A 230,686-nucleotide genomic window follows, 5' to 3' on the forward strand; every position below is an offset into this window, starting at 1 on the left:
TGACCCTCGGGATCCGGCCATGTCGCGATGAACGCCTTCAAGCGATGCGGGCCAGGCATTCCGTTGGCGATGTCGGTGATGTCCTCCTCGAGGCGCATGGGCCCGCCAAACGGCGTGATCGCGCGGATCAACTCGATGCCGGGGGCGTCTCCGTCGGCGCGCGGGTCGTCGAGCGAGATCTCGAAGTTGCGGTCGTACGCATCGCAGTCGGCTGGCCAGCGGTGCCCTTCGGGTGGAGGGTTCGACGACCAGGTCTCGAAGGGAGTGCAGGTACTTTTCAACTCCACCACCAGCTTGACGGAGGCGAACGGCGCGCCGCTGAGATCGATGTCGGCGAAGGCTTGCTGGAAATGCTCGTCGTTCGCATCGCTGCTGATCCGGACGTCGTTCAGCGCTTGCAGCGTGTAGGGCGCAGCGGGCGCCCCGCCAGCTCCTCCAGTCCCTGGTCCTGGATCAGGAGCCGTCTCGGTGCTGCATGCGGTGAGGGTGGTCAGGAGCGTCGCCGCGCCGAGCACCAGGGCACGCGCAGACGCACGCGCAGCAGAGGAGGGGTGCATCCTTCGAGGGTAGGCGCGGCGTGGGCGCGTGTCCCACGTCGTCGTGCCGTGGGCTGCACGTGGCGCAAACTGCCGCGATCGCTCGGGTTCCCATGTGGGTCGAGCTGCCCCTCCTTGCCCGTGCGCACCGTGCCGGAGACTTGCTTTGTCCGCTATGGGGGATTAGCGTCCGCTTTGATAGCGGTAGCGCTGCGCTTCATAGGCGTGGACGCTGCAGCTGGTTGGCTCACGAAAGGTCAGAAAATGAACACTGCTTACCGTTTCAGCAAGATGGGTGCGCTTCTGGTTGCCACGCTGGCGTTCGGTGCCGTTGCTTGCGGCGGCGACGACGACGGCGGCACGGACACGACGACCACGACGACCACGACGACCACGACGACCACGACGACCACCACCGGCAATGAGGGTGGCGGCGGCGCTGGCGAAGGCGGCGCAGGTGAAGGTGGCGCTGGTGAAGGTGGCGCTGGCGAAGGCGGCGCTGGTGGCGAGGGCGGCGGCAACTGATGAAGTTGCCAGGATCTGAGGACGCCGACAGGCGGTCGCAGATCTGACGCTCCGGGCAGCTGAGACCCAGTCTGCTCGACCGAAGCTGGAAGCCAGGCGCCTCTCCCTGAGGCGCACCTCGCGGCTCCCAGCAAGTAGCGACGACACCCGTCAGGTTCATCCGGTTCAGACCTTTCCGGCCCGCCGGCGCGGTTCAGGTGACTGCGCCTCGCGTCGCCGGCCGTGGTGATCCAGGTGTCGGCGTTTTTTGCGGAGGTCGGTCACGCATGGGACCAGGGCCGCGCCTCGCGCGACGGGTCGAGGTTTGCCTCCGACCCTGCCCGCGTCGGCGGCTCACGACATCAGGTCCCGCTCACCAACCCCCCGCGGTCCCTGGAAGAGACCTGCATGGCAACGAACATGGAGCGCGTCGCCGGCCGACGGGACCAGGGCACGCGCTCTCCTCGCCGTCGTCGTGCGTGTCCGGGGAGGATGTCCGAAAACAAGGTGTCGTCGTCCGTTGATGCGACCTGTTCACGGGCGAGACCTGGTCGCGTCGTCCACTCACGGGACCTGTGCACGGGCGAGACCTGGTCGCGTCGTCCACTCACGGGACCTGTGCACGGGCCGAACCTGGTCGCGTCGTCCACTCACGGGGCCTGTGCAACCGGGGAGCTCGCGGTTTTGCCGAGATGGCCACTGTTGCTCGCGTCTCTTTGGTCGGCTCGGTTCGGTGTTGTTCGGTGTTCTTGGCTGGTGGTGCAGATCACCTCGTGGGTCGCTGCTCACCTGTACGTACGGAGCGGATTAGAACTTCGTGTCCCCGCGTCAGGTTCTGCGCTGCCCTCGAGCGTCAGGAGAAGCGCCGCTCGTGATCCAGGCTCTCGAGGGAGATTCCGTCGATTGCCGAGGAGCGCACCCGCCACAGCGTCGCTGTCCGGTCCGTGCCCACGCCGTAGTGGATGCGGACGTCACGGAAGTGCAGGAATGGCGCCGTGCCGTCCACCTCCTCGGGAAGCGCCATGACCTGCGCACGCAGCCCCTCCAGGCCTTCGGCCACGGCCTTGCTCTGCTCGCCTTCGGCAGCGCGGGTCCCGGCGATGACCTGCTCCAGGAGTCGCTTCAGATACTCGCCTTCCGAGATGAGGACGCCGCTCATCAGCAGGCCTTGCGTGTGGAACGTCAGCCGGATCGTCACCCCCACGGCCACGAGGGGCCGCAAGAGCAGCGGGAGGATCTCTTCCTGATCGGTTCGCTCGGACATGGTCGCCTCGTTCGGGGGCTGCGCCCCCTGCTCAGGGGCTGGACCTGCGTACCCTAAACCAGGAGCCTGTCAGCCCCCTACGCTGCCCTTGGTGGTTCCCGGTTTTGTTCGGTGCTCTACGAGCGCTTCGGCGCGATCGGGAGCTGCCGGATCCGGTTGCCGGTGAGCGCGAACAGGGCGTTCGCGATCGCGGGCGCGACGGGCGGCACGCCGGGTTCTCCGACGCCACCAGGGACCTCTTCGTTCTCCACGATGTGCACGTGGATGCGGCGCGGGGCCTCGCCGATGCGGACCACGGGGTAGTCGCGGAAGTTGGTCTGCTCGACGGCGCCCTTCTTCATCGTGATCGCCCCGTGGAAGGCCACGCTCATGCCGAAGATGACGGCGCCTTCCATCTGCGCGCGCACGCGCTCGGCGTTCACGATGGTCCCGGCGTCGGCGACCAGCCACACCTCGTCGATGTGGGGTTGCCCATCCTTGCCGCGCACCGCCGAGGCGACCACGGCGACGGCCGTCAGGAAGCTGCGGTGAGCGGCGAGACCGAGGACGCGGCCTGCCTTCTTCCTGCCGTCCCAGCCCGACATCTCGGTCACGCGCTCGATGACCTTGCGGAAGCGTCCGACGTCGACCGGGTGCTGCTCGATGGGGGTGCCGTAGTTGGGGATCTTCTTCACCCCGGCTTCCTGAGGCGTGAGGATGCGTGGCGGGCCCAGCACGTCCAGCCAGGTGTCGCGCGGGTCCTGGCCGCGCGCGTGCGCAATCTCGTCGACGAAGCTGCCGATCGCGAACGAGTGGAAGATGTTGCAGACCGACCGCATCCAGCCGATGCGCACGTGTGCCTTCGCCTCGCAGGCCTCGACCTGCACGTTGGGGATGGCGAGCGGGAGGTCGAGCAGGCCCTGGCCCATCTCCCCTTCGGACGGGCGCTTCTGGCTGACGTCGAACGTCGACGGGATCGGCGGGAACGCCGAGCGGTGGCGCCAGGCGACGAGCTTGCCGTCGGCGGCGAGGCCGGCCTTCAGCGTCTGGGCGCTCACCGTGTGGTAGTAGGCGTGCTGGAGGTCGTCCTCGCGCGTCCACTGCACGCGCACCGGCACGCCCATGGCTTTCGACAGGAGCGCGGCCTCCGACACGAAGTCCGGCTTGGACTTCCGGCCGAAGCCGCCGCCGAGCAGCGTGACGTGAACGGTCACCTTGCTCTCGTCGACACCCAGCGCGCGGGCCACCTCGGTGATCGCCGCCTGAGGGTTCTGCGTCGCGGCCCAGGCCTCGCACGCGCCGTCCTTGAAGTGGGCCACCGCGGCGGGCGGCTCCATCGCGGCGTGGGCGAGGTGGGGCAGGTAGTACTCCGCCTCGATCGTGCGGGCGGCGCTGGCGAGCGCGCCATCCACGTCGCCCACCTTGCGCATCACCTCGCCGGGGACGCGCACGGCGGCGAGCAACCCCTCGCGGTAGGTCCCCGAGTCGTAGCTCGCGTTCTCGCCGTCATCCCAGGTCACCGACAGCGCCGCGCGCCCCTGGATGGCCGCCCACGTATGATCGGCGATCACGGCGACGCCGCCGAGCGGCTGGAACACCGGGGCGCCCGTGAAGGCCGGGATCTCCAGCACCTTGCGCACGCCTGGCACGGCGAGCGCCCTGGTCGCGTCGAACTTTGCCACCTTGCCACCCACCACGGGGGGACGCAGCACCACGGCCGTCAGCATCCCAGGCAGCCGGACGTCGGCGCCGAACTTGCCGCGTCCGGTCACGATGTCCGGCCCGTCGCGCAGCGGCAGCGCCGTGCCCACGTGCTTCAGCTCGTTCCTGGGGCGCAGCTTCACCTTCTTCGCGTCGGGGACGGGCAGCTTCCCGGCGTCGCCTGCCAGCTCACCGAAGCCGAGGGAGCGCTTCGTCCTGCTGTGCCACACGGCGTGCTCCCGCGCCTCGCACTCGCCTGCCGGGACCCGCCACCGTTTCGCCGCAACCGCGACGAGCTGCACCCGAGCGACGGCGCCCATCTGCCGCAGCTTCGTCCAGTCGTTGCGGATGCTGCGTGAGCCGTCGGTGTTCTGGTCGCCGTACTTCTTGTCGCCGTCGGCTTGCACCACCTTCACCCGGCCGAGATCCGCGCCCAGCTCGTCGGCGATGACCACGTGGAGCGAGCTGCGCACGCCCTGGCCCATCTCCGAGCGGTGACAGACCACGACCACCGCGCCGTCCGTCGCGACGTGGACGAAGGGGTTGGGCGTCAGCCCGTCGGCTGCCGGCGGCGTTGCGACAGGCGCAGCCTCCGCGATGCCTTCGTCGAGGAGTCCCAGCGTCAAGCCCGTGGCGACGAAGCCCAGCCCTTGCAAGAAGGAGCGCCGTCGCATCGAGACGTCAGCCACTCGCGCGCCCATCACTCCTCCTTCGGCAGCCCGGCGGCGACCCGGACCGCGGCGCGGATGCGGGTGTACGTGCCGCACCGGCAGATGTTGCCCGCGAGCGAAGTGTCGATCTCCTCGTTCGTGGGCCGTGGCTTCTTCGAGAGCAGCGCGGCGGCGCTCATGATCTGGCCGGACTGGCAGTAGCCGCACTGCGGGACTCCCAGCTCGACCCACGCCTTTTGCAGCGGGTGGCTGCCATCAGCGGAGAGCCCCTCGATCGTGGTCACGCTCTTGCCGGCTGCGCGCCGCACGGGCGTCACGCACGCCCGCACCGCCTCGCCGTCCAGGTGCACCACGCAGGCACCGCACAGGGCTTCGCCGCACCCGTATTTGGTCCCCGTCAGGCCGAGCAGATCGCGCACCACCCAGAGCAGCGGCATCTCCGGATCGGCGTCGATCTTGTACCCCGTTCCGTTCACGCTGAGGGTGATCATCGTCGCGCTTCCTCCTCGGGGCAGATGGCCCCCGTGTCGATCCACGCGGCCACGAGGGCGCCGAACACCGCCTGCGAGCCAGGGGCGGGCTCCCGATCCGCACCAGGGTTCCATCCCCAGGCCACGAGCGGATCGTGCGCCGTGTGCTTTGCGATCTCGGCGAGCGTCTTGCCGCCGTTGCGCTTCGGGTCCTTGATCTGCGCGCAGATGGCCGCCGGCGTTCGCCCGAGCCACGCCATCTCGATTGGCGCCAGGTGCCAGTCCGGTGCGCCAGGGACCCTGGAGTGCGCGAGGTTCTTGTCCTGATGGCAGGAGCCGCACTGCAGCGCCGGTACGCCGTGGTTGTCTGGCCCTCGCACGACCGGAGGCGAGTGCAGCTCGGCGCGCTCGCGCTGGCGCGGCTGATCGTCGTGAGGGTGGCAGTTCACGCAGCGCGGGTGCGTCAGCACCTTGGCCGCTTCCAGAAAGAGCGCTTTCGAGCGCGCCTCCTCGCTGGGCATCCGGGCGAAGGCCTCAGGGCCGAGCAACTCACCAGGCGGCGCCTGAGGTGGGCTCTCCGTCGGAGGCGGCGTGTTGGTGTTCGCGCCGGAGCATCCGGCGATGAAAAGGAACGAGTAAATGAGTCGTCGGTCCATCACCTGGTCGCCGTTCAGGCTTAGAGCCAGAGCATGGACCTGTCGAGCCGAAAGGCGGGTCTCTTCGCCGACCTCCGGACTCACGTCGACTTACATTTCAGGGGCGAAGCGCATGCCTTCCTGACCTGCCAGGGCGCGACACCTGCCAAGGCGCGGCTGGATGCCGCGTCGGTGGGCCCCTGTGCAGGCGTGCGTGGTCAGCGACCCACCAGGGCGTCGCTGGCGAGCAGCGGGTTCTTCCGGATGATCTCTGCGTTGATCGCGCCAGCGAGGCCGAGCCACCCCAGGTAGGGCGCCATGAGGAGCGGGGCTTTGGCGTCGACCCGCTGTGCAACCGCGGTGTAAGCGGAGACCGTCCCGATCAGCGCGGTCATGTCCGCGAGCGCGAGCTGCGGTCGGTGCTTGCCGAAGAAGAGCGGGGTCCACGCCGCGTTCAGACCGAGCTGCGCCGCCCAGAGCGCGAGCGCGGCGCTTCGATCGGCGCTCTTCGGTGCCCAGGCGACGCGGTTCGCGGAGATGGCCATCAATGCGTACAGGCCGGTCCACACGATCGGGAACACCACGGGGGGTGGCTGAAACACGGGTTTGCGCAGCGCTCGGTACCAGACGTCGCGTTTCGGTCGGGTGACGCGGCTCCCCACCACGGCAGCTGCCGCCGTGAGGCCGCCGAACACGGCGAGGCTGAGCAGAGAGCGCACCTGTCGGTTGAGCATGACGTTCCCTCCCAAGGCACCTCTGGCCCTGTGGTCCCGGATCATGGCAAAGCCCGTACCGCTGCTCGGTGTGACCCCGGCCGAGCTGCGGCCTGCTCCAGGCCGAGCGCTGTCCACCTCGACCTCGAGCGTCCGGCCACTCGGCACCGACGACGTCACTCCTCGGGTTCTTTTTTCACCGCGTATTCCTGACGAGAGAGGCGCGCTTCACCGGTCTTCGTTCCTGTCCCCTCCCGGCCGCGTCGTCCTCTGTCTGCCTGTGGGTCCACGTGCTGCCTGCTGGTGTCCGACGCAGGCGGCGATGCCTTGCCGGAGGTTGCGCAGAATCTGGACTCCCTCCAGCGAAGCCTCCGACGCGATCAGCTCGTGGGCGAGGGAGGGCAGCACGCCCGTGATGATGGGCCTCGCGTCCAGCAGCGACAGGGCGCGCACGAGGGAGAGCAGGTCGCTCGCGCTGACGGTGCTGGCGCCGGTCAGATCCAGGATCACCGACCCGGCCTGCTGCTCGACGACGCGCGTCAGCAAGGTCTCCGTGAGCTGAGCCCCGCGGGCCCGATCGAGCTGGCCGATGATGGGCACGGCGAGGGTCTGCGGAGCCACCTCGAGGATGGGCGCCGAGAGAGCCAGGATCTCCTGCCGCTGTTGCTCGATCAGCGCGTCGCGCTCGCGCCGCTGCGTCAGGTCGTACTGCTGCAAGAGCACCGCGGGCGCGCCGGTGGCCGGATCCACGTTCGAGCGCGCCTCGAGCCCGTGCCACCGGGGACCGCACCTGGTCTCCACCTGGAACTCGCCTGCGAACACCTGTCCTGCCGCGACCTCTGCCAGCAAGGCCTCGGGGACCGCGGGTTCGGTGAACCAGGGGTAGATGGACGTCTGCTCGCCGAAGGCCTGCTGGGTCGCGTAGTTCTGGAGGAGCGTCTCGCCGGTGGGGGAGACGACCGCGACCATGACCGTGGTGTGTTGCAAGGCCTCCACACCGCGGAGCTGGAGCGGATCGATGTCGGTCCGCTCATGGCCCTCGCAGAGCCAGTGGAGGCTTCCGTTCTCCCCCTTCAGCCCGGATACCGTGCAGAGGATCCGCGCCGGCTGGCCGCGCGGGTAGAGCGTCATCTCGTCGCGCCAGATCCGACCCTGAAGCAAGGCCTCACGGATCATGCGGTTCCGTGTCTTCGCCGAGGCCGACAGGTTCGACAGGTCGCGCTGAAACAGCTCTTCCTCGCTGTCGGCTCGCCAGAGATCGAGCGCCGCTCGGTTCGCCCACACGACACGGTAGCGTTCGGTATCGAAGACCCACACCGGGGTAGTCAGCAGTTTCGCTCCCGCCAGGCGTTCGTCCAGCAGCATGGATCTGGCCTTAGCATACGAGGAGCCGACAGTTTCGCAGTTGCGCACGGATCGAGGACTCGCGCGGGGCACGCACCCTCGGTCGCCAGGGATGCGAACCTTCGCTGCCCCCCTTGGCGTGAATTGCCACCCTTGCTGCGCTCACGAGCGACCGAGGGGGGCTCAGGGAGGGGGGCGGGGCTCGGTCGCGTGGGTTGGGCTCGTCTGCAAGGTGGCTCGACCCAGCGGGTCCTGGTCGGGCCTGCGCCGTCTGGTCTCGTGCGAGGTCGCGTCGAGATCTGTGGCGCGACGTCCTCGACGTGGAAGGGGGGCAACGGCGCGCATGGAGCACACGCTCTCCTTGCTCCTGGAGGCGCCGTGCGGCATGGCCCAGGGATGCATGATCGCGACCCGTCTGCCCGCTCTGGCGCCTCCAGCGTCGCCTTGCTCGACGATCTCTCGGTCGGCTTTCGCGGTCGCTACGTCGCCTACGACGCCCTGACGCGTCAGGTGCAAGCCTGGGCGAAGGCGTTCCCCGGCCTCGTGCGCCTGACCAGCCTGGTGACCACGCCCGAGGGGCGGGAGCTGTGGCTGCTCACGATCGGTCCGGAGCCGGACCGGATCCGCCCGGCGGCGTGGGTCGATGGCAACATGCACGCCTCGGAGTACTCGGGGACGAGCGTCGCGCTGGCGATCGCCGAGGATGTCCTCCGGGCGCACCTCGACCCGACGAGGATGCTGCACGATCTGCCGCAGCACCTGGTCGACATCGTGCGACAGGATGTCCTGCTCTACGTGCTGCCCCGCCTCTCGCCGGACGGCGCAGAGCGTGTGATCGGGACCGACGCTTACGTGCGTTCGGTCCCGCGAGACGGCCGACTCGGGCGCGCCGCGCCGTACTGGCGGCATGCCGACGTCGACGGCGATGGCAAGGCGAGGCTGATGCGGAAGGAAGATCCGGCGGGGGATTTCGTGGCCTCGCAGGACGTCGCGGGTCTGATGCTGCCGAGGCGGATCGAGGATCCCGGCCCTTTTTATGCGCTGTACCCGGAGGGATTCATCGAGGGCTGGGACGGCTTCACGGTTCCGATGCCCAGCTACCTCTCGGACAACGAGACCGATCTGAACCGCAACTTTCCCTACGGGTGGGCGCCAGAGCCCAGGCAGTGGGGGGCCGGTCCTTATGCGGCGAGCGAGCCCGAGGCGCGTGCGGTGACCGAGTTCGCGGTGAAGCACCCGAACATCTTCGCCTGGCTCAACCTGCACACGTTCGGCGGCGTCTTCATCCGCCCCTCGGGGGATCGGTCGGACAAGAAGATGGATCAAGCGGATCTGGAGCTGTACCTCCAGCTCGGCGAGTGGGCAGAGCAGGTCGTCGGCTATCCGATGGTGAGCATGTTCGAGGAGTTCACCTACGAGCCGGACACGCCGCTCTCCGGGGATCTCTGCACGTTCGCGTATGCACAGCGTGGCGCGGTCTCCATGGTCTGCGAGCTCTGGGACTTCTGGAAGCAGTCGGGGGTGGAGGTGCTCCGGCCCTTCGTCTGGAACTACCAGCGGCGGACGCGCGCGGACCTGATCCAGATCGGGCGCTGGGATCGTGAGCACAACCAAGGGAGGCTCCTCGGGCGGTGGCGTTCGTTCGACCACCCGCAGCTCGGTCCGGTGGAGATCGGGGGCTACGATCCCTTCGAGAGCATCGTCAACCCGCCGCCCGAGCGGCTCTCGGAGCTGTGCGAGCAGCAGGCGCGGTTCTTCCTGCGGCTTGCCGCGCTGGCGCCTCGGCTCCGGCTTGCTCGTGTCGAGACGACGGTGATCGGCGAGGGGCTCACGCGGCTCGAGGCGACCGTGGAGAACGTGGGGTTCTTGCCGACGTACGTGCTGTCGTCTTCCCGGGGGCTGCCCTGGAACGAGCCCGTGCAGGCAGAGATCGCGCTGGAGCCAGGCGTCGAGCTGGTGTCGGGTGAGGTGACGCAGCAGGTCGGGCACCTCGGGGGCTGGGGGGGCTATCAGAAGTCGTCCGTGCCCTACATGGCCCGGACCTCGGGGACCACGCCGCGGCACAAGGTGAGCTGGGTGGTGCGCGGGCGCGGTGGGGTCGTGCTCCGGGCGCGCTCGGTGCGCGTGGGGCAAGTCGAGGCCCGCGTCGCGCTGACGTGACCGCGTTCGGCGCTCAGCTCGGTGGCGTGGCGCGGAAGCCCTTCACCTTGGGCTTGGCGCCGAGGAGAACCAGCTGTCCGCAAGCGGCCGAGACGTCGTCGCCCCGCTGACGGCGGATGAAACAGGAGTAGCCGGCGTCGAGGAGGATCCGCTGGAACGCCTCGACACGCGTCCAGTCGGGCGGGCCGAGCGCGGAGGCCTCGATGGGGTTCATGGGGATGAGGTTCACCTTCACCGGCAGGCTGCGGAGCAGCTTCACGAGCTTGCGGGCCTCGGCCGGGTCGTCGTTCTTGCCGGAGACGAGCGTGTACTCGACGGTGATGCGCCGGCGACGCGGCAGCGGGTACGCGTGGAGCGCCTCCATGAGGCGAGGGAGGGGATACTTGCGGTTGATGGGCATCAGCGCGCCGCGGGACGCGTCGTCGGCGGCGTGGAGCGAGATGGCGAGGCCGATCTGGCCGCTGAAGTCGGCGCCGAGGCGGGCGATCTCCGGGACGAGGCCCGAGGTGGAGACGGTGACTCGGCGGTTGGAGAGGGCGATGCCCTCACGGTGCGTGAGCAGCTTCAGCGAGCGCGCGGTGGCGTCGTAGTTGTGGAGCGGCTCGCCCATGCCCATGTAGACGACATTGCGGAGCGCCTCGCCTTCGTCGAGGAGAGTGCGCCCGAGAAGCACCTGAGCGACGATCTCGTCCGGACCGAGGTGCCGCTTCAGGCCGGCGATGCCGCTGGCGCAGAAGACGCAGCCCATGGCGCAGCCGACCTGGGTGGAGATGCACTGGGTGACCCGCACGGTCCCCGCGGGCTCCGCCGCAGCGTCTGCCTCGTCGTCCTCGTCGTCCTCGTCCGGGTCGGCCTGCACGTTGCCGAGCGGTCCGCGCGCCCCAGGGCCCGTGATGGCGGGGAGGAGGACGGTCTCGATCGTGGCGCCGTCTCGCAGGCGGACGAGCAGCTTGCGGGTCCCGTCGGCCGCGCGGTGGACGCGCTCCACGGTGGCCACGGTGCCCAGCCCCTCGCTGGCCAGGGCCTCGCGGAGGCGCGCCGAGAGGTTCGTCATCGAGGCGGGCTCGACCACGCCGCGCCGGTGGATCCAGTGGAAAATCTGCTTGGCGGTGAAGGCGCGCTCGCCGCGGGCGCGGAGCGAGGCCTCCCACTCTTCGGGGAGGCGAGCGACGGGCGAGACGGCAGAGTTCACGATCGAGGAGCTAATCCGGGACGGGGGGAGCGGCAAGGGTCGGGACGAAGGTGGGCTGTGCGGTGCGCTGGTCGCGCGCTCGAGGCTGGGCTAGGGCGATCGCATGCGCCTCTACACCTTCATCCACTCGCCGAGCCCGCTCAAGGTGCGCCTCGCCCTGGCGGAGATGGGTCTGGACTACGAGGCGGTCGAGGTGAACCTGTTCCGCGGAGAGCACCAGACGGAGGCCTTCGCGAAGGTGAACCCGCACCGCAAGGTCCCGGTGCTGGAGGACGGAGCGCTGCTCCTTCGAGAGTCGAACGCGATCCTGAGCTACCTGGGCCGCACGCGGGACACGCCACGCTGGCCGAACGTGCCGACCTCGGAGGCGCTCGCGATGCAGTGGCTGTTCTTCGAGAGCGCGAACCTCGCCTCGCCATGCTCCACGCTCTGGTGGAACGACATGGTGGCCCCGGTGCTGGGTCAGCGCGGCATCGACGAGACCTTGGTGAGACAGGCGGCGATCGATCTGGAGCGACCGCTCGACCTGCTGGACGCGCACCTGGAAGACCGCCGCTTCCTGATGGGCCACTCGCTGTCGCTGGCCGACTGCTCGGTGGGGGTGTCGCTGATGATGCTGATCGGAACGCGGCTCGGCGATCTCCAGCGCTGGCCGCGCGTGGCGGCTTACCGAGACGCGATCCGGCGACGGGCGAGCTGGGGGGAAGCGCACGGCGAGGGGATCCTCGATCTCAGGCTGAGCTGAGGGGAGCGCTTTCAGGTCGCGGCTGCTCGGGACTATGCTGCGTCCGAGCGCCGGTCCTGGCGCTGGTCTCGATGCGTCGATCCACGCGGTTTCTCTGGTCTCTGCCGTTGCTCCTCCTCGGGTGCGGTCCAGCCGACGTGGCGGAGCCGGAGGCGCTGGGCGTGTCACTCCGCCTCCTCGCGAAATCCATCGCCACGCTCGATGACGGCCGGCCGGAGCCTCCAGCGCGCCAGCGAGAGCGAGGGGCCAAGGGGGGTGGCGCCGAGGCCGCGGGAGTCGAGGATCGCGCGCTCTCGAAGGCCGTCGCCGAGCTGCGTCTGGTGGTGCATCAGGCCGAGTTCACCGTGGCCCGCCTCGCCAGACGGGTTCCGGCGACGGCGCCCGGTCAGCTCGATGCGCTGCGCCAGAGCACGGAGCGACTCCACGAAGCGGTGACCGTGGGGCGTGCAGCGGAGGTGCAGCGGGCCGCCGAGGAGGTGGAGGTCCACGCGCAGCACGTGTCTGCGCTGCTGCGGTCGGTGGTGGACGGGGTGAGGCCGCAGCTGCACAGGACCTCGGCCGACACGGGGACGCTCTCGGGACGTGTGCCGACCACGGTGGGGACCACGATGGTGCGCGTGATCTCGGCGCTCTACACCGCGGCCACGATCGCGGGTGTGTGGGGGGCGCTCGCGGCACGCGACAAGCTCGATCGGCGCAGGCGGGGGCTGAACGTGCTGGTGTTCCTCGGGCTCGGGACGTTCGGTGCAGGGGCGGCCACGGTCTGGGCGCCTTCCATTGCTGCGCTGATGGCGCCGGAGCTGTCGATCCCGGATGGCGAGCAGGGGTGCGCGCTGGCACTGTCCAGGGGAGGAGAGCTGGAGAGGGCGCTGCGGATCGCCGTGGAGCGCGCCGAGCGACGCGCCGGGGGGCCGCGGGGGAGGGACGGGATGGTGGTGATCGGCGATGCCGTCCAGGGGCTGAGCCGCAGTGAGCTCCTCGTGCGGGTGCGCGGAGGCAACGAGCAAGGCCTGCTGGCGTCGACCGGGAACACGGCGCGATCGGAGCAGGGGAGCGGCCAGGCTCCGGGGGCCGCCTCTTCGGTGCCGCCTGCACAGGTGTCGGCGCACGACGGGGCGGAGCGGCTCGCTCAGGAAGTGCGGGAGCTGTCGGCCGAGTGCGTCGCGTTCGCCCTGGCTGGCGAGGTGGCAGAGGAGGCGCGGTACTTCCACACACTGGCCGCCGAGTTTCTGGGCCAGTCGGTGGGGTCTGCGGCGAGCGAGGCGCGGAGAAAGGCGCCCGATGGCTGAGAGCACGTCGGCTCAGCGCACCGCGTGGGCGATGCCTGCCTGGAGGGTGCCGAAGGTGGGCACGCCAGACAGCTCGGCGCCCAGCTCGACCAGGGAGCGCGCGACCTCCGGACGGATGCCGGTGAGCACGGCGCGAGCCCCGAGGAGGCGCACCGCCTGCACGGCGCGGAGCAATCCGGCGATGGTCTCGGAGGCGATCTCGCGGACACCCGTCAGATCCACGATGGCGACGCGGATGTGCTGGGTGGTCACGCCCTGGAGCAGCGCCTCGGTCAGGCGTGCCGCTCGCTGACCATCGACAGGGCCGACGAGCGGCGCAACCAGCACACCGTCGGCGATGGGGAGGAGCGGCGTGGAGAGTTCTTCGAGCAAGATCTCCTGGCGCTGCACGGCCTCGTAGAGTTGCTGACGCTCTTCCTCGATGCGCTTGCTGGCGCTGAGATCGCGCGCGACGCAGAGCAACGCCTCGGGCCGTCCAGCTTCATCGCGCACCACGGAGGCCGAGAGGGAGGCAGGCAGCACCTCTCCGGATCGGGTGACGCACAGTCGCTCCTCGTCATGCACACCGTCGCGCTGGAGGATGTCGCCGAAGTCAGGAGGCGAGAGGTCGGGGAAGATGAGGGCGAGCTGCTCGCCAATCAGCTCGTCGGCCGTGCGTCCCGTGAGATGCTTCGAGGCAGGGTTGGCGATACGGATGACCCCGTCCAGCCCGGCGAGGATGAGCAGGTCACTCATCGAAGAGAGGATGCTCTCGAGGTAGCCAGCCTTGGAGACGACAGGGCGGATGCGTCCTACCTCGGTCTCCAGCGCCGAGAGCGCATCGAGCGCGCTGCTCACGTCACGTCCCTCAGCGTCTCCTGCCTCGCTCGCAGTCGCGAGGCGCTGGAGGCTTTCCCGGAGGCGGGCCAGGGGCGCGTCAAGGAGGGGGTGAGGTTCCATCGCGGCAGGGCCTCGGAGAGGTCACCGTACCCGCCGCTGCGTGGGCAGCGCAAGCCCGCTCTCGGGGCTGCATGGTCAGGGGAGGGGAGAAGAGCGCGTTCGGTGACGTGACGTCGAACGAGGGGGCGGGCGCCCCCTCGGAGGAGGCGTGCTCAGTTGCCGAGGTCGACGACTTCGAGGCCGTACGTGCCGAGCGAGCAGAGCGCCTTGTGGTTGGAGATCGTCACGTGGTCGGGTGAGGAGCGCATCTCGGCTGCTTGCTCGAACGAGAGCGCGTCGAAGTCGGTCGAGTCGAGCGTCCACAACCCGGCCGGCGACCAGCTCGAAGCGACGAGCTTCTTCCCGTCGACGGCGATGGGCATCATGTACCCGGCTTCCTCGGTGGCGAGCTCGGCGACCTGGAGCGCGCCAGCGCGGATGCCACCCACGGCGAAGATCTTCGAATCCGAGCCGTAGTAACCCGAGTCGTTATACCAGCTGTAGTTGTTGGCCATGCTGAAGACCCGGTCATCGCCGACCACCACGCCGGTGAGCTGGGTACCATCGGGGATGGGGTGCGAGTCCAGCAGGGTCGCCAGGTTGTTCTCGATCTCGGTCACCTTGAAGGCGCGGCGGATCGCGATGCAGGTCCCCTTCCCGGTCCACTGATCCCGGTTCTCGGGCTCGAAGAGAGAGTCCCAGCCGTGGTTCCGGTAGCAGGTCTCGTAGTCGATGTTGGTGTACGTGAGGCGCTGGTAGTCCACGGTGAGCAGCCTGTTGGTCGTGGCGTCGAACGACATCAGCGAGCCGGGCACGTTCACGGGCGGCAGCGAGATGGGGATCGACGGGACCCCGACGTTGACGCGGTCGAGGTAGAAGCGCGCCTTCGTGTCGTCATCGGGCAGCGGCACCCAGTGCGAGAGCATCACCGTCGTCCCCTCCGCGCGCAGCGCAGAGTGTCCGCTGGCTTCGGGCAGCGCCACGGTCGCGACGTGCGTCGGCTGGCCAGGGTTGCTCAGATCGACGACTTCGAGCCAGCCGGGGCTGAGCTGGGGCGCATTGAAGCCACCCAGATCGTAGTCATCGTAGTAGTCGTACGGGTAGTTGTTCCTGGACTGCGCGTTGGAGCGGCGGAAGACGAGCGCGTTCCCGGCCTGCACCACCATGTCACCCGACTGCACGATGGGCTCGTAGTAGCTCCACAGATCGGTCTGCGACAGCGGGACCTGCGTCTCCCCCCCGATGACGGGGTTCGCGGGATCGGTCACGTCCACGGAGAGGATCCGCGCCGACGTGCCCATGTCGGAGGGCCACACCAGGTACAGGTGTTGCCCGTGTCCGAAGAGCCGCGCGTTGTACAGGCCGTAGCCGTAGCACCCGCCTTGGGTCACGCTCGACAGCTCGACGCGTCCGATCGGGTCGGCCCGATCGGGCGTCGCTGCAGGGACCAGATCGATGCGCGCCTCGCTCGTCCACCAGTCGGCGCTGAGGCGGGCCACCAGGTTGCCCACCTGCACGGACTGGTTGGAGATGGTCGCCAGCGCCTTCGAGACGACCGGCTGGGGCGTGTCACGGTTCGCGATGTTGAAGGTGCGCACCTCGGCGTCGGAGACGGCGAAGAGGCGCCCGTCGCTGACGAAGGCGCGGCGCGCCTGGCCGTGTGACGAGGCCACACCACGCTTGGTCAGCGAGTTCTGCGTGAAGTCGACGAGCTGGATGCCGCTCTCGTACGAGCCGCAGCCGTACTCGTTGTCTCCGTAGCTCCAGCCCGAGTAAGGCACGAGGATGAGGCCGAGCTGATCGATGATGGTGAACGCCTTGTGGATCCGGTCCTGATCCTCGGCGAAGTTCGACCAGTCACCGCCGAACGCGACGCGGTTGATCATCGTGGGGTTGCTGAGATCGGAGACGTCGAACAGCGAGACGTGGAGCGAGCCTCCCGACTGCGCCTGATCGAAGCCGAGCGCCAGGATCCGGTCGCCACGAGGCTCCATGTGGTGAACCCAGCCCGGCATCTCCAGCTCGCCCATCTGGACGGGGTTCGTGGGATCGCTCAGATCGATGGTGAACAGCGGGTCCGTCTGCTCCGCGGTGATGGCGTAGCCGCGCTCGCCGTCGAAGCGCACGGAGCGCAGCGTCTCCGGCCTGGGGAGCACGAGATCCTTGTAGCCGAGCGGCTGCAGGTTCTGCGACGAGATGATGTTGAAGGTCTGCACCGCGGGCACGTCGCCCGACCACCACATGCCGGGCTGGCTGATCACGCGGAGCACGCCGTCATGCTCGTCCATCTGCCAGCGGTTCTCGATCTGGCCCTTGGCCTGGACGGTCGTCCCGAGGACGAGATCGCCTTGCGGATCGGAGATGTCGACCACCTGGATGGTCGAGTGGCCTTCGCCGCTTCCGTTCCACTCGATGCCGGCCACGTACATCCTCTCGGAGGTCGCCGACACGCTGCGGTGCCAGCCGTAGCCCCACTCGTCGTTGTCCGAGAAGCTCAGCTCGTCGACCTTGGCGATCGCGGTGGGGTTGCCGACGCGGATCGAGGTGATGGTGGTGTTGCGCTGGTTGTTCTCGCAGCCCCAGCAGTAGCCATTCTGGTACGACACCGCGTAGAGCACGTCGCCGACGATGCGCGAGTCGGAGACCGCGCCCGCCAGATCGAAGCTGCCGAGCTGCATGATGTTGCTCGGATCCTCGACGTCGAGCGCCTCGATGTGGCTCGAGGTCTCCCAGCTGTACGACCCGTCGGCCGCGTTCCAGATGTACTGGCCCCACTCGTTGAACATCGCGTAGACGACGCCGTCGCGCAGGTACATCTCGAAGGGGGTGCCCTGGTTGGCGGAGTATCGTCCCAGCAGCGTGAGCTGGTCGGGGACCGAGATGTCGATGATGCTCAGGCCTGCGTACTGCGAGAGCGCGTAGAGCTTGCCCTCGTGGATCTGGATGATGTCGGCTTCCGCGATCGCACGATCGGCGCCGTTGCCCGCACCATCGTCTGCCGAAGGCGCGCCGAACCCGCCAGCGCCCGTGTTGCCTTCGGAGTCTTCATTGTTCGAGTCGCTGGAGGCCTTGGGGTTGTCGGAGATGAAGTCGTGCGGATCCGTGGCGCCGCCCTGGCAGCCGACGAGGCCAGCACCTGCGGCGGCGATCAGCACCGCTGCACATTCAAGAAAAGCTCGGTTGCGAAGTTTCATGTCTCGCTCCGGAGAGAGGTTGCGTGACGGACTGCGACGAAGTGGGCCGATGCACCCGGACGCGGACAGCGCCATCGTGCTCGGGTCACGGTGTGCCTCTATGCATGAGGCAGGCCACAGGCCGATACGCGGGAAAAGCGCTGGCTTCAGCACCTTGTGCCATGAGCCATGTGCCATGTTGTGCAAGTCACTGGGCGACCCGGTCAGGCGGTCGGCGCTGAGAGGCCGAGACGTCGGGGAGTTCGGCTCGGAGAAGCCCGTGGAGATGGGACGGATGGGTCGATGGGGGATGATGGGGGATGATGGGATGATGGAAGGTCGACCCGTGAGGCGCGCTGGTTCACCCGTCGCTCGACGGTTCTCCGGGGCTCCGTGGACGTCGGGGCGTGGCTGATCTACGACGGGCGGAGCAAGGAGGGGCCGCTGTCGCATGGATATCGGGGCGGGCGGGATCATCGGCAGCAAATACCGGCTGGAGCGCCCGCTCTCGCGCGGTGGGATGGGCGCTGTGTGGGCCGCGCGCCACATCGCCCTGGAGCAGGCCGTCGCGATCAAGCTCATGGAGCCCGAGCTGGCTCAGCGCGCCGAGTTTCGTGAGCGCTTCAACCGGGAGGCCCGGGTCGTCGCCCGTCTGGAGTCGCCGCACGTCGTCCAGGTGAAGGATTTCGGGGTAGAAGACGAGATCCCCTACCTCGTGATGGAGCTGCTCCGCGGCGAGGACGTGGGCCGAAGGTTGCGGCGCGTGCAGCGGTTAGGTTTAGCCGAGACGGTGCGGATCGCTGGCCAGGCCGCGAAGGCCCTGCGCTGCGCGCACGACGGGGGGCTCGTTCACCGTGACCTCAAGCCCAGCAACCTGTTCATCGCCCACGTCGGGGGCGAGGAGTGCCTCAAGATCCTCGATTTCGGCATCGTCAAGGTGACCAGCGGGACGCTCTCGGGGGGCGTCACGAGGACGGGGGAGCTGCTCGGGACGCCGTTCTACATGAGCCCGGAGCAGGTGCGCGGCGACAAGGGCCTCGATCTCCGGAGTGATCTCTGGTCGCTGGCCGTGATCCTGTTCGAGCTGGTGACGGGCAGGCGCCCCTTCGACGGCGACAACTTCGGCGCCGTGCTGGCGCGGATCCTGGTCGACCCACCACCGCTGGCGACGGCCTGGGCGCCTGATTTGCCAGCGACCCTCGATGGCTTCTTCGCCAGAGCGCTGTTGCGGGACCCAGGTGAGCGGTTCCAGTCGGCCATGGAGCTGGCGATGGCATTCCGAGCTGCGGTGGAGGTGAACCCTCGTGATGCCGCGTTCTCGGTGAGCCAGCTCCCGATGTCGTGGCCCAGCCTGCCGCCTGGACCGGCGACGCCGAGCAGCATTCAGGCTGGTGCGGCCTCGATCCTCCCGGGGCCGGGGCGTGAGGGCACGCCGAGTGCCGTGGCGATGCCGGTGGATCAGAGGTCGACCGTTCAGCGCTGGGCACTCGTGCTGGGGGCTCTGGCGGTCGGGAGCGGATTGACGGCGGGGCTCCTGTTCTCGCTGCGCGCGATCGAGCAAGAGGAAGAGGGCATGGCGGCTCGTGAGGGGCGTCAGAAGGCCAGCGCGACGGTGAATGCTGCGGTTCTCGGAGCGTCTTCGGGGGCGGTGGCTCCAGGTGATGCGCCGGCAGGTGAGGGCGAGAACGATAGTTTGCCAGCGGTCCATGGATCGCCAGAGGAGGCCCCCGCCGAGGCGATGGTGCTCGGATCGCCCACGGCGAGCGCAGCATCCCCGCGCACCACGCCCAGGTCGACGGCATCGGTGCCGATCAAGGCTCCTGGTCGCGTGCATCCTCCGACATCGCTCCCGGGAGCCGAGCGGAAGCCGGCTGGGGGACCTTCGTTGGGACCCTCCGTCGCGCCGTCGCCATCGGCGGGAGTGGGGAGCGGCGAAATTCGCGATCCCTGGGAGAACCGCCGCTGATGCAAGGAACGTTGGTGGCTCGCGAGGGCCACCTGCGCAGGGCATCCCGTGGGTGAAGCTCGACAAAAGCAAGCGCGCCGGCCCCCGCGTCTCTTCGACGGGCCGGCGCGTCGTCAGTGCGGTTCAGCTCTGTCTCAGGGGACGATGAACAGCGCGCCCGTCATGCCAGTCAGCGCGTGCGGAACGCAGTAGTAGGGATAGGTTCCGGTGAAGTTCAGCGTGATGATGCGCGACGTGCCCGAGTCCGTCACCGTCGAGAAGGGGCCGGTGGCTGCCGGCACGCGGGTGCCGTTCTCGACGACACCACCCTGTAGCGGATGCGCAGAGAAGCTGCCGCTGATGGTGAGCTCCGTGCCCTGCGAGACCTTGACGCACCTCGGGACGTAGACGGCCCCATTCGCGCCACCAAACTCGATGGTGGCCGTCGACATGAGCGTCCAGTCCAGGGCGTCGTCGGGATTGCAGCCGTTCACATCGGCCACGCACACGCTGCCGTAGCACATGCCGCTCGAGCACTCGGCGTCGGCCGCGCAAGGATCGCCGAGCCCGCCGCTGGAGCCACCGCCCGAGCCGCCGTCGCCCCCAGCACCACCGGAGCCACCCGAGCCACCCGTGCCCCCAGCACCGCCGGAGCCACCCGAGCCACCCGTGCCCCCAGCACCGCCGGAGCCACCCGAGCCACCCGTGCCCCCAGCACCGCCGGAGCCACCCCCGCCGCCAGCAGCGCCCGCGCCACCGTCGCCGCCCGAGCCGCCCATGCCGCCGTGGCCGCCATGGCCGCCATGGCCGCCGGAGCCACCCCCGCCGCCAGCAGCGCCCGCGCCACCGTCGCCGCCCGAGCCGCCGACGCCTCCACCAGCACCACCGTCGCCGCCTCCGGACGTCACGCCATCACCGCCGGTGCCCCCAGCACCACCGGTGCCAGTGCCTGTGTCGACGATGAGCGAGCGATCCGGGGACACGAGGATCTCGCAGCCCGATGCGAGGAACACGAGCGAAGTCGTGCCCGCGGCCAGACCAGCGAGGAGCCAGGGGCTTTTCAGGTTCATGTGTAAGCGTCTCCCAAAATCAGTTCGATGGTGAGTCGGGGCGCCTCCGGCGTCCCGGGGTGCCCAGAACGTCAGACTGACGCGCGTGTGTCAAGTGTCGGGCGGTCTCGAAGGGGCCACGAAGGATGCTCGAGCCCGCTCTGTGTACAGCCATCGTGGTAGGGACCCGCGAGGCTGTTCTCGGTGAGACTTCGGTCGCGGGGCGTGTCGGGTCGAGTGAGGCGTCCGGGGAGCCGAGGCGCGCTACATGCGCTCGGGAGCTTCGATGCCCAGCAGGCCGAGGCCTCGGGCGAGGACGCGCGCGGTGAGATCACAGAGGGCGAGGCGCGAGCGGCGCGCGTCGGCGTCCGGGGCCCGCAGCACGGGACACTGCTCGTAGAAGCTGGTGAAGGCGCCGGCCAGCTCGAAGAGGTAGCCGCAGAGGCGGTGTGGCTCCAGCGTGTCGGCGACCTCCCCGACCACCGCGCCGAACCGAAGCAGCTCCAGGGCGAGGGCGCGCTCGGCGCGCTCCTTCACGACGATCGCGCCGAGCGCTTCGCCCTCGCTCCCCGTCTCGGCCGCGGCCTTGCGGAAGATCGAGCGGATGCGCGCGTGAGCGTACATCAGGTAAGGCGCCGTGTTGCCCTGCAGGGCCAGCATCCTCCCCCAGTCGAACACGTAGTCCTTGATCCGATCGCTGGCGAGATCGGCGTACTTGACCGCTCCGATCCCCACGGCGTGCGCAACCTTGGCGCTGGTCTCGGGGTCGAGTTCGGCGTTCTTCTCGCGCACCACTGCGGAGGCACGGCTCTCCGCCTCTTCGATGAGGGAGAGCAGCTTCACCGTCTCTCCACTGCGGGTCTTGAACATCTTCTTGTCGGGGCCGAGCACCGAGCCGAACGCCACGTGGGTGGTGCGTGCGGGGGTCTTCAGCCACCCGGCCTCCTGCGCAGCCTTGAAGATCATCGAGAGGTGCTGGCTCTGTGGCGAGCCGACCACGTAGAGCACGCGCGTCGCGTGCAGATCGAGGAGCCGGTGGCGGATGGCCGCGAGGTCGGTGGTGGCATAGCCGTAACCGCCGTCCTGCTTGCGCACGATGAGAGGCAAGGGCTGGTCTTCCTTGCCGGTGAAGCCTTCAGGGAAGACGCACAGCGCACCTTCGCTCTCGCGGGTGAGACCGAGACCGGTGAGTTCGGTGAGCACGCCGGGCAGCACGGCGTTGTAGCCGCTCTCCCCCGCCAGGGCGCCATCTCCGAGGGTGATCCCGAGCCGCTCATAGACGGAGTTGAAGTAACGGGTCGAGGCCGCGACCAGGCGTCGCCAGAGCGAGAGCGTCGCCTCGTCGCCGCTCTGGAGCAGCACGACCCGGTGCCGGGCCCGATCGGCAAAGCTGGGGTCCGCATCGAACTTGGCGCGCGCTGCGCGGTAGAACCCGTCCAGATCACGGATCTCGACCGCCTGCGTGTCGCTCTCCGCGGTGGCGGCACCCAGATCCAGCAGATGCTCGATGAGCATGCCGAAGGGGGTGCCCCAGTCGCCGATGTGGTTCTGTCGGATCACCCGGTGCCCGAGGGCCTCGAGGGTGCGGGCGAGGGCATCGCCGATGACGGTGCTGCGCAGGTGGCCGACGTGCATCTCCTTGGCGACGTTCGGGGACGAATAGTCGATGACCACCGTCTCCGGCGCGGGGGAGGGCAGGCCGAGCCGGTCGCTCCCTGCGGTGTCGGCGAGCTCGCGCGCCAGCGCCTCGTCGCGCAGGTGCAGGTTGATGAAACCAGGGCCTGCCAGCTCGACGCGTGTGCAGAGATCGTGGACGTCCAGGTGATCGACGATGGCCTGGGCGACATCACGCGGCGGACGACCGAGACGCTTCCCCAGGGCCATGGCGACGTTCGCCTGGTAGTCCGAGTGCGCGGAGCGGCGGAGGGCGGGGTCGGTTCGGGCGTGCTCTGCACCGAGCGCCGAGGCCAGGGCGGCCTCGAAGCGCTGGGTGAGGGCGATGATGGGGTCGGCCATGCCGCTGTTCTCTACGGCGGCGGCGGCCGGCGTCAACGCAGGAAAGTGGGCGAGGGCGCGGCGGCCAGGCGCCGATCGGCGCTGGCCGCGCGGCGAGGGGTCACTGCGGCGGCGGGATGACGGCCTTCTTGGGCGGGATCAGGAAGTAGACGTCGCGGAAATCGAGCGGCGAGCCGTCGCCCGACACGGTGAGCTTCGCCTTGTAGATCTGCGGCTCGTCCGTCGGCTGGACCGTCGTGTTCTGGAGCACCGGGTGGAGATCCCAGCAGACCGGGATCCCGGGCAGGAGGGTCGGGAAGGCGTCGTTGTACGTATCGCCGTTCGTGTCGATGACCTGGGACACGTCGCTGCAGCCGTTCATGCCCGACACGTTCACCTCGAGGTAGTCGATGAACTGGAGCGCGTTGACCGCGTCGCTGAGCTCGTCCTCGGCCTGGATGGTGACGTTGAGCGGCGAGCCCCGCGCGATGCTGCGGAGCGCGGTCACCGCGTTCGTCACCACCGCGGCGTCGACCGCGAGGTACACGAAGGGGTTCCCGTTCTGGTCCACCGTGCCCGACGCGATGCCGATGTCGCGCGCCACGGTGAACGGCGTTCCGGCGTTGCCGGAGTCGTCGTCCGTACCGTACAGCGAGACGAACTTGATCCCCGCGTTCTGCAGCGCCTGACCCGCGCTGGCCGCCGTGAAGCTGCCGCACTGGCTGCCAGAGCACTGGTTGTCGGCGTCGGTGACCTGCACGTAGATGCGCACCGCGTCCTGGCGGAACCCGGGGCAGCCCACGCCCTGGCCTGCGCAGTTCATGGTGGCGGCGCTGATGTTCGGGCAGAGCGCCGGGTTGGCGATGCAGTGCGGGGGCTGGAACGGTGCCTCGTCCGCGCCGCTCCCGGTGGTGGGGATGGCGTTGGCCGTCGTCACCGGGTTGGACTGCAAGGAGAGGAGGTTCCGGTAGGTGTTCAGATCGCTCCAGCGTCCGACACCCGTCCAGAGATCAGGGATGCAGCCATCGCCGAGCAGCGGGTCGGTGATGCAGGCGTTGTTGAAGCACACTTCACCCGTGCCGCAGTCGCTGTCCACCCCGCAGGAGGTGCTGCTCGACGCGCAGCGGAGCTGGTTGACGATGGCGGGGACGCCCGTGTTGGCGTTCCGCATCGCGGTCAGCTCCTGGGACATCGAGCCCGTGATGTCGAACGCGAAGTACACGTCGGCGTACTGGATGCTCGTCCGGAACTTGAGCGTGTCTTCGGGAGGATCCGTGGGCGCCTGGTACGGCACCACGAAGACGAAGTCTCCGCGTGAGCGGGGGTTGTCGGTCGCGTCGAGCGGGTTCGTCCCCGCGGCGACCTCCACCAGATCGCTCACCCCGTCGCCATCGCTGTCGGAGCTGTAGGGATCGGTCCCGAGCTCGGCCTCGCGCCAGTCGGGGATGCCATCGTCGTCCGAGTCGGGATCGCGGAAGTTCGGGATCCCATCGCCATCGGCGTCGCCATCGCCTTCCACGGAGTCGGGGATGGTGTCGTTGTCGCTGTCGAGATCGTAGCGATCGAGGAAGCCGTCGTAGTCGGTGTCGACGGTCCCCTCGACCACGTCCGAGATGCCGTCGCCGTCGGTGTCGGTCGACATGTAGTCGGGCGTGCCATCGGCGTTGCAGTCCTTCGGAGAACTGGCCGAGTGCGGCGGGTCCTCGAGGCCATTGCCGTCGCAATCCGCCTCTGCGCCGACGATCTCGACGACGTCACCGATGCCGTCGCCGTCGTTGTCGATATCGGCGTAATCACCCGTGCCATTGCCGTCCGTATCGACGGGGGTCTCGGGGTTCGGGCCGGCCTCGATCGCGTCGTCGATGCCGTTGTTGTCCGAGTCGAGGTCCTGGAAGTCGGGCGCGCCGTCGCTGTCCGAGTCCGCAGGCCGTTTGGGGTTCGGGCCGGCCTCGACCGCGTCCGGGATCCCGTCGTCGTCCGAGTCGAGGTCCAGGTAGTCGGGCGTGCCGTCTCCATCCGTGTCGAGGTTGGGTGCACCTTCGACGACGTCGGGAATGCCGTCCCCGTCGGTGTCCGTGTCATCGACGGGCGAGGATCCTCCCTCGCCGCTGGTCGTGCTGGAGCCGTCTTCGTCGCCGCCGCCGCCGCATGCGGAGGCCGTGAAGACGAGAACTGAGAGGGGCAAGACTAGACCGAGCCACGGTCTACGCAGTCGCATGGGAAGGCCTCCGGAGCGCTTGGTGGATCCCGGGTGAGAAGGGAACCCCGATTGATCCACGATCATACGGTAGGCGTGCCCCCGAATGCGCAACCTTCTGAAGCTCGAAATCACTTCTTCAGGCGAGCGGAGGCCATGGGGTGCGGCAATGGCTTCGCACCCCCATGCCGTCGGATCCGGGGTGAGCTCAGGGGGGATGTGTGATGGCCGCGCGCAAGCATCCGGGCCTGTCCGTAATCAGGCCATCGACACCCAAGGAGGCGAGGTCGCGCGCTTCGTCCACATGGTTCACCGTCCAGATGTTCACCAGAAAGCCGCGCCTCTGGAGAGCGCGCAGCCGGTCGGGCGTGGACAGGGTGCGCTCCAGATGCACCGCCATCACCCCGAGCACGGGGGCAACCCGCAGAACGCCCTCGTGGTGATGGTCGCGCGCCACCAGCAAGGCCCGAGGGATGTATGGAAGAAGCAAGCCGAGGGCCGCGAGCATCGGCGGATCGAACGACGAAAGAAGGAGCGCGTGACGTGGATCCCAGGACCGGAGCAGGCGAGCGGTGGCTCGGACCAGGGCCATGCGGTCGGGGACGTCGCGCTTCACCTCCACATTGACCGGGAGGCTGCGGCTCCTGGCGAAGGAGAGGACCTCCGAGAGGAGAGGGACCCGCGCTCCCCCACCCAGATCCACCTGGCGCAGCTCCGCCCACGGCAGGTCGGAGGCGTGCCGAGGATCCTCTCCACGGGTCGAGCGGCCGAGATCTGGGTCGTGCAGCACGACGATCTCGCCCGAGCGGCAGAGGCGCACATCCAGCTCGATCCCGTCGGCCCCCTGCCTCGCCGCCTCCTCGAAGGCGGGAAGGGTGTTCTCCGGAGGTGCCTCGCTCCCGTCCACCGAGCGCACACCACGGTGACCGAGGAGGCGCGGCGGCCCCCCTGCTGGTCGGCGGAGCCGGATCTCCGCAGGGGTCACGGCTCGGGCCCTGGCTGGTTGAGCTCCGCGACCGCCTCCTCGGCGGCTTTCCGAGCCTGCGGCAGCGCCGAGAGCGGGAACGAAGCAGCGCCGACCACGGGATGCCCGCCGCCGCCGTAGCGCTGACAGATGGGCGCGATTTCCCGGTCACGCGGCACGCCGCACCATGGGTTGTAACCGATGCTCAGCTTGTAGTGAGCCTTCTGCCGCGACAGCGTCACCGAGTACACGGCGTCGGGGAACATCGCGTAGGTCATGAACTTCCCCACCGCCACCAGCGGAGCGTCGCTGAGATCGACCATCACCACCCGCCCGATGCGTTTCGCACCGCGCTCGATGCGGGTTGCGAACGTCGCCTGCGCCCGAGCGAGCGGCTGCCACCGCTCCTGCACGTCGGCGTCGCGCGCGACTTCACCCACCGGCCGCTCGATCAGCCGGGGGATGATGGAGGTGAGGAACGGCGCATCCCCGCTGTGCTCCACGACGGACGCGAGCTGCATGATCGGCTCCTCGCGGCTCACCGCCGCCTCGGCCGTGGGGAAGCTGGCCGTGTCGATGACCTCGGCCCAGCTCACGAGGTCGTTCTGGCGCGTCGTGTCGATCCCGTAGCGCTCGCGGCACACATCGGCGATGAGGCGCGTACACGACCCATACGTGGCGTCGTAAAAGACACGCGGCGCCACGTCCGGATCGCGCTCGACCGGACTGGTCAGCGTCTCGGCTGCGCCGGCCAGGGCACCCTCGCGCTCGGCATCCGAACCGAAGCCGGTGACGTGGTGGTCGAAATACCACGTGAGCTTCTTCGTGGGCGTGTAGCGGAAATCGAGGATGGCGTTGTCGTCGCCATCGAGCCAGGCGGGAGGGATCATGCTCATCCCGGGCCCGTAGCCGCACGATCGGTAGCGAAACGAGAGCGCTTGGCCGGCCCGCAGCTCCTGGAGGAGGCGAGTGAACAGCGTCGCGCTCGCCATCCCGTCGAAGCAGTGGCCGTGCGTCGCGACGACAATGTTCCTGGGAGTCATGAGGCTGCTGGTAGCACGGTCGTCGAGCCGTGGCTCGGGGCGGCGACGTGGCCGCCGCGCGACCTCGCGTCTCCGACCGCTGCTCACCCAGCGTGGCGCTGCGCCGGACGCCTGCGCATTCCGGGGCGTCTGGTACCATGAGGCGCATGCCGCGATCGACGCTCCCCCGATGTCCACCTCGCTGGTGGGGCACGCACCCGGGCCCTCTGGCCCTGGTCCTGCTCGCCACGATGGCGCCCGCCTGCGGCGGCGAGGCGCCCAGCAGCGCTCCCCCATACCTGCCTGCCGCCGCCCTCGCCTCGCGCGGCCGTGACACCGGCCGAGATCCAGCGGCGCGGCTGCCTCCCTGGGCGAAAGAGACACCCAGACCCGACCCGGAGGCGCGCGAGATGTTTCTGCGCAACGCCTCCCGGCCGGCGGCATCGCTCGAACCGGCCACCACCCCTCCCAAGGTGACCGCCATCGCCCTGGAGAACACTGCGCGCGGTGAAGCCGCCAGCATGCGAGAAGACGGCGCGCTCCTGGGCGCCACCTTGGCCGAGGGCGAGCGTGCGACGGTCCCGGTGACGCTCGCAGCGGGCGAATGCGCCACGTTCATCGCGCAGGGAGGAATCGGCCTGGTCGAGGTCGATCTCTTCCTGACCGCCGAGGGACGGAGCGAGGACATCTTCGCCCAGGATCTCGAGACGGGTCACATCGCCGTGATCGGCGGGCGCGACGCGTGCTTTTCTCCGCGCGGTGCCGGCGCACTCTCGGCCACGCTCCACGTGCAGGTTCGCCGCGGTGCTGGCGTCGTCCTGGCACGTGGCTACCGCCGGGCGCGGGCCGAGACCCCCGCCACGTCCGCCGCCTCGGCCAGGCCAACCTCGTCCTCCCGAGCGGCGCCTCGGCCTGCAGCGACCGCACCTGCAGCGACCGCGCCTGCAGCGACCTCCCCGGGAAGCACCCCCTCCGCCACGGCCCCGCCCCCTGTGGCCCCGAAGGCGGCTTCGGCGCCATGAGCTGACGTCCCCCTCGTCACGATCAATTCACGCAACTGCGCCCGTGCAGGCCCCGATGGACCAGCACCATGGAGTCGATCTGCCTACCGCCAGGCGCGCCCTCCTATCCTGCCGTCCTCCACGAGCTGATCACGGCGAAGGCGCCCGAGCCGCCCACCCTCTACCTTCGCGGCGCCCTGCCGGCGGCGACCGGGATCGCCATCGTCGGCACCCGCGCTGCGAGCACCGAGGCGCTCGCCTTCACGCGCGCGCTCGCGACGGCCCTCGCGCAGGAGGGGTTCTCGATCTGGTCCGGGGGCGCACGCGGCGTGGACGCTGCCGCGCACGAGGGGGCACTGGACGCGGGCGCTCCGACCGTGCTCGTCGCTGGAGGTGGTCTCTCCCGCCCCTATCCACCCGAACATGCGGCCCTGTTCGAGCGCGTCCTGGCGACGGGTGGGGCTCTCCTCGCGCGCGTCCCTGACGACGCGAGACCCCTCCCGCACCGCTTCCTCCAGCGCAACGCCCTGCTCGCCGCGATGACCGTGGCCACCGTGGTCGTCGAGGCCGCCATCGAGAGCGGTGCGCGATCGACGGCAGCCATCGCCCGACGCCTCGGCCGCCTCGTCCTCGCCGTTCCCCACGCGCCCTGGTATCCGAGGGGGACGGGCTGCCTCGCGGAACTCGACCTCGGCGCCTCCCCCGTGACCAGCGCGCGGGACGTGCTCTCGGCGCTCGGCCGCACGAGCGGAGCGCACTTCGGCGCGGAGGCTCGCCCTCTCTCGCGCGTGCGCACGCGCTCTATACCTCGGGTGCGTCGTTCGTCTACCGGGATTCCGACCTCGGCCTCCCTTGCTGGGACGACGCCCTCGCTCCCGGGTTTCGAGGGGTCCGGCCGATCCGAGCGAGGACTCGAAGCGCGGCCGTCTGCCCCGGAAATGCTCCCCCTCGACGCGGAGGAACAGGCGGTTTTCGACGCGCTGGACGCCCGACCGACCCATCTCGACGAGGTATGCGAGCGGACGGGCCTTGCTCCGCCGAGGGTCGCCGCCGCGCTCTTGACGTTGACTCTCCACGCCGTAGTAGTAGAGGGGCCCGCCGGGTCCTACTGGCGGACTGGTCGTTGAAGAGCCCCTGGGCGAATGGTTTCTCCCAGGGTCCCTCCTCTCCGGCAGCCTGCCCTCGGTGTCGTGCGGCCTGCTTCCTTTCCTGGAACATGAGTCGGATGGACCGCGCTCATGGCTCCGCGTTCTGTTGATGTTCAGTAGGTGGTGATGACCAAGACGCTTGTGATCGTGGAGTCGCCGGCCAAGGCGAAGACCATCAAGAAGTACCTGGGCACCGGGTACGAGGTCTACGCGTCGAAGGGCCACGTGAAGGACCTGCCAAAGAAGCAGGACGCCGTCGATGTCTCCAACGACTTCACGGAGCGATACGAGGTCATCGAGGGGAAAGAGAAGGTCCTGGAAGAGCTGAAGTCCGCCGCCAAGAAGGCGGACGAGGTGCTGCTCGCCACCGACCCTGATCGCGAAGGGGAGGCGATCGCCTTCCACATCCAGGAAGAGATCAAGAGCCCGCGCCTCAAGGTGCAGCGGGTCGAGTTCCACGAGATCACCAAGAAGGGCATCGAGCAGGGCGTCCAGCACCCGCGAGCCCTCGACGTGAACCTCTACGACGCCCAGCGCGCACGGCGCGTGCTCGACCGGATCGTCGGCTACGACGTCTCCGCCCTGGTGTGGTCGAAGCTCGCGTTCGGCCTCTCGGCGGGCCGGGTCCAGTCCGTGGCACTCCGCCTCATCGTCGACCGCGAGCGCGAGATCGGCATCTTCGTCCCCGAGGAGTACTGGAACATCGGCGTCGGCCTCTCTCCCAACCGCCCGGCGGGCGAGAAGAGCGAGCGTCTCGTCGCGAAGGTGGTCTCCGCGGACGGCCGCAAGCTCGAGGTGACGAACGGCGAGACCGCGGCGAAGGTCCGCACCGACCTCGAGAGTGCGAGCTACAAGGTCGCCCGCATCACCCGCCGCGAGCAGCGACGCAACCCGCCTGCCCCGTACACCACCTCCAAGCTCCAGCAGGACGCCACCAGCTACCTGCACTTCGGCACCAAGCGCACGATGCAGATCGCTCAGGCTCTCTACGAGGGCATCGATCTCAAGCGCGACGGCGGTCCGGTCGGTCTGATCACCTACATGCGTACCGACTCGACGCGCGTCAGCGACGACGCCATCGCCGAGGTGCGCCAGTACGTCGGCACCCAGTACGGCAAGGATTTCGTCCCCGAGCGCCCGAACGTCTACAAGTCCAAGAAGAACGCGCAGGACGCCCACGAGGCGATCCGCCCGACCAGCGTCGAGCTGCACCCCGACGCGATCCGGAAGCACCTCAAGGACGAGCAGTACAAGCTCTACAAGCTGATCTGGAACCGCTTCGTCGCGTCCCAGATGATGCCCGCCGTCTACGACCGCACCACGGCCGAGATCGAGGTCACCCCGGCCGCGCCTCCGGCCGCGTTCCGCACCTACCTCGCCCGCGCGAGCGGCCGGATCCTCAAGTTCCCTGGCTGGCTCCAGGTGACCGAGGGACAGCAAGAGTTCGCTGGTGAAGACGAGGCCAACGCCGCCGCCGCAGGCGGAGACGGCGCGGCTGCTGCTCCCGCTGCCGGTGCGCCTGCCGCGGAAGAGAAGAGCACCGAGGCGAGTGCCGCGGCCGAGGAAGACACCGAGGCGCTCCTGCCCGACATGACCGAGGGGGAGCTGCTCCGCATCTTCGCCCCGCCGGGCGTCCTCACCGAGCAGAAGTTCACCCAGCCTCCGCCCCGCTACAACGAAGGCTCGCTCGTCCGTGAGCTGGAGAAGCGCGGCATCGGCCGCCCCTCCACCTACGCCGAGATCATCAGCAAGGTGCAGCAGCGCGCCTACGTCGAGAAGCTCCCGGGCGGCGCCTTCCAGCCCACCGAACTCGGACGCTTCGTGGTCGACGGCTTGGTCCGCTCGAACCTCGACTTCATGGACCCGAACTTCACCGCCCAGATGGAGGAAGAACTCGACGAGGTCGGGGCGGGGAAGGTGATGCGGGTGCAGCTCCTCAAGCGCTTCTACAAGCGCTTCCGCGAGCAACTCGACAGCTCGAAGAAGCTCGCGCCCTGGAAGCCCGAGTCCGAGCGGACGGACATCGTCTGCGAGGAGTGCGGCGCCACCATGCTCAAGAAGTGGGGCAAGAACGGCTGGTTCTTGAGCTGCGAGCGCTACCCCAAGTGCAAGTCGACGCGGAACCTCGACGAGAAGGGCGCCGCCGCCGCCACCACCAAGCCGACCGACATCATCTGCGACAAGTGCAGCAAGCCGATGGTGATCCGGACTGGCCGCTTCGGCGAGTTCCTCTCCTGCACCGGCTACCCCGCGTGCAAGAACGCGCGGCCCATCCCGCTCGGCGTCTCGTGCCCCAAGTGCGGTGGCGAGATCATCGAGATCCGGCCCCGCAAGAAGGGCGGGCGCACCTTCTACGGCTGCTCCAACTGGAACGCCGAGCAGAAGTGCGACTTCAAGCTCTGGCAGAAGCCCGTGCCCGTCCCGTGCCCCAACTGCGACGCCAAGTTCCTCACCCGCTCCGTGGGCAAGCAGCCCATGCTGATCTGCGCCGACAAGGAGTGCGGCTACAAGCGCGAGACCAACGAGGAAGAGCTGGAAGAGCTCTCCGCGTACAAGCCCGGCATGGGCGGTCCCCGCGTCGTCGCCGGTGGCGATCTGGGTGAAGAGGCGGAGGCCGAAGCGTTCGGCAGCCTGCCCGACGACGAAGAGAACGGCGGCGGGAGCGCGGGCGCCCGAGGGGCCAAGAAGAGCGCGGCGGGGGCCAAGAAGGCCCCGGCCACCAAGGTGGCCACCAAGGCCACCAAGGCCACCAAGGCGAGCGCGCGCGCCGGGCGCACCTCGACGAGCTGACGAGACGATCCGAGCGAATGCAGTCCAGCCCTGATCCGAACCCGACCGAGATCCTGATCGTCGGAGGAGGCCTCGCCGGGAGCGAGGCCGCCTTCCAGCTCGCCGAGCGAGGCCACGCCGTTCGCCTCGTCGAGATGAAGCCGCACAAGCGCACGCCCGCGCAGACCGGCGACGGTCTGGCCGAGCTGGTGTGCTCGAACTCCCTGCGCGGCGCCGCCCTCGGCAACGCCGTCGGCCTGCTCAAGGAAGAGCTGCGCCGCGCCGGCTCACTCATCCTGCGCTGCGCCGATCTCACCGCCGTCCCCGCGGGCGGCGCGCTCGCCGTCGATCGCGAGCGCTTCTCCGCCGAGGTCACCCGCGCCCTCTCCGCGCACCCGCGCATCACCATCGAGTCACGCGAGGTCACCGCCATCCCGGCGGAGCGCCCCGTCATCCTCGCCACCGGTCCCCTCACCACTGACGCCCTCGCTGCCGATCTCGAGCGCGCCGTGGGCGCCGAACACCTCGCCTACTACGACGCCATCGCCCCCATCCTCAGCGCCGACTCGCTCGACTGGGACAAGGTCTGGAAGCAGTCTCGTTACGGCAAGGGTGGCGAGGCCGAGTCCGAAGGCGGCGACGACGCCTACGTCAACTGCCCCTTCGACGAAGCGCAGTACCGTGCCTTCGTCCGCGCCCTCGTCGAGTCCGAGAAGGTCCCCGCGCGCGACTTCGAGGAGCCGCGCTACTTCGAAGGCTGCCTCCCCTGCGAGGTCATGGCCGAGCGCGGCGAGATGACGCTCGCCTTCGGGCCCATGAAGCCCGTCGGGCTCGTCGACCCGCGCACCGACAAGCGCCCGTACGCCGTCGTGCAGCTCCGCCAGGAAGACGAGGCGGGCACCGCGTACAACCTCGTCGGCTTCCAGACGCGCATGAAGTACGGCGAGCAGCTTCGCGTGTTCCGGATGATCCCCGGCCTGGAGGAGGCCGAGTTCCTCCGCATGGGCTCCGTGCATCGCAACACCTTCGTCAACGCCCCCGAGCAGCTCGGCCCCGGCATGGAGCTCCTCGCGCGCCCCGGCGTGTTCCTCGCCGGTCAGATCAGCGGCGTGGAGGGCTACGTCGAGAGCGCCGCCGGCGGCCTCCTCTGCGGCCTCCTCCTCGCCCAGCGACAGCGCGGCGAGACCCTCAGGCCGCCGCCGCCCACCACCGCTCTCGGCGGCCTCCTCACCCACCTCACGCGCAAGCAGCCGCGCTACCAGCCGTCCAACATCACCTGGGCGCACGTCGCGCCGCTCCCGCTCGAAGACGGCCAGCGCAAGCTCCGCAAGCGCGCCCGCTACGACGCCATGGCCGAACGCGCGCTTCGCGACATCGACGCCTGGCTCGCTACGCATCCCTGAGCCCTTCTTCCCCGCCATTGCGCGGGCCAGGCCCTGCCTTGCGCGGATCTGGGCGTCCCATCGTGTCCACAGCGCACCCCGCCGGGACGGCATGCACCCCCAGGACGGCGCGTGCCCCTCGGGACTGCGCTCACCCCGCAGAACGGCGCGTGCCCTCGCACGTCCACACGCCGCACGTCCACGATCGCTGGACGTGGCCTTTCACCACAACCGCCTGCGCACCCGCGCCCCTCGCCGCTCTCTCCGACCGCTGATAGAAACCGAGCATGACGATCACCACGCCCGAGTACGAGCTCCTCTACTTCCCCCTCCGCGGCCGCGGCGAGCAGATCCGCCTCCTCTTCGCGTGTGCTCAGATTCCCTTCAAGAACACCCCCATCGCCGACTGGCCCAGCGTCAAGGCGAGCATGCCCCTCGGCCAGCTCCCCGTCCTCCGTGAGCGCGTCGGCGAACGCGAGACCCTCATCCCCCAGACGGGTGCCATCCTCCGCCACCTCGCCCGCGCCTTCGACCTCTACGGCAGCGACGAACAGCAGCGGACGCAGTGTGACATCCTGATCGAGACCTTCGTCGACTGGCGCGCTGCCTTCGCTCCCGTCGACCTCGCCGCCATGTTCGGCACGGCCCCCGAAGCGATCGCCAGGTACTGGAGCAACCTCCCCTCCACCCTCGCCCTCGTCGAGCGCTTCCTCACCCAGAGCGCGGCCCCCGAGGCCGGCTGGTTCGTCGGCCCGCAGCCCACGGTCGTCGACGTGATCGCCTTCGACTTCCTCGAGCGCCACGTCCAGCTCCGCGACGACGCGCTCGCCGGCTCTCCCTCCTTGAAGGCGTTCGTCGAGCGCTTCCGCGCGCTCCCGGGCGTTGCCGCCTACCTCAAGCAGAACCGCTGATCCTGCCGAGCCGAGCCAAGGCGCTGACGCCGACGATGCCGACGACGCCGACCGCGGCGTCGCGCGGCATGCGGTACACTCCGCGGCCTGGAGCCGCGGATGCTGGAGCGTTTCCGGAGCCCTCACCTCGTCGTCGCCGTGGATGAAGCCCACGCGCACGTTCGCGTGACCCGTACCGCCGAGCCCTTCCGCACCCTCGAAGAGCTCCAGGCCGCCTACGCCACGCTGATCCCGGCGCTCGACGCGATCGGCCGCGCGGGCCGCACCTTGCTCGTCGACCTGCGCAGCTCTCCAGGCCGCAACGACGCTGCCTTCGAGCAGGCCATGCGCGCCCTTCGACCCAGCTACCTCGGTGGCTACACCCGGGTGGGCGTGCTCGTCCAGTCGGTGATCGGCGCCATGCAGGTCCAGCGTTACGCGCGCGAGGACGGCATCGAGCGCCTCATCACCGCCGACGGCGACGCCCTCGCCGCCCACCTCGGCATCCACCGCGCGCTGATCCCTCCCTGACGTGACCGCTCGCTCTCCGGAGACCTGCGCCTCTCTCCCCCTCCCGCGCCCCTTGCGACGGTCGTCGACGACCGTCGGCGACGCTACCATGGCCCTCGTGGCCGCCCCTCGACCCTCCCCCGCGCGCCTCCTCGTCGGGCTCACCGCCTCCTTGCTCGTCGCAGCGTGCAGCGGCGCCGATGGCCCCCCTGGCGTGTGGGAGTCCTGCGGTGGCGGCTTCGAGTGCCTCACCCTCGACGTCCCCCTCGACCACGACGCCCCTGGCGGCCCCACCGTCGCCCTCCCGCTCGTACGCCGGCGCGCCGACCGCTACGACGCCCGCCTCGGCTCCCTCATCATCAACCCGGGCGGCCCCTGGAGCTCTGGCGTCTCCTGGGTCAAGGCCCGCGCCGAGCGCCTCCCGGCGGCCCTCCGCGCGCACTTCGACATCGTGGGCTTCGACCCACGCGGCTCGAACGACAGCGCGCCAGGCGTCGACTGCACCGACGACCTCGGCGCCTACGCCGCCCTCGACCTCACCCCGAACGACGACGCCGCCCGGAAAGCCCTCGCCGACGCCACCGACGCCCTCGTCGACGGATGCAGCGCCCGCAGCGGCGACCTCCTCCCGCACATGGGCACCGACAGCGTCGCCCGCGACCTCGACCTCGTCCGGCAGACCCTCGGCGACGACCGCCTCACCTTCCTCGGCTTCTCGTACGGCACCCTTCTCGGCGCCGTCTATGCCGACCGCTTCCCACAGAACGTCCGCGCCCTCGTGCTCGACGCCGCCATCGACCCCACCCTCACCGGTGAGGCCTGGATCACCGCGCAAGGCCGCGCCTTCGAGCAGCAGCTCGACGACTTCCTCGCCGACTGCGCCGCCGACACCGAGTGCGCCTTCCACGCGGACGGCGATCCCGAGGCGGCCTACGACGCCATCCAGGCCTCCCTGGAGAGCGAGCGCATGCCTGCCTCCCGCGACGGCACCCGCACGCTCGGTCCTGGCGAGTTCGCCTACGGCGTCTCTGCTGCGCTCTACGGCCCCAACGGCTGGCGCCAGCTCGCGCGCGCCCTGGCCCTCGCCGCCGACGGCGACGGTGCTGGCCTGCTCGCCCTCGCCGACGGCTACCTGGAGCGCGAATCCGAGGGCACCTACGGCAACGGCCTCGAGGTCTACTACGCCGTCACCTCCCTCGACACCCCGTTCGCCCGAGAGCAGGCGACCTACGACGCCCTCGTCGATGAGCTCTCCGTCTCCGCCCCTCGTCTCGGCGTCTACTTCCCCTACACCGCGTTCCCCTCCGCCCGCTGGCCGGTCCAGCCCTGGCGCCCTGCTGCACCCATCCACGCCGACGGCGCTCCCCCGATCCTCGTCGTCGGCACCACCCGTGACCCTGCCACCCCGCATGCCTGGGCCGAGTCCCTCGCCGCGCAGCTCAGCTCCGGCGTCCTCCTCTCGCGCGACGGCCAGGGCCACGCAGCCTTCCTCAAGGGCAACACCTGCATCGACGACGCCGTGACCCGCTACCTCATCGAGGGCGTCCCCCCCGCCGACGGCACCGTCTGCCGCTGAAGCCTCCCGCAGATCAGACCTCGCGTGGAACCTCGACCTGCACGAGATCGCGCGTCCCCGGCTGCCGGGCCGGAACGAGCCGATCGACGACGGCGCCACTCGGAGTCCGGAACGTCGTGGAAGGGCGCACCGTGACCTGCGCTCCCGCCATCGCGCCGGGGAACTCCACCTCGTGGTCGAAAACGATGGCCTGGCCTGGAGGCACCGTCCCGAGGACGTCGGCGGGGATGCTGACCGACTGCCCTCCCGCGCTGCTCGGCTCGACCACCAGCCGCAGCGCGAGCCCATGCGCGCTGGCCTCTCCCGAGTTCACCACCACCATCTCGGCCTTGAAGCGCCTCGAACTCGCGGGCTGGACGGGGCTCACCGTGAGGCCCTGAGCGAGCTCGAAGTCGAGATAACCCGGCGTCACGGCCGCGTAGTGCTCCACGAAGAACACCACCCAGGGCTCTGCCGCACGACCTGGTACCTCCAGCGAGCAGCTCGCCGCGCCTGGCGTGACGACGAGGATCGCCTCTCGGCCTGGATACCGGTTGTCATAGACGAAGATGTTCGTGGTCGTCGCTGAGACGTCGTCGAAGCCCGTGGCCACGACCTGGTGACACTGCGTCGCGCTGGCGAGACCACCAGCAGCCACCAACCCCAGCGGGACGGGCTGACCGGCGCGCACCGAAGCGATCACGTACGCCACCTCGGCGGCGAGCCTGGCGCCGAACGTCACCGGACGCAGCACCTCGGGGGTGAGCAACAGCTCTGCGTACGTCGTCAGGTTGTACGGATCGCCGCCGAGGACCTGCTGGAGCGAAGGACCCAGGTTCAACGAGTCGAGATGCCGCTGGTAGATGAGCGTGTGCAGCCGCGAGCCCTGGGCCGGAACCCCCGGTGGCGTGACGTAGTCGCTCGCCTCGTGAGAGGGCACCGGGATGCCCGAGAAGTAGTAGTCGAGGGCTGCGAACGACATCCCACCACAAAGCCCGTGCAGCATCAGCGGCGGTGTCGTGACGCCGAGGCCCGGGACCCCTGGGACCTGAACCCCCTGGGGTTGCACCAGCGTCGTGGTGAACGCATTGGCGAACCGAAAACCGTTCGCGGCGGTCGTGAAACCCGTCCGTTCCATGGGCATGGCAGTCCCCCCTCCCCGCAGGGTGCAGCTACCGACCCGCGCGCGCCGCCGCGATCTCGCCCCGTAGCGCCACCATCCGTCTTTGCACCTCCTCGACCGATGCCTCGGACAGCGCTGGCGTCGCGCTCTCCACCATCCGCCTCGCCTCGTCCTCGACCAGGTCGAGCCGTGCCGGGTCGTCGCATTGCTTCACCACTTCCCCGAGAGCGCTCAGGAAGTGGAGCACCACGAGCGTGTCCTTGCACCCGTAGAGCCGCATCCGCCCGAACGAGCGCGAAAGGCAGGACGCGAAGCTCACCGGGCGGGCCACGAGCCGCGCGGCGCCGTGTCGATCCACGCGCACCGGATCGGGCATCGCCCGCCCAGCGAGCTTCGACATCGCCGCGCCGAGCCAGTCGAGACAGCTCATGGCGGTGAACGGATCGTTCACCCCGGGCGACAGCGCGCGGGCGGCGATCTCGACCAGCTCGTCGACGAGGAACCCGAGATCATGGACCGCGATCCGCCGCCCCCCGAGCACGAAGCACCGCCGCAGCGCGCGTCGCAGCCCCTCATCGACACGCTCCGGCGGCCACACCTCGACGAGCCCGCGCCCTGCCTGCACGTAGTCCCCCGGCTGGTGCAGAAGCCGCAGCACCACATCGCGCTCGGTGGCGACCTTCACGAGCGAACCCGTCTCGATCACCTGGAGGTAGCCCGTCTCCGCGACCGAGATGGCCGTCGCCTCTCCCGCCATCGCTTCGCCTTCCTGACGGAAGACGGGCGGCAAGCGCGCGTCGACGTCCTCGGTCGCAGCCGTCACGCCTTCCCCTCCGCGGACGCGACCCGGAAAGACCTCGTCGAGATGACCGACCAGACGTCGACCGATCTGCGCGATGACGTGGTTGATCTGGATGTGGCTCGGCACGTGGTGAATGAAGAAGATCAAGACCCCGATGGAGCAGATGGCGAGCACGACGCCGACCAGGAGGGCCAGGTTGGGTACGAACCCGCTCGTCGCGCGCATCCTCATGTCGGCGGTGGACTCGGCTGCGCCGTGAATCGTGCGCAGCACCATCAGGCTGTAGAGATAGGTCGCGAGGAACGTTCCGAGCGTCACCTGATTGCCGCGATCGCTCATGAAATTGTTGATCAAGCGCGGACCGTATTGCCCTGACGCCGTGACCACCGTCGCAATGGTCACCGAGAAGACCGTGCCCGCGACGGTGAGCATCGAACCACCCAGTGCCGAGAGCACGTGCCGCGCTCCATCCGGGCGGGCTGCATAGAGCCACCCGAAATCGTCCATCCAGTCCGACCCGAAATGGCTGTCGAGTTCGAGCATCGTCCCGGCCAGGACGATGGCCATCACCGACATCACCGAAGGGATGAACCAGTAGCTCACGCGCAGCCGCTCGGTGAGTCCGATGTATTGCGCCCGCATCGTCCCTGCCCCCTCGGTTTCAGCCAGTCCCGCTCCGATGCCGGAGGTCACCTCCCCGAGTTGAAGGGCGCTCCCGGAGTGGTCGAGATGTCGTGCCCCAGGGGGCAGGAGGGTCGTGGCCCAGGGGGGCAGGGGTCTCGTGCGCTACGCCAGCTCACGCAGGAACGACGCGACCACCTCCCCGAGGCGCTCGGGTTGTTCAAACGGAAGGCCGTGACCGGCGTTTTGGATCTGCTCGACCTGCAAGCGCGGGTTGAGGGCGCGCAGCTCCGTCGCCATCTCGAGCGTGACGACGGGGCTGTCGCCGATGACGAGCAAGCTCGGGACGTCGATCGCGCTCACCACGTCACGGTACGCGGGGTTGGGTGGCGTGAGCACGTCGAAGGCGGCCATGCAGGTCTTCAGCCTGGCCTCGGCCTGGAGCTCGACGAGCTCGGGCGAGCGGTGCGGGTGCCGGGCTCGGGCCGCCGCGACGAGGTCAACCTTCTGGAGACCGAGAACCTGACGGTGCTGCTCGGCGACGTCGCTCTCGTGAACCTCGCACTGGCGCTCGGGGCTCAAGAACGTCGGGTCGACCAGGACGAGGCCCCGGAGGAGTCCCCCTCCTCGACTTGCCACCACCGCGGCGGTCATGCCGCCCATCGAGTGGCCGAGCAGAATCGGACGCGAGAGCCCCAGGGCACCAAGGAGGCCCACGACATCGCTCGCGAGATCGTCGTATCGGTAGCCGTCGTGCGGAGCGCTCGAGCCGCCATGCCCTCTCGCGTCGGGCATGACGACGTCGAACTCCCCTTCGAGCGCGCGGGCCAGGGGGGTCCAGCAGGCGCCGCTCCCCATCAAGCCATGGAGCAGAACGACAGGAGGCTTGGCGCCTCCGGTTCGGAGGTAGTGGATGTCGATGCCGTTCGCTTCGCAGACTTGACGGATCCAGGTCGTCATCGGCTGTCGACGGAACCTACTCGTCGCCCCCCTCCTCGTCGCCCCCTCCTCGCGAGATGCCATCCCCGCGCTTCCGGGAGCGCTGTGGAGGGCGTGACCGCGCGAAGTTCCGTCCAGTCCTCAACTTTGACCACCCAAAGTCACCGTTGACCAGCTCTTGAGGCCATTGGGGCCGAGGGGCCAGGGTGTCGTGCCCGATGGCCAGAGGGGTCGTGGCCGAGGGGTCAGGGTATCGCGCGCGATGGCCAGAGGGGTCGTGGCTGAGGGGTCAGGGGGTCGCGCGCGATGGCCGGAGGGGTCGTGGCCAGGGGGTCGGGAGGGGGGGGTCGATGGCCAGAAGGGTCGCAGCCGAGGGGTCAGGGGGTCGCGTGCGATGGCCAGAGGGGTCGCGGCCAGGGGGTCGGGAGGGGGGGGGTCGATGGCCAGAGGGGTCGTGGCTGAGGGGTCAGGGTGTCGTGCGCGATGGCCAGAGGGGTCGCGGCCGAGGGGTCAGGGTGTCGCGCTCGATGGCCAGAGGGGTCGTGGCGAGGGGGTCGGGAGGGGGGGTCGATGGCCAGAGGGGTCGTGGCCGAGGGGTCAGGGTGTCGTGCGCGATGGACGAAGGGGTCGTGGCCAAGGCGTCGTGATGTCGTGGACGATGGCCAGGGGGGACGCGGCCGATGAGGTTGGGGGTCGTGCCCTCCGGTGTCAAATGTGATTCGTCACACTGTTATTGTGAGGGCCGTATGCCGGCTCGACGTCGGCGACAGACCTCCATCGACGACGAGCGCATCTCACGCCCTGCCCTCGTCCGTCACCTCAACACGGATTTCGGCTGCTCGGACGTCTCAGTCGTTCATCCGGCCGCATGAACTGGGCTCGATACGGCTCCTTGCGTTGTGACTGGGATGCACGAGCTGGTGCGTCTGCGAGCTGCGCCGCAGGTCACTGCCGCGCGACCGAAATCCAAGCTCGATCGATCCAAACCCTCGATGCGTTGCCGTCATCGAACGGAGCCCTCGATGCGTTGCCGTCATTGATTTTCGACGAGGTGTTTCTCGTCCGGCCTCGATTCGGCGCAATGAATTCATCGGCTCGGCGCGGGCCGCCTCGCAGCTGAGTTCCCGAGGACGCGGACTCCTGGCAGCGTCTCCGAAGAAAGCGTCTCCGAAGAAGACGATCTCAGGAGACGACGTCACCAGAGTTCGGGCGTGACCAGGCGCAGCCCGATCGTTCCCCACTGCTCGGACTGAGCATGACCACCGGCTCCGCGCACCGCCGTCAGCGTGCTTCCCACCGTGCCATCGACCTGCACCTGGTCGCTGAAGATGTAGCGGAAGCCTGCCTGCATGGCCGGGAAGTCCGTGCGCGGGTCGTAGGGATCGCCGCGGTAGATCTCCGCGACGCCATGAAGGCCGAAGGCGATACGGGCCTGGAGGCCGAAGCCCGCGGTGACGAGGGTGCGCAGGCGGCCGTCGGCGCCTTCGACGCCGTGGCTCGACGTGCTGGCGCCATCGTCTCCGATGGAGATGCCGACGTTGGCGTGAAGGAGAAGCCCCTCTTCGAAGAGCGACTCGGTGACCGCGGCATACGCGAACCCGCTCCAGCCCGGAGGGGTGAAGGCGCCATGCCCGAGCGGGGGCAGCCCCCCGATGGAGATGGCGAGGCCGGGCCAGCCATTGTCGCGTGCCGGGAGGACGAGCGCTTTGCCCTGCAGGATCGGGCCGGTGATGGAGTACCCGCGCTCGGGTCCCGTGTGGACTCCGCCGTGCGTGAACCCAGCGGTCAGCTCCAGCCAGTCGGTGGGGCCGATGGCAACGAGCACGTTGTGTTCGAGCACGCGCCGATCGAGCAGCATCCACATCTCGAGCTGAGCGAGCTTGTCGCCGACCACCCGCGCGTCGTCGGTGATGAAAGGGCGGATCGCGTGGGCCGGAGAGGCGACGAAGAGGGCTGCCACCACGCACGCTGCCGCGCTGGGCCTCCGCAGCTTCACAGCGCCTCCGTGACGACGGGCGCGATCGCCGCACCAGCTTTCGTGTCGGGCGCCGACACGAAAGCTCTCTTCGTCCCCTCCGCGAGCAGTCTCTCGGAGCGTGGATTCTCGAACCTGTTCATGGCTACTCCTCGGCGTTCCGAGGCGCAGCGCGCGACCCGGACGCCTACGGCTGGTGAGCTGGGGTGCTACTGGGGCCGTCGTTCACGAGTGATCCTCTCGCCCGACCCATCCGGGCAGCGTTCCCCGTACCACGAGGAGCAGGGCAGGCGACGAGAAAGCTGGGCAGGCAACGAGAAGATGCCAGGCGTGTCGCGAGCCACGCTGAAGCAGGGCAGGCAGCTAGAAAGCAGGGCACGTCGTGAGCCAGCGTGAGGCGGGTCGGGCAACGAGGAGCAGGGCCGACAACGAGGAGCACGGGCGAGGCGTGAGACCCCGTGCAGCACGGGGAGCGCGTGAGACACCGTGAAGCGATGAAGGTTCCGAGAAGATCCGTTTCTCGCGCGCCATGGCATTCGCCGTCGAATCGTGGGGGGCGCGGCGCTCGACCCAAGCTTCGGGCGGGCGCGCTGTCCATCGTCTGGAATCTTCACGCGCGCCCGTCAGGGCGAGGATGCGGTCGATCGGTTCAGGTAGGATCCAGCCATGCGCATGCCTTCGATGTTGCTCGCGATGCCCCTCTTCCTGGCCTCCTGTGCGAGCCCACCTCCGGCGGCCAGTGGCGCGTCTGTGCCGATGGCGGCCGCGTCTCCGGCGGTCACCTCGTCGGACGGTGCCTCCGCAGCGCAGGCACCGGTCGCGGCCTCGTCGACACCTGCCGCGCCGCCCGCGCCGCCTGGCCCTGTCGGGTGTGGTGCGCTGGGGTGCCTCCTGTTCGACTCTCCGGAGCAGGCCTTCGCCCACGTGCTCGCGACCTCGCCCAAGGTGCTCGCCATCGGCGAGTCGCACGCTCAGCAGGGCAGCGAGGGCATCCCCTCGGCGACGAAGCGCTTCACGGAGACCTTCCTGCCCATGCTCGCAGGGAAGGCTTCGGATCTGATCGTCGAGCTGTGGACGGCGGACCCTCGCTGCAACCAGAAGAAGGTGGCAAAGGTGCAGGAGGAGCAGAAGGCGGTCACCCAGAGTCAAGCCCAGGAGAACCAGAACGAGTTCGTCACCCTCGGTCACGAAGCGAAGCGCCTCGGCATCTCCCCTGACGTCCTCCGCCCCTCCTGCGCCGAGTACGACACGATCCTGCGCGCCGGGCCGAATGGCATCGCGCAGATGCTGGAAATGATCGCGCGCCTGACCGCGGAGAAGGTCAAGGAGCTGCTCGGGCTGAAGTCCTACGTCGGCAAGCTGGTGGTCGCGTATGGCGGGGCGATGCACAACGATCTCGCGCCAGCGCCCGGCCGCGAGAGCTGGAGCTTCGGGCCTGATCTCCAGGCCCATACCGGCGGGAAGTACGTCGAACTCGACATCATCGTTCGCGAGTTCATCCGGGACACCGACTCCTGGAAGGCGTTGCCCTGGCATGCTCACTTCAACCGTGACGCGCATCCCGACAAGACGGTGCTCTTCAACCCGGCACCTGGATCCTTCGTGCTGATCTTCCCGCGCTCGACCTGACGTCGAGGGCCGAGACGCATCCGTCGTCTAGGCGTCCATCCGTCGTCGTCTAGGCGTCCATCCGTCGTGGTTCGGCGCCCGTTCGTCGTGGAAGGCGGAGCGCCGCGCTGGCCATCGCCGCTGGACAGCGCCGTCAATTTTCTTGCGGTGATGGTGGTCTCTTGCCGTCGTGGAACGCACGCGTTTCCTCGAAGCACCGCGATTCGACCCGTCGCCGCGGTGGCATGCTGATTGCCGGATGAGAACGCGGCTACTCGAGAAGAGCGGGTGCCCGAAATATGCGCTGCACGCGGTCGTTGCATGCGGTCGACGTCGCAAGGCGGGAGGTGAGGGGATGGTCAGGACCGGGGCGAGACACTGGCTGGGCGTGATGGTCTCGATGGCGTGCGTCGCCATGGGGACGGGATGTGCAGAGGACAAGGAGGAAGCCGAGCCACGGCCGACACCGCCGCTCGCGAACGAGCCGGAGACCATCGCCTGGGGTGCCTGTCCCGCGTTCTTCCAGACGGAGTGCGCGACGGTGGAACTGCCGCTCCACCACGATCGACCCGATGGGGAGAAGCTGCCAGTCTTCGTGGCGCGTCGTGCCTCGGGGCGTCCGGATGCGACGCAGCTCTGGTTGCTGAACGGCGGGCCGGGGGGCTCGGGGGCGGATTTCTACGAGATCATCGACGTCATGGCGGAGTACCTGCCCGACTTCGACATCTACACCCTCGACCACCGGGGGGTCGGACAGTCGGCGCGCCTCACGTGCCCGGCCGAGTCTGCGGGATCTCCGGGGGGCGCGGGGATCCTGGCGACGGAATGGGAGGGGTGCTTCCAGCACCTCGACGAGACGTGGGGGGACGGCCTGTCGGCGTTCACGACGAGCGAGGCCGCGCGGGATCTCGGGGCGCTGATCGCGCGTACGCGAGCACCCGAGCAGCGCGCGATGGTGTGGGGGGTGTCCTACGGGACGTACTGGGCACTCCGCTACCTGCAGCTCTTCCCCGAGCAGCCGACGGCGGTGGTGCTCGACTCGGTGGTGTCGCCCGGGGTGCAGCATCTGTCGCGCTTCGACGAGCAGTACGATCCCGTGGGCCGCGAGGTCGCGGCGGCGTGTGCTGCGGATCCCGCCTGCGCGGCGCGGCTGGGGGATGACCCGTGGGCGCGCATCGAGACGCTGTACGAGCAGCTCGACGCGGGGCATTGCGGGCTGCTGGGGCTGGACCGGCCGCTGGTGCGCAGCACCCTCGCGTTCCTGGTCCGGGGGATCGTGAGTCGACGGGCGATCATGCCGACCATCCACCGGATGCTGCGTTGCAATGCGGCGGACCAGGCTGCGCTCGGGCACCTGTACTCCTACCTGTTCGGGGAACCTGCCGAGGGTCGTGGCTTCTCTCAGATCTTGCAGAACCATGTCTCCCTCTCGGAGCTGTGGGAGGTTCCGACGCCGAGCAACGAGACGCTCCAGGCGCGTGCGGACGCGGCGCTCTTCAGTCCTGATCTCGGTCCGTGGTTCGCCGACGTGAACGAGGTGTGGCCGCGCTACGCGCGCGATGAGTTCGTGGACCGCTGGCCGGAGACCGACGTGCCCATCCTGATGCTGAACGGGACGATGGATCCGCAGACGCCCATCGAAACGGCGCGCGTGGCCGGAGAGCGGCTGCGGGGGCCAGGGCAGACGTTCGTGGCCATCCCGCGGATGGTGCACGGGGTGTTGCTCATGCCGTCCCCTGCGTCCGCCACGCTCTCGTGTGGTGCAGCGCTCACCTTCGACTTCCTGAAGGATCCTGGCGCTGCACCCGATACGTCGTGCGTCGACGAGCTGCCGCCGATCGATTTCGAGCTGTCCGAAGAGCTATCCATGATCCTGTTCGGGACCGAGGATGCCTGGGGGGATGGGCCTCCGCAGAGGAACGATGCGGCGTCGCGCGCGGTGGGCGTCGGGGCGGCTCGGCTCGATCGAGAGGCGATCTCGCGGAGGCTGCGCGAGGTGCGACCGCTGGGGGAGGACCTCGTGAGGCGACGCTCGCTGCGCTGAGAGGGACGACGAGGTCTCGTGGCGGGCTGCCGCAGCGATGCAGCGAGGCCTCGTGGGGGGATTGCCGACTGGGCTCAGGGCTTCGGTGAACCGGCGCGTCGACCGGGGGCGCTGGCCCTCGGGCATCCACGGCACGAGGGCTCTGTCCGAGGTCAGTTGCGCTTGGGGGTGGGGCGCTGCTTGGCGCCGGCGTTCTTCTCGGCTTCGGCGAGGCGGCGCTTGGCGTCGGCGAGCGCTTCGTCGCGCCGCAGGGCAGGGGCCAGCGCTTCGTGGGCGGCCACTTCTTCCCGCAAGGTCGCGGTCTCGCCCCTGGTGTCGCCGAGCTTGCCCTGGATCTGGGCCTTGAGCTTCAGGTAGCCGGTGCGGCGTGGACCGTAGGAGCGGGACAGGGCCCGGTCCACGGCGGCGAGGGCCTCGTCGTTGCGGCCGAGCTTGGAGAGCGCCTGCGCGAGGCGCGCCGGGGGTTCGTAGAGTGTGGGGAGCTGGCGCTCACGCTCGGTCAGCATGGCGATGGCCTCGTCGCCGCGGCCGAGTTCCAGGTAGGTGAGCGCCCGCGCGTAGTCGTGGGTGGCAGCCATCTCGGGCGACTTCGCCTCGCGCGCGGCCTGCTCCAGGATGGCGAGCCGCGCCTCCTGCGCTTGCCGCGCCCCGGCGGTGTCGCCGGTGTCCTGGAGGGCACCGGCGAGGATGCCCAGCGCGTCGGCGCGGTCGTCGGGGGTCGAGCCCTGGGGCGGCTCGCGGGTGAGGGCGCGGAGGCGAGCGATGGCGGCCTCGCGCGCGAGGCGCTGCTCGGCGGCCGCGTCGGCGGGCAAGGCACCAGCGCAGCTCAAGAGGAAGCCGGTGAAGTCGGCGGGCTGCGCAGCGCCCTTGATTTCGGCGAGGTGCTCGCGGCCGAAGCGGGCGCAGGTCGCGTGGTCCTTGCTGCGGTAGAGCGACTGGAGGCGGCCGTAGATGGCTTCGCTCCGCCGCGAGAAGCTCGGCCCGCCTCGGTCGAGGGCGCGTGCGTACGCTGCGGCGGCGGCCGCGTAGTCTCCGGCGGCCTGCGCGCGGCGGGCTTCGACCAGGAGCCGATCGGGGTGATCGGCGGGCAGGGAGGCGGCCGTGCGATCGGCGACCGCGCGAGACCCCTCTTCCAGGAACGTGCGCAGCTCGCTGACCGAGGCGGCGCCGGACCAGAGGGCCGTGACCTGTCCGTCGGCGGGGTCGAGCACGAAGAAAGTGGGCCATACGGTCATCTTGTACCGCTCGACGAAGGCTTCGTTTTCGGGGCGATCGGTGTCGAGTTCGGTGAACACGAGCCGTTCGGCGAGGGGGCGCAGCGAAGGATCGCCGAGCACGTAGTGCCGCATGCTCAGGCAGGTGTGGCACCAGGGGGCCCAGGCATCGACGAAGAGCGCCTTGCCTTGCTCGCGAGCGCGGGCGAGCGCGAGGGGGAGATCGTCCTGGATGGGCTCGATGGGCGGAGGCCGGTCGGGGGACGTGACGGGGACCGGCTCGGAGACGGCCACCGCCGCCACCGCCGTGGGCGTCACGGCGGACGAGGGCGGATCGGGTGGCACTGCGGCGCAAGCGGCGAGGAGCGCTGCGGGGAGCAGGGCGAGGGCGCGCGAGAGCATGGGGGATGCTACCGCTTCTCCCGCGGAGGGACCACGCCGGGGCGACCGGTCGCGGCCGCCCCTGGATCTTGCAAGATCGAGGAGCGCGGAGAGCCCGCTTCCTGCGGTGTCGCTGCGCGCGTGCCGGGGTTTCGCCTTGCTGCTAGAGCCCACGGCTTGGCGCTCTTTCTTTCTCGTCGGCGACGCGCACCGACGTCGCTGCAGTGTGCCGTCGGTGCGGGGGCTGTCCTCGCGTCGCTGCTGGTCGCGCTCGGCTGCGGCGGTGACGGTGCTCGGACGTCGCCACCAGCCGCCGACGCCTTCCGGGCATCCTTCCCGGCGCCACCGCGAGCGGACGCACGTGCGGAGTCTCCGTTGCCAGAGGCCGCTGCACCGGCGCCTGCGCGCGCACCTGGTCCGCTCCGTGCGGGGACGTTCAACGCGGGCCTCGCGGTCGGCGTCCTCTCCCACGCCGAGGCGCGGGCCGAGCCCGTGGCGCACGCGCTGGCGACCGAGCCGCTCGATCTCCTGTGCGTGCAGGAGTTCTGGCTGGAGGAGCACTGGCAGCGGCTCGTCGAGAGCACCGCGGCGCGCTTGCCGAACACCTACCGTCTCCCGCCTGATCCAGGCGGTCCCATGACCTGTGCCCCCGAGGACCTCGGGCGCCTCGCGGCCTGCGCCGCGCCCTGTGGAGGTGCCCGCGACGCTGCGCGCTGCGCGCTGGCTCGGTGTCAGCGCGTGCTGCCGACCGTCTCCAGTGGTTGCCTGAGCTGCCTTGGCCGTGATCCCCGCCTGTCCTTCGCGGAGCTTTCCCTGGGCTGCGTGGGCGACGCGACGTCTGGCCAGCGCGGGATGCAGGGGGGCTTCTTTGCTTATGGCGGTTCCTTCGGCACCGGGCTGCTGACCCGCGCCAGGATCCTGGAGCGCGACGCGCTCGTCTTCCCCTCGGCGCTGGCGCGGCGGGGCGTGCTCTATGCGCGGCTCGATGCTTCCATCGGGGAGGTCCACGCTTTCTGCACGCACCTCACGGCCGACGTGGGCGTCGTCCCGCACCCGGGTGGGGGGAGCTGGTCGGAGGATCATCGGCGTGAGATCGACGCGCTGCTCGCGTTCGTCGAGCGCAAGGCGGGGCGTGGGCCGGTCATCCTCCTCGGCGACCTCAACACGGGGCCAGCGGTCGCGCCCCGCATCTCTCCGCGCTTGCCAGGGCACTTTCAGCGGCTGCTCGCATGGGGCTTCCAGGACCCGAGCGCCGTGTCCGGAGCGCCGGGCTGCACGTACTGCTTCGACGACCCGCTCTCGGGTGGCCAGGGGCAGCGCGGTACGCTCATCGATCACGTGCTGCTGCGCGGTCTCGTCGGCGTGACGCACCAGGATCTGTTGCGCCGTCCGCTCGAGCTTCGGGTCGGAGAGCACGTCACGACGACGGGCTTCTCCGATCACGTCGGGGTCGTCGTCGAGATCGCGCCGCCCGGGGGCTGAGCGGAGTCATCCGCGCCGGCTGATGGCCCTCATGGCCGAGGCCGTCGCCCATGGCCGAGGCCGTCGTCGCGCTAGCACCGTCCACCTCGTGCCGTTCACGAGGAGACGCATGGGAGGAGGCGCCTTCTCCGCGCTCACTTTCCAGGCTGGCACTGGGGTTGCTGACCCCGAGCACATGCCTCGAACGGAGCAATCCAGGGTGGTCAGGGCTGTGACAGCCCCCTGACGAGACGAGCCGGCCGGGAGCCTGGCCCCCCCACACCTACCCAAGGAGAAGAGCGCCATGGATCAGCAGGTTCAGCGAGACGTTCGCAGCGCCATCAGCACGGCGTACGGCCTGATGCAGCACACGCGCACCCAGCACGCTGGCGGGATGGCTCGCGCGCTGGGTGGGCTGGAGGATCGGTTGCGTTACATCGAGGGGCGGCTGGGAGGTCCGGACAGCGAGCTGCTGGGGCCGATCGACCTGTCCGAAGAGATCGCGGAGATCAAGGCGCACATGAGCGAGCCCGTCGCGCCGCTCGTGGACCAGCTGAACGCGCTGATCCGGGACGTCCACCGCCTGGAGCGCCGCATCTCCAGGCTGGCGTCGCGCGAGATCGCCTCCCGGTCGCTGCTCGGGGTGCTGCCGCTCGCGCGGGTCATCCCGCAGGACGTCCACTCGGTGGTGGACTACGCCTCCGGCCTCACGGCGGCCGCCGGGATCTTCGCCAGGACGCCCGAGGCCCGGGTGTGCTCGGCGCTGCTCGGAGCGTCGGCCATCGGGGTCGCGGCGACGACCGACTACCGGCTGAGCGTGGAGAAGGTGATCCCCATCGAGGCCCACGAGGTCATCGACTACGCCTGGGGGGCCTCGGCGATCGCCGCGCCCTTCGTCCTCGGCTACCACCGCAAGGATCCGATCGCCGCTGCGCTCCACGTGTTCACGGGCGCGCTGAGCATCGTCACGGCGCTGTTCACGGATTACCGCGCTGCCGCGGGGGTCGGTCGTCCAGGCTGGCGCTGACCGACCGGCTGGCGCTGACCGACGAAAGGCCTTCAGGATGGCGCTGACCGGCGAAGGTCCTCTACTCGGCGTCGCGCGCTCTGGTGAGGGAACCGTCGGGGGGAACGACGCTCGACCGGCCTTTCTCGTGGGTCGTGCCCTCCTCGGTCGACGGGTCGGCGACCCGCTCGTCAGGCACCGGCAGGGTCACGGACACGGTGCCGATGGCGCCTGGAGAGAGCATGGTCGTGCCGGTGATCTCCACGGGGTTGCCGCGGATCATCGCTCGGATCATCACCACGTGCTGGCCCGCCAGGACGCCGGTGAGCTGGGTGCGGGTGCCGTGGAAATGGTTGCGCAGAGAGCCGTCGAGGTAGAGCGCGAGCCCGTCGTCGGCGAGGGCGCCGTTGGGCACGACGACGTCGAGGATGCCGGGTTCGAGGGTGTGCGCGCGCATCTTCGCGACCCGGTAGAGCTCGTCGAGGCTGCTCTGAAACTCGGCCATCCAGCTCTGGGTTTCCTGTTCGACCACCAGGAGGACGGCGCTGTGCAGCTCCTTGAGGCGGAGGAGCATCTGCTCGGCCTGCGCCAGGGTGGGCGGCTGGCCGCCGAGCTTCATGTGCATCATCGCCCAGTCGAGCTGGAACTCGGCGAGCGCGCGCTGGAGCGCGAAGGCGCTGCCCATGAAGCGCATCCACGCGGTGGAGAGGCCGAAGACCCGATCGATGACGATGCAGCCGGCGGCGAGGGCGAAGGCGACGTAGCCGAGCTGACCGACCTCGACGGGCAGGTGCTCGATCTCCTTTCTCCCGGGGGCGAGCACGGTGGCGCTCAGGAGCGGGACGAGGCCGCCGATGGCGGCGAAGGTGATCGCGCCAAGGCGCATCGCCTGGGACAGCACCGCGCGCATCTGCTTGCGGCGCATGTACCAGTCGATGGTCTCCAGGGTCTTCGCCTGCACGTGGCGGGAGATCGCGCCCAGCGACGTGGCGATGTCTTCGTCGCCCCAGCGGAGATCGTCGAACTGGGTTCGGGTCAGGTAAGGGGGGCTTCCCGGTGCCGGCATGGAGGTGGGGATCATGATACCTCGCCCCGGCTCGACCCGTGAGGGACGGGCAAGGCCACGGAGACGGTGCCGATGGCGCCTGGGGAGAGCTGGGTCGTGGCGGTGCTCTCCACGGGGATGCCGCGGATCGTCGCGAGGACCATCACCACGTGATGGCCTGCGCGCACGCCGGAGAGCTGCGTGCGGGTGCCGTGGAAGTAGCTGTAAAGGATTCCGTCGAGGTAGAGGGCGAGCCCGTCGTCGGCGAGGGCGCCGCTGGACACGATGACGTCGAGGGGACCGGCTTCGAGGGCGTGCGCGCGCATCTTCGCGAACTGGTGGATCGCGGTGAGGCTGCTCTGAAGGTCGGCCATCCAGATCTGGGTCTCCAGCTCGACCACCAGGAAAGTGGCGCTGTGCAGCTCCTCGAGGCGAAGGAGCATCTGCTCGGCCTGCGCCTGGGTAGGCGGCTGGCCACCGAGCTCCCTGTGCATCCTGGCCCAGTCGAGCTGGAACTCGGCGAGAGCGCGCTGGAGCGCCAAGGCGCTGCCCATGAGGCGCGTCCATCCGGTGGAGAGGCAGAAAACGCGGTCGATGACGATGCAGCCGGCGGCGAGGGCGAAGGCGACGTAGCCGAGCTGACCGACCTCGACGGGCAGGTGCTGGATTTCGGGTCTGCCAGGGGTGAGTGCGAGGACGCAGAGCAGCGCGACGACACCACCGAGGGCGGCGAAGGTGATCGCCCCCAGGCGCATTGCCTTTGACAGCACAGTGCGCCTCTGGTTGCGGCGCATGTACCAGCCGGCGATTGCCAGGATCTTCTCCTGCAGGTAGCGGGAGGTCATGCCGAGCGATGTGACGATGTCTTCGTCGTCCGAGTGAAGATCAGCGAGCTGGGTTCGGGCCCGGTGAGGGAGGATTCCCGGTGCCGGCATGGAGGTGTGGATCATTATACTCCTGCACTGGCTCGACCCTCGGCAGGGGTGAGGGTACAGTCCGACGGAGTGAGCGATCTCGCCGGACGTTGCGGCACCTGCGGGGCCTTCACCCGTGTCCACGACCACCCCACCCTGGGGAAGGTCGGCGAGTGCGCGCTCGAGGTGTTTCCACCGCCGCTCAAGGCGACGGCGACCTGTGCGCGGTACCGCCCGAGAGGCGCTCCGCCTCCTCCCCCACGTCCGCGCGCTGCGGGGGAGCCGCGGGGGAGGGGCGCAGCCCCGCCGGTGGCGGTCGTGCGCAGGCAGTCGACCACTTCTGCCGCACAGCTGCCTCTGCCGCGCCCATCGCTACCAACGGAGATCGACATCGACATGGACATCGAGGAGTTCCGCAGGGTGTTGCGGGAGGTGCTCTCGGAGGAGTTCGGGCACGGCACCGCCGAGATGGGGAAGCGCTGGGAAGGTGGCGAGGTGGTGCTCCGTCCCGGCAAGGAAGGCACGGCCGAGAAGAAGATCGCCCTCGACGCCTTCTTCCACAAGATCGTGATGATCCGCGACAAGCTGCGGGTTCTCGAGCAGCGCCTGAACGCGCACGACAAACTCACGGACGCGGAGAAGGTGCAGCTCCAAGCGTACATCACCGCCTGCTACGGAACGCTCACCACGTTCAACATTCTCTTCGCGCGCCGCGAAGACGGGTTTGCCGGAAGTTCGGGCAAGGACGACGAGTGACCCGCGGGCCGAAGGGCCCACTTGATTTGGGCCCGAACGAGGCCGTCGCGATGGTACAAGCCACGCTGGAGGACGCGCGTGGCCCTGAAGCAGCTCACCCCCGAGCAAGTCCAGTCCATGTCCCTCGAAGAGAAGGACAGGTGGTGGCTGGAGAACGTCTACCGCGGGGACATGCCCCAGCTCACCTGGCGGTCGGCGATCACGGGCATGCTGCTCGGCGGGTTCCTCTCGCTGACGAACCTCTACATCGGCATGCGGACCGGGTGGTCCCTGGGCGTCGGGATCACCAGCGTGATCCTCGCCTTCGCCGTGTTCCGGGTGCTGTCGCGTCTCGGAATCGGTCGCGAGATGACCATCCTGGAGAACAACGCGATGCAGTCCATCGCGACCTCCGCCGGGTACGTGAACTCGCCGCTGTTCAGCAGTTTCGCCGCGTACTCGATGGTCACGATGGCCATCATCCCCATGTACCAGGCGGTGGTGTGGCTCCTGTGCCTGGCGCTGCTCGGGGTTCTGTTCGCGTTCCCGCTGAAGAAGCGGTTCATCAACGACGAGCAGCTCCCATTCCCCGAGGGCATGGCCGCGGGCGTGGTGATGGACGCGCTCCACGAGAGCGACGAGAAAGAGGGCCTCTTCAAGGCCAAGCTCCTCGCGGCCGGGGGTGCACTCAGCGCCTTCATCGAGCTTCTGCGCGACGGCAAGGTGATGCGGTTCCTCTTCGGGGCGAACAGCATCCCCGGCAGCTATGACGAGGTGCTCTACGCGGGCGGGTTTGCCGAGCTGCTGAAGAAGTGGGGCATCACCCCGACCCTGCGCGGCGTGCCGCTGAGCGAGCTGACCATCCGCTGGGACACGAGCATCATCTTCATCGCCACCGGCGGGCTGATGGGCATCCGGGTCGGCGTGTCGCTGCTGATCGGCGGCATCCTGAACTACGTCGTGCTCGCGCCGCTCCTGATCCAGCAGGGCATCATCGTGCCCAGCCCGGGGGGGAGCTACGGGCTGCGGCAGATCTCGCTCTGGGCGCTCTGGGGCGGCGTGGCTTGCATGACCACGTCGTCGCTCTACTCGTTCTTCTCCAAGCCCAAGATCATCCTCGATGCGTTCCGCAATCTCTGGCGGAAGGGGGACGAGAAGCGGGACGTGCTGGAGCACATCGAGCTGCCGATCAAGGTCTCGGTGATCGGCGTGCCGATCGTGTCCATGGTCCTGATCTTCCTGGGGCACGCCTGGTTCGGGATGTCGTACTGGCTCGGCGCCGTCGCGGTGCCGCTGGTGTTCGTCTTCGCGCTCATCGCGGTGAACTCGACGGGGCTCACCGCCATCACCCCCACGGGCGCGCTGGGAAAGCTGACGCAGCTCACCTACGGGCTGCTCGCGCCGGGCAACATCACCACCAACGTGATGAGCGCGGCGATCACCGCCGAGGTGGCGAGCAATGCGTCGAACCTGCTGATGGACATCAAGCCGGGCTACATGCTCGGCGGCAAGCCGCGCCACCAGGCCATCGGCCACGTGCTCGGCGGGCTCGCGGGCCTCGCGCTGTCGCTGCCGGTCTGGTACTTCGTGCTCATCCGTGGCGACATCGGCCTCTATGGCACCGAGGCGATGCCGGTGCCCGCCGCGGTGACCTGGCGCGCGGTCGCCGAGATCCTGATGAAGGGGCTGTCGTTCCTGCACCCGACGGCGAAGATCGCGGTGGTGGTCGGCGCGCTTCTCGGCATCCTGATCGAGGCGACGAAGCACCTGTCGAGGGGTCGGTTCTCGCTGTCGGCGGTGGCGCTGGGGCTCGCGTTCCTGCTGAACTTCTCCGACATCTGGGCGATGTTCCTGGGGTCGTTCGGGTTCTGGCTGTTGCAGCAGCGGGCTGCCAAGTGGATGGCGGCCGCAGCGGAGAAGCCGAAGCCTGCCGTCCCCGGGGAGGCCGCGCTGCCGCTCGTGCCGGGTCCGAGGCCCTGGTACGTACTCGGCGCCGAGAACACGGAGACCATCTGCGCCGGCGTGATTGCTGGCGGCGCCTTGATGGGCATCGGGCTCGCGGTGCTCGGGGTGCTGGTGCTGCCCGATGTGAGTGAGGTGCAGCGGATCGGTGAGTGGGTGGGGAAGGTGCTCGGCAATCGGTGAGTGGCGCCTTGGCGCACTGCGAAGCGACTCCAGTTGCGCCTCGGGGCCCTGCCGTCGCTCTAGTGCAGCCGGGATGCGTCCGCGAGGGTGGTGGCCGTGAGCGAGCGTTGCGTATCGATGTAATCGAGTTGCCGTCTCAGCGAGTCGAGCGAGGGGTGCCCGTTCTTTTGCACAGCCTGCTTCAGCGCTCGGACCACCTCCATCCCTGTGCTCCGGATCGAGTGGAGCCCGAGCGCGTTCCTGCCAACGTAGTCCAGCAGCGCTGCTTCCCAGGCCGGGTCGAGATGCTCTCGCTGGGCAGCGGTGGCCAGCGTGTCGAGGATCTCTGCAATGCCTCCTTGCGCCTCCCAGAGGCGGAACGCGGCGCTGCGGTAGGCGCGGTAAGCCCGCTGGAAATCGGTGCCCGTCTCGGCAGCGTCCGAGCTGGCAGCGCCCGAGCCGGCCGTGTTCGTCGTTCGCTGCGTCTCCAGCGCCGTGCTGGCGAGAGCCACGTTGGAGGCCCAGGGGCGGAGGTGGTCGTGGGCGTGGAAGAGTTCGTGCATCACGTCGATCTGGGCGCGCGGGGGGAGGCGCTCGGCCCGGGTGAGGCCTTCGGTGCGCGTGGGAGGCCACAGGATCAAGGCAGCCAGGGCGCTCACCATGCCCCAGTCGTCGGGGTGACCGCGGTCCACGAGATCGAGAACGACGCGCGCGCCGCCGTCGAGGAACAAGAGCAGCCAGGTGCGGCCGCCGTACTCGCTGGAGAGCCGTTGCTGGAGCTGCGCGCCTTCGACGCTGTCCCAGCGCACGGCGGCGAGCGCTTCGCGGCCGGCGTCGCGAGCGCGCTGGGTGCGCTCCAGGGCCGTGGTGGAGAGGCGGCGCTCCCCGGCGAGCGCGAGGTCCACCGCCGTGGAGGGGCCGAGGGCAGCGAGGCAGGCCCAGGCCATGAGGCGATCGGCGAGGTCGTTCTGGCGGCTCAAGGCTTCGGCGTCGGAAAGGAGGCTCGCCTGGCGTTCGAGCTGTCGAGGGCTGGGCTGTCGGCGCGGCTCGGCGGCGAGGAGGCCGTGGCTGGTGGCGACGTCGATGACGGGAGGGGCGAGGGCGGCCATGCGGACGGCGTAGGCGCACGAGCGGGCCTGCTCGCCGAGCAAGGGGATGCCCTCCACGCTGTCGTCGGGTGGAGCGATGGCCCGTGAGGCGTAGAGGGGCAGGGCGCCCGGGTAGCGGTCCTGGTTGGGTGGCATGCCGGCGAAGAGCGTTGGGCGGGGGGTCTGCGTCGGGGGGAGGCTGGTTGCGCTGGCGGCGTTCGCGTCGCCAGCTCCCGGAGCGGCGATGCCGGGAGATGCGGCGAGCTTCGGGGCGAGGTCATGGGCCCGCGCGTAGGCTTCGACGAGGTCCTCGGGGGCGAGGCGTGTTCCTCCGGGAGCCGAGGGCTTGCCGCTCATGAGATCGTGCTCGGTGACGTCTTCGAGAGAGACGGGGGTGATGTGCGCGGCGCCGTCGGCCATGATGCCGCCATAGAACCGGAGGGCGATGGTGCGGCGCGCGCCAGCGTCGTAGGCAGAGGCGGCGACGAGCTGGGCGAGCTGTTCGCAGGAGCCGCCGCCGTCGAGCAGCGCGTCGGCCATCCAGCCGCCCGGCTGGCCGTGGTAGCGGAGGTCGGCGAACACGTCGGTGACCGCGTCACGCAGCGTGCCATGGCGCAGGGCTTCGCGCAGGGCGCCCACGCGGTCGTCGTAGCGCTGTTCGGCCTCGGCGAGGTCGAGGGGCTGGCCGAGGGCGTCGGCGTCGATGGCGCTGGCGCGGAGCAGGAACGCGCCGAGGGCCAGGCGTCCCGCGGTCAGCTCGGAGCGCGCCCGGGCCACGAGGTCGGTGCGTGCGCGTCGGGCGCGCTCGAGCCGCGCGAGTCGGGTGGCGTGGGCGCGGGCGAGGGGGGCGATGCCGGCACGGGCGGCGGGGGCGGGAGGTGTGGTCGTCTGCGCTTCGTGGGAGGGGTCCGGGGGCGTGGCGCTGCCCGTGTGGGCCCTGCTGCGCGGCCGCACGCCAGCCAGGCCCAGAGCATGGATCGCGAGCGAGGCGAGGGCGGCGAGGGCCAGAGGGCGGCGCACGGGGTGAGAGTAACGCTGGCGCGGCGAAGGTTCCCGTGAGGCGTGGAAGAAGGGACGAAAGCCTGGATGGGTGCGAGCACCCGGGGTAGGGGGGAGGGCAGGTCATCGCCATGTTCACCAAGCTCGGCCTCCGGAATTTCAAGGCCTGGAGAGGGACCCATGAGGCGCGGCTGCGGCCGATCACGCTCGTGCTGGGGGTGAACTCGGCCGGGAAGACGAGCTTGCTCCAGCCGCTGCTGCTGCTCCAGCAGACGGCGGCTTCGCCGGATCGGCGCTCGGCGCTGGATCTGGGGGGGCAGCCAGGTGCCCGGCTGCACTTCGGGACGATGATCGATGTGCTGTCGGGTCATGACCCGAGCCAGACGCTCGCGTTCGAGCTGGGGTTCGTTCCCACCGTGCAGGCGGGGCGAGGGGTCGATGCCGGAGCAGGCGTTGGCGTCGAAGCAGGGAACGGTGCTGGAGGGGGGGCTGCGGGGGAGGTCGAGCGGGCGGGTCAGGACGAGAGCCTGTTTCGCGCGGCGTACGGTGCGACGGAGGACGGGGGAGCCGTGGTGCTGTGCGCAGGCTTCACGACCAAGGGGAAGACGTACGAGGTGGAGCGCGTCACGGATGAGGCGTACGCGCTGACAGCACCCCCGCTCTCTGGAGGTGCGCCCGCCGTGGTGAGCCCCGACTTCGCGCCGGAGCGGTCGATCGCGTTCTCTCCGGAGGCGCTGGCAGCGCTCGGTGCCGAGGGGGCCGTGGTTCGAGATGCGGCGCTCGCGTTGCGCAACGAGCTTTCGGCGGTCGCCTACCTGGGGCCACTGCGGGAGTTTCCGGCGCGGAGCCATGCGTGGCAGGGGCACGCGCCGGAGCGGCTGGGGAGCAAGGGGGAGTTCGCCGTCCAGGCGCTGCTCGCGGAGGCGCTGCTGATGGGGGCCGAAGGGGGAGCGAGCGCCGAGCAAGCCGTGCGGGGTGAGGGGGAGGTGCTGAGGAGCGCCCTGCTCGAGCAGGTGTCGCGGTGGCTCGTCGTCATGGGAGTAGCCGATGGGCTGGAGCTGGTCCCGCAGGGGGCGTCGGGCTCGTACGCGGTGGTGGTGGTCCGAGGGAAGGAGCGGGCGAACCTCGCGGATGTGGGCTTCGGGGTGTCGCAGGTGCTCCCCATCCTGGTGCTGGCCCACGTGGTGCCGCGCGGGGCGACGATCCTCCTGGAGCAGCCGGAGATTCACCTGCATCCGCTGGCGCAGAGCGCACTCGCGAACCTGCTGGTGGAGGTGTCGCTGTCCCGGGGTGTGCAGTTCCTGGTGGAGACGCACTCGGAGCACCTGTTCCGGAGGCTCCAGTCGTTGCTGGCGGAGGCTGCCATCCAGCCCGACCAGTGCGCGCTGCACGTGGTGACGCATGATGGCGAGGGCGCAGCGCTGCACCCGCTGGAGGTGGACGCTTACGGGCGGGTCACGCGCTGGCCGGCGCGGCTCTTCGGCGACGCGGTGGGAGAGGCGGAGCGGCAGCTCCGGTGGATGGTGCGGCGGAAGCAAGAGGAGCGCGGGCGTGGCTGATCACGTGGTCGACACGAACGTGCTGCTCTGCGCGAGCATGGCCGACGGGGCGTCGCCGTTCGATGGGGCCGATCATGTGGCCGTGGAGGAGCAGCTCGAGGTCCTCGCGTGGCTCACGGCCTTTCACGCCGATCCGGAGAAGCGGCTGGTGATCGACGAGGCGTTCCGGATCTACGACGAGTACCTGCACAAGCTCACGGTGCAGGACTACGGACTCCTGGTGATCCACGAGAAGCTCCAGACCGCCGAGCTGGTGCCGGTCGCGTACGATGGGGATGGGCACGGGATCGTGCCGGAGGCGCTCGGCTCGCTGGATCCCTCGGATCGCAAGCTGGCAGCGGCTGCGATCGCGTCGACGCGAATGCAAGGGGCACCTTGCACGCTGGTGAACGCGACGGATACGGACTGGTACGACGTGGAGGAGCCGCTCGAGGAGACGGGCGTGGTGCTGGAGCAGCTGCTGGACGCCTGGTGCAGGGCGAAGCGCGAAGAGAAGCTGAGGAGGTCGTCGCCATGACGGCGCATGACGAGTTCTTCAAGTTTCCATCCACTCCCCACATTGCGTGGCTCGCTGCTGGGTCGCCGCGTGCGGACAAGGTGCTCGACCTCGATGACGCGAAGGCCATGCTGGATGGCGGAGTGATCGTCGAGGAGAAGGTGGATGGCGCGAACCTCGGGATCTCGGTCGACGGGTCGGGAGGCTTCTGCGTGCAGAACCGGGGGACGATCCTCGGGCCCGGGGCACACCCGCAGTTCCAGCCGCTGTGGGGCTGGCTGGCAGCGCGGGAGGAGCGGCTCCGGGCCGCGCTGGGGACAGGGCTCATCCTGTTCGGGGAGTGGTGCTTCGCGGTGCACTCGATCCGCTACACGAGGCTTCCGGACTGGTTCCTGGGGTTCGATGTGTACGATCGGACGGCGGGGCGGTTCTGGTCGACGCGCCGTCGGGACGCGCTGCTGGAAGCGCTGGGGATCGAGGGCGTGCCCCGGGTGGGAGCTGGGCGGTTCACGATGGAAGGCCTCGTGGCGCTGCTCGGGTCATCCGGGCTGACGGAAGGGCCTCTGGAGGGGGTCTACGTGCGGCAGGAGGACGAGGACTGGCTCCTGGATCGCGCGAAGCTGGTGCGAGGGGAGTTCGTGCAGAGCATCGAGGAGCACTGGCGGACGCGGAAGCTGGAGAAGAACGCGCTGGCGCGGTGAGGGGACACGGCTCCGTTGCTCGTCGCTCGTCGCGTGGCGCCCCGGTCGCAGCTGGGGGGCGACGCGGTGGTCGCAGGCGGGTGAAGGGGCGTCGTGGTGGTGGGCGCGTGTCCCGGTCGGGGCGAGGTGGCGCCGCGGTCAGCGGGGCAGTTCCGCGGTGGTGCGGAAGCCGAAGCCGGAGATCAGGTTCACCAGGCGGTCGGCGAACCCCATCCCTTTCTGCTGGAGCTGGGCGCGGTCGCGGGCGGAGACGCCCACCCGGCGGATCCAGGCGAGTTCCTCTTCGGTCATGGGCCCTCGATCCAGGGCGCGCAGGGCCTCGTCGAGCTGCTCGGCGTTCTTCGCGCCGGCATAGCAGGCGTCGATGTTCGGGTTCGAGAGCACGAAGCGGTAGCAGTCGGAGCCCGTGGGCGGCGGCTCTCCCGCCGGCACGATGGCGCGGTCGAGGAGCTGTCCCCAGGACGTGGCGGTGTAGGCAATGACGCCAGGCCGCGAGGTGGGCAAGTGAGGGAAGACGTCCTGATCGGCACCGGGGTGGGCCGCGTTGTAGCGGATCATGAGGTGATCGACGCGCGCATCACGAGCGAGGATCGGGAACGTGGGCCGGTGGTGGCACGAGACCATGACGCTGCGGGCGCGGCCGAGGCGCACCTGCTCGGCCGCGGCGTCGAGCAGGGCCTCGCCAGGAGGAAGGTTCCACCAGCCGAGGAGCAGGATGTCGGTGTGGTCGAGCGCGAGGGTGCGGAGGGCCTTCTCCAGAGAGCGGCCGATCTTCGAAGGACGCCGTTCGTAGGTCTGGATGACCAGCGCGAGGCGTTCGCGATCGCGTGCGGCGATGCGCTTGATGGCCTCGCCGAAGTCGCTCGTGCGCGTCGAGCCCCAGTACATGAGGTTGACGCCGCGCTCGAACGCGCGCTCGACGTCACGCCCCGAGATCCCGTACCCCGCTGCGAGCCCGAGGGGGCATGCTTGAATGTCGGAGCGGCCCAGGCGAACCGGCGACCAGGAACAAGCCATCGTCTCTCACCTCCCGAAAGCGGGCGTGCCATGGCGGCGGAGCAGGGTCCAGAGGGAGGGCGGACGGCACACCGGGTCTGCCCACGAGCGCGTCTGGTTGCGCGGCGGGATGTAGCGGTTACAGGTGGAGAGACCCATGCGTGGATCCGCTGTCGCTCTCGCTGCCGCGCTTGCCCTGGTGCTACCGGGGTCGTGCTCTTTGCACGGGGTCACGGCCGACGACTCCGCGCCGGCTGGAGCCCTCGCTTCCGGGGCTGGTAAGGAAGCGACGAGCCTGGAAGTCTCGACCTCTCCGTCGAGCGAGGCGGTGGGCGCAGAGGTGCCGAACGTGCGGGAGGGCGTGGCGGCAGGGGGGCCGAACGTGCTCCAGGACGCGCGCCGCATGCTCCACAGCGGGTTCGACCGCGAGACGCGGCCGGCGCGACAGTGGGAGTACATCTCGACCGCCGCCGACGCGACCTGCCGCGCGGAACTCGAGCAGATGGGGGCGAAGTTCAAGTCGCTTCCCGATGTCGCCAAACCCAACCGCAACGGCTGCGGTGTGCCGCATGGCGTGCTCCTCAGCCGGGGACCGACCGGCATCGTCTACAGCCCACCGATCCAGGTGGATTGCTCGCTGGCGCTCCGTCTGCAGAAGGTGGAGCAGATCCTCCAGGAAGAGGCCGCGCAGCACCTCGGCGGTGAACTCGCGCGGGTGATCACGCTCGGCAGCTATGCTTGCCGTCCGGTGGTGGGGCGGCTGGCGGGCAAGAGCGGGGGGATCAGTGAGCACTCCTTCGGAAATGCGGTGGACATTGCGCGCTTCGAGCCCAAGCGGGGGCGTGCCGCGAGCGTGCTGCGCGACTACAAGCCGGGGGAGGCGGCGGAATCGGGGCCGACCCGGTTCCTCCGGGCCGTGACGAAGCGGCTCCGGAGCGAGGGGGCGATCCGGCGTGTGCTCGGACCTGACTTCGATGCGAGCCATCGCGACCACCTCCACCTGGATCAAGGGACGCCGTGGTGGCATTGAGGCGCGCTCCAAAAGGTCGCTTGGCCTTTGCGCTGGTGGTCGGGAGCGCGCTCTCGGGATGCGGGGGAGGGACCTCGCACGAGGGGGCGGCGGGAGGTGACGGGGGCGCATCCGCTCGTGATGTGCGGGTGTTGCTCGATGAGAGCGCCCTCCCTGGCCACGCCGTCGACCTGGCGGTGGATGGCGAGCGGATCCTGGTCGCTGTGGGGCGCGCGGTCGTGTCCCTGGTCGAGGGGCAACCGCCCGAGGTGCTCTGTACGCTGGAGGAGCCCATCCTGCAGCTCGCCGTGGGGAGCACACGCGTCTTTGCGATCACGGGGCGTGGACCCTGGCCCGCGGTGTGTTCGCTCGGTGGTGGGGTGGCGGCTCCGTTGCTGTCCACCGCATCGGCCGATCCCGTGGAGGTGGCGCGCGGGCTGCTCGCCGAAGGCGACACGGTCTACTGGATCACGGTGGGGAGCTTCGGGACCCGTCGCCTCTACCGGTCGGCGGGGGAGGTCCCGGAGGAGATCAGCTCCTTCCATGGTGAGGGGGACCCTGGCGTCATGCACCTCGCGATGGACGCCGCGCGCGTGTACTGGAGCGATGCGGCGACCGGGACCCTGCACCGTGCGTCTCGCGATGGTGGCGACTCGGGCTGGTCACTCGCGCCCGGGATCAACACCACACAGATCGCACTCCAGGGAGCGTCGGTGCTGTGGGCTGCGGGAGGATCGCTGCATCGCACGCCGAAGGAAGGGGGGACGCCCGAGGTGGTGGTGGGACCGCAGATCGATACGGACCGGATCTGGGCGCTCGCTTCCGATGAGGAGTCGCTGTTCTGGGGAGGGATCCATCTCGAAGAGAGCTTCATTCGTCTGTCATCAGGCGGAGCTGGTGCACCTCACGAGGACATCTGGCGTGAGGGAGACTGCTGGGACGGCGCGCTGGAGGTGAGCCAGGGGGTCGTCCACTGGGTCTGCACGCTGGGCAAGGGCGCGGTGTACCGTGCGCGTTGAGCAGGGGTGGTGTGCCAGGAGGCCTTCATGATCGAACGCTCGGAAGCCGCTTTGTTCGAACGGATCGAGGCCTTCTACGACGCGGTGCCCAGAGACAGGGCCCAGGTCGAGTCGTTCGGTCCTCTGACGCTGTTCGTAGCGGACCCGGAAGGGTTGCCCCTTTACGCTCGTCCTGCGCTCCACGCCTTCGGAGCGCCCACGGTGGACGACATCCGCACTGTGAGAGAACGGCAACGCGAACTCGACGTGCCCGAGGCCTTCGAGTGGGTCCAGGAGTCGACGCCTTCACTCGGAGCGATGATCGAAGCGGAGGGGCTCACGATCCTGCACGCTCCGCTGATGGTCCTCGAGCCGGCGCGGCTTCGGGCGTTCGCGCCTTCGGTGAGCACGCCAGTGCGGCTCCTCGATCCCGATCGAGAGACCTTTGCCGAGGATCTGTCCTCGTTCCGCGCGATCGCGCAGGTAAGCTTCGCCGCGTCAGGGATGGCGGTGGGGCTTTCCGGGCCTGCGGAACGTGACGAAGTGCGCGCTCCCGCGCTGGACGTCGAGGTGACGGGCGAGCGAGTCCGCGCGAAGCAGGCCGCCTATGCGCTGGCGGGCGAGGGGCCGGACGGCGCGCTCGCCGGAGGTGCGTTCCAGCGCGCAGGCGATGTCGTGGAGATTGTCGGTGTCGCGACGCTGCCCTCGGCGCGACGCGGAGGGCTCGGGGCTGCGGTGACGGCTGCGCTCGCGCGAGAGGCGCTGGTCAGCGGGGCGGCGCTGGTGATCCTGTCTGCTGGCAGCGATGACGTCGCCCGCGTGTACGCGCGGCTCGGCTTCCGGCGGGTTGGCACGGCGTGCATCGCTGCGCCGGTGGACGCGGACGTCCCCGGATGACTGCGTCGCCGAGCGGGTGGGGTGCTTGACGGTCGCGTGGGTTGCCTCACGCATTGGGGGCGCGCGTTGGTCGCAGCGCACTCAAACGTCAGGAACATCATGCGAAGCACGACATCGGCTGGATTGGCGCTCACCCTGTCGCTCGGCATCTGGAGCTGTGTGATCGACACGGAGGATCCACAGGGACGTTCGACGGAGGTTCCCTCGGCAGGCGCTGGCGCTGCACGGGCGAGTGAGCCACCCGCGAGTGAGCCCAGAGAGTCCTCGTTCACGCTGGAGCACGCGAACCAGCCGCTCGTCGTGGATCGTGAGGGCCGCCCGCTCGAGGCGGAGGAAGCGAGCGTGACGAATCCAGCGCCATCCCCCGACGCCCTGGTCGGTCCTGGTATCCCGATCAAGAGCTGTCCGGCAAAGACGGGGAAGTTCGCCGTGCTCACGTTCGACGATGGTCCGAGTCCCTTCACAGACGAGCTGCTCGGTCATCTCCACGCCAAGGGGGCGCCGGCTGCGTTCTTCCTCAAGGGAAAGAAGCTGGCCGACGACTTCACCGGCCACGCCGAGCACCGCGCCCGGGTGCAGCGGATCGCCGCGGCCGGCCACGAGATCTGCAACCACACTTTCACGCACGACGGGCTGGTGTATCCGGGGAAGGGGGAGGCGGCGATCCGGGCGGACATGCTCGATGCCGAGGATCTCATCGCCGACGTCACGGGTCGTCGTACGCGGTGCATGCGCCCTCCCTACGGTGACCACAACCCGCAGGTGCTCGGGATTCTCGCCTCCCTGGACTACCGCGTGATCATGTGGAGCCTGAACACCGACGACTGGCGGTACGGGAGCATCGAGTATCCCGCGGACATCAGTCCTACCAAGATCCTGGAGCTGGTGGACAAGACGCTGCGTCAGAGCACGGAGCCGCTGATCCACATCCAGCATGACGCCGAGGACTCGGAGCCGTCGGTCGCCACCGTGCCTCAGGTGATCGACGCCATCCGCGCCCAGGGCTGGACCCTCATCTCGCTCTCGGAGTGCCTGGGCGAGCCCATCGACGTCCCGGCGCAATAGATCCGCGCTCGCTCGGAACACGGGGAGCGTTGCCCGCCGTCGAAGCCTGAACGGTTGCGAAAGCGTGCTCCTCCCCGTGCTCCTCGACGGGTCTGGCGACGTGACGGCCCGCCACATGGGCGCGTAGGCACGTCATCGCACTCTTGTGTTATTTGCAATTGTGATGCATTTGAATTTCTCATGCATCCGCCGACGAAGCTTCCTGTGACCGTCCTTTCTGGCTTTCTGGGGGCCGGCAAGACGACCCTTCTCAACCACGTTCTGGAAAACCGTGATGGCCTGCGGGTCGCGGTGATCGTCAACGACATGAGCGAGGTGAACGTCGACGCCCGCCTCGTGGAAGGCGGGGGCGCGGCGCTGCGTCGTGTCGACGAGAAGCTAGTGGAGATGCAGAACGGTTGCATATGCTGCACCCTCCGGGAGGATCTGCTCGTCGAGGTGGGGAGGCTCGCGAAGGAGGGTCGTTTCGACTACCTCCTCATCGAGTCGACGGGTGTTTCCGAGCCTCTCCCCGTGGCCGAGACGTTCACCTTCGAAGACGAAAGTGGGATGCGGCTGTCGGACGTGGCGCGCCTCGACACGATGGTGACGGTGGTCGACGCGAAGGCCTTTCTCGCCGACTGGCAGAGCGCAGATGACCTGCGCGCGCGCAAGATCGCGCTTGGAGAGGGAGATGAGCGGACGGTGGCCGATCTCCTCGTGGAGCAGGTGGAGTTCGCCGACGTGCTGGTGCTCTCCAAGCTGGATCTGGTGACCGAGGAGGAGGGGGCGCTGCTGGAAGACCTGTTGCGGCACCTGAATCCAGGGGCGCGCGTCGTCCGCGCCGATCGGGGACGTGTGCCGCTACCGAGCGTGCTCGGGACGGGGCTTTTCGATTTCGAGAGGGCATCGCGCGCGCCCGGCTGGCTCAGGGAGCTGCGCGGTGAGCACATGCCGGAGACGGAGGCGCTCGGGATCTCGAGCGTCGTCTACCGGGCGCGTCGACCGTTTCATCCGCTGCGCCTCTGGCAGGTGCTGCAAGACGACGCGGGCTGGGATGGCGTGCTGCGCTCCAAGGGCTTTCTCTGGCTGGCGTCACGGATGGACGTGATGGGTCTGTGGTCTCAGGCCGGGAGCTCGGCGAGCTGCCAGCCGGCGGGGCTGTGGTACGCGGGGTTGCCCGAGAAGGAGCGTCCGTCGGACCCGGAGACGAGGGCGATGATCGCGCAGGCCTGGCAGGAGCCCTGGGGGGATCGTCGGCAGGAGCTGGTCTTCATCGGGGTGGGGATCGATGAGCGCACCCTGAGGGAGAGGCTGGATGGGGCGCTGCTCACGGACGCCGAGAGCGTTCTGGGGCCAGCCGTCTGGGCGACCTACGAAGACCCGTTCTTCGGTGAGGCGAGCCAGGACGAGGTGACGGCGTGAGCCCTGCGCTCGAGTGGCTCGTCATCGGTGGAGGCGTCCACGGGACCCACCTGTCACGGGTCCTCTCCAGCGTCACGGGGATGGGGACCGTGCGCGTTCGTGTCCTGGATCCGCAGGAGCATGCGCTCGCGACGTTCTGGCGGGTGGTGCGGACCGGATCGGGGTGAGGCTCGATCGCGTCACGACCGCGATGTGCCCTCGTCTGCACGTCGACCGGGTGACGGCGCGCATCGTGGTGACGTACGTCGGAGCAGGGACCGAGTACGTGCCCAGCGAGCATGTGGATCGGCGGTGGCTGGGACATGCCGCCTGCGGCGCCCCAGACGCCGAGTCAGGGCTCCTCTTGCCTGGAGCGAGCGTGCGGTGCTGCGCTGCGGGCGACGTGATCCTCCTCAAAGGCGAGGCGTGGCCCGGTCACGAGGGGCGCGGCGCCGTGCATCGGTCCCCGGACTGTTCCGCCCGAAGTCCGCGGCTCGTGATGACGCTGGACCCGTTGTTCGGTGGAGCGCTGGTGGGCCATGGCGGTCGGTGATGCGCAGTCGGATTGTAGAGATGCAGGTAGGGGCGCGGCGAAGACGAGTCGGAGCAGTGAATCTCGCTCACGAAAAGCTGCCGGTGCCGGTGGTGGGGACTTCGATGGTGACAATGTCGACACAATCGACAGCGTGAATCGTCACATTCGGACACATGGGACAACACGTCTGAATCGAATCCGTCACATGGCCGCCATACAGGCCGCCTAGGTTCGAGCGTGTCGGAAGGCGGATCAACGCCTCGGCCACCTCGATGCCCAATTTTCCTCGGTCCTGGCGAGCGTCGCTCGTGGGCGCGCTGTCCTGCGTCCTCTGGTGCTGCATCGCTTCTGCTCAGCAAGCACCTGTGACCCGCGCAGGAGCCCGTGAAGGGACCACTGTCGCTGCCGTGGGGCCTCGACCGCTGCCCTCCGCGCCATCCCGCGCGACGGATGTGACTCCCCCATCACCCCCTGCGCCGGCCCCGGACTCTCCTGGCGCGCTGTCGGCCGTGGGCAGGTCGGTGAAGCAGTGGTTCGAGAAGATCCAGCTCCGTGGCTATACCCAGCTCCGTTACAACCAGCTGGGCGCGACGAACGGGGATCTCAAGAACATCCAGGGAGATCGGTCCATCGGGAGCGATGGTGGGTTCTTCATCCGCCGTGCGCGCCTCATCCTTCAGGGGGACGTCCACGAGCGTGTCTTCATCTATCTCCAGCCCGATTTCGCGTCGACGGTTTCCGACCAGCTCCACGCGCCGACCCTGAGGGACTGGTATGCGGACATCGCGCTCGACGAAGAGAAGGCATTCCGCTTTCGCGTCGGGCAATCCAAGGTGCCCTACGGCTTCGAGAACATGCAGTCGAGCTCCAACCGGGCGCCATTCGACCGCGCGGACGCGACGAACAGCACTTTCAAGGATGAGCGCGAGCTGGGCGTGTTCTTTTACTATGCGCCTCCGACGATCCGGAAGCTCTACAGCGAGCTGGCGAATGCGGAGATGAAGGGATCTGGCGACTACGGGGTGGTGGCGCTCGGCGTTTTCAATGGACAGGGCGCGAACAAGCTCGAGAAGAATGCGACTCCCCACGTGATTGCTCGGGCGACCTATCCCTTCACGCTCGGCAGTCAGCTCCTCGAGATCGGTGCCGCGGGCTATTACGGTAAGTATGAGGTGGGCACCAGCGACGGCGTGGTCGTCGACGATGGCATCCGCGACGTCCGAGCCATCGGCTCTTTCGTGCTGTATCCACGGCCCATCGGCTTGCAGCTCGAATACAACATCGGCCGGGGCCCTGAACTTTCGGAGGGCCGGATCAGGGAGAGGCCACTCCACGGCGGCTATGCATTGCTCTCGGCGCGTCTCGGTGACTTCACACCCTATGCGAGGCTCTCCCTTTACCGCGGCGCTCGCAAGTTCGAGACCGATGCGCCTCGCTACAAGGTGAACGAGGCCGAGCTGGGGCTCGAGTGGCGTGCCCTCAAGGCGCTCGAGCTGACGGCTGCGTACACCTTCGCGGAGCGGACGTTCCCGTCTCCACCCTACCAGCAAGAGAGTGGGCGCCTGGTGCGCCTGCAGCTCCAGTTCAACTACTGAAGACCGACCGAGCCCGTAAGGATTCTCCGGGGGGTCGAAACACCCTCCGTCGCCTGAGGACACACAAACGGGGCCCGGATCCGGATGCCCATCGAGCCGTCGCCGGACACACCTGCGGTGAGCGCCTGATGGACGGGCCGCACCCGCAAGATAGGCACCTTCCGTGTGCTTGACGGCGCTGCGCTCGGCTTCACGTAACGCCTACTGTGAAAGCCACGTCCTACGATCCGAACCGCCGTGTCCCGTCCCATGCCCTCGGGTGGCGTGGGGCGACCCTGCTGGTCACAACGCTCTTCGCCGGCGCGGTGAGTGGCTGTTCCCTGGACCAGGCGAACGCCGAGGGGCAGATCCCTGCGGCGCATCAAGAGTCCGGTGCCGCTGGGCCGTCGCCGTTCGTTCCTGTCAGCGCAGCGCCCGAGAAGAACAAGGCCCCGGAGACGGCGGATGCGCTCCCCTCAGGGACAGGGGTGCGCATCAAGACGTGCCCCGCGCGAGGCGGCAAGGTCGTGGTCTTGTCATTCGATGACGGTCCGAGCCCCTACACGGACAGCCTCCTTGCCATCCTCAAAGAGAAGAAGGCTCCGGCTGCGTTCTTCCTCAAGGCGAAGAAGCTCGCCAAGGATTTCCCCAAATACGATGAATATCGGGCCCGCGTGAAGCGTATCGCCGAGGCCGGTCACGCGGTCTGCAGCCATACGTTCTCGCACAGTGGGCTGGTCGGCCCTCATGTGACCGAAGCATCGGTGCGCGAAGACATCACCAAAGCCGAGGACCTCATCGCCGACATCACCGGTCGTCGACCCAAGTGCCTGCGTCCACCCTTCGGGGACACCGACGAGCGTTCGCTCAAGATCCTGAAGGAGCTCGATTACCAGGTGATCTTGTGGAACCTGAACACGGACGACTGGAGGTATGGGAGCAGCGATCGGGAGAAGGACTTCGACCCGCCGAAGATCCTGGACATGGTTCGAAAGACCCTCGACAAGAGTGAAGGGCCCTTCATCCACATCCAGCATGACTCGGAGGAGTCAGAGGCGTCGGTGAAGATGGTGCCGCAGGTGATCGACCTTCTGCGATCGCGGGGCTACACGACGATCACCCTTCAGGAATGTCTGGGCAGACCCATCGACATCCCGAAGCTGTGAAGGTGAGGCGCTCGGTGGCCATGGCGGTGGCCGCAGCGAACATGGGTCTCGGCGTCGACGAGGCGCGGGGCAACGATGGCCAGGGCAAACCCGGCGCTTCCGATGGAGGGCGCCGTCCGGGCAGGGACAGCCATGCTGGGTGGGGTACGAGGAGAGAGCGCATTGCCTCCCGCTCGTTGCCGCTCATCCGGCTGAGGACCACGCGCAGATCTCTTCGTCCGCGATTCAGCCGATCTTGCGCGGTGCTCTCCTTGAGCCCCAACCGACGTGCAGCCGCAGCCACAGGAATCTCGAAGGCGTCGCACAGGATCAGCAGTACACGCCGTTCTCGTCGCACGGATCGCAGGGCACGCACCACCAGGGCGCGCCGCTGGACCTGTTCCAGGTGGAGATCAGGCGGTGGGCTCCACTCGGCGATGGGTTCTCGCTCCGCCTGCAGGAGTCCACTGGGGACTTCCAGCCGCACGTGAGCGCGGTGGCGATGATGACTCACCTGTCGCCATGCGATGCCGTGGAGCCATCGCTTCATGCATGTTTCCAAGCTGGGCCCGGCGAAGCGCCGACGGTTCCTCGTTTTCTTCGGCGCACTGGCATCCGCCTCCTGAGACATCGTAGTGGGGCCCGGGTCGAATCCATCGAGCGCATCGTAGGCCGCGAGCAAGATGTTTTGCTGAACGTCCTCCAGGTCACTGGTAGCGACCCTCAATGCTCGGATCAGTGAAGGCAGGATCTGATTCCCTGTCTGGACCACGAGGTGGAATCGGCCATGACGCCTGACGGACGTGGCGTCGAGAGATCGAGGAGGCACACCTCATATTGCGAGCGGCGTCCGGGATCCCTAGTGGGATCGGAATCTCGTGAACGTGCTTCGCGAATCACGGGTAGACGTAATGCGACTCGCGGGGGCACCGTGCAGTGAAATTGCGCGGTGCTTCGCCCGAGGGGCGCTACGCCGATTACGTTCAGCAACCAGAAACCACGGGATGATCGAGTGCGAGACCCATGGGCGGTGCCGATGTGATCCCGGGCTGCGAGGAGCTCTTCATCCTGGCTCCCGTGCGGAACACGGGCCGAAGCGGTCTCTGTATCGGGTCAGTTCCAGCAATGAGCGATGGCGTGCATGCCATTGGCCACGCAATACCAGTTGCCGATGGTGGTGCATGCCCCGATCGGGGTCGTCGGATGCGTGCCGACGGCGTACCAGACATCATCGCTGCATTGCGTGTGACACATGCTACCCGGGCCTGAAAAGCCGGAGCAATACAGTACCGAGTCCGTGCTTCCACCGCCCCTTTCCGTCGCGGGATCGCTCTCGTCTTCGTCCGACATGGCAGCCTGCTCGTGGGAGCTCGATGCATCCATGACGCCGGATGGCTCGAGTTCGTAGGTCTCCTGGGGCCCTGTGCCGATGCAGGCCGTGAGACCGCAGAAAAGTGCGCCGAGCCGGTGAGTGAAGGCCTTGTGCTTCGTCATGTGTCGCTCGCCTTTGAATGTCGCTGACCGGGCGGGCCAGCGTGGTTCCCCGTCGCTTCGCCTGTCGCGGTGACAGCGGTCGAGCCGTGTCCACGCGCACGGTAAGAGATGACTGGTCGAAGCGATTCGGCAAGCGAGCGCGCGGTAATCGCACTCGAACGGCCGATACGGAGGCGGCGTGTACGGAACGACCTGTCCCAGAAGAAGCGCGTCTGGCCGGTGCACATCGCTACGCCGCGCGCCTTCAGGGGCACCTCCATCAGAGGCATGCGCTGGGCGCACCGTGGCTCAGTTCCAGCAGTGTCCGATGGCCGTCAGCTCGCGAGCGGCGCAGTATTGCTCGCCTTCCGGGATGCAGTCGCCGTGAGAGATCTCCGGGTTCACTCCGACGTCGTACCAGACCCCATTGGCGCACCTGACGTGGCAGACGCTCCCTGCTCCTGCGAAGCCATGGCAATGCAGTCCTGGCGCGGGCTCTTCGCCTTTGCGCTCGGCTGGAGAGGCCACGCGGTTCATGCCCATCGTGTGGGTGTCGCCGAATGGGCCATTCTCGACTTCCGCGGGAGCTTCAGGCGCGGCAACGATGCAGCCGGCACAGCAGAGCAGACTTCCGAGGAACTTCGCGGAGGGGATGCGTCTCGCCATCGTTCGATTGCCTTTCAGCGTCGCCACGTCGTGGTGGTGGACCCGTGCACGTGCTGCCGAAGGTTCGGCTGCAAGCGGTTCGGCGCCACGCCGAGATAGATAATGGTGAATGCTCAGAGAGCAAGCAGAAGGATTGCGATGACGTAAGGTGGGGTGACGCCACGTCGCTGCGTACGGAATGACATGTCCCGCATCCGATTCATTCATCCACGATGCAATGGTGATGGCACCGGCGTTCGTGGAAGACGCAACGAGGCCGGCTCGTAACGAGCCCGGCACCTCTCCATCGGTCACGACGTCGAGGTGGGCGCACGGTGAACGTCGACGACACGATGAACGGCGTCATCTCACGGTGCCGGCCGTCGTTTCGCGGCGAACGTCAACGGCAAGGCGGGGCGTGTCGGGGTTGGCCGGCGCTTCCTGGTGGGCAGGAGCTCGCCTCCAACGACAGCTTCGCAGGAGGCGCACGTGAGGACAAAAAACCGAAAGGCCTCGCGAGTTTCCTCGCGAGGCCAGTCGGGGCGAGTGGATTCGAACCACCGACCCCTTGACCCCCAGTCAAGTGCGCTAACCAGGCTGCGCTACGCCCCGGCCGCTCCGCGCTGCGAACAGCGTCGAGCGGGGGGGAACCTAGCCGAAGCAGGGGGAATTGCAAGAGGCGTGTCGTGGTCGATCGGCAAGTTGTGTGTCAGGGGGTAAGCTGGCGGCCTGTGCACGTGGACACGGCTCGAAGGGTCGTGCCATCGTCTGCCCCTCCAAGGGCGTTGCTCCTTCGGGGCGCGCTCGGCAAGCGTTCACGAACAACGTCGAGGGGTGTCATGGGAGACGTGAAGACCGCGCAGGGGCTGAGCGGCGTCCAGGAGATGCTGGAGCGGATGCAGGCTTACCAGGCATCGCTCGCCAACGAACAAGAAGCCCGGGCACACCAGGAGGCCGAACAAGCGAGGGCGGCAGCCGCCGTGAACACCTCGTTCGGCGCCCTGGTGGAGGCTGCCGTGCTCGTGGCGATGGCGGATGGGCAGTTCTCGGCTGCGGAATCGAAGCGGCTGGTCGAGCATGTGCTCCCTCTCACGGGGGGGAAGCTCGACGCTGCGCAGGTGGAGGCTTTGGTGCAAGAAGCGTCGGCTCGTGTCCAGGGTGAGGGGGCTGCTGCCCGCACGGGGGCCGTGGCATCGGTGCTGTCGGATGTCGAGCTTCGCCGGGCCGCGCTGCTCGTGGCGGGGGCGGTCGGCTGGGCCGAGGGCGGGATCAACCAGAAGGAGGGGCTGGCGCTGCAGGCGCTGGCGCGTGCGTTCGGTATCCCGATCGAGGAGTTGCACAAACTCCTCGCCCAAGCCCATCAGCGTTGAGAGCGTCGTTCACTCGGGGAAGGCTCGTCGGGCGATCGTCGCGAGGACCCGAGCGATGGCTCGGTGGTCGGGCGCGGTGATGTGGATGCCTGGGTCGTGGGCGGCCCAGGCTGCAACATCGCCGGCAGCACACGCGACGACGGGGACCCCGAGCGCGCGAGCCTCCCGGATGACGGTGGGGGCCGCTTCGACGGTGGACGGGTGGAGCAGGACGTCTGCTGCTGCGATCCAGGAGAGCGCTTCGGTGCGGGGAAGCGCTCCCAGAAAGCGGATGGATGGACTGGACGTGCGGGTGAGCGCGCCCTGCTCCGGTCCGTCGCCCACGATGCAGTATCGCAAGGAGGGAGGCGACACGCGCGCCGCTTCGACGACGAGATCGACCCGCTTGGAAGGGATCAGTCGGCTCACAGTCACCGCGAGTCGCTGGTGAGGGTCGAGCTGGAGGGAGTCTCGGAGAGCTTTCGCGCGCACGGCGACGTCCGGAATTTCGATGCTCGGAGGCTCGACGCTCGCCGCGCGCATCAAGGCGCTCGCGAGCGGTGAGGGGAGCGCGTCGACGAGGCTGTCGCGCAACGCTCGGGCCGCGAAGACGAAGTGGGCGCCACGCTCGAGCAGGAGATGGAGGATGAACTCGCGGAGCTGGCGAGGCGCCTGGCGGAGGAGGCGAACATCGGCGCCATGGGCGTGCACACAGAGTGGAACCCTGGGGATGGCATGGAGGAGAGGGAATGCCGATGGGATGATCCAGTGTGCGACCGCCAGATCCACCGGGTGGATGGTGCGCAACCGGTGAAGAACGCCTGCTGTGAAAGGAATGCCGTCGAGGAGGCGCCAGGGAGCCTGTCGCGTCCGGGCCAGCGCTCCTGGCCAGGTGAACAGAGCGCCACCTCCGGCGCGGTGGATCTGAAGTGGGCCGTCCCGCTCGGGCGGCGTCCACGCCGACCCACCGGGAGCGATGACGTGCACGTCATCGCCTGCGATGGCGTGCGCTCTCGCCGACGAGCGGACGAAGTGACCAGAGGGATCGTCCGCGTTCCTCGGATAGGATGTCGTCACGACGACGATGCGTCGCCGTCCTCCGATTGAATCCGGCGGACAGAGCAACGTTTCGATCCAGGAACGGGGAGAGTGGACTTGCGCAGGGTCGCTGCGAGGGGACGTCTGCGCGTCGGTGCGCCGCAGAGCACGAGGCCAGCGGTACTGAAGAGGAGGGATGGCCTATGCCATCAGGTCCATCTTGGAGCGCTTCCGACGACGACGAGCCGCTTCGGAAGCCTTCTTGCGACGCTTGACCGACGGCTTCATGTAGTGCCGGCGCCGCTTCAGCTCACGCAGGATCCCCTCGGCGGCCATCTTGCGCTTGAGATGCTTGATGGCGCGCTCGATGCCTTTGTCGCCCACTGCGACTTCGAGCGGTTTGCACTGAATAGCGTCGGTCGGCATGTCTGAAAGCGTCCTCTTTCTCTACTTTGAAAACGGTCCGCGTGCGCTCGCCTCTTCATCGTGGCCCAGATATTGGCCCGGGTGGGTCAGCGCGGGGCGCGGACTATGGCAGACTGCTCCCGGCCTCGCAAGAGTCATGCGAGGCTTGCCGTCCAGCATCCGTGCGAGGCAGGTTTCCCTTCTGATCTTCGAGGTTTGCCTCGATCCGCCGGCTCGCGGACGCCGTGGTAGGGTGGAGAACTCGGACGGTGCGTGGCTCGCACGGCACCAGCCAACGAGGGGCAGAAGGCTCGTGGTGACGCCTCGATGAAGGCCGATTGCGGAGGGTTTGTGGCGCAGCTCGCTGAGGCGTCGACATGACGGTGTTCACGCTGGAGCGTCCGGTTCGGTTCGAAGAGGTGGACGCGGCAGGGCTCGTGTTCTTCCCCAGGTTCCTGGGCTATGCGCACGAAGCGATGGAGCAGCTCTTCGCGTCGCTGGAGGGCGGGTACGCAAGGCTGATCCTCGAGCGTCGCGTCGGCTTGCCGGCCGTGAGGCTGGAGACCGAGTTCGCCGCGCCGGTCCGGTACGGAGAGACGCTGAGGATCGAGACGACCGTGGCGCGGCTGGGCAACAGGAGCGCCGTCCTGCGCTACCGGATGATCCGCCAGCACGACAGCGTGCTCGCCGCGGAGATCCGGCACACCGTGGTCTCGACGGATCTTGCGGGCCTCGTGTCGTGCGACATGCCTCCCGACGTGAGAGCGGTCTTCGTGGCTCACCTCGAAAAGAGCGTCGCGCCGGCTTCTGCACCAGGGACGCACGACGCGCTGCCGGCCGCATCCTCCGCCCTCAGGGCGTCTGACTCTGGTTCATGAGTGGTCAGGGGGCTGGTCTGAAGCGGCAGATCGAGGTCACGCTGCTGCGCGACCAGGCGCACTACGAGACGCTGGTGGCCCGCGCGATCGCGACGGCGAAGGTGTCGCTGTGGATCGCGACGGCCAATGTGAAAGAGCTGCGTGTGGAGTCCCCGATCGGATCGAGAGCGAGGGCGCAGGGGCGGTACCGATCGATTCTCGAAGTCTTCGACGAACTCGCAGCCCGTGGCGTCGAGATCCGCATGCTCCACGCTGGTGTTCCTTCGCGGGCGTTTCGAGCCGAGCTCGGGAGGCGGCGTGATGCCCCGCTGCAGATGCGCCAGTGCCCGCGCGTCCATCTCAAGATGATCGCTGTGGATGGCAGGCTCTTGTACCTCGGGTCTGCCAACTTCACTGGCGCTGGGCTCGGGGCGAAGGGAGAGGGCCGGAGGAATTTCGAGGCTGGGATCGTCACCGACGACGATGTGTTGCTCGACGAGATGCAAGGAACGTTCGACCGGATCTGGTCGGGTCGTGAGTGCGGATCGTGCCGCCTCCGCGCCGAGTGTCCCGCTCCACTCGACGGGAAAACCTCGGGACGGCCAACCCATCCTACCGTCCCGCGCGGGCGCAAGGCCGTGATCGGAGGTGAGACGCAGCGGGGTGGTACCGAGGGAAAACCGAAAGAAGCGACGCAGAGCGGCGGGAGTGTACGAAGGAGGTTGCGTCGAGGCCCATGATTGCTGATGAAGGACAGGTATGAGCGCCCCGCAACCCAACCCTGCCGATCTGGATCGTGTCGCTGTCGCAGCGCTCACACGCGTTGCCGATGGCATGACGCTCGGACTCGGGACAGGCCGTGCGGCAGAAGCGTTCATCCGCAAGCTCGGTGAGCGCGTCCGACGCGGGATGCGCATTCACGCTGTCGCCACGTCCGAGCGCTCCGCGGCGCTCGCCCACAAGGAGAGCATCGAGCTGCTCCAGCTCGACGAGGTGCAGCGCGTGGATGTCGCCTTCGATGGGGCCGACGAAGTGGCTCCGGATCTGTCATTGACGAAGGGTCTCGGCGGGGCACTGCTCAGAGAGCGCGTCGTTGCGTTCGATGCGGAGCGGTTCGTGGTGCTGGTGACACCAGAGAAGCTGGTCGAGCGCCTCGGCACCCGAGTGCCCATCCCCATCGAGGTCGTCCCTTTCGCGTCTCCTTCGGCGTCACGACACCTGCAGAAGCTGGGTGGCAAGCCCGTCGTACGCAAGGACGTGGCAGGGCTACCCTACAGGACCGATAACCACAACTGGATCCTGGATACCGACTTCGGGCCGATCGACGACCCCCAGGGTCTCGACGTGCGTCTCCGTCGTATCCCGGGCGTGGTCGACAACGGCCTGTTCCTCGGGATGGCGTCTGTGGTCCTCGTGGGAGAAGAGGGCTCCGTGCGGGAAATCAGGCGCACGTAACACGACCGCTGAACTCATCGTCGGCGCTGATGCCATCGATGTGCTGTGAGTCGATGTGCTGTCGAGGAGAGGGGGCGACCAGTTCGAGCGCTTGGTCGAACTCGATCCGCCTGCGGCTCAGGCGTCGAGGCTCTCGTCGACGAGGGCGCGCAGCTCCGCGAGCTTTGCCTGGCGAGCAGGATCCGGAGGCTGCCCCGCTCCGTTGCGTTTCGCTTCGGGGAGGGCTCGCTCCAGCATGGCCAGGTCATCATCGAGGGTGCGTGAGCGTCGCGTCCCGATCCGCAGGGTGCGCGCCAGCCAGCTCCTCGATTCGGAGAGCGTGTATGCGTCTGCCGTGATGGCGGAGGGATTCTCCCGCAAGAGCTTGACCAGCGCCGAGTTCGACGCTGCCCACACGGCAGCCTCCTCGAAGTGCGCACGCGGGGTGAGTTCGAGATGGCGCTCGACTGCACGATCGGAGACCTGATGCAACCGGCAGAACACCGCGAGTGCGAGGGTGATCTCATCGACGGCCATCTTGGTCGCCGAGTGGACCTGCACGCCGCCGCACCCCTTTGCATAGATGTACGACCCGTTGGCGACGAGGACGCCGAAGCCGAGCAGGACGGCCGCCATGTCCACGGCAGGCTCACGGTCGCGTGGCTGAAGTACGTCCCACGCGCCGACCTCGTTGAGGAAGATGAAGGACACGGCCCGGACCAGTGAGGTGGTGAGGACCACGGAGTGCCGCAGCTCGCCGGCCGCGAGCGCCACGCGGTAGCCGCCATCGGGCAGGACCGCGATGCGATCGAACTTTTGACCCTTCCCGACGGGGGCCGCGCACGCTCCGCTGGAGCACCCGCCTCCCGATTTCGTCTCCCCCTCGGGGGTCACGACCGAGAGTTCCACCGCGATGTCTTCGAGGCCTGCATGCTCCAGGACCCGCGTGAGCACGGCGGCGGCTGATTTGGGAGAGGCGTCGAAGTGATCGGGGAAGAAGTCGGCGGTGGGTTGCACGAGGCCGCGAACTGGCTCGGCGCCGAGATCGAGCAGGGTTGCGGTGGTGCGCAGTATCCAGCGGATCTGAGGTTCTGCCGGCAGGTCCATGCACGCATGGTAGCGCAGCCAGCGGGGGGCGCGTAGAGTTGGCCGCGATGACGGATGATGGAAAGTACATTTCCGGACGAAAGGCCGACCATATCGAGCTATGCGCGACTGGAGACGTCGGTTTCCGGTCCAAGACCACGCTGCTCGAGGAGGTTGGCCTCGTTCACGACGCTCTGCCGGAGATGTCGCTCGACGCCGTGGACACCTCGACGCTGATCCTGGGCAAGCGTCTTCGAGCCCCCATCCTCATCGCCGCCATGACGGGCGGAACCGAACGGGCTCAGGCCATCAACCGAGAGCTGGCCCAGATCGCCGAGGAGCGCGGCTATGGGTTCGGCCTGGGGAGCCAGCGGGCCATGCTGAACGGCGCCACGGTGGCGACCTATGAGGTGCGAGACGTCGCGCCCAGCACGCTCGTGCTGGGGAACATCGGTGTCGTCCAGGCGAAAACGCTGTCCACGGAAGCAGTCGCCGAGCTGGTGGCTCAGGTTGGCGCGGACGCCCTCTGTGTTCACCTGAACCCGGCGATGGAACTCGTGCAGCCTGGCGGGGATCGCGACTTTTCGGGCGCTCTGGAGACCCTCGAACGGCTCGCGGCCGAGCTGAGCGTGCCGGTCGTCGCGAAGGAGACGGGATGCGGCATCGGCCCCCGCACGGCTGCTCGGCTCGTGAAAGCGGGCGTGCGTCATGTGGATGTTTCGGGTGCAGGTGGGACATCCTGGGTCGCCGTGGAGACGGCGCGTGCTGCGGGCAGTGGTCGTGCGCTCGGGGAAGCGCTTCGGGATTGGGGCGTTCCGACGGCTGCCTCGGTCGCCATCGTCCGCGCGGCCCGCCCGAGGTTCCGTACGATCATCGCGACCGGAGGCCTCTCGACGGGTCTCGACGTCGCGCGCGCGCTGGCGCTCGGCGCAGACGCAGGTGGGATCGCCAGGGCCGCGCTGCAAGAGCTCGTCGCCGGGGGACGGGAAGCGGTGATCCGCTTGCTGGAGCAAGTGGAGAACGAGCTTCGGGCCGTGATGCTCCTGGTGGGGGCCCGTGATCTCGGGATGCTGCGCAAGACGAAGATCGTGTGCGGTCCGGAGCTACGGCGCTGGCTGAAGTTGGCCAGACGTCGCAGCAAGAAGGGATGACCGTGGGCCCAGGCGGGACTGGGACTCCCGCATCCCTTGGTGGCGCAGGCCCCCTCCCATCGAGAATTTCGGGGGCGAGGTGGACTCCCTCAGAGCCTGGGAAGCTGAAGGAGTTCCGGGAACAGCCATTCGCGCTCTCCGGGGAGCTTCCTTCCAGCAAGGCCAGCGTGGTACGGTCCCGATCTCTGGAGATTCCCTGCTAAAATGACCGATAGGAAAGGGCGTGCGAGCGACCGTCCCCCGGACGACCTGAAGAAGGAGCGTGATGCCTTCATCCAGCAGTTCTTCCGAAAGGGTGCCCAGCTGACCGAGGAGCTCCTGCGCGAAAACGAGCGGCTGCGCGACAAGATTGCCGAACTCGAAGCAGAGAACAGCAAGCTCCGCGCACACCTGGCGAGCGACTCGGCGATCCGCGACCTGCTCCGGAAGATCGAGGAGCTGGAGCAGGAGAAGCGCGACCTGGTCACGCAGTCGGTGCGTATGGTCGCGGCGTCGGACAGGTTCAATACCCGCTATGCCGATGCAGAGGGGGAGCTCGCCAATCTAGCGAATCTCTACGTCGCGCTCTCTCAGCTTCACTCGGCGAGGAGCGTTCGACATGTTCTTCGCAGCCTGAAGGAGCTGCTGGCGCAATTCGTAGGTGCCGGCGCCTTTGCCGTGTACTTCGTATCGGACGAGGGCAACGATCTGGTCGCCATCGCCAGCGAAGGAGCGCCGGTGGTGGAGATCGAGCGAATCCCGGTGACGGGTGGCGTCATTGGTGAGTCGTTCTCCAAAGGAGAGATTTATTTGAAGGAGGGGGGGACGTGTCGAAGGGGAGCGTCACCGATCCTGCCGCCGTCATCCCGCTCGGCTTCGATGGGCGTACCATCGGAGCGATTGCCATCTTTGGGACGCTCCCGCAAAAGACGGAGTTTGTGAACGTGGACACCGAGCTGTTCAAGCTCCTCGGGGAGCAAGCAGCCCCCGCTCTCATCAACGCGCGGCTCTTCGCGGATGCTGGTCGGAACGTGCCCGGCGTCCAGGCGTTCTTGAACCTGGAGGAGTGAGCATGGCCGAGTACTCCTGCCTGATCGTCGAAGACTCGCCCATGATGCGGCAGTTGCTCGTCTTCGCGCTCGCCCGGGTGAAGAACCTTCGGGTCACCGAAGCGGACGATGGGGTCGATGGACTCCGCAAGCTGGCGCAGTCGAAGTACGACGTCATCATCACCGACATCAACATGCCCATCATGGACGGGCTGAAGCTCGTCAAGCGTGTGCGCACGGATCCCGTGCACAAGGACACGCCGATCATCATCATCACCACCGAAGGCTCGCAGGAAGATCGGCAGCGCGCCTTGCAGCTCGGAGCCAACGCCTACATCACGAAGCCCATCCAGGCTCCGCAGGTGATCGCGAAGGTGAAAGAGCTGCTCCGGATCGAGTGAGCGCAGCGAAGCGCGCTCCTGGTGCAACGCCTGGAGCGCGACGCCGGACGCAACCCGGCATCCGCGTGTCGACGGACGGTGCGAGCGGAGCTCAGAATCTCTCTGGATCGATGCCTTGCTTCAGCAGCACACGGTTCCGACCAGTGCGCTTGGCCTCATAGAGCGCTTCATCCGCAGCAGCAATGAGCTGAAGCCCTGTCTCCGCATCCGTGGACGGTAGAGCGGCCACGCCGACGCTGATCGTCACCGGGACCCTGACACCTTCGTGTTCGAATGTCGCCGCCTCGACGAGCGTGCGGATGCGATCTGCCAGAATGCCAGCGTTGTCGAGGGGTACACCGCGACAGAGAACGACGAATTCCTCCCCGCCATACCGAGCAAACACGTCCTCGGTGCGCAGCGTCCCTCCCGCCATCTTGGAGACGCGCGCAAGCACGACGTCTCCCGCAGGGTGACCGTACGTGTCGTTGATCCGCTTGAAGTGATCGATGTCGAACAGAAGGATCGCGAGGGGCGTGTTGTGCCGGCGCGCGTATGCGATCTCCGACTCGAGACGCTCTAGGAAGAACCGACGGTTGAACGCCTTCGTCAGCTCGTCCCGGATGGAGCGATCGTACATCGACTCCTGGAACAGCTCCTCCACCTGGTCGTGGTAGGTGAACATCAAGACGGTCGTCGACCCGATGCGGATCTTGTCTCCATCACGAAGGAGCACCGTGCCGCTGATCGCCTGGTTGTTGACCAGGGTGCCGTTCGAGCTCTGGAGATCCTCAATGGCGACCTCGTTGTTCGCCATGCAGAACAGACGAGCGTGGCGACGCGAGACGCCGTCGTCGCTCAATCGGATGGTCACACCGGAGGTGCGGCCAATGACGATTTCGGGACCGTCAATGCGATAGCGCTCACCTACATTGGATCCAGCCAGGATCATCAAACACGGGCGATCGCGGCGGGAGCGCGTCGTGAGCTGCTCCTGCATCTCGCCGAGATTTGCCACCCGGGTGGCCTCGGAGTCGTCTTCGAACATCCGGCGGCTCATTTGCCCGATCCCGATAATCGTTCATCCTGGTGAGCCATTCAAGCCGCAGTCACGAGGTGTGCTCATGCCACTGGAAGTGCTCGCTCGAATCGGCCGAAGGCGCCCGCGTCGTGCACGGGCTGCTGGGGAATTCGCTGGTTAATCCGCCGGCATCATCGCTTTGGGAGCAGCTGCGACGGGTGACGCCTTGCCGAGGGGAACGGTGAAGGGCTCCACGATGAGCTGCCCCTCGCGCAGCTCGATGAAGGCCGCATCAGCATGGCGCACTCCGGGGGAAGGATCCTCGACTTGTTCTGGCGCGCTCGTCCATCCGGAAGGCGCTTCCCCCACCGAGCCCACGTTGATGATTCGCACGTCGGCGACCGTGCGATCGAAGGGAACGTGAGAACCGCCACAAACAATGATGTCCGCGGGATCATCACCGATGAGCGCGAGCATCTCCTGGTCGCTCATGTCGTGCGTGAACGGCTCCAGTGGATCCGAGGGGGAGCCGTGGACCAGGATCATCTCCTGGCCGTTGGGGAGCGGCATCCGGTGAATGGTCGGCAGTCGTGCGATCCGGAGCACGATGAGCTCGCCGAGTTCTGCACGGATCTGACGGACACGTTCGAGGCGCTCGCGCTCATGCTCACTGCGAGCGCGTACATGCTCGAGATCCAGCGCAGCCAGCGCCCGATCCGATGCGCCCTGCGTGCAGATCGCCTTCACCTGCTGAAGACGCTGCCAGGTCTCGAGCGGCTTGGGGCCCGGGAAACAGATGTCCCCTGCGACCAGGAGATGGTTGTAGCCGCGTCGCTCGGCCGTGGCGAGCACCGCCGCCAGCGCGTCGGCGTGTCCTTGGATGTCTGAGACGCAGAGCAACCGCACCGGTGGAGCATAGAATCCTGGGCGCCACGCGCCAAGCTGCTTTGGCGAGGGTCGCGTGCCAGGCTAGCCTGAGCGGAATGCGGCAGGTCTCACAGCTGCTGGCGGTCGCACAGAGCATTGACGAGAGCCGCGCTCGGGAAATGGAAGGGCGGCTGGAAGGACGCCTACGGCCTCGCTCGGCGCCCATGGCGATAGCGATGCTCCTGGCCGCAGCCTACCCGGCACTCGGCGCGATCGTGGAAGCTCATCCTGACATCGCCGAGCGCCTCGCCGCGGAGGGGTTCCAGGCTGCCCGGGACCGCGCGACTTACCTTGCGCGGCTGCGTCGACGGATCGACGTGCACGCAGGAGACGTCACACTCGTGCGGAGCGAGCTGCGTCGCTTCGCGCGTGATGAGCGGATCCGGATCGCGCTCCGTGAAGCGCTCCCCGCCTCGGTGGGAGGCGCAGATCTGGACGTCACGAGCGGCGAGCTCAGCGCGCTCGCGGACGCCACCATCGAGGTCGCGCTCTCCGAGGCGCAGCAGGCCGTGAGCGCACGCTTCGGGACCCCGCTGATCGGAGGCTCCGTCAGCAGCCGGTTCGTCGTGCTCGGCATGGGGAAGCTCGGAGGAGAAGAGCTGAATTCCGGCTCCGACGTGGATCTCATCTACTTCTACGACACGGACGAGGGAGAGGTCGTGCCTCCCGGACCCCTGTCGGGTCAGCGCGCCAGTGAACCGTGGGGAGAGGCGATGCAACGCAGCTCGATCCCACCGGCTGGTGATGGCGGCATCACCATCCACGACTACTGGTCCCGCGTCGCGCGCCGGGTCACCACGACGCTCGAGGCCATCACCGAAGATGGCTTCGTGTGGCGCGTCGATCTGCGACTGCGGCCCGAAGGCAAGAACGGCCCCCTGGTGAACTCCCTGGCCGCGGCGGAGCGGTACTACGAGTCCTTCGGTCGCCTCTGGGAACGCGCCGCGCTGCTCCGGGCGCGGCCCGTCGCGGGCAACCTGGAGCTGGGATACGAGTTCCTGAGCATCGTGGCCCCCTTCGTGTGGCGCCGTCGCGTGAGCCCGCAGATCGCGACGGACATGATCTCCCTCGTCCAGCGCGCCCGTGCCGAGCTCCCCCACGACGCCTCCCGCGACCTCAAGCTCGGCCCAGGGGGCATCCGCGAAGCCGAGTTCTTCGTGCAGAGCCTGCAGCTCATCTGGGGAGGCGTCGAGGTGCGCGCGCGCGCTCAAGGGACGCTGGACGGACTCCGACGCCTGCGGGCGCTGGGCTATGTGACGGATCGCGAAGGCAGAGAGATCGCCGAGGGCTACCTGGCCCTGCGTCGCGCCGAGCACGCCATTCAGTCGGCCACGGGCGTGCAGACACACACCCTGCCGACGGACGGAGAGGCACTGGGCCGCCTGGCCAGGCTGCTCCGGTTCAAGGATCAGCGGGCCTTCCTCGCTGACATCGCCCAGCACCGCGCCCGCATCGCGGCGAGGCTGCTCTCCCTGCTGCCTCAAGGAAGCCAGCCCTCGTCGCGCTGGCTGGAGGCGATGGCCGCGCTCGATCAGGGTGATCGGGAAGACTTCATCGCAGCGCTCGCGCGCGACGCGGAGCACATCCTCCAGGGATCCATGTCGTCCAGCGGTCTGGAACTTCCCGAGCGCTTCCGCGACCTGGGGAATGACCTTTTCGAGCTCGGGCGCCACCCGGACGGTCTCCTGGGCGCGCGCACCCGGGAAGCCTTCACCAGTCTGCCCGAGATCCTGCTCGACGCGGTCATGGACGCCGCCGATGCAGAGCAGGCGGCACGTTACCTCCGCCTCTATGCCGCACGGCTCCGTCTGCCTGCGGTCTACACCAACATGTTGGGCGCCGATCCGCGCCTTCTCCGCCGCCTCGTGGAAGCTCTGGGATCGAGCGCCTTCATCGGCGACGCCCTGGTGGGAAACCCGGAGCTGGCCGACTTCGTGCTGTTCGCGCGCGGCGCACCCACGCCCGAGGTCATCCGCCGATCCATCGTCACCGCTCAGGAGGATGCTGCGCCCGACGTGGATCCCGAAGAGGCGCTCGTCGGCGCCCTCCGCCGCGCGCGCGCCCGCGTCACCATCGACGTCGGCCTGGCTGATCTGAGTGGCGAGATGGATACGCGTGCGACGACACTGGCGCTGTCCACCCTGGCTGACGCCACCCTCGAAGCTGCAACTCGTTTCGCGATGGGCACCCCCGTGGGCGAACCCGTCCGAGGGCTCACCGTGATCGCCATGGGGAAGCTCGGCGGCCGCGAGCTTGGCTACGGCTCCGATCTCGATGTGTTCTTCCTCTTCGATCCCGCCCGTGCGACGCCTGGATCGCCTGGCGCCGGCCCCGACGCGGACACCTATTTCGCCCGCTGCGCTCGCCGCATCATCCGACTGATCTCCGTCTCCCATGGCGCCGGTCCTGGCTACGAGCTGGACACCAGGCTGCGCCCCTCCGGGAGCCAGGGCATGCTCGTCACCTCCATCGACGGTTTCGCCCGGTATCACGGCATCCGGCGCGCCGGCGTGGACGCTGCGAGCGAGCGTCCGGTTGGCGTGCGAGCGGCGGCGTGGGAGCGCCTCGCCCTCCTGAGAGCCCGCACGTCGGCCGGCGATCCCGAGCTCGGCGTCGAGGCCATCTCGATCGCCCAGCAGGCTGCATACGGCCACGTGGAGGATTTCAGGACGATCGTGGAGGAAATCTATCGCCTGAGAGGGCGCATGGAGCGCGAGCTGTCCAACGAACGAGGAGGGCGTCGCGACCTCAAGCTCGGCCGAGGTGGCCTCGTGGACATCGAGTTTGCCGTGCAACTCCTTCAGATGCGCCATGGCAACGACCCCCGTGTTCGCACCACGGACACCCTGGGCGCCATCGACGCGCTCGTTGCAGGAGGGCACCTCCCTCCGGCGCAGGCGGAGACGCTGCGCGACGGATACGGATTCCTCCGCAAGCTGGATCAACGCAGTCGCGTGGTGAACGCGGACCCTTCCCATCTCCTGGAGAAAGGTGCCCCTGGCGTCCCCTCGCTCGCGAGACGGATGGGCATCCGAGGCCGGAACGCGGCCGAGGCCGCAGCAGAGCTGTTCGCGAGCTACGGCGAGATCACCGAGCGCGTCCGCGCCACCTACGACAGCATCGTCTCTCGACTGGGTGGCCCACCTGCCCCAGAACGCGCCGGAGCAGCCACCGAACAGAGCGCGCCCTCCTCCCGTGTCGGCTAGGATGACCGCGCCATGCGGAGCAGCGCGCTCATCCCCCTCGTGTCCTGGTGTCTGCTCCTCGGAGGACTGCGGCATGCCCACGCCGCGCCTGGAGACACGATCACCGTCTCCGTCCTGACCTACGGCCCTGGTAGCTCTGCCTTCGACAAGTTCGGTCACCAGGCCATCCGCGTCCGCGACACCGCAACGAGACAGGACCAGGTTTACAACTTCGGGACCTACGGCTTCGACTCACCAGCGCTCATCCCCAAGTTCCTGATGGGCCGGTTCCAGTACTGGCTCTCGAGCAGGAGCTACGGCGCGTCGATCCGCTCCTACGTCCGCGCGGACCGCTCGATCGTCGAGCAGGTGCTGAACCTGACACCCGCCCAGCGTGCCGAGGTGAAGCAGCGCCTCGAGACGAACCTTCTCCCCGAGAACAGGTACTACGCCTACGACTATTACCTGGACAACTGCGCCACCCGCCCACGCGATCTCATCGACGCCGTGATCGGCGGTCGCCTCCACGAGGCCTCCAGGGAGCCTGCGCCGCTCACCTTCCGCCAGCACACGCAGCGCCTCACCTCGAGCAACGTCCCGTTCTACCTCGCCCTCCACATGGCCATGGGCCCGACGATCGACCGCCCGATCGACCGCTGGGAAGAGATGTTTCTCCCCGAGAAAGTGGAGCAAGCCCTGCGCCGCGTCACCGTGCCGGGCCCGACCGGAGAGGAGCCACTCGTGAAATCCGAGAACCGAATTCATGTCTCCGCGCGTCCTCCGGTCCCCGAAGCGCCACCGGACTGGACTTCCCGCTTCATCGTCGTCGGAGTCCTTATCGGCGGCTTCTTCGCTGCGCTGGGGGCTGCTGCGAAGAGGAATGCCGTGGCACGCGTGGTTTTCGGAAGTGCACTCGCCCTCGTCGGCCTCGTGCTGGGGTTCTTCGGCTTCCTGTTCGTCTTCCTGTGGCTTTGCACCGACCACACCGTCGCCTTCCGCAACGAGAACATCCTCCAGATGGCCCCCTGGACGCTGCTCCTCGCCGCGTATGGCATCGGCGTCGCGCGAGGGCGTGCCCCTTCCATCCAGAAAGCCTTCCGCGTGACGGCCGCGGCTGCCGGAGCGTCATTGCTCGGCCTCCTGCTCGAGGTGGCCCCCTGGTTCTCTCAGGACAACGCCGCCTTCATCGCCCTCGCCTTGCCCCTGTGGTCGGGTGCAGCGGTGGGCACATGGCTGCTCCAGGAAAAGTCGGCGAAAGCGTCAGCCCAGGACCCAGCGCAGGCCACGGCGTCGACGGAAGGCGTCAGCAACTGACTCCTCCTGTATGCTCCGACCTCGATGAGCCTCGTTTACGTTTTCGCGCTCGTCGTGTCGCTGGGGCTGTTTCTGGTCCAGGCCCTCATGGGCGGTGAGAAGGGCGACATCGACGCCGATCACGACGTCGGTGAGGCATGGCACGGGAGCGCTGGATCCAAGGATCTGGGCGTCATCGGCGCCCAGGGCACTCTCTCCACGCTGAAGTCTACGCGCTTCTGGCTCTTCTTCGCGCTCGGTTTCGGCCTGTCGGGCTCGCTGCTGCACTACCTGGATCTTGCCGACGACGTGACCACCATCGTGACGTCTCTGGCCACCGGTCTCGTCTCCGGAGCGATCGTCGCATTCGCGTTTCGAGCGGTTCAGCGCACCTCCGCGAGCTCTTCGACAGGCCTCTCCGAGGCCGTCGGCCGCACGGGACGCGTCCTCGTGTCGGTGAACCGAGAAAAGGTCGGTCAGGTTCGCGTCGAACTCAAGGGTCACAGCGTCGACATCCTGGCGATCACCGACGAAGAGGAACTAGCGCGCGGTGAGGCCATCCTCATCGAGTCCCTCGAAGGTCAGAAAGCGCGCATCGTCCGACTCCCTCCTGAACTGAAGTGAGCAGCAGTCAAGCGGTACCGGCATCCGCACGTGGCTGATACGCTCGGAGGATGTGGCATCCTCTATACCTCAGTGCTGCCGAAGCGATGCAGCGTGAGGCCACGCGGCGGGGGCGGGCCGGAACGGGTCCTCTCGACGACGGTCTCATCCTGGTGCTCGCCGCCGCCGTCGGCGTCGTCGTCGTCTTCGCGATCTTCCTGCTCCTCCTCCGGAGCTTTCTCAACATCTGCAAGCCCAACGAGATCCTCGTCTTCAGCGGGCGCAGGCACGTCCTCCCCGATGGGACCGTGAGTGGGTACAAGATCCTCCACGGCGGACGTGGCTTCCGGGTCCCCTTCCTGGAAATGGTGAGCCGGATGGACATGCGGCTCTTCCCCGTGGAAGTGACCGTCCAGAATGCCTACTCGAAGGGTGGCATCCCCCTCAGCGTCCATGCCATCGCCAACGTGAAGATCGCCAGCAGCGACGCCAGCGTCCGCAACGCGGTCGAGCGCTTCCTCAACGCCAGACCCGCTCAGATCGCGATGGCCGCCCAGCAGACCCTGGAAGGCGTGCTACGCGAGGTCGTATCTCAGCTCACGCCGGAAGAGGTGAACGAGGACCGGCTGAAGTTTGCCGACACCTTGATGGAGCACGCACGCGACGACTTCGACAAGCTCGGTCTCGAACTCGACGTCCTGAAGGTGCAGCACGTGTCCGACGAGCAGCACTACCTCGAGAACCTCGGCCGTGGCCGGATCGCTACCATGCTCCGCGATGCGGCGAACGCCGAGAACGCCGCGAGCCAGGCCGTCGCCGAGGCCCAGGCCGCCGCCCGGCAGCGGGCAGAGACGGCGATGAAGCGCGCAGAGACGGTCATCGCGCAGAAGCGCAACGGCGTGCGTGGCGAGCTGGCCCGCTTCGAGGCCGACGCGCGACAGGTGGAAAACGAAGCGGACATCGCCGCGCAGACCGCGCGTGCCGTGGCCGAACAGGAGCTGCAATCGATGCGTGCCGAGCTGGAACGACTGCGCCTCCACTGCGACGTCGTCCTTCCCGCCGAAGCGCAGCGCCGCGCCGGCGAGCTGAGAGCGCGCGGAGAGGCAGCGCCCACCGTGGAGAACGGCAAAGCCGCCGCCGAAGCCCTGCGCCTCGTCGCTCACGAATGGTCGGTGGCAGGCCGTGCTGGCAAGGACGTCTACGTGTTGCAGCAGCTCCGCTCCCTGGTTGCCGCCGCGGCGCTCCGGGTCGCGCGCACCGAGCTGGGTGAGGTCTCCGTCGTCGCCGGAGCCGAGGACGACGCCCTCAGCGCCGTCGTGGCCAGCTACCCCGCGGCCGTCGCTCGCGTACTCCAAGAGACGGGACACGCGCTTGGGATCGATATCCGCGCCCTCATCGGCGCTCCGGTCGCCAGCGTCGAAGGGAGGGGGTGAGCCATGGAAATCCTCGTCGTTGTTCTCGTCGTCGGGCTCCTGGTCGTGAGCCTCCTCGTTTACACCCTGAAGAGCCTGCTCGTGGTGAGCTCCCCGAACGAGGTCGTCATCCTCTCGGGCAGCGAAAACCAGGTAGAGGGCCGCACCGTCGGCTACCGCTCGATCCGCGGCGGCCGTGCCGTACGCATCCCCCTGCTCGAGTCCGTCGATCGCATGGATCTCAGCAACATCGCCGTCGAGATCTGGGTGAAGGGGGCCTACTCGAAGGGAGGCATCCCCTTGAACGTGAACGGCGTTGCCCACGTGAAGCTCCCGGGAGAGGAGCCGCGGCTGTCCAACGCCGTCGAACGCTTCCTCGGGCGCAGCCGCGAGGACATCGCGTCGGTCGCCCGAGAGACCCTCGAAGGCAACGTCCGCGGCGTGCTCGCGCAGCTCACGCCTGAAGAGGCGAACCAGGACAAAGAGGCCTTCGTGAGCAAGCTGCTCGACGAAGCCGAGCACGACATGCTCCGCATGGGGCTCATCCTCGACACCCTCAAGATCCAGAACGTCACTGACGACGCCAATTACCTGAACTCGATCGGGCGTATTCGAGGCGCGAAGGTGAGGATGAGCGCCAGTGTCGTCGAGGCCACCACCCAGGCCGAGGCCGCGGAGCAGAAATCCGACAACTGGGCGAAGAGCGAGATCGCCAAGCTCGACGCTGATTTGGCCATCGCCCACCAGGAGACCGACCGGCGCATCAAGGACGCCCAGAGTCGGCGAGAGGCCATGATCGCCGAGTCCCGAGGTGTCGTCCTCGCCCAGATCGCCCAGGCCCGCGCCGAGATCGAGCGGCAGAAGGCGCGCGCAGTGCAGGTCGAGCGCCAGCTCGAAGCCGACGTCATCCAGCCGGAAGACGCCGAACGTCGGCGCATGGAGGAGGAAGCTCGAGGCGACGCAGCGAAGATCATCGAGCTCGGACGCGCCGAAGCGCAGGCCCTGCATAGCCTGGTCGAGCAGTTCCAGAAGGCAGGCCCGCACGCGCGCGAGGTCCTGGCCCTTCAGCAGACCATGCCGCTCCTCTCTCACATCGTCGGCGCGCAGCACCCCGTGCGGATCCAGAAGCTCAGCTTCCTCCCCGCGACCTCGGGTGACAGCTCCCTGGCACGTCAGGCCATTGCCACCTCGGAGCAGATCCGAGCCGTCACCGGCGTCGATCTCGCGGACGTCGCAGCACGGCTGGGCGGCGGACCCGGCCGAACGGTGCCCCCTCCCGCCGCGTTGCCCGCGCCCTCGCGGCCTCTGCCCTCCGCACCGCCACCCCCGCGGACGACCCCACCCACTGCCCAGACGCGGACGCCGAGCCCGGCAAAGCAGACGACATGAATTCGTAACTCCACTGTCACCGAACTGCAGGACAGAATGGCCTCACGCCCTGTCCTGCAGGGGCCTCGTGGTCATGCCACCGGCAGTCGACCCAGCCCGTCCAGACATGGACGACACCGGCGCCGCTCCGGCGCTCAGCGATTCTCTACTCCCTCCCGCATTTCAACCTGCGCGTTGCGTGATTCGTCCCACGAATCGCGCGCCCTCCGGCGCCCCTCCTCGCTACACCGTGAGTCGACGTGCTTCGCCGCTGCGACACGATGCGCGAGGGCAGCCTCTCCAATGCAGTGAGCAGCAAATTGCCGCGTCGCGTCATGTGCCATGAACCTGTTCTTTTGAAAGCAACCGCCTTTCAACGCCGAGTTGCCCTCTGGTACGTTGCACGCGGCTATGACTTTGCCCCCCCTCCACCCCGGTCTCACTGCGAAAACCCATACGACCGAGCGTCTTTCGACGCACGTGCTGGCGAACGACAGAGAGGGGGTGCCGGTGGTGTTCATCCACGGCAACTGCTCCACCGGGCGCTTTTTCGAGGATGTGCTCGTGGCGCTGCCCGAGGGCTTTCGTGGCATTGCACCCGATCTACGTGGCTATGGTGATTCGGAGGCTCGCGGTGTCGACGCCACGCGCGGACTCCGTGATTATTCGGAGGACCTCCACGCATTGCTCCACCACCCTGAGCTCGGCGCGAAAGGCGCGAAAGTCCACCTCGTCGGGTGGTCCGTGGGCGGCGGGGTCGTCATGCAATACGCCATCGACCACCCCGAGGAGGTCGCCTCCCTCACGCTCATTGCGCCGCTCTCGCCCTATGGTTTCGGCGGAACGAAAGACACCTCGGGGACGCCCTGCTTCGACGATTTCGCGGGCTCCGGCGGCGGGACCGCCAACCCGGACTTCGTGAAGCGCCTCCTCGCAGGCGATCGCAGCGATGAGGCCGACACCTCGCCCCGCAAGGTGATGAACCAGTACTACTTCAAGCCCCCTTTCCGGGTCTCGCCAGAGAAGGAAGACCTCTTCGTCTCCGAGATCCTGAAGATGAAGGTGGGCGACGGCAATTACCCTGGTGAGCCCACCGAATCGAAGAACTGGCCGAACGTCGCGCCCGGACAGCACGGCATGAACAACGCCTTCGCCCCGAAGCATTACAACGCCTCTCGCTTTGCGGAGGTGAATCCGCAGCCGCCGGTGCTCTGGATCCGAGGCTCCGAAGATCAGATCGTCTCGGACCACTCCCTGTTCGATCTCGGCTTCCTGGGCAAGCTCGGCGCCGTCCCGGGCTGGCCGGGCGAGGAGATCGTTCCCCCGCAGCCCATGGTCGGCCAGACCCGCGCCGTGCTCGACGCGTACCGCGCGCGAGGTGGCAGCGCCCGCGAAGAGGTCCTGCCTGGCGTCGGCCATTCGCCCCACATCGAAGCCCCAGCGGCATTTCTCCAGATCTTCACCACGTTTCTGAAGGAGGTTCAGTGAGCACAGGGCGCTTTGCAGCGATTGCCGGGACGGGTCGATACGTCCCCGAGCGCGTGATGACCAATGCCGACGTCGAGGCCCTGCTGGGGGAGTCGGTCGACGCCTGGCTGAGGGAGCGGGTGGGCATCATCGAGCGACACGTGATGTCGGACCAGGAGACCACCTCCGACCTGGCTGCCGCCGCCGCGCGGCAGGCCCTCGAGCGGGCAGGGGTCGCCCCCGAAGATCTGGATCTGATCATCGTGGCGTCGGACACCCCGGACTACCTGAGCCCCGGGACCGCCTCTCCCTTGCAGTCCAAGCTGGGGGCCCGCAAGGCTGGCACCTTCGACGTGAACTGCGCATGTGCCTCGTGGGTCACGGCCCTCGACGTCGGCGCCAAGACCATCGTCGCCGACCCTGACTACAACAACGTGCTCGTCGTCGGCGCCTACGGGATGACCCGCTACGTCGACTGGAAAGACAAGTACACCTGCACCCTCTTCGCCGATGGCGCCGGCGCCGTCGTGCTGCGCGCGTCCACGGAGCCAGGCGTCTTCGCCGCTCGCCTCAGCGCGCATGGCGACTTCCACGACGCCCTCGGCATCTACACCGGAGGCACCGCCCGACCGGCCACCGTCGAGGAGGTGACGACCCGCGGCAAGCCGCGCGTCCAGTTCGTCCGGAAGTTCCCCGCCACCTTCAACTCCGAGCACTGGCCCCCCCTCGTTCATGGCGCCCTGCGGAAGGCTGGGCTCGGCCTCGACGACATCCAGCTCTTCCTGTTCACGCAGCTCAACCTGCGCACCATCGAAGGGATGATGGGCATCCTGGAGCAGCCGATCGAGAAGGCGCACTGGATCATGGACAAGTGGGGCTACACCGGCTCCGCGTGCATCCCCATGGCGCTCGACGATGCCGCGCAGCAGGGCAAGATCAAGCGGGGCGACAACATCGTTCTGTGCGCGAGCGGCGGTGGAATCGCCATGGGCGCGGCCGTCGTGCGCTGGACGCTCTGACATCCCCAGGGCTGGGGCTCGCACGCTGTTTTCTGCGCGATGAGCGTCGCGTCCGGAGACGGCAGGGCGAGACCCAGCTCGTCGCACGTGGAGCGCCATGGGGTGAGCCCTCGACGGGCCTGGCGCGTCGGGAAGGCGGGGGCGTGAGCCCTCGCCCTTGAAATCAGCAGGGACGAGGAAAGCAGCGGGGCAGGAGCGGACTATGTACATCGGAGACTGGATGGACCGCGGAGAGCGCTACTGGCCCGAAGCGCTCGCCATCGTCGATGCCGCGAAGGGCGAAACGGGACGATTCACCTACCGACAGATGAACCGTCGAGCGAACCGCCTCGCGCGGTGGCTGAGGGACACCGCCGGGATCCAACGCGGCGACCGTGTCGGCTTCCTCGGCATGAACGGTGTCGAGTGCCTGGATCTGCTCTTCGCGTGCGGCAAGATTGGCGCCATCTTCGTCCCCTTCAACTGGCGCAGCCACCCGCGTGAACTCATCGACCTGTTCGGCAGGACCAAGCCGAAGGTGCTCGTGTTCGACGACGAGTTCCGCGCTGCGGCGAGCGAAGTGCTCCCGTGTGCTCCGAGCGTCACGCACGCCCTCCACCTCGGCGGACCTGGTGTGCGCTGGGCGCCGAGCGATCCTGGTGGAGATGCCACGCCGGCGATGGCACCGACGAACGACAGCCGACCCTACGAAACGACGCTCGCGGACATCGACGATGGCAGCGTGACCAACGACGCCGTGGATGCGGAAGACATCCTCCTTCTGCTGTTCACGGGAGGCACGACGGGCCTGCCCAAGGCTGCCCAGATCTCGTACCGGATGGTCGCGTGGAACACGTTGAACACCGTCATCCACGAGCTTCAGCGAGGTGACGTCACCATCTCCCACACCCCGATGTTCCATACCGGAGGACTCCTCGTTTACACCCTGCCGCTGCTGACGCTGGGCGGGACGGTGGTGATCATGCGCAAGTGGGGCCCCGAAGAGATGCTCGAGCTCATCGAGCGGGAGCAAGTGTCTCTGCTCTTCTGCGTCCCCACGCAGTTCCAGCTCATGATGGATGCGCCTCGGTTCTCGCGGACCTCGTTCCAGAGCGTCCGCTTCCTGACGAGCGGCGGCGCCCCCTTGCCGATCCACGTCATCCACCGTTACCGGGAGTCCCACGGCGTCGTCTTCAAGCAAGGCTTCGGCATGACCGAGTTCGGTCCCGGCATCTTCTCCATGTCCCCCGAGTTCGCGGAGACCAAGGCAGGGAGCATCGGCAGACCGAACTACTTCATCGACGCGCGCATCGTGGACGACGAGAGCAACCCTGTCCCCAGCGGCGTCATCGGCGAGCTGGTCCTCAAGGGCCCCGCGGTCTGCTCGGGATACTTCGAGGACGCCGCAGCGCTACAGCAATCCGTGGATGCTCAGGGGTGGTTTCACACGGGCGACATGGCCCGCATGGACGACGACGGCTTCTACTACATCGCCGATCGCAAGAAGGACATGTTCATCTCCGGCGGAGAGAACGTCTATCCCGTCGAGATCGAGCGTGTTCTCTACCAGATCGGGGCCATCGCCCAGTGTGCCGTCTTCGGTGTGCCCGATGCGAAGTGGGGTGAAGTCGGCCTCGCTGCCGTGGTGCTACGCCCGGGAACCTCCGTGACCAGCGACGACCTGATCGAGCACTGTCGCGCGAACCTGGCGCGTTACAAGGTCCCGAAGTCGGTCGTCTTCCTCGAGCAACTGCCGATCTCCGCAGCCGGCAAGATCTTGAAGCGAGAGCTACGGGACCGCTTTTCCTGATCCAGGCTCCCCGCGAGGCCGCCGACGGAACCACCGCCGTCCCTGCCGACCCGCTACCCAGACCGTCGGACCATCGTCAGCGACCTGGTCCCCTCGTTTCCAGACCGACACCCCCGTCCCCATCCCTGCACAGCGGGCGCGCTCCCCTCGGGCTGCAATGATTTCAAAGAGTTGACCCATCTCCTGAAGGAGGTCACCCCCACCTCCTGGAGGAAAACGTCGATGTCCTCCAGGAGCTGGCGATGAACCTGGAGGAGGTGCTCCGTCGTCCACCGGGACGAGGCGGACGTCCTGCCGGACGACGCCGAAGTCCTCCAGGAGGTGGGGGTGAGCCTGGAGGAGATGCCAGGTCGTCCTCGGGGAGGAGGCGGACGCCCTGCCGGACGACGCCGAAGTCCTCCAGGAGGTGGGGGTGAGCCTGGAGGAGATGCTCGGTCGTCCTGGAGGAGGAGGCGGACGTCCTGCTGGACGACGCGGAGGACCTCCAGGAGATGGCAGCGAACCTGGAGGAGGTGCCCGGTCATCCTGGAGGAGGAGACTGACGGCTTCCCGAGAGGCGTCGATGTCCTCCGGGTCAGCCAAGGGTCGCGGGCGTGAGCCCCATGGCGTCGTGAGCCTCCGGTGCGATCATCCCTGGAACTGAATGCATTGCGCGCAGACACGGTAATGTCGTGCCAGAGCCAATCGAATTCGTTCATGTTCACGAATGCCATGCATCCGTGCTGACGATGCCGCCCTCCTTCGCCGCTTTCGTCCCATTCGTACGAATTCCACGGAACGCCGCGCGATCCAGGCCAGCCCGCCACGGACAGGCCTGACGATGCAATCATCACCACCAGCGTACCACCGCTTGCCGGATGATCCATCATGCGTCGCGCTGGGCGCGCACGCGTGCGCGTATGGCCCCTTCGCCCGCCGGTTTGCGTCCTTGGCGCTGCGGTCCGGTGAGACGTCAGAGAAGGTGGGCGCTGGCCATCCGGTCGAAGTTTGCTCGCTCCAGGGCGCGCATCATCTCACCGTGTAGGATAGGACACGGTTGAGGCAGTTGCTCACTCACCCCAACGCTTTCTGTCTGCGACTGTAGGGTAGGGGAGCATCGTCGGCGTTCTCGCTCCTGGCGAGCCAGCCTTCGCAGGCGCTCACGTCGACTCAGGTGCTACACTCGCTTTGTGTCGCTGAAGATCGATCAGGACCACGGGCGTTTTCGTCAGATTGTCAGAGGACGAATCCGCCAGAATCTCCGCAAATACATCTCGCAGGGGGAGCTCGTCGGTCGGAAGGGGAAGGACCTCGTATCCATCCCCATCCCGCAGATCGACATCCCTCGTTTCCGCTTTGGGGACAAGCAGAAAGGCGGCGTCGGACAGGGAGAAGGCAACCCTGGCGACCCGGTGAGTGCGGACGACAAGCATCCTGGTCAGGGCCAGGCGGGGTCGGGCGAAGGCGAACACATTCTCGAAGTGGACGTCACCCTCGACGAGCTCGCCAGCATTCTGGGCGAGGAGCTCGAGCTTCCCGACATCCAGGACAAGGGAAAGAACAAGATCTCCAACGCGCACGACCGCTACTCGGGAATCCGGCGCGTCGGCCCGGAGTCGCTGCGCCATTTCAAGCGGACCTATCGTCAGGCGCTCCGCCGCATGATCTCCAGCGGGACCTTCCGCGCAGAGGCGCCTGTCGTCGTCCCCATCCCCGAGGACAAGCGTTACCGGTCGTGGAAGACGGTCACCGAGCCCGTGGCGAACGCGGTCATCATTTACATGATGGACGTCTCGGGTTCGATGGGCGACGAGCAGAAGGAGATCGTGCGCATCGAATCCTTCTGGATCGATGCCTGGCTCACCCGGCAATACAAGGGGCTGGAGTCTCGCTTCATCATTCACGATGCCGTCGCACGCGAGGTGGATCGGGAGACCTTCTTCCACACGCGCGAGTCAGGCGGCACGATGATCTCGAGCGCTTACAAACTGTGCGCGCAGATCATCGACAACGATTATCCGCCTGCCGAATGGAACATCTATCCGTTCCATTTTTCCGACGGCGACAACTGGTCGATGGACGACACCCTCTCGTGCGTCGACATCCTCAAGAATCAGCTCCTGCCTCGCGCGAACATGTTCGCCTATGGGCAGGTCGAGAGTCCCTATGGATCCGGGCAGTTCATCAAGGATCTCAAGGAGCACTTCTCGCAAGACGACCGGGTCGTCCTCAGCGAGATTCGCGACAAGGACGCCATTGTGGGCAGCATCAAGGAGTTCCTCGGGAAGGGGAAGTGAGCTGAGGCGAGATGAGCAAATTCGCGCTTAAGACAGCCCTGCCACGTTATCTGCGCGCCGAGCAGGAGCGCATCGAATCCATCGCCCGCGGATACGGTCTCGATTTCTTCCCGGTGATCTTCGAAATCCTGTCGTACGACCAGATGAACGAGATCGCAGCGTACAGCGGTTTTCCTAGCCGCTATCCGCACTGGCGCTGGGGGATGGAGTACGAGCAGCTCTCGAAGAGCTACGAGTATGGCCTCTCCAAGATCTACGAGATGGTCATCAACAACAACCCGTCGTACGCCTACCTGCTGGAAGGCAACTCGCTGACGGACCAGAAGCTGGTGATGGCCCACGTGTTCGCCCACGTGGATTTCTTCAAGAACAACTTCTGCTTCCGCTCCACGGATCTCGACCAGCGTGGAGGCATCGTCGATCCCGTTCGGCGCCCCGGGAAATACGATCCCGATCGACGCTGGATCGACAAGATGGCCAATCACGGCTCACGAATCTCACGGCATATCGAGCGCCACGGTCTGAACAAGATCGAGGCCTTCGTCGATCAGTGCCTCTCCCTCGAAAACCTGATCGATCCCTGGGCGCCCTTCAGCGGCAAGCCGCCGCCGAGAGACGAGGAGAGCGAGAACGAGGAGGAGCCGTCGCTCGACGTCTACCGGCTCCGCGCGAAGCCCTACATGGACGAGTTCATCAATCCGGAAGAGGTGCTCGAAGCGCAACGCAAGAAGCGCCAGGAGCAGAAACGTCCGGAGCGGCGGGTACCCGAGCAGCCCGAGCGCGACGTGCTGAAGTTCCTGCTCGATCACGCCCCGCTGGAGCGGTGGGAGAGCGACGTGCTCGAGGTCTTGCGGGAGGAGGCGTACTACTTCACACCGCAGCGCCAGACCAAGATCATGAACGAGGGCTGGGCGAGCTACTGGCACTCCAAGATGCTCACCGAGAAGGTCCTGGATGCCTCCGAGATCATCGACTACGCGGAAAACAATGCGGGCGTGATGGCCACGGCCCCGGGGCGCCTCAATCCATACAAACTGGGGGTCGAGCTCTATCGCGATATCGAAACGCGGTGGAACAAGGGGCAGTTTGGTCGAGAGTGGGAGGAGTGTCAGGATCTGGATGCAAAGCGCTCGTGGGACATGCGTCTCGGACTCGGGCGCGAGAAGATCTTCCAGGTGCGAGCGCTCTACAATGACGTGACCTTCATCGATGAATTCCTCACACCGGAGTTCGTCATCGAGCACAAGATCTACACCTTCGGTTTCTCGGGAAGAAACGACAGGTACGAGATCGAGAGCCGTGAATTCAAGCAGGTGAAAGAGAAGCTCCTCTTTCAGCTGACGAATTTCGGTGACCCCTACATCCGCGTGGTCGACGCCAATTACGCGAATCGCGGGGAGCTGTTGCTGGAGCACCAGCACGGCGGTGTCGACCTCCGTGCCGATTACGCCAGGGAGACGCTCATTGCGCTGGTTCGAGTGTGGAAGCGGCCCGTCGGAATCGCGACACGATTGGAGAATAAGCCGGTGCTCCTCCGGTATGACGGCAAAGAGCACTCGATGACGCCATTCAAACTATGATTCGGGGGCTCCATTCGGCCTGTGCGGGCACCACGATGCCGCCCGTGAGGCGTCGTTTCACCATGGTCATGAGGTCAGTTCCTCCGCAGATCCTCGTGGCGTCCTTGTGGAAAGCCACCGGGACACCGGACCTGAGCCACGTCGCGAGAAGCAGGCCGTTTGGAAATGAGGGCCGATATGGACGCGCTCCCAGGTTCATGTGAGCAAGATGCCTACATGCTTCCGTGAGTAGTGTCAGGTGTGTTGCTGGGGATACATTGTGGCGTGATGTGTGGCATGCTTGGTGCCTTCGGACGTGCCATCAAACCGTTCTGGCTCACAGCGGAGCGCGCAGCCGCATGCCGGAATCCGCGCGACACACTCGACGTGGCGACCCTGAACCGGGTAGCCTGTCCCGGTGCCCTGCCCCGAAGCTGACTTCCCACCGGGGTCGCTGTACACCGAGGCATTGATGTCCGGCTCGAAGCGCTCCGATTCTGCTCTGACGATGCGCCCACCGCCCCTGACGGCCGAGTGTGGCTTGATCATCAACACCAGCTTCTCAGTAACTGGATTCGGAAAGCGGTGGACTCACTGTCACCAGCTTGCGAACTACCTGGCCAGGTACGCCAGTGCGAACGAGAACGATCCGGAACGCACCTCGACGCTGCTTTCCACATTCTTCAACGAGCTTCTCGAGGCGATCTACCGGAATCATGCGCGCCGCGGGTTGATCAATATTACCTTCGAACGACGGCTCGATCGTGTTTGCGTCAAGGCCGAGGTGCCCGTCGACGAACAGAGTCTCGGCTTCTACAAGCGGACGATAGAACTCGCTTCGAATCCCGAACTCACGGCCTGGTACCGGGAGCGTCTGGAGAATGACATCTCCGAAGAGGATGCCGGCGCTCTCGGCCTTCTGGAGCTGACTGTGGTGTACGGAGCGCAGATCGCCATTCATGACGCACCCGGTCCTGACGGTAATGGTCGTCAATCCATCCAACTCTGGGTTGAATTCCCTTATTCGGAGCTCGACGAAGTATGAGTGTTTCGCTCGCGCCCGACTCCCAACTCCCCCCGTCTTCGGCGTCAGAGGGGGCATCCTGGCGTTCGTCGGTCAGCTTCAACATCAGGGTGAGTGAGCAGGAGCAGGAGGTCGCCTTCACCGGCATGCTCCGGCCCTTCGTCGCGGATCACATGAAGGCGATCCGGGCGACGCTGGAGACCGCGGCGAAGAATGCGCGTGGCGAGCTGCAGCTCGATTTCAAGCGCCTGAAGTACATGAACAGCGTGGCCTTCCTCGAGATCAATCGGTTCATCCGATGGGCCGTCGAGGCCAGGCCGGATCTCAAGATCGTCCTGATCATCTCCAGCGTCATCCCCTGGGCGATTCGCAAATTCCAGGTGATCGCGGAGCTGTATCCGAGCGTCTCCGTCGTGGTGTACGACAAGTCGCTGTATCCGATCCAGCAGGTGATCGAGGACGAGGATTTCGTCAACGTTCTCCGCACGCAGGAGAAGATCGTCTGGGAGGTCGAGCGAAAGATCATCTCTCGACACGGCCTGCGCCCCGGGATGCGGGTCGCGGACATCGCGTGTGGAATGGGAGATTTCGTGCTCCGTGTGCAGAAGGAGTTCAACCCGGAATACATCATCGGGGTGGACCATTCTCGTGCCTTCCTGCGCCATGCGCAGTCGCACGCAAAATCCCTGGGCCTGGAGAACATCGAGTATCAGTACGGAGATGCCGCTGCACTGCTGCTACCCGACGACTCGTTCGATTTCGTCAGCTGCAGGCTGGCGCTCCAGGTGTTCCACAGGCCCGAGCAGATGGTCCAGGAACTCTATCGAATCTGTCGACCAGGTGGGCGAGTCTATATCACCAATGAAATGATGTCGTGCGTGACCGGCTATCCTGATCAAGCTTCGATTCGTCACGGGTATGATCGCTTCCTGGAGCTGAGTAGAATGGTAGGGATGGACTTCGACATCGGGGTCCGGACCATGAAGATCTTGAAAAACGCAGGGCTGGAAGAGGTCAAAGGGGATCTCATCGGGATCGACAACATGAACAGCGATAGAGCCTATTTCGCCAAGGTGGTGGAAAGCTGGATCGTTTCATCGGGGGACGTTGCCCGATCCGCAGAAGCGGACCCGAGAATCCACGAACAGATCGCCGCCGGCCTGAGGGCACATGTCGAAGCGATCCTCGGTGAGGGAGGCTATGCATCCTGGCCAATCTATGCAGGCTCCGGCCGAAAGCCGGTCCGGCCCTAGCGAAGAGGACGGTTGACTCTGCTTGCATGGTGGAGCAGCAGTGATGGAAGGCTGGTCACTCAGATCTTAATGCAGGAGAGCTGATATCGTGTCGGCAAGGACGCATGATGAGCCTCAGCGAAAAGGGCCTCGCGGCCTGTTCGCCGGGCTGAAGAAATTCAATACGAAGTTCCTGCTGGTGACGGGGCTCAGCGTGATTATCGGCGCTGTGCTCAATATTGTCGTCGCGCGTCAGGGTATTCATTCGCTCAGTCAAAAATCTGCCTATGAAATCGAGAGTGGACTCAATACTGCGAACCGCGAATACATAACCAATCATCTCGCCGACAAGGCCCAGCAGACCAACTTCGTCCTTGGCCAGGCGTATGCGGATCTCCAGACCTTCGCCGACATCGTCCAGGAGATGGTCGATCACAAAGGGGAGCTCCAGCCAGTCCTCGATGCTGCTGCGGCGCTGCCGTTCTTGCACGACAAGCTCGAGTACAACGCCAAGGGCGACTGGTATCAGAATAAATCCGACGAGCAGACCGGGGTCGTGGTCTGGGGATACAATGGCAACAAGGGGACCATCGATCCCGCCGTCCAGAAGGCCGTGGACGACACTGCGCTCCTCGATCTGATTCTCCCCTCCTTCAAGCGACGTGGTTCCGAGAAGCTCCAGATCTATCTGGTAGGGCCGAAGAGCCACCCGTTCACCCGTGTCGCCGACTATGCCGACATGGGGACGAGCTTCGACGCGACCTATCCTGGCCATAACGAGAAGAACTGGTACGACTTCTTCTTTCCGAACCTCGCGGAGAGCTGGCAGCAGTGGTTGAAGGACCCTGCGAAGCTGAAGGCCCTTCCGTCGACCGTCACCGTGACCCCCCCCTATGCGGACGCCGCTGGTGGCGGGATCGTGCTGACGGCCTTCAACCCCATCTGGACCAAGGATCGGAAAGACTTCGCCGGCGCGGCGGCGCTCGATTTCACGCTCGGTCAGCTCATCGACTCGATCAAGGACGTTCGCCTGGCCCAGACGGGCTTCGCGTTCCTGGTGCAGTCCGACGGCAACGTGCTCGCCGTGAACGAGTCGGGCGCCACCACGTTGCGCCTCAGCTCCGGCGCGAGCGAGGAGGGCAAGGGCGTCGGCATCCTGCAGCAGTACCTGAAGAACAGCGGTTCGGAGGCGGTCGCCTCTCTCGTGCTGCCCCAGGATGATCGGATCGACTACCACGAGATCACGATCGAGGGAGAAATCTACATCATCGCGCTCCAGCGGCTCGCACGCGTGAGCACCTGGATGGATGCGCGAGGCATCGTCCCCGAGCAGTGGACGATGGGCTTCGTGGTCCCCAAACGCGAAATGTACGCCTCGCTCGTCGCGGCGCAGTCGGCGATCGAGCAGAGTCGTACGAGCATCGTCACGATGCAGATCCTCATCACGGTGGGGCTGCTCGCGGCGCTGTTGCTCGGTGTGTATCTGGTGTCCCGCCGGATGACGGGGGCGCTGGTCGAACTCTCCACCGGCGCGACGCGCATGCGGGAAGGCGACTACAGCGTCCGGATCGATGTCCAGTCCGAGGACGAGATCGGCCAGCTCGGCGTCGCCTTCAACGAGATGGCGAGCGAGATCGAGGCCTACACGAACAACCTCGAGGACCTCGTCAGCGAGCGGACCCGCGCCCTCGAAAAGGCGAACCAGGAGATCAGCGAGCTGAACGCGAAGCTGGCCCAGGAGAACATTCGCCTGGGTGCGGAGCTGAACGTGGCCCGTCAGCTCCAGCTGATGGTGCTCCCGGCGCCTCAGGAGCTGCAGGAGATTCAGGAACTCGACATCGCGGGGTACATGGCTCCTGCCGACGAGGTCGGTGGAGACTATTACGATGTGCTCCAGAGCGACGGAATGGTGAAGATCGGTATCGGCGACGTCACCGGTCACGGCCTGGAGAGCGGCGTGCTCATGCTGATGGTGCAGACCGCCGTCCGCACCTTGCTCGCCACCAATGAGCGCGACCCCAAGAAGTTCCTGAGCATCGTCAATAAAGTCATCTATCAGAACATTCAGCGCATCAATTCGAACAAGAACATGTCGCTGACGCTTCTGGACTACAGCGACGGCTCGCTCAAGCTCACCGGGCAGCACGAAGACCTGATCATCGTTCGCGCCGACGGGAGCCTCGAACGATTCGACACGATGGCGCTCGGGATGCCCATCGGGCTGGACCTCGAGATCGAGGACTTCATCTCCGATGCCGAGATCAAGCTAGAGGCGGGGGACGTAGTGACTCTGTTCAGCGACGGGATCACGGAAGCCGAGGATACCGCTGCCCAGCAGTACGGGATCGACCGCCTCTGCGACGTGATCAGCAAGAACCATCAGTGCTCATCCAAGGAGATCAAGGACGCGATCATTGAAGATGTGTTGGCTCATATCGGATACAACAAGGTCTATGACGACATCACCGTGCTGGTCATCAAGCGGGTGTGACACAGGGGGAGACTGGGCATCACCATGAGCGAAATCATCGGCGTATACTCACTGGATGATTCGTTCAGCGAGCACATGTCGCTGACGCTGTATCCGGATTCATTTCCGGTGAGGTGGAGCCTGTGCAACCTGACCGCGAACTTCATGGCGGAGTATTTTGGCGAGCTGTTTCCCGATGCGGACAGCGACGACAGGATGCTGAGCCGTGACGAGATTTCCGGCGCGGTAGGGTACGTGCTGAATGAACTTGTCGAGAATGCTGTCAAGTTCAACATGAACGGGGAGATCACGGTCACGGTCGGGCTGGGGCGAGAGGATCTGGTATGCCTCGTCAGCAATCAGATCCAGAACGCCTCCGTTCCTAACTTGCGGCAGAAGCTGCTGGAACTCACACAGGAAGATCCTGGTGAACTCCTGCGTCGCCAGGCCGAGGCGAACTTCGAGGACGCGGAGAACACTGGTTCGGGGCTTGGCTACCTCATCATCATGAATGACTATGGGGTGAGCCTCGGTTGGAAGCTGGATCCGATCACGTCGAGCAGCTTCTGCATCAAGACAATGGCACGGATCCCGATTCTGAACGAAAGGTCGAGAATGGAAATCAAGGGTGGAAACTACCGGGTTTGGTATGACGCGAACGAGGTGACAGTGTATTTCGAGGGGATTCTTCGCCTGGGCGGCCCCCAGGAGTATGCCCCCATCGAGACGCTGCTCGACAAGGTCCTCGAGAGCAACCCGAGCAAGATCACTCTGGACCTCCGGGCACTGAACTTCCTGAACAGCTCCGGGATCAACGTCCTCTACAAGTTCGCCATTGCGACGAGGAAGAAGGGCGAGCTGCAGCTGCTGGTCCGGGGCTCGAAAAACGTACCCTGGCAAGGGAAGTCGCTACCCAACCTCAAGAAATTCAACCAAAACTTCGAGCTTACGCTTGTCGACTGAGCTTGAGTTCGGTGAAGTGTCTCCTTCAGCCCTGGCGGCCTTCGGGCATCGCCAGGCCGAGCGATGACGGCACCCCATGAACACTGCGACCCGACCCAGGGGCGACGTGCAGAGGCAAACCAACCTGGATGCCATTCGGTCGGTCGTCAAAGATCGATCGGCATGGGGAGATCTGCTCCGTGAGGAGAGACGCTTCATCGAGTTCATGGAGCGCTGTAACGCGCTGCTCGATTACGTCGACAAGCTGAAAGCCGATTTCGATGACCTCTCGTTGGTGCACGAGGCGATCCTCGAGCATGCGACGAGCATCGAAAACGAGATGGAACGGTACAACCGGGAGATCGGCGAAGATCTCGCTGTCGCACAGCGGGTCCAGCGCGCCCTTCTCCCGGATGCCGGCCACTCGTTCCACTCGGTCTTCGAGGTCGCCATCCACCACCGGCAGCTCGCAGAGGTGGGGGGTGACTACTACGATTTCTTTTCTTTTCCCGATGGCCGCTATGCCGTCGGGGTTTACGACATCTCCGGTCACGGCGTCTCCTCGGCGCTGATCATGGCCTTTCTGAAGTCGCAGTTCGCGCATGCGACGAAGGATCTCAGGGATCCGGGCGCGATCGTCGATTGGGTCAACCGGAGCGCTTACTCGTTCTTGCGCGAGGTCCGACGGTACTCGACGGTCAACTTCGTCGTGTTTACGCCCAGTTTTCTGCGATACGTTTCCGGCGGTGGCTATGGGTTGCTGGTGCGACGAGGGGCACCGCGCCACTTCAATCGGGTGAGTAACTTCATCGGATTGCGGCAGAAGCCGTTTCAGGAGTTCGAGCTGCCATTCGAGTCGAACGATGTGCTGGCGCTCTACACCGACGGCATGTTCGAAGCTCAGGGAGCCAACGGCGAGTCGTACTCCGTTCAGCGGCTCAACGACATCGTCGTGAAGCACTGCGAAGAGCCGGTGCAGACGATCCTCGATCGGTGCATAGAAGACTACACGCGCTTCCGAGTGGCCGATACTGACGACATCACGCTGATCATTCTGCGAAGGTGCGCCTGATGAAGCCGGAGATCAATCATTCGCAGACGTCTGTGGGGGCGTCGTTTTCGATCTCCCCCATCAATCACATCACGAGTGATGTGGCGGGGCTTCTGGCGAACTTCCTGGATGCGCTGCTCGTCAGGTTCTACCCACGGCGGATCTGTCAGAAGGTCAACGTCGTGGTGACCGAGCTGGTCACCAACGTGATCCAGCACGCTTCCGATCGGGAGGGGGAGGTCCGGCTGGATCTACGGATAGATCCGAGTGGGCTCGTCATAAAAGTCTCCAACAAGGTGTCGCTCGATGAATACCGGACCGTCAAGGCGGTCTTTGACGAGATTTTCGCCGCGGAGGATCCCAGGGAGCTTTTCGCGAGGACGGTACGGGGGCGCCGTATCGACAAGCAGCGAGGTGGGCTGGGGCTCATCCGGCTTACCGCGGAGAACAAGTTCCATCTGTCGACGCAATACGTCGACGGGGTGCTCGTCATCCAGGCGACTTTCCCGTGAAAGGTTCGGTATGCTCTCGATGAAAGGTTGCGTATGAAGACCCTCAGCTATGGCGAGATCACGGACGGTGGGCTGAGTGTCTTTCAGTCCGTTGCCAGGCTCGAGGATGACGGGCGTCTGGTGCTGACCTTCGAGGGGGCAATTCGCATCGACAATCCCTATCGCTATCTGTCCGGGTATCTGGACGAGCTGGCGAGAGTGCTCCCGCAGTATCCGATCAACGCGACGACGATGGATTTCGTCAAGATGCGTTTCTGTAACTCGAATGGCTTCTACGTCATCATGGACATCGTGGATGCCGTCTACAATCTGGTGCCCGGCCCGGTGGTCGTGCGTCGAATCTCGGATGACGATTGGCAGCACGAGACGCTCCCGATTCTCCTCAACCTGAGCGAGGAGCACATCGCGGCGCGGACGACGTTCGACGACGTGAAGGAGCCGTGAGGCCTCCATCCTGCCCCTTGCCGGGGCCCTGTCCTCCTCAGAACGCCACGTAGCACCCCCCGATACCCTCCCGGACCCACAGCGCCGCGTCGCCAGCCCGCATTCCTCGGGCTCCGGCGTGCGACTGCATGCTTTCCGCACCCGCTGGCGGGCCCGCGTCCCTCTGGCCGGCTCGAGGCAACGTTCACCGCTTGACGCTACCGGGTCGAGGGAATACTTCGTACGCGAAGTATCGTGGCCGTCCCGCTCTCCCCACTCCCCGACAGGTCGAGTATCGACGCAATCGTCGAGACCATTATCTATCTCTACACGGAGAGCCGACGCCTCACGAAAGGGATGGCGAGCTCATTCGGGCTCACTGGCCCGCAGCTGACCATTCTGAAGCTCCTGGAGTCGTTCCCCGATCTGTCTCTGTCCACGCTCTCCGAGCGGATCCACGCACAGAACAGCACGGTCACGGGGATCATCGACCGCATGGAGCGCGAGGGGCTGGTCAGGAGAGAGCGCTCTCGTGTCGACCGCCGCGTCGTGTTGCTGCGTCTGAGCGAGAAGGGAGCCAGGCTCGCGCAGGAGATCCAGGTCGAGCCGATGGAGATCTTCCGTCAGGCGCTCTTCCGGCTCGACGCTGACGACCTGCACGACCTCCTGCGGATCCTCATGAAGCTGCAGCGGGAGGTGCTGCAAGGGGTCGCCCAGTCGGGCAGCAAGCTCCCAGCACTCCCCGCGCAGGCGATGCAGGCCCTCGCGTCGGTGCCCGAGGTCGCCGCGACGCCGCAGGGGAGCGCAATGGCCGGGGATGGAGCGGAGTCGACCAAGGTGACGAAGCGTCGCGTACGTCCCGCGTCGACGAGCCGAAAGGAGCCGTGACCCCAAGGAGAACGGGCTCGTCTGCATCGTGTCGCGCGTCATGGTGGTTCTACACCGCGCCTTCGGCACGTCGTCCGACGGCAGGGGGGGCTCCGGAGCGCCTCTGGGGACTGGAGGGGGCACTACGGTGGCGCGACAGCCCGGAGGATCCATCGTCTGGCAACAGGGCCCGGTGTGGGGCAGGGGAGTGAGCGAACGATGAACTCCGTGTCCCGACGACCTCACCTCTTTCTCGATCTGGAGCAACTGCGGAGCACAGCGCAATCAGGAGGAGCACGATGAGCGAAGCGAGAACCTTTCATCGAATTCAATGTACGTCCTCCGGTGGCATTCTCACCGTCGTCCTGAACAACCCGGCCCGCAAGAACGCGATCGGGCCGACGATGGTGAATGAGCTGCTCTACGCGCTGGACGACGGGATGCATGATCCGGAGGTGCGCTGCTTCGTGCTCACCGGAGCAGGAGACGCCTTCTGTGCAGGTGGCGACTTCTCGGACATGACGTCGGGGACCGGCGGCGGCGATGCACTCCCGGTGCATGGAGATTATGCGGATCTGCTGCTCGCCTTTGCCGCCTCGACGAAGCCGATCATTGCGCGCGTCAATGGGCATGCGCTGGGGGGTGGGCTCGGACTGGTCGCGGCGTCGCACTTTGCTGTGGGTGTGGCCGGCGCGAAGCTCGGGACACCAGAGGTTCACGTTGGACTGTTTCCCATGATGATCATGGCCGTCCTTCAGCGGAACGTGCCCCGGCGGAAGCTGCTGGAGATGATGCTGCTCGGGCGCCGCTTCGACGTGTACGAGGCCGTGGAGCTCGGGCTCCTGAACCAGGCCGTGGAGATCGAGCAGCTCGACCCCGCGGTGGACGCGATCACGGCCGAGCTCACCGCGAAGAGCCCCATCGCGCTCCGGATGGGGCTCGAGGCGTACGCGCAGCAAGACGATCTGAGCCTGGAGGCGGCCTTGCCGCTTCTGCGCGAGCGTCTGGCGGCGTGTCTCTCGACCGACGACGCAAGAGAAGGACTGATGGCTTTTCTCGAGAAACGATCCCCCCGCTGGACGGGGAAGTGAGGTGCCGCGATGAACATGCGAGAGCTCGTGAAAGCGCTGGAGGAACGCCGCGCCGAGGTTCGGCGGATGGGTGGGGCAGAGCGGGTCGAGAAGCAGCACGCCCGAGGGAAGCTGACCGCGCGGGAGCGCCTCGCGCTCTTCTTCGATGATGGCGTCCATTTCGAGGTCGGCATGCACGGCACGCAGATGGGCCTCGCTGCCGGGCCGGATGGAAAGGATCGGCCCCCGGCCGACGCGGTGGTCTGTGCGTTCGGCAAGGTCGATGGCCGGATGACGTGCGCCGTCGCGTACGATTTCACCGTGAAGGGGGGGAGCATCGGGTACACGGGGGAGGAGAAGGTCACCCGGATGCGCCAGATGGCGCTACGGGGGCGCTGGCCCATCGTGTGGTTCATCGACTCCGCGGGCGCCCGGATCGATCCCGGATCGACGCATGCGGACCAGATCTCGCTGTTCGCTGGCTCGGGCCACCTGTTCCGCGAGCAGGTCCACATGAGCGGCGTCGTCCCTCAGGTGGCGGCGATGGTCGGGCCAGGCGCGGCGGGGACGGCCTACATCCCCGGCCTGGCGGACTTCGTGCCCATGGTGAAGGACATCGGGTCGATGGCGCTCGGAGGGCCTCCTCTCGTCAAGGCGATGACGGGGGAGGACATATCCGAACAGGAGCTCGGTGGGACGAAGGTCCACGCGACGAAGAGTGGCGTCGGTGACGCGGAGTATCCCGACGATCAGGCCTGCATCGCCGCGATCAAGCGGTACCTGTCCTTCTTCCCCGCGAGCTGTGACGAGGAGCCCCCGCAGCTCGCCGTGACCGACCCCGTCGAACGCGCCGAGGAGTCGTTGCTCGATCTCCTGCCCGAGAACCCGCGACGCGCCTACGACATGTACAAGCTCATCGCGGCAGTGGTCGATCACGGGGAGTACTTCGATCTGAAGCCTCGGTGGGCGCGCTCGATCATCACCTGCCTCGCGCGCATCGGCGGGCAGAGCGTGGGCATCGTCGCGAACCAGCCCATGCAGCTGGGAGGCATCCTCGGCGTCGATTCCGCCGACAAAGCGGCGCGGTTCATCCAGATCTGCGACGCCTTCAACATCCCCCTGGTGTTCCTGCAGGACGTCCCCGGCTTCATGATCGGGTCGAAGGTGGAGCACGAGGGGATCATCCGGCACGGAGCGAAGCTGCTCCATGTGATGGCTGCGGCGACCGTCCCCAAGATCTCGGTCGTCGTCCGGAAGGCCTACGGCGCGGGCTACTACGTCATGTGTGGCCGCGCCTATGAGCCGGATCTCATCGTCGGGTGGCCGACCGCCGAGATCAGCGTCATGGGGCCCGAGGGCATGCTCGGGATCGCTGCCAGGAAGATGTTCGGCGACACGCCGCCTCCTCCCGAGGTGAAGCAGCAGATCGTCGACTCCATCCAGAAGAACATCGACGTCATGAAGGTGGCCGGGTGGGGGCTCATCGATGACGTCATCGATCCGCGCGAGACCCGTCGCGCCATCGCGTGGGGGCTGGATCTCGCCCGGAAGAAGCGCGTGGAACGGCCGCACCGGAAGCGCGGCATCATCCCGGTCTGAGGTTCGAGCGCTCCGACCCCGTGGCGAGCGCCGGCCTGGCGTTCGCGCGATTCAAGCATCACTTCACGCGTCGTAACGGAACGGCGCCCTCGCCTGCGCGTAGGCCTGGATGAGCGCCCGTTCCTCCGGCGTCAGCTTCACGAAGCGCGCCCCGAAGCCCGGGGGACCCTCCCCACCGGCTGGCCGAGCCCACTCCACGACCCCCATCACCTCGATGGTCCGCCCCTCGGGGAATGGGATCCGCACGGAGACCGTCGCCCCGCGCGCCGGCGTCCGGTGGGTGGGCACGAAGATCCCCCCTTGCTCGACCACGTCCTGCTCCGGCCCCGCCTGGTAGAAGTTCGCCGGACTGTTCCCGCCGAGCTTCGCCTCGAACCGCGGCGCTGGCGGCCCTGAGGGTCGTCCCCGGGTGAGTGCTTCCTTGAGCTTCTCGTCCAGGGAGCGCACCAGCGCCTCGACCTCGCTGAGGTGCTGCTCCACCGCACGGACCCCGAACGCGCTCTGGGTTGCCGACTTCGCGAGCGGCGCCACCGTCTGCTCCACGATCGACAGGTACTGCGAGACCACCTCGGACACCGAGGTATCGGTCTCCACCTGGACCTCCACCTTCGGCTGGGCGAGCGACCGCATCGCCGCCGAGAGGCGCTGCAGCTCCGGCGAAAGCCAGCTCTTGAGATCCCGCTCCTTCGCCCCGTCCTGGCTCGCGGTGACCGCGCCCCCGATCGCCCCCCGGATCCCTTCGAGCTGCTCCGCCAGCATCGTCAAGGTCCCCGTCACCCGCACCACCGGGTCGTCGTCCTTGCCGCCCATCCGCTTGATGCGCTGGAAACCTCGCTTGATCTCGTCCCAGCGCGCCTCCTGCTCTGCCGAGAGCCTCCCCCGCATCTCGGCCAGCTTCAGCAGGTTCTGCTCCGCGCCGCTCGTGAGCGTCTGCGACTCGCTCGTGTAGTGGTCGTCCACCAGCCGGTCGATTTCCGCGTCCGTGTGCGCCGAGACCACCTTCTCCGTGAGCTTGTTCATGTTGCGGTAGCTGCCTTGCAGCTTGAACGGCGGCTCCGTGCGGAAGGCGTCCTCCTGCGAAGCGCTCCGGATGTACTCCTGGTTCACGGCCAGCAGCACCTTCTGCACCCGGAACAGGCGCTTCAGCACCTCCACGATCTCGGTGACCTCCGCCGCCGAGTAGGCGTAGCTGAAGTCCGTCGACGCGACCTCCTCCCCTTGCGCCAGCTTGACGAACCGATGCACGTCCGCCGGCTCTCGCCCTGCGAGCGGGGCGAGGGTCGGGTTCGACGTGAGCGCGTTCTCCAGGTAGCTCAGCGCGAAGATCGACTCCTTCCCGTCGAGGATGTCGCCCAGGTTGTACGTATCGGCCCGGTTCGAGAGCATGTCGGGGATCTGGAACCGCGCGCCGGACTCCGTGTACGGGTTACCGGCCATCACCACACAGAACTTCTTCCCGCGCAGATCGTAGGTCCGCGTCCTGCCGCGCCAGACGCCCTCGATCCGCCGCTGCGCGTCGCACAGCGAGATGAACTTCTGGAGCAGCTCCGGGTGCGTGTGCTGGATGTCGTCGAGGTACAGCATCACGTTGTTCCCCATCTCCAGCGCCAGGTTGATCTTCTCCACCTCTTGCCGCGCCGTCGCGTTGGGCGCCTCGGAGGGATCGATGGAGGTCACGTCGTGCCCCAGCGACGGGCCGTTCACCTTCATGAACACGAGCCCCAGCTTGCTCGCCACGTACTCCATCAGGGTCGTCTTGCCGTACCCGGGAGGCGAGATCAGCAGCAGCATGCCCATCAGGTCGGTGCGCTTCCCCTCGCCGGCCGACCCGAGCTGCTTCGCCAGGTTCGCGCCGATGAGCGGCAGGTACACCTCGTCGATCAGCCGGTTGCGCACGAACGACGTCAGCACCCGGGGCGAGAACTCGTCGAGCCGCAGTCGCTGCTTCTCACGCTCCACGATCTCCGAACGCAGCTTGCGGTAGGCGCGGTAGCGGGGCATCCGCTCCCGCATCATCTCGCCCACCCGTGCGAGGAACTCGTCGAGCCGCAGCGTCAGCGCCCGCTCCCGGATGCGCGGGTGTTGCCCCAGGAGCCCCTCGACCCGCGCCTCCACCACCGCCGCGCTCGGCTCACGATCGAGCCGTCGCTCCGTCACCAGCACCACCGCGGCCTCGCGCACCAGGTATCCCAGGTGCGACCGCTGCGCGTCCCTCGACACGAACGCCTCGAGCCAGGCCTGGGCCAGTGCGAGCTGCGCCGCGGGCTGAGGTTCGAGCTGCCGCAGGTCCTCTTCCAGCGCCCCGCGTCCGCCCTCCAGGTCCAGGTGGGCGAGGAGCGCGTCCCGCAGCTCGAACGCCCCTGTGCTCGTCACGAAGCGCGGATGATCGGCGCACAGCTCCTCCACCAGGTAGCGCGCCGAGAGGCGCACCTCTCCCTTGCCCGGCTCGATACCATGCGCCTTGGCGGCAGCTTCCACCGCCTGCTCCACCTCGGACGCCAGCGCATCCAGCGCCGACCCCGAGCTGCCCGACGGCTTCGCTTGCGGCTTCGACGCCTCCGGATCCTCCGCGACCGTCGCCTTCGCCTCCAGCTTCACGGCGACCTCGAGAAGCTGCGCCCGGAGCCGCCCCAGGCTTCGCGCCCGCCGGTGCAACACCTCCCGCGCGGCCGGCGCCATCGACGCCCAGCACAGGCACCCCAGGGCCCGCGCCCCGCTCGAATACCGCAAGAGCCCCGCGGTCGACCGCAGCGCCAGCAGCTTCTCCAGGATCAGCGCGGTATCCCCATCGTGCACCCCGCGCTCGTAGCCCTCATCGTGGCGCTCGGCCGAGAAGGTCCGCACCACCGCGAGCAACCCCTCGTTCGGCCCTTGCGCCATCCTTCCCGTCGGACCCGCGTCCGACACCACCGACAGCGCCGCGTCCCGCAGCCCGGCGATGGACAGCCCCGCGCGCCCCGCCTCGGCATCCTCCAGCATCGACAGCGCCAGCAGCTCGCCGCGGTACACCTCCGCCGTCTCGCTGACCAGCTGCTGATCCCACAGCTCCCGCGCCGCGTTCAGCGCCGGATCGTCGATCGTCTCGAAGAAATCCGTGCCCGTCAGGTGCAGCGACAGCGCCCCGTGCTGCGGCACCAGCGTCAGCTCCAGCGGCTGCGTGTTCACGTTGAACTTGTGCCGCCCCAGCCGGATGACGCTGGTCCCCTCTTCGAACAGGTCCTCGCGATCCCGGAGCAGCCGGTGCGCATCCTGACGCGCCGACTTCAGCCGCGACTCCACCTCGTCGCTCTTGACCGAGTCCCCGAGCTTCGACAGCTCCCCGGCAAGATCGCGCACCTTCGCGACCATCGGGTCCGTCGCGAAGTAGGCGTTCAGCTCGTCCGCGTTCGCAAAGCTCCGCGCCCGCCGCACGACCCCTTGCAGGATCCTGTCGGCCGCGCCCACGAGGTTCTGGACCCGCCGCTGCCGCTCGTCCACGAGCTGCTGCCGCCGCGCCCCGATCGCCTCGTTCACCTCTTCCCGCTTCGCCGCCAGCTCCGAGAGGAACTCGTCGAACTCGCCGAAGCGCCCCTCCAGCTCCTCCAGCTGCACGAGGAGCTTCGACAGCTCGGTGTCGCACCGCTCCGGCGTGTCGCAGGCCGCCGCCGCGCTCGCCACGCTCTGGCCGAACAGCTTGAACTGCGCCCCGAACTCGGCCCGTCCCTCGGCCCCGCGGAGATCCCGCGTCCTCGCGTTCAGGATCGCCCGCGCCCGGTTGAGCTGCGCGTAGACCTCGCTCACCCCTTCCAGGATCCGCGTGCGCGCCGTCGGATCGTCCACCTTCAGCCCGGCCACGATCTCGCTGAGCAGCGACAGGCCGTCGTTCACCCCGTCGAGGTCTGCCTTGAAGGGCTGAAGCTCGCTCGACTTCTTCACCCCCTCGATCTGATCCACCAGCGCGCCCAGCCGGTCCGTCAGCGGCTTGAACGCCGCGTCCCCCAGGAGGAACGCCGCCGCCGCCGCGCTCACCTCGTCGAACCGCGCGACGACCTCGGCCTCCAGCGCGTCCACCCGCGGGAGGTCCATGTACTTCAGCTCGCGCATCGTGATCAGGTGCCCGCGCTGCTTCCGCAGCTCCGTCAGCGCCCGCATGAATGCGTCCACGCTCTGCAGATCGTCGGGCCGCAGCCCCGACAGCACCCGCCGCTGCGTCTCGTCCGCCTCGGCCAGCGCCTGCGCCGCCCTCGCCCGGATCGCCTCGACCTTCTCGAACTCGTCGATGATGCTCTCGGCGACCTTGCGCAGCTCGCGCACCACCGTCGAGAGATCGCCTGCCTCCTCGTGACCGAGCCAGTAGTAGGCGTCGACCATCCGATCGCAGGTCTTGATCACGTCCTCGAAGGTCAACCGCGTCGGCTGCTCGCCCACGCAGAGCCGCCGCAAGCTGAGCGCCTCCGAGATCCCCCGCACGAGATCCGGGTTCCCCACCTTCGCCAGGTACGACCCGTCCGTCGGCACGGACGCCGCGTACTCCGCCGTGGTGAACGGCGTCTGCCAGATCTGCATCGGGTGGACGCGCGTCGCCTCGTCGCCCGTCGCCCGGAAGATCACCATCTTCCCGTCATCGAACAGGCTGTACCCGTGGCAAGGGATCGGCGTCGCGATCTCCTTCCGGATCACGTTGTACGGGAAGAGCAGGTACCTTCCGTCCGACAGCCGGTGGAAGACGTAGAGCACGTCCTCCCCGTTCGGCGACCGGATCACCCGCTCGAACAGCAGATCGTCGGCGCGCTCCTCGAACTTCTTGCTCTCCCCGGTGAGCAGGTAATACCCGTTCGGGAAGACGATGCCCTGATCCTCGGGCAAGGTGAGGCAGGCCTGCCCGATCGCATCGAGCCGCGTCACCTTCTTGAGCCGGCTGTTGTAGACGAGGTAGCGGTAGTCCTGCTCCCGGAACGGCTTGATCTTGAGCAGGATCAGCGTCCCCAGCTTCGCGTACCGGATCTCCGCGTCGTCGAGCCCCTGGTTCGCGTCTTCCACCGGCTCGCTGTAGATCCCGAGCCCCGACGCCGTGTTGTTCTCCACCTTGACGGTCAGGTCACCGCCCACCGTCTCCACGAAGATCTCGTCGAGGATCGACACGTGCGGGTGCTTCCCCGCCACCTGATCCTCGCGCGTCGTCGCCTTCCACTCGAAGTCGTGCGAGCGCGGCCGGAGGTTGTCGTTCTCCCCGCGCCCGTCCATGTACTTGATCCGGCCGGAGCCATCGACGCTCCACCGGAACACCTTCACGTCCCGCTCCGTGCTCCCCGTCTGGAAGATGGCGAGCAACCGCGTCTCCGTGCGCCGGAGTTGCAGGAGCCGCGTCTCCTTCGTGTAGCGGAACAGATCCTTGAAGTCCTTCACGAAGGCTGGATCCGCGAGGAACGCCTCCCCCTCCTCCAGCGGCACCGGCGCGAAGTCGTGCCCCTCCGCCGTCTGCGTGAAGCGGTGCAGCGCGAACACGTCGCTCACCTGCGCGTCCTGCTTCAGGCCCAGCACCACCAGGTAGCCGACCAGCAGCCGCCCGCGGATGCTCACGATGTCCCGCGGGACGCAGTTGTGCTCGGTCCGGATCCGCTCGGTGGCCACGAGCTGCAGCTCCGTCCCACCGAACGCCTGCTTCCGGCGCTCGTTCAGCGTCTCGGCCTTCTTGCCGAGCGTCTCCGCGTGCTCGAGCAAGCGCCGGCGGATGACCTCGTAACTCCCGCCCTCCAGGGCCTCCGCGCCACTCGACGCGGAGGCACCGGCGGCGGCCTCCGGTGCCTTGGATGTCATCGGCGAAAACCTCGGCTCCCCGCGGGGAGCCCCCTACGAACCGAACCGAACACGCCTCCCCGACGGGAGCCCGCCACGAACCGAACCGATCACGCCTGCGGGGGCTTGCCCAGATCGTCGATTCCCAGCTCGCGCGCCTTGTCCGCCAGCGCCTGGATCTGCTTGCGGCTCTCCGGATCGCTCGCCCCGCCCACGAGGCGCCCGAGCAGGTCGGAGAGGCTCGGCGCCGGCGCGCTGCCGGGCCGGTTCACCACGTCCTCGAACAGCGTCTTCACCGTCGCGCTCTGATCGATCACGCCGTCGACCGTCTGTCCCAGCGTCACCGCCTTCATGAAGCGATCGAAGAAGGCCCCATCGCCGCCGACGATGTTGATCTTCGCCGAGGAGAAGGCCGACCGGATGATCTCCGACTGCGCCCGCGCCACCTCGACCCGGGTCCGGATCTGCTCCAGCTCGATGAGCTTCTCCTTTTCCAGCCGGAGGCGGAACTCCTCGTGCTCGCGGCCCAGCCCATCGAGGGCCTTCATCGCCGCCGCCTTCTCGGCCGTACCGGAGGCTTCTGCCAGCAACCGCTCCTTCACGGCGGTCGCCTCGGCAAGACCCATCTTCTCCTTCGACGTCGCCTCGGCGAGGCCCATCTTCTCCGTTGCGACCGCTTCGGCCTCGCGCGCCTTTGCCGCGGCCAGCCCGCGCTGTTCGATGCCGGTGGCCTCGGCGAGCAGCTTCTCGCGCGCCACATTGGCCTCCGCCAGCCCGCGCTTCTCCACGCCGGTGGCCTCGGCGAGCAGCTTCTCGCGCGCCACGTTGGCCTCGGCGAGTCCCTGGCGCTCGATGGCGGCGGCGTCGGCCTCCCGGACCTTCACCCGCACCATCCCCTGCTTCTCTTCGCCGCTGGCGGCGGCCTGCAGCTTCTCCAGCGTCACCCGGGCCTCGGCGAGCCCCGTCTTCTCCAGCGCCGCCGCGTCGGCCTCGCGGATGCGCACCTTCGCCAGCCCCTCGGCGGCGGCCTCGGCCTGCACACCCTCGGCGATCCGGATCTTCGCCCGCGTCGCCTTGTCGCTCGCTTCCAGCTCCGCGTCCGCGGTGATCACCTTCTCGCGGGCCCGGAACTTCGCGGCTTCCTCGCTCGCCTCGGCCGACTTGAGCTGCTTCACGAGCTGCTCTTGCGCCTCGGCCTCGGCGTTGATCCGCGTCACGTCCTTCAGGCGGTTCGCCTCGGCGACGGCGCGGACGTCCTTGATCCGCTCCTCTTCCTCCGCGACCGTCTTGTCCACCGAGATTCGCCCACGGATCACATCGGCGATCTCCTTGCGCTGCTGCTCCAGCTCCTTCTCGCGAGCGATCTGCTGCAGCGACACGTCGCGCTCACGCGCCACGACCTCGAGCTGCTTCGCGCGCTCCACGCGCTCCGTCTCCACCTGGATCTCGCGCACCTTGGCGCGCTCCGCGATGGCGATCCCGCGCTCCTTGGCCTCCCGCGCGACCCGGGCCTCCTCCTCGTTCTTCTCCTTCACGAGCAGGGTCTTCTTCTCCTCCTCGCTCGCGACGCGGGCCGCCTCGTTCTCCTCGCGGCTCTGCGCGATGGAGATCTCCTTCTTCGCCTTCGCTTCGGCCTCGGCGCGCCGGTGCTCGAACTGGAACACGGCCTCGTCGGCGTGCAGGTTCTGGCTCCCGATCTCCATCCTCTCCTTCTGCCGCAGCTCGTTGGTGAGGATGTTCTGGATCACCGTCAGATCGGTGATCTTCTTGATGCCCTCGGCATCCATGATGTTGTCTTTGTCGAGGGCCTCGAGCGGCGTCTGCTCCAGGTAGTCGATCGCCGCGTCGTCGAGCACGAACCCGTTCAGGTCCTTGCCGATGACGTCGATGATGTCGTCCTTGAACTGCTGGCGCTCCTTGTAGAGATCCTCGAAGTTCAGCCGCTTACCGACCGTCTTCAGCGCCTCGGAGAACTTCGCCGTGAACAGGTCCTCCAGCGTCTTGTGGTCGGACGCGCGTGCGCACCCGATGGCCTGGGCCACCTTGAGCACGTCCTCCTGGGTCTTGTTCACCCGCACGAAGAACGTGACCTTGATGTCCGCGCGGATGTTGTCCTTGCAGATCAGCCCTTCCTTGCCGCGGCGGTCGATCTCCACCGTCTTGACCGAGATGTCCATGATCTCGGCCTTGTTGATGATCGGGTAGACCACCTTCCCGGTGAAGGTGACGATGGGCTCGGTCTTCATCGTGTTGATGATCAGCGCGCGGCCTTGTTCCACCTGCCGGTAGAACTTGGCGACGATGAGCAGGGTGCCAAAGACCGCGAGCGCGATCAGGCAGATGACGACCACGAACGGAAGGTACTGCTCCAGGCTCTGGGGCACGACGCACTCCTCTTGCTAGCGACGGGGGCGAGACTACACGAAGCCTCGATGGACCGAAGAAGGAACGAGCCACGCCATGCTGCTCGTCTGCCTGTTTTTTCGGCGTCGGGTGATGTGACGCCTCCCCCGCGGCATTCCGCGACGAGGCGAGGCAAGACGCCTCAGCGTCCGGTTCGGCTGTCCCAAGTCGGCGAATTCGCTGAGGCATGTGCGCCCTCAGAAGCGCATCACGCTGCGGAGAAGCGCACCCTCCTCGCGTCCTGGCTCACGTGCGCGGCGCGCTCTCCCGGGCGCGGCGCGTTCTCCGGGGCGTGTTCGCGCATTGCAGCGTGACGATGGGATCCCCTCGTCGCTTCGGTGCGTGGGCTCGGCCTGCTGGCCTGATGAACGAGCGCTGCGCTCGGAGATGAACGAGCGCTGCGTCCGGAGATGAACGAGCGCGGCGCGCGCGGACGGGAGCGTCAGCCAGCTCCTCGCCGTGCTTCCTTGGAGTCCAGCGCTTCCACGCCCTCCAGTTCGGCGGCCTCTCCGAGGGCCTCTCTCGCCGCATCCGCGCCTGCCGGCGCCACGGGGTCGACCTCCAGGCGTTGAATGCGCCGCTCGACCAGCAGGTCTTCCATGGGCTCGACGAAGAAGACCTCGCGCTCCGGGTGGTAGCTCACGAGCACGGCCTTGTCGCCCTGGCGCAGCACGCCCGGCGAATCGCAGCGCACGTTGAGGATCAGCCCTGCGCCGCCGTCGTGGAGAACCCCTTGCCCGAAGCGCTCGTCGACGCGGCCCGTGGAGATGATCACCGTCTTCCCCACGAGGTCCATCACCGACTGCGCCGCCTGCGTCACGAACAGCGAGCCGAGCGGGCGCACCACCAGCGACGTGAGCGGCAGCGCGATGACGAACGACACCAGCAGCAAGATCCCCTTGAACAGCCAGCCCGGCAGCCCGATGCCTTCCCACAGCGGGCTCACGTGCAGCTGCGAGAGCACCGCGAGCAGCCACCCGAACGTCGCGATCAGCGTCAGCACCACCGTCGCGGGGACGCGGTTCAGGTGGAGCGAGCCCACCACCCCGGCGAGCCCTCCGCCGCCGACGTGCCCGGCCTCTCCCACGCCCTCGCCCGAGTGGCCTCCCAGCACCCCCTTGGCAGCGCCCTCGATCGTCCCTTTGGTCGCCCCTTCGAGCGTGCCCTTGATGGTGCCGTCCAGCGTGCCTTTGAGGGCGCCGTCCAGCGTGCCCTTGATGGCGCCGTCCAGCGCCGCATCGGCGCCTCCGTCGGCGGCGCCGAGCGCGTCGATGTCCAGCGCACCGAGCACCACGAAGAACCAGTAGATCAGCGCCAGCGCCAGCACCCCCGAGTAGATCACGGCGGGGAAAGCGAGGGACGCGTCGAGCAGCGCGACCATCGGCGCAGCGTATGCCAAAGACGGCGGCGCGCGCAGGCGATTCGACACGTCGCCCCACCTTCGACGCCTTGCTCCCTCGAAGACGGACGTGCTCCCATCCGCCCGCGCTGGGTCCTCCTTCGCGATCGGCGGACCGAGCGGACCGACAGGCATCCCCATGAACGAACCTCCCCTCGTCACGCGCGACGACATCACCGCGGCCGCGCAACGTATCGATGCGCACGTCCGAACGACCCCGATCATCCGCATGGAGACCGGCGCGTTCGGCATCCAAGCTGCGCTGGTCCTCAAGCTCGAGTCCCTCCAGCACACCGGATCCTTCAAGGTGAGGGGCGCCTTCAACCGCATGCTCTCGGCGGACGTCCCTCCGGCGGGCGTCATCGCCGCGTCGGGTGGCAACCACGGAGTCGCCGTGGCGTATGCCGCCCAGCGCCTCGGCCACGTCTCGGAGATCTTCGTCCCGCGCACCGCGGCGTCCGTGAAGGTCGAGCGACTCCGCCGCTACGGCGCGCGGGTCACCCAGGTCGGTGAGCGGTACGCGGACGCCCTCCTCGCAAGCCAGGCCCGCGCGCGCGAGACGGGCGCGCTCGAGGTCCACGCCTTCGACCAGCCCGAGGTCGTGGCGGGGCAGGGGACCCTGGGACGCGAATTCCAGGCGCAAGCGCCCGAGGTCGAGACCCTCCTCGTCGCCGTCGGTGGCGGCGGGCTCATCGCGGGCGTCGCGTCCTGGACCGCCAGCGAGGTCCGCGTCGTCAGCGTCGAACCCGAGGCCGCGCCCACGCTCCACGCCGCCCTCCAGGCGGGGCGGCCCACCACGGTCCCCGTCGCTGGCGTCGCGGTGGACGCCCTCGGCGCCTCCCGGGTGGGCGAGATCGCGTTCGCCGTCGCGCGGCGCCACATCGAGCGGGCCGTCCTGGTCGACGACGAGGCCATCCTCGCCGCGCGCCGTGTGCTGTGGGACGAACTCCGGATCGCCACCGAGCCGAGCGGCGCCGCGGCCTTCTCCGCGCTCCTGTCCGGCGCATACCGCCCGCGGGAGGGCGAGCGGGTGGGCGTGGTGATTTGTGGGGGGAATGCGGACCCGCGTACCCTCGCATAGCCCGGCGATGGGCATATCGCGCGCAGGCTGGGCGCACGGAAAACCGTGCGTAAAACGGCCTGAACATCATTGAAATCGAAATCGAATCCATTGCCTTGTCGAGGCCCGGTCGGCTGATTAATCTCCAGCTTGATCCATGGGCTCCTTTCCAATCGCGATCTCCAGCGCCATTCCGCCCGTGTGTGGAGTGATCGCGACAGGGAGGGACCCGCGCTCCGCATTGCCGGTCTCCGGCGTGATCCTGCAGGCAACTCGAACCTTCAACCCGCAGGTCTGAGCGTGCGGCGAGCCGAGACGGACTGCCGCGCCAACCAGGCACACCCTCTATCGCTGCAATGACGCCGCCTTCCACACCCCGACCTCCGCTCACCGCCGGTATGGTCATCGCCGACAAGTACCGGCTCCTTCGCCACCTCGGCACGGGCGCCATGGGCGTCGTCTGGGCGGCGATCAACGAGGCGACCGGGCGAGAGGTCGCGCTCAAGCTCATCGTCGCCCCGGTCGATGCTCTGCGTCGCCGGGTCGAACGCGAAGCCCACGCGTGTGGAGCCCTCCGCCACCCCAACATCGTCGACATCTACGACGCGGTGCACACCGCCGAGGGCGATCCCGTCCTGGTCCTCCAGCTCCTCCAGGGAGAGACCCTCGCCGATCTCCTCACGCGCCGTCGCCGTCTCGAACCCGAACTCGCCGCCCACATCGGCCGCGAGATCGCCGCGGCCCTCACCGCCGTCCACGCCCTCGGGATCGTCCACCGCGATCTCAAGCCCGCGAACATCTTCCTCCACCGCGAGCACGACGGCGGCACCCCCGTGGTGAAGGTCCTCGATTTCGGCGTCAGCAAGCCAGCGCCGGGGAGGACGCCGGTCTGCACCGCGCCAGGCGACGCCGTGGGCTCACTGCCCTACATGAGCCCCGAGCAGGTCCGCGCCGCCGTCGACGTCGACCTCCGCGCCGACATCTGGTCGCTGGGCGTCGTGCTCTTCGAGATGCTCACCGGCGAGCGCCCGTTCCAGGGCAACTTCAGCGAGATCGTCCTCCAGATCCTCCAGGGCCAGGTCCCGCGCGTCAGCCGCTACGTCCGCCACGTCGACCCGGAGTTCGTCGACCTCGTCGCGGGCTGCATGCGGCGCCAGCGCGAGCTGCGCCTCGGCCCCGCCGAGCACATCGTCCGGGGCCTCGATCGCCTCGTTGGCGACGTCGACCCCTGGAGCCTCCCGCTCGGGACCACGGCGCCGAGGCGCTCCGAGGCCGAGCCCTGCCCGGAGCTCCACCGCCAGCACACGCCCGTCTGGAACACGACGTTCGCGCGCTCCACCTCTCCCGGATGGCCCGCCGCGCAGCCACCCGCCTCCGACCGACCGCGCGAGACCCTCTTGCCCGATCAAGATCGCGTCCGCACCCGCATCGGCTTCGCCGATCCCGCGCCCTGGCGGCTCAACGCTGCCGAATTTTCCGACGCGCCCCCCCTTTCCTGGCCCGAGCACGAACCGCCCGGCCTGCCAGAGCCCCCGCCTCCGCTGCGCCAGTCGTACTCCTCCCTGCCGGGAGCGCAGCGCCGCGTCGCCTGGGAAGTGCCGCCCCCGGCCGAACCCGACCCCCAGCGCAACGCCTCGACCTTCGGGAGCGATGCCGACCCGCTCGTTCACACCGGCCCCCGCGGCGTCGCAGCCTCCTCGGCCGAGGCCGAGCTGCCCACCCGCGCGGAGCGCACCTCGCACCTCCCCGATCTCTCGCGCATCTCCGCGATACCGAGCTCGTTGAGCGACCGCGCGACGCAGAACAGCCGGACCAGCATCGGCTCCATGTCGGTCCCCGACAGCCGCCGAAGCCTCACCGCCCGCTTGCCTGGGCTCACCACCCACTGGCGCGGCGCGCTCTTCATCTCCACCATCGCCACCTTGCTCGCCGCTGGCGCCGTCTCGGCGCTGATCTCCGCGTTCCCGCTGGGAACCCAGGCCGAAGCTACCCTCGACGCCGACGCCGACGGCGACGCCGAGGCCACCGGCCCCGAGCTGCCGGCCCTCGCCGAGCGATGCCCCGTGCCCACGCTCGGCGCCACCCCCGCGCGCCCCTCGCGCCCGCTGCGCGTGCCCGCCGCCCTCGCCGCGACCACCCTCGTCGCCATCCCACCGGGCCCCTCGAACGAACCCGAGAGCGACGCGCTCACCGAGCCCGCCCCTCCACCTCCAGCCCCTGATCAGGCCGAGGCCCGCGCCTCCACCGAGGCCCTCGAGCCCTCGATGTCGGATGACCCCCCCGCATCCGAGCCCGCGACCGCGCAGGCCGATGCCACCACGCAGGCCGGCGCCTCCGACGCGCCCGCCACGCCGCGCGCCTCCAGAGGACCCAGCGCCTCGGCCTTCAACGCGGCACCCATCGCCTCGAAGAGCAGCCGCGCCGGTGCCGCACCGATGCCGCGCGGCGCCACGCCCTCGCGCTGCGTGAACCCGCAATTCCTCCAGCGTGCCCGCTGCAGCAAGCAGCCACCGGGCCGACGCTGAGCCTTCCGCGGAGGTGAGAGGCCCTCTCCGCGCCTCCCGCGCAGCGCACCTCGTCGTGGACCACGCCGCGGGCGGCGCTGCTGCAACGGACACACCCGCGCCTCCGCTGCACCTCGGTGCAGAAGCGGAGCCGTAGACGAACGCTTCGACGGCCACCGGACGTGGCCCAGGGGGGAAGACGACCATGAGACACGATGGATGGAAGCAAGCCTGGCTGGCCATGCTGGCCGGCGCGGCACTCCAGATCTCCAGCACGGTGCTGCAAGGGTGCGTGCTCGACAACCAGGGCACGTGTGACGATCAAGGCCGGTGCGTCGGCAAGTCCGGCCGACCCGGCGGCGAGGCCGGGCCCGACTTCGGCACGCCCTCGAACCCCTCCGGAGGATCCGCCCAGCAGCCCACGAGCGAGCTCCCTGGGCAGCGGCCCCAGGGCCTCTGCTCCTCGAGCTGCGACGACGGCAACCCGTGCACCGACGACACCTGCGACGACGCCCACCAGTGTCACCACGACCCCGCGATCGACGGCACCCCTGCCGGTGTCGGCGGCTGCCTCGTGATGACCTGCCAGTCCGGCATCGCCCGCCCAGCCGAGCCCCTCGAGCCCTTGCCCGCTGGCGTCTCGTGTGGCGAAGACAAACGTTGCGATGGCGCCGGCCACTGCAAACTCGCCCTCGGTGGCTCCTGCGACGACGACGCGGCCTGCGCCAGCGGACACTGCGTCGCCGGCGTCTGCTGCGGCCTGGCCTGCGACGGCCTCTGCCTGCGCTGCGACCCCGCGGATTTCGATCAATGCCAGCCCCTCGCCTTCGGCGAGCACGACCCCATGTGCTCCGAGGCGTCTGCCTGTAACGACGCCGGCGAGTGCAAGCTGGTCGACGGGACGGGGTGCATCTCCGACGGGCAGTGCCTGAGCGGCCACTGCACCGCGCTGGGAGAGCCGAACAGCCCGTTCCGTTGCGCTCCCGTGCCCTGAGCGCCCCTCCCGGAGCCTGCGTGACCAGAACCTGGGTGTCACACAGGCTCCCTCGACGCGCCCTGGTGCGTGAGCGCGGGGCCGTGTGCCGGTTCTTCCGACGCGCGGTGCGGTGATGCCCGCGCTCGTGGGCAGCGTGGAGCGACCGCCTCGACGTGGTCGGTGACGCTCCTGCCTGCCTGCGCGCGCGCCGCCTCTTGGGCCGGCGAGCGACGCATCCTTTCGAGAATGGAGTGGGAGTCCGAACGAAGTCCTGCGCGGAGCGAGCGATCCCGCCCGCTCCAGCGCCAGCGCTCAGCCGTCCTGCGGTGCGCTCTGTGCCGACGTCCCTGGCGTGGAGGTGCCTTGCGAGCCTCCTGCGCGTGGCGGGGCGCCCTGGCCAGCCGCTCCCTGCGCGGGGAGATCCTGTGCAGGTCCCCCTGGCGTCGTCGTGCCTTGCTGGAGGCGCGCGCGGGCCGAGGCGTCCTGTGCCGACGGCTCCTGGTCTGACGACTCTTGCGTCGACGCGCCCTGTATCGCCTGCGCCGTCGCGCCCGGAGTCGACGGCGCTCGTGTGGGCAGGCCCTGCGCTCCTTGCGGCGCTTGCGCGGGCGCCGTGGAGCCCATCGACGTCGAGCCGGGCACGGTCGGCGCTGGGGGCGCAAGCACCTCGTGGAGGGCCTGCTCGGGAGCGGGCGCCTCCGCGGCGGGGACCTCGGGCGCGGGCGGCGCCGCTTTCATGGGCGCGAGATCCTGGGCTGCCGCCTCCTGCGCGCCCGAGAGGAGCTTCTCCGACCCACCGGGCGCGCTCGCGTTCGACGGATCCGGCGCCTTGCCCACCAGCGCCTCGCCACGCGAGATCACGCCGACCAGCAGGCCTGCCAGCAAGGCCCCGAGCGCGATCATGCTCGCCCACTTGCCCCATCCGCGCCCGCTCTTCTGAGCGCGCTCTTGCGGGACCATGAACACCATCGAGCGCGCCCCGTCGCCGAGCGAGGCTGGCTGACCCGGGATGGGCGTCCCCGTGCAGGGCGCGCCCAGCGGAGGCAGCGCACTCACGCGGAACGTCGCACTCGTCCCCGCCGACGGGATGAACGGCACGTCGTCCGACGTGGCCCCGTCTTCGGACGCCCTGTCGGCGCGCCCCGTCTCGGGCGAGCGCGACCCGATGTCCTCGTCGACCGAGCGGTCCACCACCTGCACCGAGACCTCGGGATTCCTCCGCGGAGGGAGCGCCTCGGCCATCGACGCCAGCGAGTCCACGACGGGCGTGTGCGGCATCGGCGTCTCTGGCGCTTCCGCGTCCTCGTGCAGGAGCGCGCTGGCGTCGAGCGGGCGCGTGTCCGGCGGCGGCGTCGCCGGCCCGTACAGCGGCGTCAGCGGACCCATCGGCGTATCGGGCGCGCTGATGGGCGACCGCGCGGCCGAGGCCAGACGCCGCACGTCCCGCTCGGGCAGGTTCGAGTCCCGCGTCACCGGCGTCTTCGAGGACGGCACCGGCGTCTTCGAGGACGGCACCGGCGTCTTCGACGAAGGAGCCTGCGCGTCGCTCGCTGCCGCACCTGCCGCACCTGCCGCGCCTGCCGCACCTGCCGCGCCTGCCGCGCCTGCCGCGGCCACGGGCATGTTCCGCTTCGCCGTGGCGGCCATGGGTGGCGGTGGCGAACTCTTCACCACCACCGACGACGTCCTCACCACGACCGGCGTGACCACCGCGCCGGTCGGCGCCTTCATCGTCGCCGGGACTGCATCGGGCCAGTTGTCCAGATCGAGCACCACCTCGACCTCGGACGGCGGCGACCGTTTGCTGAGCCCGAAGTCGGGCCGCGTCGGCCGACCCTTGGCCGAGTCGGGCGGCTCTTGCGACACCACCGTCGTCGGCCGCTTCTGCATCGTCGTCGCCTTCGCCAGCGCCTCGAGCAGCTCCGCCCGCGAGCACGGCCGCGTCGGCTCCTCGTCCGCCGACCTCGGCCTCCGCAGCGTCGGCGGCCCGTCCACCTGCGCCCGCGGGAACACGCCCAGGACTTCCCGGGCCAGCGCATCGTCGTCGCTCGGCAGCTCCGAGAGCTGCAGGATCCTGTCCTCGTGCGCCATGCACGGCGGCGCCTTCGGCGTCAGCTCGATGATGAAATCCCCCGAGCTCTCCACCGTCCCGTCGCACACGATCGCCGTCCAGCGCACGCTCGACCGGATGAGCAGCGCCGCGAGCCGCGTCGCCACCTGCGCCAGCTTCCCGAACGGCTCGTCCTCGTCGTGGACGATGATCAGCCGCCCCGTCGTCTTCTCCGGGTTCGCCATCAGCGCAGGCCCTGGCGGCCCGCACGACGGCGCGGGGATGTCGGCGAAGCTCTCCAGGTAGCGCCGCACGAGCGGCGGCCCCTGCAACGGCGCGTGCGTCATGCACCGCGCGTACGCCCGGTAGAACGGCCGCGCCCCACGCGACCGCTCCCAGGCCGACACCGCCCCCGACCCGCCCACGTCGCTCCGCGGCTCCCCGGCCGCATAGCCTGCCACGTGGCTGAACAGCGAGAGCGCTGCGCCCTCCAGCGCACTCTGGCTGAACTGCCGGTCCACCGTTGCGATCGCGTGCGCGAACGCCGGCTCCTCGGCGCCAGCGGCATCGATCATGCCGCTCACGCGCGTCCCGAAGATCAACCCGACCGCCCCGCGACCCGGCTCGCGCACCATGTCGTCGCGAGAGAGGTTGCCGATGGCGAACGCGAACCTGGAGCCTGGCCGTGGCTCCAGCGACTTCATCAGCCGCGCGAGCCGCGTCACATGCGGCCGGGTGAGCTCCCCGCGAGGATCTGGCGTACAGATGAAGTCGAGCTGGTGCCCTGGCACGTCACCGAACAGGGCATGAACCCATCCGGCGCCATCGGGCGCCACATACCGCAGCGGCTCATACGCCGCGACCTTACTGGCGAGCATGCGTCTCCTCCGACACGGGCTGCCCGGTCATCGTGCTTCGGGCCCCGGAGCAGCCCTGCCCCCCCGGGGGAATGGACCGGACCATTCGCGCCCGAGCAGACCTCTGGAGGGTCGGCGCAGCCGCGATAGCCTACCGTGGACTCCGATGACCGAGCCCCCGCCAGCGCTCGCTCGGACCCACGCAAATCGTTCGCACCATGCAGCGCGTCCCGAACGGGGAAACCGCCATGAATCGCGAGCCAGCGCACCGATTGACAGGCCTGTTCGTCGTGCGCGTCCCCCCCGTCCACCGAGGTCCGCCGCGAGCGGCGCGAGCGACGGCCGCGACGCTCCTGCGCGGAGGAGACGGGCGCCCGGGCGTGGATGACGAACAGGGGACGAGAGGACGAGGACGGGGATGGGGACGGGGACGGGTATGGGGACGAGAGGGATGCGTCAGCGAGCGCAGAGAGGTGGGTGAAGCGTCGCGCTCGCTGACGGGGGGCCGATCAGCTGGCGGCGGGCGCCAGGGACGCGGCGCTCATGTCCTGCGTGGTGGTCGGGGAGGTGGTGACGGGCGAGGTCGGTGCACAGGGGGACGTCGGCGTCGTCGGCGTCGTCGGCGTCGTCGGCGTCGTCGGGTCGAGCGGCCGGCTCGGAGCCGTGTCCTTGGGACGCCGTGCAGGCCGACGCCTCGGGAGGCGGAGGGACTGCACTCTCAGCACCGGCACCTTCGGATCCGACTTCCGTGCATCGCGGAGAGCACCCACCAGGGCGCGCAGCTCGTGCAGCACACGCCCGTCCAGGACCTGCATGTGATCGTACTGCGAGCGCACGGTCCCTCGCGCGCTCGCGGCGTGCTCGCGTGCGGCCAGCACCTGCTTGGCGTGCGCCCGGAGCGCCGCGAGCAGTTCCGGCGTGGCGCCTGCGTCGGCGAGCACCCGAGCTGGCATCGTGCCCATCATCGTCTCCAGCTCCCGTGCGAGCGTCTCCAGCGTTCGCGCGCGGGTGTCGGGCCGCTCGGCCTCCTCGGCCAGCTTCTTCACCCGCGCGAGCTGCTCCGGCGACCGCCCGGACAGGTTCCTGAAGGCGCGCAGTCCGGCCCGCCGGAGCTCCCGTGAGTCACGGAGCCGCGCCGACCTCGAAGCGCCGGCGCCGGCAGCATCGATCACGACAGCATCGAGCGCGGCGACCTCGACGGCCAGCGCGCGCGCCGTCTCGAGGTGGTAGCGCAGCCGCAGCGCACCGTAACCCTGGATGCGCCCGGCCAGAATGAGCGGCAGCGCCGTGCGGCATGCATCCAGGCAGTCGTCCAGTAAGGCCGCGGACTCGACCTCGGCACCTGCGTCGCGGGCGGTGTGCTCCTCGATGAGGCCATCGAAGAACGCCCTCTCCTCGTCGGTCGGCACGTCGGAAAGAAGCGCCAGCAGCTCGTCGACCCGGGTCGGGTAGGCGGCAGGCTCGGGAACCGGGGCATTGGGATCAGCCATGAGACATTCCTCCGGAAACTACGTCGGCCGGAAATCGACCGCGCAGCCCTGGAATAGGCACGCCCCGAGCGGTTCGCCATAACAGCCTATTTCAGTCTATTTCAGTCTGTAACACCGGGCGATACGTGACATTGCATCATAGAGGGAGAGGTGCGTGCTTCGCCTACGTCTCCTGACCATCGCGCCAGCGACACGCGGGGATCGGTTCGAGAGAAATTTCGAATGGTTGCCGGCAGAACGGCTGTCGACGGGCCGGGTCGAGGTCCGTTTTGCGACGGTCCTGGGTAGTTCTGCGACGGTCCTGGGTAGTTGCCCAAGCGGTCCTGGGTAGTTGCTCAAGCGGTCCTGGGTAGTTGCTCAAGCGGTCCTGGGTAGTTGCTCAAGCGGTCCTGGGTAGTTGCTCAAGCAGTCCTGGGTAGTTGCTCAAGCAGTCCTGGGTAGTTGCTCAAGCGGTCCTGGGTAGTTGCTCAAGCGGTCCTGGGTAGTTGCTCAAGCAGTCCTGGGTAGTTGCCCAAGCAGTCCTGGGTAGTTGCTCAAGCGGTCCTGGGTAGTTGCTCAAGCGGTCCTGGGTAGTTGCTCAAGCGGTCCTGGGGGGCGGGGTCGCTGGCGCGTCTCCTCCGGAGGTCGGATCGCCTTCGGATGCCGGTGTCTGGCTCTCCACGCGCGCTCGCGGCGGCGCGGGCGTCTTCTGGAACATTTCGGCGAGGATGCGCTCCGTCGCGTCGCTGAGCACATCCCGGTGCAGCCGACCATGCTCGCGGAAGAAGTGCTGCGCCATCCGCCCATCCAGCGCGCGCGTCGCGAGGAGATCGAAGGCGGCGCGCTCGTCCAGCGTGCCTTCGGAGGCCACCACCCGGGCGTCCGGGTGCAGCTCCTCCTGGTCGAAGCGCCCCTCCCAGTGCCCTCCCAGCGTCACCGAGAAGTACTGGAAGGCGGCGTTGCCTGGGCGAGCCATGTGCGACACCGTGACCACGGCCTGAAGCCGGTTCCATTCCTCGGGAGGCATCGTCTTCCGCCAGCCTTCCAGCGTGGCGTGCATGGTCTCGATCTGATCGCGCGCCGACCCCTCGGCGTTGTGGATGATGTCCGGCGACTGCGCGCGCACGTACGCGATCAGCGTCTCCCGCGTGACGTGGCCTTCGGTGAGCGCTCGCTGGAGCAACGCGTGCGCCGACGCGAAGAGGCGCCGCTGGCGGGGAAGCTCGTCGACGGTGAAGCGTCGCCGTGGCAGGCTCGCCTCGGCCAGCGCGAGACGCTCGCCGAGCACGGTGAGGCGCGCGCGGGCCGCCTCGTCGAAGGGCGAGGGTAGCCCCCAGAGGGTGAGGTACACGGCGAGCGGCAGGTGGCTCATCGCCTTCAGCTCGTGGTAGCGGCGGGTGCGGGCGAGGCCTTCGAAGCGCTCTCCGCGGTGCCGCAGGATCAAGCTGTCGTCGATCTGCGCGACGATGGGACTCATGCGCGAAAGCGCCTCGGCGCGATGAGCCGCGTAGGCGTCATGGAAGGCCTGGTCGATGACGCCGAGGGGATCGCTCTCGTCGAGGCCGACGTCGATCATGGCGCCTGCTCCGGCAGGGCGACGGCGTCGGCCTCGATCTCGATCAGCATCGCCGGGTCGATGAGGCGTGAGACCTGCACCATCGAGGTCGCCGGGGGACACGCTGCGAAGAAGGCGCCGTGCGCGCGTCCGAATGCCTCCCAGCGGTCGATGTCGGTCACGAACATCCGCGTGCGCACGATGGCGCGCCGGTCGAGCCCCAGCTTGCGCAGCGCCTCCTCGATGATCTCCAGGCACCGCGCCGCCTGAGCTTCCGCGTCTCCTGGCGCGTACACCGTGCCCTCGTTCGTGATCGGCGCCGACCCCGAGACGTAGACGTGGTGCCCGGCTCGAACGGCTCGGCAGTAACTGACCTTCGCCTCCCAGGGGGCCCCGGAGAACACACGCTCGAACGACATGCCAGAAACGTAGCACCGGCCACCGGCCTTTCTCGTCCAGTCGGTCCTGGCGCGGCGGGCACCCTGGCCCTACCTTCGAGAGCTGCATGCGGGACCCCGCGCCACGCTCCAGCCGCTCCGCGGAGGCCGTCGCCGTCCTCGTCGCGGTGGCGCTGCACGTGGGGCTCCTGGGGACCGGGCTGCTCCCCTGGGCCGAGCGGCCCCTGGCCCAGGCCGACGCCGACGATGCGGTGACCACCTGGTTGGAACTGGAAGACGTGCGCCCTGCGCCCGGCGGCGGGGATATGCCCACGGAAGCGAGCACGCCGGAGCCCCCCGGAGCCCCTCGGGCGCCTGCCGAGGCCCCTCCTTCCGACGACCCGCTCGCGCGCAACGGCGCTTCCGAGGCTCGCCCCGCGGCGGTCGTCCCGTCGCCACCCGCGCCCACGGAGCCCACCCCGACCCCACCTCCCGCGGTCGAGCCTCCCGCTCCCCAGCTGCCGTCGGACCCCCTCGATCCGCCACCCGCGCCGCCCGAGGCCCCGTCGCCCGTTGCGCCGCCCATCGCGCCTCCCGCCGCGGTCCCGGTCGAGCCTCCTGCCATCGCGCAGCTTCCAGGCACACCCCCCTCGGAGACGCCCTCCGCGCCGCCCGAGCCGTCTTCACCTGCCGCCCCTTCGCCAGGCAGTCCCGACGAGTACGGCGGCGCTCCACCACCCGAGGTGGCGCTGGCCCCAGGCCTCGGTGGCGCGCCCGTGTGGACCTTGCCGGGCGTCCTCGCGCCTCGACCCGAAGCGACCGCCGCGCCCACCTCGGCTCCAGCGGCCGCGCCGGTCGACCCGACCATCGCGGGCAAGGTGCTCACCTCCAGCATCCAGACCCGCGACAAATCCCTCGGCTTGCAGATGCCCGCGGCCGGCGTCGTCGCCACCTCCCTCGCCGACGCCGTGCGCAGCTCCACCGCGCCCCTCGACGCCCGCGCCAAGTTCGAGGTGAAGCTCGGTGCCGACGGCAGCGTGCAGGGCGTGCGTGTCCTCAGCGCCACCGCCGGCGACGCGATCGAGTGGGAGCGCGCCGCCAGGAACGCAGCGCAGGCGCTCGCCTCGCGCACCCTCCAGGTCGGCGAGGCCGGACGCGACGGCGTCACCGTGGTGGTGAAGGTCGAATCGAAGGTCGTCTACCCCGCCGGCACCAAGACCAAGGCCGACGTCGAGCCGGTCTGCGCCGAGGACGTGGTCCTCGAGATGGTGCGGAACCTGGAGCAGCTCGGGTCGAGCGAGAAGCCCACGCGCATCCAGCTCGGCGACGGCAGCTTCTGCATCCCCATCGGCCTCCGCGTCCGGGGCGACGTGGCCAACATCGGCGCCGTCCAGCAGCGCGTGGTCAGCTCCAGCTTCGACGTCGTGCTCCCCGGCTCGATGAAGCTGCAAGCCGAAGAGGTGCTGCCCGTCGACACCCGCGCCCCCTGGCTCAAGGACCTCCCCTCGAAGGGCCCGCGGCTACCCCCGCCGAAGAAGTGGCAGAAGAAGAAGAAGCCCAAGAAGAAAAAGGACCCGTAGCGTCAGGGCCCCGTCGCGCTCACCAGCGAAAGTGCGACGAGCCGATCTCGGCCGGCACCACGACGCCGAACGCATTCTGCACGCCGGTGACCATCAGCCGGGTGGGATCGGCGGGATCGATCAGCAGCTCGCACGGCGCCCCGGGTTGCAGCAAGTGCAGGTGGGTCGAGAGACAGGTCAGGTGCGTCTCGATGACCTGGTTCGCGTCGGCGAGCTGCAAGGACACGGGCACACGGTTGTACGACGGGCCATGGCCGTAGCGTCCGAGGATCACGGGTGGATCCACGCGGGCGAAGGTCGCACGGGCACGCCTCCCGATCGGACCGAGCACCGCCGCGGGCCCTTCCGCCGCCGAAGGCCGCATCCCGAAGCGGACGACGAGGAACCCGACGGTCCCGAGGATCACGACCATTCCCAGAAGGAAAATCACCATGACGCGGGTCCACCTTAGGACACGGCAGGAGGATGAGGCGCGGCAAAACGCTGGGCCTGTGGAGCTGGTCACGAAGTCAGCCGAGAGCACGACGGGCGCGCTCTGCCATCGACTGAGGAGCGCGCGCCCCTGGCTCGGCCGGCGCCTCGTGCCCCGTGCCGTGCGCGCGCAGGAACGCCGCGATGTGATCGTCGCAGAAGCGCGTGTACGACAGCGGCCGGCACGCCACGCCGCCGAGTGCACCTTGATGCAGCAGTGCCAGGAGCGGCGGTGACATGAGCGACAGCGCCATGTGCCGCACCTCGCCCGCTCTGAGTTCGCCCCGCGCCACGTGCCGCGCGAGCCGCGCCTCGACGGCCTCCAGCAGCGGATCGAGCACCTCTTGCAGGTAGGCTGGGCCGAGCGTCTCTTGCCGCAGCCCCACGGCGAGCCCCACCGCGAACACCTCGCCCACACCGTGCTGGTCGAACGCCTCGCCCAGGCGGCGCAAGAGCCCGTCGAGGGACGCGCGCACGGGGGCGAGCGGCTCGGTGGCGACGGAGAGCAGGTACGGACGCCCGCCCTCGTGCCAGTGCGCGAACACCGCGGCGAGCACACCTTCGCGCGAGCCGAAGTAGTGCCGGAGCGTCGACGCGCTCACGCCCGCGGCGGCTGCCAGCTCACGCAAGCTCGCGCGGGCCCCGTCGGGTTCGGTCACCCGCGCGAGGAGGCCACGGAGCAACGACGCCCTCGTCGCCTCGAAGTCCGGGTTGCGTGATCCCGCTGGCCGCCCCATCGCGTCGTCCTCGTGCGTCCGTAGTGTAGACCGTTCGTACACCAGGGTCGTCTGCTTGAACACGCATCTTTTGCGCTCTTCCAGGCGCTCGCTTGACCGTCCCCGGAGTGTTGTTTAGACCATTTGTACACGGAACGGAGGCGTCATGTTCGAGGGGTTCGCGAACGTGTGGACACCGATCCTGCCTGCGCGGGAGGTCCGGAACGCGCCGGTCGCGGCGAAGCTCGCCGGGGAGTCGCTGGTGCTCTTTCGCGACGCCGAGGGGCAGATCGGTGCGCTCCTCGATCGCTGCCCGCACCGGGGCGTCGCGCTGTCGCTCGGCGAGATTTCCGAGGGGGGGCACCTGCAGTGCCCGTTCCATGGCTGGTCCTTCCGCGCGGACGGCGCGTGCGCGCACATCCCGTTCAATCCGGTGGGGGACGAGAAGCTCGCGCGGTACGCGGCGCTGGCGGTCCCGGCGCGCGAGGTCGGGGGGCTCGTCTGGGTGTTCACCGGGCAAGACGCGGCCGGGACCGAGCCGGTGCTGCCGTCTGCGCTGGTGGACCCGCGCTGGGGCGTGACCAGCTACCACGAGGACTGGGACACGCACTGGACGCGGGCGATGGAGAACATGCTCGACTTCCCGCACGTGCCCTTCATCCACCGCCGCACCATCGGGCGCGACATGCGGCGGCGGCTGCACAGCCACGCCGAGATGCACATCGAGATCGCGCCCTCCGACTGGGGCGCGACGTTCCACGGCGCGGTCGATGGAGACCCGACGGGCGTGAGCTTGATGTGGCGGCGCCCGAACGGGATGGAGCTGCACGTCAAGCCGACGTCGATGCGCGTCCACATCTACTGCATCCCGCTGTCGGAGCGGTGCACGCGGATGCTCCTGCTCACGGCGCGGACCTTCCTGCGCTGGGGGCCGCTGGCGACGCTGCTGGACTACGCGAACCGCAAGATCCTGCTGGAGGACCGGGCGGTGGTGGAGAGCTCGCAGCCTGCCGAGGTGCCGCCCGCGGCCGAGGAGCTGTCGGTGGCGACCGATGGGCCGACGCTGTACTTCCGGCGGCACTACTTCCGGGAGTTGCGGGGGTCGACCAGCGCGCTGGTGCCGGTCTCACGGCTGCGGGGCGCGGCGGTGGCGCTGCGACGGGAGGCGGGCCTCACCGAGGGGAACTGTGTGGGCCTCGCGGCCACCCCACTCGGCGCGCGAGGAGGTTAGCGCTCGGGCGCGACAGGCATCAGCCTGCCTCCTCTTGCTCGAGGTCCTTGGCGCTCCTGCCCAGGCGCTTCTTCGTCTCGTCGCGCGCCTCGGTGATCGTGGAGCACGTCAGGAGCAGATCGATCATCGCCCAGACACGCATGGCCTGCCGGATCTTGTCTCCCGTGCTCACCTCGGTCGGAGGGCGGATCGCAGGGCCGAGCGTCAAGAGGTAGTGCGGCTCGATCGCGTGGTCTCTCGCGTCGGGGAAGACGTCTCGCGGGTTCGCGAAGACCTGGTAGTCGTCGACGTGGTGGATGGTCTGGAGCCGAGCGTCGTAGCGGAACGCGATGTAGTTTGGTGGCGTTGCGGGCCAGTGTCCCTGGGTCGGGTAGAAGTAACGGCGCCGCTTCGTCGCGACCTCCTTGAAGTCGAGCCCCCAGGCGCCACCAGCCCCGAGCGAGACGACGTACACCATGTTCGAGCGGACGTTCTCCATGCCCAAGATCTCCGTGAGGTAGGCCTTGAATTCATCCAGCAGATGCTTGTTCCGGTTGTTTTCATCCGGGCGCGCGCGGCGGGCGAGTTCCCGGATGCTGCGCCACGTCAGGTGCCGGACGGGGACGCCGTCCAGCTCGGGCGGGAGCGCACGCTCGGCGTAGGCCTGCGTCGCGTTGGTGACCGCGACGAGGATCTTCGTCTCTCTGGCGTCGTGCAGCTTCGAGGCGTACTTCCGGAGCTGCTTCACGCTCGGGAGCTTCACGCCTCGCTTGGCCTCGATGATGCAATGGAACGCGCCTGGCCAGCGCATCTCGACGTCCGTACGGCCGTCTTCCTCGATGCGCTGGAGATGGACGACCCCGCCTTCCGATCCCGGTGTTCCCCCGACGGCCTCCGCGAGCTGCCGCGCGAAGGCCGCCGACCTCGACGCGACCAGGCCCAGCGCGTAGGTCATGTCGTCTTCCCGGGTGCCCAGGAGATCGAAGATCGTTCCGACGGAGCGGCCGTACCGGAGGAGCTTCATCGGGCCCGAGGGTAGCTGAGCCCGAGGCGTGGAGGGCGCGCTGTTCGGCCGCCAAGGCGCGTGCGCGCGAAGCGTGGGACTCGGCCGCCCCCCGCCCCCACGGGCGGCCGGTCTAGAACACGCGGTTCAGGCCGTTCAGTGCGGCGACGCGGTAGGCCTCGGCCATGGTCGGGTAGTTGAACGTGGTGTTCACGAAGTAGAGCAAGGTGTTCGCCTCGCCCTTCTGGGACATGATCGCCTGGCCGATGTGGATGATCTCGGCGGCGTTGTCGCCGAAGCAGTGGATGCCGAGCAGCTCCAGCGTGTCGCGGTGGAAGAGGATCTTGAGCATCCCCACGGTGCGGCCGGTGATCTGGGCGCGGGCCAGAGACTTGAACTGCGCCTGGCCGACCTCGTAGGGCACGCCGGCGGCGGTCAGCTCGCGCTCGTTGCGGCCGAGCGAGGAGATCTCGGGGGAGGTGTAGATGCCGGTGGGGATGTCCTGCACCAGGCGGTGCTCCAGGCGGCCCTCGACGATCTGCGTGCCGGCGAAGCGGCCCTGGTCGTACGCGGCGCTGGCGAGGGAGGGGAAGCCGACCACGTCACCGACGGCGTGGATGTGGGGGACGGCGGTCTGGTAGGCGTCGTTCACCTTGAGGTTGCCGCGGCTGTCGATGGCGATGCCGAGCGCTTCGAGGCCCATGTCGACGGTGTTGCCGGAGCGGCCGTTCGCCCAGAGGAGGACGTCGGTCTTCAGGCGCTTGCCGCTCTTCAGGTCGAGGATCACGCCGTCATCGGCGGTCTCGACGCGCTCGATCTCCTCGTTGTGGCGGATGATGCAGCCGAGATCGCGCAGGTGGTAGGAGAGGGCGTCGATGATCTCGTCGTCGAGGAACGAGAGCAGCTTCTCCCGCGTGTTCACGAGGTTCACCTTGACCCCGAGCATGCGGAACATGCTGGCGTACTCGCAGCCGATGACGCCCGCGCCGTAGATGGTCATCGACTGGGGCATCTCGATCATGCCGAGGATGGTGTCGGAGTCGAAGACGCGCGGGTGGTTGAAGTCGATCTCCGGCGGGTGGTACGGGCGCGAGCCGGTGGCGATGACGAAGTGCTTGGCCGTGAGCGTGTCGGTGGCGCCGCGGGGCTGGATGACCTCCACGGTGTGCGCATCGACGAAGCGGGCGCGGCCCTCGACGACCTCGACGCGGTTCCGCTCGTAGAAGCCTTCGCGCATGCCGGCCTGGCGGTTCGTCACCGAGCCGGCGGTCTGCACCAGCTCGCGGAACGTGGGCCCGTGCCCGGCCGCCGCGCGGTGTCCGGGGAGGTTGCGCAGGTCGACGAGGCGCTGGATGGCGTGGCGCAGCGTCTTGGAGGGGATGGTGGCCGTGTGGGTGCAGGCGCCGCCCACCGCGCTGCGATCCTCGATCACGCACACCCGAAGGTTGGCCTTGGTACACTTCATGGCGGCACCTTCCCCACCGGGGCCGGTACCGATCACGACGACGTCGAAGGGACGGATGCTCATCAGGCCGGCATCCTAGGGAGCGCTCAACGTCGGGGCAACGTCCCGCCGACTGGAACGATGAGGCCGAGGCCGAAAACCAGGCCAATGGGCTCCATTTCCCACTGCCTCTTCTGATCGATCCACACCTCGGGCTGCCCGGCGAGCCACGCGACCTCCGCGATGCCGCGCAGCACGAGTCGCCGCGCCAGCGTGACGTCGATGCCGGTGCGCAGTCCCACGGACACGAGCCAAGGATCCTGGGTCTCGACGACGACGCGACCGTCTCCACGCGCGCGCAGCTCGCCGATGCCGAGCGACGTGCAGAGGAACCAGCGCCCGCGGTGCCCGCACACGGTGGGGACCGCCATCACGATCCCAGCGTCGATCGGATGCCTGGCCAGCACGGCCTCGCGATCGATGGAGAACAGCGTCCGCGCCTCCAGCGCGAACGACACCTCCGGCCAGCGGAAGCCGACGTAGGGAGCCACGCCGAGCGAGGGCCCCGGCAGGACGCCGAACGCGAAGAGGGGAATGGCGCTCAGCTCCGCGTGAGGCCAGCCGTCGCTTCGAGACGTGGTGGCAGGTGCGGGAGCAGGAGCAGGAGCAGACGCGGGAGCAGGCGCGGGCGCCGTGGCGAATGCTGCCGTGGTGAACAGGGACGCCGCGAGCACCGCTGGTGCAATCAGCAGCTTCACGCGCGCACCTTAGGGCTGCGCGCAGGGTCCTTGGAAGCCGCATCGGAGCGCGCGTGGTGGTTCTCGATCGATTGTGCTGATCGTATTTGTTTTGCCAAAACAATCGGTGAGGCAGGCGCCGTATCGTGCAAGAGCGTCTGTATCGACGAAGTTGCTGCGGATTGTCGTGACCGGAGGCAAGTCCGCTCGCTGCGCCACCAATTCGTGATTCCGAGCACTGGCGTCCGAGGTCGCTGCGCGCCCCGGTGAGCGGATCCGACCATGCACGCAGATCATGATCCCATGGCCATGTATGCGAAGTGTGAATGGATGAGGGGAAGGGCCCGCAGGAGGGGTCCTGGTTCTGCGGGAATTTGCGAAGGGCGTGGGGAGGCCCGGAAGGCCCGGGAAAAGGGCGCCTGCTGGCCGGAACTAAGTGAGTATGAGGCGCGCCCGCCGAAAGCTCAGCCAGAACGGTCCCCTGGACAAGGAGCGTGCCTTTCGGCTCCTGTTCCGGAAGAAGACTTTCGCGTCGGTATGGCACTGGCTGGAGCGCCTGGGGGTACCGGTCCGGGATCGGCGGGACGTGGCGCAAGAGGTGTTCATGGCCGCGCACCAGAGCTTCCACACCTACGATCCGATGCGCTCGCGTCCGGAGCGCTGGCTGAACAAGATCACGGTGCACGTGGCGGCGCATTACCGTGACCGGGCCCAGCACCGGCGTGAGGAGCTGACGCCGGACGATCATGACGATGTGGTGGACGAGCAGCCGGGCCCCGACGAGCTGATCGGTGTAGAGGAGGAGCGGCTGGAGGTGATCGACCTGCTCCAGACGCTGGACGTGGAGCTGCGTGCGGTGCTGATCGCGCACGACATCGACGGCATCCCGATGATGGAGATCGCCGATCAGCATGGGATCCCGCTGTCGACGGCATACAAGTGGCGGGCGCGCGCGGTGAGCGCGTTCAAGGCGGCGGTGGAGCAGCGGCGTCGCGAGGAAAACGAGCGGATCGGCGGGGTGGCCATCTTCGGGCTGCTCGATACGGACGCCGTCCTGGCGACGCTGCGGCGCGCCGTGGACGCCACCCGCGCGCTGCCAGAGGAGGTCGCGGCGGCGCGGTCCGAGACGATCGAGGCGATGCGCGAGGCGTTCCTCGAGCAGGTCGGTGGTGGATCGCGGCCCTTCGAGGGGGAAGAGGGCAAGGAGGGGGGCAAGGAGGAAGCGTCGAGCGACGAGCGGGAGACGCGCGAATCCGGGGACCCGCGGGACGCGCGCGCGCTGGACGAGGGCGACACGCGCGCGCCCGGGAAGCGCGACGCTGGTGCGCAGCAGGAGGGAGGACCTGGGAGCGGGGGGTCGACCTCGGTGCGGGGTGGGTCAGAGGCGCTGCGCGGAAAGCGCGCCACGGCCGTGAAGGTGATGACGGCCTCGGTGGCAGCGCTGGGGATCACGGTGGGCGTGCTGTGGCCAAAAGCGAGCGCGACACCGCTGAACATGGCGGCGCAAGGGGGAGAAGGCTTCGTGGAGCCGGCCGCTTCTGCGCTCGTCGTCGGCGTAGCGGCCGTCGTCGGCGCTGCGGCCGTCGTCGGCGCGGCGGCGCCCGATGTGTACGCGATGGAAGCGTCTGCGTCGGGGGGGGCGGAGGCTTCCTCTGCGAGCGCGGTCTCCACGGCGATGGTGCCATCGTCGGCGAGGGGCGTCGCTGGGGGGCCGGTGCTGGGGGGCGTCGCGCCTCCGGCGGGATTTCGGAAGGGGTCGTCGCCAGGAGCGCTGCATGTCACCGCGGGGCCGGCTGCCCATGGAAGCCAGGTGCCTCGCGTGACGCCTGCGCGAAGCGTTTTCGCCGACGCCCTGTCGGTCGCCGCGACACCGGCACCAGCGGCCCCGGCCATCGCGACAGCGGCCCCGGCCATCGCGACAGCGGCCCCGGTGATCGTGGACGCTCCGGGGGAGAGGATGTCCGCGAAGGTCGCTCCCGATCAGGATTTGATCCTGTTCGATCTGGCCCGGGCTGCGCTGAAACGGAGGGATGGCGGCGAGGCCCTTCGCCTGCTCGAACAGCATACGCGCGCGGTGCGGACGACGCGCTTCGCTCCCGAGCTGATGCTGGTACGCGTCCGCGCGCTGATCCTGACGGGCCAGGAAGGCGAGGCGCGGGTGGCCGCCAGGCGTCTGGTGAAAATTTCTCCGAGTGCGCTGCGGTGGTCCGAGGTCAGGAAGCTGGTCGAGTCGCGGATGGACTGAAATCGAGCGCACCGTCGGCGGGCTGCTCGTTTTCGAGGGAGAGCTGGTAGACTTGCCGCATGCGTGCTTCGGTGGTGGTTTCCTTGGCCGCTTTCGCGGCGATGAGCGTGGGAGCTGGTCGCGCGTCCGCGCACGAACTCTACGTGACGGCGCTCCCCAACGCGGGTGAGCCCAGGGCCGTGGGGGCCTCGTCGGGGACTGGACGTTGCGATTTCTGCCACGCCGGGGCCCAGGTGGGGGGGATCCTCGGGGGAACGCGGACCGCGTTCGGTGAGTTGTTCGTCAACCAGGGGGCGAACCCCGACAACGCCTTCGCGCTGTGGCTGAACCTCTCCCGCGAGGACACCGATGGGGACCAGGTCACGAACGGGGTGGAGCTGGGCGATCCTTGCGGGGAGTGGACGCGAGAGGAAGAGCCGGAGCGCACGACCGACATCAGCAATCCTGGAGACGCGAGCGACACGACGAGCGCGGTGGGGAAGGAGTGCATTCCGCTCGACCTGAGGTCGGCGGGAGCTGGGCCAGCCCCGGCGCATCCCGGGTTCGAGCCGGGGTTCTGCGCCGTGCGCGGTGGGCCTGGTGCCGGGCAGGGGAGTTCTCCGTGGATCTTCGCCGCGACCGCGGCCGCCGTTGCGCTCCTGCGCGAGGGGCGAGGGCGTCGACGCCGCGGCGCCTGATTCCTGCTGCATCGCGAGCGTCGGGGCCGAGAGGCCCTGAGCCAGGGGCCGCAGTCCTCCTGCCAGGGGCCGCAGTCCTCCTGCCAGGGGCCGCAGTCCTAGGGAGCGGGCGAGGGGCTGGCTGGCGGTCCGGGGGGTGTGGGCTTTCCGGGGGGCGTGGCCTCCTCGGGCGCCTTCGCTGGGCGCGCGTAGCGGATGAACACGACGTGGCTGTGGCCTTCGCTCGGGGCCGTCCTGAGGGCGAGCTGCTCGCCTGCGACGAGCTTGCGGAAGTGATCCGCCGTGAGCCGCAGCCCGTGGCCGTGCGGGGAGATGCCCTGGACCTCGTAGCTGCGGTCCTGCGGATCGGCGATGTGCGCGGCGGGGATGATGAGCTCGTGGTCGTCCTTCCCGCCGATCTGGATCTGGCAGACGTTGACGCGCTCGGGGGGCTCCTCGGCGGGGGCGCAGCGCACCAGGAGGCGGTGGATGTGTCCTCCTTCACGGCTGCAAGGGGCGCGGAGGATCTCGCCGGCGCCGAGCTTGCGAAAGTCGTCGGGGGTGAGCGTGATCGCGTGCGGGTGGCCGGCGGTGCCGGTGAGGTCGTAGGTCTTCTCGACGCAGGCCTTGATGTCGTCGAGGTGGACCTGGAAGAGGTGCCCGTGGTTCGTGCCGACGCGGGCGTCGATGCGGGTCAGGTCGGTCCTGGGCTTGCCGCACTCGTCGGCGTGGGCCGCGTCCGGGAGCAGGGGAAAGGCAGCGAGCGACGCGCCGAGATGCAGGAGGGTGCGGCGGTGCATGGGTGGGGGTCGATGCTAGCGGACGTCCAGGGCCCTCGGGGCGACGCAGGTGTGCTGCCCGCGAGCACGTGAGGCGTCCGTCGCGAGGGCGCCGGTGGTAGGTTGGCGTCTCCCATGGGGCCACTCGAGGATCCCGCCCAGGAACCCGCCGACGGCTCCACCTTGATCGACGCTTCGGGCGGTACGCTGCCCGATCCGTCGGGAAGGGCGGGGAGCGGGCGCGTGACCTCGCCCGAGGGGCCCGCGGTGCGGGAGCGGGCACCGGGGGACGTGCTCGATCGGCGCTACCGGCTGTGCGCGCGGATCGGGCGGGGTGGGTTCGGTGACGTGTGGCGCGCCGAGGAGCTGTTGCCCGGTGGGGCGGCGTTCCGGCAGGTGGCGCTGAAGCTGCTCGTCGCGGACTTCGCGGACGCGGCGCACTGGATGAAGGAGGCGAAGCTGCTCGCGTCCTTCCGGCATCCGTCGCTGGTGACGGTGTACGCGGCGGGGATCTTGAACGACGCGCCGCCGAGCGTCGCAGGGGCGTCGGTCCCTCCGCTGCCTTCGACGCCTTCGGTGCCCTCGGTGCCTTCAGGGCCGGTGGCGAGTGGCTCGGTTCCACCAGCGCGTCCGCTGCCGTTCGTGGCGATGGAGCTGCTGGAGGGGTGCACGCTGGCCGAGGTGCTCAAGCAGCGGGGGGCGATCCCCTGGCGTCGGGTGCTGGCCTGGGCGCGGGATGTGGCTGCGGCGCTGGACGTGATCCACGCGCGGGACGTGGTGCACCTGGATCTGAAGCCGGCGAACCTGTTCCTCGACCGCGATGGGGCGGTGAAGGTGCTCGACTTCGGCATCTCGCGGCAGTCGGGCGCGCAGCCGGTGCGGGCGCTCCGAGCGCACGGGCCGCCGTCGATGCGGGAGGTGGACGACAGCGCTCCGACGGCGGCGCTGGTGCCGGGGCAGACGGCGTTCGCGGCGACGCGACCGGCCGCGCCCGCGGTGGCGACTGCGGCGGGGCGGACGGCGCGCGGGGTGGTGGGGACGCCGGGGTTCATCGCGCCGGAGGTGATCGGGATGGCGGAGCCGAGCGCTGCCACGGACGCCTATGCACTGGCGGTGTGCGTCGTGCAGCTCGCGACGGGGATGCTGCCGCACGCGGCGCCCGAGGAGCCGAAGGACTGGTCGGATCCGTCGAGCGTCAGCGCGTGGTGGTCGGCGCTGCGCGAGGCGACGCTGGGGGGGAAGCTGCGGGATCTGGCGGCCGATCCGGCGCGGCTCCCGCAGGGGCTCCTCGCGCTCCTCACGCGGTTGCTCGCACCGGAGCCCGCGGCGCGGGGGGTCGTCGCGGGGCGGCTGCGGGCGCTGCTCGACGAGGTGTGGCTGAGGCCCCACGGGGTGCCGGCGGTGCCGTACGCGGGGCTCGCGGCGCTGCCGTCGACGTTCGAGGGGGTGCTGTTCGGTCGCGACGACGATCTGGGTCGGCTGGGTCGGGAGCTGGAGTTCGAGCCCGCGGTGGTGCTGGTGGGGGCGCGCGGGGTCGGGAAGACGTCGCTCGCATGCGCGGGGCTCGCGCCGACGCTGGCGCGGGGGCAGGTCGATCAGAAGGACGACTGGGCCGTGGTGATGGTACGGCCGGGCGAGGATCCGGAGGGCGCGCTCGCGGCGGCGCTGGGAGAGGTTTCGCCCGAGCTTGCGACGGTGGACGTGGACACGCTGCTGCGCTGGTGTGCGCTGTCGCCGGTCGGGCTCGCGGTGGTGGTGGATCCGATGGACGAGCTGGCGGTGGCCGCGGAGAAGTCCGGGCGGCTCGCTGCGCTGTGCGCGGCCCTCGGCGCTGGCGAGTGCCTGCCCGGGGTGCGCTTGATCGGGGTGCTGGGGGAAGATCTGGCGCCGGTGTTGCTGGACGGGCCGCTGGGGGATCGGCTGCGCGGGGCGCTCCGGTACGTGGGGCCTCCGGCGGCGTCGACGGTGCGGGATCTGGTCCAGGGGCCAGCGCGGCTCCGGGGCGCGCGGCTCGAAGGGATCGAGCCGGTGATCCTGGAGGTGCGGCGGGAGCTGCGAGAGAACGCGGGGGCGCTGCCGTTCGTGGCGCTGGCGCTCTCGGCGTTCTGGGGAGCGCGGCGCACGATCGGGGGGCAAGAGAGCCTGAGCGGGGAGGCATGGAAGCGGCTCGGGGGTGTGCGCGGCGCGCTGGCACGCCACGCCGATCGGGTGTTCGCGTCGCTCTCGGCGCCGGAGCGTTCGCTGGCAGAGGAGATCTTGCTCCGGCTCGGCGCTGCGGACGAGTCGCCGCTTCGCTGGCAGGAGCAGGAGCTGATCGAGGTGGTGGCGTCCGATGGGGACGCGGTGCGCGCGCTGGTGGGCGTGGCAGGCGTGGCGGGCGTGGCGGGCGCTGCGGGCGCCGAAGGCGGGGCGTCGGGGCCAGTGAGCGTGGCGCGGGGAGCCGCAGGGGTTGCAAGTCCGCCCGGGGGGGCGTCGGGAGCTGCCGATGCGGGAGGCGCGGGGGGAGAAGCGGCCGTCGGCCAGGTGCTCGCGACGCTGGAGCGCGCGTTGCTGGTGCGGCGCCGTGGTGGGGCCGTGGAGGTGAGCCATCCGGGGCTGCTCACCGGGTGGCCGCTGCTGCGGGCGGTGCGGGACCGGGAGGCGCCGCGGTTGCGCGTGCTGGAGCGGCTGCGCGAGGCCGCGGACGCCTGGGAGCGCTCGGGGTACAGCGCCGCGCTGCTGCTGCGCACCGACGAGCTGCGCAAGGTGCCGGCGCACGGCTTGACGCGCGGAGAGCTCGAGCTGGTGCGCGCGAGCCGGCGACGGGCGGGCTTCCGGCTGGCGCGGAGGATCGGGACGGGGGTGCTGCTCTCGGCGCTCCTCGTGGGCGCGGTGGGGACCGAGCGGGTGATGGCCACACGCCAGTCCGAGGCCGACGCGGCGCGGCGTGCGGCCGAGGCGCGGGCGGATCTGGCGGAGATCCTCGACAAGTCCCGGCGCACCGAGGATCCGTACGCGCGCGCCGCGTTCGCAGCCGAGGCGATGGCGCGTGGGTCGACGGACGCGATGCTGCCGCTCGACATGGGGAGTGTGGTGTCGCGGCTGTCGCGCGCGCAGTTCCTGACGTCCGATCCGATCAGCGCGCCGGCGCTGCCCTGGGACGATCGCTGGGTCGTGGGCGCCGGGCCCGGGGGGACGCTGTTCGTGGGGGATCTGCGATCGTCGGAGCCCGAGCCGGTCGTGGATCCGGCGGTGGAAGAGGCGCTGGAGGGGGTGTCGTCGAGCTTCCCGACGCCGCGGGCGCACTCGCTGCGGATCCACGAGACACCCATCGTCGAGCGGGTGCCGTTCGCGTTCGACACGGCCGTGGCGACGCGCGCTGCGTCCGGTGAGGTGCGGGTGGTGCGGCTGCGCGCGAGGCATCCGCCTGCGCTGGTGGCCGTGGCGCCGGTGCGGTGTGTCAGCGCGCTGCACGCGGCGGCGGCGGCGCCGGTGCTGGCGTGCTCGACCGAGGAGGGGATCGCGCGCTGGGATCTCCGGCGCGGGACCGGCGCGCCGGCCGTGGATCGGCACGCGTTCCGGGGGGTGGTGCTGGACGTGTCGCCAGACGGGACGCGCGTGGCCGCTGCGCTGGGGCGGAAGGTGCTCCTGTGGGAGCCGCGGCGGCAGAACGGGGTGACGGTGCCGGGCAAGGAGCTGGAGGTGACGCTGCGGGGTCCCGCCATGCTGGGGAGCTGGAGCCCGAGGGACGCCGTCATCGCGCTGGTGGAGCCGGGCAGGTTCGCGGTCTACCCGTTCCCGGGTGCGGGTGCCGGTGCCGGTGCCGGTGCCGGTGCGGGTGCCGGTGCCGGTGCGGAGGTGCGCCCGTTGATCGCGCGCGCGATCGACATCAACCCGGCGTCCGCGCGCTGGGATGCTGGAGGGCTGGACTTCGGGCTGTGCAGCGCGAGCCGAGAGGGGGCGTGGTACTACCTGAGGCGCGGAGGGCGTGCTGCCGAGGACGCGCCGCCCGAGGGCTCCCCGTGCGCGGCCAGAGGGCAGCTCACGGCCGAGGTGCTGCGCTCGGAGCGCGATGCGCCGGAACTCGCGGATCTGGAGATCGGTCCGCATCCCCTGGCCGGTGGGTTCCGTCTGCCCGATGGCCGCGTGCTGAGCCGGGATCTCGTGCTGTTCACCCCGGGGGCATCCGTCGCGGGGCGGCTGCTGCGGTTCGTGGGCCGTGACGCGGCGGGCGAGGAGCTGCCGGCCGGGGATGGAACGTCGGTGGCGGCGGTGCTGCGCGACGACGAGCAGGTGGCCTTCCAGATCGGAGATGCGGTGCACCTCCACGACGTGCGGAGCGGGCGGAGGCTGCTCTCGCACGAGGGTCGCCTGGTGCGCCGCTGTGATGGGGGTCGTCTCGTCGGGGCGAAGGCGGAGGGCGATGCGTGGCGCTTCTTCGACGTGCGCACGGGTACGGCGTTCGCGCGCGCGCGGCGATCTCCTGGGCTGTTGCTCGGGCTGTCGGCGGACTGCAAGCGCCTGGTCACCCAGTCGCTGGACGGGGTGCTGCGCGTGGCGCCGCTGGGGGAGGAGGGGAGCGCAGCGCGGGTGATCGGGGAGCTGCCCGGTTACGTGTTCGATGTCGCGCCGAGCGCTGCGCGAGACGGCGTCGGGGCGAGCTTGCTGCTCGCGTCCAGCTCCGGGGCGGTGGTGCGCGTGGACGACGCCACGGGGGAGGTGAAGGTGCTGGCCCAGGCGATCCCCCATGCGACGGCGCTGGGGAATGGCCCTTCGCCCGGCGACGTGGTGTACGTGGACAGCACGGGCGTGGCGCTGGTGCGCGCGTCCGGAGCCATCGAGCGGCTGCTGGAGGCGTCGTGGGGGGCATCATGGGAGGATTTCTCGGTCGCGCCCGATGGTCGGACGATGCTGCTGTCGTCGGTCGATCGTGTCGCTGCGCTCGACCTGTCGCGGGGTGAGCTGCTCGGTTCGGTCGACGCCGAGGGCTGTGAGCGGCTCGCGCCCTGGGACGATGAGGGATCGGTGCTGGCGTGGTCGTTCGATCGGGTCGGCATGCCCGAGGGGCGGGTGATCCCGCGTGGCGCGTCGCTGGTGCAGCTCCTCGCCCGCGTGACGTCCAACCTGGAGGTCACCCAGAAGCGGCTGACGCCGCGCTGACGGACGTTCAGTCGACGGAAGGGACGGTGGCCTCGACCTTGGTCGTCTGGCCGCGCGCGCCGGGAGGCGCACGGAAGGCGAGGCCGGAGAGTTCGCGTCGCATGCACTCGGCGGCCTCCTCGTGCCTGGGATTGGCGGCAGTGGCCTCGATGCTCGTGGGGATGAGGTAGCCGTTCTCGTCGATGCTGAAGGAGAGGGTGATGCTGTCGGGCGGCAGGATGGCGCCCTCCGCGTCCCGGCAGCGCTGGACGAGCACCCAGTAGAGCTGCGCCCGCGCCGCTTTCTCGATGGCCGGCGAGGACATGCGGCCGCCGATGGTCACGTCGCCGAGCGTGACCCGCGGGCGCGGGGACTCGGTGCCGTTCAGGTGGAGGACGGGGGCGTCGGGGGCGTGGCTCGAGGTGGCCGTACCGACACGGCTCGTGCCGTTCTCGCCGGTCGGCGAGGCCATCGCGCGGGGGGCCGCGGCGAGGAGCTCTTCCAGGGCCGCCGCGCTCGGTGGTCCGAGCAAGGGGGCCGCGCTGCTCGTGGCGGGGGGGGCAGAGCGGCGCGCCCCAGGGGCTTCGTCAGGGGCCGCGGGAGGGGGGGGCGCCGTGGCCAGGGGAGTCGGAGGGGCGTCGCCTGGTTCGCACGCCGTGGCGAGCAGGGCGGACAGGGCCATGAAGAGGGGCGCGAGCAGGACCGTGGCGCGGCGCACGCCACGAGCCTCGATCGAAATGAGGGGGCGCGCAATCCCTCGCCTTCGGGACGAGGAAGCCCATTCCCGGGGCACGCGGTTCGTGCATAGCATGGGTCTCGTTGCGGGGAGTTCTCGCCACGGAGCGCGGCGCAGTCGGACATGCTGCGCTCCCGGTCCATCCTCACCTGTATCCGCACCTGCGCACGAGGTCGGTCATGAAGCGGCTCACGTCAGCACTCGCGCTCGCCACGGTCTTTGCGTCACCTTCCGCAGCCCTCGCGGCGGGCCAGAAGCTCCTGCTCTCCGAGGTCGTCCCCTCGGGTGATCAAGCGGAATTCATCGAGATCTACAACCCTGGCCCTGCCGCGGTGACCCTGACCAATTACTATCTTGCCGATTACAACACGTATTACAACTCGGTGAACTCCGTCGCACCGTCTGGTGACACGGACTTTGTGATTCGCTTTCCGGCTGGAGCTGTGATCCAGCCGGGTCAGTTCCAGACCGTCGCCCTCAAAGGCGCCGAGTGTTTCCGGATGAACTGCGGGGCTGGCGGTGTGTTCCCCGGCTTCGGTGTGTACCCGACCTACGAGGTGCTTCAGGCCGACGCGACGAAGAGCAGCGCGAGCATCCCCGATATGGTCATTCCTTTCACGAACGCCTTCGGCGCCAATGCAGGATTGACCAACGGAGGCGAGCCCGTGGTCCTGTTCTACTGGGACGGCATGAGCGATCTCGTGTCCGACGCGGACTACGTGTACTTCGGGACGGGCAGCGGTTCGAACGCGGGGATCAACAAGACCGGCGTGTCCGTGGATGGCCCTGACGCCGACTCGACGCCCTCGATGTACTTGCCGGAGACGGCGGACAACGTGGCCCGGCATGCGCCGGTGCATCTGGACTCGACCATCCAGGTGCGGACCACGTGCCGTGTGGACTTTGCCGAGACCGGGCAGACGATGAGCGGGAGCAATGGCGTGGCGGGCGCCGACGAGACCAGCGAGAACGGGTCGGTCACCTGGGACGACTGCACGGTGGCGACGCCGAACGACGGTGACCCCGATGGCGACGGCGTGCTCAGCTCCGTCGACAACTGTCCCACGGTCGCGAACCCCAACCAGGAAGACTCGGACGGCGACGGCGTGGGCGACGCGTGCGAGGGCATGGGGACGGGCGGCGGCGGTGCAGGAGGGAGCAGCGGCGTGGGCGGGGGGATGTCGGGGAGCGGTGGTGGCCAGGGGGGCGCTGGCGGCGCCGGCGGCGCTGGTGGCGCTGGGGGTGACGGCGGCGAAGGCGGCGTCGTTGCCAGCGGCGGTGCAGGAGGGACTGGTGGCGCTGGTGGAATTGCTGGAGCAGGCGGCGCTGGCGGTGAGCCTGGCGCTGGCGGTGACGGCGGAACCATCGGTACACCTACCTCGTCCGGCAGCGGCGGGAGCGGGCTCTCGCACGGTGGCGCGGATGGCTGCGGATGTCGCGTTGCCGGGGACACGCGCGGTGCTTCTGCTGGAGCGTCGGCGCTTCTCCTGGCGGTCGGTGCGCTGGCCCTGACGCGACGACGGGGCAGCGATCGCAAGCGTCGGTCCCCCTGACGCGCTCTCTCGCAACGCCCAGAATTCCTGCCCTTCGCGACACGACGCACTTCCCCGGTTCGACCGGAGCGCGTCGTGCCCGCTTGCTCGTGCCTTCCTGACAGCGCTTTTCTCCGGGTGGTCGTGCGGCTATCACGCGGTGTCCGTGGGAACGCGGCGAGAGGCGCTGTCTTGCCTCGACCACGCGCGCGCCTACATTCGCCTGTGGAGTGCCCTGATGCCGTCTGCTGCGCCGTTCGATGCCCGTCTCATCGCTGTCCGGAAGCTCAGCCCTGGCGTGCGTGAGATGATCTTCGAGCGGGTGGACGGTGAGCCCTTCGTGTTCGACGCCGGCCAGTGGGTGAACTTGCTCCTGCCGCTCCCGGAGGGCGAGGTGCGTCGGGCCTACTCGATCGCGTCGGCGCCCGCGGGGACGCCCCGCTTCGAGCTGGCGGTGACGCGGGTCGAAGGGGGACCTGGCTCGGAGTTCCTCCATGCGATGGAGGTGGGGGCCTGCGTGCGCGCGATCGGGCCTCACGGCCTGTTCACCCGCTCGCCCCAGGATCCCGCGCCGGCGCTGTTCGTCGCGACGGGCACCGGGATCACGCCGCTGCGGAGCATGCTGCACGCGGCACTGCGGGCGGGCTCGGGGGCGCGGATGTGGATCCTGTTCGGCGCCCGGTTCGAGGAGGACATCCTCTACCGGCAGGAGCTGATGGAGCTGTCGCGGGGGTCGGACAGGATTCGCTTCGAGGTGACCCTTTCTCAGGGGGGAGCTTCGTGGTCGGGGCGTCGAGGGTACGTGCAGCAGCATGTCCCCGAGCTGCTCGCCGAGCTCACGGCCAAGCAGGCGGTGGACGATCCGGGAGGCGTCGGCCCTCACCTGTACATCTGCGGTCTGGAGCGGATGGTGAACGCGGTGCGGGAGCTCTCGCGTGGGACGCTCGGTGTGGAGCGGAAGCGCGTCCACGTGGAGCGGTACGACTGAGGGAGAGGAGGGAACGCCGCGGCGGGTCGCGAGGGCGAGCGCCGCGGTGGCGTGTCAGGTGCGCTCGGGTTCCCAGCGACCGTCCGTCCAGCGCAAGGTCACGGCCTCTCCACTCGCGGGGAGGTCGACCTCCGTCGTCACGAGTGCAGGGGGCGTGCGCTCTCCGCGAGGGATCAGGGCGTCGACCCGGACCCGCAGCGGGGGGGCAGGCGCGAGATCCTCGGTGCGGCGCAGCCTGAGCAAGGGGGCCGTGGTCTCGCCTGGTTCGATGCGGAGCGAGGACAGTCCGAGCGATGCGGCGGTGAACTCCGCGGGCTGTTCGCGGCGTGCAGCGCCCGTCCCGCGGATCAGCTCCGCCTGCACGGCGGTCGTGCCGCCAGGGCTGCGGATCAAGACCACCGTGGCGCCGGCAGGGAAGGGGAGTTCGAGGGCGGCGCGCGCGAGGCGGACGTCGGCCTGAGGAGGGAGGTCCTTGCGCTGGAGGGCGTCGGCGATGAGCACTTGCGCGAGTCGGCTGGCGAGTTCTCCGAGCTCGGCGCTGCCCGTGCGGCCTCCGGTCTGCGCGACCCGAGAGAGGATGCGGAGGGCGACGTCGAGGCGTCCAGCGCCCGCATGGGCGAGGCCGAGCCGGAGCAGGGCAGCCGGATCGCCAGGGGCCAGTGTCTCGAGGGTGGCGTAGGCGGCGGTGGCGTCGTCGAACCACCCCTCGGTGCGCAGGCGGTCGCCCAGGAAGGCGCGCGCCCACGGATCGCGGGGGGCGCGCTCGCTCAGCTCGCCGAAGGTGCGACGCGCTTCGACCTCGTTGCCCGCGCGTCGGAGGGCCGAGGCGCCTTCGGCCAGGAGCGTGGCCTCGGCGAAGGGATCGCGGCGGAGGCGGCGGACTTCGTCATTGAGTTCGTCCTTCATGCCGAGGGCTTCGAGCAGGCGGAGCAGGCGGAGGCGGAGCTGCGGGGCGTGGGGCGCGAGCTGCTGGAAGCGGCGCACCACGGCGAGCCGCTCGCTGTCGGTGCGCGCGGCCGTGTAACGCTTGCGGAACACGCCTTCGGGGTAGGTCTCGTCGACGATGAGTGCCTGGCGAAGCTGGCGCAGCTCCTCCGGGCTCTGGGCCCTGCGGGCTGCCTCGCGTCGGACGAGCGTCGCGGCGTCGGCGTCGCCCGCGCGATCGAGCTCGCGTGCGAGCTGGACGCGGTAACCGACGTCCTGTCGGTGGCCGATGAGCAGCTCCAGCAGCGCTCGGCGATCGGACCAGGTGGGGAGTTCACAGGCGTGCCGCGCTTCGAGGTAGATCCCGGACGCGAGGTTCGCCGCCGTCACGGCCTCGCCGAACTTGCCGGGGGAGCGGTTGATCCGCTCTTGCCAGACGCCTCGGCGGAGGGGGAGGGGGATGGTGGAGGTGGGGGAGCAGCGGCGTCCTCGCAGCGGGACCCGCGCATCCGGGAGAGGGAGGATGAGCGTCACCGAGACGGTCTCGCGCAAGCCGCTGGCCGGGAAGGTGAGGCCAGCGATCACCACCTCCACGCAGCGCAGCAAGGCGGCGTCGTTCGTCGCGCCCAGGCCTTTGACGGAGACGTCTTCGGCCCGGCCCTCGCCGTCGACGCGGAGGGAGACGGTGAGCTGGCCGGCGAGGTCCGGTCTCAGGGCGGCGCGGGAGTCACGGCAGGCGCGCACGCTGCCGCTGGCCTGGGTGATCGTGCGCCGTGATGCGAGCGCGACGGCAGCCTTGTAGGCGGCGTCGCCCTCGTCGTCGGTGTGGGGCGTCAGGGCGCCGAGGACGTCGGTCAGGGCGCCGGCTGCGCCTTGCGGGGTGACCAGCGCGGCGGAGAAGCCTCCGCCGGCAGGGTCGAGGGCGAGGTCGAGGATCCTCGTGGGCAAGGGGGTGGGGCGGTGCACGCGCTTTCCGGGGGCGCTGAACTCGGCACCGCTGGAGACCAGGGCGGTCCAGGGGGTGAGCAGGCCAGCGCGGAGCGCGACGTCGGTCGCGGCTTCTCGACCGCGCCCGCGGAGCGCGATCTCGTCGACACGGGCGGCTGCCCAGCGGCGTTGCAGGTCGTCCACGCGGTTCGTGGGGATGACGGTGACCTGCCGCTTCTCTTCGTGGACGCCGCGGGCGTCGCGCCAGCGCAGGGTGATCTCCTTCGGGGGCTCGGTGCGGGTGCGCCCGACGGCCGCGACGGTGTCACCATGGGGGATGGCGCGGGATGCGCGGGGGTAGACGCGCTCCACGCTGGGGCCGAGGTCGATCTCGACGCCTGCGGCGGCGGGCTGGAGGGCCTCTGCGAGGAGCGAGATGGAGAGCCGTGGTGCGTCGGTGGCGTCTGCGAGTTCGAAGAGGGGACCTGTCCCTCGGGTGAGCGCCGCGAGCGCGGAGCGGTTGGCGAGGGGGCCGACGGCGACGGCACCGATGCGAGGGGCGCCGCTGGGGCGTCGGCTGAGGCGCGCGGCGATGGCGTCGGCGCTGTCGTCGCCGACGGTGGGCCATCCATCGCCGAGGTAGATCACCATGCCCGCAGGTGCATCCGAGGGGAGAGCGTCTGCGGCGCGCTCGAACGCGCGGCCGAGATCGGTGCTCCCTCCAGGCGAGAGAGTGCGGATGGCTTCGAGGGTGGCGGTACGTCGGGGGGCGTCGGCCGGGCCCAGGGTGTCGGGACCGACGTGGCGGGTCTCCGCGTCGGCAGCCAGGACGATCACGCGATCGCGCGCGGACAGGCCGCCGACGATCGCCGAGGCCAGGGCGCGCTCGGCGTCGAGCAAGGCGGGGTCGATGCTGGCCGAGGTGTCGAGGAGCAGGGCGAGGGTGACGCCCTCGCCACCTGCAGGGACCGGGAGGGCGTCGGGAAGCTCGGTGCGGACGAGCACCGTGCCTCCGGCTTCGTCGTTCGGGTCTCCGGGAGCGAAATAAAGGCGCGCGGGGGCATCCCAGGGCGTGAGTTCGACCTCGACGACGAGATCCGCGGTCGGCCGAAAGTCCGGGCGCCGTAGCTCGACGATGGGGCCGGCGAGCGGGGCGCTGTCGGGCGTCCCGGGGGTGCCGGCCCGACCTGCGGCCGAGAAGCCGGCGCCGACCGAGCGAGGACGCGAGGGGGAAGCGTCGATGCGCGCCGAGAACTCACCGATGAGGGGCGGGCTCGCCTCGCCGGCGAGGGGGTAGCGGTACTGCACGACGGAGGTGGTCGCGTCAGCGCGGCGGACCGGGGAGAGCCACTCCACGTAGCGTACGGTCACCGTGACGACTTCACCGGGCTGAACGCTGGGGAGGGTGCCGCGCACCCAGCCCTCGCCAGCCCACTCCAGCATCTCGGTGGAGGTGATGCCAGGAGCGTCATCGCGGTTGGCGAGCGAGGGGTGACCCTCGCGCGTGGTCTCGCCGCGCGTGGAGGCGAACCCGCTGACGATGGCGCCTTGAGGGAGCGCCATCCTGAAGTCGCCGATGACCGTGTCGGAGCCGCCATTGAAGAAGGTGGAGCGGACCTCGGTCTCGGCGAGCTCCCGGGTGATGGTGGCGCGGACGTCGTGGGCGCGGAGGGTGAGGGGAGCGCCGAGTTCGGCGTCGACGCCCGGGCGTCCCCAGAGTTCACCGACGGCGCGGCGGGGCACGCCCCGAGCACCCCAGGGGGCCGAGAGGCCACCCGTCCAGTCGTCGAAGCCTCGCTCGGGGCCGATCTCCACGACGTCGCCACGAAGCACCGCCGTCTCGCCGGAGCGCAGGGGCTGTTCGCCCTTGGGGGTGCGCAGGGTGACCTCGGCGCGTGGTGCATAGATGCGTGCTGCGCCGGGCTCGGTGCGGCCACGCTCCACGGCGACATCGGCGTCGGTCAGGAGGGCGTTCACGTCACCGACGACGATCTCGGAGCGTGCGCCGGGGGTGCCCTGCACGAAGACGCGGCCGCGTTCGAGTGAGATGCCCGAGCCGGAGAGCGCCAGCGTGGTGTCGCGATCGATCACGACGGTCGTGCCGTCGTCGATCCGCAGTCGCGCGCTGCCGTCGGCGTCCGTCGCGACCGTGTCGCCCGGGTGGAGGCGCTGTAGCCGCCGGATCTCGCTACCGTTCACGGTGACCCCGGCGTGGACGGCCGAGAGATCTGCCATGGTGGGGGAGAGCGGTCGGCTCTCTGGCGGGCGCCGCCCCGAGCGCGCGATGAACACAGCGGTCGCGACGACCACGAGGAGTGATGCCACGAGCGCGAAGCGTCGAGGACCGGACGCCGATGTGTCGGGGGGAGGCCGCGGTGGCCCTCCGCCTGCTCCAGAGGCGTCCTCGATCCACTCGGCCACGTCGTAACGGTCGCTCCGGGTCACCTGAAGCTTGCGGCTCACGGCGTCACCTCTCGCATGGTCTGTCCCTTGATGGCGAAGCGCTGCGTGGCGGCACCGTCGCGCTTGAACCGGACGGGGAGGCGTACGATCACCTCACTGTCCTCGGCCTCGTCGAACACGGCCGTGAGCACGGCCTCGGCACCGAGGCGTGCCGCGTGTTCCAGGGCGTCGGGCTCGAGCCGCACCTCGACGACGAGCCCATCGCGCGTGGGCAAGATGGCCTGCGCGATGCCGAGGGTCACGTCACCTTCCGGCGCCGGCATGGGAGCGCCGAGGGCGTTGGTCCACAGCGAGGGGTGAAGATCGGGGTGTGCCCAGGTGAGCGTCACCCGGGTGCCACGGGTTCGATCCCCTCCCTCGCCAGCGCGCACCCGTCGGATCCGCGCGGCGAGCAGGTCCCGCTCATCGGTGCGACCGGCCTCGCGTGCGGCGAGTCTGCCCCACGCGAGGTAGGTCGCGGCCAGGGCCCGCGCCGTGAGGGCGGGGCTTTCGACGACGTCAGGCGCTCCTGCCGCCCCGCCGGCCTCCGTCCATCGGACGGCTTCCTCGAGCTTGCCCATGCCCTGAGAGGCTGCGGCGCGCAGCAGGGCCACGCTGGTGTCGTCCGGGGCGAGGCGAGCCAGGGTCTCGTATTGCCGGGCTGCCTCTTCGTACCAGCCGTGAGCCCGGAGCAGATCCCCGAGGTAACGGCGCGCGGCCGGATCATCGGGCGCGAACTCGACGATCTCGCCGAAGGTCCGGCGCGCTTCGGCTTCGTCGAGCGCTCGTCGTGCAGGGTCCTGGTTGCGCGCCGCGAGCCGGAGATAAAGCTCTCCCACGGCCGTGCGTACCCGCGCGTCGGCGTCGGGCCGCGCGCGGAGGGTGCGACCGAGGGTGCGTGCGCCCGCCTCGTCCCCCGCATCCTCCAGCGCGTCGAGCAGGCGCAGCGCGAGCGACAGGTCATCCGGCCAGACGCGCACGTGGTCGCGCAGCGTGGCGACCTTGGCTTCCGGTGTCTTCGCATCGGCGAGAGAGCGCTGGAGCAGGCCTGGATCGATCGACTTCAAGCCCAGTGCCTGGTGCAGCTCCCGCATCTCGTCGGGGGTGCGGACCCGCGCGAGGATGCCTCGATAGAGCACGTCCGCGGCGCCGAGATCGCGCCACATCACGCGCCACAGCGAGACGCGCGCCGTGGTGTTCGGCATCAGGTCGAGCATCAGGGTGAGGAGGCGGGAGCGCTCCCGGAAGGTCGGCGCCTCGCACCCGGTGAGCGCGCGGCGGTACACGGTCGCTGCGGCTTGCGCATTGCCAGCCACACGGCCCAGGCGCTCTCGCCAGAGGCCGACCCGCTCCTCCAGCGGCGCCGTTGCGGCTGCGCTGCAGCGGATCACCGTATGGGGCAGCTCTCCGATCGCCACCATCATCCGGGTCGATGCGCCGGTCTCCGCGGTGACGTGGAGACCCGTGGGATGGATCCTGTCATCTCCTCGGGTGGTGCTTGTCGGCCCACGTCGCTTGTTCAGGGCGTCCGTCTGACGCGAGAGCTCCTCGAACGGGCTCTTCGGACGGGGAGCGTCGGCGCGACCTCCGCCTCCCTCGCCAACACCGCTCAGCCCCAGGCCACCGATGCTTCCCAGGCCGAAGCCATCGCTTTTCTCATCCTCCGCCCAGCCATTTCCTCGCTCGGCGAGGGCGTCTGCCGGAGGCGCTGTGGTCGAGGGGGCATTGTCGAGCAGGCCGATCATGCCGAAGTCCTTGGCCTGATCGCGGTCGACGTTCGGCGCTGCAGAGGGTGCTGGTTTTGGCGCGGAGGCGGCCCGTTGTGGCTGGACCTTGGCCACCTCGGCGGGCGGGACCACGGGGGCAAACTCCGGTTCGGGGGCGACATTTCCCGCGCCACCTCGGGGGGCACCGGGCGCGGTCATGGTGGCAAGTGGTGCGGGAGCTGCCGCAACCGGCGCGGGTCGAGGCATTTCGGGGGCCTCTCCCTTCGCCCTGACGCCGGTGCCTTCTTCGGTATCATCGTGGGCAGAGGGAGCGGCCGCACTCTCCGTCGGAGAGGCTTCCTCCGCCTTGCGGAACCAGGACGTGCTCTGCCGCGGTGGGGATGAGCGCGTCAGGGCTTTGCGCTGGTCGAGTTCCTGTCGCTCACTCGGGCTCATTTCGTTGCGGGTGGGTACGTAAAGAGAGGTGACGGGCGTGATGACGCCGTAGCGTGACCCCAGGTCCACCAGGGCGGCTCGACCGACACCCTCGTCGAGGAGCTGGGCGAGGCGTCCTTCGGCCCAGCGCCTGCGCAGATCTCCCTGGTCGTCGATGGGGGTGATCTTGAGGGGTAGTGTCCTGGCTTCACCATCGACGCGACTCACGATGGCCTGGCTGGGTGGCTTCTTGCCCACCAGCCTGCCGACGAGCACGGCGGCTTCGTCGGTCACGAGGGCGCCGAGATCGCGAGGGAAGACGCGCTCGACCTCGGGGCCCAGATCCACCCGGACGCCCATCCACGCGGGCCGCTCTGCATGCTCGAGCACACGGAGCGCTGCGCGGGCCGCCGCGTTGGCGTCGCCGATTCGCTCGGCCAGCGCGCCCTTCGCGAGCCCCTGGAGGATGGCCATGTCGGCCACGTCGCCCACGCCGAGTGCGAAGATGCGTGCCGGCCGCGGTAGCTTGGCGAGGCGATCGCGGAGATCCGGGAGGGTGCGCTCTCCGACGGTGGGAGAGCCATCGCCGATGTAGATGACCGCGCCTCGGCGCGCGGGATCGAGGGCTTCGGCGGCTGCTGCGAGCATGGCACCGAGATCGGTGGCGCCGCCTCGCTCGACGGAAGCCAGCGCAGAGAGGATGGCCTCGCGCCGTGCAGGGTCCACCGCGGTGAGTCCCCCGCCGGCCACGGGGCGGAGGGCGGAATCGCCGGCCCACACGGCCACGCGATCTTCCGGGCCGAGGTGCGCGAGCAGCGCCGCCACGGCCGCGCGACCGATCCCCAGGGCGTTTGCGTCGGTCGCCGCGGAAGCGTCGAGCACCACGGCGAGGTCGAGCCCTCCCGCAAGGACGGGTACGTCGGCGGCGCGGATCGGGACGAGCACGTAGTCGGCTTCTCCCTGGGCGCGTCGCTGGGCCTCGGGGCGCTCCTCCGGGGGCAGGACGGAGAGATCGACCACGTGGCGCGCGGTCACTCCACCTTGCGGGATCCCATTGTCGAACAGTTCGACCGCGAGATCGGCGCGCGGGACGAGATCCTGGGCGCGGACGATCAAGGTGTTGCCTTCTCGGGTACCTTGCATGCCGACACGAACTTCGGTCGCGCCTGCGGGGGCGAGATCGACGCGCGCGACGAGTTCCTCGATGAGCGGCAGGGATCCATCGGCTCCCTCGGCAGCCATGGGGTACACGTACATGCGCCGTTCCCCCTTCGGGCCCGAGCGGCCCAGCCATTCGGCGTACCGCACCACGACGCGGCGGGATTCGCCCGGGCCGATGGGGTAGAGGCGGGCGCGGTACACGCCTGGCGCATCCCACTCGAGCAGTGCAGGATCTTCGGTGGAGCCGGCGTAGACGTTGGCCTGGTACTGAGCGGCCGCCGCTTGCTTTTCTTTCACGCGGCCCCAGACGGTCACCCCGTCGCGGTCGACGCCGAAGCGGTGCAGGAGGGCGCCCTGAGGGGTTCGGAAGCGGTAGATGCCCTCCACCGTCTGGGAGCTCGGGTTGAAGAAGATCTCGTCGACCTCGGTGAGCGCGAAGTCTCCATCGATCGTCACGCGGACTTCGAGGCGCTGGATCGCCAGAGGAAAGCGAGGGGAGCCCTGATCCCCTGGCGGCCGAGCCCCCACCGTCCCCACGCCGTAGGGGGCTGGTTCTGCCGTGCGATCGGTCGTGGCGAGGCCGCCGGTCCAGTCGTCCCAGATCAGCGTCGCCTCCGTCGTGGCCTTCGCCTCTGGCGCTTTCCCTCGCAGGAGTAGCCGCTCGCCGGCCGCAGCTCGGGCGCCGGTCGCACCCTGCGCGCGGACCTCCCCCGCGAGCACGTACACCTCCGTGCCGTCTTCAGCGCCAGGGCTGGGGGACCCGGCCGCGCCCTTACCGACATGGATGCTGGCGCGCACGTGCGCGAGCTGGAGCGGTCCCGAGGGCGTCGCCAGGTGCTCGACCGTGCCTGCTGGTGTGTCGACGAAGGCGCGCCCCTCGTCCATGGTGATGCCCTCGGCGCGCAGCGTCAGTCTGGCCGGCCCATGCACGAGCAGCGTGGCGCCCCCGTCGCGTCGGAGCCATGCCAGGCCTTTCTCCGCGACGTGGATCTCGGCTCCGTCGACCAATCGCTCTCTCGGGTAGGGGGAGCGGGGCTGTTCCCCGGGGACCTGGACGGTGACCGACCGCCGTACGGTCCGGAGCTCGGCCCAGGTCTGGGAGCGAGGAAGCAGCGGTCGCTCGCCAGGACCGCAGCCGAGCGTGAGGGTGACGAGAAGCCAGAACAAGGCGGCCAAGGTGCGCGCTGTTCGCGCACCGGCACGGGTCGAGGGCATCGGGATCCTCCGCGCGTGCAAGACGAGGACGGAGGGGAGAAGTTCTCCCCCCGGGCGACGAGGCTATCAAGATCGGGGGGACAGCGTGGTGGACTGGAGGTTCCCGGCTCCCCAGGAGGCTGGGGTAGGGAGCCGGTGGTCCGTGCGCTCTGAGAAGATGAGGTGGAAGGGAGGCCGCGGCGGGTGAGGTAGACCCCAGGAAGGTCGGATCAGCCGCCAGGCGTCGGGCTGGCCGGCGCAGGGGTCGCTGGTGCAGCGGACTTTTTCGGTGACTTCACGGTGTTGAACTCCACACGCCGATTCTTCTGTCGCCCTGCGTTGGTCAGGTTGTCGGCGATGGGCTTGTCGGGGCCGTAGCCCTTGGCGATGAGCCGGTCGCTCGCGATGCCCTTGCTGACCAGGTACGCCACGACCGTCTCCGCGCGCTTCTGTGACAGCGTCCGGTTCATGTCGGCAGGACCCACATTGTCGGTGTGACCGGCCACCTCGATCTGGAAGATCTCGGGGTGCACTTTCAGGACGCTCACGACCGCATCGAGCACGGAGAAGCTCGGAGCGCCCTGGATCTTGTCGCTGGCAGCCGCGAACTCGACGCGCTGCAGGATCTTGATGCCCTCGTCGCTGACCTGCGCGAGGTTGGGCCCGCGATCGGGGCATCCGTCCTCGTCCTCGAAGCCGTTGTAGTTCTCCGGCTGATCAGGGCACTGGTCCTTGTCGTCCGCGATGCCGTCCTTGTCGCGATCGGGGACCTCGTCGGGGCAGCCATCTTCGTCTTTGTAGCCGTTGATCACCTCCGGCTCGTCGATGCACTCGTCTGCCTCGTCCGGGATGCCGTCCTGATCGTTGTCTGGATCCGGGCACCCGTCGGTGTCCTCGAAGCCGTCGGTGTCTTCCGGCGCATCGGGGCACTGGTCGATCGGATCGGGGACGCCGTCTTCATCCCTGTCCGGGCAGCCGTAGAACTCCTTCGTGCGCACCTTGCCAGGTTGATCGGGGCACTTGTCGTTCTCGTCGGGGATCCCGTCCTTGTCGCGGTCGGGGACCTCGTCAGGGCAGCCGTCTTCGTCATCGAGGCCGTTGATGACCTCGGCTTTGTCGGGACACTTGTCCCGGATGTCGGGGATCCCGTCGCGGTCGTTGTCGTCGTCGGGGCAACCGTCGTCGTCCTCGAAGCCGTCCTTGTCCTCGGGCTGAGAGGGACAGGCGTCGTTCTTGTCGTCGATCCCGTCGCCATCCTCGTCCCCGGGCTCGCTGACGAACGCGACGCCAGCGAGGGCGCGGAACGCCGGAACACCGACGCCCTGGAGGATGCCGGCTCCGCCACCTGCGGTGAGCACGAGCCCCGAGCTGAGCGGCTGCACCTGGACGGCGCCGTCGATCTCGAAGGAGTTGGTCCCGGTCTTGGACGCCTCGGAGAACTTGAACCCCGTGGCGCCGAAGCCCTCCGCGAGCACGCGGAAGACCTCGCTGACTTTGTAGCCGACGGCGACCCCGTAACGCAGCTCGACCGGGCCGATCTCCGTGGTGCCGAGGCGCTGGGTGCCCGGCAGAATGACGGCACGTACGTTGGCTCCGAAGCTGAGGGGCCCGGACGATCCATCGAAGATGCCGCGCACGCCGATGCGCACGGGGGCGGAGTTCCCGATGTAGCTGTTCTCTGCCGTCAGCCGGCCCAGGGGCGCGCTCAGATCGAGTGCCGCGCCGATCACCACCGGGTCACGCGGCTCGCCGTACACACGCACCTTGCCTTCGAGGGTGGGATCACCGACGGCGAAGGCGCCGAGTCCCCCCTGCGTCGCTGTCCCCTGGGCGGGGTCGAACCCAGCGCCATTCGCGTAGACGAGGGGCAAGCGCAGGCCGACCTGAAGGAACTTGAGCGGGGTGATCGCTCCCATCAAATTCCACGTGAACATGTCGGAGACGACGGGAACGTCCTCGGTCACAGGGTTGGGTCGAGAGCAGTCCTCTTGAGAGACGCAGCTTCGCACCACGAAGGGCCGGCTCGCGTAATCGAACATCACGCCCGCAGACCACCCGAAGGCGGCCTCCATGCGGGCGCCCTCGACACTCAGGTAGTTCTTCGAGCCCGGCGCGGGCTCGAATCGCTGGACCGAGAACTCCCCCTCCGCCGCCGACTGCTGCGCGAATGCAACGCCGGCGCCGAGATGCACCGCGGCGAACCCGACCGACAGCAGAGACAGCGCTCGCAACGTCTTCATCGATCCTCTTTGCTCACGATCGTTCGTTTCCGGTGCCGCGTGTCGGTTGGACCCGGGGGGGATTCGACATGCTGGTCGACCAGAGGGGCCGCTACGCGTGCGTGCGCCGAATCTGGCGCAGCGTAACCGTAATCTTCTCGGATCTGGTCGTCATTTCCAAGGGCTCTCGAAGCCGAATCGATCCGTGTCGCGGCGCTTCGCGGTGGATGAGGATGTAGCGGGCGCATGCGCTCCGTCCGTGTTTGCGATGGTCCGCGCGTCGTCATGTTCGCGTCTGCGCTGGACAGCGAGTCCCGTTCGCGCCTGGTGCCGGTGGGTGGTGTTCTCGTGGCGGGGTGACCACCGGCTCCGCGCCTGAGACGACGTGGGCCCCCGTCCGAGCACCGCCCTGACCCGGGAGCTGTGGGGCCAGCGTCTCCTCGGGTGCCGGGGCCGACGAGGACGGGTAGGCCGAGCGGCGCCTTGACCACACAGGCCGGGCGTGAGACACCGCCCCCCCGATGCGCCTCTCGTCGCGGTTTCCGGGAATGTCGTGCAGATCGAGCCTTCGCGCCCTCGGCTTGGGCCTCGCCTCGGCGCTGTCTCTCGCTGGAATGAGCGCCTCTGCGCAGCCGCGGGCGGCGCAGCCGGCACAACCCACGACGCCGGACCAGCCTGCGCCCGCCCAGACCGCGCCGGGCCAGCCGGCACCTGGGCAACCCGGGGCTGGGCAGCCTGCTCCAGGCGCGGCCGGAGCGGGGCAGCCTCCCGTCAACGGCACAGCGCCTGCGCCCGCGGCGGAGCCGCGCGACGTGGCGGAACCCGGAACTGAGGACGAGGAGCCCTTGATGCCCTCGCAACCTGCCGCCCCCAGGGGACAGCAGGTGCCATCCGCCGTCGCGACGGCTCCCGCTGCCCCGTCCCCTGCTCGAGCCACCCGCCAGGGCGGGTCAGGCGAGGTCGGCGCGAGCCCCAGCGAGGTCTATGCGGAGGACTGGTGGTCTCACGCGCGCCCGACCTTCGAGATCCACGGTCTCTTTCGTGTCAGGGCCGAGCTCTTTCACAAGTTCGCGCTGGGCAGGCGCGCGCCTCCTGGCTCTGCGCTCCTCTGGGAACAGCCGCCCGACAACAGCTACGTCGATCTGAACGGCATCCCGCATCCGGTCCGCCTGTGCGGGGATGATCCGGTCAACCCGGTGCCGTGCGAGAACAACACCAACTCGGGCGCCAACATGCGCTTCCGGCTCAACCCGGAGCTGCACATCAGCGACAACATTCGTGTTCTGTCGCAGATCGACCTGCTCGACAACATGGTCCTCGGTTCCACACCCGAGGGGTATGCGAACCGCCCTGCCGGCGCGGGCTACCAGGTCGTCGCCCGCGGAGGCTACGCGCCCGCAGGGGGATTCGCGAACACGCAGTGGGCCCCTGTCTCGGGCGTCAACTCGACGACCGACTCGGTGATGGTGAAGCGGATCTGGGGCGAGTACCTCACCCCCATCGGTCTCCTGCGGTTTGGCCGCATGCCCCAGCACTGGGGTCTCGGCATGCTCTGGAACAGCGGCGATGGCTTCGACTCGGACTGGCAGACCACCGTCGACCGGGTGATGCTCGTCACCGGCATCAAGAAGTACGACATCTACTTCTCTGCCGCCTGGGACTACATGAACGAGGGCGCGATCAGCTCGTCGCTCTACGAACAACAAGGGCAGCCCTACGATCTGTCGTCGGCCGACGATGTGAACCAGTACGTCCTCACCGCGGTGCGTCGGAAGAACCCCGAGCTTCAGAAGCTGGAGCTGGCGCGTGGGAACGTGGTGGTGAACGGCGGCGTCCACTTCACCTACCGCAGCCAGCAGCTCGCCAACGACGTCAGCTCCACGCCCGATCCGACGGCAGGCGCGTCCCTCGGCCAGAGCGCGACGGGCTTGCGGCAAGGCTTCAGCCGCCGTGGTCTGGAGATGTACATCCCCGATCTGTGGTTCCAGCTCCTGTACAAGAAGTTCCGCTTCGAGGTGGAAGCCGCGGCGATCCTGGGCTCGATGGAGAACACCGCCGTCTCGGGGTCGGACTACGAGAACCTGCTGGTGCAGGACAAAAATGGCTGGGGAATCCGTCAGTTCGGTGTGACGACGCAAGCCGAGCTGCGCGCCTTTGAGGACAAACTCCGGGTTCAGTTCAACTTCGGTTACGCCAGCGGGGACGGGGACGTGGGGAGCCTGTCCCCTGGACGAGGGCAGGGCATCCAGCCACAGCTCACCTCGGATCGGACCTACTCCACCTTCCGCTTCCACCCGGACTACCGCGTCGACCTGATCCTCTGGCGTAACATCCTCTCTCGGGTCCAGGGCGCCTACTACTTCAGGCCCTCGGTCGAGTACGATTTCGCGCGGGACAAGAACGGCCAGCGGCTCGGTGGCGGCGCGGCTGCGATCTGGAGCCGCGCGGCGGAGTTCGTCCAGGCCCCGGGCCACGCCCGGGATCTCGGCATCGAGCTGAACGCCACGCTCTACTATCAGGCCCGTGATGGCGCGCTCAACGATGACCCCAACCGGATGGGTGGGTTCTACACGATGATGCAGTATGGCGTGATGTTTCCTCTGGGAGGACTCGGCTACCTGCCCGGGCAGGAGCTGAACTACCAGCGCACCACGGGCTCGGCGGATCTCGATACGGCGACGGCGCAGACGGTGCGCTGGTATCTTGGTATCCTCTTCTGAGGTTTGCGCCCGGCTGTCCTGCTGCCGGTGCCTGGCGAGGGACAGCCGATGCTACGACACCGCCTGATCGTCATTGCATGCGTCGCGTCGTTGCTCGGCTCGGCGTCGTCTTCAATCGCGCAGGATGAGGCCTTGGCGCTCAAGGACCTCGCGACCGACACGGACGCTCGCGTTCGGGTCGCGGCTGCGCTCGCCCTTGGGAAGACGAAGAATCCCGCCGGCCGCGCTGCACTGGAGAGCGCCCTCAAAGACGGCAATGCCTCGGTCCGGGTTGCGGCTGCGGCTGCGCTGGGCACGCGCGGGGAGACCTCCTCGCTGCCCGCGCTTCGTGCGGCTCTGCAGAAGGAGGAGGTCGTCAATGTTCGGTCGCAGCTCGATGCGGCCATTCTGCGCCTCTCCAGCAAGGCTCCGGTGCGGTTTCTGGTCTCGCTCGGCAAGCTCGACAACCGCTCCAGCGTCAAGGATGGGCGCGTGATCAACGTGCTCCGCGAGGAGACGCGCGCCAAGGCCGCCCTCATTCCGGGTGTCGAGCTGCTGGCCGAAGGGGTGGACGCGGCGGAGGTCGGCCAGGCGCGCAAGCTGCCTGCTTTCACGCTCGATGGGGCAGTCACTCATCTCGCCAAAGGACAGGCTGGAGGCGACTTCTCCTACGCAGCGCAGGTCGAGTTCCTCATCCGGAAGCAACCGGAGCAGGCACTCAAAGGCTCCTTGGCTGGATCGGCCCGGGCGCTTGCCGAAGCCCGGTCGGTTCGCGGGCCTGCCCAGATCGACCAGCTCCAGCGGGATGCGGTGTCTGGGGCAATCGAGAGCGCCCTGCGTGGAGCGACCACAGCGCTGGAGTCGGCTGCCGGTCTGGGCAAGCGGTAGGCGTCAGCGACCCAGAGCGGCCGTGAATCGAGGCAGCCCCGGGTTCTTCGCGGTCCAGGGACGTGCTAGATCGCCATGCCTTTATGTCGCCCTCTCAGTCTGCCGTTTCCTCCCAGGTCCGCCGAACTTTCTTGGATTTCTTCGCCCAGCGAGGCCACGAGGTCGTGGCGAGCGCGCCGCTGGTTCCGCAGAACGATCCCACCCTGATGTTCGTGAACGCGGGGATGGTGCAGTTCAAAGACGTCTTCACGGGCAAGGAGAAGCGCCCCTACACCCGCGCTGCTTCGAGTCAGAAGTGCATTCGCATCAGCGGGAAGCACAACGATCTGGAGAACGTCGGCGTGACCGCGAGGCACCAGACCTTCTTCGAGATGCTGGGGAACTTCAGCTTCGGCGATTACTTCAAGGAAGAGGCCATCGTCTATGCCTGGGAGCTGCTCACCAAGGTTTACGGTGTCCCCGCATCACGCCTGATCGTCACCGTTTACAATGGCGAGGGAGGCTTTCCAGCGGACGAAGAAGCGGCTGCGATCTGGCGCAAGGTGACGGGCTTCGGCGACGATCGGATCCAGCGCCTGGGCCTGGCGGACAACTTCTGGACCATGGGTGACACCGGGCCTTGTGGTCCCTGCTCCGAGATCCACTTCTTCCACGGTAACGAGCCGGATCTCTCGCGCTTTGGCGAGGAGCCTCGCATCGACGGGAGCGGGTGGACGGAGATCTGGAACAACGTCTTCATGCAATACGACCGGGCCGAGAAGGATGGACCGGTCACGCCTCTGCCGGCGGCGAGTGTCGACACGGGCATGGGCCTGGAGCGCATCGCCAGCGTGCTGCAAGGGGTCACGTCGAACTACGACACGGACCTGCTGCGAGGGCTCGTGGACAGGGCGGCCCAGCTGAGCGGCAAGCGCTACACCGGCTCGACGGGAGCCGACGATGTGTCGATGCGCGTCATCGCCGATCACGCTCGTACGACGGCCTTCCTCATCGCCGAAGGGGTGATGCCCGAGAAGCAGAAGCGCGAGTACGTCCTGCGCCGGGTGATGCGTCGGGCCATCCGCCACGGTCACCGCCTCGGCATCGAGAAGCCGTTTCTGCACGAAGTGGCGCTCGATGTCGTGCGTCTGATGGGCGACGTGTACCCCGAACTCAACGAGCGGCGAGAGCTCATCGCGCGCGTCACGGAGGACGAGGAGGTCCGGTTCCGCGCCACCCTCAAGCGCGGCATGAAGATCCTCGAGGAACGCTTCGGCGCGATGCAGAGCACGGATGCGCGCGTCCTGCCTGCAGAGGCAGCGGCTGATCTGTACACCACCTACGGTTTTCCTCTGGATCTGACCCAGGTCATCTGTGCGGAGCAGAAGTTCGAGGTCGACGTTGCAGGGGCCGAGGCGATCATTCGGGGTGCGGAGGAGACCGACGGGCCGATCAATCCAGAGGCCGCCCTCGATCCTGCCTTCCGCGAAGCGCGCGGTCGATTGCAGGAACCCGTCACCTTCACGGGGTACGATGCCGAGGAGGGGGACAGCGAGGTCGTGGCCCTCATTCGCGTGGATACGGAGGGGAGCGGCGAAAAAGCGCGTCGGCGGCGCGTGCTCGTGGACCGCGCAGAGGCTGGGACGCACGTCGAGGTCGTGGTGGCGAGCACGCCGTTCTACGCCGAGAGTGGCGGGCAGGTGGGCGATATCGGCACCATCACCGCGAGCGGGCTGCTCGTCGAGGTAAAGGATGCGCAGAAGCCGCTCACCGGCCTCACCGTGCATGATGGTGTCGTCTCGCAGGGGAGCATCGAGGTGGGGCAGCGCGTGCACCTCGAAGTGAACCATGCTGCTCGGTCCGCGACCCGGCGCAATCACTCTGCGACCCATGTCTTGCACTGGGCGCTGCGCAAGGTGCTCGGTGAGCACGCTCAGCAGAAAGGCTCGCGCGTCGGGCCGGACATCCTGCGGTTCGACTTCGCCCACAACAAGCCGCTCACGCGGGAGGAGGCCGAGAAGATCGAGGACCTCGTGAACGCGAAGCTGCTCTCCAACGCGTCTGTACAGACGGACGTGCTCTCGATGGATGAAGCGAAGAAGCGCGGTGCGATGGCGATCTTCGAGGAGAAGTACGGGGACACCGTGAGGATGTTGTCGATGACGCCGGAGGTGGTCGAGCTGTGTGGAGGGACCCACGCGAGCGCGCTCGGCGATATCGGATTCTTCAAGATCACGGGGGAGGGGGGGGTTGCTGCGGGCGTGCGGCGCCTCTTCGCCGCAACAGGCCTGAACGCATTGAGCTATGTGCGCAGCCTCGAGAACGACATGGGGCGTGCGCGTCAGGCGGCTCGCGCGCAGGGGGGAGATCTCGCAGAGAAGATCGGAAAGCTGGTCGCGCACGAGCGTGAGCTCGAGAAGAAGATCGCTGAACTGGAGCGCAGGCTGGCAGAAGGGGGAGGCCCCGGTCAGGGAAGTGGGGGTGGCCTGGAGGCGTTCCTCGAAGGGGCTCGCGAGGTCGGGGGGGTCAAGGTGCTCGCCCGACGGCTCGCTGACGGAACCAGCGCCGCGGCGTTGCGCGAGATCGCCGAGAAACTGCGTGACAAGCTGGGAGACCGCGCCGCCGTGCTCCTGGGCTCCGTCGTGGGCGACAAGGTGCAGCTGGCCCTGATGGTGTCCAAAGCTGCCACCGAGCGGCTGAAAGCGGGTGATCTCATTCGACCGATCGCGAAGGTGGTCGGTGGTTCGGGAGGGGGTCGTCCCGACATGGCGCAGGCCGGTGGTACCGAGATCGGGAAGATCGACGCAGCCATCGAGGCTGCCTATGTGGAGTTCGAGAAGAAGCTGGGCTGACACGCTCCTGGCGTCATGTAGCAGGAGCGACCGCTCCTCACTCCTCCCGGTCTGGTCTCTCGGAGGCCTCTGCTTCGAACCGCTCCCCTGGCTCGTCGCGCAGCCGCGCCCGCACGGGGGGGAGCGGTCTGGCTTCTCGGGCTGTCGGTGTGACCTGCGTCGCCATGGCCCCGGAGAGCGAGGCGTGGGCGCCGATGGTCGCGCGCACGATGGGCGGCAGGTAGAGCGCGTCCAGGTCGATCCGCGAGAGCGCAGCGGCCACGGTCGCGATCCGGTCGGGCAGCGCAGCGCATGCGTCCACGAGGATCACCCGACGGCCCCGGACGGTACAGAGGCCGCCGCGTGGTCGGCGCGCGTCCGACAGGTTCGGATCGAAATGCTCCATCCGGACCTCGATGCCCGTCCGAGCAGCAGTCCGGGTGAGCTCGTCGAGCAGTCGCGAGAGCTCCACGCAATGAGGGTATCGTCCTCGAGACGGGAATGGGGCCCGTTTCTCTAGGTTTCCATGGTGGTGCAGCAGCTCATCAGGTCGACATTGCGGGGACGTTCCCGGATCTGGCGGGCGAAAGCAACCAAGGTTGACGTAGCCAGGAGGCCATGTTACGAGCCGGCATAGGTCCGCGCGCTTAGGCCGAGTGGGAGCGACTGTGCGCTTCCCGGCCGCGGCGGGGAAATCCCGCGAGCTTCGTACTGGGGCTGGGCCATTGCCATCAGCCACGGGCGGGGTGGTCGCGCGGGGGGCACCGAGCAGCGCGCCGCGATGCGGTGCGCTCAAGGGACGAACAACGATGACATTCACGGATGCAGCCGCCGAGGTCCTGCGCCTCGTCGGGAGACCGCTTCATTACAAAGAGATCACGGACATCGCGATCGAGAAAAACCTGCTGAGCCATGTCGGCAAGAGCCCCGAAGTCACGATGGGCGCACGGCTGGCGGCGATGCTCAAGAAGGACTCTCCGGAGAATCCCCTGGTTCGTGTGAAGCCAGGCGTGTTCGCGCTGCGCGAGTGGGACGAGAGGACCATCCGTGCCGGGCTCGACAAGAAGGGGAAGCGGCCAGCCAAGGCGGAAGAGGTGGTCAAGCCGGCGCCCGAGGTCGAGAGCGACGCCGAGGCGGAGCTCGGCGTGGAGGCCGAGGCCGACGGCGAATTCGAGGAGCCTGGAGAGGCCGAGGAGTCCGTCGGGCTCGTGGAAGCGGAGGACGGCCAGCCCGAACTCCCGCCGAGTGAGGACGACAGCGAGCTGCTCGAGGCATCCACGGAGGTGGAGGTCTCGATCGACGCTGCTGCCACGGACGAAGAGGACGAGGAGCGTCCTTCCTCGGAACACAGTGCACAGCACCGTGCCGTCGTGATCCCGCCCGCGTCTCCGTCGCGCTCTACGCTCCAGTTCGTGGAGGAGGAGGAGGACGCAGAGCCGGCTGGGCCTGATGACGTGATGCGCGCGGAGGCGGTGGCAGGAGCCGCGGAGATTTTCGACGAAGAGGATGACGACGATCAGCCGATCCTTGGAGGGGACGACAGGAGCCTGTCGGCTGCCGATCAAGGAGAGGGGCGTCGTCGCCGTCGTCGTCGTCGTCGCGGCCGCAGCGGCCCGGAGACGGGCGCGCCTGGCAACGGAGGCTTGCCCACCTACACGGCGACTCCTGTCGAAGGGCGCAGCAGTGAGGGGCGAGGTGCCGAAGGGCGCAGCAGTGAGGGGCGAGGTGCCGAAGGGCGCAGCAGTGAGGGGCGAGGGTTCGAAGGACGTAGCTTCGAGGGGCGGGGCTTCGAGGGGCGGAACGGTGGGCGTGAGCCGGCTGTCACCACCGAGCCGGCGTTTCGTCCTCAAATCATCGAGTTCACGGGCGGCGAAGGATACGCGCTCGACGATCTGGGAGGTCGTGACCTGGCCGATGCGGTAGCGTCGTTGCTGGCGACCTTCGATCGCAACGCTGGACCCGTCTCGTTGCGGCAGATTGCAGAGACCGCGCAGCGGCGTGGCAAGCTCCAGGGTGACCCTCAGCTCGTCCAGTCGCAGGTCGCCGCCGCGATGCGTGCCGACAATGCTCGCCGCACAGCGGCCGGCCAGCGAGCGCGTTTCAGGTTCACTGGGGGGCGGGTCGCGCTGACCGACTGGCAGCTGTCTGGTGAGCTCGTCCGTCTCGAGCAGGAGGCGTTGCAAGCCGTGGAGCGCTATCGGGACGCCGCCCGGCGTCTCTTCGCCCGCAAGCTTGCCGAGCTGCCCGGTCATGCGTTCGTGGAGCTGTGCCTGCTGGCGCTCGAGCGGGTGGGGATGACGCAGATCCGCGCGGTACGTCGCGCAGGGACATCGGGAGCCGAGGCGCACTTCACGGGCGTGCTTCGCCCTATCGGCGGCGAAGAGATGCGGGTCGCCCTGGTCATTCGACGTGATGGTCGCGAGATTGGTCGCGAGCGTGTGACCGAGCTCCGAGGAGGCCTGCACCACTACGGCCCTGCTGTTGCGGGTTGGCTCCTGACGGCGGGTCAGACGCTCTCGGGAGCGCGTGAAGAGGCTGGTGCAGCGGGCGCTGCGCCGATCTCGCTCTACGATGGCGCCTCTCTCGCGCGTCTGTGCGAGGAGAATGACGTGGCCGTGCTGCGTGCTCGGCTGCCGATCGCGATCCCCGACGTGGATCTGCTCGACGCGCTGCGAGCATCCTGACCCACTCGAACTGCTTGGATCGGGGCGTCGACGTCTCGTACGTCGCAGCCCCGGTCTTCGCAGATTGACGTCACGGAGGATCCTTGTCAGCGTCCTCCATCATGCGTGAACGCGCGACCCTTTGCGCTGTGCTCACGAGCGCCGCGTTCCTGACCGGCTGTCCCAGCGTCAGTCCACCCCGCTCGCAGTTTCCCACGGGAGAGGCCGCTCTCGACCGGATGAAGGAGACGTACTCCTGCGTCAATGGGGTGCAAGGGACCGCGAAAATCGACCACTTCTCGAGCAAGGGGCGAATTCGCGGTGACGTCTACATCCTCGCCGTCAATCCCGATCGGGTCCGTTTCGACATCGTCAGCCCGTTCGGCGCCAATCTCTATACCCTCACCTCCAATGGCTCGACGTTCGAGATGCTCGACGTCAAGGAGAAGCAGTTTCTCTACGGTCCGGCCAGCGCGTGCAACCTCGCCCGCATGACGCAGGTGCCCATTCCGGGGCATGCGCTGACTTCATTGCTCCGTGGTGAGGCCCCTGTCCTCGCTCATTCTCCCGAGAATGCGTCGATCCGCTGGGATGAGGGCGGCTTCTATCACGTCGACGTGAAGGGCTCCCGGGACGCCACGGAGGAGATTCACCTGGGCGTTCACCCCGACGATTTCGACAAGCCGTGGGAGGCGCAGCGGATTCGGGTGCTCGACGTCAGCGTGGAGCAGCGCGGAACGGTGCTCTACCATGCAGAGCTGAGCAATCATGAACCGATCGAGACGTCCAAACCTCGAGAGGATCCCGATGGAATCGACGAGCCGATTCCGCCCATCGGTGGCGTCTGTCGAGCCGAAGTCCCTCGATCCATCCGGATGCGTGTCCCGCATACGGAGGATGACGTGATCTTTCAGTACAAAGAGGCAAAGTGGAACCCCCCTGTGATGCAAGGGAGCTTCCGGCAGCCTGTTCCTGGCGGGGTTCTTCGGCGCTTCGTCGAATGTCGAGATTGATGGCCGGCGCCCGCTACGGCGGCAGGATGCCCGAGTGATGGCCAGTGTGAGGAGTCATCACGGCCACCGATGTCGGAGGCTGACTGCTTCTCTTCATGGCCGACGCGGTGCCATGGGCCCTCAGGGCTCGGAGCAGACAGTCTGCGGGGCGCTGGCTCCGAGTTTCATGCGCGCCCTGCTGCTCTCGTCCAGCACTTCGAGGGTGTAGCGCTCGAGAGCTTCCGCTCGATGAGCCGATGTGTGCTCCGCGAAAACTCGTTGTCGGGCGCGCTGGGCAAGCGCGAGGCGTTCCGAATCGAACGTTTCCCGGAGACGGCGCACCACGTCGTCCGTCGAGCGCACGAGGAGGATCTCACGGCCTGGCTGAAAGAACGACTCGAGTCCCGGCCACGGATCCGTCAGGATCGGCGTCCCGCATGCTGCTGCCTCGAATAGCCGGACGCTGGGGGACCAGCCGGTCTCCACCATGTCGCAGCGTGTGACGTTCAGCGTGAATCGCTGCGCATTGTAGAAGCTGCGGTGCTCAGGCGGTGGCAGATGCTCGATGCGGTGCACGTTTTCGGGCCAGGCGATGGTGGGCGGATATTGCGTTCCTGCGACGGCGAATCGGCCCCTGCGGAAGCGGCGAGCTGATTCCAGCAATAGTCTGTCGAGAACCGGCTGGCGATCGTCCACGTATGTACCCAGATAGCCCAGATCCCAGCGGCTGTCCGAGGGTTCGGGATGGTACACCTCCGGATCGACGCTGCAATACAAGGGCCGTGCTCTAGGTGCACCGTATTTGCGCTCGAGCAATGACAAGGTCGGGCCGCCCGTGAAGGAAAGATAGAGAGCATAACGATTGATGAGCCGAGGGGTCAGGTAGCGATGATCGCCGAGCGCCAGCTTCCGTAGCGTGACCGGCGTATCGAGATCATAGAAAGCGACTTTTCCTCGAGCTTCGTCGAGCACCCAGCTTCCGATGTCCGCTCCGTCGGCCATCGATGAGCCGATCACCACGAGGTCTGCCTCTTTTATCGCTCCGACAAACCGATCTCGTAGCTCTTCGGTGCTCTTGTACAGTGCGACTTCCGCGTAGGGGGGTCGTGGAAGATCCCGATGTCGTTCGTGAGAAGGCAGATCGCGTTCCAGGAAAAGCAGGCTGTGTCCTCGAGCATGCAGCGCCCGAAGGAGCGCTCGATAGGTCGTTGCATGTCCGGTTCCCCAGGAAGACGTGATTGAGAGACCCAGGAAGACGTAGCGAAGGCTCGGTATACTCATGGTCTCGCAGCGTCGAAGGTTGATATTTCCGGGATGGACACGGACACTTGCTCCACCGAAATGGGAAGGCTCGGCGCTCCGGAAGGGAGGGGAGCTGGAGGATTCGAAGCAGACGAATCCATATGTCGCCAGCCTATGGGGGACGCGATCGCAGTCTCGCTTGCCACGAGCGCTCCGTTGCGCCAGTCCGTCATCCCACCGAGCGAATGTCGATGCCGCACGATTAACACGGCGATCGATGACGCGCAATCGATGCGAGGGAGGACCGACCCATGGACCGCACTTCGTCCGGGAGATGGGTACAGGAGCGCCCTACGTGATTCAGGGAGCGTGCCTCGCCATGTTTTCGAATTCGACATTCGCGCGGGCCGAAATGATCATAAGTTCACTGCAGACGCCTGAGCGTCGTTAGGTCACCCATTGATGTAGCACCAATGGTAACTTCGGAAGAGGATGGGTAATGCACTCGGTGACGGCGCTGTCTCGTGAGCTGCGCACGATCTGGACGGGCAAATGCCAATCTTTCTTCCGTCGCTAGCGGTCGGGTGTCTCCCCAATCGCGCCGCTTCACAGTATGTCTTCGGGCGATGGATCGCTCCTTCCCGCCTGTCACCCCGCCTCCGCTCGCCTCGCAGTCGGGCACGTCGTTTCCCCGGCTCGTCCAGTTGATGCAACGCCTCCTGGCACCGGATGGCTGTCCCTGGGATCGTCAGCAGAATATCGGAACACTGCGGCGTTATGTCATCGAGGAAGCCTGCGAAGTGGCCGATGCCATCGATGGCGGGGATCGGGGAGAGCTCTGTACGGAGCTCGGAGATCTACTCTTCCAGGTGGTATTTCAGGCGGAGCTTGCTCGGGTCGAGGGCGTATTTGGTCCCGACGACGTGATCGCTGCCATCTGCGACAAACTCGTGCGTCGGCATCCTCACGTGTTTGCAGGCAATGCCGTGCAGGACGCCGAGGAGGCGCTGCGTACCTGGGAGAAGATCAAGGCGACAGAGCGCGCCCGAGCGCGGAAGGGGGAAGGGCTTCTGTCCAGCGTGCCGCGCAGCCTCCCCGCCCTGATGAGGGCGCAGCGGATTGGTGAGAAGGTGGCGCGGGTGGGCTTTGACTGGCCGGACATGCGGGGGTCGCGCTCGAAGGTCGCGGAGGAGCTGGGGGAGCTGGATGAAGCGCTCGCTCAGGGCGATGTGGATGCCATCGAGGCGGAACTGGGGGATCTGTTCTTTGCGTTGGTGAACCTCGCGCGGCACGCAGGTGTCGACGCAGAAGGCGCTCTGGTCCGGACCATCAACAAATTCACACGACGGTTCGAGCACGTCGAGAAGCAGGTCACCGCCAAGCACGGAGCGTGGCCTCCACTCTCGGGTGAGCCGCTCTCTCTCGCAGAGCTCGATGGTTACTGGGAGGACGCGAAGCTCATCGAGGATGAAAAGAGCGATCTTGCCAGGAGGGATGTCGACGGGACTTGAGCAAGCGCCTCGCTTGGTCTTTTCTGCCTCCAGGAGAACCCCATGTCGGAAGATGTTTTGATCGTCTCCCGCGACGGCGCCGTCGCGACGCTCACCATGAACCGTCCCCGCGCCAAGAACGCCTTGAACAAGGCGCTGCTGGAGGCGCTCGCCGCTGGGCTCCGCTCCGTCGCCGAAGATCCCGCTGTTCGCGCGATCGTGCTGACCGGCGCAGGCGGAGCGTTCTGCGCGGGTGCGGACCTCAAGGCCGCATTTTCCGAGAACCCGAACTTCGTCGATCAGCTCGATGCGACGCTCGATGTCTACCACAGCTTGATCCGGACCATCGCTGCAGCACCCAAGCCCGTCGTGGCCGCCGTCGACGGTCCGGCGGTGGGGTTCGGCTGCGATCTCGCGCTGGCATGCGATCTACGTATTGCTTCCAATGAGGCCTATTTTCAGGAGAAGTTCGTGAAGATCGGCCTCATGCCGGACGGGGGTGGGACGTTCTGGTTGCCCCGGCTCGTGGGACTCGCGCGGGCCATGGAGATCATGATGCTCGGTGAAGCCATCCCGGCGGCCCGGGCGCTGGAGTTCGGTCTCGTCAACCGCGTGGTGGCTCCTTCGGAGCTCTCCGCCTCGGCGCATGTCCTCGCTCAGTCCCTCGCGAGCGGTCCGCCCCTCGCCCTTGCCGGGATGAAGCGCGCCACGCGCGAGGCCCTCGGGGGAGGACTCGAGTCGGCGCTGGCTGCTGAGAAGCAGGGGCAGCTCGCATGCCTTCGCTCCAATGACTGTCTGGAGGGAGTCGCTGCATGGATGCAGAAGCGTGACCCCGAGTTCCAGGGGCGGTGAGCTTCAGAGGAGATAGCGCTCCCCTGTGTCGCACAAGATGGTCACGACGGCTCCACGGGTAGCCCTGGCGACCTCCACTGCCGCATGGACATTGGCGCCGGCGCTCGGCCCAACGAGGAGGGCTTCTTCCCGAGCGAGACGTCGTGCCATCCGTTGTGCCGAGATGTCCTTCACCGTGATGATCTCATCGATGAGCTCGCGGTCGAGGATCGCGGGGACGAACCCAGCTCCCAGCCCCTGGATGGTGTGGGGCCCAGCTCGTCCTCCCGAGAGCACCGGGCTCTGCGCTGGTTCGACGGCATAGATTCGTACCTTGGGGCCGAGTCGCTCGCGCAGCACCCTTCCGACTCCTGTCAGGGTTCCGCCGGTCCCCACGCCGGCGACGAAGGCACCGATGTCCTCCCCCAGTTGCTCGATGAGCTCCGCGCCTGTGCTCGCGGCGTGGGCCTCCGGATTGGCCGGATTCTCGAACTGCCGGCTCATCCATGCTCCTTTCGTCCGGGCGACGAGCTCGAGTGCACGCGCAACGGCGCCCTGCATCCCGTCACCTTCCGGAGTGAGTACGAGCTCTGCCCCATAGGCACGGAGAATGTGCCGGCGCTGGTTGCTCATGTCCCTGGGCATGACCACCACACAACGGTAGCCACGCAATGCCGCGATCATCGCCAGGCTGATGCCCGTATTGCCGCTCGTCGCCTCGACGATCGTCGCTCCAGGCGTCAGATGGCCGGCGCGCTCGGCATCCAGGATCATCCCGAGTGCGGCCCGATCTTTGACGCTCCCGCCAGGGTTCATGGCTTCGAGTTTTCCGAAGAGCGTTCCAGCCTCTGGAGGGCAGACTCTGCTGAGGCGGACGAGCGGGGTCCCGCCGATGAGGTCGAGTGCGCTGGAGACGACAGGCCCACTCCGGGAGCTCATACGGTCAGCTCTGCGTAAACGCCGAAATGATCAGATGCTGCCATGCTGGCCGAGACGTCCTGGAAGACGAGGCGTGCAGTGAGCGCCTTGCCACGTCCCGCCCGATCGGGTCCCCGTACGAGGATATAGTCGATGCGTCGCGGGTGTTCCCGATGACCCGCAGCGAAAGGATTCCGGGCCGGATCGTAGGTGTGGCCAGGGCCGTCTCCAGTGATCTCGAACACGTCGGAGAAGAACGTGCTTCGACCACCGAGCGCATGCAACCCCTTGAGGTAACGCACCTCGGTCGAGTCGGGCTGCGCATTCAGATCTCCCACGAGGATGGGCGGAAAGCCCGGGGGAAGGTCTGACGGATCGGCAATCGTCGGAGCATCGATCGGTCCCTCGCGATGAATGACCTCCGAGATGGCCACGACCTGCCTCTCCCGGATCGCTCCGTGGTGGAACTTCCAGTTCAGGTGAGTGACGAACATGGGGATGCGCCCTGCCGGAGCGTCGACTTCTGCAAGCAAGAGCGAGCGAGGTTCATCGTGCTCGTTGGTAGGAAGTGGATAAGTTTCCTGCCGAACGATGGGCCATCGCGATAGAACGGCATTACCGAAATCGTCCCCGTCCGGCAGCGTCTGGGCTCTACCGAATGCGACAGCGTAGCCGAGGCCTGCGGCGATCTCATGAGCCTGTGAGCCGTCGGGGTGCGAGATGACCTCCTGAAGGCCTACCAGATCCGGATTGAGCGTCTGGAGTTCGGCTCGGATCAACCGGAGGCGCTCCGTCCACGGGCCTCGACGACTCCAGATATTGAGGGTGACGACGCGAAGCCGATCCATGGAACTCGGCTACGCCAGCTGCGCGCCCGGATCCAGCCCGTGGTAGGAAGGGGGACCTGATCACGGAGGATCCGGATGATCTCGTTCCAACGACCCGTCTCTACCCACCAATCCCTCGTTCACTTCGCTGAAAAACGGCTCTCCCACGCCCTGCGGTGTGGGGCGCTCGCGGCGTCGCTGCTGGCACTCGTTGCTGGCTGCGAGAACAAGATGGATCCCAAGGAGTGCGACAAGCTGCGCGGAGAGGCGTTCGAGCTGCTGAACAAAGCTCATCACTGCAACACCGACGCAGACTGCCGCCAGAGCGAGTGGCCCGGCTGTGCCAAGCCGCTCAGTAACTCGGATCACGACAAGATCAAGCCGCTGGCGGAGAAGTTCCAGGCTGGCAAATGCGAGGAGCCCAAGATCGAGTGCAAGGAGGCGCCGGACGTATACTGCAAGCAGGGTCTCTGCGTGCATCGTGAGAAGGGGGTCCCCGAGAGCGACGGGCAAACGCCCACGGATCAGATCAAGATCCAGTAGGCGCTTGACGCGCGACGTTGCAAGCGCCACGGACGCGACGGTGAGCGACAGCTATTACGCAGGACGCCATGTGGCGGTCACCGGTGCTGGTGGCTTCATCGGGAGCCACCTCTGCGAAGCCTTGGTTCGCGCGGGAGCCCGCGTCCGTGCGCTGGCGCGCTACACCTCCGGATCACGACGAGGGCACCTCGAGCGCTTGCCGAGCGAGGTGCTCCGCGAGATCGACGTGCGCTTCGGTAACGTCGAAGATGCTGCCAGCGTCCGCGCCCTGACGAAGGGGGGGGACGTCGTGTTCCACCTTGCGGCACTCATCGGCATTCCTTACTCCTACGCGGCTCCGCACCAGTACGTAGCGACCAACGTGCAAGGGACGTTGAACGTTCTGGAAGCCGCTCGCGAGCACGGAGCGCGTGTCGTCCATACCTCTACCAGCGAGACGTACGGCACCGCTCGGTACACCCCCATCGATGAAGCACACCCGCTCACGGGACAGTCCCCCTACGCAGCCACCAAGATTGGCGCTGACAAGCTGGCGGAAAGTTACCACCTGTCCTTCGGTCTGGAGGTCGCGACCATCCGTCCATTCAACACCTACGGCCCACGTCAGTCGGCGCGTGCAATCATTCCGACGGTCATGGCACAGCTCGCCTCTGGGGCGTCGGTCTTGCGAGTCGGCAGCACCTCACCCGTGCGCGATCTCAACTATGTGACCGATACCGTTGCAGGCTTTCTCGCCGTGGGGGCGAGCGACCGCGCGGTGGGGCAGACTCTCAACGTCGGCAGCGGTCGCGCCGTCTCGATCGGTGAGCTGATCGAGATCATCTTCCAGGTCACGGGGCGTCGAGCCGAGCTCCAGACTGACGAGACCCGAGTGCGGCCCGACGCGAGTGAGGTGCTCGTGCTCCTTTCGGACCATCGCCGCGCGACGGAGCTCGTGGGTTATGCGCCGCAGATGTCCCTCGAAGAGGGCCTGGCAAGAACCTATGCTTTCATCCAGGAGCATCTCTCTGATTATCGCCCCGACGAATACGCCGTCTGAGGACGAGTCGACCCTTCATTCCTCCGAGTCGCGCTATGACGCATGGGCAAGAGCATGTGGAAGGTTCCCCTCAGCGACCTGACGTTTGGACCAGAGGAGAAGGAGGCCGCCCTGCGTGTCCTCGACTCAGGCTGGCTGACCATGGGCGAGCATACGCTGGAGTTCGAGCGCCGACTGGGCGAAGCGCTGGGAACTCCACGGACTCTCGCGGTGACCAACTGTACGGTCGCGCTCCATCTCGCGTATGCGGCTCTGGGAGTCGGTCCAGGTGATGAGGTCATCTGCCCGAGCCTGACCTTCGTGGCGACAGCCAATGCCGCGCTGCTCACCGGGGCGACGGTGGTCCTGGCCGATGTGCTCGGCGAGCACGACCTGTCAATCGATCCCGAGGATATCGCCCGCAAGATAACGCCAAAGACCCGCGCCATCGCCGTGGTTCATTACGCTGGGTATCCTTGCGACATGGACGCGATCCGTGCCATCGCTGCCGAGCGACGTGTTGCCATCGTGGAGGACGTTGCACATGGCCCACTCGCCCGGTGGCGAGGTCAGGCGCTCGGAACGCTCGGGGATGTGGGCTGTTTCAGCTTCTTTTCGAACAAGAACCTGGCGGTGGGTGAAGGCGGCGCGATCACGTCGAAGGACGATTCTTTGCATTCACGAATGCGGCTGCTTCGCTCCCATGGGATGACGACCCTCACGCTCGATCGCCACAAGGGGCATGCATTTACCTATGATGTCGTCGAGGCTGGGATGAACTACCGCATTGACGAGCTTCGGAGCGCCATCGGCGTCATTCAGCTGGAGCGCCTGCCTGAGGGGAACCGGCGCCGCCGTGAGATCACTGAACGCTATCACACACAGCTCGCCTCCATCGCAGGCCTCCAGCTGCCTTACAAGGACTTCTACGCGAGGGGTGCAGGAGAGAGCGCGCATCACATCATGCCTGTGCTGCTACCAGAGGGCGTGCAGCGTCAGGCCGTGATGGAGCGGATGAAGGCAAACGGAATCCAGACGAGCGTCCATTACCCGCCAATCCACCAGTTCTCCCACCACGGAGCGTCGGAGCGGGTGCGCCGTGATGGGCTCGACCGCACCGATGCCATCGCCCCGCGAGAACTCACATTGCCACTGTATCCTCGCATGCGAGATGGTGATGTCGATCTCGTCTGCGAAGCGCTTGCGGCATCACTCCGGTAGATAGCGCTCTCGGTGTTCCTCGAACTCGGCTTGAGCGTCTGCGAAATCATCGTTTCGCCCGATATCGAGCCAGTGGCCACGAAAAGGGAACGTCGCAATCGGCTCCTTCGAGCCGAGGAGCGAGTTCATGAGATCATCGAAGCCGAAGGGCTGATTCCTGGGAATGTGGGGGAGGACTGCTCGGGTCATCGAATAGATCCCCATGCTCACCCAGAATGTGAACACAGGCTTCTCTCGAAACCCCGTGGCGTATCCAGACGCATCGAGATCGAGTACCCCGAGATCGATCTTCGAGTTGCGCTCACAGACTGCAACGGTGAGTGGCGCACTGGTCGCTTCTGCGAAGCGATAGAAACCAGCAAAGTCCAGATCGCACAGGATATCGCCATTCATGACCAGGAAGCGCTCTGGTAGCTCGTCTGCGTAGGCCAGCAGAGGACCCACCGTGCCGAGGGGAGTTTCCTCTCGGCGATAGGAAATCTTCAGGCCGTAGCGGTCGCCAGCCCCGATGACACCCTCGATGAGCGCGGCCTGGTGGCCGACGCACATCATCACATCCGTGATGCCTGCGCGGGCGAGCTGTCGGAGCAAGATGTCGACGATCGTGTGATCGCCGATGGGCATGAGTGGTTTGGGGAACAGGGCGGTGTAGGGCCTCAGTCGAGTACCCTTACCCCCAGCGAGCAGAACGGCCTTCATGGAGAGCGCTTCTCGTCAGAGCTGCACGAGCAGAGCGACTCTGCGCACCTCGCCAGCCCAGCAGTGTTCATTGACCCGTTTCCTCGTGACCCTATACCATTTCGCCTTGTAGGTGCCCGATCTGTCGCTGGCGCGGTGCCGCGTAGGTCGAGCCCGGCCCTCAGCGATGCGCACTCGAACATCAGATCCGTCGAGCTCACCGCCGCCACGTCGACCTCCCTATCGCGGTAGCGGGACCTTGGCGATGTGTGGTCCTGGCCCCCACCCAGGGGGGGTCTTGTTCCAAGCGCTCTGCCGCCTCGCCGATCGCTTTCGCGCGAGCGCTGGTGATCCAGGCACTGCGAGGATAGGGAGCGTCCTCTCGCTGCTCGCTGTCCATGCCACACGGGCCGGCGATCAAGACTTTCGTTACGAGCTGGGGTCGCTGTTGATGGATCTGGCCCTTGATGACGAGAGCCGCCTCACGGAAACTGTTCTTCCCCCGGAGGATGCATCTCACACGACGTTGACATCTGTCCGTCCGGTGCCTTACGCCCGCGTGTACTCACTCCGATGACCGGATCCAGCCGTGCCCGTTTTCGGGCGCAGCGTGGTCGATTCCGACCACTACAACCTGCGGAAGCTCGCAGGAATCCCTGATGAAAGAGGGGAATCATGAGTGGCACGAGATCTGCTCGTCCGATGCTCTGACAAGGCGGATCCCGATCTGGCGGTCGTACTGCCGCCATCCGGAACATCGCCGTAGAGTTTCTCTATGACCAGCGCACGCGACCTTCCCACTCGGCCCGCCGGGCGTCGGCGCAGGCCCACCACGAGCCCTGTCGTGCTTCTCGTCAGCGCGAGCGAGCTGCTCGTCGAGCGCTGTCGCCGTCTTCTTTTCGTCGAAGGAGCCGAGCTGGTGGAGTGCGATCTGGTCTCCTTGCGCGGGACGGCTGCATGGCTTTCGCCACTCGCGATCGTGATGACTGAAGACGTTCGAGGCTTCGATCCTGGCGGTTTTATCGAACTCTCGCGTCGAGTCGGGGCAGAGCTGGTCGTCCTTCCCTCGGAGGATGTGTCGGACGCAGCGCTCGCTGCGATGGTGACCACTGCGCTCGACATCGCGCAGCGTGCTCGCGCGGAGTGATCGCGCATCTCCTGCTAGATGCCGCCAAACCCGAACTCGCGGAGCTTCTGCTGAGCAGCGGGTGTCGACAGGAATTCGAGGAACTCAGCGGTCTCCTTCGACGACTTGGCTCCACGAACCGCCGCAGCGACGACCTCGACCCGAGACATGAGCGAAGGGGCTACTTCATCGAGTTCGACGACATCTCCGACACCACGGAGCTCGGATCGGTACACGAACGCCGCCACGACTTCCCCTCGTCGTGCGTACGCGAGCACGGCAGCAACATCACCACCAAACACCAGGCGCCCCTGCAGAGCCTCCCACATACCGAGGCGCACGAGCGCTTCCTTCGCATACTGGCCAGCGGGCACCGCGCCGGGCTCTCCGAGAGCGAGCCGCTCCCCGGCCGGCAGGTCCTTCAGTGTCGCCAGCTTGATGGGGGGACCGCCCACGGGGCCGATGAGAACGAGGGTGTTGGTCGCAATTACCCGACGTGTCTCTGGCCGAGCGAGACCTTTCGAGAGCAGCGCGTCGACGGGTTGCGAGCTGGCGAAGAGCACGCCATCCAGCGGAGCGCCTCCTTCCACTTGTCTCTGCAGGTCGCCAGATGCGCCGTAGGTGGCGCGGATCTGAACGGCTGGATGAGTTTTCTCGTAGTCTCGCACAAGCTCCGGCATGACCTGCCGAAGGCTTGCCGCGACACCAAGGAAGAGTTCGTGGGCGGGAGGCTCCCCCTTGCATGCAGATGAGAACACCAAGCAGGCGAGCGTGATGACGACACCTGCGAGGACATGCACGAGACCTGCTCGTGTTCGAGCCATCCTGCTCGCTCACTCCCGTGGCGGGAGCACATCCCCGCTGCGGCTCGCCAGCAGGCAGCCCTCATCGAACCCCAGCTTGCAGGCCTTGGTGTAGAGATCCGTGGCTCGAAGCGGATCACGCGGCACCCCTTCCCCCTGGACGTAAAGGTGACCCAGCTCGACACATGCGGGCGCGTTGCCTCGCTCGCAGATCCGTCGAAAGAGCTGCGCTGCGAGCACCGCATCCGCTCCGACACCTCGACCTCCCAGATAGGCGCGTCCGGCGGCGAGGCACCCCAGGTTCGCTCCTGCCTCGCATGCGTGCCGATAGGCGATGGTCTCCTCTTCTTCACCTTGAAGGATGCCTTGGTGGTAGGCATCGCCGAGCAGAAGGCACCCACGCGCGCTGTTCTCCGTACAGGCCTCACGAAACAGCCCAGTAGCGCGCTCCGTATCGATGGATACGACGTCTCCTCGCAGGTACATGGCGCCCAGCGTCACGCAGTCCTCGACGTGGTGCTCTGCGCAACCCTCCGTGCAGCCGACGAGATCCGTGGTCTCGCAGGGCAGATGGAACGGCAGCGGCGACCCTCCTGTGGGCGGGCTCGTCTCTGCGGCGCCAGGCTGGGTTTGACGTGCTTCAGGCCGCGCATGGTGCGCTGGGGGAGATCCTCGCTGCGACTGGCCTGCACAACCGAGCAGCGCAGCCCACCCGGAGACCACCAGGACCAGAGGCAAGGCACGCATGCCGAGGGTTATGACACAGGCACGATGCATCCCCAACGCTGCGGCGCGATCATCTGGTCAAGCCGTCTCGCCGCAGGGTCGCAAGATGGCCTGGCTCATCGAGGCCCCAAACGCATCGTTTGCTCAGCCGCATGGTCGCGATGATGCATGGCCCTGGTCCCCCGCCCAGTCCCGGTGTAAACGCTTGATCATGTCCGCGACGAGCCCTCCCTCCTTGCGCGCATTCGACGAACCCAAGCTGGAAGCCATGGTCGAGCTGATGTACCTGGCTGCGTCCGCAGATGGGGAGTTCAGCGAAGAGGAGCGCGCTCACTTCCTGAAAAGCGTGGAATCACTCACCGATCGGCAGCTTGGAGCAGACGCCGTGAAGCGTGTCGTGGATGCGCTGGAAGGTAAACTTCGGAACTCGGATCGTCACGAGCGCCTCCTCTCGATCCGAGAGAGACTCGGGACCGCCGCTCTCTGCAAGGTCGCCTTCTCGTTGGCGATTGCAGTGATGGCGGCCGATGGCATCATCCGGACTTCCGAGCGAGAGGCCTTGCTGGAAATGGCCACGGCGCTTCAGCTGGATCGGGACGAAGCCGCCAACCTCGTCGCAAAGCACGCCTCCTGACATTGTACTCCCTGGTCACTGGCTGTTCCTGGCGGGAGCTCCTTGGGGCTCCAGTCCGCGTTTTTTCGCGAGCTGTGGCGTCTTTCTCGGCGAGGGACGACGACGAGGGCCCGTTGACACGGATTTTTGGGTACCATGAGGGGCTACCGTGAGCTGGTCGACCACCGGTTCGTTCCTCATCCCCTTTCCGATCCCCGGAGCCAAGCTCACATCCACCAGGGGGACGTATGTCGTCGGTCAGCTCATCGGCGACGGACAATACGGCTCCGTGTACGAGTGCATCGGCCCCTTCGATCAGCCGTATGCGCTGAAGATGCTGCGTCCGGCAAACAAGCCGTACCACGTCGTGAAGGAGGAGTGGGCCCGGGAGATGCACCGGCTGGACAGCTTCCGGCACCCCAACATCGTCTACATCCACGACGCTTTCGAGGAGAACTACCTCTTTTATCTCGCCCTCGAGCGCTGCGACACCAGCCTCCGAGCGCTGCTCGGCAGCGCGCTCCAGCCACCGCTGCTCGTGGAGTTGTCACGGCAGCTCCTCATGACGCTGCAGTACCTGCATGACAATGGCCTGGTCCATGCCGACCTGCATGCGGGGAACGTCCTCATCTCGCAGCTCGATCGCGCACCCATCGTGAAGCTCACGGACTTCGGCGTCGCGCAGCAGCTCGACGCGAACCGACGGTGGTACCGACCTCAGGTGGCGAACCCGAAAATCCTCGTACCCGAGCTGGTCACTGCGGGGTACACGACGGCCCAGAGCGATCTCTACCAGCTCGGCCTGTTGATGTTTCAAATGCACACCGGGCAGAGCGCCATCGACGTCAACGTCCCCTACGAGGAGATCGCGCGTCAGATCGCCGAGGGCACGCCGCGGCAGAAAGCCGAAGCGCTGGGGACGGGGTTTGGCAACATCATCGCCAAGCTGCTCCGTCGGCGCGATACGTACCGCTACCTCTCGGCCCGTGAGGCCTGGGACGACATGCGGCAGCTGCGCTGGCTCTGAACGTCGCGCAGGCAGCTGCTCATCGCTGCGGGGGAGGTCGCCTCTGCGCTGAACGCTTACTTCGCGCCAGCCCCTTTCTTCTTGCCCGTTCCGGGAGGGGCGGCCGCTTTCTCCTCCCCGATCCCAAGCAGCTCGACGTCGAAGACGAGCGTCGCTTTGCCAGGAATCTTCGGAGGGCTTCCGTTCTCGCCGTAGCCCAGACGCGAGGGAATCGTGAGCTTCCGCTTTCCCCCGACCTTCATCCCCGCCACACCTTCATCCCAGCCTTTGATCACCTCGCCCTTGCCGAGGGTGAACTCGAGCGGCTCTCGCTCCACGGAGGAGTCGAACTGAGCGTTGTTTTTCTTCAGGCGACCCGTGTAGTGGACGCGCACCCGATCTCCGTCCTTGGCCTCAGCGCCAGTGCCGACAACGACGTCTTCTTTGATCAGGTCGGCTGGTTCTGGTTCCGCCACGACGGCTGCGGGAATCGCAGGTCGGCTGGGATCGGGTTCCGGCTCGGGGACCTTCTGCCCACAAGCAGCGAGGAGGGACAGCGTTGCAGTACACGTCGCGAGTCGGGCGATGTGGATGAGCGTCATGGCGCTCCGGTCTTATGCGTGCAGGGGGACCCGATCAAGGGGGCGACCGAGCATGCCGGTGTGGCAGCCTCTGGCGGGCCCCTTCTCATCGCGCTGCAGGAACTGCCTTCCTGGGCGGTTCGCTCCCCGCTAGGTTCTCGCGACCTTGGGAGTAGCGTTCACCGCCCTTGCCATCGCGGAGGCCCGCGCCAACGCGGTGGGCGCCGTCAGGCTCGTCTGTGGTGAAGAGCGGCTGTTCATCGATCTGCTGCTCGTCGCCTGGCACGGAGCGGGAGGTTTCGCTCCTGGAGCCGTCGTCGAGAGCCTGACGATCGAGGTTCCTTACTCCGCGATCCGCGCTTTGTTTCGCCATGGTCGCGCGCTCTGCCTCGCCCTCGATCCAGAGGCTTGTGCTCCGTACAACCGCTTCTCGTTGACTCGCTTCACAGAAGAGCCCGTGGAGGCGCTTGCCAGCGCTTACCAGGCGAGGCAACGCGCTCACGTCGCCAGCCACGCGTTGCCCATCCCTGCGGGGATCGTCGCCGCCCTTGCCGCGCCAGCAGATCTCGCCAGCGGTCCGCTCGGTCTCGCGTCTCTCGCCGTGGTGGTGGCCACTGCCACGTGGCTCATCGCGCGCGCCGTCGTTCGCTCGCTCTCCTGGGGTGGGCCCGGGTCCGATCGCCGTCGCGATGCCTTGGAGGCAGAGCTCTCGCGTCGCATGGGGTTCTTCGCGGTCGCTCCCAGCGGCGTGAGCCCTCAATTTCCTGCTGCTTCCCCGGCCGTGGGCTTCGGAGGCCGTCAGGGCTCTCGAAGGCCGCTCGATCCTCGTGGCTTGCCGGCCCCCTTGCGCGACCGGCTGGGCGCTCGCGCCGTCCGTCGCGCCATCTCTGGCGAGCTCGGAGCGCAGGCCTCCCCTTCGCCGGCCACGCCGCGTGAGCCCTCCACCCTGCCCGCGCTTGCGGGGAGCGACGCTCCTCTCGGGCGTCCGCGCGCCATCCTCCCCATTCTCGCTGTGGCGGCGCTGGTCGTCGCGACCCTGGCGTTCGTGCAGCGGTTCGCCATCCCCCGTGAACCGCCAGCGTTGCTGGAGATCGCTCGGATGGGATCGACCGTCCAGGCGCGAGCCAACCGATGGGCGGAGCTCGACCCGGCCGCGCTCGAGCCGCTGGAGCCTTCGCTCCCCCGATGCCTGTGCGAGCGCGCCGACTCTCTGCTGTGGCGCGGAGGCGTACCCAGGTTGAGCCTCCACCCCTCCTCTGGGCCCGACGACAGTGATGGCGCCATCGAGCCCGATGAGGGCGAGTACGACTTCGATTTCGCCGTGGTGAACAACGATGCTGAACCGCTGAGGGACGTGAGGGTGGTGCTCACGTTCAGTCGCAGGGACGAAGGCGGACGGCGGGTCGGGATCACCGAGCGTGGCTTGTTCTACGAGGGCCTGCTCCGCCCCGGGAGGGCGGTGAAATGGCACGTCACGGCACCCGGGACCGAGATCAAGGTCGAGCCGGGCGTGGTAGGGACGCTGGAAGGAGAGCCGGCCCCGCCGGAAGCGTACGTCGCGCTGGCGCGAGCGCGCTCACGGGCGGTTCGCATCCATGCCGCGGCGATGCTGGCGTACCACCGAGATCCTCGCGCGCTGGACGCTCTACGCAACCTGGGAGCGCCAATGCCCGCCGAGGCCGAGGTGTTCGCCCGCATCCGGCGCGCCACCGCCGAGGTGATCCCATGCGACGTCATGGCCCAGGGAGGGCGCCTCGCGCTGTGCTTGTTCAACGCGAGCGCGGTCGCTCATCGCGGTACGACCCTGCGTGAGTTGAGCGAGACCGCGGGAAGCTCCGCGCGCCAGTGGGAACTCGATGCCACACTCCCCGTCCACGAAGGGCTGAAGCTGGATCTGCCGCTCCAGGGTGAGCTGCCTCCGGAGCTTGCGGTCGATCTCAGGGAGGGCGCTCGGCCTTGAGGGCCCGAACAGATCGGACCACGTTTCACGGCCGGCATACGTAGTAGCCGGGCGGAAGCAGCGAACTCGACACGCAATCCGGCGCGCTGGCCGGACAGTTCGGCGCTACGGGATCGCAGAGGGTGATGGCGGGATCGGCGCACTGCGCTGTGCAGACCGTCTGCGTATAGTAGTTCCCCTGAAGCGTGCCGCAGCAGACCGACCCCGTCGGGCAGTGCTCGGGGACCTGGCACTCGATACGAGTCCGGCGGTTGCTCGGCCCGGGGCTGGTGTTGCACGTCGCCGGATTCGCGGGGCCATCGATGCAGACACCAGAGCCCTGACCGCTGCGCCAGCAGCACGCGCCGTCCCCCTCCAGGGGGCACTCGAGCTTGTCACCGCAATCCAGAGGGGGCACGGCAGGGCCCGACCCACCGGCTCCACCGCCCGAGGTCGTCGTGGTGGTGGTGCTCGTCGTGGTGGTGGAGCTCGTCGTGGTGCCACCACCGTCGCCGCTCGGGAGCGGCTCTTCGGTGAACATGTTCTCGGTCAGGTCGCTCAGGGTGCAGCCTGCGACGGTCGCGGCGGCGAGTAGCCCCTGGAAGAGCCAGCGCGAAGTGCGCGATGTGGAGGAGGAGTTCATGATGCAAGCGCTCCCGACGGGCCAGGGCGATGTCCGCCATCGGGCGCTGAGCAGGAATCGGCAGCCTGCCTGGTCCGTCGGGCGGGATAATACACAGTGAACTCGGATCAAGCGACCTCTGCATCGCCGATCGCCGGGTGACGCGACCTCGACCCACCGTCGCGCGGCATGGCTTTGCTGGTCGGGGACGAGAGGGTTCGAGAGGTGCTTTCAGCCCAGGCCAGGGCGTTCCGACCGCCGCTCGGGACCAGCCCATGCGGGAGGCACCAGCGGAAGATCGACGGTGAACGATGCGCCTGCACCCGGTCGGCTATCGACGCGGATGGTCCCCCCGTGGGCCGCCACGATCTTGCGGACGATCCACAATCCCATCCCCAGGCCCGCGTACTGCCGCGCCGACACGGCACGCTCGAACCGCTCGAAGATCCGGGACTGGTCCTCCAGCGCGATCCCGATCCCATGATCACGCACGCACAGGCGGGCGCCTGCGGGGCTCGCCGTCAGCTCGACCTCGATGGGTTTCCCGACCCCGTATTTCATGGCGTTCGACAGCAGGTTCACGATGACCTGATCGAGCCGCGAGCGGTCCCATGATCCCGAGATCTGATCGGTGGCGTTCAGCGTCAGACGGCACTTTGCCTGTGCGAGCTGGCCCTCGATCCGGCTGAAGATGTCCTTGACGAGCTGGACGAGATCGAACGGCTCGATCCTGAGCTTCAGCCGACCAGCACCGATCTGCGACACGTCGAGGAGATCGTCGACCAGCCGGGTCAAGCGGGCCACCTGCCTGGCGGCGACCTCGATCTTGGCCGCGATGCGCTCCAGTGACTGCCGCTCCATGGGACGCGACGGGACGCCGGTGTCTCCCGGCATGCCGGTGGGGCCCGCTGCTCGGGTGGTCAGACGGCGCATGCTGTGCACCTGGATCTGCAGGGCGGTCAACGGCGCGCGCAGCTCGTGGGACGCGACGGTCAAGAAGATGTCCCGCGATCGGATCGCCGCTTGTGATTCGGCGTAGAGCCGCGCGTTGTCGACCGCCAGCGCGACCCGGCGCCCGAGGTCCTCGACGAGCGCGAGATCTTCGTGGCTGAAGGTGCGATCCGACTCCAGTGAGTAGAGCCACAGGAGTCCGATGAACCTGTTGCGTGCCCGCATGGGGACGACCATCCCCGAGCACGGCGCCAGCCGCTGCAAGATTTGCGGCCCATCCGCACGGGTCCCGGCGAAGGTCGCCCCCTCTCCGAAGTGTTCGAGCAGACCACCCCGTCCCGCTTCCAGCAAGCTGAGGAGACCCTCACTCGCCCCCAGATCCGGTGGGCCGAGGCGCTTGATGTGCTCGGCAAGCTCAGCCTTCGCAGGATCGACGAACGCGACGCTCGCTCGTTCCACCGTCTCGTCGGAGCCGACCAGATCGACCACGCACCCGTCCGCGAGCCGCGGGATCAGGATCTGCGGCACGTTCGCGAGCGTCGTCTCGTAGTCGATGGAACTCGCAAGCCGTTCACTGGCCTCCAGCAAGATCTGGAGCCGCTCCTCCGGACTGTGCACGCGAGGAGCCTATCCTGCTCTGCGCCGATGCGGGAGGGGGCGTGTGGTGAGGTGCCTCTCCCCGGCGCGAGGACTGGCCGCGACGTGGCTCCCCCGATAGCATGCGCCTTCAAGAACTTCGAGGAGGCTTGACCATGAGAGTGACTCCGCTTCGCGTGCTCCCCGTCATCACGCTGCTCGGCCTTGTGGCCTGCAGTGCAGAGGCCACCTCCAACGAGTTCACGTCAGGCGGGAACTCGGGGTCGGGCGGACCGGGTGGCACCGGGGGCGAGGGTGGGGGGCTTTTTCCCTCCAGCTCCAGCACGGGCATCGACCCGGGCCCGGGGCCTGGGTCTGATTGCAGTGAGGCAGCCAAGCTCGTGTACGTCCTCTCCACGAGCAACGAACTCTACAGCTTCCGCCCCGACGCGCGTCAGTTCACGCGCATTGGCACCATGAACTGCGGGACCTCGCTGTCTCCCAACTCGATGGCGGTCGATCGAGATGCCACGGCGTGGGTCAACTACACCGCCTCCAACGACAGCGCGGGCGCGATCTTCAAGGTCAGCACGGAGGATGCGAGCTGCGCGCCTGCGGCCTCGGTCACCCTGCCTTCGGGGTGGACGCGCCTCGGCATGGGCTTCTCCTCCGATGTGGCAGGTGGCGACGCGGAGAGCCTCTTCGTCGCCGGCACCGCTGGCATCTCGGGCGTCAGCCCCGGCCTCGGACGGATCGCCCTCGATACGGGGGTCCTCACCCCGATCGGCCCGTTCTCAGGCAATCTCTTTGGACAGAGCGCCGAGCTCACCGGGACGGGCGAAGGCAAGCTCTTTGGCTTCTTCACGAGCATCCCCGTGCAAGTCGCCGAGATCGACAAGGCCACAGGGGCGACGGGCTCGGCCGTCTCGCTCCCGAACGTCGAGATCCCCAGCGCATGGGCCTTCTCCTTCTGGGGTGGCGACTTTTACCTCTACACCGCGCCGTCGAACGCCGCGCGCACCTCCAACGTGACGCGGTATCGCCCCTCCGACGGCACCATCGACACCGGGTACATGACGAACGTGGGCTTCCGGATCGTCGGCGCCGGCGTCTCGACCTGCGCTCCGATCACGCCACCCCAGTGACCCGACGATGACCTCTGCGCCGCTCGCGACGCCCCCGAGCGCTCTGGTCGCGGACGCTCCTGCGCCCCCTCGCGTCGCGATCTGCGTGGACTGCCGGACGCTGCTCTCCGAGGGAGAGCGCTGCGACGGTGGCTTGACTCACCGCGTGACCTCGCTCGCCACGGCGGAAGGGCGCGCGAAGCTCACCGACGAGGTCTGGGGCCCACCCTCCGCCCGGCGGCGCGCTCGCCAGCTCGCCAAGGCGGGGGGAGGTGGCGCAGGGATTGGCTCCTTCCTGGAGGGATGCAATGCCTGCGACGTCCCCACCAGCAGCGAAGGGCTCGCCATCGCGCTCTTCGTCCTCATCGCCGGCCTCGTCTCCCTCCTGCTGTACTGGGTCGGCGCAAAGATCGTCGAAGCCATCCGCGCTCACCAGAACCGACCGAAGCCTCACGGCGGCCTCCTCTGGCCCGCCTCCGTGGGGCGCCGCGCCGGCCCAGCGGGCGTGATCACGCGCCTCTTGCCTGATCCTGCGGCTCCCTCCGACGTGAGGCGCCTCGCCTTGCGGGCGCCCGCAGGCCGTGAGAACTGCGCCGCCTACGCCATCGATCTCCGCTGCAAGCGCTTCCTTCGCTCCGACATCATGCTCCACGCCGCCGAGAGCGCGGGCTTCGAGGTGCGCCTCGACGACGGCTCCGTGGCGCACGTCCCCGCCGGGAGGATTCGCCTCGAAGGGCCGGCGGTGCGCAGGCGCCGCGGAGCCGCCTCCGCCGTCGAGCAGTACGTGGAAGCGCTCGCTCCGAGACGTTCGGAGCCGGATGACGTCGAGCCCTTCCCCTACGATTTCGTCGACGAGATCACCGCGCGCCCCGGCGATCGCGTGCGTCTCTTCGGCGCCTGGGAACGTATGGCAGTTCCGGGGACGCCTGCCGGCTACCGCGCTGTGGCTCCGGTCGTCCTCGTACCCCAAGACGTCCCAGCCCTCCGGCTGGAGGTCAACGACCCGCCGTCGAAGTGAACAGACGCAGATGGGAACAGTGAAGGGGAGCCGCGCCCCGTGGCACACGGAGCTCGGAGCGCGGCTACCTCTGGTGAGTCACGGTGAGCGCAGTGTGACGGCCAGCCGGTAGTCGAACTGGCTTGCGGCGCTGCTTGCCGCCGAGGACGCTCGCACCTGCAGATAATAGACACCAGCCGCGAGGTTGTGCGCGGAAGTGTCCTGACCTGTCGCGCCGGTACCGTCGATCTTGGAGCAATACCCGCGGCCGTCGTCGTCGTCGTCCACGAGCTGCGTACCGCTCGCGTTGTACAGCGTCAGGCGGCTGTCGACGAGCTGGGACTCGCAGGTCACCGAGCCACCCTCGATCACCTCCGCCACGAGTGACATCCCGCTGAGGGGCACGGTGATGGCGTAGTAGTCCGAGTCGGAGGTCACCATGTGCCCCCCCCAGATGAACACGTTCGATCCGGGGAGGTTGTTGGCCGTGGGGCGCGTCTCGTTGGGTTCCAGCTCGGCCCCTGCGTTCGACTGCACGCTCACCTCCAGCTGGTAAGCGGCGATGGCGGCGTCGTTGCCTCGCTCCTCCACGCTCACGTAGTAGGTGCCCGCGGGAAGCGCCATCGTCAGCGCCGAGCACCCGCCGATCCCACCGATGTAACCCGACGTCGTCTCCGCCAGGATCTCCGCGTGAGCCGCGTTGTAGATCCGCATCATCGTCGTCATCGACGACGGGCAGGTCACACCCGTGCCGTCGAACACCTCGAACCGCACCACGGAGTCGGTGGCGAGGTTCACCCGGTAGACGTCAACGTCACCGATGGGCGAGATGGCGCCGGTCACCCGGCCTCTGTACGTGAACAGCACCGGGCTCGGATCGAGAGCACGGGCATCCGCTTCGACGGCGTTGTTGTTTGGCTCCACCTCGGGTCGCCCGCATGTCGAGGGATAGGTGCCCCCGCAGGCAAAACCGGGCTCGACGGCGCAGGTGGCGCTGCAACCGTCCCCGCTCGAGGTGTTGCCATCGTCGCAGGTTTCACCCGGATTCACGATGCCGTTGCCGCACAGCGCCACGTCCGAGCAGTCGGACTGGCAGCCGTCACCGTCGATCAGGTTGCCATCGTCGCAAGCCTCGAAGGGCTCGAGAACCCCGTTGCCGCAGAGCGAGGTGAAGGAGATCCTCACGTTGTATGCCGAGATGAGGCTGTTGTCGCCGAAGTCGGACACACGGATGAAGTACGTGCCTGGTGCGAGCCTGCGCGCCGCCGGAATCGACGCCGCGTTGATCCTGGAGCAGTTGCCGATGCCGCCTTGATCCATGTCGGAGAGCACCGTCGTGCAGTCCTGACCTCGGAGCTGGAGCACCGTGTCGATGCTGGCGCACGCTCCAGGAGCGTTGCCGCTGAACGTCTGGATGTCGACGCTGGCGGTCGCTGGTACGACGAAAGAGAAATAGTCCTGATCACCGATGGGTGAGATCGCTCCCACGATGATCGCGTGCGGATCGGGATAGAACGGACCGTCGACGGCGTCGCATGCGTTGTTCGGCTCCACCTCCAGCGGGGAACAAAGACTGGGGGCACCGGCACAAGCGTAGCCCGCCTCGATCGCGCAGGCTGCATCGCAACCGTCGCCGCTGGCATGGTTGCCATCGTCGCAGGCCTCGTTTGCCTCGATGAGCCCGTTGCCGCAGCTCGGCGTGATCGTGCAGTCGGCCTGGCAGCCGTCACCGTCGATCAGGTTACCGTCATCGCAGGACTCGTAGCTCTCGAGGACGCCGTTCCCGCAGAGCGAGGTGAACGAGATGCGCATGTTGTACATCGGGATGACGTCGTTGTTCTGGTAGTCCTCCACCCGAACGAAGTACGTCCCCGGCGCGAGCCTTCGCGCAGCTGCGACGGTGGCCGGCGTGATCTTGGAGCAGTTGCCGATGCCGCCTTGATCCATGGTCGACAGCACGGTCGTGCAGTTCTGACCTCGGAGCTGGATCACCGTGTCGATACCGACGCAGGCCCCTGGACCGTACCCGCTGAAGGTCTCGATCTCCACGCTCGCAGTCGCGGGCACGACGAACGAGTGGTAGTCGTGATCGCCCACCGGGCTGATCGCGCCCTGGACGACCACGCTCGGGCTCGGCGTGTACATGCCACCCGCTTCATTGCAGGTGTTGTTCGGCTCGGTCTCACCACGGCACGACGGCTCGGCCTGGCACGTCGACGAGCAGCAGTCCCCGTTCGCCGTGTTGCCATCGTCGCACGCCTCGCCCACCTGGACGATGCCGTCGCCGCAGGCGGCGAGCTGGCAGGTGCTCCGGCAGGCGTCGGTGTCGTCGAAGTTCCCGTCGTCGCATTCCTCGCCCGGATCGAGCACGCCGTTGCCGCAGGTCAAGGGCACGGTGCAGAGGATGAGCGACCAGGAGTTCAGCGTCCCCACGTCCTGCGCGGCGTCGTCGGCCGCCGTCAGCGTCCAGGTGCCTGCCGCATTCTGACCGAGCAGCGAGGCAAGGCTCGTCTCGGGGCGATAGCATCCAGCGAACGGCGCCGAGCCGCTCGTGACTGCCGTGGAGCACGCCGTGTCGAGGAGCGTGTTCTGGTAGTTCTGGCCGCTGGAGCCGTTGTCGCTCGTCAGATCGAAGTTCAGCCCACCTGGCGAGAGCAGGGAAAGATCGATGTCGGCGTCGAAGGTGTGGGTGATGTTGAACCGGACTGCCGCCCGCATCACATAGGGCGAGCTGAGCAGCTCCACGTGGCTGGACACCGACCCCTGGTCCGGGATGGCGGCCGGCACGTCCTTCGCCGGAACGACGAGGAGGGCCCTGTTCGTCCCGCAGCCCAGGAACGTCGCGTCGCAGGCCGCCGCGCAGTCCGGGTCGGCGCAGTCGACCAGCCCGTCGCCGTCGTTGTCGGTCCCGTCGTTGCAGTAGAGTTCGATCCCGAGCGAGCACACGCTCGGCGTTCCGGTGCACACGTAGTTCGGCCAGATCTCGCAGTTCGCGTCGCAGCCATCGCCGTCGGCCGTGTTGCCGTCGTCGCACTCCTCGGCGCCTGCGCGGATACCGTTGCCGCAGGCGCTCACGGTGCAGTTCACGTCGCAGCCGTCGCCGTTGATCGCGTTGCCGTCGTCGCACTGCTCTCCGGCCGTCTGCACACCGTTCCCGCAGCCCGTCGGCCTGCAGTTCGAGTCACAACCATCGCCGTCGATCAGGTTCCCGTCGTCGCAGACCTCTGCGCCCTCGGTCACCCCGTCACCGCAGACGGCCGGGATGCACTGCCCCGCGCCGTCGCAGACCACGCCCCCATTGTCGTCGCAGCCCGTGCTCGCGGGTTCCGGCGTGAACACCGGCGTCCCCTGATCGCAGTCGTCGACCGTGCAGTCGTTGTTGTCGTTGGGAATGTCGAAGTCGTCCGCTTCCGTGACCGTCGACCCGTTCCCGTCGCAGATCGCGCGCTGACAATCGCCTGTGATCTGGGTGGGGACCAGCGTCCCGGCGGCGACCGGCGTCGTGCCGCACACCCCTGCCGTGCAGACCGCGACCTCACAGACGTTCGCCGGCGCCTGACAGTCGGCTGCGACCGCACATTGGGCGGGGCCCTGTCCCCCGGCGCCGCCCTGTCCCCCCATTCCTCCGGCGCCCATTCCCCCGGCGCCTTGTCCGCCAGAGCCCCCCTGTCCTCCAGCGCCTTGCCCCCCGGAGCCCCCTTGACCTCCAGTGCCTCCCTGGGCACCCGAGCCCCCTTGTCCGTCTCCGCCTTGTCCGTCTCCCCCGGCGCCGCCGGCCCCACCCGCACCAGGGGGGGTCGGAGGTCGGGGTTCATTCGAATCCGAGCAGCCGGCGGTCCCCAGGATGCCGAGGACGAGCGCCAGCCCTGCTGCAATTGGTCTTGTGTGACGCATGGATATGCGCGCCTCCAGGATGGGTCTCACCCGGTAAGTAAAGGTCCGAGCGTAAACCGTCCCGCTTACCAAATTATGCAATGACGCTCCCGCAGGGAAGTCGAAAGGAGCGCCGACAGTTTCTCTCTGCCATCCCCGTGAGCCCCCTTCCTCCTGGCGCGATCGTCGGGTTTCTTGGCCCTCCAGGGGGGAGCGCTTCATGTAGGCATCTGTGCGACCCCATGGCCTCTACGCGCTCGTCCTCGCCGTCTTCTTTCTCGGCGCGACGCCGGCGCGCGCTCTCGCGGCTCCGGGAGTCCGCGCCCTGAAGGTGCGCAGCGACGGCGCGTTCGCCGTGGTGGGCACCTCGGGCCGGCAGGTGCGCCTCACCGTCGACCCGGCGCTCCAGCGCGCAGCCGAGCGCCTCCTCGACCGCGCGGGCGCCCCGGAGGCCGCCATCGTCGCCTCCGACGTCCGGACGGGGCGCATCCTGGCCTGGGCCAGCCGCGGAGACCGCGACTACGTGGTCACCCCGCTCGCCCCGAGCGCGAGTCTCTTCAAGCTCGTCACCGCCTCGGCCCTCCTGGAGGCCAAGAAGGTCAGTCCCTCGTCGACCGTCTGCTACACGGGTGGCGAGCACGCCATCACGCAGCGCGAGCTCGACGCCCGCGGCGCGAGCTGCACGTCCTTCGGCGAGGCCATCGGCTACAGCATCAACGCCGTCTTCGCCCGCCTCGCGAGCAAGCACCTCGACGCCTCCGACCTCCAGCGGAAGGCCCTGGATCTCGGCTTCGCGGGCAAGGTCCCGATCGACGTCCCTGCTCTCGCCAGCGAGGTGGAGATCCCCGAGAGCGGCCTCGGCCTCGCCCGCGCCGCCGCGGGCTTCTGGAGCGGCCGCCTGACACCACTCGGCGCCCTCTTCGCCATGCAGACCATCGCCAACGACGGCGAGCGGGTCCGACTTTCGCTCATCGATCGGGGCGAAGCGCCAGAGCGCGTCGTCGAGGGCAGGGGGCTCGGCGCACGAGAGGCCAAGATGATGCGGGAGATGCTCCAGATCACCACCCGCCGCGGCACCTGCGCCAAGGCGTTCCGCAAGCCCGATGGCTCGCGCGCACTCGGGACCATGCCCGTCGCCGCCAAGACGGGCACGCTCGTGGGATCCATCCCTGGGCGCAAGGGGCAGCCCCGCATGTTTTCCTGGTTCGCCTCCTTCGCCCCCGCCAATCGACCGGAGATCGCCGTGTCCGTCATGCTCAGCAACGGCCTGAAGTGGCGTACGAAGGCCAACCTCGTCGGTCGGGAGTTGCTCGAGAACTACTTCGCCGAGCGGCGCAGGTGACCTCCTCGGGGCATCCGGATAGGCTTCCCGAGGAGGCCTGCCATGATGCCCGCCGAGATCATCCCCCCCATGCTGGAGCGGCTCCGTGAGGAGCACCCGAACGCTCGCTATGAGCTCGACTGGACCACGCCCTTCGAGCTGTTGATCGCCACGGTCCTCGCGGCGCAGTGTACCGACGAGCGCGTCAACAAGGTCACCGCCACCCTCTTCAAGAAGTACCCCGGTCCCCGCGCCTTCGCCGAGGCGGACACCACCGAGCTGGAAGAGGATCTCAAGCCCACCGGCTTCTACAAGCAGAAGACCAAGAGCGTGCAGGCCATCAGCCGCGAGCTGCTCGCGCGCTTCGACGGCGAAGTGCCTACCACCATCGAGCAGCTCACCACGCTGCCAGGTGTCGCGCGGAAGTCGGCCAACGTCGTCCTCAACACGGCCTTCGACATGCCCACCGGCATCATCGTCGACACCCACGTCGCCCGCGTCAGCCAGCGCATGGGTCTGAGCCGCAAGGACAAGCCCGAGGAGATCGAGCGCGACCTGATGAAGATCGTCGATCAGAGCGACTGGACCTTCTTCGGCCCTGCCACCGTGCTCCATGGCCGCTACACCTGCATGGCGAAGAAGCCCCAGTGCGCCACCTGTGGCATGAGCGATCTCTGCGCGAAGAACGGAGTGTGACGTGAACGTCGACCTGCCCGACTCCTGGATGTCCGTCCTCTCCGACGAGCTGGAGAAGCCCTACTTCAAGAAGCTCGCGACCTACGTCGACGCCGAGCGCGCCGCTCACCAGGTCTTCCCCCCCGAAGGCGACGTCTTCTCCGCGTTCCGGCTCACGCCGTACGAAGAGGTCCGCGTGCTCCTGCTCGGCCAGGACCCGTACCACGACGACAACCAGGCCCACGGGTTGTGCTTCTCCGTGCGACCCGGCATCCCCACGCCACCCTCCCTCGTCAACATGTACAAGGAGGCGGTCGAAGACGTCTCCGGCTTCGAGACCCCGCGCCACGGATGCCTCACCGCCTGGGCCGAGCAGGGCGTGCTACTACTCAACACCGTGCTCACCGTGCGCGCGCACCAGCCCAACTCGCACAAAGGGCAGGGCTGGGAGACGTTCACCGACGCCGTCATCAAGAAGGTGAGCGACAAGCCGGACCCCGTGGTCTTCGTGCTCTGGGGAGGCTACGCGCAGAAGAAAGAGAAGCTCATCGACGCCCGCAAGCACATCGTCATCAAGTCCGCGCACCCCTCTCCCCTCTCGGCGAGGAGCGGCTTCTTCGGCAGCCGCCCGTACTCCAAGATCAACGACGCCCTCACGCACGCGGGGAAGCCCGCGATCGACTGGAAACTCCCGCAAGAGCTGTAGCCTCCCCGTGACGGACGACGGCCGCCGGCCTCCGCGTGCCCTCCCGCTCGCGCAGCCCACCCGCTACACCCCTTCCGTGCTCGAGGGCATCGCCGACGGCGAGCGCGCCGTCCTCGGACCCCTCTTCGGTGGCGGCGAGGTGGGCGTCATCGAGGCCGCCGCGCAGGCCCTCGCCCGTGCCGACGTACTGGTCCAGTCGGCGCGCGAGGCCGAGCCCCCGCCGCAGCCCATCGCCTGCGGTCCCCGCTGCCCGAGCTGCTGCACCTCCAAGGTGCTCGTCCTCGTGCCGGAGGTCCTGCGCCTCGCCGCCTGGCTCCGAGCGAACCGCACGCCCGAGGACCTCGCCGAGCTGCTCGAACGAGTCCGCGCCACCGACGCCACCACCCGAGGCCTGAGCCGGAGCGAGCGCGCACACCGTGGCATCCCGTGTCCCTTGCTCGACGCCGAGGGCTCCTGCTCCGTGCATCCGGCCCGCCCCCTCGTCTGCGCCTCGTGGACCTCGCTCGATCTCGCCGCGTGCCAACGTCACTTCCCCGATCCCCTCCACACCCCCGCACCGCCGTTGCACGCCCCGGGCTACGAGGTGGTGAATGCGGTGATGGCCGGCCTCGGCTGGGCCGCCAAGGAACGCGGCCTCGACGCCACACCCCTCGAGCTCATCGCCGCCCTCCGCATCGCGCTGGAGCGCCCCGGCGCTGGAGCGCGCTGGCTCCGGAAACTCCCCGTCTTCTCGACCGCCCACGATCCGGAGTGGATGGCGGCCAACGGTGGCCCCGTCGGCGTTCCTTAGGGGAGTTCCGCCCACCTTGCACGCGCAGGCGCTTCCACGCCGAACCAGGTGTCCTCCGCTTTTTTTCCGGCAGGTCACGCTCGTGACCGGAAGGAGGCGGCAGCCGACGGAGGGGGGGCCGCCTGCGATCCTGATGCCGGATGCAAGCGCATGCTCCTCGTCCCGCGCGACACCGACGCGGTGGCTGGAGCAGGGACCGGGGTGGATGCACGACGCGACCGTCGAACAGCTGGGCGGTGACGGGAGCGGAGAAAGCGCCGCCGAGGGGCGCGACCGTCACGCCCCAGGGACGCGCTCACCTGGAGGTCGTCCGCCACGACAGAGGATTTGTCGCCCGAAACATGGTCGCGTCGGCGCCCGACGACGGTAGGTCACGCCCGTGACCTGGTCGCATCAGCGGGCGACGCGACCATGTTTCGAGCGTGACCTGGTCGCGTCGCCCGCCAACGGCATCCGGTTCGCATTCACCCACGTGAAACCATCACCGGGCGGCTTCTGGCATGGCGCTGGAGCGGACCTGGGTCCACTGGGACCTGGGGCTGCCGCGCTGAACTCGTCTCTTCAGGATGAAAAATTACGACGATGGAACGAGGCCCCCGACGATGCTGGAGCGCCGGGGTCCCCGCGGACCTGGGGGGTGGCGGGCGTCCTGGCGCCTCGGAGACATGCCGTGTCCCCGCCGTCGTGGTCAGGGAGTTTCAGACGCCATCCAGCATCCTCAGGCGGCGCGCGTCGTCCGTCGTCGCCTCGGCAGGGTCGCCAGCCCACCGAGCAGCACCAGCATGCCCCCTGAGCGCTGCTGCCGTCGTGCCCGGCGACCCGGCACCCGCAGCCGCGCGTTCGTGAAACGCCCGGAGACGGACCGCACGCGACACGATGCGAGGTGGAGAGGCCCGCGCAACGGGGGGACTCACGCGCGGGGTCGTGGGGATTGGAGGGTGTTGCCGCTCTCACGGTCATCCGTGCTCGAAGGGATCGAGGGACGAGCGCCCAGGAGGCGCCCGGCCCTCGCGTTCACGGCGTTTCAGGCAGCCCGTTGCGAGCGCCGACGCCGCCGCGTGACGACCACGGCAAGGCCACCGAGGAACAGCAGCGCACCCGCCTGAGAGCTGCTCTCGATGCCCGCGACGCGGCATCCGCAGCCGCTGTCGTCCTGTGTGTCACCGTCATCCGGCGTGTCGGAACCACCGACGCCGCCGAGCCCGTCGCCGCCAGCGCCGAGGCCACCTTCGCCGCCTCCACCGCCAGCGCCACCAGCACCGAGGCCACCTTCGCCACCAGCGCCACCAGCGCCCTCGCCGCCGGCACCGAGGCCGCCTTCACCCCCGCTGCCGCCCGAGCCGCCGCCAGCGCCGCCCTGGCCTTCGCTGGTGCAATCGGAGGCGCAGCCATCGCCGTCCGTGGTGTTGCCGTCGTCGCAGTCCTCGACCCCTTCCTGGACGAAGCCGTCGCCGCAGGTGGCCTCGACACAGCCATCGACGCACCCGTCGGTGTCGTCCTGGTTGCCGTCGTCGCACTCCTCGACCCCATCACGGACGAAGCCGTCTCCGCAGGTGGCGGTCATGCACGTGTTGAGGCAGCCGTCGTTGTTGCTCTGGTTGCCGTCGTCGCAGGTCTCTCCCGGCTGGACGATCCCATCGCCGCAGGTGGGCAGCGAACAGTTGTTGCGGCAGCCATCGTTGTCGATCGAGTTGCCGTCATCACAAGCCTCGACGCCGGTCTGGACGAAGCCGTCGCCGCAGGTCGCGCTGGTGCAGGTGTTGAGGCACGCGTCGTTGTTGCTCGCGTTGCCGTCGTCACATTGCTCGACGCCCGTACGGACGAACCCATCGCCGCAGGAGGCGACGACGCAGGTGTTGAGGCAAGCGTCGTTGTTGCTCGCGTTGCCGTCGTCGCATTGCTCGACGCCCGTGCGGACGAACCCATCGCCGCAGGAGGCGACGACGCAGGTGTTGAGGCAAGCGTCGTTGTTGCTCGCGTTGCCGTCATCGCACTGCTCGACGCCCGTGCGGACGAACCCATCGCCGCAGGAGGCGGTGACGCAGGTGTTGAGGCAGGCGTCGCTGTTGTTCTGGTTGCCGTCGTCGCACTGCTCGACACCGGCCTGCACGACGCCATCGCCACAGGAGGCGGTGACGCAGGTGTTGAGGCAGGCGTCGTTGTTGTTCTGGTTGCCGTCGTCGCACTGCTCGACGCCGGCCTGCACGAAGCCGTCACCGCACGCGGCGAGCATGCACGTGTTGAGACAGCCGTCTGTATTGCTCGCGTTGCCGTCGTCGCACTGCTCCGGGCCGTTGGCGATCCCGTCGCCGCAGCGCGGGCCCGGGCCGCCACAGTCCGCGCGGCAGTGGTTGTACTGGCCGTTCTGTGGGCCATCGTCACAGGCCTCCCCGGGGCCGACGATGCCATCGCCACACGTCGACGCCGGTACGAACTCGTAGGCGCCCATGTCGAAGGCCGCCCCGTTGATCCCATCCCCGTCCAGTGGTCGCGGGTTGCCGTCGAGGTCGGTGCTCGGCGCTCCCGTCGCCGTGCCCGCGTCGATGCAAGCGCTCGTGCTCTGGAGCCGGAGATTCCCGGGGGCGGCGATGTAGAGGGGGTTGACGGAGAGCGATCCCGTGCCGCCGCCGGCGCCGCTGTAGTCGCTGCTGGAATTTCCCCAGACGTTGGAGTGGGTGACGTTGATCGCAGGGGTGCCCGAAGTCGTGTAGCGGTTGACGCCGATGCCGTTGGCGGTGACGACGCTGTTGGTGACGTTGACCGTCAGGCCCACGCCCGAGCTGGTGCGCGCATAGACGCCATAGCTGTTGTTGGCGTACACCGTGGAGTTGACGACATTGACCGTATTTCCCGCGCCATTGCTGGTGTAGACATAGACGCCGGTGTTGGAGTTGTTGCGCAGGACCGAGTTCGTCACCGAACCCGAGGCGCTGCCCGCGAAGTAGAGGCCGTAGGTGTTGCCGTGGGCCGTCAGACCGTCGAAGGTCTGCGTGCCTTCCTCGATGTAGGCGCCGTAGGTGGCGCGCGTGACGATGGCGTTGAAGAACGAGTTACCGTTCGACGATGCGGCGAGCCGGATGCCCCACCACGAGCCCGCGGAGGAAGCGGTGGCGTCGAGGGTGACGGGCAGCGCGGGGGTGCCAGCGGCGCGGAGCGTGCCGCGCAGGGTCAGCTCGTTGCGACCGGTGTCGAGCCCCGAGCGCATGGCATCGGAGGTGTCGAAGCGCAGGGTGGTCCCTGGCTGCAAGGTGAAGGTGACGCCCGGCGCGACGGTGAGGTCGCCGGTGACCAGGTGGGGTGAGCCCGAGGGGCCCAGGGTCACGTCGCTCCAGAGCACGCCGAGCAGGCCGACGGTGGGATCGCCGGTGTAGGGCAAGGCGCCGATGTCACCACCGTTGCTGGCGGCGAAGCGCGCCGGGGAGTTGGCGGTGATGCGCAGGTTGCCGGGGGCGCTGACGTAGAGGGGATTGGCGGAGAGCGATCCCGTGCCGCCGCCGGCGCCGCTGTAGTCGCTGCTGGAATTTCCCCAGACGTTGGAGTGGGTGACGTTGACCGCAGCGTTGCCCGAGACTGTGTAGCGGTTGATGCCGACGCTGTTGGCGGTGACGATGCTGTTGGTGACGTTGATGGTCAGGCCCACGCCCGAGCTGGTGCGCGCATAGACGCCGTAGGAGCTGTTGGCGTAGAGGGTGGAGCGGTCGACGGTGACGGCATTGGACGAGCCGCTACTGGTGTAGACATAGACGCCGGTGTTGGAGTTGTTGCGCAGGACCGAGTTCGTCACCGAACCCGAGGCGCTGCCCGCGAAGTACACGCCGTAGGTGTTGCCGTGGGCCGTCAGGCCATCGAAATTCTGCTCACCACTCTCCAGGTAGACACCATACGTGGCGCGGGTGATGACGGCGTTGGCGAACGAGCTGCCGTTCGACGATGCGGCGAGCCAGATGCCCCACCACGAGCCTGCGGAGGAAGCGGTGGCGTCGAGGGTGACGGGCAGCGTGGGGGTGCCAGCGGCGCGGAGGGTGCCGCGCACGGTCAGCTCGTTGCGGCCGGTGTCGAGCCCCGAGCGCATGGCATCGGAGGTGTCGAAGCGCAGGGTGGTCCCTGGCTGCAAGGTGAAGGTGACGCCCGGCGCGACGGTGAGGTCGCCGGTGACCAGGTGGGGTGAGCCCGAGGGGCCCAGGGTCACGTCGCTCCAGAGCACGCCGAGCAGGCCGACGGTGGGATCGCCGGTGTAGGGCAAGGCGCCGATGTCACCACCGTTGCTGGCGGCGAAGCGCGCCGGGGAGTTGGCGGTGATGCGCAGGTTGCTGGGAGCGCTGACGTAGAGGGGATTGGCGGAGAGCGATCCCGTGCCGCCGCCGGCGCCGCTGTAGTCGCTGCTGGAATTTCCCCAGACGTTGGAGTGGGTGACGTTGACCGCAGCGTTGCCCGAGACTGTGTAGCGGTTGATGCCGACGCTGTTGGCGGTGACGATGCTGTTGGTGACGTTGATGGTCAGGCCCACGCCCGAGCTGGTGCGCGCATAGACGCCGTAGGAGCTGTTGGCGTAGAGGGTGGAGCGGTCGACGGTGACGGCATTGGACGAGCCGCTACTGGTGTAGACATAGACGCCGGTGTTGGAGTTGTTGCGCAGGACCGAGTTCGTCACCGAACCCGAGGCGCTGCCCGCGAAGTACACGCCGTAGGTGTTGCCGTGGGCCGTCAGGCCATCGAAATTCTGCTCACCACTCTCCAGGTAGACACCGTACGTGGCGCGGGTGATGACGGCGTTGGCGAACGAGCTGCCGTTCGACGATGCGGCGAGCCAGATGCCCCACCACGAGCCTGCGGAGGAAGCGGTGGCGTCGAGGGTGACGGGCAGCGCGGGGGTGCCAGCGGCGCGGAGCGTGCCGCGCACGGTCAGCTCGTTGCGGCCGGTGTCGAGCCCCGAGCGCATGGCATCGGAGGTGTCGAAGCGCAGGGTGGTGCCCGGCTGCAGGGTGAGGGTGACGCCGATCGGGACGGTGAGGTCGCCGGTGACCAGGTGGGGTGAGCCCGAGGGGCCCAGGGTCACGTCGCTCCAGAGCACGCCGAGCAGGCCGACGGTGGGATCGCCGGTGTAGGGCAACGCGCCGATGTCACCGCCATTGCTGGCGGCGAAGCGCGCCGGGGAGTTGGCGGTGATGCGCAGGTTGCCGGGGGCGCTGACGTAGAGGGGATTGGCGGAGAGCGATCCCGTTCCGCCGCTGGCGCCGCTGTAGTCGCTGCTGGAATTTCCCCAGACGTTGGAGTGGGTGACGTTGACCGCAGCGTTGCCCGAGACCGTGTAGCGGTTGATGCCGACGCTGTTGGCGGTGACGACGCTGTTGGTGACGTTGATGGTCAGGCCCACGCCCGAGCTCGTGCGGGCATAGACGCCGTAGGAGCTGTTGGCATAGAGGGTGGAGCGGTCGACGGTGACAGCATTGGACGAGCCGCTGCTGGTGTAGACGTAGACGCCGGTGTTGGAGTTGTTGCGCAGGACCGAGTTCGTCACCGAACCCGAGGCGCTGCCCGCGAAGTACACGCCGTAGGTGTTGGTCTGGGCTGTGATGCCCTGCAACGTCTGCTCTCCCACGGGGATGTAGAACCCATACGTCGCGTTCCGCACCTCGACGTGGTTGGTGTTCAGCACGGCGGATGCCTGGTCGGCGACGACGCCGTACCAGACCCCCGCCGAGCTCCCGGAGCTGGCCTGGAGCACCACAGGGTTCGCGGCCGTGCCGTTCAGGTTCAGCGTCCCGCGGACGGTCAGCTCCACGCGGGAGGGATCCAGTCCGGTGCTCTGCGCGTCCGACGAGGCGAAGCGCACCTGCACGCCCGCCTCGACGGTGAGCGTCGCCCCCGCGGGGACGACCACGTCCCCCTGCACCGTGTAGGGGCTCCCGGCGAGGGTCCACGTCTGGTTGATGACGTTTCCACCGGGGATCGTCGTCTGCGCTGCAGCGCTGCGCGTCATGCCGACGAGCAACGCGAGGGTACACAGCAGACCGAACAAGTAGACCGACAGCGCAGAACGGCGCATCCGTGGCATGAGAGACTCCTCAAGGAAAGAACGAGGCTCGTTAAGGAAAGAACGAGCCTCGTTGGCGGTCGCCGGAGCAGCCCGCACAGAACCGTCCGACGGTATTCGACAGGGAGAACTGTCGCAAGGACGATGGTGTCTTTGCGACCATCCCTGCGCCTTGTGGGACACGAGTTCTACCGCATCCGAGCTTCGCTTAATGGCGAGTGAGGCGCGGCGCCGGTGAGAATGGATTCCGGTATCGCGGACATGGCTGTGCCACGACACACGAATTCGGTTCATCCGACGTCTCACCGTGCACGAATGGGCATCCTGCTCCTGCGTCGCAATGAGCAGGAGTGCGCATCGCAGAAATGTGAATCATCGGGACCACACCTGCGACGAGGGGTCGCTTGCTCAGCAGACAAGGATCCTACGAGAAGGGAAGACGAGCGGGGCGATGAGAGGAAAGGCGGGTCACTCGGGCGACCCGCCTTCGGTCCTGGCGCGGTCACGCGGCCAGCTTCACGCGACGGCGCCGTGCCACCAGGGCAGCCAGGCCACCCAGCACCAGCAGCGCGCTCCCTTGCGGACTGCGCTTGCTGCCGGCTGCGCGGCAGCCGCAGCCCCCGTCATCCTCGACATTGTCGCCATCCTGCCCGCGGGAGCCGCCGACGCCGCCGAGCCCGTCGCCGCCCGCGCCGAGGCCACCCTCACCGCCTTCACCCCCGGCGCCCCCAGCGCCAGCGCCCCCAGCGCCGAGCCCGCCTTCGCCCCCGCTGCCGCCCGAGCCTCCGCCAGCGCCGCCCTGGCCTCCGCCAGCGCCGCCCTGGCCTTCGCTCGTGCAGGTCGCCGAGCAGCCATCGCCGCTCGTGGTGTTGCCATCGTCGCAGTCCTCGACCCCTTCCTGGACGAAGCCGTCGCCGCAGACCGCCTCGACGCAGCCCTCGACGCACTCGTCGGTGTCGTCCTGGTTGCCGTCGTCGCACGCCTCGACGCCATCGCGGACGAAGCCATCGCCGCAGGTGGCGAGCATGCAGGTATTCAAGCAGCCGTCGTTGTTGCTCTGGTTGCCGTCGTCGCAAGCTTCCCCTGCCTGCACCACGCCATCGCCGCAGCCTGGCAGCGCACAGTTGTTGCGGCAGTCGTCGTCGTCGATCGGGTTGCCGTCGTCACAGGCCTCGACCCCGGTCTGGACGAAGCCATCGCCGCAGGTCGCGCTGGTGCAGGTGTTGAGGCAAGCGTCATTGTTGCTCTGGTTGCCGTCATCGCACTGCTCGACGCCGGTCCTGACGAAGCCGTCGCCGCAGGTCGCGCTGGTGCAGGTGTTGAGGCAAGCGTCATTGTTGCTCTGGTTGCCGTCATCGCACTGCTCGACGCCGGTCCTGACGAAGCCGTCGCCGCAGGCCGCGTTGACGCAGGTATTGAGGCAAGCGTCGTTGTTGCTCTGGTTGCCGTCATCGCACTGCTCGACGCCGGTCCTGACGAAGCCGTCGCCGCAGGCCGCGTTGACGCAGGTATTGAGGCAAGCGTCGTTGTTGCTCTGGTTGCCGTCGTCGCACTGCTCGAAGCCGGCCTGGACGAAGCCATCGCCGCAGGAGGCATTGACGCAGGTATTGAGGCAAGCGTCGCTGTTGCTCTGGTTGCCGTCGTCGCACTGCTCGAAGCCGGCCTGGACGAAGCCATCGCCGCAGGAGGCATTGACGCAGGTATTGAGGCAAGCGTCGCTGTTGCTCTGGTTGCCATCGTCGCACTGCTCGACGCCGGCCTGGACGAAGCCATCGCCGCACGCGGCGAGTGTGCACGTGTTGAGACAGCCGTCCGTATTGCTCGCGTTGCCGTCGTCGCACTGCTCCGGGCCGTTGGTGATCCCGTCGCCGCAGCGCGGGCCCGGGCCGCCACAGTCCGCGCGGCAGTGGTTGTACTGGCCGTTCTGTGGGCCATCGTCACAGGCCTCCCCGGGGCCGACGATGCCATCCCCGCATATCGACGCGGGCATGAACTCGTAGGCGCCCATGTCGAAGGCCGCCCCGTTGATCCCGTCCCCGTCCAGCGGTCGCGGGTTGCCGTCGAGGTCCGCGCTCGGCGCCCCCGTCGCCGTGCCCGCGTCGATGCACGCGCTCGTGCTCTGGAGCCGGAGATCCCCCGGGGCGGCGACGTAGAGGGGGTTGACGGAGAGCGAGCCGGTGCCCGCGGTGACGCCGGAGTAGTTGCCGCTCGAGTTCCCCCAGACGTTGGAGTGAATGACGTTGACCACGGCGTTGCCTGAGGTCGTGTAGCGGTAGATGCCGGTGCTGTTCTGGGTGATGATGCTGTTGGTGACGTTGACGGTCAGGTCCACACCCGAGCTGGTGCGCGCATGGATGCCATCGGCGCTGTTGCCGTGGAGGGTGGAGTTGACGACGTTGACCGTGTTTCCCGCTCCGCTGCTGGTGGAGATGTGGACACCGGAGCCGGCGTTGTTGCGCAGGAGCGAGTTCACCACCGAGCCGGACGCATTGCCTGCGAAGTAGACGCCGTGGTTGTTTCCTTGCGCGACCAGGCCATCGATGTTCTGCGTGCCTTCTTCGACGTAGACGGCGTAGGTGGCGCGGGTGACGATGGTGTTGAAGAACGAGTTGCCGGAGGACGATGCCGCGAGACGGATACCCCACCACGCGCCGATGGAGGTGCTGGAGGAGGTAATGGTGACGCGCTGTGCAGGTGTTCCCTCGGCGCGGAGGCTCCCGCGCACGGTCAGCTCGTTGCGGCTGACGTCGAGCCCCGAGCGCATGACATCGACGGGGTCGAAGCGCAGTGTGGTACCCGGTTGCAGGGTGAGGGTGACGCCCGGCCCAACGGTGAGGTCGCCAGTGACCAGGTGGGGTGAGCCCGAGGGGCCCAGGGTCAGGTCGCTCCAGAGCACGCCGAGCAGGCCGTTCGTCGGATTCCCGGTGTAGGGGAGAGCGCCGATGTCACTTCCGTCGCTGGCAGCGAAGCGCGCCGGAGAGTTGGAGGTAGGGCGCGGGTTGCCGACATCGTTGACATAGAGGGGGTTCGCGGAGAACGAGCCAACGCCGCCGGAGGTGCCGCCGTAATTGATGGGCGAGTTGTTCCAGACATTGGAGTACGTGACATTGACCGTAGGGTTGCCCGAGACCGTGTGCCTGTAGATGCCGTAGTTGTTGTTGGTGACGATGCTGTTGGTGACGTCGACGGTCAGGACGACGCCAGGGCTGGTGCGCGCAAAGACCCCGTACTCGCTGTTGGCGTGGACGGTGCAATGGTCGATGGTGACGGAACTTGCAGAGCCGCTGCTGGGGTAGACATTGACCCCAGCGCTGGTGTTGTGGCGCAGGATCGAGTTCGTCACCGAACCGGACGCACTGCCCGCGAAGTAGATGCCGTAGCGGTTGGTATGGGCCGTGATGCCCTGCAGGGTCTGTTGACCCACGAGGAGATGGAACCCATACTCCGCGTGTCGCACGTTGACGTGGCTGGTATTCAGCACGGCGGACGCTTGGTCGGCGACGACGCCATACCAGAGCCCCGCCGAGCTACCGGAGCTGGCCTGGAGCACCACCGGGTTCGCGGCCGTCCCGTTCAAGTTCAGTGTCCCGCGGACGGTCAGCTCCACGCGGGAGGTATCCAGCCCGGAGGTTTGTGCGTCCGTCGAAGCGAAGCGCACCTGCACGCCGGCCTCGATGGTGAGCGTCGCCCCGGCGGGGACGACCACGTCCCCTTGCACCGTGTAGGGGCTCCCGGCGAGGGTCCACGTCTGGTTGATGACGTTTCCACCGGGGATTGTCGTCTGCGCTGCTGCATTGCGCGTCATGGCGACGAGCAGCGCGAAGGTACACAGCAGACCGAATACGTAGACCAGCAGCGCAGAACGGCGCATCCACGGCATGAGAGGCTCCTCGAAACAGCGATGCTCGTTGGCGATCGCTGAAGCTGAACACACAGACGGGGCGACCGTATTCGAATGGGAAGGCCATCGCAAGGACAGGGGCGCGACGCTCGTCCCTCTTTCCGCTCGCATTCGCACGCGATTGGTTGTTGGTCAAAGCAAGAGAGCCAGCCATCACGGTGAGCTTCGGCTTCGCTCGAAATCGAGCGAAGCGCTGCGCTGGTGCGGGGGCTTCAGGTTTCGCTGGCTTGGCCTCTCCGTGGCGCTCGCCTGTGCATCACGAGCCACCTCACCATGCACGATCGTGCATCGCTGCATCGCAGTGCGCAGGAATGCGAGTCGCAGGAATGAGAATCGCGAGAACGCGAGCCGCCGTCACGATGTCTGCGAGGAGGGGTCGTTCCAGCCGTGGACAAGGAGGGTCGGGGGTGGGAAGGCGGGTCACCCGGGGCGACCCGCCTTCGGTCCTGGCGCGCTCAGGCGGCCAGCTTCACGCGGCGCCGCCGTGCCATCAGGGCAGCCAGGCCACCCAGCAGCAACAGGGCGCTCCCTTGCGGGCCACGCTCGCTGCCTGCGGCTCGGCACCCGCAGCCACCGTCGTCTTCGACGTCGCCGTCGCCCTGGCCTCCGGAGCCGCCGACGCCGCCAAGTCCGTCGCCGCCCGCGCCACCTGCGCCGAGGCCGCCTTCACCCCCGGCGCCGCCAGCGCCACCTGCGCCGAGGCCGCCTTCGCCACCGCTGCCGCCCGAGCCACCGCCAGCACCGCCCTGGCCTTCACTCGAGCAGGTGGCCGAGCAGCCATCGCCGCTCGTGGTGTTGCCGTCGTCGCAGTCCTCGACCCCTTCCTGGACGAAGCCATCGCCGCAGGCGGCCTCGACGCAGCCTTCGACGCACTCGTCGGTGTCGTCCTGGTTGCCGTCGTCGCACTCCTCGACGCCGGTCCTGACGAAGCCGTCGCCGCAGGAGGCCACGATGCAGGTGTTCAGGCAGCCATCATCGTTGCTCTGGTTGCCGTCGTCGCACGCCTCCCCTGGCTGCAGCACGCCGTCACCGCAGCCCGGCCGCGAGCAGTTGTTGCGGCACTCGTCGTTGTCGATCTGATTGCCGTCATCACAGGCCTCGACGCCGGTCTGGACGAAGCCGTCACCGCAGGTCGCGTTGGTGCAGGTGTTGAGGCAAGCGTCGTTGTTGCTCTGGTTGCCGTCGTCGCACTGCTCGACGCCGGTCCTGACGAAGCCATCGCCGCAGGCGGCGTTGGTGCAGGTGTTGAGGCAAGCGTCGTTGTTGCTCTGGTTGCCGTCGTCGCACTGTTCGACGCCGGTCCTGACGAAGCCATCGCCGCAGGTGGCGGGCACGCAGGTGTTCAAGCAAGCGTCGTTGTTGCTCTGGTTGCCGTCGTCGCACTGCTCGACGCCGGTCCTGATGAACCCATCGCCGCAGGTGGCGTGGGCACAGGTGTTCAAGCAAGCGTCGTTGTTGCTCTGGTTGCCGTCGTCGCACTGCTCGACGCCGGCCCTGGTGAACCCATCGCCGCAGAAGGCCGGGATGCAGGTGTTCAAGCAAGCGTCGTTGTTGCTCTGGTTGCCGTCGTCGCACTGCTCGACGCCTGCCTGCACGAACCCGTCCCCGCAGGCCGCCATCATGCAGGTGTTCAAGCAGGCATCGGTGTTGCTCTGGTTGCCGTCGTCGCACTGCTCGGGGCCATTCGTGATCCCGTCACCGCAGCGCGGCCCGAGCCCGCTGCAGTCCGTCCGGCACCGGCCGTACTGCCCGTTCTGCGCCCCATCGTCGCAGACCTCGCCGGGCCCCACCACGCCATCACCGCACACCGACAGGCCGACGAACTCGTAGGCGCCCATGTCGAAGGCGGCGCCGTTGATCCCGTCGCCGTCCAGCGGCCTGGGGTTTCCGTCGAAATCCACGTTCGGCGCGCCCGACGGCGTCCCCGCGTCGATGCACAGGCTCGTGGACTGCAACCGGAGATCGCTCGCGCCCACGTACAGCGGGTTCGCCGAGATCGACCCTGTCCCCGCCGTGACGTTGGTGTAGTTGGTCGTGTTGCTCCACACGTCGGAGTACGTGACGTTGACGGTGGGGTTCCCGCTGGTCGTGTAGCGGAAGATGCCGGTGCCGTTGCTCGTGAAAATGGAGTTGGTGACGTGCACCGTCAGCGATGCGTTCGTGGCTCCCCGCACGTACAAGCCAGTGGTGCTGTTGGCGTACACCGTGCTGTTGATCACGCGGATCGTGCTGCTCGTCACGGTGCTGACGTAGGCATAGATCCCGGTGTGGGTGTTGTTGCGGAGGATCGAGTTGACCACCGAGCCGGCGGAGCCGCCCGAGAAGTAGACCCCGTACGTGTTGGTCTGGAACAGCGAGCGGGTCACCGAGGCCGTTGCGGTACCGACGACGTAGACCCCGTAGCTGTTGTTTCGGGCCGTCAGTGCGTCGACGGCGTGGTTGGGGTTGTCGATGTACAGGCCGTACCTGGCCCTGGAGATGGCGATGTTGGAGGTCACGCTCCCGGTCGAGGTCGGCCTGAGGTGAATGCCCCACCACGCGGGGGTGTTGGAGCTGCTGCTGTCGAAGGTGATCGGCTGAGCCACCGTCCCTGCGGCGTTGAGCCGCCCCTTCACATCCAGCTCGATCTCGGTCGTGGCCTCGCCCGCGCCCATCGCGTCGCTCGATCCGAAGCGCAGCGTGGTCCCCGGCTGCAAGGTCAAGGTCACGCCGGGGGCGATGGTGAGGTCACCGGTCACCGCGTGAGGCGAGCCGGAGGCGTCGAGCGTCCGGTCGTTCCAGAGCACCCCCAGGAGACCGCTCGTGGGATCCCCCGTGTAGGAGAGCGCGCCGATGTCGCCACCCGTATCGGAGGCGAAGCGCGCTGGAGAGTTCGAGGTGAGGCGCAGGTTCGACGCGCTCACGTACAGCGGGTTGGCCGAGAACGTGCCAGTCCCCTCGGTGACGTTGGTGTAGTTGGTCGTGTTGCTCCACACGTCGGAGTACGTGACGTTGACGGTGGGGTTCCCGCTGGTGATGTAGCGGAAGATGCCGTTGCCGTTGTTCGTGACGATGCTGTTCCTGACAGCGTAGGTCAGCGAGATGCCGGACCCCGACCGCACGTAGATCCCGTTCGTGCTGTTGCCGCGCACCGTGGAGCCGACCACGGAAATGGTGCTCTGCGTGCCGCTGCTGACATAGGTGTAGATGCCGGTGTGGCTGTTGTCCCGCAGGACCGAGTTGTTCACCGAGCCCGAGGAGCCGCCGGCAAAGTAGACACCGTACGTGTTGTTGCGAAGCGTCGCGTAGTTCACGGACGCCGCAGCGGTGCCAGCGAGATAGACCGCGTAGGTGTTGGTGTGACCCGTGACGGAGTTCAGGACGTGGGTCCCTTCGCTGAAGTAGAACCCGTACCGCGCGTTCTGGATCTCGACGTTGTTGATCGCGAGCTGCGCGCTCGCCCCCTCGGCAACCACGCCGTACCAGAGCGCGGCCGTGGTCCCCGAGATCGCGCGGAAGAGGATCGGGTTGGCCGCGGTCCCGTTCAGGTTCATCGTCCCGCGCACCGTCACCTCGACCTGAGAGGTGTCCTGGCCGGTGCCTTGCGCGTCCGACGTGCTGACGTGCACCTGGACGCCCGCCTCGATCGTGAGCGTCGAGCCGGCCGGGATCACGATGTCGCCTTGTACCCGGTAGGGGCTCCCCGCGAGGGTCCAGGTCTGGTTGATGATGTTCCCGCCGGGAATGGTCGTCTGGGCCAAGGCATTGCCCGTCAGACCGACCAGCAATGCCACCGTACAGAGCAGACCGAACAGGAAGGCGGAAAGCGCGGAGTGGCGCTTCAAAAGCATGAGAGCTCCTCGAAGAATGTACAGGGGGGCGGGGTGCGCGGTGCGGGTGCGTACGCGGACCACGATCGACCGGCGACCCTATTCCAGCAGTCAATCGTGTGCAACGACGATGGCCCTGCTCGAACGCCAGAGAACGCGCATGCACCGGCCTGAAGGCATGGCGGTGCCATGGGGTATGCCGGAGAGCAGGGCGCAGCCCGTACGGTGTGCCGGGGAGCAGGGCGCAGCCCGTACGGTGTGCCGGGGAGCAGGGCGCAGCCCGTACGGTGTGCCGGGAAGCAGGGCGCAGCCCGTACGGTGTGCCGGGGAGCAGGGCGCGAGTTCGTGGAATACGAGGTCATTGGAAGGCGCACGCAGGGAGTGCGGCGCCTTCCTGTGGGTCAGCGTCGAGCGAGAGGAATCTCAGGCGGCGCGCTTCACCCGCCGCCGTCGCCCGACCATGGCCGCCAGGCCGCCCAGCAGCAGCAGCGCGCTTCCTTGCGAGGTGCTCTCGCCGCCTGCGGCGCGGCACCCGCAGCCGCCATCGTCCTCGGCAGCCCCGTCACCACCGCTGGTCGAGCCCCCGGATCCACCGAGCCCAGCGCCTCCGTTGCCACCGGCACCACCGAAGCCGCCACCAGCGCCCCCGAAGCCGCCACCAGCGCCACCGAAGCCGCCAGCCCCCCCGAAGCCGCCACCGGCGCCCCCGAAGCCGCCACCGGCGCCCCCGAAGCCGCCACCGGCGCCCCCGAAGCCGCCACCGGCGCCCCCCTGGCCTTCACTCGTGCAGTCGGCGGCGCAGCCGTCCCCGCTCTCGTCGTTGCCGTCGTCGCATTCCTCGACCCCCTCCTGGACGAAGCCATCACCGCAGGTGGCCTCGACGCAGCCCTCGACGCACTCGTCGGTGTCGTCCTGGTTGCCGTCGTCGCACTCCTCGACCCCATCCCGGACGAAGCCGTCGCCGCAGATAGCGAGCATGCAGGTGTTCAAGCAGGCGTCGTTGTTGCTCTGGTTGCCGTCGTCGCAAGCTTCCCCCGCCTGTACCACCCCGTCTCCACAGGTGGGTAGCGAGCAGTTGTTGCGACAATCGTCATTGTCGATCTCATTGCCGTCGTCACAGGCCTCGACGCCGGTCTGAACGAAGCCATCACCGCAGCTGGCATTGGTGCAGGTGTTCAAGCAGGCGTCGTCGTTGCTCTGGTTGCCGTCATCGCACTGCTCGACGCCGGTCTGGACGAAGCCATCACCGCAGCTGGCAGGCACGCAGGTATTCAAGCAAGCGTCGTTGTTGCTCTGGTTGCCGTCATCGCATTGCTCGACGCCGGTCCTGACGAAACCATCACCGCAGCTGGCAGGCACGCAGGTATTCAAGCAAGCGTCGTTGTTGCTCTGGTTGCCGTCATCGCATTGCTCGACGCCGGTCCTGACGAAACCATCACCGCAGCTGGCATTGGTGCAGGTGTTCAAGCAGGCGTCGTCGTTGCTCTGGTTGCCGTCGTCGCACTGCTCGACGCCGGTCTGAACGAATCCGTCGCCGCAGCTGGCATTGGTGCAGGTGTTCAAGCAGGCGTCGTCGTTGCTCTGGTTGCCGTCGTCGCACTGCTCGACGCCGGTCTGAACGAATCCGTCGCCGCAGGTCGCCGCCATGCAGGTGTTCAAGCAGGCGTCGTCGTTGCTCAGATTGCCGTCATCGCACTGCTCGACGCCGATCTGGACGAAGCCATCGCCACAGGTGGCGTGGACGCAGGTGTTCAAGCAGGCATCGGTGTTGCTCAGGTTGCCGTCGTCGCACTGCTCGACACCGGTCCTGACGAAGCCGTCGCCGCAGAAGGCGGGGACACAGGTGTTCAAGCAAGCGTCGTTGTTGCTCTGGTTGCCATCGTCGCACTGCTCGACACCAGCCTGCACGAACCCGTCGCCGCAGGTCGCCACCATGCAGGTGTTCAAGCAAGCATCGGTGTTGCTCTGGTTGCCGTCATCGCACTGCTCGGGACCGTTCGCGATCCCGTCCCCGCAATGCGGTCCGAGCCCGCTGCAGTCGGACAGACACCGGCCGTACTGCCCGTTCTGCGCCCCGTCGTCGCAGACCTCGCCTGGCCCCACCGCGCCATCGCCGCACACGGATGGGCCGACGAACTCGTAGGCGCCCATGTCGAAGGCGGGGCCGTTGACGCCATCGCCGTCCAGCGGCCTCGCGTTTCCGTCGAAATCCGTGTCCGGCGCGCCCGAAGATGTCCCCGTGTCGATGCACGGACTCGTGGACTGGAGCCGGAGATCGCTCGCGCTCACGTACTGCGGGTTGGCCGAGATCGTCCCAGCTCCTGCTGCGACGCCGGTATAGTTGGGCGAGTTGCTCCACACGTCGGAGTACGTGACGCTGACGGTGGGGTTCCCGGAGCTCGTGTAGCGAAAGATCCCGGTACCGTTGTTGGTGACGATGCTGTTGGTGACGTGCACCGCCAGCGTCGTGTTCGCCCCTGCATGCACATACAAGCCGTAGGTGGCGTTGGCGTAGACGGTACTGTTGATCACGCGGACGGTGCTGCTCACCGCATTGCCGATGAAGGTGTAGACGCCGGTGTTCGTGTTGTTGCGGATCACCGAGTTGACGACCGAGCCCGAGGCGCCGTTCGTGAAGAAGGCCCCGTAGGTGTTGTTCTCGAGCCGCGAGCGGGTCACCGAGGCCGTCGAGGTGCCCATGACATGGACCCCATACGAATTGTTCTGGGCCGTCAGGGCGTCGACGACATGGCTCGGGTTGTTGATGTGCAGACCGTATCGGGAGCGGCGGATCGTGATGTGCGACGTCACGCTCCCCGTCGAGGTCGGTCCGATGTTGACGCCCCACCAGGAGGGCGTGGCGGAGCCTGCGGACTCGAAGATGATTGGCTGGGTCAGGGTCCCCGCGGCGAGGAGCCGCCCCTGCACCTCCAGCTCGCCAAGGGCCGGGTCCTCTCCAGCGCCCATCGCGTCGGTCGTCGCGAAGCGCAGTGTCGTCCCTGGCTGCAAGGTCAACGTCACGCCGGGGGCGACGATGAGGTCACCCGTGACCGTGTACGGCGATCCCGATGCGTCGAGCGTCCGGTCGTCCCAGAGCACGCCCAGCAGGCCGGTCGTGGGATCCCCCGTGTACGGGAGCGCGCCGATGTCGCCACCCGTGTCGGAGGCGAAGCGCGCAGGAGAGTTCGACGTGAGGCGCAGGTTCGACGCGCTCACGTACAGCGGGTTGGTCTGGAGCAGCCCCGCCCCTGAGGTGATGCCTCCGGTCGTGTTGGTCGTGTTCCCCCAGACATTGGAATAGGTGAGGCTGACAGAAGGGTTTCCGGTGACGGTGTAGCGAAGGAGGCCGGTGCCGTTGTGCGTGACGATGCTGTTCCTGACAGCGAAGTTCAGCGAGGCCGAGGGCGCAGCTTGCACGTAGATCCCGTGCGTGGTGTTCGCGTACAGCGTGCAGCCGAGCACGCTGATGGTGCTCTGCGCGTCGCCGGTGATCTGGCTGTAGATGCCGGTGTTGGTGTTGTCCCGGAGGATCGAGTGGTTCACCGAGCCCGAGGAGCCACCCGTGAAGTAGACGCCGTGGGTGTTGTTGTTGAATGTCGCGTGATTCACCGTCGCCGTTGCCGTGCCGGTGACATGAACCGCCTGGGTATTGTACTGGCCGGAGACGTGATTCAGGACGTGGCTGCCTTCACTGAAGTGGAACGCATACCGCGCATTCTGGATGTGGACGTGGCTCACGTTGAGCTGAGCGCTCGCTCCATCGGTCAGAACGCCGTACCAGAGCGATGGTGTCGTGCTGTTCGAGGTCGCCCGGAAGCGGACCGGACTGGCCGCCGTGCCGTTCAGGTTCAGCGTTCCGCGCACCGTCACCTCGACCCGACCGGAGTCCAGGCCGCCGCTTTGCGCGTCCGTCGGGGTGACGTGGACCTCGACGCCTGCCTCGATCGTGAGCGTCGAGCCAGCCGGGATCACGATGTCGCCTTGCACCCGGTAGGGGCTCCCCGCGAGCGTCCAGGTCTGGTTGGCGATATTTCCGCCAGGAATGGTCGTCTGGGCCGAGGCATTGCGGGTCAGACCGACCAGCAATGCCACCGCACACAGCAAGCCGAAAAAGAAGGCGGAAAGCGCCGAGCTGCGCTTCAAAGGCATGAAAACTCCTCGAAGGATGGGCGGCGTGACGCTCATGGGATCACGAGGGCGGACCACGACGGCCGACCGGCGACCCTATTCCAGCAGTCGATCCTGCGCAATGAAGATGGCCCTCTCGAAGGCCAGAGGATGCACATGCGTTGCGCTTGAAAACGGAGCGCAGCGCATGTGCGGAGCCTGAAAACATGTTGCAGTGCATACGAGGAACCTGAAATCAGGTTGCAGCGCATACGAAGGGGCTGAAGTCAGGTTGCAATCCATCCGCTGGGCCTGAAAACAGGGCACAGCCCATACGCCGGTCCTGAACCCCGGGCGCGAGGTCGCTGGATCACGAGGCCACGGGAAGACGTTTGCGGGAAGTGGAGCACCCGCCATGGCACCAGCGTTCCCCAGAGCATCCGCGTCCAGGTGAAGAGAGTCTCAGGCGGCGCGCTTCCCCTGTCGTCGCCGCCCGACCATCGCTGCCAGGCCGCCCAGCAGCAGCAGGGCGCTTCCCCCCTGCGAGCTGCTCTCGACGCCCGCTGCACGACATCCGCACCCACCATCGTCCTCGGCAGCCCCGTCGCCGCCGCCGCTGTTCGAGCCTCCGGTCCCTCCGAGCCCAGCGCCACCGCTGCCCCCAGCGCCTCCGCCAGCGCCGCCAGCGCCGCCAGCGCCGCCAGCGCCGCCAGCTTCGCCAGCGCCGCCAGCGCCGCCAGCGCCGCCAGCGCCTCCGCCAGCGCCTCCCTGACCTTCACTCATGCAGTCGGCAGCGCAGCCATCCCCGCTGGCGGTGTTGCCATCGTCGCAGTCCTCGACGCCTTCCTGGACGAAGCCGTCGCCGCAGGCGGCTTCGACGCACCCCTCGACACACCCATCGGTGTCGTCCTCATTGCCGTCGTCACACGCCTCGACGCCCTCCTGGACGAACCCGTCACCACACGTCGCGAGGATGCATGTGTTCAAGCAGCCGTCGTCGTTGCTCTGGTTGCCATCGTCGCAGGCTTCCCCCTGCTGCACCACGCCGTCGCCACAGCTCGGCAGCGCGCAGTTGTTACGGCAGGCATCGGTATCGATCGGGTTGCCGTCGTCGCACTGCTCGACGCCGACCTGCACGAAGCCGTCGCCACAGGTCGCGGTGACGCACGTGTTCAGACACGCATCGCCGTTGCTCTGGTTGCCGTCGTCGCACTGCTCGACGCCAGCCTGCACGAAGCCGTCGCCGCAGGTCGCGGTGACGCACGTGTTCAGACACGCATCGCCGTTGCTCTGGTTGCCGTCGTCGCACTGCTCGACGCCAGCCTGCACGAAGCCGTCGCCACAGGTCGCGGTGACGCACGTGTTCAGACAGGCATCGCCGTTGCTCTGGTTGCCGTCGTCGCACTGCTCGACGCCAGCCTGCACGAAGCCATCGCCGCAGGTCGCGGTGATGCAGGTGTTCAGGCAGCCATCATTGTTGCTCTGATTGCCATCGTCGCATTGCTCGACGCCGACCTGCACGAAGCCGTCGCCACAGGTCGCGGTGACGCACGTGTTCAGACAGGCATCGCCGTTGCTCTGGTTGCCATCGTCGCACTGCTCGACGCCCGACTGCACGAAGCCATCTCCGCAGCTTGCGGTGGTACAGGTATTCAGGCAGCCGTCATGGTTGCTTTGATTGCCATCGTCGCATTGCTCGACGCCGGCCTGCACGAAACCGTCGCCGCAGGTCGCCGTGACGCACGAGTTCAAGCAGGCATCGCCGTTGTTCTGATTGCCATCGTCGCACTGCTCCGGACCATTCGTGATCCCGTCGCCACAGCGTGCTCCGGGCCCTCCGCAATCCGAGCGGCAATGACCATACTGCCCATTGAGCGGACCATCGTCACAGGCTTCGCCTGCACCCACGAGCCCGTCACCGCAGACTGGCGGCGCAGGGCGCTCGAAGGCGCCCATGTCGAACGCGGCTCCACCGACTCCATCCCCGTCCGCGGGCCGAGGACTCCCGTCGAAATCGTGGCTGGGCGCCCCCGTCGCCGTCCCCGCATCGATGCAAGCGCTCGTGGGCTGGAGCCGCAGGTTTCCCGGGGTCGCCACGTAGCGCGGATCGACCGAGAGGGTGCCCGTCCCCGCGGTGACCGCGGCGTAGTTGGCGATCGTGTTACCCCACACGTTCGAATGGGTGACGTTGACCGACGAAGGCCCGGAGCTGGAGCCCGAGTTGCGCTCGAGGCCCCTGGCGTTGCTCGTGATGATGCAGTTCGTGACGTTCACGAGCACGCTGAAGCCGGTCGTCGCGCGCGTGTACACACCGCTGCTCGTGTTGGCGTGGATGGTGTTGTTCACGAGGTCGATGTTGCCCGCCGCGTTGCCATCCCGGAGGATGAAGATGGCCGAGCTGTTGTTGCGGAAGACCGAGTTGGTCACCCTCCCCCAGGCGCCTCCACGAAGGTAAGCGCCGATCTGGCTGCTGTGGACCAGGAGGCCGTTCAGCGTGTGCTGGCCATCCATGAGGTAGAAGGCGTGCTGCGCGTGCCGCAGCTCGGCGTGCTGCACGTGCATCGAAGCCGTGGGCTCCTGCGCCACCAGCCCGTACCAGCGTCCTGACGTGTCAGCCGCGGCGGAGCGGAACACCACCGGCCTCGCCGCGGTGCCGTTCACGGTCAGCGTCCCGCGCACGATCAGCTCCACGAACTGCGCGGCCAGTCCGCTGTTCGTCGAGTCCGTCGTGGCGAAGCGGACCTCGGTGCCCGCCTCGATCGTCAGCGTCGCACCGGCCGCGACCACGACGTCGCCCTGCACCGTGTAAGGGCTCCCTGCGGGGGTCCACGTCTGGTTGCCGAGGTTCCCCGCCGGGATCGTCGTCTGCGCCGCAGCGCTGCCCGAGAGCCCGACGAGCAGCGCGCACGACCACGGAAAACACAATGACGACCGCGTGGCTCGACGCTTCAGCATGCGACACATCCAGACGTGGGAGATAGACCTCGGGCACCGTCGACGGGACGGACCGAACCGGCGGCGAACCTAGGGGATGGGGAGGGAGGTCGCAATGCGCTCGTCCCTTCCCGGAGCGTGATCCGCACGGCGTCGTGAGCGGTGGCCCACGGCGGGAGTCGCAGGAATGCAATTCGTGGAGGGGAGAGATGCAGGAATGCGATTCACGGAACGTGGAATCGCAGGAATGCGATTCGAGGCCAGGGAGTCGCAGGAATGCGACCCCCCTCGCGTCGAGGCTCAGGCAGCCTGTCGATTGCGCCGCTGCCGTCGCGCGATCACCGCCGCGAAGCCAGCGAGGACCAGCAGCGCCTGCCCTTGCGCACCGCCCTCGGATCCTGCGACCCGGCACCCGCAGCCGCCATCGTCCCCGGCGCTGCCATCGCCTGCCGCGCCCGAACCGCCCACGCCGCCGAGGCCAGCGCCGCCCGCGCCCGGGTTCTCGCCACCTTCGCCGCCCTGTCCCGGGCCACCGCCGCCGACATTTCCGCCAGCGCCCCCTGCGCCGCCAGCGCCTGGCTCATCGCCACCGGCGCCACCCATGCCGCCGCCGCCGACGCCGCTCTGTCCCTCGCTCAGGCAAGCCGCGCTGCACCCGTCACCGTCGACGGTGTTCCCGTCGTCGCACTCCTCGACCCCGGCCTGCACGAACCCATCACCGCAGGTGGCGATCTCGCAGGTGTTCAGGCACGCGTCGTCGTTGCTCTGGTTGCCGTCGTCGCACGCCTCGACGCCCTCGCGGACGACGCCGTCACCGCAGGTGGCCAGCCTGCACGTGTTCAAGCAGCCATCGTTGTTGTTCGCGTTCCCGTCGTCGCACTGCTCGGGCCCGTTGGTGATCCCGTCCCCGCAGCTCGGCCCTGGCCCCGAGCAGTCGGCGCGGCAGTAGCCGTACTGCCCGTTCATCGCCCCATCGTCGCAGGCCTCGCCCTGGCCGATCAGCCCGTCACCGCACACCGAAAGCCCTGCGTACTCGTACGCCCCCATGTCGAATTGCGCCCCGCCCAGCCCGTCTCCGTCCAGAGGCCGCGGGTTCCCGTCGAGGTCCGCGGTCGGCGCGCCCACGGCGGTCCCCGCGTCGATGCACAGGCTGGAGCCCTGGAGCCGCAGGTCCGTCGGCTCGGCCGCGAACTGCGGGTTCACCGAGATGCACCCGGTCCCTGCCGACGTGCCGGAGTAGTTGGAGCCGCTGTTCCCCCACACGTTCGAGTAGGTGACGTCGACGGTCGTCGTGCCCGACGACGCGAAACGGTACACCCCGACCGAGTTGCCGATGACGATGCTGTTCTTGACGTTGACGGTCAGGTTCGCACCGCTCGCTCCGCGTGCGTTCACCCCGTAGCCCGTGTTGCCGTAGAGCGTGGCGTTGATGATGTCGACGGTCTTGGTCCCGCTCGCATTGATTGCGACGTAGATGCCGTCGTTCGAGTTGTCGCGGATGAGCGCATTGGTCACCACGCCGCGCCCTTCGCCCGTGAAGTACACGCCGTTGGTGTTCCCGTGGGCCGTCAATCCGTTGATGACCTGCACGCCGGCTTCGAGCCAGATCCCGTAGGTCGCCCTGGAGACCACCGCGTTGAAGAACGAGCTGCCCGTCGAGGTGGCCGCGAGCTGGATCCCCCACCAGGAGCCCGGGCTCGATCCCGTCGAGTCGATGGTCACCGGCTGCGCGCGCGTCCCCGCCGCGTTCAGCGTGCCGCGCACGATCAGCTCGCCGCGGTTCGTGTTCGTCCCCGAGACCATCGCGTCCGTCGTCGCGAAGCGCAGCGTGGCGCCGGGTTGCAGCCGCAAGGTCACCCCCGGGGCGACGGTGAGGTCGCCCGTGACCAGGTGAGGAGAACCCGCGGCGCCCAGGGTCAGGTCGTTCCAGAGCACGCCGAGCAGCCCCGTGGTCGCGTCGCCCGTGTAGGGCAGCGCGCCGATGTCCGTGTTCGTGCTGGAGGCGAAACGCGCCGGCGAGTTGGCGCTGAGCCTCAGGTTCGACGGCTCGTTCACGAACAGCGGGTTTGCCGAGAAGCTCCCGGTCCCAGCCGTGGTGCCGGAGTAGTCGCTCCCGCTGTTCGCCCACACGTTCGAGTGGGTGACGTCGACCGTGGTCGTCCCCGACGACGCGAAGCGGTACACGCCGACCGAGTTGCCGACGACGACGCTGTTCCTGACGTTGACGGTCAGGTTCGCGCCGCTCGCCCCGCGCGCGTTCAGCCCGTACCCTGTGTTCCCGTAGATCGTCGCGCCGGTGATGGTGACGCTCTTGGTCGAACCGCTGGCGATCCCGACGTAGATCCCGTCATTCGAGTTGTCGCGGAGGATCGCGTTGGTCACCGACCCTGCCCCGTCACCCGTGAAGTACACACCGTTGGTGTTCCCCTGGGCCGTCAGCCCGGTCAGCGTCTGTGTGCCGCTGTCGAGCCAGATCCCGTAGGTCGCCCTGGAGATCACCGCGTTCGCGAACGAGCTGCCCGTCGAGGTGGATGCGAGCTGGATCCCCCACCAGGAGCCCGGGCTCGAGCCGGTCGAGTCGATGGTCACCGGCTGGCTGACCGTCCCCGAAGCATTCAGCGTCCCTCGCACGATCAGCTCGCCGCGGCTCGTGTTCGTCCCCGAGACCATCGCGTCCGTCGTCGCGAAGCGCAGCGTCGTCCCCGGCTGCAACGTCAGCGTCACGCCGGGGGCCACCGTGAGATCGCCCGTGACCAGGTGAGGAGAACCCGCGGCGCCCAGGGTCAGGTCGTTCCAGAGCACACCGAGCAGCCCCGTCGTCGCATCACCCGTGTAGGGCAGCGCGCCGATGTCCGTGTTCGTGCTGGAAGCGAAGCGTGCCGGCGAGTTGGCGCTGAGCCTCAGGTTCGACGGCTCGTTCACGAACAGCGGGTTTGCCGAGAAGCTCCCGGTCCCAGCCGTGGTGCCGGAATAGTCACTCCCGCTGTTCGCCCACACGTTCGAGTGGGTGACGTCGACCGTGGTCGTCCCCGACGACGAGAAGCGGTACACGCCGACCGAGTTCCCGACGACGACGCTGTTCCTGACATGGACGGTCAGGTTGGCGCCGCTCGCCCCGCGCGCGTTCAGCCCGTACCCGGTGTTGCCGTACAGCGTGCTCCCCACGACGTCGACGCTGGCCGTGCTGCCGGCGAGCACCCCGGCATAGATGCCGTCATTGCTGTTGTCCCGGATGACCGAGTCCACCACGCTGCCGGACCCACCCTCGGCGAAGTAGATCCCGTTCGTGTTGTTCCGCGCCGTGATCCTGGTGAGCGTCTGCTCCCCGTTGCTCACGTGGACCCCGAACCGCGCGTGCCGCACCTCCAGGTAGCTGGTGTTCAGCACCGTCGACGCCTGGTCCGCCCGCACCCCGTACCAGCTCCCCGGCGAGCTGCCCGAGCTGGCCTGGAACACCACCGGGCTCGCCGCCGTGCCGTTCACGTTCAGCGTCCCGCGCACCGTCATCTCGACCCGCGCCGTGTCCACGCCCGACACCTGCCCATCCGACGACGTGAAGTGGACCTGCGTCCCTGCCTCGATCGTCAGCGTCGCCCCTGCCGGCACCACGATGTCCCCCTGCACGACGTACGGACTGCCCGCCGTCGTCCAGGTCTGGTTGATCACGTTGCCACCAGGGATCGTCGTCTGTGCCGCGGCGCTGCGCGTCAAGCCGACGGACAGCGCGAGCACCGTGAGCACCGCGAGCAGAGGCGCCGCGAGCGCGTGGGGTCGCTTCATCATCAAGTCTCCTCGTCCAGGAAAGCAGGCGCAAAACCCCCTGGATCGAGCATCCAGGACCGCTCACGCGCTCGCGACGCTAGCCGAGGAGCCAGCGCGTCGCAACGTACGCAGTGCGCGCGGGGCGCACGATCGAAGCCTTTTTACAGCCATTCCGCGTCGACGGGGTGGACGGGCTCACGCTGTTTCGCTGCACGATTCCACGAATCCGCGAACGCACGCACGCCCTCGCGGCGCATGAATTCACGGCTTCGCGAACGATCTCACGCACCTTCTCGCGTGCCCTCAAGCCGCCATCACCTCTTGCGGCTCTCCTTGCAGCACCCGCAGCGATCGGAGCACCAGCGCTCCCGCACCCCAGAGCCCCGCGAGGAACGCGAACAGCCCCCCGATCCACGGCACGAACGCCACGAGCTGCATCACCAGCAGTCCCACGGCGACCGCCACATACGGATGATCCGTCGGCACCTTCGCCCCGCGCCACTTCCCGAGCAAGAGCCCCACCTCCGCACCGAACACCAGGTATCCGAGGAACCACAGTACCGGCAGCGCGAAGAACAGCACCGCGAACCCGATCGGAATGCCCACCACCGACATCAACGCCAGCGTCGCCAGGAGCGGCAGCCCGACCCACAGCGCCAGCGCGCTCAGCCCCGCGCTCCCTGGACGCCGCGAAAGCAGCATCGCTGCGCCCGCGAGCTGCCGCCCCCCCAGCGCAGCGAACACGAGCCCGCACACCACCACGAACGCGCTCGCGCTCAGCCAGAAGAACCACCCCACACCCCAGCCCCAGATGGGCCCACTGCTCCGCGTCACCTGCCCGAGGATCGCAGCCCCTGGCGCGAGCTTCATCTCCGACTGCACCAGCGTCACGTTCCCGACCCGAGCCGCCGCCCCGAGCTCGAGCTGCCCTCCCACGACCGTCACGTCGCCGAGCACCTCGCCCGTCACGACCGCGTTGCCCCCGATCACCAGCAGATCATCCGTCACCGTCCCTGCGACATGCGCGTCGCTGCCGAGCGTCACCGCCTGACCGACCCGCTTGCCCACATCGATCTCCAGGGGCTCGCCCATCCGGAACAGCAGATCCGACTTCTCGTACGGCATCACGGGCGACGCCGAGACCTCGCTCGGCGCCCCGTGGGCTCCCTCGCTCGGCGATGCGGACTCGACCGGCGTGGCCGCCGGTGCCGGTGGTGCTGCCGTCGTGTCGGGCGGCTGGGCGGCCGTGTCGGGCGGCTGGGCCGCGACCGGCAGCGAGCAGAGCAGCGAGACGAACAGGGCGAGCAGGGCGAGCGCATTCCTCCGGACCATGCACGCCCCCTTGCATGCGTCATGCAACCCGCGCGTCGTGCCTCGGCGGCTCGCCTCACGCGGGGCGCTGCTGAGCAAGCGTGGCGCTGCTGCTGCCGAGCGCGCGGGGCGCTGCTGAGCACGCGGAGCTGCTGAGCACGCGGCGCTGCTGAGCACGTGGGGCTCGGCTGACCTCGACCCCTCGGAGCCATGGTACCCTCGCTCGCCCCATGCCGATCTTCGACACCCTCGCCGCCACCGAGCACGAGCAGGTGCTCTTCTGCCACGACCCTGCGGCTGGCTACCGCGCCATCCTCGCCATCCACAGCACCACGCTCGGCCCGGCCATCGGCGGAACGCGCCTCTGGCGCTACCCGACCGAGGACGCCGCGCTCGTCGACGCGCTCCGGCTCTCCGCCGGCATGACCTACAAGAACGCGCTCGCCGGCCTGCCCGCGGGCGGCGGCAAGGCCGTGATCCTCCTCGGCGACACGCCCCCCGACCGGGACCAGCTCTTCCGGGCACACGGCAGGTTCATCGAGCGCCTCGGCGGTCGCTTCGTCACTGGCGAGGACGTCGGCACCACCCCCGAGGACATGGCCCGCATCCACCTGGAGACCGCCCACGTCAAAGGCCTCGTCCAGGGGATGGGCGACCCCTCCCCCTGGACCGCGCGCGGCGTCTTTCACGCCATGCGCGCCGCCGCCCGCTCCCGCTGGGGCACCGACGCGCTCGCCGGCCGGAAGGTGGCCATCCAGGGCAGCGGCAACGTCGGCGGCCACCTCGCCCGCCTCCTCACCGAGGCCGGCGCCCAGCTCGTGATCGCCGACGTCGACGCCGCCCACGCCGAGCGCGTGGCCCGCGCGACCGGCGCCACCATCGTCTCACCGGACGCCATCCTCCGCACCGAAGCCGACGTGCTCGCCCCGTGCGCCCTCGGCGGCGTGCTCGACGACCAGAGCATCCCCGAGATCCGCGCCGAGATCATCGTCGGCGGCGCCAACAACCAGCTTCTCGCGCCCCGCCACGCGGGCGCCCTCGCTGCCCGAGGGATCCTGTTCATCCCCGACTACGTGGCCAGCGCCGGCGGTGTGCTCAGCGGCGCCGTGGACCTCTTCGGCTGGCCGCGCTCCGAGCTGGAGCGCAAGATCGAGGGCATCCACGACACGGTGCTGCGCGTGCTGGAGATCGCGAAGGCCGAGGGCATGTCGCCGAGCGACGCTGCCGAGCGTCTTGCCCGCCGCCGCATCGAGGAGGGGCGGCGCTGAAGGGGTGAGGGGATCAGGGGCCAGCCGGGACGAGGAAGCGCGCGACGATGAGATCGCGGTACGTCACCGAGGTCATGGGGCCAGCGCCGAGATCGAAGGTGTTGCTGAGTTCACCGGACAGGACGATGTGTTCGGAGTCCGGCGCGGCCACGTCTTCCACTCCGAGCGAGCCGTTCGGACCACGCATCGTCGCGCTCCACAGGTACTTCCCGTCGGGATCCAGCTTGAGCAGCAAGGAACCCTCGAGCACGCGTCCGCCGATGTCGGCTGGCCCATCCATCCAGCAGGCGAGTGCGATGTTCCCGAGGGGATCGACAGCGGGTTTGCGACAGATGTCTGTGCCCGGTGTGCCGACATGTTGACTCCAGAGTACGGAACCATCCGGAGCGAGCTTGATGAGAAAAGCGTCAGGAAGCGTATTCTGTGGATGTCCCGTGCTGGTCATCTGCATCGCGCCGATCTGCAAAGAGCCAGAAAAATATCCTGACAAAACCACATGTCCGGAACCATCCACTGCGATTCCCACCACCTCACCCCCGGAGAGCGCCTTGCTCCAGAGATGGGTCCCAGCGGGCGAGAGCTTCAAGAGGTAGAAATCGTTTCCGCCAGAATGGGGCAGGGGACCGCCGCCTAGATCGACGGGGGTCGAAAATGCACCTGCCACCACGGCATTCCCGGACCCATCGACGCCAATGTGCTGACCATACGCATTCGACGACAGTCCTCGGCTCCAGACGTGGCCACCGCTCTTCGTCAGTCGCGCCACGTACAAGCCGCCTGCGGACGGCAGCGGGCCTCCACCGAGATTGAAGTTGCCGCCATAATTCCCGGTGATCCATAGATCCATCGACTTGGCATCCGCGACCAGCGCACCCCCTGCTCCGCTACCGCCGGAATCTCTGCTCCACAGGTGGTCACCGTCTCTGGAGAACATCGCCACGAAGAGATCCGTGGTGCTCGCCTGGAGCGGTCCGCCACCGAAGTCGATGCTGTTGTCGAATCTTCCGGTGACGGCGACGCTGCCATCACGAAACACGGCCACATCCTCGGAGAGCGTGATGCTGGCATTCCCATCCCCGAACACGCCACTCCACAGGTGCTTTCCCTCCGGATCGTAGCTGCCGATCCCCACGTCGGCCGTCTGCGGAGGTAGCGGATCGCCACCGAGGTAGGGCTCGACCTCCGTCAACCCCGTCACGACGACCACCCCCTCTGCATTCCCCGCGACGCTGCTTTCTTCGAGCGCTGGGAACTGCTTCACCCAGAGCAGCGTCGTCGCGCAGCGCTCGTCCTTGCATACCCCGCTCTGGCAGTCGGCGTGCTGCTCACACCTCGCTCCGTCCACGCATGGTGCACAGCTTCCGTCACCGACCCCTCCGCAGTCGACATCGCTCTCCGCGCCATTCTTCACCCCGTCGGTGCAGGTCGGTGCGCGGCACGTCCCGGCGATGCACACCCGGCTCGCACAGTCCGTCCCGACCTGGCATCCCTCGCCATCCTCGCACGCAGGGCACAGACCCCCACCGCAGTCCCGCCCCGTCTCGTCCCCATCCTTGATCCCGTTGCCATTGCACCCCAGCTCGCCCCCATCGTCGGGCGACTCCTCCTCGCGCAGCACCCCGTCCCGGTGGTCGATGAGCAGGTGGCACCCACCCAGCACACTCCCGCTCAACACCACGCCTCCGAGACCACGACGCACCCACTTCTGCATGACCATCCCCCTCACCACTGCCCAGTGAGCGCCACCCGCCCCAGGGCAGGCCACGCCTCCACCCGCACCGCCGCGGCCGCTGGACCTCGCCCCCCGGGCCCCGCCGTCGCGAACAGCACCACCCCGCCCACCAGCGCCACGCCACCCACGATGAACATCACGTTCGCTGCCGTCGCCGCCTGATCGGCGTGCTCGCGCAACGTCACCCCTCTGGCGCTGCAAGGCCCCGGATCTCCCTCCCCGCAGTGGCGATTCGAGTCGTTCATGAGCTGCATGGCCTGCGCTCCGAACACCGCGCCAGCGACCCCGCTGGCCACCCCGAGGCTGCCCAGCGCCGCCCCCAGGACGCGCTGGGTCGACCAGAACTCTGGCGGTTTCTCCTCGAGCGGCGTCGACGTCACCGATGAGATCTGGAGCGTTGGACAGACGACACGCGTCGTCCCTCCACCCGGCGCGACCTGCACCGTCGTCCGCCACGTCTCCTTGCCCGGCGCGCTCACGACCACCGCGTGCGCTCCAGGATCCACCGGCACGGCCACCCCCCACAGGCCCGGCGCGACCTCGCGTCCACCGCGCGTGATCGTGAGCGCGCCTTGAGCCTCCGACGCCGCGGCCTCGATCGTGAGGTACGACAGCCGCGGCTTCAGCGCGTCCGCACGCCGCTGCGCCTCCTGCTCCCGCACCTTGTCCCCCACCTGCCGCGCGAGCGCGTACGCCTCCCGGAACGCGCCCCACGCGCTCGCCGTGCGCCCAGCGCGTTCATGGCAGTCCCCCAGGTTGAGCAGCGTCCCTGCCGCAGGATCCAGACGGTGACTTTCGAGAAAGCGAGGACATGCCGCATCGAACTGGCCGGCCTCGAGGAGCTGCTGCGCCTCGTTGAACAGCGCGTCGGCTGCGGCCTGATCGGCTTGCGTCGGCTCTCCTGAGGCGCTTTGCGGCGTCCCGATCAGCAAGAGCGCACACCCGAGCGCGAGGAGCACCTCACCAGCGAGCGGGCGGCGCACGAACGGCTTCCTCGGGCGGCGCGACGACATCGCGCCAAGAATAGCCGCCCTCCAGCGGCGTGAGCGCGCTTCCTGCCTCCCCGGATCGGGCCGTCATTTCCGCTGGTAGGGATTGGTCGTCGTCGCCGGCGGGGTCGCCGTCGTTCCGGCTGGCCTGGTCCCTGGTGTCGCGGTCGCGCTGCGCGCGGCTGGCGGGCTCGGGATCACGGGCCTGGGCAGCGTGCTCGCCCCGGTCGATGCGGAGGACGGCCTGGGGACCGCGCTCGCGTTCGTGCTCGTGAGGCCGGCAGGCGTGGGCGTGTGCCCTGCGTTCTCGTCCAGCGAGGGAGGAGTCGCCGCGAGAGGCGAAGACGTCGAGGCCAGCGTCGGAGCCCCTGGCGCGTGCGCTCGCTGCGCTCCGTCCGAGGGGGCATCCGCTGCGGCGTGCTCCGCGGGCTCGTCGCGTGCGGAGGACGACTCCGCGCGCTCATGCCAGCGTGGAGCCACCCCGAAGCGAAAGCCCACCCCACCGAGCAGCGCGAGAGCGAGCGCCGCTACGGCCGCGCGTAGGCCGGGCCTCCGCGAGCGCGGAGCAGGTGCGGTGCTGCGTTCCTCGGCGGACTTCGCCGTCGCGTGCGCTCCCCATGCTGTCGGCGAGTTCCCCTGCGCAGGGGACGGCGTGGCCGTCGAAGGCGCGTGCGCCGCGGGGTGGAGGGGAAGCTGCGCCGCGGGGTGGAGCGGAGGTGAGTCCGGAGCGAGGCGCGTCGTGACCGCCGGCGCGGGGACGGGCACCGGAGCCGTTGACCCAGCGTGCGAACCACGACCGCGCCCATGCAGCACTGCGGCCACGCGATCCACGTACGCGCGGGCCCGTGCGGGCGCGAAGTCCCCGAGCGCCGCCGCGAGCTCGGCGATGTCGCGAAAGCGCGCCTCGCGATCCTTCTCCAGGCAACGCAACAGCACCACCTCCAGCGCACTCGGCAGCCCCGAGCGCAGCGTCGCGAGCGGCGTTGGCGGCTCGACCAGCACCTTCGCGCACAGGTGCTGCACGGTCTCTGCGTAGAACGGCGGCGTCCCTGCGCAGAGTTCGTACAGGACCACGCCCATCGACCAGATGTCCGAGCGCGCGTCGACCTCACGGGACGAGCGCATCTGCTCCGGCGACATGTAGAGCGGCGACCCGATCGCGGCTTGCCCGCTCGTGAGCCGGATGTCGGTCCCCGTCTCCTTGGTGATGCCGAAATCGAGCACCTTCACACAAGGCGAGCCATCGGCGTGCGTCGTCAGGAAGAGGTTCGACGGCTTGAGATCCCGGTGCACGAGCCCCGCCGCGTGCGCCTCGGCGATGCCCTCGCAGGCCTGGAGCACGCACTCCACCGCGTCTTCCATCGGCAGCGGCCCGTCGCGTTGCAGCAGGGCCGCCAGATCGAGCCCCTCCAGCCGCTCGAACACGATGTACGGCGCCCCCTCCTCGGTGGTGCCGGCGTCGAAGACCCGCGCCACGTGCTGGCTCCGCAGCCGCGCCGTGGCGCGCGCCTCGCGCAGGAAGCGCCCCAGCGCCTCCGGCCCGACCAGCTTGCCCGGGAGCATCAGCTTCAACGCGACCGAGCGATCCAGGCCGAGCTGCTGAGCCGTGACCACGACCCCCATGCCGCCCGCGCCGAGCACCCCCTCGACCAGGTATTTGCCGGCGAGCACCGTCCCTGGCTGGACGGGGAGGCCTTCCATGGGGTGATGAGAGGTCAGAAAGCGCGACCGCGTCAAGCGTGCGCAGGGAGACGAGCGGCGTGAAGCCGAGAAGGGGCGACGCCGTGCGAAGGTTCAGCGCCTCGTGCGACGACGACGACCGACGTACGTCAGAAGGCCGAGCGCCGCGAGGGCTGCTGCAGATGCGGTGCTCTGGCCCGAGCCCATCGTGCAACCGCCACTCTCGGGGTAGGGATCGGCGCCATTGGGTTCGCCGCCTGCGCCGTTCCCGCCCGCGCCCGACGTGCTCGACGTGCTTGCTCCTGCGCCGCCGCTCCCACCCACGCCGCCATCGCCTCCCGCTCCGCTCGACGCATCACCTCCGCTCCCGCCCGCGCCGTCCGCAACCAATCGCACGTCCGAGCACTTGAAGTAGAGTTCCCTGCCGGCAGCAGCCTCGCTCATCCATTGAATGAGCTGCAATGTGCAGTTGTTGCAGGTTGTATTGGGCAACGTGACCGTGGCCGAATAGTTCTTGTCCGCGCCCTGGGCTGACGTGTCTCTGTCGGTGATGTTGTCGGCGAGGCACCAGATGCCGTTCCCCGGGCTCGTCTCCTGACCTGCCGTGCAGAACGTCGTCCCATTGGGCGGGTTCGGGAACGCCTGCCCGTCCTCCACGAACATCAGCCGGTAATGGCCGGGGTGATTGATCGTCTCCGTCCAGGAGATCGTGACCGTGGAACCTGCCTGGTACTCCGTGATCGTCGAGCCACGCGGGCTGTTCGCGACACCGCACGGGCCATCCTTCTGCTGCGCATTGCCCATGTGGCGCGGCGGCGGATTCACCAGCTCGATGTGGGCCAGAGACACCGTCGCAGCCGACATGGCGGCGATGAAAGCAAGCGATCCAGTCAACTGCCGGAGCATGAGGCTTCTCCTGTGCGCAACCACGTGCCTGTGCGCAAATACGTGGACGAAGGCAAAGCTACACGTCCCGCGGCGGGGTTGTCTTCCTGGTTCTGGCTCGGCCGAATTCTCCTCCGAGCCTGCAGGGCTCGTCCTGTGGGCGTCGAGGCGGGCATCGTGCCGTGTCGACCGCGACCCGCGGCGTCGACCGCCCAGCCGAAGCCCACGGCGTCGACCGCCCAGCCGAAGCCCACGGCGTCGACCGCCCAGCCGAAGCCCACGGCGCCGAGTGCCTTGCCGAGGGGGGATGGGCATCGACCGCGGCGTGGTGCTTTCCGATGGACCGGTCGACCGCTTAGAGTTCGACCTCGTCATTGCCATTGTCCCGGCCTCGACGCCGGCATCGTCTCGACGAGGACCCCACCGTGAGCGAGCCCTTCCCGCACCCGTCGTTCGCGAAGCACCTCCGAGAGCTCAGCGTCGACTTCCTCCTGGAAAACTACCACTGCCTGCTCCACACCCCCGTGGGGGTGCACGGCTACCCACGCCTCGTGGACCACGGCCTGCAGCAGGCGAACGACATGCCGTCGCTGCTCGATCACCTGGCGGCGCAGCTCAGGGTGAGCGGTGATTTCCTCGGCCCCCAGGCGCTGGAGGAGGTCATGGCGCTGCACGCCACGCTCGCCAGCACCCTCGCGGGAGGGGAAGACCCCGAGCGCGCGGTCGAGCGGTGGATCCAGCAGATCGGCGCGGTGCTGATGCGCGAGGAGGGCCATCGCCCCTACGATCCCGGGAAGGTCCTCCAGGTGCAGCTCTCCCTGGGCGGAGACGGGCTGCGGGTGGCGATGGCGATTGCCCGCCACGGTCTGCGCAAGGTGCAAGGCCGCGCGACGCCGCCCCAGCTCCCGGCCCCGCTGATCCCGCGCAAGGAACTACCCGCGCTGGGCACGGGACCCATCGAGGTGATCGAGGTCGTGGACCCGTGTTCCGGCTACAGCATCCACGCACACCCGGCGCTCCAGGAGAGGCTGAACGACGTCCTGGGGCAGGTCCAGTACCGCTTCATGCACGGCCTCACGGGCCACAAGCAACGGGAGAGCGAACTCTTTGCGGGCTTGATCGAGGCGGTGGCAGAGGCCTGCCCCGACCGATTCTGGCAGTTCATCGAGCGCTTCCATGCGTGGCGACATGCCGGGGACCTCGACGAACTCACCGCGCTGCTCATCGCGTTCGGCCTGGATGTGGACCAGGTCCGGGCGCGCGCGCTCCAGCCCGACGTCGTGGAGAAGATCTGGCGAGACACCCGCATGGTGCGCTCCTGTGCCATCCCACCCCTCCGGCCCGTCGTCGTGGTCGGCCGCGAGCTCTTCGTCGGAGAGCTGATGTTTCCCTACGCGATCCGCGAGATCGAGAAGCGAGCGCAGGCGGCTTCCCTCTGACGCGTGCGATGCAACGGACGACCCTGTGCCCGCGGCGACCGCGGCGACCGCGGCGACCGCGGAGACGCTCCTCAGGGGGCCAGACGCGCCACGAAGGCGTCCGCGCCGCTCGTGCTCACCAGCGTCTGACCCAGCACCATCGTCCCCGAGAAACCACCCCCGACCACCACGTGCCCGCTCGCGTCCACGGCCACGCTCGTCCCCTCCTGGAAATTCGCGTCACCCGCGTGCCGACTCCAGACGTGGTTCCCGTCGCGGTCGAGCTTCAGCACGAGCAGATCCCGACTCCCCGCGCTCACCAGCGGCCCTCCGCCGAAGTCGACCTCCCCGCTCAGCCCACCGACCACCAGCACGGCGCCCGTCGCGTCCGTCGCCGTCGCGAATGCGTGCTGGTCCATCGCGTCGCCGAAGCGCCGCGCCCACTGCGGCTGCCCATCTGGATCGAGCTTGAACACGTAGATGTCGGGCCCGCCTGCGCTCTCCAGCGTCGTCGACCCCACGGACATCCTTCCCCACAGCGAGCCGGCGCCGATCACGTTCCCTGACGGATCCGTCGACAGCCGTGGCGCCCACTGCGCATCGGCGTCGCCGTACCGCTGGGTCCACAGAGGCGCTCCATCGGGACCGAACGCTGCCACGATCGCGTCGTCCTCGCCTGCCGCTGGCGGCGACCCGCTCCCGAGATTCAGCACGCCGGGCGAGTCGACCCCCAGGAACACCCGCCCGGCGCCGCTCACCGCCACGCTCCAGGCGTAGTCGGCGTCCGCGCTCCCGGCCACGCGGGACCACACCTCGTTGCACTGCGCGTCGAGGCGCGCGACGAAC

At 68.1% G+C, this 230,686-nt stretch carries 163 protein-coding genes and 1 tRNA gene (2 of these 164 cut by a window edge); 90 read left to right on the plus strand and 74 right to left on the minus strand.

The features are described 5' to 3' along the window. Positions 1–557 carry the 5' portion of a peptide-N-glycosidase F-related protein gene (locus tag CMC5_RS15160; protein WP_050431102.1) on the minus strand. It extends 574 nt beyond the left edge of the window, so only the first 557 of its 1,131 coding nucleotides appear in the window; the start codon lies at positions 555–557; the stop codon falls past the left edge of the window. Between the two features lie 243 nt (positions 558–800). Here CMC5_RS15160 and CMC5_RS15165 point away from each other — a divergent pair, with 243 nt between their 5' ends. Next, positions 801–1,061, plus strand: a complete 261-nt coding sequence (locus CMC5_RS15165; protein ID WP_050431103.1) for a hypothetical protein — start codon at positions 801–803, stop codon at positions 1,059–1,061. Between the two features lie 832 nt (positions 1,062–1,893). On the opposite strand, the gene CMC5_RS15170 is transcribed toward CMC5_RS15165, so the two are convergent. From CMC5_RS15170 to CMC5_RS15195, 6 genes are all read right to left on the minus strand, one after another. Continuing rightward, positions 1,894–2,304 (minus strand): hypothetical protein, encoded by a 411-nt coding sequence (locus CMC5_RS15170; protein WP_050431104.1) that lies wholly within the window; start codon positions 2,302–2,304, stop codon positions 1,894–1,896. Between the two features lie 116 nt (positions 2,305–2,420). Then, entirely contained in the window at positions 2,421–4,658 is a 2,238-nt protein-coding gene (locus CMC5_RS15175) for a xanthine dehydrogenase family protein molybdopterin-binding subunit (RefSeq protein ID WP_245678447.1), read from the minus strand. Positions 4,659–4,684: 26 nt separating this feature from the next. Then, positions 4,685–5,146 (minus strand): (2Fe-2S)-binding protein, encoded by a 462-nt coding sequence (locus CMC5_RS15180; protein ID WP_050431106.1) that lies wholly within the window; start codon positions 5,144–5,146, stop codon positions 4,685–4,687. After that, positions 5,143–5,781, minus strand: coding sequence for an Isoquinoline 1-oxidoreductase subunit (locus tag CMC5_RS15185; protein WP_156338610.1), 639 nt, complete (start codon positions 5,779–5,781; stop codon positions 5,143–5,145). The genes CMC5_RS15180 and CMC5_RS15185 overlap by 4 nt, the downstream gene beginning before the upstream one ends. Positions 5,782–5,978: 197 nt before the next feature. After that, a complete protein-coding gene (locus tag CMC5_RS15190; protein ID WP_156338611.1) occupies positions 5,979–6,494 on the minus strand; it encodes a TspO/MBR family protein in 516 nt (171 codons plus the stop codon). Between the two features lie 207 nt (positions 6,495–6,701). Continuing rightward, positions 6,702–7,838 carry a PAS domain-containing protein gene (locus CMC5_RS15195; protein WP_050431108.1) on the minus strand — a complete coding sequence of 379 codons (1,137 nt, stop codon included), beginning with the start codon at positions 7,836–7,838 and terminating at the stop codon, positions 6,702–6,704. Positions 7,839–8,213: 375 nt separating this feature from the next. Between CMC5_RS15195 and CMC5_RS15200 the strand changes: the two genes are divergently transcribed. After that, complete coding sequence (locus CMC5_RS15200) at positions 8,214–9,977, plus strand: M14 family metallopeptidase (RefSeq protein ID WP_050431109.1); 1,764 nt, start codon at positions 8,214–8,216, stop codon at positions 9,975–9,977. A 13-nt stretch (positions 9,978–9,990) separates the two neighbouring features. Here the strand turns inward: CMC5_RS15200 and rlmN are convergent, their stop codons facing one another. Beyond that, entirely contained in the window at positions 9,991–11,169 is a 1,179-nt protein-coding gene (rlmN, locus tag CMC5_RS15205) for a dual-specificity RNA methyltransferase RlmN (protein ID WP_245678448.1), read from the minus strand. A gap of 103 nt (positions 11,170–11,272) precedes the next feature. On the opposite strand from rlmN, the gene CMC5_RS15210 reads away from it, so the two are divergent. Together CMC5_RS15210 and CMC5_RS15215 are read left to right on the plus strand one after the other, a co-directional pair. Further along, the gene (locus tag CMC5_RS15210; RefSeq protein WP_050431110.1) at positions 11,273–11,914 is read left to right on the plus strand and encodes a glutathione S-transferase family protein; all 642 of its coding nucleotides are present in this window, start codon (positions 11,273–11,275) and stop codon (positions 11,912–11,914) included. A 71-nt stretch (positions 11,915–11,985) separates the two neighbouring features. Further along, a complete protein-coding gene (locus tag CMC5_RS15215) occupies positions 11,986–13,203 on the plus strand; it encodes a hypothetical protein (protein ID WP_156338612.1) in 1,218 nt (405 codons plus the stop codon). Between the two features lie 12 nt (positions 13,204–13,215). Here CMC5_RS15215 and CMC5_RS15220 read toward each other — a convergent pair whose 3' ends face one another. Continuing rightward, positions 13,216–14,040, minus strand: coding sequence for a PAS domain S-box protein (locus CMC5_RS15220; RefSeq protein WP_169796549.1), 825 nt, complete (start codon positions 14,038–14,040; stop codon positions 13,216–13,218). A 254-nt stretch (positions 14,041–14,294) separates the two neighbouring features. Then, entirely contained in the window at positions 14,295–17,315 is a 3,021-nt protein-coding gene (locus CMC5_RS15225; RefSeq protein WP_050431113.1) for a beta-propeller domain-containing protein, read from the minus strand. Between the two features lie 430 nt (positions 17,316–17,745). Between CMC5_RS15225 and CMC5_RS15230 the strand changes: the two genes are divergently transcribed. Further along, entirely contained in the window at positions 17,746–19,260 is a 1,515-nt protein-coding gene (locus tag CMC5_RS15230) for a serine/threonine-protein kinase (RefSeq protein WP_050431114.1), read from the plus strand. Between the two features lie 134 nt (positions 19,261–19,394). Here the strand turns inward: CMC5_RS15230 and CMC5_RS44525 are convergent, their stop codons facing one another. The 5 genes from CMC5_RS44525 to CMC5_RS15255 all read right to left on the minus strand — a co-directional run bounded on the left by CMC5_RS44525 (position 19,395) and on the right by CMC5_RS15255 (position 26,487). Next, positions 19,395–20,309 (minus strand): plastocyanin/azurin family copper-binding protein, encoded by a 915-nt coding sequence (locus CMC5_RS44525; RefSeq protein ID WP_050431115.1) that lies wholly within the window; start codon positions 20,307–20,309, stop codon positions 19,395–19,397. A gap of 243 nt (positions 20,310–20,552) precedes the next feature. After that, positions 20,553–22,304 (minus strand): arginine--tRNA ligase, encoded by a 1,752-nt coding sequence (argS, locus tag CMC5_RS15240; RefSeq protein ID WP_050431116.1) that lies wholly within the window; start codon positions 22,302–22,304, stop codon positions 20,553–20,555. A 100-nt stretch (positions 22,305–22,404) separates the two neighbouring features. After that, positions 22,405–24,468, minus strand: a complete 2,064-nt coding sequence (locus CMC5_RS15245; protein ID WP_050431117.1) for a hypothetical protein — start codon at positions 24,466–24,468, stop codon at positions 22,405–22,407. 220 nt (positions 24,469–24,688) lie between these two features. Then, positions 24,689–25,465: a glycerophosphodiester phosphodiesterase gene (locus tag CMC5_RS15250; protein WP_050431118.1), complete on the minus strand. Its 777-nt coding sequence runs from the start codon at positions 25,463–25,465 to the stop codon at positions 24,689–24,691. Beyond that, the gene (locus tag CMC5_RS15255) at positions 25,462–26,487 is read right to left on the minus strand and encodes a DHH family phosphoesterase (RefSeq protein ID WP_050431119.1); all 1,026 of its coding nucleotides are present in this window, start codon (positions 26,485–26,487) and stop codon (positions 25,462–25,464) included. Before CMC5_RS15255 ends, CMC5_RS15250 begins: the two co-directional genes overlap by 4 nt. A 146-nt stretch (positions 26,488–26,633) precedes the next feature. Here CMC5_RS15255 and CMC5_RS15260 point away from each other — a divergent pair, with 146 nt between their 5' ends. The 7 genes from CMC5_RS15260 (at position 26,634) to CMC5_RS15290 (ending at position 35,742) form a co-directional block, all read left to right on the plus strand. Next, positions 26,634–27,488, plus strand: coding sequence for a hypothetical protein (locus CMC5_RS15260; protein ID WP_050431120.1), 855 nt, complete (start codon positions 26,634–26,636; stop codon positions 27,486–27,488). Positions 27,489–27,556: 68 nt separating this feature from the next. Continuing rightward, entirely contained in the window at positions 27,557–28,594 is a 1,038-nt protein-coding gene (locus tag CMC5_RS15265; RefSeq protein ID WP_050431121.1) for a DNA-processing protein DprA, read from the plus strand. 147 nt (positions 28,595–28,741) lie between these two features. Next, positions 28,742–31,405 (plus strand): type I DNA topoisomerase, encoded by a 2,664-nt coding sequence (gene topA / locus CMC5_RS15270; RefSeq protein WP_050431122.1) that lies wholly within the window; start codon positions 28,742–28,744, stop codon positions 31,403–31,405. A 17-nt stretch (positions 31,406–31,422) separates the two neighbouring features. Next, positions 31,423–32,787 (plus strand): methylenetetrahydrofolate--tRNA-(uracil(54)-C(5))-methyltransferase (FADH(2)-oxidizing) TrmFO, encoded by a 1,365-nt coding sequence (gene trmFO / locus CMC5_RS15275; protein ID WP_050431123.1) that lies wholly within the window; start codon positions 31,423–31,425, stop codon positions 32,785–32,787. Positions 32,788–33,053: 266 nt separating this feature from the next. Then, positions 33,054–33,677, plus strand: coding sequence for a glutathione S-transferase family protein (locus CMC5_RS15280; protein WP_050431124.1), 624 nt, complete (start codon positions 33,054–33,056; stop codon positions 33,675–33,677). A gap of 99 nt (positions 33,678–33,776) precedes the next feature. Next, positions 33,777–34,187, plus strand: coding sequence for a hypothetical protein (locus CMC5_RS15285; RefSeq protein WP_050431125.1), 411 nt, complete (start codon positions 33,777–33,779; stop codon positions 34,185–34,187). A gap of 97 nt (positions 34,188–34,284) precedes the next feature. After that, positions 34,285–35,742 (plus strand): alpha/beta hydrolase, encoded by a 1,458-nt coding sequence (locus CMC5_RS15290; RefSeq protein WP_218920269.1) that lies wholly within the window; start codon positions 34,285–34,287, stop codon positions 35,740–35,742. Positions 35,743–35,755: 13 nt separating this feature from the next. Here the strand turns inward: CMC5_RS15290 and CMC5_RS15295 are convergent, their stop codons facing one another. From CMC5_RS15295 to CMC5_RS48500, 5 genes are all read right to left on the minus strand, one after another. Continuing rightward, positions 35,756–36,859 carry a hypothetical protein gene (locus CMC5_RS15295; protein ID WP_169796550.1) on the minus strand — a complete coding sequence of 368 codons (1,104 nt, stop codon included), beginning with the start codon at positions 36,857–36,859 and terminating at the stop codon, positions 35,756–35,758. Positions 36,860–36,893: 34 nt separating this feature from the next. Continuing rightward, positions 36,894–38,288 (minus strand): DUF2254 domain-containing protein, encoded by a 1,395-nt coding sequence (locus tag CMC5_RS15300; RefSeq protein ID WP_050431128.1) that lies wholly within the window; start codon positions 38,286–38,288, stop codon positions 36,894–36,896. A 144-nt stretch (positions 38,289–38,432) separates the two neighbouring features. Continuing rightward, positions 38,433–39,227 carry an alpha/beta fold hydrolase gene (locus CMC5_RS15305; protein WP_050431129.1) on the minus strand — a complete coding sequence of 265 codons (795 nt, stop codon included), beginning with the start codon at positions 39,225–39,227 and terminating at the stop codon, positions 38,433–38,435. Positions 39,228–40,401: 1,174 nt separating this feature from the next. Further along, entirely contained in the window at positions 40,402–41,202 is an 801-nt protein-coding gene (locus CMC5_RS15310) for a hypothetical protein (protein WP_050431130.1), read from the minus strand. Next, the gene (locus tag CMC5_RS48500) at positions 41,199–41,324 is read right to left on the minus strand and encodes a hypothetical protein (protein WP_281180861.1); all 126 of its coding nucleotides are present in this window, start codon (positions 41,322–41,324) and stop codon (positions 41,199–41,201) included. Before CMC5_RS48500 ends, CMC5_RS15310 begins: the two co-directional genes overlap by 4 nt. A gap of 523 nt (positions 41,325–41,847) precedes the next feature. Here CMC5_RS48500 and CMC5_RS15315 point away from each other — a divergent pair. Both CMC5_RS15315 and CMC5_RS15320 read left to right on the plus strand, forming a co-directional pair. After that, positions 41,848–42,810, plus strand: a complete 963-nt coding sequence (locus CMC5_RS15315) for a hypothetical protein (RefSeq protein ID WP_245678449.1) — start codon at positions 41,848–41,850, stop codon at positions 42,808–42,810. A gap of 238 nt (positions 42,811–43,048) precedes the next feature. Further along, positions 43,049–44,833: an alpha/beta fold hydrolase gene (locus tag CMC5_RS15320; RefSeq protein WP_082362509.1), complete on the plus strand. Its 1,785-nt coding sequence runs from the start codon at positions 43,049–43,051 to the stop codon at positions 44,831–44,833. 152 nt (positions 44,834–44,985) lie between these two features. Here the strand turns inward: CMC5_RS15320 and CMC5_RS15325 are convergent, their stop codons facing one another. Further along, positions 44,986–46,449 carry a thioredoxin family protein gene (locus tag CMC5_RS15325; RefSeq protein WP_050431132.1) on the minus strand — a complete coding sequence of 488 codons (1,464 nt, stop codon included), beginning with the start codon at positions 46,447–46,449 and terminating at the stop codon, positions 44,986–44,988. A 156-nt stretch (positions 46,450–46,605) separates the two neighbouring features. On the opposite strand from CMC5_RS15325, the gene CMC5_RS15330 reads away from it, so the two are divergent. Next, the gene (locus CMC5_RS15330; protein ID WP_050431133.1) at positions 46,606–47,910 is read left to right on the plus strand and encodes an endonuclease/exonuclease/phosphatase family protein; all 1,305 of its coding nucleotides are present in this window, start codon (positions 46,606–46,608) and stop codon (positions 47,908–47,910) included. Positions 47,911–48,193: 283 nt separating this feature from the next. Next, positions 48,194–48,916 (plus strand): SPW repeat domain-containing protein, encoded by a 723-nt coding sequence (locus CMC5_RS44530; protein ID WP_156338614.1) that lies wholly within the window; start codon positions 48,194–48,196, stop codon positions 48,914–48,916. Positions 48,917–48,977: 61 nt separating this feature from the next. Here CMC5_RS44530 and CMC5_RS15340 read toward each other — a convergent pair whose 3' ends face one another. Together CMC5_RS15340 and CMC5_RS15345 are read right to left on the minus strand one after the other, a co-directional pair. After that, positions 48,978–49,976: an SLATT domain-containing protein gene (locus tag CMC5_RS15340; protein ID WP_050431134.1), complete on the minus strand. Its 999-nt coding sequence runs from the start codon at positions 49,974–49,976 to the stop codon at positions 48,978–48,980. Further along, positions 49,973–50,875 (minus strand): SLATT domain-containing protein, encoded by a 903-nt coding sequence (locus CMC5_RS15345; protein WP_169796551.1) that lies wholly within the window; start codon positions 50,873–50,875, stop codon positions 49,973–49,975. The genes CMC5_RS15340 and CMC5_RS15345 overlap by 4 nt, the downstream gene beginning before the upstream one ends. Before the next feature lie 69 nt (positions 50,876–50,944). On the opposite strand from CMC5_RS15345, the gene CMC5_RS15350 reads away from it, so the two are divergent. Both CMC5_RS15350 and CMC5_RS15355 read left to right on the plus strand, forming a co-directional pair. Next, entirely contained in the window at positions 50,945–51,610 is a 666-nt protein-coding gene (locus tag CMC5_RS15350) for a hypothetical protein (protein WP_050431136.1), read from the plus strand. Positions 51,611–51,688: 78 nt separating this feature from the next. After that, the gene (locus CMC5_RS15355) at positions 51,689–53,734 is read left to right on the plus strand and encodes an OPT family oligopeptide transporter (protein ID WP_050431137.1); all 2,046 of its coding nucleotides are present in this window, start codon (positions 51,689–51,691) and stop codon (positions 53,732–53,734) included. A gap of 59 nt (positions 53,735–53,793) precedes the next feature. On the opposite strand, the gene CMC5_RS15360 is transcribed toward CMC5_RS15355, so the two are convergent. After that, complete coding sequence (locus CMC5_RS15360) at positions 53,794–55,821, minus strand: hypothetical protein (RefSeq protein WP_050431138.1); 2,028 nt, start codon at positions 55,819–55,821, stop codon at positions 53,794–53,796. A 110-nt stretch (positions 55,822–55,931) separates the two neighbouring features. Here CMC5_RS15360 and CMC5_RS15365 point away from each other — a divergent pair, with 110 nt between their 5' ends. The 3 genes from CMC5_RS15365 to CMC5_RS15375 are packed head-to-tail and all read left to right on the plus strand — an operon-like array spanning position 55,932 to position 58,556. Beyond that, on the plus strand, positions 55,932–57,359 hold the full coding sequence (locus CMC5_RS15365; RefSeq protein WP_050431139.1) for an AAA family ATPase: 1,428 nt from the start codon (positions 55,932–55,934) through the stop codon (positions 57,357–57,359). Beyond that, the gene (locus CMC5_RS15370; protein ID WP_050431140.1) at positions 57,352–57,876 is read left to right on the plus strand and encodes a hypothetical protein; all 525 of its coding nucleotides are present in this window, start codon (positions 57,352–57,354) and stop codon (positions 57,874–57,876) included. Before CMC5_RS15365 ends, CMC5_RS15370 begins: the two co-directional genes overlap by 8 nt. Beyond that, a complete protein-coding gene (locus CMC5_RS15375; RefSeq protein ID WP_050431141.1) occupies positions 57,873–58,556 on the plus strand; it encodes an RNA ligase family protein in 684 nt (227 codons plus the stop codon). Before CMC5_RS15370 ends, CMC5_RS15375 begins: the two co-directional genes overlap by 4 nt. Positions 58,557–58,694: 138 nt before the next feature. Here CMC5_RS15375 and CMC5_RS15380 read toward each other — a convergent pair whose 3' ends face one another. Next, the gene (locus tag CMC5_RS15380; RefSeq protein ID WP_050431142.1) at positions 58,695–59,573 is read right to left on the minus strand and encodes an aldo-keto reductase family protein; all 879 of its coding nucleotides are present in this window, start codon (positions 59,571–59,573) and stop codon (positions 58,695–58,697) included. A gap of 136 nt (positions 59,574–59,709) precedes the next feature. Between CMC5_RS15380 and CMC5_RS15385 the strand changes: the two genes are divergently transcribed. The 7 genes from CMC5_RS15385 (at position 59,710) to CMC5_RS15410 (ending at position 65,457) form a co-directional block, all read left to right on the plus strand. Next, entirely contained in the window at positions 59,710–60,582 is an 873-nt protein-coding gene (locus tag CMC5_RS15385) for an extensin-like domain-containing protein (protein ID WP_050431143.1), read from the plus strand. A 20-nt stretch (positions 60,583–60,602) separates the two neighbouring features. Beyond that, the gene (locus tag CMC5_RS15390) at positions 60,603–61,580 is read left to right on the plus strand and encodes a hypothetical protein (RefSeq protein WP_050431144.1); all 978 of its coding nucleotides are present in this window, start codon (positions 60,603–60,605) and stop codon (positions 61,578–61,580) included. Between the two features lie 27 nt (positions 61,581–61,607). Continuing rightward, positions 61,608–62,456 carry a GNAT family N-acetyltransferase gene (locus CMC5_RS15395; protein WP_218920270.1) on the plus strand — a complete coding sequence of 283 codons (849 nt, stop codon included), beginning with the start codon at positions 61,608–61,610 and terminating at the stop codon, positions 62,454–62,456. Positions 62,457–62,555: 99 nt separating this feature from the next. Next, the gene (locus tag CMC5_RS15400) at positions 62,556–63,521 is read left to right on the plus strand and encodes a polysaccharide deacetylase family protein (RefSeq protein ID WP_082362510.1); all 966 of its coding nucleotides are present in this window, start codon (positions 62,556–62,558) and stop codon (positions 63,519–63,521) included. Positions 63,522–63,701: 180 nt separating this feature from the next. Further along, positions 63,702–64,925, plus strand: coding sequence for a zinc metallochaperone GTPase ZigA (zigA, locus tag CMC5_RS15405; protein WP_050431146.1), 1,224 nt, complete (start codon positions 63,702–63,704; stop codon positions 64,923–64,925). Beyond that, on the plus strand, positions 64,922–65,092 hold the full coding sequence (locus tag CMC5_RS44535; RefSeq protein ID WP_156338615.1) for a hypothetical protein: 171 nt from the start codon (positions 64,922–64,924) through the stop codon (positions 65,090–65,092). Before zigA ends, CMC5_RS44535 begins: the two co-directional genes overlap by 4 nt. Further along, positions 65,089–65,457, plus strand: coding sequence for a DUF1826 domain-containing protein (locus CMC5_RS15410; protein ID WP_050431147.1), 369 nt, complete (start codon positions 65,089–65,091; stop codon positions 65,455–65,457). The genes CMC5_RS44535 and CMC5_RS15410 overlap by 4 nt, the downstream gene beginning before the upstream one ends. Before the next feature lie 67 nt (positions 65,458–65,524). On the opposite strand, the gene CMC5_RS46935 is transcribed toward CMC5_RS15410, so the two are convergent. Beyond that, positions 65,525–65,782: a hypothetical protein gene (locus CMC5_RS46935; RefSeq protein ID WP_050431148.1), complete on the minus strand. Its 258-nt coding sequence runs from the start codon at positions 65,780–65,782 to the stop codon at positions 65,525–65,527. Between the two features lie 178 nt (positions 65,783–65,960). Between CMC5_RS46935 and CMC5_RS15420 the strand changes: the two genes are divergently transcribed. Then, positions 65,961–67,034, plus strand: a complete 1,074-nt coding sequence (locus CMC5_RS15420) for a porin (RefSeq protein ID WP_218920271.1) — start codon at positions 65,961–65,963, stop codon at positions 67,032–67,034. Positions 67,035–67,339: 305 nt separating this feature from the next. Next, positions 67,340–68,179 carry a polysaccharide deacetylase family protein gene (locus CMC5_RS15425; protein WP_169796552.1) on the plus strand — a complete coding sequence of 280 codons (840 nt, stop codon included), beginning with the start codon at positions 67,340–67,342 and terminating at the stop codon, positions 68,177–68,179. A gap of 1,092 nt (positions 68,180–69,271) precedes the next feature. Here CMC5_RS15425 and CMC5_RS15435 read toward each other — a convergent pair. From CMC5_RS15435 to CMC5_RS15445, 3 genes are all read right to left on the minus strand, one after another. Continuing rightward, complete coding sequence (locus CMC5_RS15435) at positions 69,272–69,652, minus strand: hypothetical protein (RefSeq protein WP_050431152.1); 381 nt, start codon at positions 69,650–69,652, stop codon at positions 69,272–69,274. Between the two features lie 288 nt (positions 69,653–69,940). After that, positions 69,941–70,297: a hypothetical protein gene (locus CMC5_RS15440; protein WP_050431153.1), complete on the minus strand. Its 357-nt coding sequence runs from the start codon at positions 70,295–70,297 to the stop codon at positions 69,941–69,943. A gap of 516 nt (positions 70,298–70,813) precedes the next feature. Further along, positions 70,814–70,888: transfer RNA gene (locus CMC5_RS15445), tRNA-Pro, on the minus strand. A 227-nt stretch (positions 70,889–71,115) separates the two neighbouring features. Here CMC5_RS15445 and CMC5_RS15450 point away from each other — a divergent pair. Then, positions 71,116–71,646, plus strand: coding sequence for a TerB family tellurite resistance protein (locus CMC5_RS15450; RefSeq protein WP_050431154.1), 531 nt, complete (start codon positions 71,116–71,118; stop codon positions 71,644–71,646). Positions 71,647–71,655: 9 nt separating this feature from the next. On the opposite strand, the gene CMC5_RS15455 is transcribed toward CMC5_RS15450, so the two are convergent. Continuing rightward, the gene (locus CMC5_RS15455) at positions 71,656–72,702 is read right to left on the minus strand and encodes a glycosyltransferase family 4 protein (protein WP_245678450.1); all 1,047 of its coding nucleotides are present in this window, start codon (positions 72,700–72,702) and stop codon (positions 71,656–71,658) included. Between the two features lie 162 nt (positions 72,703–72,864). Beyond that, positions 72,865–73,089 carry a 30S ribosomal protein S21 gene (gene rpsU, locus CMC5_RS15460; RefSeq protein WP_044249106.1) on the minus strand — a complete coding sequence of 75 codons (225 nt, stop codon included), beginning with the start codon at positions 73,087–73,089 and terminating at the stop codon, positions 72,865–72,867. A 356-nt stretch (positions 73,090–73,445) separates the two neighbouring features. Here rpsU and CMC5_RS15465 point away from each other — a divergent pair, with 356 nt between their 5' ends. From CMC5_RS15465 to rpiA, 3 genes are read left to right on the plus strand one after another with little or no spacing between them, the layout of a single operon-like run. Further along, entirely contained in the window at positions 73,446–73,946 is a 501-nt protein-coding gene (locus CMC5_RS15465; RefSeq protein WP_082362512.1) for an acyl-CoA thioesterase, read from the plus strand. Continuing rightward, a complete protein-coding gene (locus CMC5_RS15470) occupies positions 73,943–74,665 on the plus strand; it encodes a phospholipase D family protein (protein ID WP_063796283.1) in 723 nt (240 codons plus the stop codon). Before CMC5_RS15465 ends, CMC5_RS15470 begins: the two co-directional genes overlap by 4 nt. Before the next feature lie 19 nt (positions 74,666–74,684). Continuing rightward, positions 74,685–75,380: a ribose-5-phosphate isomerase RpiA gene (gene rpiA, locus CMC5_RS15475; RefSeq protein WP_050431155.1), complete on the plus strand. Its 696-nt coding sequence runs from the start codon at positions 74,685–74,687 to the stop codon at positions 75,378–75,380. Positions 75,381–75,497: 117 nt separating this feature from the next. On the opposite strand, the gene CMC5_RS15480 is transcribed toward rpiA, so the two are convergent. After that, positions 75,498–76,466 carry a hypothetical protein gene (locus CMC5_RS15480; RefSeq protein WP_050431156.1) on the minus strand — a complete coding sequence of 323 codons (969 nt, stop codon included), beginning with the start codon at positions 76,464–76,466 and terminating at the stop codon, positions 75,498–75,500. Between the two features lie 47 nt (positions 76,467–76,513). On the opposite strand from CMC5_RS15480, the gene fni reads away from it, so the two are divergent. From fni to CMC5_RS15495, 4 genes are all read left to right on the plus strand, one after another. Continuing rightward, positions 76,514–77,596 carry a type 2 isopentenyl-diphosphate Delta-isomerase gene (gene fni, locus CMC5_RS15485; protein ID WP_050431157.1) on the plus strand — a complete coding sequence of 361 codons (1,083 nt, stop codon included), beginning with the start codon at positions 76,514–76,516 and terminating at the stop codon, positions 77,594–77,596. A gap of 204 nt (positions 77,597–77,800) precedes the next feature. After that, on the plus strand, positions 77,801–78,517 hold the full coding sequence (locus tag CMC5_RS15490; RefSeq protein WP_050431158.1) for a hypothetical protein: 717 nt from the start codon (positions 77,801–77,803) through the stop codon (positions 78,515–78,517). Next, positions 78,514–78,645, plus strand: coding sequence for a hypothetical protein (locus tag CMC5_RS48505; RefSeq protein WP_281180863.1), 132 nt, complete (start codon positions 78,514–78,516; stop codon positions 78,643–78,645). The genes CMC5_RS15490 and CMC5_RS48505 overlap by 4 nt, the downstream gene beginning before the upstream one ends. 2 nt (positions 78,646–78,647) lie before the next feature. Continuing rightward, a complete protein-coding gene (locus CMC5_RS15495) occupies positions 78,648–79,025 on the plus strand; it encodes a response regulator (RefSeq protein ID WP_044249098.1) in 378 nt (125 codons plus the stop codon). 91 nt (positions 79,026–79,116) lie between these two features. Here CMC5_RS15495 and CMC5_RS15500 read toward each other — a convergent pair whose 3' ends face one another. Together CMC5_RS15500 and CMC5_RS15505 are read right to left on the minus strand one after the other, a co-directional pair. Next, entirely contained in the window at positions 79,117–80,052 is a 936-nt protein-coding gene (locus CMC5_RS15500) for a GGDEF domain-containing protein (RefSeq protein WP_245678451.1), read from the minus strand. 150 nt (positions 80,053–80,202) lie between these two features. Then, positions 80,203–80,931 (minus strand): metallophosphoesterase family protein, encoded by a 729-nt coding sequence (locus CMC5_RS15505; protein WP_050431160.1) that lies wholly within the window; start codon positions 80,929–80,931, stop codon positions 80,203–80,205. Between the two features lie 197 nt (positions 80,932–81,128). On the opposite strand from CMC5_RS15505, the gene CMC5_RS15510 reads away from it, so the two are divergent. From CMC5_RS15510 to CMC5_RS15605, 20 genes are all read left to right on the plus strand, one after another. Next, a complete protein-coding gene (locus CMC5_RS15510; protein ID WP_050431161.1) occupies positions 81,129–84,158 on the plus strand; it encodes a [protein-PII] uridylyltransferase family protein in 3,030 nt (1,009 codons plus the stop codon). Positions 84,159–84,170: 12 nt separating this feature from the next. Beyond that, positions 84,171–85,451 carry an Lnb N-terminal periplasmic domain-containing protein gene (locus CMC5_RS15515; protein WP_050431162.1) on the plus strand — a complete coding sequence of 427 codons (1,281 nt, stop codon included), beginning with the start codon at positions 84,171–84,173 and terminating at the stop codon, positions 85,449–85,451. A 24-nt stretch (positions 85,452–85,475) separates the two neighbouring features. Then, positions 85,476–86,054 carry a hypothetical protein gene (locus CMC5_RS15520; protein WP_050431163.1) on the plus strand — a complete coding sequence of 193 codons (579 nt, stop codon included), beginning with the start codon at positions 85,476–85,478 and terminating at the stop codon, positions 86,052–86,054. Between the two features lie 50 nt (positions 86,055–86,104). Beyond that, the gene (locus tag CMC5_RS15525; RefSeq protein WP_082362514.1) at positions 86,105–87,466 is read left to right on the plus strand and encodes a flotillin family protein; all 1,362 of its coding nucleotides are present in this window, start codon (positions 86,105–86,107) and stop codon (positions 87,464–87,466) included. A 3-nt stretch (positions 87,467–87,469) separates the two neighbouring features. Beyond that, complete coding sequence (locus CMC5_RS15530; protein ID WP_050431165.1) at positions 87,470–88,834, plus strand: flotillin family protein; 1,365 nt, start codon at positions 87,470–87,472, stop codon at positions 88,832–88,834. A gap of 390 nt (positions 88,835–89,224) precedes the next feature. Further along, entirely contained in the window at positions 89,225–90,301 is a 1,077-nt protein-coding gene (locus CMC5_RS15535) for an alpha/beta fold hydrolase (protein ID WP_050431166.1), read from the plus strand. Then, positions 90,298–91,299: a 3-oxoacyl-ACP synthase III family protein gene (locus CMC5_RS15540; RefSeq protein WP_245678453.1), complete on the plus strand. Its 1,002-nt coding sequence runs from the start codon at positions 90,298–90,300 to the stop codon at positions 91,297–91,299. Before CMC5_RS15535 ends, CMC5_RS15540 begins: the two co-directional genes overlap by 4 nt. Positions 91,300–91,501: 202 nt before the next feature. Then, a complete protein-coding gene (locus CMC5_RS15545) occupies positions 91,502–93,088 on the plus strand; it encodes an acyl-CoA synthetase (RefSeq protein ID WP_050431168.1) in 1,587 nt (528 codons plus the stop codon). 1,169 nt (positions 93,089–94,257) lie between these two features. Beyond that, positions 94,258–95,364, plus strand: a complete 1,107-nt coding sequence (locus CMC5_RS15550; protein WP_050431169.1) for a DUF444 family protein — start codon at positions 94,258–94,260, stop codon at positions 95,362–95,364. Between the two features lie 11 nt (positions 95,365–95,375). Next, complete coding sequence (locus tag CMC5_RS15555; RefSeq protein WP_050431170.1) at positions 95,376–96,944, plus strand: SpoVR family protein; 1,569 nt, start codon at positions 95,376–95,378, stop codon at positions 96,942–96,944. A gap of 397 nt (positions 96,945–97,341) precedes the next feature. Continuing rightward, positions 97,342–97,968, plus strand: a complete 627-nt coding sequence (locus tag CMC5_RS15560; protein WP_245678454.1) for a hypothetical protein — start codon at positions 97,342–97,344, stop codon at positions 97,966–97,968. Continuing rightward, on the plus strand, positions 97,965–99,200 hold the full coding sequence (locus tag CMC5_RS15565; protein WP_050431172.1) for a class I SAM-dependent methyltransferase: 1,236 nt from the start codon (positions 97,965–97,967) through the stop codon (positions 99,198–99,200). The genes CMC5_RS15560 and CMC5_RS15565 overlap by 4 nt, the downstream gene beginning before the upstream one ends. Positions 99,201–99,288: 88 nt before the next feature. Then, positions 99,289–101,670: a SpoIIE family protein phosphatase gene (locus CMC5_RS15570; RefSeq protein WP_050431173.1), complete on the plus strand. Its 2,382-nt coding sequence runs from the start codon at positions 99,289–99,291 to the stop codon at positions 101,668–101,670. 24 nt (positions 101,671–101,694) lie between these two features. After that, positions 101,695–102,612, plus strand: coding sequence for a slr1658 superfamily regulator (locus CMC5_RS46940; RefSeq protein WP_050431174.1), 918 nt, complete (start codon positions 101,695–101,697; stop codon positions 102,610–102,612). Positions 102,613–102,688: 76 nt separating this feature from the next. Further along, entirely contained in the window at positions 102,689–103,663 is a 975-nt protein-coding gene (locus tag CMC5_RS15580) for a PP2C family protein-serine/threonine phosphatase (protein WP_050431175.1), read from the plus strand. Then, a complete protein-coding gene (locus tag CMC5_RS15585) occupies positions 103,663–104,154 on the plus strand; it encodes an ATP-binding protein (RefSeq protein ID WP_245678455.1) in 492 nt (163 codons plus the stop codon). Before CMC5_RS15580 ends, CMC5_RS15585 begins: the two co-directional genes overlap by 1 nt. 33 nt (positions 104,155–104,187) lie before the next feature. Further along, the gene (locus CMC5_RS15590; RefSeq protein ID WP_050431177.1) at positions 104,188–104,598 is read left to right on the plus strand and encodes a hypothetical protein; all 411 of its coding nucleotides are present in this window, start codon (positions 104,188–104,190) and stop codon (positions 104,596–104,598) included. A 336-nt stretch (positions 104,599–104,934) separates the two neighbouring features. Next, positions 104,935–105,465 carry a MarR family transcriptional regulator gene (locus CMC5_RS15595; protein WP_082363455.1) on the plus strand — a complete coding sequence of 177 codons (531 nt, stop codon included), beginning with the start codon at positions 104,935–104,937 and terminating at the stop codon, positions 105,463–105,465. Positions 105,466–105,743: 278 nt separating this feature from the next. After that, a complete protein-coding gene (locus CMC5_RS15600) occupies positions 105,744–106,535 on the plus strand; it encodes an enoyl-CoA hydratase/isomerase family protein (RefSeq protein WP_050431178.1) in 792 nt (263 codons plus the stop codon). A 9-nt stretch (positions 106,536–106,544) separates the two neighbouring features. Next, the gene (locus CMC5_RS15605) at positions 106,545–108,113 is read left to right on the plus strand and encodes an acyl-CoA carboxylase subunit beta (protein ID WP_050431179.1); all 1,569 of its coding nucleotides are present in this window, start codon (positions 106,545–106,547) and stop codon (positions 108,111–108,113) included. A gap of 63 nt (positions 108,114–108,176) precedes the next feature. Here CMC5_RS15605 and CMC5_RS15610 read toward each other — a convergent pair whose 3' ends face one another. From CMC5_RS15610 to CMC5_RS15620, 3 genes are all read right to left on the minus strand, one after another. Continuing rightward, positions 108,177–113,909, minus strand: coding sequence for a DNA repair ATPase (locus CMC5_RS15610; protein WP_063796284.1), 5,733 nt, complete (start codon positions 113,907–113,909; stop codon positions 108,177–108,179). A gap of 89 nt (positions 113,910–113,998) precedes the next feature. After that, positions 113,999–116,239, minus strand: a complete 2,241-nt coding sequence (locus tag CMC5_RS15615) for a flotillin family protein (RefSeq protein WP_425394836.1) — start codon at positions 116,237–116,239, stop codon at positions 113,999–114,001. Positions 116,240–116,733: 494 nt separating this feature from the next. Beyond that, entirely contained in the window at positions 116,734–117,720 is a 987-nt protein-coding gene (locus CMC5_RS15620) for a glycine zipper family protein (protein WP_245678456.1), read from the minus strand. Positions 117,721–117,829: 109 nt separating this feature from the next. Between CMC5_RS15620 and CMC5_RS15625 the strand changes: the two genes are divergently transcribed. From CMC5_RS15625 to CMC5_RS15635, 3 genes are all read left to right on the plus strand, one after another. Next, positions 117,830–118,771 (plus strand): threonine/serine dehydratase, encoded by a 942-nt coding sequence (locus tag CMC5_RS15625; protein ID WP_050431181.1) that lies wholly within the window; start codon positions 117,830–117,832, stop codon positions 118,769–118,771. 335 nt (positions 118,772–119,106) lie between these two features. Beyond that, the gene (locus CMC5_RS15630) at positions 119,107–121,275 is read left to right on the plus strand and encodes a serine/threonine-protein kinase (protein WP_082362515.1); all 2,169 of its coding nucleotides are present in this window, start codon (positions 119,107–119,109) and stop codon (positions 121,273–121,275) included. A 184-nt stretch (positions 121,276–121,459) separates the two neighbouring features. Beyond that, positions 121,460–122,248 (plus strand): hypothetical protein, encoded by a 789-nt coding sequence (locus CMC5_RS15635; RefSeq protein ID WP_156338617.1) that lies wholly within the window; start codon positions 121,460–121,462, stop codon positions 122,246–122,248. 294 nt (positions 122,249–122,542) lie between these two features. Here the strand turns inward: CMC5_RS15635 and CMC5_RS15640 are convergent, their stop codons facing one another. From CMC5_RS15640 to CMC5_RS15655, 4 genes are all read right to left on the minus strand, one after another. Further along, positions 122,543–125,158, minus strand: a complete 2,616-nt coding sequence (locus tag CMC5_RS15640; protein WP_050431184.1) for a hypothetical protein — start codon at positions 125,156–125,158, stop codon at positions 122,543–122,545. A 488-nt stretch (positions 125,159–125,646) separates the two neighbouring features. Further along, positions 125,647–126,627, minus strand: coding sequence for a hypothetical protein (locus CMC5_RS15645; protein ID WP_050431185.1), 981 nt, complete (start codon positions 126,625–126,627; stop codon positions 125,647–125,649). Between the two features lie 577 nt (positions 126,628–127,204). Beyond that, positions 127,205–128,182: a hypothetical protein gene (locus CMC5_RS15650; protein ID WP_063796285.1), complete on the minus strand. Its 978-nt coding sequence runs from the start codon at positions 128,180–128,182 to the stop codon at positions 127,205–127,207. After that, the gene (locus tag CMC5_RS15655) at positions 128,179–128,580 is read right to left on the minus strand and encodes a RidA family protein (RefSeq protein ID WP_050431186.1); all 402 of its coding nucleotides are present in this window, start codon (positions 128,578–128,580) and stop codon (positions 128,179–128,181) included. The genes CMC5_RS15650 and CMC5_RS15655 overlap by 4 nt, the downstream gene beginning before the upstream one ends. An 86-nt stretch (positions 128,581–128,666) precedes the next feature. Here CMC5_RS15655 and CMC5_RS15660 point away from each other — a divergent pair, with 86 nt between their 5' ends. Beyond that, positions 128,667–130,118 carry a hypothetical protein gene (locus CMC5_RS15660; RefSeq protein WP_050431187.1) on the plus strand — a complete coding sequence of 484 codons (1,452 nt, stop codon included), beginning with the start codon at positions 128,667–128,669 and terminating at the stop codon, positions 130,116–130,118. 19 nt (positions 130,119–130,137) lie between these two features. On the opposite strand, the gene CMC5_RS15665 is transcribed toward CMC5_RS15660, so the two are convergent. Both CMC5_RS15665 and CMC5_RS15670 read right to left on the minus strand, forming a co-directional pair. After that, positions 130,138–130,551, minus strand: coding sequence for a hypothetical protein (locus CMC5_RS15665; RefSeq protein WP_050431188.1), 414 nt, complete (start codon positions 130,549–130,551; stop codon positions 130,138–130,140). Between the two features lie 76 nt (positions 130,552–130,627). Continuing rightward, on the minus strand, positions 130,628–131,389 hold the full coding sequence (locus CMC5_RS15670; RefSeq protein WP_050431189.1) for a TetR/AcrR family transcriptional regulator: 762 nt from the start codon (positions 131,387–131,389) through the stop codon (positions 130,628–130,630). An 82-nt stretch (positions 131,390–131,471) separates the two neighbouring features. On the opposite strand from CMC5_RS15670, the gene CMC5_RS15675 reads away from it, so the two are divergent. Next, positions 131,472–132,536: an aromatic ring-hydroxylating oxygenase subunit alpha gene (locus CMC5_RS15675; protein WP_050431190.1), complete on the plus strand. Its 1,065-nt coding sequence runs from the start codon at positions 131,472–131,474 to the stop codon at positions 132,534–132,536. 19 nt (positions 132,537–132,555) lie between these two features. Here the strand turns inward: CMC5_RS15675 and CMC5_RS15680 are convergent, their stop codons facing one another. The 3 genes from CMC5_RS15680 to CMC5_RS15690 form a co-directional block, all read right to left on the minus strand. Next, the gene (locus CMC5_RS15680; protein WP_050431191.1) at positions 132,556–133,539 is read right to left on the minus strand and encodes a hypothetical protein; all 984 of its coding nucleotides are present in this window, start codon (positions 133,537–133,539) and stop codon (positions 132,556–132,558) included. Positions 133,540–133,651: 112 nt separating this feature from the next. Further along, complete coding sequence (gene sthA, locus CMC5_RS15685) at positions 133,652–135,046, minus strand: Si-specific NAD(P)(+) transhydrogenase (RefSeq protein WP_050431192.1); 1,395 nt, start codon at positions 135,044–135,046, stop codon at positions 133,652–133,654. A 23-nt stretch (positions 135,047–135,069) separates the two neighbouring features. Further along, on the minus strand, positions 135,070–135,720 hold the full coding sequence (locus CMC5_RS15690; RefSeq protein WP_050431193.1) for a hypothetical protein: 651 nt from the start codon (positions 135,718–135,720) through the stop codon (positions 135,070–135,072). Between the two features lie 421 nt (positions 135,721–136,141). Here CMC5_RS15690 and CMC5_RS15695 point away from each other — a divergent pair, with 421 nt between their 5' ends. Both CMC5_RS15695 and CMC5_RS15700 read left to right on the plus strand, forming a co-directional pair. Further along, a complete protein-coding gene (locus CMC5_RS15695; protein WP_050431194.1) occupies positions 136,142–137,944 on the plus strand; it encodes an RNA polymerase sigma factor in 1,803 nt (600 codons plus the stop codon). Positions 137,945–138,003: 59 nt separating this feature from the next. Next, a complete protein-coding gene (locus CMC5_RS15700; RefSeq protein WP_050431195.1) occupies positions 138,004–138,621 on the plus strand; it encodes a hypothetical protein in 618 nt (205 codons plus the stop codon). Positions 138,622–138,719: 98 nt separating this feature from the next. Here CMC5_RS15700 and CMC5_RS15705 read toward each other — a convergent pair whose 3' ends face one another. After that, positions 138,720–139,400 carry a hypothetical protein gene (locus CMC5_RS15705; RefSeq protein ID WP_050431196.1) on the minus strand — a complete coding sequence of 227 codons (681 nt, stop codon included), beginning with the start codon at positions 139,398–139,400 and terminating at the stop codon, positions 138,720–138,722. Positions 139,401–139,514: 114 nt separating this feature from the next. Between CMC5_RS15705 and CMC5_RS15710 the strand changes: the two genes are divergently transcribed. After that, positions 139,515–144,518, plus strand: a complete 5,004-nt coding sequence (locus tag CMC5_RS15710) for a serine/threonine-protein kinase (protein ID WP_050431197.1) — start codon at positions 139,515–139,517, stop codon at positions 144,516–144,518. Between the two features lie 7 nt (positions 144,519–144,525). Here the strand turns inward: CMC5_RS15710 and CMC5_RS15715 are convergent, their stop codons facing one another. Continuing rightward, positions 144,526–145,215, minus strand: coding sequence for a hypothetical protein (locus CMC5_RS15715; protein WP_050431198.1), 690 nt, complete (start codon positions 145,213–145,215; stop codon positions 144,526–144,528). A 197-nt stretch (positions 145,216–145,412) separates the two neighbouring features. Between CMC5_RS15715 and CMC5_RS48510 the strand changes: the two genes are divergently transcribed. Further along, positions 145,413–146,786, plus strand: coding sequence for a lamin tail domain-containing protein (locus tag CMC5_RS48510; RefSeq protein ID WP_050431199.1), 1,374 nt, complete (start codon positions 145,413–145,415; stop codon positions 146,784–146,786). A 145-nt stretch (positions 146,787–146,931) separates the two neighbouring features. Next, on the plus strand, positions 146,932–147,753 hold the full coding sequence (locus tag CMC5_RS15725; RefSeq protein ID WP_245678457.1) for a ferredoxin--NADP reductase: 822 nt from the start codon (positions 146,932–146,934) through the stop codon (positions 147,751–147,753). A 54-nt stretch (positions 147,754–147,807) separates the two neighbouring features. On the opposite strand, the gene CMC5_RS15730 is transcribed toward CMC5_RS15725, so the two are convergent. The 3 genes from CMC5_RS15730 to CMC5_RS15740 form a co-directional block, all read right to left on the minus strand. After that, complete coding sequence (locus CMC5_RS15730) at positions 147,808–152,067, minus strand: VIT domain-containing protein (RefSeq protein ID WP_050431200.1); 4,260 nt, start codon at positions 152,065–152,067, stop codon at positions 147,808–147,810. Then, complete coding sequence (locus CMC5_RS15735) at positions 152,064–156,563, minus strand: VIT domain-containing protein (protein ID WP_050431201.1); 4,500 nt, start codon at positions 156,561–156,563, stop codon at positions 152,064–152,066. Before CMC5_RS15735 ends, CMC5_RS15730 begins: the two co-directional genes overlap by 4 nt. Before the next feature lie 209 nt (positions 156,564–156,772). Continuing rightward, the gene (locus tag CMC5_RS15740; protein WP_050431202.1) at positions 156,773–158,782 is read right to left on the minus strand and encodes an OmpA family protein; all 2,010 of its coding nucleotides are present in this window, start codon (positions 158,780–158,782) and stop codon (positions 156,773–156,775) included. Between the two features lie 827 nt (positions 158,783–159,609). Between CMC5_RS15740 and CMC5_RS15745 the strand changes: the two genes are divergently transcribed. The 3 genes from CMC5_RS15745 to alaS all read left to right on the plus strand — a co-directional run bounded on the left by CMC5_RS15745 (position 159,610) and on the right by alaS (position 165,179). Further along, complete coding sequence (locus CMC5_RS15745) at positions 159,610–161,481, plus strand: TIGR04551 family protein (protein WP_245678458.1); 1,872 nt, start codon at positions 159,610–159,612, stop codon at positions 161,479–161,481. A 48-nt stretch (positions 161,482–161,529) separates the two neighbouring features. Beyond that, on the plus strand, positions 161,530–162,348 hold the full coding sequence (locus CMC5_RS15750; RefSeq protein WP_050431204.1) for a HEAT repeat domain-containing protein: 819 nt from the start codon (positions 161,530–161,532) through the stop codon (positions 162,346–162,348). An 83-nt stretch (positions 162,349–162,431) separates the two neighbouring features. Further along, complete coding sequence (alaS, locus tag CMC5_RS15755; RefSeq protein WP_050431205.1) at positions 162,432–165,179, plus strand: alanine--tRNA ligase; 2,748 nt, start codon at positions 162,432–162,434, stop codon at positions 165,177–165,179. Positions 165,180–165,216: 37 nt separating this feature from the next. On the opposite strand, the gene CMC5_RS15760 is transcribed toward alaS, so the two are convergent. Continuing rightward, the gene (locus tag CMC5_RS15760; protein WP_245678459.1) at positions 165,217–165,630 is read right to left on the minus strand and encodes a hypothetical protein; all 414 of its coding nucleotides are present in this window, start codon (positions 165,628–165,630) and stop codon (positions 165,217–165,219) included. 337 nt (positions 165,631–165,967) lie between these two features. Between CMC5_RS15760 and CMC5_RS15765 the strand changes: the two genes are divergently transcribed. Both CMC5_RS15765 and CMC5_RS15770 read left to right on the plus strand, forming a co-directional pair. Next, positions 165,968–167,842, plus strand: coding sequence for an HTH domain-containing protein (locus tag CMC5_RS15765; RefSeq protein ID WP_050431206.1), 1,875 nt, complete (start codon positions 165,968–165,970; stop codon positions 167,840–167,842). A 101-nt stretch (positions 167,843–167,943) separates the two neighbouring features. Beyond that, positions 167,944–168,834 carry a LolA family protein gene (locus tag CMC5_RS15770; protein ID WP_050431207.1) on the plus strand — a complete coding sequence of 297 codons (891 nt, stop codon included), beginning with the start codon at positions 167,944–167,946 and terminating at the stop codon, positions 168,832–168,834. 120 nt (positions 168,835–168,954) lie between these two features. Here the strand turns inward: CMC5_RS15770 and CMC5_RS15775 are convergent, their stop codons facing one another. Further along, positions 168,955–170,094 (minus strand): CgeB family protein, encoded by a 1,140-nt coding sequence (locus tag CMC5_RS15775; protein ID WP_050431208.1) that lies wholly within the window; start codon positions 170,092–170,094, stop codon positions 168,955–168,957. Positions 170,095–170,681: 587 nt separating this feature from the next. Between CMC5_RS15775 and mazG the strand changes: the two genes are divergently transcribed. Both mazG and CMC5_RS15785 read left to right on the plus strand, forming a co-directional pair. Further along, entirely contained in the window at positions 170,682–171,566 is an 885-nt protein-coding gene (gene mazG, locus CMC5_RS15780) for a nucleoside triphosphate pyrophosphohydrolase (protein ID WP_050431209.1), read from the plus strand. A 42-nt stretch (positions 171,567–171,608) separates the two neighbouring features. Then, positions 171,609–172,397, plus strand: a complete 789-nt coding sequence (locus CMC5_RS15785; protein WP_050431210.1) for an enoyl-CoA hydratase-related protein — start codon at positions 171,609–171,611, stop codon at positions 172,395–172,397. 3 nt (positions 172,398–172,400) lie between these two features. On the opposite strand, the gene cysK is transcribed toward CMC5_RS15785, so the two are convergent. Together cysK and CMC5_RS15795 are read right to left on the minus strand one after the other, a co-directional pair. Beyond that, the gene (gene cysK, locus CMC5_RS15790; RefSeq protein ID WP_050431211.1) at positions 172,401–173,315 is read right to left on the minus strand and encodes a cysteine synthase A; all 915 of its coding nucleotides are present in this window, start codon (positions 173,313–173,315) and stop codon (positions 172,401–172,403) included. Continuing rightward, positions 173,312–174,142 carry an endonuclease/exonuclease/phosphatase family protein gene (locus CMC5_RS15795; RefSeq protein ID WP_050431212.1) on the minus strand — a complete coding sequence of 277 codons (831 nt, stop codon included), beginning with the start codon at positions 174,140–174,142 and terminating at the stop codon, positions 173,312–173,314. The genes cysK and CMC5_RS15795 overlap by 4 nt, the downstream gene beginning before the upstream one ends. Positions 174,143–174,217: 75 nt before the next feature. Between CMC5_RS15795 and CMC5_RS15800 the strand changes: the two genes are divergently transcribed. From CMC5_RS15800 to CMC5_RS15810, 3 genes are read left to right on the plus strand one after another with little or no spacing between them, the layout of a single operon-like run. After that, positions 174,218–174,664 (plus strand): hypothetical protein, encoded by a 447-nt coding sequence (locus CMC5_RS15800; protein ID WP_050431213.1) that lies wholly within the window; start codon positions 174,218–174,220, stop codon positions 174,662–174,664. 40 nt (positions 174,665–174,704) lie between these two features. After that, positions 174,705–175,703, plus strand: a complete 999-nt coding sequence (locus CMC5_RS15805) for a GDP-mannose 4,6-dehydratase (RefSeq protein ID WP_050435917.1) — start codon at positions 174,705–174,707, stop codon at positions 175,701–175,703. A 42-nt stretch (positions 175,704–175,745) separates the two neighbouring features. Continuing rightward, entirely contained in the window at positions 175,746–176,903 is a 1,158-nt protein-coding gene (locus CMC5_RS15810; RefSeq protein WP_245678460.1) for a DegT/DnrJ/EryC1/StrS family aminotransferase, read from the plus strand. On the opposite strand, the gene CMC5_RS15815 is transcribed toward CMC5_RS15810, so the two are convergent. After that, positions 176,892–177,602: a nucleotidyltransferase family protein gene (locus CMC5_RS15815; RefSeq protein ID WP_050431214.1), complete on the minus strand. Its 711-nt coding sequence runs from the start codon at positions 177,600–177,602 to the stop codon at positions 176,892–176,894. The two genes, CMC5_RS15810 and CMC5_RS15815, sit on opposite strands and share 12 nt — an antisense overlap. 823 nt (positions 177,603–178,425) lie before the next feature. Between CMC5_RS15815 and CMC5_RS15820 the strand changes: the two genes are divergently transcribed. Further along, positions 178,426–178,728 carry a hypothetical protein gene (locus tag CMC5_RS15820; protein ID WP_050431215.1) on the plus strand — a complete coding sequence of 101 codons (303 nt, stop codon included), beginning with the start codon at positions 178,426–178,428 and terminating at the stop codon, positions 178,726–178,728. 14 nt (positions 178,729–178,742) lie between these two features. Here the strand turns inward: CMC5_RS15820 and modA are convergent, their stop codons facing one another. Together modA and CMC5_RS15830 are read right to left on the minus strand one after the other, a co-directional pair. Next, positions 178,743–179,531: a molybdate ABC transporter substrate-binding protein gene (gene modA / locus CMC5_RS49175; protein ID WP_082362516.1), complete on the minus strand. Its 789-nt coding sequence runs from the start codon at positions 179,529–179,531 to the stop codon at positions 178,743–178,745. Between the two features lie 9 nt (positions 179,532–179,540). Beyond that, a complete protein-coding gene (locus tag CMC5_RS15830) occupies positions 179,541–180,257 on the minus strand; it encodes a tetratricopeptide repeat protein (RefSeq protein ID WP_050431217.1) in 717 nt (238 codons plus the stop codon). 247 nt (positions 180,258–180,504) lie between these two features. Between CMC5_RS15830 and CMC5_RS15835 the strand changes: the two genes are divergently transcribed. Continuing rightward, positions 180,505–180,870 (plus strand): TerB family tellurite resistance protein, encoded by a 366-nt coding sequence (locus CMC5_RS15835; RefSeq protein ID WP_156338618.1) that lies wholly within the window; start codon positions 180,505–180,507, stop codon positions 180,868–180,870. 148 nt (positions 180,871–181,018) lie between these two features. Next, positions 181,019–181,876 (plus strand): serine/threonine-protein kinase, encoded by an 858-nt coding sequence (locus CMC5_RS15840; protein WP_050431219.1) that lies wholly within the window; start codon positions 181,019–181,021, stop codon positions 181,874–181,876. Between the two features lie 56 nt (positions 181,877–181,932). Here CMC5_RS15840 and CMC5_RS15845 read toward each other — a convergent pair whose 3' ends face one another. After that, entirely contained in the window at positions 181,933–182,457 is a 525-nt protein-coding gene (locus CMC5_RS15845) for an FKBP-type peptidyl-prolyl cis-trans isomerase (RefSeq protein ID WP_082362517.1), read from the minus strand. Positions 182,458–182,602: 145 nt separating this feature from the next. Here CMC5_RS15845 and CMC5_RS15850 point away from each other — a divergent pair, with 145 nt between their 5' ends. Further along, a complete protein-coding gene (locus tag CMC5_RS15850) occupies positions 182,603–184,396 on the plus strand; it encodes a hypothetical protein (RefSeq protein ID WP_156338619.1) in 1,794 nt (597 codons plus the stop codon). Between the two features lie 25 nt (positions 184,397–184,421). Here the strand turns inward: CMC5_RS15850 and CMC5_RS15855 are convergent, their stop codons facing one another. Together CMC5_RS15855 and CMC5_RS15860 are read right to left on the minus strand one after the other, a co-directional pair. Further along, on the minus strand, positions 184,422–185,018 hold the full coding sequence (locus CMC5_RS15855) for a hypothetical protein (RefSeq protein WP_050431221.1): 597 nt from the start codon (positions 185,016–185,018) through the stop codon (positions 184,422–184,424). 210 nt (positions 185,019–185,228) lie between these two features. Then, a complete protein-coding gene (locus CMC5_RS15860; protein ID WP_050431222.1) occupies positions 185,229–186,566 on the minus strand; it encodes a GAF domain-containing sensor histidine kinase in 1,338 nt (445 codons plus the stop codon). Between the two features lie 134 nt (positions 186,567–186,700). On the opposite strand from CMC5_RS15860, the gene CMC5_RS15865 reads away from it, so the two are divergent. Both CMC5_RS15865 and CMC5_RS15870 read left to right on the plus strand, forming a co-directional pair. Then, positions 186,701–187,669, plus strand: coding sequence for a hypothetical protein (locus CMC5_RS15865; protein ID WP_156338620.1), 969 nt, complete (start codon positions 186,701–186,703; stop codon positions 187,667–187,669). Between the two features lie 7 nt (positions 187,670–187,676). Continuing rightward, entirely contained in the window at positions 187,677–188,666 is a 990-nt protein-coding gene (locus CMC5_RS15870; RefSeq protein WP_050431224.1) for a hypothetical protein, read from the plus strand. 78 nt (positions 188,667–188,744) lie between these two features. On the opposite strand, the gene CMC5_RS47550 is transcribed toward CMC5_RS15870, so the two are convergent. After that, positions 188,745–192,539, minus strand: coding sequence for a DUF4215 domain-containing protein (locus CMC5_RS47550; RefSeq protein WP_245678462.1), 3,795 nt, complete (start codon positions 192,537–192,539; stop codon positions 188,745–188,747). Positions 192,540–192,750: 211 nt separating this feature from the next. Between CMC5_RS47550 and CMC5_RS15880 the strand changes: the two genes are divergently transcribed. The 4 genes from CMC5_RS15880 to CMC5_RS15895 are packed head-to-tail and all read left to right on the plus strand — an operon-like array spanning position 192,751 to position 196,010. Beyond that, positions 192,751–193,860 carry a penicillin-binding transpeptidase domain-containing protein gene (locus CMC5_RS15880; RefSeq protein WP_050431226.1) on the plus strand — a complete coding sequence of 370 codons (1,110 nt, stop codon included), beginning with the start codon at positions 192,751–192,753 and terminating at the stop codon, positions 193,858–193,860. 42 nt (positions 193,861–193,902) lie between these two features. After that, positions 193,903–194,535 carry an endonuclease III gene (gene nth, locus CMC5_RS15885; RefSeq protein WP_050431227.1) on the plus strand — a complete coding sequence of 211 codons (633 nt, stop codon included), beginning with the start codon at positions 193,903–193,905 and terminating at the stop codon, positions 194,533–194,535. A 1-nt stretch (position 194,536) separates the two neighbouring features. Further along, a complete protein-coding gene (ung, locus tag CMC5_RS15890) occupies positions 194,537–195,220 on the plus strand; it encodes a uracil-DNA glycosylase (RefSeq protein WP_082362518.1) in 684 nt (227 codons plus the stop codon). A 7-nt stretch (positions 195,221–195,227) separates the two neighbouring features. Then, complete coding sequence (locus tag CMC5_RS15895; protein ID WP_050431228.1) at positions 195,228–196,010, plus strand: YkgJ family cysteine cluster protein; 783 nt, start codon at positions 195,228–195,230, stop codon at positions 196,008–196,010. Positions 196,011–197,034: 1,024 nt separating this feature from the next. On the opposite strand, the gene CMC5_RS46505 is transcribed toward CMC5_RS15895, so the two are convergent. The 7 genes from CMC5_RS46505 to CMC5_RS15930 all read right to left on the minus strand — a co-directional run bounded on the left by CMC5_RS46505 (position 197,035) and on the right by CMC5_RS15930 (position 221,889). Continuing rightward, positions 197,035–202,065 (minus strand): DUF4215 domain-containing protein, encoded by a 5,031-nt coding sequence (locus CMC5_RS46505; RefSeq protein ID WP_218920272.1) that lies wholly within the window; start codon positions 202,063–202,065, stop codon positions 197,035–197,037. A gap of 481 nt (positions 202,066–202,546) precedes the next feature. Beyond that, positions 202,547–205,924, minus strand: a complete 3,378-nt coding sequence (locus CMC5_RS46510) for a DUF4215 domain-containing protein (protein WP_050431230.1) — start codon at positions 205,922–205,924, stop codon at positions 202,547–202,549. 476 nt (positions 205,925–206,400) lie between these two features. Next, positions 206,401–209,775 carry a DUF4215 domain-containing protein gene (locus CMC5_RS15910; protein WP_050431231.1) on the minus strand — a complete coding sequence of 1,125 codons (3,375 nt, stop codon included), beginning with the start codon at positions 209,773–209,775 and terminating at the stop codon, positions 206,401–206,403. A gap of 402 nt (positions 209,776–210,177) precedes the next feature. Then, positions 210,178–213,903 (minus strand): DUF4215 domain-containing protein, encoded by a 3,726-nt coding sequence (locus CMC5_RS15915; RefSeq protein ID WP_050431232.1) that lies wholly within the window; start codon positions 213,901–213,903, stop codon positions 210,178–210,180. A 420-nt stretch (positions 213,904–214,323) separates the two neighbouring features. After that, positions 214,324–216,816 (minus strand): DUF4215 domain-containing protein, encoded by a 2,493-nt coding sequence (locus tag CMC5_RS15920; RefSeq protein ID WP_050431233.1) that lies wholly within the window; start codon positions 216,814–216,816, stop codon positions 214,324–214,326. Positions 216,817–217,095: 279 nt separating this feature from the next. Next, positions 217,096–220,578 (minus strand): right-handed parallel beta-helix repeat-containing protein, encoded by a 3,483-nt coding sequence (locus tag CMC5_RS15925; protein WP_050431234.1) that lies wholly within the window; start codon positions 220,576–220,578, stop codon positions 217,096–217,098. 282 nt (positions 220,579–220,860) lie between these two features. Beyond that, a complete protein-coding gene (locus tag CMC5_RS15930) occupies positions 220,861–221,889 on the minus strand; it encodes a bactofilin family protein (RefSeq protein ID WP_050431235.1) in 1,029 nt (342 codons plus the stop codon). 209 nt (positions 221,890–222,098) lie between these two features. Between CMC5_RS15930 and CMC5_RS15935 the strand changes: the two genes are divergently transcribed. Then, positions 222,099–223,136, plus strand: coding sequence for a Glu/Leu/Phe/Val dehydrogenase dimerization domain-containing protein (locus CMC5_RS15935; RefSeq protein WP_050431236.1), 1,038 nt, complete (start codon positions 222,099–222,101; stop codon positions 223,134–223,136). A gap of 13 nt (positions 223,137–223,149) precedes the next feature. Here CMC5_RS15935 and CMC5_RS15940 read toward each other — a convergent pair whose 3' ends face one another. The 4 genes from CMC5_RS15940 to CMC5_RS15955 form a co-directional block, all read right to left on the minus strand. Further along, positions 223,150–224,847, minus strand: a complete 1,698-nt coding sequence (locus tag CMC5_RS15940) for a hypothetical protein (RefSeq protein WP_156338622.1) — start codon at positions 224,845–224,847, stop codon at positions 223,150–223,152. A gap of 11 nt (positions 224,848–224,858) precedes the next feature. Continuing rightward, positions 224,859–225,851 (minus strand): tetratricopeptide repeat protein, encoded by a 993-nt coding sequence (locus CMC5_RS15945; protein ID WP_156338623.1) that lies wholly within the window; start codon positions 225,849–225,851, stop codon positions 224,859–224,861. A gap of 93 nt (positions 225,852–225,944) precedes the next feature. After that, positions 225,945–227,558, minus strand: coding sequence for a serine/threonine-protein kinase (locus tag CMC5_RS15950; protein WP_050431239.1), 1,614 nt, complete (start codon positions 227,556–227,558; stop codon positions 225,945–225,947). A 93-nt stretch (positions 227,559–227,651) separates the two neighbouring features. Next, entirely contained in the window at positions 227,652–228,443 is a 792-nt protein-coding gene (locus tag CMC5_RS15955; protein WP_050431240.1) for an SCE4755 family polysaccharide monooxygenase-like protein, read from the minus strand. 404 nt (positions 228,444–228,847) lie between these two features. Between CMC5_RS15955 and CMC5_RS15960 the strand changes: the two genes are divergently transcribed. Further along, positions 228,848–229,861 (plus strand): DsbA family protein, encoded by a 1,014-nt coding sequence (locus tag CMC5_RS15960; protein WP_050431241.1) that lies wholly within the window; start codon positions 228,848–228,850, stop codon positions 229,859–229,861. Between the two features lie 71 nt (positions 229,862–229,932). Here the strand turns inward: CMC5_RS15960 and CMC5_RS15965 are convergent, their stop codons facing one another. Next, a protein-coding gene (locus CMC5_RS15965) for an NHL repeat-containing protein (RefSeq protein ID WP_156338625.1) crosses the window boundary here: on the minus strand, positions 229,933–230,686 show its 3' portion. The gene runs 752 nt beyond the window's last position; only the last 754 of its 1,506 coding nucleotides appear in the window; its start codon lies beyond the right edge, outside the window — the gene reads right to left on this strand; it ends in the stop codon at positions 229,933–229,935.

The sequence above is a fragment of the Chondromyces crocatus genome, from assembly GCF_001189295.1.
Taxonomy (GTDB): domain Bacteria; phylum Myxococcota_A; class Polyangia; order Polyangiales; family Polyangiaceae; genus Chondromyces; species Chondromyces crocatus.

Bases quoted from the DNA above. Each gene is read 5' to 3' on its own strand.
- CMC5_RS15470 (WP_063796283.1), top strand. From the start codon at position 73,943: ATGAGTGGTCAGGGGGCTGGTCTGAAGCGGCAGATCGAGGTCACGCTG.
- fni (WP_050431157.1), top strand. From the start codon at position 76,514: ATGACGGATGATGGAAAGTACATTTCCGGACGAAAGGCCGACCATATC.
- cysK (WP_050431211.1), bottom strand. From the start codon at position 173,315: ATGAGCTCCCGGAGTGGGCCTGTCGTCTCCAGCGCACTCGACCTCATC.
- CMC5_RS15300 (WP_050431128.1), bottom strand. From the start codon at position 38,288: ATGCGGGCGCAATACATCGGACTCACCGAGCGGCTGCGCGTGAGCTAC.
- CMC5_RS15320 (WP_082362509.1), top strand. From the start codon at position 43,049: ATGAGAACGCGGCTACTCGAGAAGAGCGGGTGCCCGAAATATGCGCTG.
- CMC5_RS15325 (WP_050431132.1), bottom strand. From the start codon at position 46,449: ATGCTCTCGCGCGCCCTCGCCCTGCTCCCCGCAGCGCTCCTCGCCGCT.
- CMC5_RS15395 (WP_218920270.1), top strand. From the start codon at position 61,608: ATGATCGAACGCTCGGAAGCCGCTTTGTTCGAACGGATCGAGGCCTTC.
- CMC5_RS15525 (WP_082362514.1), top strand. From the start codon at position 86,105: ATGTGGCATCCTCTATACCTCAGTGCTGCCGAAGCGATGCAGCGTGAG.
- CMC5_RS15185 (WP_156338610.1), bottom strand. From the start codon at position 5,781: ATGGACCGACGACTCATTTACTCGTTCCTTTTCATCGCCGGATGCTCC.
- CMC5_RS15635 (WP_156338617.1), top strand. From the start codon at position 121,460: ATGAGACACGATGGATGGAAGCAAGCCTGGCTGGCCATGCTGGCCGGC.
- CMC5_RS15375 (WP_050431141.1), top strand. From the start codon at position 57,873: ATGACGGCGCATGACGAGTTCTTCAAGTTTCCATCCACTCCCCACATT.
- CMC5_RS15740 (WP_050431202.1), bottom strand. From the start codon at position 158,782: ATGAAGACGTTGCGAGCGCTGTCTCTGCTGTCGGTCGGGTTCGCCGCG.
- CMC5_RS15230 (WP_050431114.1), top strand. From the start codon at position 17,746: ATGGATATCGGGGCGGGCGGGATCATCGGCAGCAAATACCGGCTGGAG.
- CMC5_RS15170 (WP_050431104.1), bottom strand. From the start codon at position 2,304: ATGTCCGAGCGAACCGATCAGGAAGAGATCCTCCCGCTGCTCTTGCGG.
- CMC5_RS15195 (WP_050431108.1), bottom strand. From the start codon at position 7,838: ATGCTGCTGGACGAACGCCTGGCGGGAGCGAAACTGCTGACTACCCCG.
- CMC5_RS15465 (WP_082362512.1), top strand. From the start codon at position 73,446: ATGACGGTGTTCACGCTGGAGCGTCCGGTTCGGTTCGAAGAGGTGGAC.
- CMC5_RS15935 (WP_050431236.1), top strand. From the start codon at position 222,099: ATGCCGATCTTCGACACCCTCGCCGCCACCGAGCACGAGCAGGTGCTC.
- CMC5_RS48500 (WP_281180861.1), bottom strand. From the start codon at position 41,324: ATGAACAGGTTCGAGAATCCACGCTCCGAGAGACTGCTCGCGGAGGGG.
- CMC5_RS15680 (WP_050431191.1), bottom strand. From the start codon at position 133,539: ATGAAGCTCCTCCGGTACGGCCGCTCCGTCGGAACGATCTTCGATCTC.
- CMC5_RS15380 (WP_050431142.1), bottom strand. From the start codon at position 59,573: ATGGCTTGTTCCTGGTCGCCGGTTCGCCTGGGCCGCTCCGACATTCAA.
- CMC5_RS15705 (WP_050431196.1), bottom strand. From the start codon at position 139,400: ATGCACCGCCGCACCCTCCTGCATCTCGGCGCGTCGCTCGCTGCCTTT.
- modA (WP_082362516.1), bottom strand. From the start codon at position 179,531: ATGGCTCGAACACGAGCAGGTCTCGTGCATGTCCTCGCAGGTGTCGTC.
- CMC5_RS15830 (WP_050431217.1), bottom strand. From the start codon at position 180,257: ATGCGTGCCTTGCCTCTGGTCCTGGTGGTCTCCGGGTGGGCTGCGCTG.
- CMC5_RS15775 (WP_050431208.1), bottom strand. From the start codon at position 170,094: ATGAGTATACCGAGCCTTCGCTACGTCTTCCTGGGTCTCTCAATCACG.
- CMC5_RS15515 (WP_050431162.1), top strand. From the start codon at position 84,171: ATGCGGAGCAGCGCGCTCATCCCCCTCGTGTCCTGGTGTCTGCTCCTC.
- CMC5_RS15265 (WP_050431121.1), top strand. From the start codon at position 27,557: ATGGAGTCGATCTGCCTACCGCCAGGCGCGCCCTCCTATCCTGCCGTC.
- CMC5_RS15750 (WP_050431204.1), top strand. From the start codon at position 161,530: ATGCTACGACACCGCCTGATCGTCATTGCATGCGTCGCGTCGTTGCTC.
- CMC5_RS15950 (WP_050431239.1), bottom strand. From the start codon at position 227,558: ATGGAAGGCCTCCCCGTCCAGCCAGGGACGGTGCTCGCCGGCAAATAC.
- CMC5_RS15500 (WP_245678451.1), bottom strand. From the start codon at position 80,052: ATGTTCGAAGACGACTCCGAGGCCACCCGGGTGGCAAATCTCGGCGAG.
- topA (WP_050431122.1), top strand. From the start codon at position 28,742: ATGACCAAGACGCTTGTGATCGTGGAGTCGCCGGCCAAGGCGAAGACC.
- CMC5_RS15640 (WP_050431184.1), bottom strand. From the start codon at position 125,158: ATGCTCGCCAGTAAGGTCGCGGCGTATGAGCCGCTGCGGTATGTGGCG.
- CMC5_RS15910 (WP_050431231.1), bottom strand. From the start codon at position 209,775: ATGCTTTTGAAGCGCCACTCCGCGCTTTCCGCCTTCCTGTTCGGTCTG.
- CMC5_RS15655 (WP_050431186.1), bottom strand. From the start codon at position 128,580: ATGTCGTTCGAGCGTGTGTTCTCCGGGGCCCCCTGGGAGGCGAAGGTC.
- CMC5_RS15450 (WP_050431154.1), top strand. From the start codon at position 71,116: ATGGGAGACGTGAAGACCGCGCAGGGGCTGAGCGGCGTCCAGGAGATG.
- CMC5_RS15710 (WP_050431197.1), top strand. From the start codon at position 139,515: ATGGGGCCACTCGAGGATCCCGCCCAGGAACCCGCCGACGGCTCCACC.
- alaS (WP_050431205.1), top strand. From the start codon at position 162,432: ATGTCGCCCTCTCAGTCTGCCGTTTCCTCCCAGGTCCGCCGAACTTTC.
- CMC5_RS46940 (WP_050431174.1), top strand. From the start codon at position 101,695: ATGAGCGAAATCATCGGCGTATACTCACTGGATGATTCGTTCAGCGAG.
- CMC5_RS15545 (WP_050431168.1), top strand. From the start codon at position 91,502: ATGTACATCGGAGACTGGATGGACCGCGGAGAGCGCTACTGGCCCGAA.
- CMC5_RS15595 (WP_082363455.1), top strand. From the start codon at position 104,935: ATGGCGAGCTCATTCGGGCTCACTGGCCCGCAGCTGACCATTCTGAAG.
- CMC5_RS15490 (WP_050431158.1), top strand. From the start codon at position 77,801: ATGACCGATAGGAAAGGGCGTGCGAGCGACCGTCCCCCGGACGACCTG.
- CMC5_RS15940 (WP_156338622.1), bottom strand. From the start codon at position 224,847: ATGCAGAAGTGGGTGCGTCGTGGTCTCGGAGGCGTGGTGTTGAGCGGG.
- CMC5_RS15675 (WP_050431190.1), top strand. From the start codon at position 131,472: ATGTTCGAGGGGTTCGCGAACGTGTGGACACCGATCCTGCCTGCGCGG.
- CMC5_RS46510 (WP_050431230.1), bottom strand. From the start codon at position 205,924: ATGCCGTGGATGCGCCGTTCTGCGCTGCTGGTCTACGTATTCGGTCTG.
- CMC5_RS15495 (WP_044249098.1), top strand. From the start codon at position 78,648: ATGGCCGAGTACTCCTGCCTGATCGTCGAAGACTCGCCCATGATGCGG.
- mazG (WP_050431209.1), top strand. From the start codon at position 170,682: ATGGATCGCTCCTTCCCGCCTGTCACCCCGCCTCCGCTCGCCTCGCAG.
- sthA (WP_050431192.1), bottom strand. From the start codon at position 135,046: ATGAGCATCCGTCCCTTCGACGTCGTCGTGATCGGTACCGGCCCCGGT.
- CMC5_RS15765 (WP_050431206.1), top strand. From the start codon at position 165,968: ATGACATTCACGGATGCAGCCGCCGAGGTCCTGCGCCTCGTCGGGAGA.
- CMC5_RS47550 (WP_245678462.1), bottom strand. From the start codon at position 192,539: ATGCGTCACACAAGACCAATTGCAGCAGGGCTGGCGCTCGTCCTCGGC.
- argS (WP_050431116.1), bottom strand. From the start codon at position 22,304: ATGGCCGACCCCATCATCGCCCTCACCCAGCGCTTCGAGGCCGCCCTG.
- CMC5_RS15255 (WP_050431119.1), bottom strand. From the start codon at position 26,487: ATGACTCCCAGGAACATTGTCGTCGCGACGCACGGCCACTGCTTCGAC.
- CMC5_RS15845 (WP_082362517.1), bottom strand. From the start codon at position 182,457: ATGACGCTCATCCACATCGCCCGACTCGCGACGTGTACTGCAACGCTG.
- CMC5_RS15480 (WP_050431156.1), bottom strand. From the start codon at position 76,466: ATGGACCTGCCGGCAGAACCTCAGATCCGCTGGATACTGCGCACCACC.
- CMC5_RS15180 (WP_050431106.1), bottom strand. From the start codon at position 5,146: ATGATCACCCTCAGCGTGAACGGAACGGGGTACAAGATCGACGCCGAT.
- CMC5_RS15200 (WP_050431109.1), top strand. From the start codon at position 8,214: ATGCATGATCGCGACCCGTCTGCCCGCTCTGGCGCCTCCAGCGTCGCC.
- CMC5_RS15795 (WP_050431212.1), bottom strand. From the start codon at position 174,142: ATGGATCGGCTTCGCGTCGTCACCCTCAATATCTGGAGTCGTCGAGGC.
- CMC5_RS15835 (WP_156338618.1), top strand. From the start codon at position 180,505: ATGGTCGAGCTGATGTACCTGGCTGCGTCCGCAGATGGGGAGTTCAGC.
- CMC5_RS15955 (WP_050431240.1), bottom strand. From the start codon at position 228,443: ATGCTCCGGCAGTTGACTGGATCGCTTGCTTTCATCGCCGCCATGTCG.
- CMC5_RS15770 (WP_050431207.1), top strand. From the start codon at position 167,944: ATGCGTGAACGCGCGACCCTTTGCGCTGTGCTCACGAGCGCCGCGTTC.
- CMC5_RS15870 (WP_050431224.1), top strand. From the start codon at position 187,677: ATGACCTCTGCGCCGCTCGCGACGCCCCCGAGCGCTCTGGTCGCGGAC.
- rpsU (WP_044249106.1), bottom strand. From the start codon at position 73,089: ATGCCGACCGACGCTATTCAGTGCAAACCGCTCGAAGTCGCAGTGGGC.
- CMC5_RS15190 (WP_156338611.1), bottom strand. From the start codon at position 6,494: ATGCTCAACCGACAGGTGCGCTCTCTGCTCAGCCTCGCCGTGTTCGGC.
- CMC5_RS15305 (WP_050431129.1), bottom strand. From the start codon at position 39,227: ATGACGACCTGGATCCGTCAAGTCTGCGAAGCGAACGGCATCGACATC.
- CMC5_RS15660 (WP_050431187.1), top strand. From the start codon at position 128,667: ATGCGGGACCCCGCGCCACGCTCCAGCCGCTCCGCGGAGGCCGTCGCC.
- CMC5_RS15580 (WP_050431175.1), top strand. From the start codon at position 102,689: ATGAACACTGCGACCCGACCCAGGGGCGACGTGCAGAGGCAAACCAAC.
- CMC5_RS15915 (WP_050431232.1), bottom strand. From the start codon at position 213,903: ATGCCTTTGAAGCGCAGCTCGGCGCTTTCCGCCTTCTTTTTCGGCTTG.
- CMC5_RS15590 (WP_050431177.1), top strand. From the start codon at position 104,188: ATGAAGACCCTCAGCTATGGCGAGATCACGGACGGTGGGCTGAGTGTC.
- CMC5_RS15215 (WP_156338612.1), top strand. From the start codon at position 11,986: ATGCGTCGATCCACGCGGTTTCTCTGGTCTCTGCCGTTGCTCCTCCTC.
- CMC5_RS15400 (WP_082362510.1), top strand. From the start codon at position 62,556: ATGCGAAGCACGACATCGGCTGGATTGGCGCTCACCCTGTCGCTCGGC.
- CMC5_RS15340 (WP_050431134.1), bottom strand. From the start codon at position 49,976: ATGATCCCCACCTCCATGCCGGCACCGGGAAGCCCCCCTTACCTGACC.
- CMC5_RS15520 (WP_050431163.1), top strand. From the start codon at position 85,476: ATGAGCCTCGTTTACGTTTTCGCGCTCGTCGTGTCGCTGGGGCTGTTT.
- CMC5_RS15630 (WP_082362515.1), top strand. From the start codon at position 119,107: ATGACGCCGCCTTCCACACCCCGACCTCCGCTCACCGCCGGTATGGTC.
- CMC5_RS15285 (WP_050431125.1), top strand. From the start codon at position 33,777: ATGCTGGAGCGTTTCCGGAGCCCTCACCTCGTCGTCGCCGTGGATGAA.
- CMC5_RS15295 (WP_169796550.1), bottom strand. From the start codon at position 36,859: ATGGAACGGACGGGTTTCACGACCGCCGCGAACGGTTTTCGGTTCGCC.
- CMC5_RS15365 (WP_050431139.1), top strand. From the start codon at position 55,932: ATGTTCACCAAGCTCGGCCTCCGGAATTTCAAGGCCTGGAGAGGGACC.
- CMC5_RS15930 (WP_050431235.1), bottom strand. From the start codon at position 221,889: ATGGTCCGGAGGAATGCGCTCGCCCTGCTCGCCCTGTTCGTCTCGCTG.
- CMC5_RS15510 (WP_050431161.1), top strand. From the start codon at position 81,129: ATGCTCCTGGCCGCAGCCTACCCGGCACTCGGCGCGATCGTGGAAGCT.
- CMC5_RS15605 (WP_050431179.1), top strand. From the start codon at position 106,545: ATGAACATGCGAGAGCTCGTGAAAGCGCTGGAGGAACGCCGCGCCGAG.
- CMC5_RS15530 (WP_050431165.1), top strand. From the start codon at position 87,470: ATGGAAATCCTCGTCGTTGTTCTCGTCGTCGGGCTCCTGGTCGTGAGC.
- CMC5_RS15650 (WP_063796285.1), bottom strand. From the start codon at position 128,182: ATGATCGACGTCGGCCTCGACGAGAGCGATCCCCTCGGCGTCATCGAC.
- CMC5_RS15440 (WP_050431153.1), bottom strand. From the start codon at position 70,297: ATGGCGAGACGCATCCCCTCCGCGAAGTTCCTCGGAAGTCTGCTCTGC.
- CMC5_RS15435 (WP_050431152.1), bottom strand. From the start codon at position 69,652: ATGACGAAGCACAAGGCCTTCACTCACCGGCTCGGCGCACTTTTCTGC.
- CMC5_RS46505 (WP_218920272.1), bottom strand. From the start codon at position 202,065: ATGCCACGGATGCGCCGTTCTGCGCTGTCGGTCTACTTGTTCGGTCTG.
- CMC5_RS15925 (WP_050431234.1), bottom strand. From the start codon at position 220,578: ATGATGAAGCGACCCCACGCGCTCGCGGCGCCTCTGCTCGCGGTGCTC.
- CMC5_RS15815 (WP_050431214.1), bottom strand. From the start codon at position 177,602: ATGAAGGCCGTTCTGCTCGCTGGGGGTAAGGGTACTCGACTGAGGCCC.
- CMC5_RS15600 (WP_050431178.1), top strand. From the start codon at position 105,744: ATGAGCGAAGCGAGAACCTTTCATCGAATTCAATGTACGTCCTCCGGT.
- CMC5_RS15865 (WP_156338620.1), top strand. From the start codon at position 186,701: ATGAGAGTGACTCCGCTTCGCGTGCTCCCCGTCATCACGCTGCTCGGC.
- CMC5_RS15700 (WP_050431195.1), top strand. From the start codon at position 138,004: ATGCGTGCTTCGGTGGTGGTTTCCTTGGCCGCTTTCGCGGCGATGAGC.
- CMC5_RS15345 (WP_169796551.1), bottom strand. From the start codon at position 50,875: ATGCCGGCACCGGGAATCCTCCCTCACCGGGCCCGAACCCAGCTCGCT.
- CMC5_RS15175 (WP_245678447.1), bottom strand. From the start codon at position 4,658: ATGCGACGGCGCTCCTTCTTGCAAGGGCTGGGCTTCGTCGCCACGGGC.
- CMC5_RS44530 (WP_156338614.1), top strand. From the start codon at position 48,194: ATGGATCAGCAGGTTCAGCGAGACGTTCGCAGCGCCATCAGCACGGCG.
- CMC5_RS44525 (WP_050431115.1), bottom strand. From the start codon at position 20,309: ATGAACCTGAAAAGCCCCTGGCTCCTCGCTGGTCTGGCCGCGGGCACG.
- CMC5_RS15385 (WP_050431143.1), top strand. From the start codon at position 59,710: ATGCGTGGATCCGCTGTCGCTCTCGCTGCCGCGCTTGCCCTGGTGCTA.
- CMC5_RS15225 (WP_050431113.1), bottom strand. From the start codon at position 17,315: ATGAAACTTCGCAACCGAGCTTTTCTTGAATGTGCAGCGGTGCTGATC.
- nth (WP_050431227.1), top strand. From the start codon at position 193,903: ATGATGCCCGCCGAGATCATCCCCCCCATGCTGGAGCGGCTCCGTGAG.
- rpiA (WP_050431155.1), top strand. From the start codon at position 74,685: ATGAGCGCCCCGCAACCCAACCCTGCCGATCTGGATCGTGTCGCTGTC.
- CMC5_RS15745 (WP_245678458.1), top strand. From the start codon at position 159,610: ATGCCCTCGCAACCTGCCGCCCCCAGGGGACAGCAGGTGCCATCCGCC.
- CMC5_RS15555 (WP_050431170.1), top strand. From the start codon at position 95,376: ATGAGCAAATTCGCGCTTAAGACAGCCCTGCCACGTTATCTGCGCGCC.
- CMC5_RS15810 (WP_245678460.1), top strand. From the start codon at position 175,746: ATGGGCAAGAGCATGTGGAAGGTTCCCCTCAGCGACCTGACGTTTGGA.
- CMC5_RS15260 (WP_050431120.1), top strand. From the start codon at position 26,634: ATGCCGCGATCGACGCTCCCCCGATGTCCACCTCGCTGGTGGGGCACG.
- trmFO (WP_050431123.1), top strand. From the start codon at position 31,423: ATGCAGTCCAGCCCTGATCCGAACCCGACCGAGATCCTGATCGTCGGA.
- CMC5_RS15535 (WP_050431166.1), top strand. From the start codon at position 89,225: ATGACTTTGCCCCCCCTCCACCCCGGTCTCACTGCGAAAACCCATACG.
- CMC5_RS15610 (WP_063796284.1), bottom strand. From the start codon at position 113,909: ATGACATCCAAGGCACCGGAGGCCGCCGCCGGTGCCTCCGCGTCGAGT.
- CMC5_RS15210 (WP_050431110.1), top strand. From the start codon at position 11,273: ATGCGCCTCTACACCTTCATCCACTCGCCGAGCCCGCTCAAGGTGCGC.
- CMC5_RS15735 (WP_050431201.1), bottom strand. From the start codon at position 156,563: ATGCCCTCGACCCGTGCCGGTGCGCGAACAGCGCGCACCTTGGCCGCC.
- CMC5_RS15565 (WP_050431172.1), top strand. From the start codon at position 97,965: ATGAGTGTTTCGCTCGCGCCCGACTCCCAACTCCCCCCGTCTTCGGCG.
- CMC5_RS46935 (WP_050431148.1), bottom strand. From the start codon at position 65,782: ATGCAGCACCAGAGGACGCAGGACAGCGCGCCCACGAGCGACGCTCGC.
- CMC5_RS15165 (WP_050431103.1), top strand. From the start codon at position 801: ATGAACACTGCTTACCGTTTCAGCAAGATGGGTGCGCTTCTGGTTGCC.
- CMC5_RS15645 (WP_050431185.1), bottom strand. From the start codon at position 126,627: ATGGCTGATCCCAATGCCCCGGTTCCCGAGCCTGCCGCCTACCCGACC.
- CMC5_RS15855 (WP_050431221.1), bottom strand. From the start codon at position 185,018: ATGAACTCCTCCTCCACATCGCGCACTTCGCGCTGGCTCTTCCAGGGG.
- CMC5_RS15280 (WP_050431124.1), top strand. From the start codon at position 33,054: ATGACGATCACCACGCCCGAGTACGAGCTCCTCTACTTCCCCCTCCGC.
- CMC5_RS15785 (WP_050431210.1), top strand. From the start codon at position 171,609: ATGTCGGAAGATGTTTTGATCGTCTCCCGCGACGGCGCCGTCGCGACG.
- CMC5_RS15625 (WP_050431181.1), top strand. From the start codon at position 117,830: ATGAACGAACCTCCCCTCGTCACGCGCGACGACATCACCGCGGCCGCG.
- CMC5_RS15585 (WP_245678455.1), top strand. From the start codon at position 103,663: ATGAAGCCGGAGATCAATCATTCGCAGACGTCTGTGGGGGCGTCGTTT.
- zigA (WP_050431146.1), top strand. From the start codon at position 63,702: ATGCATCCGCCGACGAAGCTTCCTGTGACCGTCCTTTCTGGCTTTCTG.
- CMC5_RS48510 (WP_050431199.1), top strand. From the start codon at position 145,413: ATGAAGCGGCTCACGTCAGCACTCGCGCTCGCCACGGTCTTTGCGTCA.
- CMC5_RS15695 (WP_050431194.1), top strand. From the start codon at position 136,142: ATGAGGCGCGCCCGCCGAAAGCTCAGCCAGAACGGTCCCCTGGACAAG.
- CMC5_RS15920 (WP_050431233.1), bottom strand. From the start codon at position 216,816: ATGCTGAAGCGTCGAGCCACGCGGTCGTCATTGTGTTTTCCGTGGTCG.
- CMC5_RS15665 (WP_050431188.1), bottom strand. From the start codon at position 130,551: ATGGTGATTTTCCTTCTGGGAATGGTCGTGATCCTCGGGACCGTCGGG.
- CMC5_RS15315 (WP_245678449.1), top strand. From the start codon at position 41,848: ATGCGCATGCCTTCGATGTTGCTCGCGATGCCCCTCTTCCTGGCCTCC.
- CMC5_RS15800 (WP_050431213.1), top strand. From the start codon at position 174,218: ATGATCTCGTTCCAACGACCCGTCTCTACCCACCAATCCCTCGTTCAC.